Source organism: Methanoculleus taiwanensis (genome assembly GCF_004102725.1).
GTDB lineage: Archaea > Halobacteriota > Methanomicrobia > Methanomicrobiales > Methanoculleaceae > Methanoculleus_A > Methanoculleus_A taiwanensis.
Genome location: NZ_LHQS01000001.1, coordinates 353327 through 580419, shown reverse-complemented (window position 1 = coordinate 580419; position 227093 = coordinate 353327). Strand labels below are relative to the sequence as shown.

221 protein-coding genes and 7 tRNA genes (1 of these 228 cut by a window edge) are annotated in these 227093 nt (G+C 60.7%); 120 read left to right on the top strand and 108 right to left on the bottom strand.

The annotated features are described in order from the left end of the window. Nucleotides 1-463, top strand: the 3' portion of a protein-coding gene (locus ABH15_RS02960) for an ABC transporter ATP-binding protein (protein ID WP_128692865.1). The gene continues 425 nt to the left of window position 1, outside the view; only the last 463 of its 888 coding nucleotides appear in the window; its start codon lies off the left edge, out of view; the stop codon is at nt 461-463. Between the two features lie 287 nt (nt 464-750). Here ABH15_RS02960 and ABH15_RS02955 read toward each other — a convergent pair. Continuing rightward, nucleotides 751-823, bottom strand: a tRNA-Lys gene (locus ABH15_RS02955). Nucleotides 824-936: 113 nt separating this feature from the next. Between ABH15_RS02955 and ABH15_RS02950 the strand changes: the two genes are divergently transcribed. From ABH15_RS02950 to ABH15_RS02940, 3 genes are read left to right on the top strand one after another with little or no spacing between them, the layout of a single operon-like run. Next, complete coding sequence (locus ABH15_RS02950; RefSeq protein WP_128692864.1) at nt 937-2403, top strand: DHH family phosphoesterase; 1467 nt, start codon at nt 937-939, stop codon at nt 2401-2403. Next, nucleotides 2393-3013 (top strand): 6-hydroxymethylpterin diphosphokinase MptE-like protein, encoded by a 621-nt coding sequence (locus tag ABH15_RS02945; RefSeq protein WP_128692863.1) that lies wholly within the window; start codon nt 2393-2395, stop codon nt 3011-3013. Before ABH15_RS02950 ends, ABH15_RS02945 begins: the two co-directional genes overlap by 11 nt. Continuing rightward, nucleotides 3003-4646, top strand: a complete 1644-nt coding sequence (locus ABH15_RS02940; RefSeq protein WP_128692862.1) for a radical SAM protein — start codon at nt 3003-3005, stop codon at nt 4644-4646. Before ABH15_RS02945 ends, ABH15_RS02940 begins: the two co-directional genes overlap by 11 nt. On the opposite strand, the gene ABH15_RS02935 is transcribed toward ABH15_RS02940, so the two are convergent. Then, nucleotides 4643-5773 (bottom strand): CBS domain-containing protein, encoded by a 1131-nt coding sequence (locus tag ABH15_RS02935; RefSeq protein WP_128692861.1) that lies wholly within the window; start codon nt 5771-5773, stop codon nt 4643-4645. The genes ABH15_RS02940 and ABH15_RS02935 overlap by 4 nt on opposite strands. A gap of 51 nt (nt 5774-5824) precedes the next feature. On the opposite strand from ABH15_RS02935, the gene ABH15_RS02930 reads away from it, so the two are divergent. Together ABH15_RS02930 and ABH15_RS02925 are read left to right on the top strand one after the other, a co-directional pair. After that, the gene (locus tag ABH15_RS02930; RefSeq protein WP_128692860.1) at nt 5825-6088 is read left to right on the top strand and encodes a PRC-barrel domain-containing protein; all 264 of its coding nucleotides are present in this window, start codon (nt 5825-5827) and stop codon (nt 6086-6088) included. Between the two features lie 51 nt (nt 6089-6139). Next, a complete protein-coding gene (locus ABH15_RS02925; protein ID WP_164913637.1) occupies nt 6140-6871 on the top strand; it encodes a tRNA(His) guanylyltransferase Thg1 family protein in 732 nt (243 codons plus the stop codon). Here the strand turns inward: ABH15_RS02925 and ileS are convergent. Next, on the bottom strand, nt 6851-10030 hold the full coding sequence (gene ileS, locus ABH15_RS02920) for an isoleucine--tRNA ligase (protein WP_128692858.1): 3180 nt from the start codon (nt 10028-10030) through the stop codon (nt 6851-6853). The genes ABH15_RS02925 and ileS overlap by 21 nt on opposite strands. A 116-nt stretch (nt 10031-10146) precedes the next feature. Between ileS and ABH15_RS02915 the strand changes: the two genes are divergently transcribed. Then, nucleotides 10147-10629: a TIGR00725 family protein gene (locus ABH15_RS02915; protein WP_128692857.1), complete on the top strand. Its 483-nt coding sequence runs from the start codon at nt 10147-10149 to the stop codon at nt 10627-10629. On the opposite strand, the gene ABH15_RS02910 is transcribed toward ABH15_RS02915, so the two are convergent. Genes ABH15_RS02910 through ABH15_RS02900 form a run of 3 tightly spaced genes read right to left on the bottom strand, consistent with a single transcriptional unit; the run spans nt 10538 to nt 13787 of the window. Then, on the bottom strand, nt 10538-12415 hold the full coding sequence (locus tag ABH15_RS02910; protein ID WP_128692856.1) for a molybdopterin biosynthesis protein: 1878 nt from the start codon (nt 12413-12415) through the stop codon (nt 10538-10540). The genes ABH15_RS02915 and ABH15_RS02910 overlap by 92 nt on opposite strands. Beyond that, complete coding sequence (locus ABH15_RS02905) at nt 12409-13611, bottom strand: molybdopterin molybdotransferase MoeA (RefSeq protein WP_128692855.1); 1203 nt, start codon at nt 13609-13611, stop codon at nt 12409-12411. The genes ABH15_RS02910 and ABH15_RS02905 overlap by 7 nt, the downstream gene beginning before the upstream one ends. After that, on the bottom strand, nt 13608-13787 hold the full coding sequence (locus ABH15_RS02900) for a hypothetical protein (protein WP_128692854.1): 180 nt from the start codon (nt 13785-13787) through the stop codon (nt 13608-13610). Before ABH15_RS02900 ends, ABH15_RS02905 begins: the two co-directional genes overlap by 4 nt. A 95-nt stretch (nt 13788-13882) precedes the next feature. Here ABH15_RS02900 and ABH15_RS02895 point away from each other — a divergent pair, with 95 nt between their 5' ends. The 8 genes from ABH15_RS02895 (at nt 13883) to rpl12p (ending at nt 19636) form a co-directional block, all read left to right on the top strand. After that, nucleotides 13883-15196 (top strand): D-aminoacyl-tRNA deacylase, encoded by a 1314-nt coding sequence (locus tag ABH15_RS02895; protein WP_128692853.1) that lies wholly within the window; start codon nt 13883-13885, stop codon nt 15194-15196. Next, complete coding sequence (gene ftsZ, locus ABH15_RS02890; protein ID WP_128692852.1) at nt 15193-16290, top strand: cell division protein FtsZ; 1098 nt, start codon at nt 15193-15195, stop codon at nt 16288-16290. The genes ABH15_RS02895 and ftsZ overlap by 4 nt, the downstream gene beginning before the upstream one ends. Nucleotides 16291-16296: 6 nt before the next feature. Further along, nucleotides 16297-16509 (top strand): protein translocase SEC61 complex subunit gamma, encoded by a 213-nt coding sequence (locus ABH15_RS02885; protein ID WP_128692851.1) that lies wholly within the window; start codon nt 16297-16299, stop codon nt 16507-16509. A 6-nt stretch (nt 16510-16515) separates the two neighbouring features. After that, nucleotides 16516-16989, top strand: a complete 474-nt coding sequence (locus ABH15_RS02880) for a transcription elongation factor Spt5 (RefSeq protein WP_128692850.1) — start codon at nt 16516-16518, stop codon at nt 16987-16989. 104 nt (nt 16990-17093) lie between these two features. Further along, a complete protein-coding gene (locus ABH15_RS02875; protein WP_128692849.1) occupies nt 17094-17570 on the top strand; it encodes a 50S ribosomal protein L11 in 477 nt (158 codons plus the stop codon). A gap of 52 nt (nt 17571-17622) precedes the next feature. Further along, the gene (locus tag ABH15_RS02870; RefSeq protein ID WP_128692848.1) at nt 17623-18264 is read left to right on the top strand and encodes a 50S ribosomal protein L1; all 642 of its coding nucleotides are present in this window, start codon (nt 17623-17625) and stop codon (nt 18262-18264) included. Beyond that, complete coding sequence (locus ABH15_RS02865) at nt 18264-19286, top strand: 50S ribosomal protein L10 (protein WP_128692847.1); 1023 nt, start codon at nt 18264-18266, stop codon at nt 19284-19286. The genes ABH15_RS02870 and ABH15_RS02865 overlap by 1 nt, the downstream gene beginning before the upstream one ends. 41 nt (nt 19287-19327) lie before the next feature. Beyond that, on the top strand, nt 19328-19636 hold the full coding sequence (gene rpl12p / locus ABH15_RS02860; RefSeq protein ID WP_128692846.1) for a 50S ribosomal protein P1: 309 nt from the start codon (nt 19328-19330) through the stop codon (nt 19634-19636). A 107-nt stretch (nt 19637-19743) separates the two neighbouring features. Here rpl12p and ABH15_RS02855 read toward each other — a convergent pair whose 3' ends face one another. From ABH15_RS02855 to hypF, 9 genes are all read right to left on the bottom strand, one after another. Continuing rightward, nucleotides 19744-20418, bottom strand: a complete 675-nt coding sequence (locus ABH15_RS02855; RefSeq protein ID WP_128692845.1) for a flavodoxin family protein — start codon at nt 20416-20418, stop codon at nt 19744-19746. 125 nt (nt 20419-20543) lie between these two features. Then, on the bottom strand, nt 20544-21455 hold the full coding sequence (locus tag ABH15_RS02850; RefSeq protein ID WP_128692844.1) for a hypothetical protein: 912 nt from the start codon (nt 21453-21455) through the stop codon (nt 20544-20546). Further along, nucleotides 21439-23331, bottom strand: a complete 1893-nt coding sequence (locus ABH15_RS02845) for a hypothetical protein (RefSeq protein ID WP_128692843.1) — start codon at nt 23329-23331, stop codon at nt 21439-21441. Before ABH15_RS02845 ends, ABH15_RS02850 begins: the two co-directional genes overlap by 17 nt. A gap of 281 nt (nt 23332-23612) precedes the next feature. Beyond that, nucleotides 23613-24326, bottom strand: a complete 714-nt coding sequence (locus ABH15_RS02840) for a hypothetical protein (protein ID WP_128692842.1) — start codon at nt 24324-24326, stop codon at nt 23613-23615. Between the two features lie 132 nt (nt 24327-24458). Further along, a complete protein-coding gene (locus ABH15_RS14055; RefSeq protein WP_277749817.1) occupies nt 24459-28136 on the bottom strand; it encodes a PKD domain-containing protein in 3678 nt (1225 codons plus the stop codon). Between the two features lie 25 nt (nt 28137-28161). Further along, nucleotides 28162-29088: a dockerin type I repeat-containing protein gene (locus tag ABH15_RS02830; RefSeq protein WP_164913617.1), complete on the bottom strand. Its 927-nt coding sequence runs from the start codon at nt 29086-29088 to the stop codon at nt 28162-28164. Next, entirely contained in the window at nt 29072-31039 is a 1968-nt protein-coding gene (locus ABH15_RS02825) for a hypothetical protein (protein ID WP_128692839.1), read from the bottom strand. The genes ABH15_RS02830 and ABH15_RS02825 overlap by 17 nt, the downstream gene beginning before the upstream one ends. Nucleotides 31040-31471: 432 nt before the next feature. Further along, complete coding sequence (locus ABH15_RS02820; protein WP_164913616.1) at nt 31472-33661, bottom strand: lectin like domain-containing protein; 2190 nt, start codon at nt 33659-33661, stop codon at nt 31472-31474. A gap of 331 nt (nt 33662-33992) precedes the next feature. Continuing rightward, nucleotides 33993-36203 carry a carbamoyltransferase HypF gene (hypF, locus tag ABH15_RS02815; RefSeq protein ID WP_128692837.1) on the bottom strand — a complete coding sequence of 737 codons (2211 nt, stop codon included), beginning with the start codon at nt 36201-36203 and terminating at the stop codon, nt 33993-33995. Between the two features lie 57 nt (nt 36204-36260). Between hypF and ABH15_RS02810 the strand changes: the two genes are divergently transcribed. The 3 genes from ABH15_RS02810 to ABH15_RS02800 are packed head-to-tail and all read left to right on the top strand — an operon-like array spanning nt 36261 to nt 39575. Further along, nucleotides 36261-36776, top strand: a complete 516-nt coding sequence (locus ABH15_RS02810; RefSeq protein ID WP_128692836.1) for an ArsR family transcriptional regulator — start codon at nt 36261-36263, stop codon at nt 36774-36776. Next, nucleotides 36760-37569, top strand: a complete 810-nt coding sequence (locus ABH15_RS02805; protein ID WP_128692835.1) for a DUF7839 domain-containing protein — start codon at nt 36760-36762, stop codon at nt 37567-37569. Before ABH15_RS02810 ends, ABH15_RS02805 begins: the two co-directional genes overlap by 17 nt. Continuing rightward, nucleotides 37566-39575, top strand: coding sequence for a DEAD/DEAH box helicase (locus tag ABH15_RS02800; RefSeq protein WP_128692834.1), 2010 nt, complete (start codon nt 37566-37568; stop codon nt 39573-39575). The genes ABH15_RS02805 and ABH15_RS02800 overlap by 4 nt, the downstream gene beginning before the upstream one ends. Before the next feature lie 9 nt (nt 39576-39584). Here ABH15_RS02800 and ABH15_RS02795 read toward each other — a convergent pair whose 3' ends face one another. From ABH15_RS02795 to ABH15_RS02750, 10 genes are all read right to left on the bottom strand, one after another. Next, the gene (locus ABH15_RS02795) at nt 39585-41339 is read right to left on the bottom strand and encodes a CHASE4 domain-containing protein (RefSeq protein WP_128692833.1); all 1755 of its coding nucleotides are present in this window, start codon (nt 41337-41339) and stop codon (nt 39585-39587) included. Between the two features lie 227 nt (nt 41340-41566). Continuing rightward, nucleotides 41567-42397 carry a hypothetical protein gene (locus tag ABH15_RS02790; RefSeq protein WP_128692832.1) on the bottom strand — a complete coding sequence of 277 codons (831 nt, stop codon included), beginning with the start codon at nt 42395-42397 and terminating at the stop codon, nt 41567-41569. Next, nucleotides 42394-43239 carry a polymer-forming cytoskeletal protein gene (locus ABH15_RS02785; RefSeq protein ID WP_128692831.1) on the bottom strand — a complete coding sequence of 282 codons (846 nt, stop codon included), beginning with the start codon at nt 43237-43239 and terminating at the stop codon, nt 42394-42396. The genes ABH15_RS02790 and ABH15_RS02785 overlap by 4 nt, the downstream gene beginning before the upstream one ends. A gap of 22 nt (nt 43240-43261) precedes the next feature. After that, complete coding sequence (locus ABH15_RS02780; protein WP_128692830.1) at nt 43262-44497, bottom strand: 2,3-bisphosphoglycerate-independent phosphoglycerate mutase; 1236 nt, start codon at nt 44495-44497, stop codon at nt 43262-43264. Between the two features lie 64 nt (nt 44498-44561). Then, the gene (locus tag ABH15_RS02775; protein ID WP_128692829.1) at nt 44562-45011 is read right to left on the bottom strand and encodes a hypothetical protein; all 450 of its coding nucleotides are present in this window, start codon (nt 45009-45011) and stop codon (nt 44562-44564) included. A gap of 222 nt (nt 45012-45233) precedes the next feature. Continuing rightward, on the bottom strand, nt 45234-45827 hold the full coding sequence (locus ABH15_RS02770) for a 30S ribosomal protein S3ae (RefSeq protein WP_128692828.1): 594 nt from the start codon (nt 45825-45827) through the stop codon (nt 45234-45236). A 59-nt stretch (nt 45828-45886) separates the two neighbouring features. Then, the gene (locus ABH15_RS02765; RefSeq protein WP_128692827.1) at nt 45887-47401 is read right to left on the bottom strand and encodes a serine--tRNA ligase; all 1515 of its coding nucleotides are present in this window, start codon (nt 47399-47401) and stop codon (nt 45887-45889) included. Further along, nucleotides 47380-47604, bottom strand: a complete 225-nt coding sequence (locus ABH15_RS02760; RefSeq protein ID WP_128692826.1) for a KEOPS complex subunit Pcc1 — start codon at nt 47602-47604, stop codon at nt 47380-47382. The genes ABH15_RS02765 and ABH15_RS02760 overlap by 22 nt, the downstream gene beginning before the upstream one ends. Then, entirely contained in the window at nt 47601-48818 is a 1218-nt protein-coding gene (locus ABH15_RS02755; protein ID WP_128692825.1) for a DHHA1 domain-containing protein, read from the bottom strand. The genes ABH15_RS02760 and ABH15_RS02755 overlap by 4 nt, the downstream gene beginning before the upstream one ends. 3 nt (nt 48819-48821) lie before the next feature. Further along, a complete protein-coding gene (locus tag ABH15_RS02750; RefSeq protein ID WP_128692824.1) occupies nt 48822-49280 on the bottom strand; it encodes a 30S ribosomal protein S15 in 459 nt (152 codons plus the stop codon). A gap of 231 nt (nt 49281-49511) precedes the next feature. Here ABH15_RS02750 and ABH15_RS02745 point away from each other — a divergent pair, with 231 nt between their 5' ends. From ABH15_RS02745 to ABH15_RS02720, 6 genes are all read left to right on the top strand, one after another. Continuing rightward, the gene (locus tag ABH15_RS02745; RefSeq protein ID WP_128692823.1) at nt 49512-51800 is read left to right on the top strand and encodes a sensor histidine kinase; all 2289 of its coding nucleotides are present in this window, start codon (nt 49512-49514) and stop codon (nt 51798-51800) included. Nucleotides 51801-51846: 46 nt separating this feature from the next. Next, nucleotides 51847-51917: transfer RNA gene (locus ABH15_RS02740), tRNA-Gly, on the top strand. A gap of 220 nt (nt 51918-52137) precedes the next feature. Then, nucleotides 52138-52809 carry a DUF5612 domain-containing protein gene (locus ABH15_RS02735; RefSeq protein ID WP_128692822.1) on the top strand — a complete coding sequence of 224 codons (672 nt, stop codon included), beginning with the start codon at nt 52138-52140 and terminating at the stop codon, nt 52807-52809. After that, a complete protein-coding gene (locus tag ABH15_RS02730; RefSeq protein WP_128692821.1) occupies nt 52809-53384 on the top strand; it encodes an L-threonylcarbamoyladenylate synthase in 576 nt (191 codons plus the stop codon). The genes ABH15_RS02735 and ABH15_RS02730 overlap by 1 nt, the downstream gene beginning before the upstream one ends. Next, on the top strand, nt 53381-54304 hold the full coding sequence (locus ABH15_RS02725; protein ID WP_128692820.1) for a DNA polymerase subunit beta: 924 nt from the start codon (nt 53381-53383) through the stop codon (nt 54302-54304). Before ABH15_RS02730 ends, ABH15_RS02725 begins: the two co-directional genes overlap by 4 nt. A gap of 116 nt (nt 54305-54420) precedes the next feature. Continuing rightward, a complete protein-coding gene (locus ABH15_RS02720) occupies nt 54421-54621 on the top strand; it encodes a hypothetical protein (protein ID WP_128692819.1) in 201 nt (66 codons plus the stop codon). Between the two features lie 6 nt (nt 54622-54627). On the opposite strand, the gene ABH15_RS02715 is transcribed toward ABH15_RS02720, so the two are convergent. After that, entirely contained in the window at nt 54628-55296 is a 669-nt protein-coding gene (locus ABH15_RS02715) for a CRISPR-associated protein Cas4 (RefSeq protein WP_128692818.1), read from the bottom strand. A gap of 65 nt (nt 55297-55361) precedes the next feature. Here ABH15_RS02715 and ABH15_RS02710 point away from each other — a divergent pair, with 65 nt between their 5' ends. From ABH15_RS02710 to aqpZ, 5 genes are all read left to right on the top strand, one after another. Continuing rightward, nucleotides 55362-55610 carry a hypothetical protein gene (locus tag ABH15_RS02710; RefSeq protein ID WP_128692817.1) on the top strand — a complete coding sequence of 83 codons (249 nt, stop codon included), beginning with the start codon at nt 55362-55364 and terminating at the stop codon, nt 55608-55610. 27 nt (nt 55611-55637) lie between these two features. Next, nucleotides 55638-55934: a DUF3467 domain-containing protein gene (locus ABH15_RS02705; RefSeq protein WP_128692816.1), complete on the top strand. Its 297-nt coding sequence runs from the start codon at nt 55638-55640 to the stop codon at nt 55932-55934. Nucleotides 55935-55993: 59 nt separating this feature from the next. Further along, nucleotides 55994-56065: transfer RNA gene (locus ABH15_RS02700), tRNA-Thr, on the top strand. A gap of 168 nt (nt 56066-56233) precedes the next feature. Further along, entirely contained in the window at nt 56234-56713 is a 480-nt protein-coding gene (locus ABH15_RS02695) for a hypothetical protein (protein WP_128692815.1), read from the top strand. A 456-nt stretch (nt 56714-57169) separates the two neighbouring features. Further along, complete coding sequence (aqpZ, locus tag ABH15_RS02690; RefSeq protein ID WP_128692814.1) at nt 57170-57907, top strand: aquaporin Z; 738 nt, start codon at nt 57170-57172, stop codon at nt 57905-57907. 145 nt (nt 57908-58052) lie between these two features. Here aqpZ and ABH15_RS02685 read toward each other — a convergent pair whose 3' ends face one another. From ABH15_RS02685 to ABH15_RS02675, 3 genes are all read right to left on the bottom strand, one after another. Continuing rightward, entirely contained in the window at nt 58053-59705 is a 1653-nt protein-coding gene (locus ABH15_RS02685) for a cache domain-containing protein (RefSeq protein WP_128692813.1), read from the bottom strand. 425 nt (nt 59706-60130) lie between these two features. Then, entirely contained in the window at nt 60131-61903 is a 1773-nt protein-coding gene (locus ABH15_RS02680; RefSeq protein ID WP_128692812.1) for a PAS domain S-box protein, read from the bottom strand. Between the two features lie 65 nt (nt 61904-61968). After that, nucleotides 61969-62445, bottom strand: a complete 477-nt coding sequence (locus tag ABH15_RS02675; RefSeq protein WP_128692811.1) for an ATP-binding protein — start codon at nt 62443-62445, stop codon at nt 61969-61971. Nucleotides 62446-62553: 108 nt separating this feature from the next. Between ABH15_RS02675 and ABH15_RS02670 the strand changes: the two genes are divergently transcribed. Further along, entirely contained in the window at nt 62554-63627 is a 1074-nt protein-coding gene (locus tag ABH15_RS02670; protein WP_128692810.1) for an NAD(P)-dependent alcohol dehydrogenase, read from the top strand. Between the two features lie 431 nt (nt 63628-64058). Here the strand turns inward: ABH15_RS02670 and ABH15_RS02665 are convergent, their stop codons facing one another. Continuing rightward, the gene (locus tag ABH15_RS02665; RefSeq protein WP_206633409.1) at nt 64059-64856 is read right to left on the bottom strand and encodes a V4R domain-containing protein; all 798 of its coding nucleotides are present in this window, start codon (nt 64854-64856) and stop codon (nt 64059-64061) included. Between the two features lie 438 nt (nt 64857-65294). Here ABH15_RS02665 and ABH15_RS02660 point away from each other — a divergent pair, with 438 nt between their 5' ends. Then, nucleotides 65295-66716 carry an MATE family efflux transporter gene (locus ABH15_RS02660; protein ID WP_128692808.1) on the top strand — a complete coding sequence of 474 codons (1422 nt, stop codon included), beginning with the start codon at nt 65295-65297 and terminating at the stop codon, nt 66714-66716. Between the two features lie 256 nt (nt 66717-66972). Here the strand turns inward: ABH15_RS02660 and ABH15_RS02655 are convergent, their stop codons facing one another. Beyond that, entirely contained in the window at nt 66973-67263 is a 291-nt protein-coding gene (locus ABH15_RS02655) for a hypothetical protein (RefSeq protein ID WP_128692807.1), read from the bottom strand. A gap of 133 nt (nt 67264-67396) precedes the next feature. On the opposite strand from ABH15_RS02655, the gene ABH15_RS02650 reads away from it, so the two are divergent. Together ABH15_RS02650 and ABH15_RS02645 are read left to right on the top strand one after the other, a co-directional pair. Next, nucleotides 67397-68200, top strand: a complete 804-nt coding sequence (locus tag ABH15_RS02650; RefSeq protein WP_128692806.1) for a 4Fe-4S binding protein — start codon at nt 67397-67399, stop codon at nt 68198-68200. An 85-nt stretch (nt 68201-68285) separates the two neighbouring features. Continuing rightward, nucleotides 68286-68855, top strand: a complete 570-nt coding sequence (locus tag ABH15_RS02645) for a hypothetical protein (RefSeq protein WP_128692805.1) — start codon at nt 68286-68288, stop codon at nt 68853-68855. A gap of 16 nt (nt 68856-68871) precedes the next feature. On the opposite strand, the gene ABH15_RS02640 is transcribed toward ABH15_RS02645, so the two are convergent. After that, nucleotides 68872-69180 carry a hypothetical protein gene (locus ABH15_RS02640; RefSeq protein WP_128692804.1) on the bottom strand — a complete coding sequence of 103 codons (309 nt, stop codon included), beginning with the start codon at nt 69178-69180 and terminating at the stop codon, nt 68872-68874. Nucleotides 69181-69342: 162 nt separating this feature from the next. On the opposite strand from ABH15_RS02640, the gene ABH15_RS02635 reads away from it, so the two are divergent. The 3 genes from ABH15_RS02635 to ABH15_RS02625 all read left to right on the top strand — a co-directional run bounded on the left by ABH15_RS02635 (nt 69343) and on the right by ABH15_RS02625 (nt 70840). Next, entirely contained in the window at nt 69343-69804 is a 462-nt protein-coding gene (locus ABH15_RS02635) for a DUF2178 domain-containing protein (protein WP_128692803.1), read from the top strand. Continuing rightward, nucleotides 69788-69997, top strand: coding sequence for a helix-turn-helix transcriptional regulator (locus ABH15_RS02630; protein WP_128692802.1), 210 nt, complete (start codon nt 69788-69790; stop codon nt 69995-69997). The genes ABH15_RS02635 and ABH15_RS02630 overlap by 17 nt, the downstream gene beginning before the upstream one ends. Before the next feature lie 324 nt (nt 69998-70321). Then, the gene (locus ABH15_RS02625) at nt 70322-70840 is read left to right on the top strand and encodes a hypothetical protein (protein WP_128692801.1); all 519 of its coding nucleotides are present in this window, start codon (nt 70322-70324) and stop codon (nt 70838-70840) included. A gap of 78 nt (nt 70841-70918) precedes the next feature. Here the strand turns inward: ABH15_RS02625 and ABH15_RS02620 are convergent, their stop codons facing one another. After that, nucleotides 70919-71194 (bottom strand): hypothetical protein, encoded by a 276-nt coding sequence (locus tag ABH15_RS02620; RefSeq protein WP_128692800.1) that lies wholly within the window; start codon nt 71192-71194, stop codon nt 70919-70921. Between the two features lie 441 nt (nt 71195-71635). Here ABH15_RS02620 and ABH15_RS02615 point away from each other — a divergent pair, with 441 nt between their 5' ends. The 4 genes from ABH15_RS02615 to ABH15_RS02600 all read left to right on the top strand — a co-directional run bounded on the left by ABH15_RS02615 (nt 71636) and on the right by ABH15_RS02600 (nt 75785). Then, on the top strand, nt 71636-72919 hold the full coding sequence (locus tag ABH15_RS02615) for a COG1361 S-layer family protein (RefSeq protein WP_241647984.1): 1284 nt from the start codon (nt 71636-71638) through the stop codon (nt 72917-72919). A gap of 18 nt (nt 72920-72937) precedes the next feature. After that, the gene (locus tag ABH15_RS02610; protein ID WP_128692798.1) at nt 72938-73612 is read left to right on the top strand and encodes an ABC transporter ATP-binding protein; all 675 of its coding nucleotides are present in this window, start codon (nt 72938-72940) and stop codon (nt 73610-73612) included. Continuing rightward, entirely contained in the window at nt 73609-74832 is a 1224-nt protein-coding gene (locus ABH15_RS02605; RefSeq protein WP_128692797.1) for an ABC transporter permease, read from the top strand. The genes ABH15_RS02610 and ABH15_RS02605 overlap by 4 nt, the downstream gene beginning before the upstream one ends. A gap of 263 nt (nt 74833-75095) precedes the next feature. After that, nucleotides 75096-75785, top strand: coding sequence for a PEGA domain-containing protein (locus ABH15_RS02600; protein ID WP_128692796.1), 690 nt, complete (start codon nt 75096-75098; stop codon nt 75783-75785). A 47-nt stretch (nt 75786-75832) separates the two neighbouring features. Here the strand turns inward: ABH15_RS02600 and ABH15_RS02595 are convergent, their stop codons facing one another. The 8 genes from ABH15_RS02595 to ABH15_RS02565 form a co-directional block, all read right to left on the bottom strand. Continuing rightward, nucleotides 75833-76348 (bottom strand): GNAT family N-acetyltransferase, encoded by a 516-nt coding sequence (locus ABH15_RS02595; protein WP_164913615.1) that lies wholly within the window; start codon nt 76346-76348, stop codon nt 75833-75835. A gap of 167 nt (nt 76349-76515) precedes the next feature. Next, nucleotides 76516-78381 carry a clostripain-related cysteine peptidase gene (locus tag ABH15_RS02590; protein ID WP_164913614.1) on the bottom strand — a complete coding sequence of 622 codons (1866 nt, stop codon included), beginning with the start codon at nt 78379-78381 and terminating at the stop codon, nt 76516-76518. A gap of 81 nt (nt 78382-78462) precedes the next feature. Then, on the bottom strand, nt 78463-79278 hold the full coding sequence (locus tag ABH15_RS02585; protein ID WP_241647983.1) for a MerR family transcriptional regulator: 816 nt from the start codon (nt 79276-79278) through the stop codon (nt 78463-78465). Nucleotides 79279-79395: 117 nt separating this feature from the next. Further along, nucleotides 79396-80172, bottom strand: coding sequence for a tetratricopeptide repeat protein (locus ABH15_RS02580; protein WP_164913613.1), 777 nt, complete (start codon nt 80170-80172; stop codon nt 79396-79398). A 94-nt stretch (nt 80173-80266) separates the two neighbouring features. After that, on the bottom strand, nt 80267-81103 hold the full coding sequence (locus tag ABH15_RS02575; RefSeq protein ID WP_128692791.1) for a tetratricopeptide repeat protein: 837 nt from the start codon (nt 81101-81103) through the stop codon (nt 80267-80269). Nucleotides 81104-81191: 88 nt separating this feature from the next. After that, entirely contained in the window at nt 81192-81308 is a 117-nt protein-coding gene (locus ABH15_RS13855; protein WP_206633408.1) for a cyclophilin-like family protein, read from the bottom strand. Next, complete coding sequence (locus tag ABH15_RS02570; protein ID WP_206633407.1) at nt 81275-81454, bottom strand: hypothetical protein; 180 nt, start codon at nt 81452-81454, stop codon at nt 81275-81277. The genes ABH15_RS13855 and ABH15_RS02570 overlap by 34 nt, the downstream gene beginning before the upstream one ends. Nucleotides 81455-81467: 13 nt before the next feature. Further along, nucleotides 81468-82334, bottom strand: coding sequence for an NAD(P)-dependent oxidoreductase (locus tag ABH15_RS02565; protein WP_206633406.1), 867 nt, complete (start codon nt 82332-82334; stop codon nt 81468-81470). Between the two features lie 230 nt (nt 82335-82564). Here ABH15_RS02565 and ABH15_RS02560 point away from each other — a divergent pair, with 230 nt between their 5' ends. Next, nucleotides 82565-83575 (top strand): S1C family serine protease, encoded by a 1011-nt coding sequence (locus ABH15_RS02560; protein ID WP_241647982.1) that lies wholly within the window; start codon nt 82565-82567, stop codon nt 83573-83575. Between the two features lie 39 nt (nt 83576-83614). On the opposite strand, the gene ABH15_RS02555 is transcribed toward ABH15_RS02560, so the two are convergent. Both ABH15_RS02555 and ABH15_RS02550 read right to left on the bottom strand, forming a co-directional pair. Continuing rightward, nucleotides 83615-84037, bottom strand: coding sequence for a hypothetical protein (locus ABH15_RS02555; protein WP_128692789.1), 423 nt, complete (start codon nt 84035-84037; stop codon nt 83615-83617). Between the two features lie 16 nt (nt 84038-84053). Continuing rightward, a complete protein-coding gene (locus tag ABH15_RS02550; protein WP_128692788.1) occupies nt 84054-84488 on the bottom strand; it encodes a nuclear transport factor 2 family protein in 435 nt (144 codons plus the stop codon). Between the two features lie 137 nt (nt 84489-84625). On the opposite strand from ABH15_RS02550, the gene ABH15_RS02545 reads away from it, so the two are divergent. Continuing rightward, nucleotides 84626-85387 (top strand): TrmB family transcriptional regulator, encoded by a 762-nt coding sequence (locus ABH15_RS02545; protein ID WP_128692787.1) that lies wholly within the window; start codon nt 84626-84628, stop codon nt 85385-85387. Nucleotides 85388-85402: 15 nt separating this feature from the next. Here ABH15_RS02545 and ABH15_RS02540 read toward each other — a convergent pair whose 3' ends face one another. Next, complete coding sequence (locus ABH15_RS02540) at nt 85403-85837, bottom strand: HNH endonuclease (protein WP_128692786.1); 435 nt, start codon at nt 85835-85837, stop codon at nt 85403-85405. A 169-nt stretch (nt 85838-86006) separates the two neighbouring features. On the opposite strand from ABH15_RS02540, the gene ABH15_RS02535 reads away from it, so the two are divergent. Then, nucleotides 86007-87545 carry a sodium-dependent transporter gene (locus tag ABH15_RS02535; protein WP_128692785.1) on the top strand — a complete coding sequence of 513 codons (1539 nt, stop codon included), beginning with the start codon at nt 86007-86009 and terminating at the stop codon, nt 87543-87545. 153 nt (nt 87546-87698) lie between these two features. Continuing rightward, nucleotides 87699-88358: a M48 family metalloprotease gene (locus ABH15_RS02530; protein ID WP_128692784.1), complete on the top strand. Its 660-nt coding sequence runs from the start codon at nt 87699-87701 to the stop codon at nt 88356-88358. Between the two features lie 9 nt (nt 88359-88367). Here the strand turns inward: ABH15_RS02530 and dinB are convergent, their stop codons facing one another. Further along, nucleotides 88368-89462 (bottom strand): DNA polymerase IV, encoded by a 1095-nt coding sequence (gene dinB / locus ABH15_RS02525; protein WP_128692783.1) that lies wholly within the window; start codon nt 89460-89462, stop codon nt 88368-88370. A gap of 732 nt (nt 89463-90194) precedes the next feature. On the opposite strand from dinB, the gene ABH15_RS02520 reads away from it, so the two are divergent. The 6 genes from ABH15_RS02520 to ABH15_RS02495 all read left to right on the top strand — a co-directional run bounded on the left by ABH15_RS02520 (nt 90195) and on the right by ABH15_RS02495 (nt 97429). Further along, the gene (locus ABH15_RS02520) at nt 90195-90605 is read left to right on the top strand and encodes a molybdopterin dinucleotide binding domain-containing protein (RefSeq protein WP_164913612.1); all 411 of its coding nucleotides are present in this window, start codon (nt 90195-90197) and stop codon (nt 90603-90605) included. A 2-nt stretch (nt 90606-90607) separates the two neighbouring features. After that, entirely contained in the window at nt 90608-91984 is a 1377-nt protein-coding gene (locus ABH15_RS02515) for a formylmethanofuran dehydrogenase subunit B (protein WP_128692782.1), read from the top strand. A 3-nt stretch (nt 91985-91987) separates the two neighbouring features. Then, nucleotides 91988-93691, top strand: a complete 1704-nt coding sequence (locus ABH15_RS02510; RefSeq protein WP_128692781.1) for a formylmethanofuran dehydrogenase subunit A — start codon at nt 91988-91990, stop codon at nt 93689-93691. A gap of 10 nt (nt 93692-93701) precedes the next feature. After that, entirely contained in the window at nt 93702-94502 is an 801-nt protein-coding gene (locus ABH15_RS02505) for a formylmethanofuran dehydrogenase subunit C (RefSeq protein ID WP_128692780.1), read from the top strand. Nucleotides 94503-94616: 114 nt separating this feature from the next. Then, nucleotides 94617-95822, top strand: a complete 1206-nt coding sequence (locus ABH15_RS02500; RefSeq protein ID WP_128692779.1) for a molybdopterin molybdotransferase MoeA — start codon at nt 94617-94619, stop codon at nt 95820-95822. After that, entirely contained in the window at nt 95816-97429 is a 1614-nt protein-coding gene (locus ABH15_RS02495) for a molybdenum cofactor synthesis domain-containing protein (protein ID WP_128692778.1), read from the top strand. Before ABH15_RS02500 ends, ABH15_RS02495 begins: the two co-directional genes overlap by 7 nt. Here the strand turns inward: ABH15_RS02495 and ABH15_RS02490 are convergent, their stop codons facing one another. Next, a complete protein-coding gene (locus tag ABH15_RS02490) occupies nt 97430-98182 on the bottom strand; it encodes a hypothetical protein (protein ID WP_174719409.1) in 753 nt (250 codons plus the stop codon). 67 nt (nt 98183-98249) lie between these two features. Further along, on the bottom strand, nt 98250-99080 hold the full coding sequence (locus tag ABH15_RS02485; protein WP_128692777.1) for an SDH family Clp fold serine proteinase: 831 nt from the start codon (nt 99078-99080) through the stop codon (nt 98250-98252). A gap of 113 nt (nt 99081-99193) precedes the next feature. Here ABH15_RS02485 and ABH15_RS02480 point away from each other — a divergent pair, with 113 nt between their 5' ends. The 9 genes from ABH15_RS02480 (at nt 99194) to ABH15_RS02440 (ending at nt 106744) form a co-directional block, all read left to right on the top strand. After that, a complete protein-coding gene (locus ABH15_RS02480; RefSeq protein ID WP_128692776.1) occupies nt 99194-99976 on the top strand; it encodes a ribonuclease III family protein in 783 nt (260 codons plus the stop codon). A 28-nt stretch (nt 99977-100004) separates the two neighbouring features. Beyond that, the gene (locus ABH15_RS02475; protein WP_128692775.1) at nt 100005-101183 is read left to right on the top strand and encodes a DUF362 domain-containing protein; all 1179 of its coding nucleotides are present in this window, start codon (nt 100005-100007) and stop codon (nt 101181-101183) included. A gap of 50 nt (nt 101184-101233) precedes the next feature. Beyond that, nucleotides 101234-101587 (top strand): HIT family protein, encoded by a 354-nt coding sequence (locus ABH15_RS02470; RefSeq protein ID WP_128692774.1) that lies wholly within the window; start codon nt 101234-101236, stop codon nt 101585-101587. Between the two features lie 81 nt (nt 101588-101668). Next, nucleotides 101669-103570: an NADH-quinone oxidoreductase subunit 5 family protein gene (locus tag ABH15_RS02465; protein WP_128692773.1), complete on the top strand. Its 1902-nt coding sequence runs from the start codon at nt 101669-101671 to the stop codon at nt 103568-103570. Next, complete coding sequence (locus ABH15_RS02460) at nt 103567-104427, top strand: respiratory chain complex I subunit 1 family protein (protein ID WP_128692772.1); 861 nt, start codon at nt 103567-103569, stop codon at nt 104425-104427. Before ABH15_RS02465 ends, ABH15_RS02460 begins: the two co-directional genes overlap by 4 nt. A gap of 4 nt (nt 104428-104431) precedes the next feature. Further along, entirely contained in the window at nt 104432-104908 is a 477-nt protein-coding gene (locus ABH15_RS02455; RefSeq protein WP_128692771.1) for an NADH-quinone oxidoreductase subunit B family protein, read from the top strand. Between the two features lie 3 nt (nt 104909-104911). After that, nucleotides 104912-105289, top strand: a complete 378-nt coding sequence (locus ABH15_RS02450) for an NADH-quinone oxidoreductase subunit C (RefSeq protein WP_128692770.1) — start codon at nt 104912-104914, stop codon at nt 105287-105289. Then, nucleotides 105274-106353, top strand: coding sequence for a hydrogenase large subunit (locus ABH15_RS02445; protein ID WP_128692769.1), 1080 nt, complete (start codon nt 105274-105276; stop codon nt 106351-106353). Before ABH15_RS02450 ends, ABH15_RS02445 begins: the two co-directional genes overlap by 16 nt. A 7-nt stretch (nt 106354-106360) precedes the next feature. Next, entirely contained in the window at nt 106361-106744 is a 384-nt protein-coding gene (locus ABH15_RS02440) for a 4Fe-4S dicluster domain-containing protein (RefSeq protein ID WP_128692768.1), read from the top strand. A gap of 7 nt (nt 106745-106751) precedes the next feature. On the opposite strand, the gene ABH15_RS02435 is transcribed toward ABH15_RS02440, so the two are convergent. Both ABH15_RS02435 and ABH15_RS02430 read right to left on the bottom strand, forming a co-directional pair. After that, the gene (locus ABH15_RS02435) at nt 106752-108116 is read right to left on the bottom strand and encodes a dihydrolipoyl dehydrogenase family protein (protein ID WP_128692767.1); all 1365 of its coding nucleotides are present in this window, start codon (nt 108114-108116) and stop codon (nt 106752-106754) included. Between the two features lie 60 nt (nt 108117-108176). Further along, nucleotides 108177-108950 carry a hypothetical protein gene (locus tag ABH15_RS02430; protein WP_128692766.1) on the bottom strand — a complete coding sequence of 258 codons (774 nt, stop codon included), beginning with the start codon at nt 108948-108950 and terminating at the stop codon, nt 108177-108179. A 403-nt stretch (nt 108951-109353) separates the two neighbouring features. Between ABH15_RS02430 and ABH15_RS02425 the strand changes: the two genes are divergently transcribed. After that, on the top strand, nt 109354-110328 hold the full coding sequence (locus ABH15_RS02425) for a hypothetical protein (RefSeq protein ID WP_128692765.1): 975 nt from the start codon (nt 109354-109356) through the stop codon (nt 110326-110328). A gap of 46 nt (nt 110329-110374) precedes the next feature. Then, nucleotides 110375-110926: a hypothetical protein gene (locus tag ABH15_RS02420; RefSeq protein ID WP_128692764.1), complete on the top strand. Its 552-nt coding sequence runs from the start codon at nt 110375-110377 to the stop codon at nt 110924-110926. Here the strand turns inward: ABH15_RS02420 and ABH15_RS02415 are convergent. From ABH15_RS02415 to ABH15_RS02395, 5 genes are all read right to left on the bottom strand, one after another. Then, the gene (locus ABH15_RS02415) at nt 110923-112710 is read right to left on the bottom strand and encodes an SLC13 family permease (protein WP_128692763.1); all 1788 of its coding nucleotides are present in this window, start codon (nt 112708-112710) and stop codon (nt 110923-110925) included. The genes ABH15_RS02420 and ABH15_RS02415 overlap by 4 nt on opposite strands. Nucleotides 112711-112791: 81 nt before the next feature. Then, on the bottom strand, nt 112792-113370 hold the full coding sequence (locus tag ABH15_RS02410) for an HdeD family acid-resistance protein (RefSeq protein WP_128692762.1): 579 nt from the start codon (nt 113368-113370) through the stop codon (nt 112792-112794). Nucleotides 113371-113497: 127 nt separating this feature from the next. Next, nucleotides 113498-114106, bottom strand: a complete 609-nt coding sequence (locus ABH15_RS02405; protein WP_241647981.1) for a YkgJ family cysteine cluster protein — start codon at nt 114104-114106, stop codon at nt 113498-113500. A 199-nt stretch (nt 114107-114305) separates the two neighbouring features. Continuing rightward, nucleotides 114306-114962, bottom strand: coding sequence for a dihydrofolate reductase family protein (locus ABH15_RS02400; RefSeq protein WP_128692760.1), 657 nt, complete (start codon nt 114960-114962; stop codon nt 114306-114308). A gap of 52 nt (nt 114963-115014) precedes the next feature. Then, nucleotides 115015-115794 (bottom strand): SagB/ThcOx family dehydrogenase, encoded by a 780-nt coding sequence (locus ABH15_RS02395; protein WP_128692759.1) that lies wholly within the window; start codon nt 115792-115794, stop codon nt 115015-115017. Nucleotides 115795-115989: 195 nt separating this feature from the next. On the opposite strand from ABH15_RS02395, the gene ABH15_RS02390 reads away from it, so the two are divergent. Both ABH15_RS02390 and ABH15_RS02385 read left to right on the top strand, forming a co-directional pair. Further along, nucleotides 115990-116913, top strand: a complete 924-nt coding sequence (locus ABH15_RS02390; RefSeq protein WP_128692758.1) for a calcium/sodium antiporter — start codon at nt 115990-115992, stop codon at nt 116911-116913. Nucleotides 116914-117056: 143 nt separating this feature from the next. Continuing rightward, a complete protein-coding gene (locus ABH15_RS02385; RefSeq protein WP_128692757.1) occupies nt 117057-118991 on the top strand; it encodes a beta-propeller domain-containing protein in 1935 nt (644 codons plus the stop codon). Nucleotides 118992-118993: 2 nt separating this feature from the next. Here the strand turns inward: ABH15_RS02385 and ABH15_RS02380 are convergent, their stop codons facing one another. Continuing rightward, complete coding sequence (locus ABH15_RS02380) at nt 118994-121726, bottom strand: cation-translocating P-type ATPase (protein WP_128692756.1); 2733 nt, start codon at nt 121724-121726, stop codon at nt 118994-118996. A gap of 194 nt (nt 121727-121920) precedes the next feature. Continuing rightward, nucleotides 121921-122256: a cupin domain-containing protein gene (locus ABH15_RS02375; protein WP_128692755.1), complete on the bottom strand. Its 336-nt coding sequence runs from the start codon at nt 122254-122256 to the stop codon at nt 121921-121923. Between the two features lie 342 nt (nt 122257-122598). Here ABH15_RS02375 and ABH15_RS02370 point away from each other — a divergent pair, with 342 nt between their 5' ends. Further along, nucleotides 122599-123717, top strand: coding sequence for a TIGR04084 family radical SAM/SPASM domain-containing protein (locus ABH15_RS02370; RefSeq protein ID WP_128692754.1), 1119 nt, complete (start codon nt 122599-122601; stop codon nt 123715-123717). Nucleotides 123718-123730: 13 nt separating this feature from the next. Here ABH15_RS02370 and ABH15_RS02365 read toward each other — a convergent pair whose 3' ends face one another. Continuing rightward, nucleotides 123731-124564 (bottom strand): hypothetical protein, encoded by an 834-nt coding sequence (locus ABH15_RS02365; protein WP_241647980.1) that lies wholly within the window; start codon nt 124562-124564, stop codon nt 123731-123733. An 85-nt stretch (nt 124565-124649) separates the two neighbouring features. Here ABH15_RS02365 and ABH15_RS13575 point away from each other — a divergent pair, with 85 nt between their 5' ends. Further along, nucleotides 124650-124808: a hypothetical protein gene (locus tag ABH15_RS13575; RefSeq protein WP_164913611.1), complete on the top strand. Its 159-nt coding sequence runs from the start codon at nt 124650-124652 to the stop codon at nt 124806-124808. A gap of 64 nt (nt 124809-124872) precedes the next feature. Then, complete coding sequence (locus ABH15_RS02360) at nt 124873-125313, top strand: hypothetical protein (RefSeq protein ID WP_128692753.1); 441 nt, start codon at nt 124873-124875, stop codon at nt 125311-125313. A 2-nt stretch (nt 125314-125315) separates the two neighbouring features. On the opposite strand, the gene ABH15_RS02355 is transcribed toward ABH15_RS02360, so the two are convergent. Next, a complete protein-coding gene (locus ABH15_RS02355; RefSeq protein WP_128692752.1) occupies nt 125316-125885 on the bottom strand; it encodes a flavin reductase family protein in 570 nt (189 codons plus the stop codon). 233 nt (nt 125886-126118) lie between these two features. Between ABH15_RS02355 and ABH15_RS02350 the strand changes: the two genes are divergently transcribed. Beyond that, nucleotides 126119-128818, top strand: coding sequence for a cation-translocating P-type ATPase (locus tag ABH15_RS02350; RefSeq protein ID WP_128692751.1), 2700 nt, complete (start codon nt 126119-126121; stop codon nt 128816-128818). A gap of 24 nt (nt 128819-128842) precedes the next feature. On the opposite strand, the gene ABH15_RS02345 is transcribed toward ABH15_RS02350, so the two are convergent. Beyond that, complete coding sequence (locus tag ABH15_RS02345) at nt 128843-129769, bottom strand: DUF475 domain-containing protein (RefSeq protein ID WP_128692750.1); 927 nt, start codon at nt 129767-129769, stop codon at nt 128843-128845. A 308-nt stretch (nt 129770-130077) separates the two neighbouring features. Between ABH15_RS02345 and ABH15_RS02340 the strand changes: the two genes are divergently transcribed. Continuing rightward, nucleotides 130078-130881, top strand: a complete 804-nt coding sequence (locus tag ABH15_RS02340; RefSeq protein WP_128692749.1) for a DUF4382 domain-containing protein — start codon at nt 130078-130080, stop codon at nt 130879-130881. A gap of 209 nt (nt 130882-131090) precedes the next feature. Beyond that, entirely contained in the window at nt 131091-131522 is a 432-nt protein-coding gene (locus ABH15_RS02335; protein WP_128692748.1) for a CBS domain-containing protein, read from the top strand. 186 nt (nt 131523-131708) lie between these two features. Here the strand turns inward: ABH15_RS02335 and ABH15_RS02330 are convergent, their stop codons facing one another. From ABH15_RS02330 to ABH15_RS02310, 5 genes are all read right to left on the bottom strand, one after another. Continuing rightward, nucleotides 131709-132164 carry a YbhB/YbcL family Raf kinase inhibitor-like protein gene (locus ABH15_RS02330; protein ID WP_128692747.1) on the bottom strand — a complete coding sequence of 152 codons (456 nt, stop codon included), beginning with the start codon at nt 132162-132164 and terminating at the stop codon, nt 131709-131711. Between the two features lie 111 nt (nt 132165-132275). After that, nucleotides 132276-132743 carry a YbhB/YbcL family Raf kinase inhibitor-like protein gene (locus ABH15_RS02325; RefSeq protein ID WP_128692746.1) on the bottom strand — a complete coding sequence of 156 codons (468 nt, stop codon included), beginning with the start codon at nt 132741-132743 and terminating at the stop codon, nt 132276-132278. 67 nt (nt 132744-132810) lie between these two features. Next, nucleotides 132811-133287: a YbhB/YbcL family Raf kinase inhibitor-like protein gene (locus ABH15_RS02320; protein ID WP_128692745.1), complete on the bottom strand. Its 477-nt coding sequence runs from the start codon at nt 133285-133287 to the stop codon at nt 132811-132813. A gap of 114 nt (nt 133288-133401) precedes the next feature. After that, on the bottom strand, nt 133402-133875 hold the full coding sequence (locus ABH15_RS02315; RefSeq protein ID WP_128692744.1) for a YbhB/YbcL family Raf kinase inhibitor-like protein: 474 nt from the start codon (nt 133873-133875) through the stop codon (nt 133402-133404). Nucleotides 133876-133939: 64 nt separating this feature from the next. Continuing rightward, nucleotides 133940-134644, bottom strand: coding sequence for a phosphoribosyltransferase (locus ABH15_RS02310; RefSeq protein ID WP_128692743.1), 705 nt, complete (start codon nt 134642-134644; stop codon nt 133940-133942). 154 nt (nt 134645-134798) lie between these two features. On the opposite strand from ABH15_RS02310, the gene ABH15_RS02305 reads away from it, so the two are divergent. Then, nucleotides 134799-135236 (top strand): ribonuclease HI family protein, encoded by a 438-nt coding sequence (locus ABH15_RS02305; protein ID WP_128692742.1) that lies wholly within the window; start codon nt 134799-134801, stop codon nt 135234-135236. Nucleotides 135237-135238: 2 nt separating this feature from the next. Beyond that, nucleotides 135239-135694, top strand: coding sequence for a tRNA (N6-threonylcarbamoyladenosine(37)-N6)-methyltransferase TrmO (gene tsaA, locus ABH15_RS02300; RefSeq protein WP_241647979.1), 456 nt, complete (start codon nt 135239-135241; stop codon nt 135692-135694). Nucleotides 135695-135696: 2 nt separating this feature from the next. On the opposite strand, the gene ABH15_RS02295 is transcribed toward tsaA, so the two are convergent. Continuing rightward, nucleotides 135697-137511 carry an aldehyde ferredoxin oxidoreductase family protein gene (locus ABH15_RS02295; RefSeq protein WP_128692741.1) on the bottom strand — a complete coding sequence of 605 codons (1815 nt, stop codon included), beginning with the start codon at nt 137509-137511 and terminating at the stop codon, nt 135697-135699. Nucleotides 137512-137782: 271 nt separating this feature from the next. Here ABH15_RS02295 and ABH15_RS02290 point away from each other — a divergent pair, with 271 nt between their 5' ends. The 3 genes from ABH15_RS02290 to ABH15_RS02280 all read left to right on the top strand — a co-directional run bounded on the left by ABH15_RS02290 (nt 137783) and on the right by ABH15_RS02280 (nt 139395). Further along, nucleotides 137783-138061, top strand: coding sequence for a ubiquitin-like small modifier protein 1 (locus tag ABH15_RS02290; RefSeq protein WP_128692740.1), 279 nt, complete (start codon nt 137783-137785; stop codon nt 138059-138061). A 121-nt stretch (nt 138062-138182) separates the two neighbouring features. Next, the gene (locus tag ABH15_RS02285) at nt 138183-139076 is read left to right on the top strand and encodes an Mrp/NBP35 family ATP-binding protein (protein ID WP_128692739.1); all 894 of its coding nucleotides are present in this window, start codon (nt 138183-138185) and stop codon (nt 139074-139076) included. Between the two features lies 1 nt (nt 139077). Beyond that, nucleotides 139078-139395: a hypothetical protein gene (locus tag ABH15_RS02280; protein ID WP_128692738.1), complete on the top strand. Its 318-nt coding sequence runs from the start codon at nt 139078-139080 to the stop codon at nt 139393-139395. Between the two features lie 140 nt (nt 139396-139535). Here the strand turns inward: ABH15_RS02280 and ABH15_RS02275 are convergent, their stop codons facing one another. Together ABH15_RS02275 and glnA are read right to left on the bottom strand one after the other, a co-directional pair. Next, nucleotides 139536-141125 (bottom strand): FMN-binding glutamate synthase family protein, encoded by a 1590-nt coding sequence (locus ABH15_RS02275; RefSeq protein WP_128692737.1) that lies wholly within the window; start codon nt 141123-141125, stop codon nt 139536-139538. 206 nt (nt 141126-141331) lie between these two features. Next, the gene (gene glnA / locus ABH15_RS02270; RefSeq protein WP_128692736.1) at nt 141332-142660 is read right to left on the bottom strand and encodes a type I glutamate--ammonia ligase; all 1329 of its coding nucleotides are present in this window, start codon (nt 142658-142660) and stop codon (nt 141332-141334) included. A gap of 129 nt (nt 142661-142789) precedes the next feature. Between glnA and ABH15_RS02265 the strand changes: the two genes are divergently transcribed. The 6 genes from ABH15_RS02265 to ABH15_RS02240 all read left to right on the top strand — a co-directional run bounded on the left by ABH15_RS02265 (nt 142790) and on the right by ABH15_RS02240 (nt 148995). Further along, the gene (locus ABH15_RS02265; protein ID WP_128692735.1) at nt 142790-143842 is read left to right on the top strand and encodes a class II glutamine amidotransferase; all 1053 of its coding nucleotides are present in this window, start codon (nt 142790-142792) and stop codon (nt 143840-143842) included. Next, the gene (locus tag ABH15_RS02260) at nt 143839-145350 is read left to right on the top strand and encodes a glutamate synthase-related protein (RefSeq protein WP_128692734.1); all 1512 of its coding nucleotides are present in this window, start codon (nt 143839-143841) and stop codon (nt 145348-145350) included. The genes ABH15_RS02265 and ABH15_RS02260 overlap by 4 nt, the downstream gene beginning before the upstream one ends. A gap of 5 nt (nt 145351-145355) precedes the next feature. Further along, nucleotides 145356-146096 carry a GltB/FmdC/FwdC-like GXGXG domain-containing protein gene (locus tag ABH15_RS02255; RefSeq protein WP_128693220.1) on the top strand — a complete coding sequence of 247 codons (741 nt, stop codon included), beginning with the start codon at nt 145356-145358 and terminating at the stop codon, nt 146094-146096. 6 nt (nt 146097-146102) lie between these two features. Further along, a complete protein-coding gene (locus ABH15_RS02250) occupies nt 146103-147119 on the top strand; it encodes a Coenzyme F420 hydrogenase/dehydrogenase, beta subunit C-terminal domain (RefSeq protein WP_128692733.1) in 1017 nt (338 codons plus the stop codon). Nucleotides 147120-147241: 122 nt separating this feature from the next. After that, on the top strand, nt 147242-148660 hold the full coding sequence (locus ABH15_RS02245; RefSeq protein WP_128692732.1) for an ammonium transporter: 1419 nt from the start codon (nt 147242-147244) through the stop codon (nt 148658-148660). Next, nucleotides 148657-148995: a P-II family nitrogen regulator gene (locus ABH15_RS02240; RefSeq protein WP_128692731.1), complete on the top strand. Its 339-nt coding sequence runs from the start codon at nt 148657-148659 to the stop codon at nt 148993-148995. Before ABH15_RS02245 ends, ABH15_RS02240 begins: the two co-directional genes overlap by 4 nt. A 132-nt stretch (nt 148996-149127) precedes the next feature. Here ABH15_RS02240 and cca read toward each other — a convergent pair whose 3' ends face one another. Both cca and thpR read right to left on the bottom strand, forming a co-directional pair. After that, a complete protein-coding gene (gene cca, locus ABH15_RS02235) occupies nt 149128-150501 on the bottom strand; it encodes a CCA tRNA nucleotidyltransferase (RefSeq protein ID WP_128692730.1) in 1374 nt (457 codons plus the stop codon). Further along, a complete protein-coding gene (gene thpR, locus ABH15_RS02230) occupies nt 150498-151037 on the bottom strand; it encodes an RNA 2',3'-cyclic phosphodiesterase (RefSeq protein WP_128692729.1) in 540 nt (179 codons plus the stop codon). Before thpR ends, cca begins: the two co-directional genes overlap by 4 nt. 172 nt (nt 151038-151209) lie before the next feature. On the opposite strand from thpR, the gene ABH15_RS02225 reads away from it, so the two are divergent. From ABH15_RS02225 to ABH15_RS02215, 3 genes are all read left to right on the top strand, one after another. Continuing rightward, nucleotides 151210-151509, top strand: coding sequence for a glutaredoxin family protein (locus ABH15_RS02225; RefSeq protein ID WP_128692728.1), 300 nt, complete (start codon nt 151210-151212; stop codon nt 151507-151509). Nucleotides 151510-151511: 2 nt separating this feature from the next. Further along, complete coding sequence (gene nrdD / locus ABH15_RS02220) at nt 151512-153701, top strand: anaerobic ribonucleoside-triphosphate reductase (protein ID WP_241647978.1); 2190 nt, start codon at nt 151512-151514, stop codon at nt 153699-153701. 96 nt (nt 153702-153797) lie between these two features. Then, on the top strand, nt 153798-154841 hold the full coding sequence (locus tag ABH15_RS02215) for a DUF1786 domain-containing protein (protein WP_241647977.1): 1044 nt from the start codon (nt 153798-153800) through the stop codon (nt 154839-154841). A 26-nt stretch (nt 154842-154867) separates the two neighbouring features. Here the strand turns inward: ABH15_RS02215 and ABH15_RS02210 are convergent, their stop codons facing one another. Continuing rightward, nucleotides 154868-155938: a hypothetical protein gene (locus ABH15_RS02210; RefSeq protein ID WP_128692727.1), complete on the bottom strand. Its 1071-nt coding sequence runs from the start codon at nt 155936-155938 to the stop codon at nt 154868-154870. 13 nt (nt 155939-155951) lie between these two features. Between ABH15_RS02210 and ABH15_RS02205 the strand changes: the two genes are divergently transcribed. Together ABH15_RS02205 and ABH15_RS02200 are read left to right on the top strand one after the other, a co-directional pair. Further along, a complete protein-coding gene (locus tag ABH15_RS02205) occupies nt 155952-156356 on the top strand; it encodes a hypothetical protein (RefSeq protein WP_128692726.1) in 405 nt (134 codons plus the stop codon). Nucleotides 156357-156430: 74 nt separating this feature from the next. Next, the gene (locus tag ABH15_RS02200; RefSeq protein ID WP_128692725.1) at nt 156431-156766 is read left to right on the top strand and encodes a hypothetical protein; all 336 of its coding nucleotides are present in this window, start codon (nt 156431-156433) and stop codon (nt 156764-156766) included. 277 nt (nt 156767-157043) lie between these two features. Here ABH15_RS02200 and ABH15_RS02195 read toward each other — a convergent pair whose 3' ends face one another. The 8 genes from ABH15_RS02195 to ABH15_RS02160 all read right to left on the bottom strand — a co-directional run bounded on the left by ABH15_RS02195 (nt 157044) and on the right by ABH15_RS02160 (nt 165430). Next, nucleotides 157044-157496, bottom strand: coding sequence for a NusA-like transcription termination signal-binding factor (locus tag ABH15_RS02195; protein ID WP_128692724.1), 453 nt, complete (start codon nt 157494-157496; stop codon nt 157044-157046). 1 nt (nt 157497) lies between these two features. Further along, nucleotides 157498-157788: a 50S ribosomal protein L30e gene (locus ABH15_RS02190; RefSeq protein WP_128692723.1), complete on the bottom strand. Its 291-nt coding sequence runs from the start codon at nt 157786-157788 to the stop codon at nt 157498-157500. Nucleotides 157789-157805: 17 nt separating this feature from the next. Then, a complete protein-coding gene (gene rpoA2, locus ABH15_RS02185) occupies nt 157806-158972 on the bottom strand; it encodes a DNA-directed RNA polymerase subunit A'' (RefSeq protein ID WP_128692722.1) in 1167 nt (388 codons plus the stop codon). Further along, complete coding sequence (locus tag ABH15_RS02180) at nt 158972-161614, bottom strand: DNA-directed RNA polymerase subunit A' (protein ID WP_128692721.1); 2643 nt, start codon at nt 161612-161614, stop codon at nt 158972-158974. Before ABH15_RS02180 ends, rpoA2 begins: the two co-directional genes overlap by 1 nt. Nucleotides 161615-161631: 17 nt before the next feature. Next, a complete protein-coding gene (gene rpoB / locus ABH15_RS02175) occupies nt 161632-163446 on the bottom strand; it encodes a DNA-directed RNA polymerase subunit B (protein ID WP_128692720.1) in 1815 nt (604 codons plus the stop codon). Beyond that, nucleotides 163443-164984: a DNA-directed RNA polymerase subunit B'' gene (locus ABH15_RS02170; protein ID WP_128692719.1), complete on the bottom strand. Its 1542-nt coding sequence runs from the start codon at nt 164982-164984 to the stop codon at nt 163443-163445. The genes rpoB and ABH15_RS02170 overlap by 4 nt, the downstream gene beginning before the upstream one ends. 41 nt (nt 164985-165025) lie before the next feature. Next, a complete protein-coding gene (locus ABH15_RS02165; protein ID WP_128692718.1) occupies nt 165026-165277 on the bottom strand; it encodes a DNA-directed RNA polymerase subunit H in 252 nt (83 codons plus the stop codon). Nucleotides 165278-165356: 79 nt separating this feature from the next. After that, a tRNA-Lys gene (locus tag ABH15_RS02160) sits at nt 165357-165430 on the bottom strand. Nucleotides 165431-165621: 191 nt separating this feature from the next. Here ABH15_RS02160 and ABH15_RS02155 point away from each other — a divergent pair. Beyond that, nucleotides 165622-166071, top strand: a complete 450-nt coding sequence (locus ABH15_RS02155; protein WP_128692717.1) for a phosphate-starvation-inducible PsiE family protein — start codon at nt 165622-165624, stop codon at nt 166069-166071. A 15-nt stretch (nt 166072-166086) separates the two neighbouring features. Here the strand turns inward: ABH15_RS02155 and ABH15_RS02150 are convergent, their stop codons facing one another. Beyond that, nucleotides 166087-166719: a response regulator gene (locus ABH15_RS02150; RefSeq protein WP_128692716.1), complete on the bottom strand. Its 633-nt coding sequence runs from the start codon at nt 166717-166719 to the stop codon at nt 166087-166089. Continuing rightward, nucleotides 166719-167096, bottom strand: a complete 378-nt coding sequence (locus ABH15_RS02145; protein ID WP_128692715.1) for a roadblock/LC7 domain-containing protein — start codon at nt 167094-167096, stop codon at nt 166719-166721. Before ABH15_RS02145 ends, ABH15_RS02150 begins: the two co-directional genes overlap by 1 nt. Before the next feature lie 449 nt (nt 167097-167545). Here ABH15_RS02145 and minD point away from each other — a divergent pair, with 449 nt between their 5' ends. The 4 genes from minD to ABH15_RS02125 all read left to right on the top strand — a co-directional run bounded on the left by minD (nt 167546) and on the right by ABH15_RS02125 (nt 169563). Further along, nucleotides 167546-168325, top strand: a complete 780-nt coding sequence (minD, locus tag ABH15_RS02140; RefSeq protein WP_128692714.1) for a cell division ATPase MinD — start codon at nt 167546-167548, stop codon at nt 168323-168325. Nucleotides 168326-168327: 2 nt separating this feature from the next. Continuing rightward, entirely contained in the window at nt 168328-168525 is a 198-nt protein-coding gene (locus ABH15_RS02135) for a hypothetical protein (protein ID WP_164913610.1), read from the top strand. Nucleotides 168526-168590: 65 nt separating this feature from the next. Next, nucleotides 168591-168664: transfer RNA gene (locus ABH15_RS02130), tRNA-Pro, on the top strand. Between the two features lie 41 nt (nt 168665-168705). Then, nucleotides 168706-169563: a damage-control phosphatase ARMT1 family protein gene (locus ABH15_RS02125; protein WP_128692712.1), complete on the top strand. Its 858-nt coding sequence runs from the start codon at nt 168706-168708 to the stop codon at nt 169561-169563. 470 nt (nt 169564-170033) lie between these two features. Here the strand turns inward: ABH15_RS02125 and ABH15_RS02120 are convergent, their stop codons facing one another. From ABH15_RS02120 to ABH15_RS02055, 14 genes are all read right to left on the bottom strand, one after another. After that, complete coding sequence (locus ABH15_RS02120; protein WP_128692711.1) at nt 170034-170933, bottom strand: DNA adenine methylase; 900 nt, start codon at nt 170931-170933, stop codon at nt 170034-170036. A 58-nt stretch (nt 170934-170991) separates the two neighbouring features. Further along, nucleotides 170992-172206, bottom strand: coding sequence for a phosphoglycerate kinase (locus ABH15_RS02115; RefSeq protein WP_164913609.1), 1215 nt, complete (start codon nt 172204-172206; stop codon nt 170992-170994). A 17-nt stretch (nt 172207-172223) separates the two neighbouring features. Next, nucleotides 172224-172853 (bottom strand): V-type ATP synthase subunit D, encoded by a 630-nt coding sequence (locus tag ABH15_RS02110; protein WP_128692710.1) that lies wholly within the window; start codon nt 172851-172853, stop codon nt 172224-172226. 6 nt (nt 172854-172859) lie between these two features. Further along, entirely contained in the window at nt 172860-174245 is a 1386-nt protein-coding gene (locus ABH15_RS02105; protein ID WP_128692709.1) for an ATP synthase subunit B, read from the bottom strand. Nucleotide 174246: 1 nt separating this feature from the next. After that, nucleotides 174247-176010 (bottom strand): ATP synthase subunit A, encoded by a 1764-nt coding sequence (locus ABH15_RS02100; RefSeq protein WP_128692708.1) that lies wholly within the window; start codon nt 176008-176010, stop codon nt 174247-174249. Then, a complete protein-coding gene (locus ABH15_RS02095) occupies nt 176001-176303 on the bottom strand; it encodes a V-type ATP synthase subunit F (protein WP_128692707.1) in 303 nt (100 codons plus the stop codon). Before ABH15_RS02095 ends, ABH15_RS02100 begins: the two co-directional genes overlap by 10 nt. Then, nucleotides 176304-177359, bottom strand: coding sequence for a V-type ATP synthase subunit C (locus ABH15_RS02090; protein ID WP_128692706.1), 1056 nt, complete (start codon nt 177357-177359; stop codon nt 176304-176306). It lies immediately after the preceding gene. Nucleotides 177360-177371: 12 nt separating this feature from the next. Beyond that, nucleotides 177372-177950, bottom strand: coding sequence for a V-type ATP synthase subunit E family protein (locus ABH15_RS02085; protein WP_128692705.1), 579 nt, complete (start codon nt 177948-177950; stop codon nt 177372-177374). Between the two features lie 11 nt (nt 177951-177961). Next, on the bottom strand, nt 177962-178219 hold the full coding sequence (locus ABH15_RS02080; RefSeq protein WP_128692704.1) for an ATPase: 258 nt from the start codon (nt 178217-178219) through the stop codon (nt 177962-177964). Between the two features lie 2 nt (nt 178220-178221). Continuing rightward, nucleotides 178222-180186 (bottom strand): V-type ATP synthase subunit I, encoded by a 1965-nt coding sequence (locus tag ABH15_RS02075; protein WP_128692703.1) that lies wholly within the window; start codon nt 180184-180186, stop codon nt 178222-178224. Further along, complete coding sequence (locus tag ABH15_RS02070) at nt 180173-180502, bottom strand: V-type ATPase subunit subunit G family protein (RefSeq protein ID WP_128692702.1); 330 nt, start codon at nt 180500-180502, stop codon at nt 180173-180175. Before ABH15_RS02070 ends, ABH15_RS02075 begins: the two co-directional genes overlap by 14 nt. 45 nt (nt 180503-180547) lie before the next feature. After that, nucleotides 180548-181045 carry an alpha/beta hydrolase gene (locus tag ABH15_RS02065; protein WP_241647976.1) on the bottom strand — a complete coding sequence of 166 codons (498 nt, stop codon included), beginning with the start codon at nt 181043-181045 and terminating at the stop codon, nt 180548-180550. A gap of 247 nt (nt 181046-181292) precedes the next feature. Beyond that, entirely contained in the window at nt 181293-183233 is a 1941-nt protein-coding gene (locus ABH15_RS02060; RefSeq protein WP_128692700.1) for a type II secretion system F family protein, read from the bottom strand. Next, nucleotides 183234-185132 carry a type II/IV secretion system ATPase subunit gene (locus ABH15_RS02055; RefSeq protein ID WP_241647975.1) on the bottom strand — a complete coding sequence of 633 codons (1899 nt, stop codon included), beginning with the start codon at nt 185130-185132 and terminating at the stop codon, nt 183234-183236. Between the two features lie 257 nt (nt 185133-185389). On the opposite strand from ABH15_RS02055, the gene ABH15_RS02050 reads away from it, so the two are divergent. The 3 genes from ABH15_RS02050 (at nt 185390) to ABH15_RS02040 (ending at nt 187485) form a co-directional block, all read left to right on the top strand. Continuing rightward, on the top strand, nt 185390-186229 hold the full coding sequence (locus ABH15_RS02050; RefSeq protein WP_128692699.1) for an RAD55 family ATPase: 840 nt from the start codon (nt 185390-185392) through the stop codon (nt 186227-186229). Next, nucleotides 186226-186921, top strand: a complete 696-nt coding sequence (locus tag ABH15_RS02045; RefSeq protein WP_128692698.1) for a KaiC domain-containing protein — start codon at nt 186226-186228, stop codon at nt 186919-186921. Before ABH15_RS02050 ends, ABH15_RS02045 begins: the two co-directional genes overlap by 4 nt. A gap of 63 nt (nt 186922-186984) precedes the next feature. Continuing rightward, nucleotides 186985-187485, top strand: coding sequence for a YqhA family protein (locus ABH15_RS02040; RefSeq protein WP_128692697.1), 501 nt, complete (start codon nt 186985-186987; stop codon nt 187483-187485). A gap of 174 nt (nt 187486-187659) precedes the next feature. On the opposite strand, the gene ABH15_RS02035 is transcribed toward ABH15_RS02040, so the two are convergent. From ABH15_RS02035 to lonB, 4 genes are read right to left on the bottom strand one after another with little or no spacing between them, the layout of a single operon-like run. Next, a complete protein-coding gene (locus ABH15_RS02035) occupies nt 187660-187923 on the bottom strand; it encodes a pro-sigmaK processing inhibitor BofA family protein (protein WP_128692696.1) in 264 nt (87 codons plus the stop codon). A gap of 2 nt (nt 187924-187925) precedes the next feature. Then, nucleotides 187926-189218: a TldD/PmbA family protein gene (locus ABH15_RS02030; RefSeq protein WP_128692695.1), complete on the bottom strand. Its 1293-nt coding sequence runs from the start codon at nt 189216-189218 to the stop codon at nt 187926-187928. Further along, nucleotides 189215-190540 carry a TldD/PmbA family protein gene (locus ABH15_RS02025; protein WP_128692694.1) on the bottom strand — a complete coding sequence of 442 codons (1326 nt, stop codon included), beginning with the start codon at nt 190538-190540 and terminating at the stop codon, nt 189215-189217. Before ABH15_RS02025 ends, ABH15_RS02030 begins: the two co-directional genes overlap by 4 nt. 6 nt (nt 190541-190546) lie before the next feature. Beyond that, nucleotides 190547-192490, bottom strand: a complete 1944-nt coding sequence (lonB, locus tag ABH15_RS02020) for an ATP-dependent protease LonB (RefSeq protein WP_128692693.1) — start codon at nt 192488-192490, stop codon at nt 190547-190549. An 81-nt stretch (nt 192491-192571) separates the two neighbouring features. Here lonB and ABH15_RS02015 point away from each other — a divergent pair, with 81 nt between their 5' ends. The 10 genes from ABH15_RS02015 (at nt 192572) to ABH15_RS01975 (ending at nt 201000) form a co-directional block, all read left to right on the top strand. Continuing rightward, nucleotides 192572-193420 carry a ribose-phosphate diphosphokinase gene (locus ABH15_RS02015; protein ID WP_128692692.1) on the top strand — a complete coding sequence of 283 codons (849 nt, stop codon included), beginning with the start codon at nt 192572-192574 and terminating at the stop codon, nt 193418-193420. Continuing rightward, entirely contained in the window at nt 193414-194400 is a 987-nt protein-coding gene (rtcA, locus tag ABH15_RS02010; RefSeq protein ID WP_128692691.1) for an RNA 3'-terminal phosphate cyclase, read from the top strand. The genes ABH15_RS02015 and rtcA overlap by 7 nt, the downstream gene beginning before the upstream one ends. Further along, nucleotides 194397-194852, top strand: a complete 456-nt coding sequence (locus ABH15_RS02005) for an NOB1 family endonuclease (protein WP_128692690.1) — start codon at nt 194397-194399, stop codon at nt 194850-194852. Before rtcA ends, ABH15_RS02005 begins: the two co-directional genes overlap by 4 nt. A 21-nt stretch (nt 194853-194873) precedes the next feature. Continuing rightward, nucleotides 194874-195494, top strand: coding sequence for an orotate phosphoribosyltransferase-like protein (locus ABH15_RS02000; RefSeq protein WP_128692689.1), 621 nt, complete (start codon nt 194874-194876; stop codon nt 195492-195494). Between the two features lie 121 nt (nt 195495-195615). After that, a complete protein-coding gene (gene thsA / locus ABH15_RS01995; RefSeq protein ID WP_128692688.1) occupies nt 195616-197208 on the top strand; it encodes a thermosome subunit alpha in 1593 nt (530 codons plus the stop codon). Nucleotides 197209-197355: 147 nt separating this feature from the next. Then, nucleotides 197356-197440, top strand: a tRNA-Ser gene (locus tag ABH15_RS01990). 55 nt (nt 197441-197495) lie between these two features. Then, nucleotides 197496-197630: a hypothetical protein gene (locus tag ABH15_RS14050; protein ID WP_277749816.1), complete on the top strand. Its 135-nt coding sequence runs from the start codon at nt 197496-197498 to the stop codon at nt 197628-197630. A 602-nt stretch (nt 197631-198232) separates the two neighbouring features. Next, on the top strand, nt 198233-199063 hold the full coding sequence (gene modA / locus ABH15_RS01985; protein ID WP_128692687.1) for a molybdate ABC transporter substrate-binding protein: 831 nt from the start codon (nt 198233-198235) through the stop codon (nt 199061-199063). Between the two features lie 72 nt (nt 199064-199135). Beyond that, nucleotides 199136-199939, top strand: coding sequence for an ABC transporter permease (locus ABH15_RS01980; protein WP_164913607.1), 804 nt, complete (start codon nt 199136-199138; stop codon nt 199937-199939). A gap of 11 nt (nt 199940-199950) precedes the next feature. Next, nucleotides 199951-201000, top strand: coding sequence for an ATP-binding cassette domain-containing protein (locus tag ABH15_RS01975; protein ID WP_128692685.1), 1050 nt, complete (start codon nt 199951-199953; stop codon nt 200998-201000). A gap of 62 nt (nt 201001-201062) precedes the next feature. Here ABH15_RS01975 and ABH15_RS01970 read toward each other — a convergent pair whose 3' ends face one another. The 4 genes from ABH15_RS01970 to ABH15_RS01955 all read right to left on the bottom strand — a co-directional run bounded on the left by ABH15_RS01970 (nt 201063) and on the right by ABH15_RS01955 (nt 204767). Next, entirely contained in the window at nt 201063-201509 is a 447-nt protein-coding gene (locus ABH15_RS01970; RefSeq protein WP_128692684.1) for a hypothetical protein, read from the bottom strand. A 14-nt stretch (nt 201510-201523) separates the two neighbouring features. After that, complete coding sequence (locus tag ABH15_RS01965; protein WP_128692683.1) at nt 201524-201691, bottom strand: rubredoxin; 168 nt, start codon at nt 201689-201691, stop codon at nt 201524-201526. An 85-nt stretch (nt 201692-201776) separates the two neighbouring features. Next, entirely contained in the window at nt 201777-203372 is a 1596-nt protein-coding gene (locus ABH15_RS01960; RefSeq protein ID WP_128692682.1) for an ATP-binding protein, read from the bottom strand. Nucleotides 203373-203489: 117 nt separating this feature from the next. Beyond that, nucleotides 203490-204767, bottom strand: a complete 1278-nt coding sequence (locus ABH15_RS01955) for an MFS transporter (protein ID WP_241648012.1) — start codon at nt 204765-204767, stop codon at nt 203490-203492. Between ABH15_RS01955 and ABH15_RS13935 the strand changes: the two genes are divergently transcribed. Together ABH15_RS13935 and ABH15_RS01950 are read left to right on the top strand one after the other, a co-directional pair. Further along, complete coding sequence (locus tag ABH15_RS13935) at nt 204694-204876, top strand: hypothetical protein (RefSeq protein WP_241647974.1); 183 nt, start codon at nt 204694-204696, stop codon at nt 204874-204876. The two genes, ABH15_RS01955 and ABH15_RS13935, sit on opposite strands and share 74 nt — an antisense overlap. A 162-nt stretch (nt 204877-205038) precedes the next feature. Continuing rightward, nucleotides 205039-206247 carry an MFS transporter gene (locus ABH15_RS01950; RefSeq protein ID WP_128692680.1) on the top strand — a complete coding sequence of 403 codons (1209 nt, stop codon included), beginning with the start codon at nt 205039-205041 and terminating at the stop codon, nt 206245-206247. 152 nt (nt 206248-206399) lie between these two features. Here ABH15_RS01950 and ABH15_RS01945 read toward each other — a convergent pair whose 3' ends face one another. The 4 genes from ABH15_RS01945 to ABH15_RS13565 form a co-directional block, all read right to left on the bottom strand. Beyond that, the gene (locus ABH15_RS01945; protein ID WP_241647973.1) at nt 206400-206714 is read right to left on the bottom strand and encodes a DUF5518 domain-containing protein; all 315 of its coding nucleotides are present in this window, start codon (nt 206712-206714) and stop codon (nt 206400-206402) included. A gap of 138 nt (nt 206715-206852) precedes the next feature. Beyond that, nucleotides 206853-207794: a carbamate kinase gene (arcC, locus tag ABH15_RS01940; RefSeq protein WP_128692678.1), complete on the bottom strand. Its 942-nt coding sequence runs from the start codon at nt 207792-207794 to the stop codon at nt 206853-206855. A 3-nt stretch (nt 207795-207797) separates the two neighbouring features. Continuing rightward, on the bottom strand, nt 207798-209075 hold the full coding sequence (locus ABH15_RS01935; RefSeq protein WP_241647972.1) for an arginine deiminase family protein: 1278 nt from the start codon (nt 209073-209075) through the stop codon (nt 207798-207800). An 87-nt stretch (nt 209076-209162) separates the two neighbouring features. Beyond that, nucleotides 209163-209327, bottom strand: coding sequence for a hypothetical protein (locus ABH15_RS13565; RefSeq protein ID WP_164913606.1), 165 nt, complete (start codon nt 209325-209327; stop codon nt 209163-209165). 274 nt (nt 209328-209601) lie between these two features. Between ABH15_RS13565 and ABH15_RS01930 the strand changes: the two genes are divergently transcribed. The 12 genes from ABH15_RS01930 to ABH15_RS01875 all read left to right on the top strand — a co-directional run bounded on the left by ABH15_RS01930 (nt 209602) and on the right by ABH15_RS01875 (nt 223448). Continuing rightward, complete coding sequence (locus tag ABH15_RS01930; protein ID WP_128692676.1) at nt 209602-209805, top strand: hypothetical protein; 204 nt, start codon at nt 209602-209604, stop codon at nt 209803-209805. A 283-nt stretch (nt 209806-210088) separates the two neighbouring features. Beyond that, the gene (locus tag ABH15_RS01925; RefSeq protein WP_128692675.1) at nt 210089-211342 is read left to right on the top strand and encodes a hypothetical protein; all 1254 of its coding nucleotides are present in this window, start codon (nt 210089-210091) and stop codon (nt 211340-211342) included. A 135-nt stretch (nt 211343-211477) separates the two neighbouring features. Continuing rightward, nucleotides 211478-212482 (top strand): proline iminopeptidase-family hydrolase, encoded by a 1005-nt coding sequence (locus ABH15_RS01920; protein ID WP_241647971.1) that lies wholly within the window; start codon nt 211478-211480, stop codon nt 212480-212482. A gap of 84 nt (nt 212483-212566) precedes the next feature. After that, nucleotides 212567-213970, top strand: coding sequence for an MFS transporter (locus tag ABH15_RS01915; protein WP_128692674.1), 1404 nt, complete (start codon nt 212567-212569; stop codon nt 213968-213970). 121 nt (nt 213971-214091) lie between these two features. Next, complete coding sequence (locus ABH15_RS01910) at nt 214092-214511, top strand: MarR family winged helix-turn-helix transcriptional regulator (protein ID WP_128692673.1); 420 nt, start codon at nt 214092-214094, stop codon at nt 214509-214511. 55 nt (nt 214512-214566) lie between these two features. Continuing rightward, nucleotides 214567-216954 (top strand): endopeptidase La, encoded by a 2388-nt coding sequence (gene lon, locus ABH15_RS01905; protein WP_128692672.1) that lies wholly within the window; start codon nt 214567-214569, stop codon nt 216952-216954. A gap of 285 nt (nt 216955-217239) precedes the next feature. Next, nucleotides 217240-218580, top strand: coding sequence for an MFS transporter (locus ABH15_RS01900; RefSeq protein WP_128692671.1), 1341 nt, complete (start codon nt 217240-217242; stop codon nt 218578-218580). Nucleotides 218581-218638: 58 nt separating this feature from the next. Further along, a complete protein-coding gene (locus tag ABH15_RS01895) occupies nt 218639-219604 on the top strand; it encodes an ATP-binding cassette domain-containing protein (RefSeq protein ID WP_128692670.1) in 966 nt (321 codons plus the stop codon). After that, nucleotides 219601-220437 (top strand): ABC transporter permease, encoded by an 837-nt coding sequence (locus tag ABH15_RS01890; RefSeq protein WP_128692669.1) that lies wholly within the window; start codon nt 219601-219603, stop codon nt 220435-220437. Before ABH15_RS01895 ends, ABH15_RS01890 begins: the two co-directional genes overlap by 4 nt. Continuing rightward, entirely contained in the window at nt 220434-220808 is a 375-nt protein-coding gene (locus tag ABH15_RS01885) for a hypothetical protein (RefSeq protein ID WP_128692668.1), read from the top strand. The genes ABH15_RS01890 and ABH15_RS01885 overlap by 4 nt, the downstream gene beginning before the upstream one ends. Nucleotides 220809-220826: 18 nt before the next feature. Further along, a complete protein-coding gene (locus ABH15_RS01880; protein ID WP_128692667.1) occupies nt 220827-221933 on the top strand; it encodes a DUF362 domain-containing protein in 1107 nt (368 codons plus the stop codon). A 135-nt stretch (nt 221934-222068) separates the two neighbouring features. Next, nucleotides 222069-223448: a PAS domain S-box protein gene (locus ABH15_RS01875; protein ID WP_128692666.1), complete on the top strand. Its 1380-nt coding sequence runs from the start codon at nt 222069-222071 to the stop codon at nt 223446-223448. A 5-nt stretch (nt 223449-223453) separates the two neighbouring features. Here the strand turns inward: ABH15_RS01875 and ABH15_RS01870 are convergent, their stop codons facing one another. Further along, nucleotides 223454-224410, bottom strand: coding sequence for a nucleoside recognition protein (locus tag ABH15_RS01870; RefSeq protein ID WP_128692665.1), 957 nt, complete (start codon nt 224408-224410; stop codon nt 223454-223456). Between the two features lie 349 nt (nt 224411-224759). Between ABH15_RS01870 and ABH15_RS14045 the strand changes: the two genes are divergently transcribed. Then, on the top strand, nt 224760-224885 hold the full coding sequence (locus ABH15_RS14045) for a symporter small accessory protein (RefSeq protein ID WP_277749815.1): 126 nt from the start codon (nt 224760-224762) through the stop codon (nt 224883-224885). Continuing rightward, on the top strand, nt 224875-226452 hold the full coding sequence (locus tag ABH15_RS01865; RefSeq protein WP_128692664.1) for a sodium:solute symporter family protein: 1578 nt from the start codon (nt 224875-224877) through the stop codon (nt 226450-226452). Before ABH15_RS14045 ends, ABH15_RS01865 begins: the two co-directional genes overlap by 11 nt. 20 nt (nt 226453-226472) lie before the next feature. Here ABH15_RS01865 and trxA read toward each other — a convergent pair whose 3' ends face one another. Next, on the bottom strand, nt 226473-226892 hold the full coding sequence (gene trxA / locus ABH15_RS01860) for a thioredoxin (RefSeq protein WP_128692663.1): 420 nt from the start codon (nt 226890-226892) through the stop codon (nt 226473-226475). Nucleotides 226893-227014: 122 nt separating this feature from the next. Between trxA and ABH15_RS01855 the strand changes: the two genes are divergently transcribed. Further along, nucleotides 227015-227089 (top strand) — tRNA-Met (locus ABH15_RS01855). Nucleotides 227090-227093: the final 4 nt, after the last annotated feature.

Genomic DNA, 227093 nt, shown 5'->3' with positions numbered 1-227093 from the left:
CGCCAGATCGCTCATCCACGATCCCTCGCTTCTTATCTACGACGAGCCGACCTCCGGGCTCGACCCCATGACCTCGCGGTTCGTCATCGAGTATATCAAAAATCTTCGTGCAGAGGGCAAGACGATCATCTTCTCGGGGCACAACCTCTACCAGGTCGAGGAGATCTGCGACGCGGTGATGATTCTCCGGCGGGGAAAGACCGTCGCCCAGGGCAGCATGGACGAACTCCGGGAGATGTTCGGCTCGCTGACCTACCAGATCTTCTTCCGGATACCCGATGTGTCCGCCTTTGCGACGGCCGTTCCGTATACCGAGGCCGACGGGCACTACCTGGCAACAGCACGGACGATCGAGGAGCTCAACCGGACGACGACCACCCTCTCGGCAGACGGCGGCGTGATCGAGCGGATCGAATCGCGCTACCCGTCGCTCGAAGAGATGCTGGTGAAGATCGGGAAGTAGACCGGGAGCATGACCCGGCCACCGGCAGCCTCTCCGGTCCCTGCGGGAGACCGCTGCCGGAGGCATACCTTAAATACCAGTGGCATACACCTGACCCCGACGGCAATATAACAGGACGACCCGGAACGGCCGGCCGTGGCGGCATCACCGGACGCCCGTTGATTCCACAACCGCTCTCCCGGCAGGCGCGGCAAGGATACCTCGAAGAGATCCGGAACGATTGATGGTACGATAGTGACCACGGAGGAACAGCGTAACGAAGAACAGTGCCGGTGATAGAAAGGGAACGGGCCTGAAGGGACTTGAACCCCTGGCCTACGGATTAAGAGTCCGTCGCTCTGCCGACTAAGCTACAGGCCCTTTCATCTGACCTAACAAAATAGGACTGAAACGTATATAAAATTTCCGGATTGTCCCGTGAAGAACCCATCAGGGAATCCATTAATAAGATGAGAAGTTACACCATTGTACGCATGCCTGAGGCGGTTCAGAACGTATCGAAAGAGCGAATCAAGTATATAATACTCGGGTGCGGAAGCACGGGTTATAACGTCGCCGAAGAGCTGGTTCAGGAGAACGAAGATCTCATCATCGTCGACCGCGACGAGAAAAGGGTCGAAGACCTACGAGACCAGAAATACGAGGCGCTCGTCCGGGATATCCGTGATCCTCACCTCCTCGACGGACTTCCGGTGCCGGAAGTCGCTTTCATTCTGAGCAACGATAAAGACGCAAACCTTGCCGCCCTCCGGAACGTCAAGAACCGCTACCCCGCCACCTACGTGATCGCGCGTGCCGTCGACCCGGTCAGCGTCGATCTGCTCCAGGAGGAAGGTGCGGATATCGTCCTCTACCCTCAGGAAGTGGTGGCAAAGACCGCCATCCACCATATCAGGAAACTTCACTCGTCGCGTCTCGCGATGCGGCTCTACGATCTCCTCGCCGAATGGGAGGGGACGCTCGGGATCGTCACCCACATGAACCCCGACCCCGACGCCATCTCGAGCGCGATGGCGCTCTCGATGATCGCACGCCACGCGAGCCACGGCAAACTCACCTGCCGCATCCTCTACGAAGGCAATATCGGCCACCAGGAGAACCGCGCCTTCATCAACCTCCTCGAGATCAAACTCGAGCGGCTCACGCCCCAGGTCCTTGAGGAGTGCAACTACCTGGCACTCGTGGACTCGTCCGCTCCCGGCGCCAATAACGAGCTCCCGAAGAACACCCGGGTCAACATCATCGTCGACCACCACAAGAACGGCGAGACCCCGAGCGCCATCGCCGACTTCATCGATATCAGACCGGGCGTCGGGGCTACCGCGAGCATCATGACCCAGTACCTGATGGAGCTCGACATCCCCGTGAACAAGACCGTCGCGACCGCCCTCCTCTACGGGATCCGGGCGGACACGAGGGACTTCAAGCGGAACGTCACCCCGCAGGACCTCAACTACGCCGCGTTCCTCCTGCCCCTGACCGACTCGGAGCTCCTCGGCAAGATCACCTCCCCCTCCATCTCGCAGGAGACGCTCGACATCCTCGGTACCGCTGTCCGGAACCGGAGGATCAAGAGCGGCTACCTCTTCTCGAACGTCGGATACGTCCGGAACCGCGACGCCCTCCCGCAGGCGGCGGATCTCCTCATCCAGCTCGAGGGGGTGAACACGGCGCTCGTCTACGGGATCGGGGATCAGAACATCATCATCTCGGCCAGGAACAAGGACATCCGCCTCCACCTCGGCAACGTCATGGCCGAGGCCTTCGGGGCGATCGGCGAGGCGGGAGGACATGCCACGATGGCGGCATCCGCCATTCCCCTTAATTACTTCACGATGGTGCGGGACAAAGAGGAACTCCTCTCGCTGATCATCGACCCGATTCTGAAGCGGTTCACGACGCTGGTCGGCCTGGACGGCGAGGGCAACGATGAAGTTTGAAGACTGGGAACCCCACTATACCGCTATTCTTGACTATTTCTGCTTCGGACGGGAGGAGGACGAGGAGGCTGCACGGCTCCTTGCCGGTCTTACGGATAAAGACGACCTGCCCCTCCTCCGCTCGCTCGCCGCGGGGAAGCATGTGACGGTCTGCGGGAACGCCCCCTGCCTTGCCGACGAACTCGACCGGATCGAGGGGACGATCTTTGCCGCCGACGCCGCCGCCGAGGTGCTGACGGACCGGGGCATCCGGCCCGACGCCGTCTTCACCGACCTCGACGGCGCCACCGACCGCTTCATCGATATGAACCGGGACGGGACGGTGATGGTCGTCCACGCCCACGGCGACAACGTGCCGCTCCTCAGGCACTGGACGCCCCGGTTCCCGGGGCCGCTCGTCCGCACCACGCAGGGGACACCGCTTCCGGCCGTCCACAACTTCGGCGGATTCACCGACGGCGATCGGGCGGTCTACGCCGCCGAAGAACTCGGCGCGACGGCGATCACGATCATCGGGTTCGATCTCGATGACCGATCGGTCGATCCCGTCAAACGGGGCAAACTCTTCTGGGCACGCGAACTCCTGCACCTGATCGGCCATGACCTCTGACGCCGTCATTATCGACGGTTACGTCGACGAACCTGCATGTCTCGGCGTCTCGCCCTACATCTCCCCCTACATACGGGCGGTCGCCGGAGTGCTCCTCGAACACGGCTACCGACCGCGCTACGTCACGATCGACCAGCTCCGCGCCGACCCGGGCCTGACCGCCTCCCTCGGCGAGGCTTCGCTCGTCGTCATGATCGCAGGGCTCACGGTTCCGGGCGCATACGTCGGCGGCACGCCGGCGAACCTCACCGAGATCCAGCAGCTCGGCACTCTGCTCCGAAAACCCGCAACGGCGATCGGCGGCCCCATCACCTTCGGCTACGCACCGGAAGGGGGGAAGAAGGCTATCCGGCAGGCAATCTCGGGCTTCGCCGTCACCCTCTCCGGCAACCCCGCCGTTGCGCTTGACGCATGGCTCCGCGGCCGGGAACCCGCAGGCGAGGGGGACTACACCCTGACCGATCCCTGGACCGTCGCCGGGAGCGGGATCGTTGCCGGGCACCCCGCCTTCCCGTACGTCATCTGCGAGCTCGAGACGGCCGTCGGGTGTTCCCGCGCCGTCGCGGGCGGATGCTCCTTCTGTACCGAACCGTTCTACGGGCTCCCGCGGTACCGGTCGATCGAGGCGATCGCGGAAGAGGTCGCCGCACTCCACGCGGCAGGCGCCCGCCACTTCCGCCTCGGCCGCCAGCCCGATCTCCTCGCCTACGGCACGGGCGGCGCAGAGTTTCCTCGTCCCCGCCCGGAACTCCTGGAAGAGCTCTTTATCGCCATCCACGAGAGTGCCCCGCTCCTCCGGACGCTGCATATCGACAACATCAATCCCGGAACCATCGCCCGCCACGAGGATGCGGCACGAGCCGGACTCGAGGCGATCGTTCGCGGCCACACCCCGGGCGACGTCGCGGCGTTCGGAATGGAGACCGCCGATCCCGCAGTGGTCACGGCGAACAACTTGAAGGCCATGCCGGACGACGTCTTCCGGGCGATCGAGATCGTCAACGAGGTAGGCGGGACGCGGCGGGACGGCATCCCCGAACTCCTACCGGGCTTAAACTTCGTGATCGGCCTTGCCGGAGAGACCCCCCGGACGTTCGATGCAGACAGGACGTTCCTCGAGAGGGTGCTTGCGGCGGGTCTCCTCGTCCGGAGGGTGAATATCCGGCAGCTGATGCCGTTCGAGGGGACAAGCGCATACGAGGAGAACACCCTCGGAAAGCACGACCGCGAGTTCCGGGCGTTCAAGGAGTGGACACGGAAAACGTTCGACGAACCGATGCTGCGGCGCGTCTTCCCCGTCGGCACCGTTCTTCGCGAGGTGATCGTGGAAGCCTCCGGAAACCCCTCGTTCGGCCGCCAGATGGGGTCGTATCCGATCCTCGTCGGTATCCCCCTAAACCTCCCCGAAAAGACCGTGCTCGATACGGCCGTCGTCGACTACGGGATGCGTTCCGTGACCGCCCTTCCCGTTCCGGTAGCGGTAAACACCCTGCCGCTCCGTGCCCTTACGTGGATTCCGGGTATCGGGAAGAAACGGGCGGCACAGATAGCGGCAAAGCGGCCGTTCAAAAACAGAGAGGAGTTTTCGGCCGTCGCGGGACCGACGCCGCTCGACGACCTATTCGTATTTTAGGCCTCTTTCAATTCCATAACCCGGACGACATCCGTGCGGGTCACGATCCCCACGAGCTCGCGGTCCGCCATCACCGGTATCCGGCCGATGTCGTTCATCGACATGATCCGCAGAGCGTCCATGAGCGGGGCGTTCGGGGTGAGCGTGACGGGAGCCCGCGACATGATATCCTTCACCTGCATCGCCTCGCGGTCCTGCACCGCGATCTTGTGGACATCCGAGAGTGCAACGATCCCGACGAGCGTACCATTCTCGACGACCGGGAACCCGAGATGTTTGGTCTCATACATCAGCGCCACCACCTCGGTCACCGGCATCGTGGGCGGGACCGTCCTGACCGGGCTGCTCATGACGTCGGCGACGGAGACGTCCTGGAGAAGGACGTTGTAGCGTAGCGTCGTCGCTTCCTGGTTCGCCCCGATATAGATGAAGAAAGCGATGATGATCAGGATGGGGTTGAAGAGGAGGAACCCGACGATCCCGAAGATGACCGCAAACCCCTTCCCGACATCGGCTGCTATCCTTGTTGCGCGGTTGAGCGGCATCCTTTTCGCAAGCCAGGCGCGAAGCACCCTCCCGCCGTCCATCGGAAATGCAGGCAGCAGGTTGAACCCGAAGAGGAGAACATTCAGAAGCCCGAGGTACCCGAAACTGAATACAAAGACTCCTGCGATGGCCGGGTCGGGGATGAGAGCGGAGACGTAGACGAGGGCGATGCAGATGAGGCCGACACCGAGGCTCGTCAGCGGCCCTGCAAGCGCCATGGGGAGTTCGACCCGGGGATCGGGGACGTTCTCTTCCATCGAGGATACACCGCCGAGGATCAGGAGCGTGATGCTGTTGATCTTGAGCCCCTTTGACTTGGCGAGGAGCGAGTGCGCCATCTCGTGAATGAATACCCCGAAGAAGAGGCCGAGCGCCACGACCGTGCCGAGGATGTAGGGGTTCCACCCTGCGGTGATCAGAGTCATATCGATCTCGACGTTGAAGAGATCGGCGATGAGTTCTGTCGTCAGGACGATCTGGCTCCCGATGATCCAGGCAAAAAGGGGGATCACCAGAAGAAAACTCCAGTGCAACTTGACGGGAATCCCGGCAATCTTTCCTATCTGTAGCGAGGCTTCCATGAGAAGGAGTATCCTTTTACGTTTATAGTTGTATACTTTCACAAGATACCGATGAGGACCCAGATCACAGAGCTATTCGGACTGAATGTCTATACCGACAAAGCCGTATACGTCGGGAGTGTTGACGATGTCGTGATCGATGTCGACGGAAAGAAGATAGATTCGCTCGCCGTGGGCAGTCTCAACCCCGAGATCGGCGAACTCAAGGGCTATAAGGGGCTGCATATTCCCTTCCGCATCATCAAGAGCATCGGGGACGTCGTCCTGATCCGCCACATCGCGGGTGTCTTCAAATCCCCAAAGAAAGAGGAGTAAGCGGCTCCCCCGGACAACCGGCTCAAGGCGTGCCACACCGCTGCCATGACTATGCACGAGCGGGAGATCTTCTCCAACCTGACAATATTCCCCCCGATCTTCATCAGGCTTGACGGACGGGCATTTCACCGTCTCTCCCGTGAACTCCGCCTCGAAAAGCCCTTTGACCCGGCTTTCCACGCGAGCATGACGGCAGTCTGCAAGCGCCTCCTCTCGGAGAGCGGACTTGAGCCCGCATTCGCCTATACCTTCTCCGACGAGATCAGCCTCTTCTTTACTACACTGCCGTTTACGGGGAGAATCGAGAAACTCGACTCGGTTACGGCGGCATTCGCTGCGAGCAGCCTCGCGATAGAACTCGGGGTCAAAACCCCGCTCGCCTTCGATGCCCGGGTGATCCCCGCATCTCCCGATTTCGCGGTCGAGTATCTTACCTGGCGCCAGAGCGAGGCCTGGCGAAACCACATCAACGCCTACTGCCAGCACGCACTCATCAAGGAGGGGTTCTCTTCCCGTGCGGCGGCAGCGAAACTCTCCGGGATGCAGTCGGCGGCGATGCACGATATGATGTACGCCCGCGGAGTGAACCTCGCCGAGACTCCGGCGTGGCAACGGCGCGGGACGCTGATCTGCCGGAAGAAAGTTCAAAAAGAGGGGTATAATCCCCTGACCGGGAAAACGGTCGTAACCGACCGGAGCGTCGTCACCGTGCTTGACGACCCCCCGCTCTTCTCAACCCCGGAAGGGAATCTGCTCGTCCGGTCACTCTGCGGCGGCCCGTGAGATCTCCATCCGCATCGGGACGCCTTCGACGTCCCAGTCGCGGGAGAGACCCCACTGACGCTCCGGGCCGGTTCCGTCTCCCGGCGCGTGGATGACAAGCTCCTCAGCCCGGACTTCGGTGCTGATCCCGGTCGTCCATTCCGACCGGATCAGCCCGGCGATCCGCGGATCGTCGACGGTGACGTCAGCGACGATGCAGTCGTCCACGTTCAGGTCGAGCTGCCGGCGCATCTCCTGGAGGCGGCGGACAACCTCGCGGGCGTACCCTTCGGCCTCGAGGGCGGGCGTGAGCGTCACGTCCACGTAGACCGTCGCATCCTTCATGGGCGCTGCGAAGATACCCTCCGGCATCGCCTCGGTGAAGGTGACGTGGCGGGCGGTTATCAGATACCCGCCGAGTTCCGCCGATCCGTCCTTCTCGATCGCGGCTTTAAGAGCGCTCCCGTCGGCCTGCTCGATCAGCGCCTTAACGACCGGCCCTTCTTTTCCGAACTCGGGGCCTATCGCCCGCATCACCGGTTCGGCCTGCCAGTTGAGTTTGTCCCAGGCACCTTCGACGACCGTAACGCTCCTGCTGTTCGCCCGGGCTTTCGCAAGCGGGTTTAAGAGCCGGATGGCGTCCCGGACGAGGTCGCTCTCCGTCACGACGACGCACTCCTCCACCGGCCAGCGGAGCTTTCGCTTGCCTGCCTGCCGGGCGTTCGCCACCGCATCGTCGAAGGAGCGGATGACGTCCATCGCAGCCTCGAGGTGCGTATCGATGAGGAGGTCGTCCGGCGCCGCCCAGTCGGTCATGTGGATGCTCGCTACGTCGCCTTCGACGCGGAGGTTCTGGAAGATCTCCTCGGCGATATGCGGGGTGAACGGAGCGAGCAGCCCGATAAGCCGGCGCATGACGTAGTAGATCGTCTCGTAGGCGAACCGCTTTGCCGGCGAGTCCTCCTCGAGCCACATCCGGGACCGGACGAGCTGGACGTACCACCGAGAGAGATCTTCGAGGATGAACCCGGTCAGCGCCCGGGTCACGCGGTGAAGCTGGTACTCCTCGAGATCGGCATCGATCTGCCGGGCGAGGGAGTTAACCCGGGAGACGATCCAGCGGTCTTCCTCCGGCATCTCGCGGATATGATCCCGGACGAACGATCCGTCCCAGCCGTCGGAACCCGCCTCCGGGCTGAACGAGTCGAGGATCATGTAGGGCAGCGGGAAGCGGTAGACGTTCCAGAGGATGTTGACCGCTCGGTGCACCGTCTTCACGCCGTCCCAGTTGAACTTCAGGTCGTCCCAGGGGGCGCTCGCCGAGAGGATGTAGAGCCGGAGCACGTCGACACCGTACTGGTTCATCACCTCGTCAGGCGTCACCACGTTGCCGAGGCTCTTGCTCATCTTCCGCCCTTCGGCGTCGAGGGCGAACCCGTGCATCAGGACGCTCTTGTAGGGAGAGCGGTTAAAGGCGATGGTGCTCGCCCCGAGCTGGGAGTAGAACCAGCCGCGGGTCTGGTCCTGCCCTTCGGTGATGAAGTCGGCAGGCCAGTACTGCTCGAACGCCTCCTTCTGCCGGGGGAACCCGAGCGTCGCCCACGATGCCACCGCCGAGTCGAACCAGACATCGAAGATGTCCTCGACCCGGCGCATCTCGCCGCCGCAGGAGCAGGGGAGCGTGACCTCGTCGACGTATGGCCGGTGCGGGTCGGGAATCGTCGCTCCGGAACGCTCCTCGAGCTCGGCGATGGTGCCGATGACGGTATACTCCTTGCACGCCTCGCACTGCCAGATCGGGATCGGGATACCCCAGTACCGTTGCCGGGAGATACACCAGTCGCGCGACTCCTTGACGAAATCGTGGAACCGGGCGCTGCCGGCCCACTCGGGGTGCCACCGGACGCCCGCGATCTCCTCGAGCATCCGGTCGCGGATCTCGGTCGCCTTCAGGAACCACTGCTCCGTCGCCCGGAAGATGATCGGCGTCTTACACCGCCAGCAGTGTCCGTAGCGGTGGACGATCGTCTTCCTCGCGAGGAGATGGTCGCCGAGCGCGTCGATCACGACGTCGTTCGCGTCCCGGACGTACATATCGGCGAACACGCCGGCATCGGGCGTAAAGCAGCCGCCGCCGTCGACCGGACAGAAGGCGGGCAGCCCCTCTTTCACGCCGAGGAGGTAGTCGTCCCACCCGTGCCCCGGGGCGATATGGACGAGGCCGGTATTCTCCATCGTGACGAAGTCCGCCGCGACGACGCGGTGGCGGATCTCACGCTGGTGCGGCACCTGGGCGGCGAGCGGCGAGGTGTACTCGGTGCCGACAAGATCGCTCCCCGGCCTCTTCTCGAGCACCTCGTAGTCCTGGTATCTGCCGAGCCTGAGGACGGACTCCACCAGGTCGTCGGCGATCCAGAGGATCTCTTCACCGAGGTCTCTCTTCGCGAGCACCCGCGCGTAGATGAAATCGGTATCGACCGCGACGGCAACGTTTGCGGGAAGCGTCCACGGGGTGGTCGTCCAGATGACGAGGTACTCGTTCTCGCGGTCTCCAATCGGGAACTTAACGAAGATCGACGGGTCGGTCTCGTCCCAGTACTCCACCTCCGAGTCCGCGATCGCGGTCTCGCAGCGGGGGCACCAGTTCACGACCCGGTGCCCGCGTTCGAGGAGACCGCGCTCCTCCGCCCGCGCAAGGGTCCACCAGGCGGCCTCGATATAGTCCTCCTTGATCGTCTGGTAGGGGTTCTCGAAGTCGAGCCAGATACCGAGCCGTTTGAACTGCTCGCTCATGATATCCTTATGGATCTCGGCGAACGTCCGGCAGCGCTCGATGAAGGCCGCAATCCCGTATCCCTCGATATCCTTCTTGGACGTGAACCCGAGCTCGTGCTCCACCTTCACCTCGATCGGAAGGCCGTGCATATCGTAGCCCGCCCGCTCGATGATCTGCCTGCCGCACATCCGGTGGTACCGGAGGATGACGTCTTTGAGGATCTTGTTCCAGGCAGTGCCGAGATGGATGTGACCGGTTGTATACGGCGGTCCGTCGACAAAGAAGAACGGCCTCCCCGTGCGGCGGAGTTCCTGCACGTTCGCATAGGTATCGCGCTCCGTCCAGAACTCCTGAGTCCGCGCTTCGAGCTTCGGCGCATCGTAGCTGCTGGTGACCTCTTTCACCTTGTATCCCTCATAAACACACTCTATCGTATAATGTAGTCCTCGGGGGACAAAGTAGTTTGGAGTACTCCCGGGCTGCCAGCACCTCTTTACCATGAGACAAACGAAGGGCACTCATGCAGATCGCAGTCATCGGACGGGGAGACTGTTCACCGGAGGAGTACGAAGCGGCAGAGACGGTCGGCTATCTCATCGCCGGCAACCGTGAGACCGTGCTCTCGGGCGGCCTTTCCGGCGTCATGGAAGCCGCCTGCAAGGGCGCACGGGAAGCGGGAGGAAGGACGGCCGGTATCCTGCCCGGCACGGGCAGGGGCAACCCCTACCTCGACGTGGTCATCCGGACGGATATGGGGCACACCCGGAACGTCGTGCTTATCCAGTCAGCGGATGCGGTTATCGCCGTCGGCGGCGGATACGGCACGCTCTCGGAGATCGCACTTGCGCTCAAAACGGAAAAACCAGTCTTCGGCTACCTGACCTGGAAGATAGAAGGGGTGATGGCGTGCATCAGCCCTGAGGAGGCTGTCCTGCTCGCAGTTCGCGCATCACGCCTGTCTCGTCCGTCACGTAGCCCCCGAGATCCCGGAGGATCTGTTTAAACCGGTCGGAGGAGACCGTTTCGACGAGGGTCTGAGCCCGGGGATCTTCGAGCGTATCCCGGTGCATGGCGAGTTCGTAGCGTTCCGTCGCCACCGGAAAGAAAGCAAGGCCGAGCGCGCGCGCAGCACTGTAGACGCCCATCGCCGCGTCGGCCTCCCCGGTCTTCACCGAGAGGGCCGCCGCAAGGTGGGTCGTCACCTCGCGATCGTAGCCGTGGATGGATGCCGGATCGATACCCCGCTGCTGCAGGGTGTGATCGAGGAGCATCCGGGTGCCCGACCCCTTCTGCCGGTTCACGAAGGTATGCTCCGGGAGATCGTCGAATCCAAGCCCCTCCCGGGAGATGATCCCCTGCTGCCGCTCCGCGACGCAGAGAAGGAGGAGATCGCCGTCCGGGAGATACCGCTGCAGGTAGGGGACGTTATAACTTCCGTCCGGGGCTAGGAGATGCATCGGCGCTGCGTGGCACTCTCGTTTCCGGAGTGCCAGCACCCCGCCCATGCTCCCGGTGTGGGTGGAATGGAGGTCGACGCCCCCGCTCCTCGCGAGGTCGGCGAGGTAATCGAGCGCCGGGTCATGACTCCCCGTGATGAGCAGCACCTCCTCCGCAGTCCGCTTCGGCACCCGCAAGCGGGCGGTGACGGTTCCACCGGCCTCGACACCCTCCGAGGAGGCCGGGATCTGCAGGTAGGCATTCGCCCGGACGGCACTCATCTGGACACCCGCACCCCGGGACTGGGGTACCGCGACCCAGGCGTCGCCGATCCGGCCGGCCGTCAGCAGGACGAACTCATCGGTCCCGATATCCGAGTGGAGGCTCGTCGTGAGGCGGGCATCGACGGTCTCCGCCTCCGGCGGCAGGAGGCCGTATCGCGCAAGAAGCGGGAGCACGATCTCGCGCAGGACGGTGAGGGCGGCAAGCGGGTAGCCGGGGAGGCCGATAACAGGTTTTCCTGCAATCCGCCCGATGATGACCGGCTTTCCCGGCTTGATCCCGACCCCATGGGCGAGCACCTCCCCGAGCTCCCCGATGACGTCCGCCGTGAAGTCGCGGGTTCCGGCCGATGACCCGGCAGATATCAGCAGGATCTCATTTTCGGCAACACCGCGGACGACGGCGTCCCTGATGAGATCGTAGTCGTCGACGACGATCGGGTAGCGGCGCGCCGATGCCCCCGCCGCCTGCAGCACCGATGCGGCCATCAGAGTGTTGCTCTCGACGACCTTCCCCGGGACGGGGCGCACGCCGAGAGGCACGAGCTCGGAGCCCGTCGGGATCAGGCCGGCGCGGACTGCGAGGACGTCGAGATGGGTCACCCCGTACGCGGCGAGCGCTCCGGTCTCGTGCGGCCGGATCCGGTGGTGCGTCGGCACGATCATCTCTGATTCCCCGATATCCTCACCGACCGGCCGGACGTGCTGCCATGGGCTGACCGCCTTTCGGATGGTGTACTTCCCGTCCTCCTCCCAGACATCCTCGATCATGATCACCGCATCGTATTCGGAGGGCACGATGTTGCCCGTATTGACGCGGACGGCGTCGGTGAGGGTGACCGGGTGCTGCTCGCTCGCCCGGGCGGTCTCGGCACTCCGGACGGCGATCCCGTCCATCGCGGAGAGGTGGATCTCGGGAACCGAGAAGCGGGCGAAGACGGGAGCGGCGGTGATCCGGCCGGCCGCCGCTTCGAGCGGGACGGACTCGGTTCCGGGGGTGAAGGCAAACGACCGGGCGATGAGGTCGTTTGCCTCAGCAAGGGAGATCAGCGTTAGATACCGCTTCACCATACGATCACCTCGACCGCCTCGCCGACCTCGAGCCCTTCGCTGCCCGCCGGCACCCGGACGAGCCCGGTGCTGCGGGTGAGCGTATTCAAAAGGCCCGATTTTCCGAAGACCGGGGTCGCCCGGCCCTCCTTCACCATGACCCGGACGTAATCCTCCCTGCCCTTTGCAGAGGGAACGTTCTCTGCGAGGACAGCGGAGACGGTCCTGCGCGAGACCTCCGTCTGCATCATCGCCGCCAGCAGGTGATCGACGATGGCGACGAGGACGACGTAGGTGGATGCCGGATGACCGGGGAGGCCGATCACCGGTTTCCCAGCCGCCTGCCCGAGGATCGTCGGTTTCCCGGGGGCGATGGCGACGCCGTGCACCAGCACCTCGCCGAGGCTCGTGATGACGGCCGCCGTATTGTCCCGCTCGTCCTTCGAACTCCCGCCGGAGATGAGGACGAGATCGCACTGGTCGAGCGCGGCAGAGAGCGTCGCCGCGAGATTCTCGCGGTCGTCCCGGACGATGCCGTAGTACACGGGGTGGCACCCCCGCTCCATGAGGTAGGTTCCGCAGAGGTACGAATTGACGTCACGGACCTCGCCCGGACGGGGCGCGGCGACGATCGGAACGAGTTCGTTGCCGGTCGAGATGATCCCGACCCGCGGGATACGCATGACGCTCACCTCTCCGGCGCCGGCCGCCGCCGCCACCCCGATATCGCGGGGGGAGAGGGCGCGGCCGCTCTCGAGGACGACCTCGCCTGCGGCAAAATCCTCGTCCGCAAAAACGACGTTCTCCCCGGGAGCGACAGGCCGGTGTACCAGGACGTCGTCGCCGAGCTGCTCGCAGTATTCGATCATGGCGACGGCATCGGCTCCTTTCGGGAGGACGCCTCCTGTGGGGACGTACATACACGACCCGGGAGCAACACTCCCCGGATCGCGGCCGCCCATGGCGACCCGGCCGCGGTAGTGCAGCATCGCCGGTATCGCCTCGCCGGCTCCCACGGTATCGGCCGCAGCCACCGCATAGCCATCGACGGTGGAGCGGTCGAAACCCGGGATATCGACATCCGCCCGGACATCCGCCGCAAGAATGCGGTGGAGAGCATCCTCAAGCGGGACGCTCTCCTTCGGGACGGGGGGAGCGATGCTCCGGACGACCCTGACCGCCTCGCTGACCGGGACGACCTGCAGAAAGAGCCTCATCTGAAGCAGCCCAGCTGGCAACCCCGTATCTTGATCCGCGGTTCGCGCCGGTTGCAGTATCTGGCAATATCCGCCTTCGGGATATTGTACTTCTCCGATATCTCGAATGCCTGGGGGCAGGTTATCTCATTTTCGATACCATAGGCTGCAAACGCCTCGCGTATCTTCTCATCCATAGTACACATGATGTGTGTCGAGAGAGATAGGGTTTACTGTACGCGGCGATCAACCAGTAGCATTTAGCGTCCTCGCCCCATACCCTCTTTCAGCCATGGATATCGCGTTCATCAACTCACGGCAGGACCCGGCCGGGAGGAACATCAGGGAACACCTGCATATGCTGCTCAACGAGGAGAAGATCTGGCCTCTCGCCGAACGGCACACCCCCCGGTTCTTCGAGGTCGACGAACGGCTCATCTACCAGGAGCGTATCGATGCGGCGGTCGGAGCCGATCTGATCGTCTTCATTTCACGCCACTCGAGCAGACATCCGGTGCCCGCCCTCACGGTCCACGTCACCGGAAACTTCGGATCGGCAGACCTCGGCGGGGAAGCGCGCGCCCTCGCTCCCGCAGCGCCGGGATGGATGCATGCCCTCCTCCGAAACCTTCAGCAGAATGCACCGGACGGTTACCGCGTATCGTACGAAGTGACGCACCACGGCCCGACCGATCTCTCCACACCTTCGCTCTTCATCGAGATAGGCAGCACCCATACGGAGTGGACGGATCCGGCGGCGGGAGAAGCGGTAGCGGCGAGCATCCTTTCGGCGGAACCCGGAGAGACGATACCCCTGATCGGCTTCGGGGGCACGCACTATGCCGTCCGGCAGACCGAGATCGCGCTTCGGTCACGGGCAGCGTTCGGCCATATCGCCCCGAGCCGCGAGGTCCCGCTGCTCGATCTCGAGATGATCTGGGCAATGGCGGAGCAGAGCCGCGCAGTGGCGGCTTACGTCGATAAGAAAGCAGTTGCAAAGGCCGAAGAGGCTGCGCTCGACGATCTGCTCGCCCGGGCGGGAGTGCCGAGGCTGACGGAAGGCGAGATCCTGGAGATCGGAGCGCTGGGCTGGGACATGTACCGCCGGATCCGCCGCCTCGCAGAAGAGATCCTACCGGGGTCGAGAATCCACATCCACGCCCTCCGGGGAGAGGGAACAGCCGTTGCCGTCTCCGCCGCCAGGGATCTCATCGAAGAAGTATTAAAATCACATAAAACTGAATTTATAGATAGCATTTCTAAAATGCCGGTAGTGCACCTATCAAAAGGCTCAGAAGAGGTCGCACCGACCTTCATCACCTACGAATCAGAGGCGACCCGACTCGCAAATGATTTAACTACCTTGTGTGTAAAACTCTTACTTATCAGCGAAAGCACTGTTGTCGACGGAGATCGCCTACTCATCCAAAAAGCGCGGTTCGACCCGGACAAAGCGCGCAGGCTGGGCGTTCCGCCGGGGCCGCTCTTCGGGAAGCTGGCCGGTGGCAGAGAGATCGAGATCGAGGGGCAGCAGATCACACCTGCCATGGTGCAGACAATCAGTGAGAGAATTATCCACCTCCCGGGACTGGAGAGACATTTATGAAATCCATCGTAGAAGAGGCACTATCACGGGCAAGAAGCGAGCAGCGGTATATCGAGCCCACACAGACGGACAGGGAGCTTGAGGAGATCCTGATGGATCTCCGGACGGAGATCGCGGTCGTCGGGTGCGGCGGCGGCGGATCCAACACGATCAGCCGAATGGCTGAGGAGGGCGTCCACGGCGCCCGTCTCGTCGCCCTTAACACCGACGCACAACACCTCATCCGGACGCAGGCCGACACGAGGATCCTGATCGGCCGGCAGCGGACTCGCGGGCTCGGAGCAGGCTCCATTCCGCAGGTCGGCGAAGAGGCGGCACTCGAGAACGAGGACGAGGTCAGGCATATCGTCGAAGGGTGCGACATGGTCTTCATCACGGCAGGGCTCGGCGGCGGCACCGGTACCGGGTCGGCACCCGTGGTCGCAAAGGCAGCCCGGGACGAGGGAGCGCTTACGATCGCGGTCGTGACCCTGCCGTTCACGGCGGAGGGCGCCATCAGAGCGCAGAACGCCGAGGCAGGCCTCGAACGCCTCCGCGAAGTCGCCGACACCGTCATCGTCGTGCCGAACGATCGCCTGCTCGAGGTCGTTCCCCGTCTACCTCTCCATGCCGCATTCAAGGTCTCCGACGAGGTGCTGATGCGGGCGGTCAAGGGCATCACCGAGCTCATCACGATGCCGGGGCTTGTCAACCTCGACTTCGCCGATGTCAGGACGGTCATGGAACGCGGCGGCGTCGCCATGATAGGCATGGGCGAGAGCGACAGTGAGGACAAGGCCGCCGACTCGGTCAAGAAGGCACTCCGCTCACCGCTGCTCGACGTGGACATCTCCGGCGCGACGGCGGCGCTCGTCAACGTTGTCGGAGGCCCCGATATGACCATGGTCGAGGCAGAGGGCGTCATTCAGGAGGTCTACGATCGGATCGACCCGGACGCGCGGATCATCTGGGGAGCGCAGGTCGATCCCGACATGCAGCACAAGATGCGTACTCTTCTCGTCGTGACCGGTGTGCGGTCACCACAAATATATGGAAGAAATGAGAAGAGTATGCCACGCATGATGAAGCAGTTTGAGATCGACTTTCTGAAGTGAGCGAGCATGATGGATTACAAAGAGAAGTTCACGGATAATATCAAATCCATAAAACTGGAAGAAGAACTCTTCAGAAAATACTGGCGTGTACTGAAACTTGCACGGACGCCGACACGTGACGAGTTTTCCAAGATCGCAATCGTCGCAGCGGCAGGAATCCTGCTCGTGGGTCTGATCGGGTTCGTTATCTACGAAATACTCCTGCAGTTGCCTGCCTGATGCGTAATGACGGAATACGACAATAAGATCTACGCCATCAAGACTACGGCCAAACAGGAGCGGACGGTCGCCGACAACGTCATCAAGGCGATCGAAGGGCAGAAGGACATCCGTGTCGTCGCCGTCATCGTCCCTGAGGAGCTGAAAGGCTACGTCCTCGTAGAGAGTCCCGACTCCCTCGCAAGGATGGAGCAGCTCGTCGAGCTCATACCCCATGCGCGTGCCGTCGTCCGGGGTGCCACCGCCCTCTCCGAAGTCGAGCACTTCCTGGTACCGAAACCGGTCGTGAGCGGCATCACCGAAGGCACCATCGTCGAGATCATCGCAGGCCCCTTCAAGGGCGAGAAGGCCGTGGTCAAGCGGATCGACACGGGCAAAGAAGAGATCACCGTCGAGCTCTACGAGAGTATGGTGCCTATCCCGATCACCGTGCGTGGCGACTCTGTCCGCGTGGTCGAGCGGAGCGAAGAGGCCGCCTGAAACACCCCTTTTTTTCGAGTTCTTTGATACCTTTAAATCCCTGCAGGTCGACCTAGTCTAACCCAAGCTGAGTATCCCGAGTGGGAAAGGCTGGTGAAACATCTATGGCAGAAGTGGTCGAGGTACTGGTATCAGGCGGTAAAGCAACAGCAGGGCCGCCGCTTGGGCCTGCACTGGGACCTCTCGGTATCAACGTGAAGGCTGTCGTCGACGAGATCAACAAAAAGACAGCAGAGTTCAACGGCATGCAAGTGCCGGTGACCGTCACCGTCGATGACAAGAAGAACTTCACCGTCGATGTGGGTATTCCACCCACGACGGCGCTCGTTATGAAAGAGGTCGGTACCGCGAAGGGAGCTGCAGAGCCCAATACCCAGAATGTGGGTAACCTGCCCCTCGAGGCCGCTGTCAGAATCGCCCGGATGAAGTTTGACAACATGCTCTCATACGAGCTGAAGTCCGCCGTCAAGGAGGTCGTCGGTACATGTGTGAGCATCGGTGTCACGGTTGAGGGCCTGAAACCCAAAGAGATGATTCAGGCAATCAATTCGGGCGTTTACGACAACGTACTCGTAGAATAGACGAGAAAACACCCATAGAAGATCGTGAGGTCGCGTACTATGGAGGCAAGAGATGGTTGACAGATCCAGCATAAAAGAAGCCGTTATATCGGCGATCGAGCAGGCGCCACCTCGCAAATTCCGCGAGAGTGTGGACATCACCATCAATCTCAGAAACATCGATATGGCTCAGCCGAAGAACCGTATCGATGAGACGATCCTTCTTCCGAACGGTTTGAACGATATCAAGATCGCCGTTCTCGGAAAGGGAGATATCACCACGCAGGCAAAAGAAGCAGGCGTGGAACTGATTATCGGTCCCGATGAGATTGAGCGCCTCGGCGGCGAGCCACGGGAAGCACGCAAGATGGCGAATGAATACCGATTCTTCCTAGCAGAGACGGCAGTCATGCCGCTCGTCGGTCGCTATCTTGGTGTCAGGCTCGGTCCCCGAGGAAGAATGCCTATGCCGATTCCCCCGGGAGCGGATATAAGGCCGATTGTCCAGCGTCTTCGCAGTTCCGTGAAGATCCGAACGAAGGATAAAAAGACCTTCCACAGCAAGGTCGGCGAGACCGACATGCAGCCCGAGCAGATCGCAGAGAATGTCGATGCTATCCTGCGCAGGGTCGAGAGTGTCCTGGAAGGCGGTACCATGAATATTCGTTCGGTCTATGTGAAGACGACGATGGGACCGGCAGTGAGGTTGATCTGATGGCAGTGTATACGATGCACCTGCCACAGTGGAAACGGAACGAAGTAGCGGAGATCAAGCGCTGCTCCGAGGAACACGAGGTCGTCGGACTCGTTGACATGTACGGCATTCCCGCAAGCCAGGTTCAGCAGATCAGGCAGAACCTGCGCGGGGTCGCCACGGTCAAGATGACCCGTAACACCCTCATCGAGCACGCCATGACGGAGATGGGCGATAAGGTCGAAGACCTGAAAGGCCACCTCTCCGGTCAGAGCGCACTGATCTTCACGAACGAGAATCCGTTCAAACTGTACAAGCTGCTGGAACAGACCAAGACCAAGATGGCTGCAAAGCCGGGTGAGACTGCACCCGAGGATATCATCGTCCCGAAAGGCCCGACCAGTTTCAAGCCGGGCCCTATCGTCGGTGAACTCCAGCAGGTCGGTATCCCCGCCGCCATCGAAGGTGGTAAGGTCAAGATCCGCGAGACCAAGACCGTTGTGAAGAAGGGCGAGGTCATCAACAAGAAGATGGCTGAAGCGCTCGTCAAACTCAGTATCAAGCCGATGGATGTCGGTCTCATTCTGCAGGCCGCATACTACAAAGAGTCGATCTTCACGCCCGATCTCCTTGCAATCGACGAGGAGCAGTACTACAACAACGTCGTTCTCGCGGCACAGCAGGCGTTCAACCTCTCGGTGAATGCTGCTATCCCGACGCCGGTGACCATCAGCACCATCATCAGCAAGGCGGTGCGCGAGGCACGGAGTCTCGGTGTCGAGGCAAGCATTTACGAGAAGGACATCGCCGACCTCATCATCGGACGGGCATTCCGCGAGATGTTGACGGTCGCACTTGCGGCGTCCGAGTCCGGATACGAACTCGATGAGGCGACCCGCAAGGCCGCAGCAGCTGTTTCCGCAGCGCCCGCAGCCGTAGCAGAGGCACCTGCAGCGCAGGCGGAAGAGAAAGAAGAGGAAGAGGAAGAAGAAAAAGAGGACGAAGAGGGCGGCATGGCCGGTCTCGGAGCCCTCTTCGGGTAATCCCCGATATGATAAACTACACGAATTTGAGGTGAAATAACATGGAGTACATCTATGCTGCACTGCTCCTGAACAGCGCAGGTAAGGAAATCAGCGAAGAGAACGTAACCGCAGTTCTGTCCGCAGCCGGTATCGAAGTCAACGACTCCCGCGTCAAGGCACTCGTCGCAGCTCTTGACGGCGTGAACATCGAGGAGGCCATCAGCAAGGCCGCCGTCGCGCCCGTCGCTGCCGCACCTGTAGCAGCCGCTGCACCCGCAGCAGCCGCACCCGCGGAAGAGGAAGAGGCAGAAGAGGAGAAAGAGGACGAAGAGGGCGGCATGGCCGGTCTCGGAGCCCTCTTCGGCTAAACCCTTTCTTTTTATCGCATTCGTCTTCGGGCAGGAGAGCCCGGATTCACACTGTACCGAACATCTTTTCCCGGTAGTGCCGGAACCGTGCACGACGCACGATCGGTTTACTCCTCTTTGATCCAGCCCATCGTGACGTACCAGTCATACTCGTGGCGCCAGATCTCCCGGTTCGCCGTGACGAGCTGACGGAAGTACTCCCGCCGCTGCCGATGGATCTCCTCCTGCTCGGGGTACTCGAGTTCGCCCCGGATCGACCGGGCGAGCTGCTTCCCGAGCAGGACAGCCTCTTCTTCGGCTCTCCCGAGCGCGGTCGGGTCCCTCCCGACGGCGACGCCGACGCCGCCGACCGCAGTCGCTCCGAGGACGGTCAGGACATGGTTCATGTAGGCGACGACCTCGTCCTCGTTGCTCCCGCCCGCCGTGCAGACGGAACACCCGAACTTACCGGTGAGCATCTGGCAGTGGATGGCGTCCGCCATCCGATCGAAGACCGCCTTGAGGGGGGCGGTGACCGAATCGATATAGTTCGGCGAGCCGAGGACAATCCCGTCGGCGTCGAGGATGGCGTCGAAGAGCTCCGGGAAGTCGTCCATCAGGCTGCAGTCACCGGTTGCGTAGCAGGAACCGCACGCGGTACAGTACTCGATGCGGAGCGTGTAGAGATCGATAAGCTCGGTCTCCGCCCCCTCCTTCCGGGCACCCTCGAGGACGGCGTCGACGAGGCAGAGCGTCCTGCTCTCCTTTCCACGTGGGCTTGCAATCAGTCCAAGGATCTTCACGAAGATCTACTCCTATACAGGGGAGTCTGGCAGGAGGAGGATAAAAGTATCGTTCAGGCTGGCGATTCCAGGATGCAGACCATCCCGGACAGCCTGAAAACAAGAGGGGGCGATTTCCCCCGGGGTCAGTGGAGCTGCTCGAACCCGGGAACCCCGAGGAGGTGTTTGGCGAGGTACATCGCGTCGGCGAGCGAGAGGGTGTCGTCACCCGAGACCATCCCGATGCTCTCCGTCATCAGGTAGCCCTCGATCCCGAGGAAGTGCCGGGCGGTGTAGACGGCGTCGTAGAGCGTGACGCGGTTATCCTGGTTCGCATCGCCGTTCTTCACGACCGTGAGCGGGATCGCAACCGACGTGTTGCTGACCCCGTTTGCGTCGGTCGCATTGACGGCGAGGAGGACTGGTTGATAGGCGCCGCCCGTGAAGGGTGACGGGACCGTGCTCGAGACGTTCACCGACCAGGTGCCGTTCCCGGCGTCTGCCATCGGGGTTACGGACGACCCGCCGATCGCCGAGAGGTTCACCCTCACCGACTGCACGCCGGTATCGCCGGAGACGACGACCGCAAGGAGCGATACATCGCCTGTTCCGAGAACTCCATCGGTGTCGGTCGGGATAACGCCGGGCGTCGCACCCGCCGAGACCGTCAGGGATGAGGCAGAGACGGTCAGGTCGACGACCTGGATAGAACCCGGAACGAACGTGACCGATTCTCCCGCCGGGACACCGTTCACCAGAAAGGTTACCGTCAGATACTCATCCGTCTCGGCAGCCTGGACGAGCAGCCGGACGGCAAACGGGCTCTCACCACCGAAAGCCCCCTCCTCGGTGGTGGTCAGGCGGCCTCGCTCCTCGCCGCCGATCAGGCCGACGATCACCGTGCCCGCCGGGGCAGGGTCACCGTTGATAGTGACTGTGCCCGAGTACTCCGCCGGGAGCGGCGGGACGGCAGCAACCGTTCCGGCGAGAGCCATGCCGAGAGAGATGACGACCACCACGAGGGTGATCCTCCAGGCGGTGCTACGCAGTGATCGCACCGAGGACACCATCCGCCCCCATGAAGACCCACGCAGCCTCGGTCGGGTAGAGCAGCCTCGCATCGCTGTAGCTCCCGCTCCCGCCGTTGATGATCGAGGTTCCGTACTGCTGCTCCGTCGCGTTCCAGCTGATGAGGGTCGCCCACCCGCTCCTGACCGAGTAGAAGCAGTCACGGGCGCTGACCGCCTCGGCGCTGCCGACACCGACGGCGTTCCAGCCGTACCAGAGCTCCTTCGTCGGCGGCGTCTGCAGATCGGTGGCGAAGGTGAGCGGGATGGTGGTCGTCGTATTCGCGTAGATCCAGATGCCGTCGAGCGGCAGCACCGGATCGTCCTTGCCCATCCCATCCCACGCCTCGTTGAAGGCGTCGTAGCGGAAGATGGAGTGGCCGGCGGTATCTACCGTGGCGAAGACCTCTGATGCGGTGCTGTTACCTTCGGCGAGGCGTTTCGGGGTCGAGACAAAGTTCCAGCCTGGAGAGAGTACTATGGTAACCGGGGCCGGTTCGGGCATTGCCCCGTCGCCCAGCTGTACCACCCAGAGATCGTAGCCGCCGTGGTTGCCGCTGACGTCGCCGTTGTTAGAGTAGACATATCCGCCGAAGACTAAACCACCGTCAGCCGTCTGCCGGAGATTCACGCCGTAATCAGTACTACTCCCGCCAAAGCAGCGTTGCCACTCCATGTTCCCGGCGGGCGTCAGTTCCACCAGCCAGGCATCCCCATCCCCATGGTTGCCCGTGACCTGCCCGCTGTCCGATTCCGTCGCTCCTGCCAGGAGGTAGCCGCCGTCGCTCTTCACCCATATGCCGGAGCCCATGTCATCCTCGCTTCCGCCGAGACACCGCTGCCAGGCAAGGGTTCCGGATTCGGTCAGTTTTACGACCCAGAGATCCATGGAACCGTGGTTGCCGCTGACATCGCCGTCATTGGAACTCGTCCTTCCGATGAGAATGTATCCGCCGTCTCCGGTCTGTCGGATGTCAGTGCCATAATCTAAGCCGGTTCCCCCGAGACACCGCTGCCAGGCAAGAGTCCCGGATTCGGTCAGTTTCACGACCCAGAGATCGTTGGAGCCGTGGTTGGCGCTGACGTTGCCGTCGTTGGAGGTCGTACTCCCTATAAAGATATATCCGCCGTCCGAGGTCTGCCGGATATTGTTCGCAGAATCAATACCAATGCCGCCAAAGCAGCTCTGCCAGTCGATACCGCCCTCGCGGGTGAGCCGTACTATCCAAGCATCGACGCTGCCGTGGTTGCCGGAGACGTCGCCGTCGGTCGATTGGGTCTGGCCGGCGAGTAGATACCCCCCATCTGCAGTCTGCAGGAGATTCACGCCATAATCAGCACTACTCCCGCCAAGGCAGCGCTGCCACTCGATAGTCCCGGTGGCTGTCAGTTTCACCACCCAGGCATCGAATGAACCATGATTGATGCCGACATCGCCGGTTGCATTCGAGTTGGTTCTGCCAGCGAGGATCAAACCTCCGTCCGTTGTTTCCAGGACGGACGTGCCTAAATCATCGTCGCTCCCACCGAAACACCGCTGCCAGGCAAGGGTTCCGGACCGGGTCAGCTTCGCGACCCAGGCATCGAACGAACCATGATTGACACCGACATCTCCCGTCATGTTTGAGTAGGTATGCCCGATGAGAACGTATCCTCCGTCGGATACCTGCTGGACTTCATTCAGGCGATCGGTAGAACTCCCGCCGTAGCAGTGCGCCCAGGCGATCTCCGGAAAGACTCCCTGGGCTTCGACGTCCTCTGCGCCCATGAGCGGGGGTGTTTCAGGTACGGTTCCCGTCTCTGCCGCAGCACCGGCGGCAAAGAGACAGACAAGGAGTGCTGCAAGCAGCACGGTACGTATCGTCACGGTATATCATGCTCCCATACTATTCAGGACAGACGCTACCGACGCCGGTTCAACCCGGAGGCTGACGGGCGGCGACGGATCAGGTGCCCCGCTGTCCTCGAGGACAGAAAAAACCGGTGTGCAGACTGAAGGCGAGGTGTCCGATATGCCTCAGCTGCGATGAGAAATTATTAAAGGTTATTCTTTCTCCCGATGCTTTATCGCCGCTTATCAGCCGAGGAACAGGTGCAACGGGTTTCCTCACGGGTAAGGGGGTCTGATACCCGCGTTTGACCGGCACCTCACCGTCTCTTCGCCATGACCAGCATGACGGCGAGTGCGGCAAACGGGGCGTACTGCAGGGGCGCCTGCTGCGTCGTCGCCTCCGGCGTCGGGGCTGCCGTGTCGAACCGGGGAAGTGTTACCGGAGTCTGGCCGGTTACCGGCGCCGACGTGCGATCGGGCGTAACAGCCCCGGACAGAGTTGCCGAGGGGGTCGGGGAGGCGGACGGCGACGGAATCATCGGAGCGGTGGTGGGCGTCGTGCTGCCCGCAGAGGAGGACGATGAGGAGCCTCCCGAATCGGAGACCGGTGCGGTGGTTGGTATTGTGGTTGGTATCGTCGTCGGTATCGTCGTTGTATTGGTCTCCGGCGGTGTGCTCTGGAGGGCGAGATCCATCCGCACGATCGCGCCCGGGGTATACTCCGCCGTCTCTAGAAGCGCAATACCGTTTACGAGGAAGGTGACAGTCGACGTATCGTCACCCTCAACGGCCTGCACAAGCAACCGGGTATCGAACGTCCCCGTACCCCCGTACGTACCTTCCACCGAGGTGACGAGCCGTCCCCGCTCCGCTCCCCCGATCGTCGCGGTAATGATTGTCCCGACCGGTGCAGGGCTTCCGCCGATGCTGATCTCGCCGTAGTACTCGCACGGAAGAGCGGGTGCCGCCGTCACTGCAGCGATGCAGCCTGCGACGAGCAGGAGGCCGAGGAGGAAGTTTCTATGCCGCATTGTTGATCGTATACCGGTATCGCTCAGCGGTATATCAAATCTACCAAAACACCCCGGGCGGTTGGCCGCGCCGGATCGAAAATTGGTGGGCGGAGAGGTGCCTGCCATCCCTCTCACCCGAAAAAATCCACGTTACGCGCCGACTGCCCCGAGCACCCGCTCTTCGGTCATAAAGAGCCAGTAACCCTCCGCGGGGTTCACCGGGCGGGTATCGCTCGATTCACCAAGGCCACCACTCATGATAGCGCAGTCGTACTGCTGCAGAGCGGCATCCCACCCGATGAGAGTCGTCCACCCACCCTCGACCGAGAGGAGAGCGTCGCGGGCGGTGAGCGGCGTGGTGCCGGTGATCCCGACGGCATTCCAGCCGACCACGAGAGCCTTCGCAGGCGGGGTCGCCGCCTCACCTGAAGCATAAACGAGCGGGAGATTCATCGCGGTGCTGCTGTATACCCAGATCCCCTCAAGCGGCCGCACCGGATCCGTCGCATTCATCGCCACCCAGATCCCGGCAGCCGTATCATAGATCAGGATGGAGTGCTCCGCGACATCGACGGCACCGAAGACCGAGGCGGCCGTGTTATACCCGTCGGCAAGCACGTGCGGGGTCGAGACGAAGTTCCACCCGGCCGAAAGGGAAAGGGAGCCCGTTTCAGGCTCCGGGTCTCCGGCGTCGACGGCGACGAGTTTCATCACCAGGAGATCGTCCCCGCCGTGGTTCTCGGAAAAGACCCCGTCTCTTGATCCTGTAGTTCCGATAAGCACACCGCCATCGCCGGATACCACCAGGCCGTGCCCGGTCTCGTTCGCCGACGTACCGATGCACTGCTGCCGGAGGAGCGACCCGGAGGAACTGAGTGTCGCCGCCCAGATATCGGATCCTCCCCGATAACCACTCACATCGTATCCCGTCCCGGCAATACTGCCGACCATCAGGTATCCACCATCAGCCGCAGGCCGGATTGCACTGCCGGAATCATCGCCGGCGCTCCCGAGGCAGCGCTGCCAGAGAAGAGTGCCGACCGGATTGAAGCGAAGAACCCAGCAGTCGCTCTTCGACCGGTGACCGATGATGTCGCCGTCGTTTGATTCCGTGCTTCCGACGATGATAAAGCCACCATCGGCAGTCGGGTACACATCGGAGGCGCTATCGTCACAGCTTCCCCCGTAGATCCGCTGCCAGTCGGTTGTCCCGGTTCCCGTGAGCTTGACGACCAGAAGATCCCTGCCGCCTTTTGTTGTCCCGATGTCGCCGATGCTATTCGAGTTCGTGTAACCGGCGGCAATAGAGCCTCCTTCCGCGGTTGGCCGGATAGATAACAGTGCCTCTGACCCGCTCCCACCGATACAGCGCTGCCACTCAATGCTCCCGGTCGTGTTGACCCTGACGACCCATGCATCCGACAGGCCGTGCTGGCCACTGACATCCCCGCCGTCCGACGAGGTGGTGTAGCCTGCAAGGATGTAGCCACCGTCCCCGATCAGACCGATCCCGTATGCCGCCTCGTCTCCCGTACCGCCAAGGCACTTCTGCCACGAAAGCCCGCCGTCCGCATCGAGCTTGAGCAGCCAGGCGTCGTACCCCCCATGGACATCGGTAACGTCACCGTCGGCCGATGCGGCGGTCCCGGCAGCGATAAACCCGCCGTCGGGCGTGGCGGCGATCGCATACCCATACTCGTCCAGACTTCCGCCGAAGCACCGCTGCCAGACCAGCGCCCCGGTCGGCGAGACCCTGACCACCCATACGTCGCTCGCTCCGTGATTCCCGTTTACCTGACCATCGGACGAGGCGGCCGACCCGATGAGCACGTAGCCTCCGTCGGCCGTTTCAACCCCTGTCTGCCCGGAGTCCACCAGTGTCCCGCCGAGGCACCGCATCCAGACGACTTCGGAGGAGTCCGTCCACGCGTTGATATATGCGGCCTTCGAGGATGAGGCGATCTGCCCGTAGGCGTCGGAGACCGTCAGGTTGACAGCGTAAATGCCCTGTTTCGCGTAGGTGTGTACCGGATTCTGTTCGACCGATGAAGAACCGTCACCGAACTGCCAGAGCCAGTCTGCCACTGCACCGGAACTCGAATCGGTGAACTGCACGGCCAGCGGCGCATATCCACCCGTCAGGTTGGCCGTGAAGTTTGCTGCAAGAGCCGGAACGGTTGCTGTAATAAAGCCGGGTTTCGAGAGTGTATCGCTCATACCGGAACCGGCCACGGTGAGGGCAACCGTGTAGCTCCCGGGAGCGGTATAGACATGCGTGGGATGCCGGGCGGTGGACGTGTTTCCGTCGCCGAACCCCCAGAGCCACGACGTCCCCGCTCCGAGAGACGTATCCGTGAACCCAACCTGCAGAGGCAGATCCCCTCCGGTGACGTTTGCCGTGAATCCCGCCCTGATCGCATCGGCACCGAGGCTGACAGCGACGGCATCCCACATGCCGTGATTGCCGACAATATCGCCATCAGTAGACTCGCTGGCTCCGGCAATGACATAATTCCCTTCACTCGTCATCAGGAGGCCGTATCCGTAATCACCCGCCGCACCGCCGATGCACTTCTGCCAGAGGAGAGACCCGGCGTCGCCAACCTTGATCGCCCAGATATCCCGGTTCCCATGAAGGCCTGCAACGTCGCCGTTGCTTGAGAATGTGTATCCGGCGATGAGATAGCCCCCGACGGTCGGCGCAATCGTGTAGCCGTAATCCGCACCCGAACCACCGTAACAGTGCTGCCAGGCGGTGCTGCCGGAGGCGTCGAGTTTCACCACCCAGAGATCGGCACTGCCATGGTTGCCGGTGACATCACCGTCGAACGAATTGGTTATCCCGAGCACCAGAAACCCGCCGTCGCCGGTCGGCACGACGTCGTAGCCGTACTCCGCACCCATCCCGCCGAGACACCGGCTCCAGTCGACTGCTCCGTCGCTGCCGAGCTTTGCGACATACATGTCACTGCTCCCGTGGTTCGTCCCGACAGTGCCGGAGGTGTTCGAGTACGTATACCCGGCAAGAATGTAGCCACCATCCGGTGTTTCCCGGATGCGCTGGAGGTAGTCGGATCCGCTCCCGCCGAGACACCGCTGCCACTCGATCCCGCCTGCGGAGGTGAGCTTCACCACCCAGCCGTCAGCACCGCCGTGGTTCCCGGAGACATCCCCATTGGTAGATTCAGTATATCCGACGAGAATATACCCCCCGTCTACAGTCTGCAGAATGCAGTGCCCCTGATCGGCAAGACCCCCCCCGAGGCATTTCTGCCATTCGAACATCCCGGTCGCGGAGAGTTTTACCACCCAGAGATCGCTAGACCCATGGTTTCCGGTGACGTCACCGTTGCTCGATTCGGTAAAACCGGCGACGATGTAGCCGCCGTCAGAGGTCTCCACGACGCTTCTCCCCACATCCCGGGCAGAACCGCCAAGGCACCGCTGCCACTCAGGTGACCCGTTCGATGCAAGTCCCACGACCCAGAGGTCGCTGGAACCGTGATTGCCGCTCACATCCCCGTTGTTTGAGGCCGTGCTGCCGACGACGACGAAGCCACCGCCGCTGATCTCCCGGATAGAGAGGGAGTCGTCACTCGAACTTCCCCCAAGAGACCGCGCCCATATAACCTGCGGAGCCGTTGCCGTCACCGCATCCCCGAGCCCTTCGCCCCCGAAGAGATCGACCTCCGAGGGGTATCCGCCAGCGGTCTCCGCGAAAGGCTCGCTATATACCGGACAGGTGCCTGCGGCATCCTCCCACGCCACAGCGCCGCCGACAGCAAGGAAGAGCAGGATCGACACCATCAAGGCTACACGAATACTCATCACCATAATGTCCTCGCAGATCCGGTCAGCGGAGCACCTCAAATCCGGGTATCCCCAGTATGTGTTTAGCGAGGTACATCGCATCGGCGAGGTCTGCCGCGCCGTTATCGGTCACGTCCCCGACGTTCTCGTGCATCGAGGCAAAACCCGCACTACCCAGGTAATGCCGTGCGATGTAGACGGCATCGTAGAGCGTGACCCGGTTGTTCTCGTTGGCATCCCCGTTCTTCACCACAATGAGCGGGAGCGAGACCGATCGCGCCGGATACCCGTTCGTATCGGTGACATGCACCGTGAACGAGAAAGGCCGGTAGGTGCCGTTCTCAAAAGCCGACGGAACAGCGCTCGTTGCGTTCACCGACCAGGCATTCCCCCCACCCTGCAGAAGGGCGGTCGTCGAAGATCTGCTGATAGACGAGAGGTCTACCATCGCCGACTGAACGCTTCCCGAACCCGTGACCGTCACCGCGAGGAGTGCCGCCTCGCCGTGGCCAGCGACGCCGTCGGTATCGGTCGGGATCACCGGCGTCGCACCCGACGGAACTGTCACCGTCAGCGACGAGATGAACGCCGTCAGGTTGCATCTCCGGCTTACCCCGGCGGAGAACGGGGCGGTCTCTGCCGCTCCGACTCCGTTGACGGTGAAGCCGACCGTCTGATCGATATCCCCTTCGAGTGCCTGAACAAGCAGTCGCCGGTCGAACGCTGTCTGCCCGCCATACACTCCCTCGGCGACGGTGACAATCCTGCCCCGTTCCTCACCGCCGAGCAGGGCGACGACCACCGTGCCCGCTGGAGCGGATTCACCGTTTATCAGGACGGTGCCGGAGAACTCCGCCGGCAGCGACGGCACCGCCGCTACCGGAATGGTACACGCCATGCCGATGCAGAGACCTATGGCGAGCAGAACGATCTTTCGGACGACACGGGTGCCGCTACCCACTGATGGCACCGAGTACACCGCCTTTCCTCATAAAGATCCAGTAGCCTTCCGTTGGATAGAGCAGCGCGCTATCGGCGGCATCACCGCTCCCGCCGTTGACGATCACGGTTCCGTATTCCTGTTCCACCCCGTCCCACCGCAAAAGCGTCGCCCATTCGTCGCTGACCGAGAGGAGGCAGTCCCTCGCACTGACCGGGACTATTCCAGCAAACCCGATACTGTTCCAGCCGGCGGCGAGCACCTTCGAGGGCGGCGTCTGCGCCTCGCCGGAGGCAAATGCGAGGGGGACAGAGGTCGAACGGTTGCTGTAGATCCATATCCCCTCAAGCGGCCGAACCACCGTTGCCGCACCGAGCGTCGTCCAGTTCCCGGCGGCGGCGTCGTAGGCGAAGATCGAGTGACCTGAAGTGTTCACCTCCCCGAAGACCTGTGATGCGGTGCTCTGGTCGTCGGCGAGGCGTTTCGGGGTCGAGACGAAGTTCCAGCCGGCAGAGAGCGCGATGCTCTCCGCCGTCGGAATCGGAGCGGCGTCGCTTCCGAGTTTGACCACCAGGAGATCATATCCCCCGTGGCTCTCCGGGATGTCGCCGTCGGTGGAGCCCGTGTATCCGGCTATCGCAAGCCCCCCGTCGCTTGTACAGATGACGGATGAACCAACCTCAATTGCCGAACCGCCGATGCATTTCTGCCAGATCAGGGTGCCATCATCGTCGATCCTGACGACCCAGAGATCGCCTACGTCGTAGCTGACGCCGTGGCCTCCGGAGACGTCGCCGTCGGTCGATTCGGTTTGCCCGGTGACGACGTACCCGCCGTAGGTCGCTACGATCGAGGTGCCGAGATCCCTGCCGCTGCCCCCAAGGCACTGCTGCCAGAGGACCCGCCCGATACCGTCGATCTCTGCCACCCAGAGATCCATGCTCCCGTGGTTTCCGGAGACATCGCCGTCGTTGCCCTCCACGTACCCGGTAAGGACGTACCCTCCGTCCGGAGACTCCAGGATCGCGTACCCCCCGTCGTAGCTGCTGCTCCCGAGGCACTTCTGCCAGTCGACGAGCCCCGTCGCCGTCAGCTTCACCACCCAGATATCGGTGTATCCGTGATTGGCACCGACGGTGCCGTTGTTGTTGGAATATGTCTTTCCGATGGCAATGTAGCCGCCGTCGGATGTCTGCCGGACCGCGTTGAAGTCGTCCGCTTTGTTGCCACCCAGGCACCGGAGCCATTCAATCCCGCCCGTGGCGTTCAGCTTCACGATAACACCATCATAGCCGCCGTGATTTCCACTGATATCGCCGTCGATCGATGTCGTCACCCCCCCGATGATGTAGCCGCCGTCGGAGGTCTGCCGGATGCTGTATCCATATTCTCCCCATGTTCCGCCGATGCACTTCTGCCACGCGAGCGACCCGGTCGCATCGAGCTTTGCGACCCAGATGTCGGTGGAGCCGTGGTGCCCGGAGACATCGCCGCCGTCTGCCCAAACGCATCCGGTGATGGCAAATCCGCCGTCGGCAGTCTGGACCCCGTCAAACCCGTAGTCGGTATCGGGCTGGCCGAGGCACCGCTCCCAGACGAGCGCGCCGGTCGGCGAGAGGCGCACGACCCAGACATCTTCGCTTGTGTACGTGCCGCTATGGTACCCGGTGACCTGGCCGTCGTTCGAAGCGGTTCTCCCGGTCAGGAAGTAGCCCCCGTCGGAGGTCTGAACGATACTGGAGCCATACTCCCTTTCAGTTCCGCCGAGGGAGCGTACCCACTCGATCGCCGGAGCCGCCTGCACCGCCGCACCGGTGACGACCGGGCTTTCGGACACCTCGTCCACCGATACCTCGTCCGGGCAGGGCGCCGCATACGGGTCCCGGGGAACCGGATCGATAAGTTCACCCTCTTCAGCCGCGACACCGCCGATGAGCAGGCAGCAGAGGACAATTCCCGCAATTACTACACGAATCTGCATTACAAACACTCCACAGAGCCGGAACTGCCCCTGCCGTCGACGCGACATCGTTCCGGACGGATCCGCCCGTCCCGGGTATCCGTGTGCCGGGTGGGGAGAACAGAAAAAGCCGGCACACCGGACTGGCGCCGGGAGAGGCCGGCAGGGGAGGTTCCTCTGATGAGGAGGTGCGCCAGGTTAATATTAAAGAGTTATTCTTTGATCCGGGAGCAATAAATCCCAATTTTAGGTTATTACGAAAGAAATTCCCTCAGAATTTAAATTAGAGAGATATTATCCCCAGGATGAAAAATCAGAGAGCGTAAGGCGCGTCGTCTGACACCGGCAGAACGGTTGGGATTCGCGAGAGAATACCCGGCGTCATTCCAATCGCGGGTTTACCGTCGACCTGAAAAAAGAGGGGATACCTGCCGGACTGTTTCGGCAAGATCGTCAGTGCAACGCCTCAAAACCCGGGAGCCCAAGGAGATGCTTTGCGAGGTACATCGCATCAACGAGCGAGAGATCGTCACCGCCAGAGACCATGCCGACGCTCTCCGTCATCGGGTAACCCTCGATTTCAAGGAGATGTCGTGCCGTGTAGACGGCGTCGTAGAGCGTGACCCGGCAATCCTGGTTCGCATCGCCGTTTTTCACCACGGTGAGCGGGATAGCGACCGATGTGTTGCAAAGGCCGTCGGCGCCGGTGGCGTTCACGGTGAGGAGCACCGGGAGGTAGGTGCCGCCCGTGAACGGCGACGGCACGGTGCCGGTCGTACTCACCGTCCAGATGCCGTTCCCGGCATCGGCCATCGGTGTTACAGACGACCCGCCTATGCTTGAGAGGTTCACCGTCACCGAGGCGATCTCTGCGCCGCTCACCGCCACGGAAAGCACGGCAGTCTCACCCGTTCCCGCGGAGCCATCCGTATCGGTCGGGATAACGGAAGGCATTGCCGCGGGGGCGGTGACGAGCGGTGCGGCGGCACTGACGGTGACGAAGTCCGCCTTCACCATCGAGTCGTTCCCGTCGGCATTGGTGACCGTCAGGTTCACCGTGTAGACGCCCGCCACCGTGTAGGTGTGGGCGGGGTGCTGCTCCGTGGAGGCGGCACCGTCACCGAACGTCCAGTTCCAGGACGTCGGGCTACCTGTGGAGAGGTCGGTGAATCGGACGGCAAGCGGGGCAGTGCCCGCGGTGACATTGGCAGTGAAGTTTGCGACCGGGGCGACACGGAGGGTCGTGAAAGCCTTGAGGCAGACGTTGGCCTCGGCAAGGTTGGTGCAGGTGGTAAGATCGAGCCAGGTTTCGCCGTTACTGCTGACGTAACTCTCGCCGGGATTCGCCGAGGCTTTGCTCGAGTAGCCTGCAATCGGGTATTCAACCGCAACCGGCGTCGTCAACCCGGGAGCAGTGAGCTTCACCACGACCGAGAAACCCTCTCCCTGCTGCAGCGGAACCGCAGCCAGGAGGGGGATCGTCCGGTACCCGGGCTCATCAAGGGTGCCGTTCTGCACTGCTACCGGGCCCGTGGCGTTCTCCGGCCCGCCGTCAGGAGCTGTGTACACAAAGAGCTCGTATGTCGAGGAGTACTGGGGAACATAGAAGCTCACCGCACGGAGGTCTTCATCGGCAGTAGCCGTGAAGACGTTGGCAAACCAGGCTGTGGCAGAAGAGTATCCGAACTTCCCACACATCCCGAGGGGATCGTACTGGTAGATCCCGTCGTACGTATCTGCCGGTTCTGCGGTATATACGCCCTGCCACATGCTGCCGAGCCGGGTATCGTTATAGGATATGTAAAAGTATCCGGCATCTCCCCAGTCGGCTCCCCAGCTGTTCTTTATGATCCAGGCGCCGTCGCCGGCGGGAGCCTGACTGAAGGCATGGCGGCTGAAGGAATCGTTCCACCCGACGATGGCGACGGCATGATTGGACTCGGCCGGGCCGGCATAATAATAGGTGCTATTCGCTTCGTTCCAGCCGTCGTTCGTCCAGTGCATATCGGTAAAGGCCGCACCGTACTCCATCACAGCCTGTTTTACCACCGCTTCCGCCCCGGCGATGGTCATCTTCGGCAGGAACAGGACGTCCTGAACGTGGGCGACCGCCGCCAGATCGGTCGGCGATACCAAAGATGTCGGGGAGTAGGGATCGCCCTCTTCCGAGACCGGGCCCGTCCACCGGGCAAGATACGCGAGAGACTGAACCCCGTCTCCGCCGTCGTTCGGACCCCGATCAAACCCATCCGGGTAGCCCGATGAGAGGAGGTTCTTCATGTTGTTCTCGGAAAAATCGTATTCGTTCTCTGACATCAGGACGGATTCGAGGGACGAATAGGTGGCGAACGCCCAGCAGACTCCCGCGCTCCCCTGATTGTGAACCGGGGTCACCCGTCCTTCCTCCCGAAGGTCGAAGGTGGCCGGGAGTGTTTCCATGACAGAGACCCCCTGCCGTGAGAGAGACGGATCGAGATCATCGAAAGAGACCGGCGACGGGACGTACCCGCAGACAGGAGTATCGGAGAGTGCCGTCTGCTGTCCGGGGGTGCCGTCGAACGCCGGATCTCCGGCAGAATCGACCGGGGCAGCGGAGAGTATCCCCGTTACGCTGACGAGGACTGCGAACAGAAGTATGCACAATGGAGAGAGGCCACCATTACGTATCATCAATAACCACCTTCAGGAAAAGAGCCGGCCCGATCCCCACGGTAAAAAAGCCGGACTGCCTGGCCTGATGTGGCATCTCCGGCCGCAGATATGCGGAATGTGCTCCATTCCAGATTATTGTCCATGCGACATTAAACGGTTTCCCTTTCCCTTCCGACGTAAATGCAGCCTATTTACAAAATGCCGGAAAATTTGGGACGGAAGAGGCAAAATACCGTGTATGCCAGGGAAACGCAGTCATAGCAGAAGAGGATACATGAGCGGCCTGCAGACCCCGTGTAGGCGTCTCCAGGCTCTGGAAGCGTTACCTTTCCGCACTCCCCCCGCAGACGACCTGCCCATACGAGATGCAGCCGTCCCCGAGGGGGTACTCCTTATTGATGACGTACTCGAGCCCGGCGGCCAGTACCTCGGCCCGGATAGCCTCCCGGATGGCGTGGTTGTAGGCGACGCCGCCCGAGAGCGCGACCCGCGGGATACCCCGCTCCTCTGCGGCACGGACTCCCATCGCCGCGACGCCCCGGGCGAGGTTGTACTGCACCGAAGCGGCGATATCGACGATACGCTCGCCCGCCTGCATCCGCCTGTACGCTTCACTGAGGAGCGAGCGGGTGGAGAAGACCTCCCGGCCGTCTTTGGAGCCGAACGCAAGATTCCACGCCGCCGCCCGCCCCCGGTAGGCGGCAGACTCGAGTTTCACCGCCGGTTCACCGTCGTACGTCCGCTCCCGGCAGAGCCCGAGGAGCGCCGATGCGGCATCGAGAACACGGCCGGTGCTGCTCGTCTCCGCGACGTTGAACCGTTTCGCCACCTGCTTTTCGAGCACCGCAAGCTCGACCTCGCTCCAGCCCCGGGAAGCGAGCAGGTCACGCGTCTCCTCCGTCGGCATGATGCCGTAGAGCATCCGCTCCGGGAACCGGGTCGCAAGATCGCCGCCCGGCATCAGAGCGACCTCGAGGTGGGCGACCCGGTCGTAGTCGGGCACGCACCCGGCGAAGATCTCCCCGCCCCAGATCGTCCCGTCGTCCCCGTATCCCACACCGTCGATCGCAATCCCGACGCACTCCTCGCGGGTCGTCGCGGCGATATGCGCCCGGTGGTGCTGGACGGCAAGGAGTTCGGCACCCGTCACCTCCGCGAGCTCGCGGGCGTAACGGGTGGAGAGGAACTGCGGGTGGAGGTCGTGGACGATCCGGTCGTAGTCCGCACCGATGATCCCCCCGATCTTCTCCACCGTCTCCTGCAGGTAGGCGAGCGTCGCAGGGTTCCGGACGTTTCCCACATGCGGGGAGGTGACGGCAAAGCCGCTCCGGTAGATGGTGATATTCGCGTTCAGCTCCGGCCCGACACCGAGGATGCACCGCTCGCCGAGGTCGATCGGCGTCCGTTTTGGGGCATAGCCGCGTGAGAGCCTGATGAGAAAACCGTCGCGGACGACCGAGTCGTCGCACCGGTTGACGATCCGGCGATCGTGAGTGAGGATATAGTCGACCTGGCCGCTGAGCCGCTCGACAGCCTGGCCAAGATCGGTTATCATCGGATATCCGGGCAGGTTTGCACTCGTCATGATCAGGAGCGGGTGGGAGAGGCTCGCAAAGAGGAGATGGTGGAGCCCGGTGTAGGGGAGCATGATGCCGATGGTATGCAGATTGCTGATCGAGGCGTGAGCGTCCGGGTCACGCTTCGCGAGGACGACGATAGGCCGCTCCCGGGACTCAAGCTGCTTCCACTCGTCCCCTGATATATCGGCTATCCGCCCGGCCTCTTCCGGAGTGGCCATCACGGCGAGCGGCTGCTCGGTCCTCCCGAGCCGCCGTTTCAGCGTCCACGCGGACGCCTCGATGCAGGCGATGTGAAAGCCCCCGATGCCCCGGACGGCGACGATAGCTCCGGCATCGAGGAGGGCGGCCGCCTCCCGGATGGGCTCTGCGGCTCGAACCGGCGTCCCGTCGGCGTGCAGGAGGGCGAGCTGCGGGCCGCAGCCGGCGCAGGCGATCGTCTGGGCGTGATGCCGCCGGCAGGCAGGATCGGTGTACTCCCGCTCACACGGTGAGCAGACAGGGAATACATCCATGCTCGTCCGTTCGCGGTCGTAGGGGATGGCGGTGATGATACTATAGCGGGGACCGCAGTTCACGCAGGAGGTCGCCCAGTACCCTTCGTAGCGGCCGCCGGGGGCGGTGATATCGGCGATGCACTCATCGCAGACGGCGACGTCGGTCGGAATGAAACCGGAACGGCTCCCGGCCTTACTCTCAAGAATCGTAAATCCTGCCGGCGGCTCTCCGGCGAGGGGGGTCACCTCAACCGAATCGATACGCGAGAGCGGTGTTCCTTTCGCAACCGCCCGGAGGAACTCCTCGAAACGCTCACCGCATGCCGCGATCTGAACCTCGCTCCCGAGGTTCTTGACCGTTCCGCGCATGCCGTACCCGTGCGCCTTCGCGTAGACAAAGGGGCGGAATCCGACGCCCTGAACGATGCCCCTGATAGTAATATTGCCGGATGTTCGCATCAAAAATTCTGCAAAAATTTATGGAGTTATAACACCATATAACACTAGGGTATTGCTTTGACGGGACATATTAAAATCCTTAACGATCCGGTTGAACTGGTTCCTCTCCTCATGACCTTCAATAACTGCCAATACAAAAAGATCTACGAACTCCTGAATAAGAACTGGATGACGGAGGAGGAACTGGCAGCCCAGGCGGGCGGTGGGGAATGTGTCACCGAGTGCCTCGGGATTCTTAAGAAAGGGAATCTGATCGAGGAGCAGTGGCGGATGCCCGCACCCGGCCGAAAACCGATGAAAGAGTACCGAACAACCTATAGCAAATTCCGGGCGAACTTCCAGTGCACTATGAACGATATCGGGGATCTCCTCAATATCGCAATATCCAACGATGAAATGCTCCGTTCCCTGACCGACGCCATTCAGCAGGATATCACCGACGGCACCTCTTCCATCGGTGACCTGGCTCGAAAACACGGTGTAAGCCCGATATTCGTCAAGGGGCTCGGCAAACGGATCCCGCACCTCGATGTAAAAGGGCAGGGAATGGTGCTTCTTGACAGAAGTTCGTGAAGACCCCCTGTACATCATCCTCCGGAGCAAGCGCGAGGCGACACGCTTCCAGATTCTGGTCGAGATAGCGGAGCATCAGCCGGCCGTCCGGCAGCAGGAGATCGCAGAGAAACTCGGGGTGACACCTCAGGCAGTCTCGGAGTATATCCGGGAGCTGGTGGACGAAGGGTTCGTCGCCGCTCACGGCAGAGGCCGCTACGAGGTGACGAAGAGCGGTGTCGAGTGGGTGCTCCGGAACGCCGAGGCGCTCGAGGCATACGCCCGCCATGTCACGAAGGATATCATCCAGCAGGTCGCGGTCTGGACGGCACTTGCGCGGGATGAGATCCGGAAAGGGGATCGCATAGGCGTATATATGCAGGACGGATGGCTCTATGCGACGCTCCAGGAGAAGACCGCCATGGGAGAGGCCACCATGGACGCAAGACCCGGCGAAGACGTCGGCGTTTCGCACCTTGAAGGGATCATCGAGCACCGCGAGGGGCTCATCCACGTCTGCAAGATTCCCCGGGTCGAACGGGGCGGGTCGCGCAAAGTCAGCAGCACCCTGCTCCGCAGCGCCATCGACCGCGCCGAGATGGTTGCGGCCGTGGGCCTCGAGTCCTACGTCGCGCTGAAGAAGGCGGGGTGCGAACCCGATATGTTCTTCGGATCCCGTGAAGGCGTCGTCGAAGCGGCATTCCACGGCAGGGAGTGTGCCATCCTCATCGTCGACGAGGAGTTCACCGACTTCTTAAAGCGTCTCGAGACGGCAGGCCTCGCCTATACCATCCACGACCTCATAGTCTCATGAAGATCATTATTCAGCCGCAGAAAGGCACGTATAAACTATTGTTCATCGACGGAGGCCGGGTTACCGCCTCCGGATTCGTCGATCTCGCCGGTACGCCGAAAGGGCAGCGGCCGAAGAACTTCAAGATCCGCAAAAAACAGAAACAGCTCAAACCGGTTCCCACCCGCGACTTCATCGCCGTGCTCCGGCGGGCGAAGGTGCAGCTTGCAGGAGGCAGCAGGGAGTTTGAGTCGTTTCTAAACGATCTGCAGATCCCCTACTCCCGGATCACCATCTGCCGGCTCTGCCAGCTCGAAGACCGGTTCGCACCGATCGATAAATCGAGCGCTGTCCGCTACGGGAACGAGTGGATCTGCATGGAGTGCGCTAAAAGGGAACTCCGGCGGGAACTCGGGTACATGGGCAAGTTCGGCGGCTCCATGCTCTCCCACCTCGAGCAGCTGCTCGAACAGATCCGCGACCTCAACAAGGTTCTCGCATCGGTCGGGCCGGATAACCTTGACCGGTCACGGACGCTCTACGATCGCCTCGAAGCCCACGCACGGGAAGAGACCGTGCACATCACCGAGCTCCCGCTCCCCCCGGCTTTTGCAAAGGCCTCGGGGATCGAGTACCTCATGCCGGTGCAGCAGCTCGCCGTAGAAGGCGGGCTCCTCGACCGGCAGCACCTGCTGGTGGTCTCGGCGACCGCCAGCGGGAAGACGTTCATCGGGGAGATGGCGGGGATGAAGAACTTCCTCGAGGGCAAAGGTAGAACCCTCTTTCTCGTTCCCCTGGTGGCGCTCGCGAACCAGAAGTACCAGCGGTTCCGCGACCGCTACGGCCGCCTCGTCCGAGTCTCCCTGCAGACGGGCGTCAGCAGGTTGAACCTCCCGGAGACCCGGCCGGTCGGGGAGCGGGATATCGGTGCACCGATCGTCGTCGGCACCTACGAGGGGATCGACCATGCGCTCCGGACGGGACGGGTGCTCAAGGATATCGGCACGGTGGTGATCGACGAGGTGCAGATGCTCGAGGATCCCGAACGCGGCCACCGCCTCGACGGCCTGATCGCCCGCCTCAAGCACGTCGCCCCGAAAGCGCAGTTCCTCTACCTCTCCGCAACCATCGGAATGCCGGGGCTGCTCGCGAAGAAACTGAACGCTCAGCTCATCAGGTACGCCGAACGCCCCGTCCCGCTCGAACGGCACCTGCTCTTCGTGGAGCGGACGAAGAAGATCGACTTCATCAAGCAGCTCGTGGCCGAAGAGTTCAAACAGCGGTCATCGAAAGGGTTCCGCGGCCAGACGATCGTCTTCACGAACTCCCGTGCCCGGTGCCACGTCGTCGCCGAAGCGCTCGGCAGGAAAGCAGCTCCGTACCACGCCGGGCTCTCGTCACAGGAACGGCGCGACGTCGAGAACCGCTTTGCGAACGGAGATATCGCCGCCGTGGTCACGACGGCGGCTCTCGCGGCGGGTGTCGACTTTCCGGCATCCCAGGTGGTCTTCGACGCTCTCGCCATGGGTATCCAGTGGCTCGGCGTCGGGGAGTTCCACCAGATGATGGGACGTGCGGGGCGGCCCGACTACCACGATCTCGGCAGGATCGTGATCCTTGCCGAACCCGGCGGATCGTACTCCCGCACCTCCGGCAAGACCGAGGACGAGGTAGCCGTCGGTCTCCTGCGGGGCGAGATGGAAGAGGTCGCGCCGGAGTACGATCTCGAAGAGAGCTCCGAAGAGTTCGTTGCGAACGCCGTCGTCTGCGGCGGCGACGAGCAGCAGATCATCCGGCTGAACAACCTGATGGTCGGGACGCTCGAACCGGTGCTCTCGGCGCTCCTCGACGAGAAACTCGTGCGCAGGAGAGCGGGGCGGATTGAACTTACCGATATGGCACGGGTGATGGCCGAGCACTTCATCGGGATGGAACGCCTCCTCGAGATCCGGCGGCTCGTGGCGAAGATGGACGACGCGGTCGGGATCGTCGCCGAGCTCGACTGCGCGGAGCAGCGCCAGGAGTAGGCCACCCCCTCACGAATATCTCTTTAAAAACGCCCGGATCTCTTCGGACTCGACCCAACCCTGGTCGAGCTGCTTGATGATCGCATCGATCCGCTCGACCTGCACCGCTATCTTCGCTCCTTTCGCCTCGTCATCGAGGAGGTCGGCCATTCCCTGAATGACCTGCAGGGGGTGGCGGATATGGTCGGCGAGGATCGCGAACTGTTCGATATTCCGCTCGATCTGATCGTACGCCTCTTTCCTGTGCTGCTCTGTCTTCCGGCGTTCGACGATCTCACGCTGAAGACGTTCGTTGAGCCGGACAAGCGCATCCGTCCGCTCTTCGACCATCTCCTCAAGATGCTGCCGGTGTCGTGTAAGTTCCTCCTCCGCCAGCTGCCGCTCGGTGATGTCCCGGGCGATCGCAAGCACCGCTTGCTCCGTGCCGAGGGTGACGGGATGAGTATTCACCTCGACCGGGATCGTCTCCCCCCGTTTCTTCACGAAGTGGATCAGGTGGAGGCGCCGGGTTCCTGAGGAGACGGCCTCGCCGTCGGGGATGAGCCTCGTTATCGGGAGAGCGAGCAGTTCAGACCGGGTATAGCCGAGCCGCCGGCAGACGAGATCGTTGACGTCGAGGATCCTGCAGGGAGCCCCGTCGTCGGTGACGGCACAGACGATTATAAAATCATTCCCGCTGTTGAAGAGGAGGTGATACCGGTCGCTGCTCTCCTGAAGTTCCCGGCGGGCCGCCTCGAGCTCCTCGAGCATGCCGTTGATCGCTCCGGCAAGCCGGGAGAGTTCGTTCTCCCCGTTCACCGGGAGCCGGGATGCAAAGTCGCGCCTCGCCCCGATCCCGGCGACGTCGTCGCTGAGCCGCCCCATCTGCAGGAGCGTCGTCCGCTCGAGGAGGGAGATAGTCACAAAACCGAAGAGGAGTCCTGCTACAATGACGGAGCCGAGAAGATAGTTGAACGTCGAGCGTCCCTGGTTGTAGATAGTCCGGGGAAGGTCGGTGCGCAGCATGACGGCCGGCTCGCCGTAGATATCCTCGATCAACACGTAGCCGGTGGTGGTATCCGGATTAATCGTTTGTACCAGCATCGACCCTGATGCCGGGAGCGGCTCCCAGGAGTCGTTCAGCGGTGCCCAGTCGTCCCGCGGGAGAAGGGAGAACGGCAGGAGGGTGGTCGACTGCAACGCTTCCAGCGCGGCGTCGTCGAGGTACCGCCCGATAATGAGAGTTCCGTGTGAAGGCCCGTCCCCGCTGCTTAAGACGATCGACTGTGAGGAGACGATCATCGGCCCTTCGGGAAGGACGATCAGTCCGGCAACGCCGTTCTTCGCATCGTCATGGCCGACGAGTCGGTTGTCGGAGGTGATCCGGTCGAGAAGGGGCGCCGGGAGCGGCGTCGGCGTCCCGGCAGCGAGATCGTACCCCTTCGCGAAGACGACCGCTCCCGACTGGTTCAGGTACAGCATCATATTCAGGCGAAGCTGGCTGAACGTGGAGTCGACGAGGTTTGATCTGATGTAGGCATCGTTCCCCTCACCGACGAACCGGCAGGTGTCGTCCCACCACGCCCAGTCCCTGCAGAGCCCGTCGACCCTCCCGATCTCATAATCGACGGCAATCAGAGCCCGCTCAAGATGCTGGCGGGTCTCCCGGAGCTCGAGGTCGGAGTAACTCTGCATCACGACGGCGTCGGATATCAGGACGTGGGCTACGAGAAGTACTGCAAGTGTCGCGATGACGATGAGAATGACTTTGCTGCGGAGATCCATGCCGTCACGTCCATGTGCCGGGAGGCGGGGAGAACCGCCCAATACCTGCACAGCGGGATGCGGGTAGCGGGGAACGACCCGGAATAACGGAGATGGCCCCCATAGAGTATTAACCTTCCGAAACCGATTCCGCGAATCGCTGCCGTCAAAACAGAATACCAGCTCATCGGCTGACGTATAGCCGCCGGCGCACCGGAGCCGGAGACCAAAAAGAGGAAGGGATCGATCTACCGGATGAGGCAGCACCAGCGGTCGTAGAGCGGATCGCGATCGTTCTCGAATATTTCGATGCTCTTGTCCCGTTCAAGGCACCATGTCCGCACCATGCCGGATTCCTGCTCGGTGCCGAGGGTGATGAGCGCCTCATCGGTGAGGGAAAGGAGCTGATCGACGATCCCTTCCCACATACCCGCATTGTATCCGATGATCTCGCCTGCCATGAATGCGACACCGAGCGGAGCCGGGCTGATGTACGCCCCTGCCGCTCTCCCGTCGATGCAGATCGTCTCCGAAGGAGAGAGCCTGCCCCGGGCAAGACCGAGGGAGAGGAGAGCGGGGTCGTTGTCGTAGGCAATCGACCGGATACCGGAGGCGCGGAGAGCGGCGGTACCGACCCCGGAGCCGCAGCAGCAGTCGAGGCAGAGCGACCCGCTCCGGTCGCCCCAGATCTCCCGGATGAGATCTTCCATCTTCGCCATCCGATCCCCGGGCAGATCCTCGACGGCCGGAAGCACCGTACGGCATAACTCGAGGCTGTAGTACTCCCTGACCGCCGCGAGCCAGGTTTCACGGTTCTCCTGATAGATCTCCCCATCGAACGCCTCGAAGCACTCGATCGCAGCGAGCGTCGGGTCACGGAAGAGAAACGACGCCGCATGCCACCCCTGGTCGTCGTGAAGTGCGAGGGCAAGCGGTTCCTCGTCTTCGTCGACAAGCAGCCGGGCATCGTCGGCGAGTGCCCGGAGCAGCAGGGCAGTATAGTGATCTTCCGTCAGCTCGGCAAACGACGGCTCGATAAGCCGGCACGCATCCACATCAAGTAATTCTGCAATTGTCATGTAACTCTCTCTATCTTCAGCCCGCCCGGCGCCCGGATCGTGCCGTCCACCCGTGCCTCCTCGTGGAGCGTCAGCCTCCTGCAGATGACGTCCCCGAGGATCCGCACACTCTGTTCCAGCGTAACATCACCGTCACTCCGGAGATCGCCATGCACGACCGATCCCTCCGCGACCGTGACGGCATCACGGGCATGCAGGCTCCCGAACAGCGTCGTGCTGGCGAGCATCGTGACCGAGCCCGCCTTGATGTTGCCGTGCAGGCGGCACCCCCTGCCGATGGCCATGCGGTCGGGGACGGTGATGGTCTGCATGTTCATCACCGCGCCTCCCGGGATCATCAGCGGGGGAGTCTTTTCGACCTCCTCCTCGCCGAAGATCTTCTGCATGACCGATTCGAGTTCTTCTTCCTTCTCGATGCCGAGGAGCGCCACCAGGTAGAGCATGAGGTAGACGATGACCGGCATGGGGTTCCTGATCGAGATCCAGCCCTTTGCCTCGAAACCCTGCTCTATCTGGACGTTATCACCGATATCGAGGTCGCCATGGACGACGAGCTTGCCCCGGATCTTGACACCCTCGCCAAGGTAGGCATCCTCGTCCACGAAGACGTTCCCGGCCACCTCGCACCAATTATCGATCCTGACGTCGCCTGACGCGAGGATGTTCCCGTTTATGGTACAGAACTCACAGACAACTATATCCTTGCCTGCAAGGCCGTAATCTATCTGGCAGCGGTCGCCGATTATAATATCCTGGTCGGTCTTGAGCAGCCGCTCCTGCAGCTCGGTGCTGTCGGGGAGCGAGCATTCCCTGAGCCAGTCGTGCTTCGCTGTATCCTCCATGAGTCTGCCGCCGCTAAGATCTTCATGCGCCGTATTTATGAGCCTTGTTTATTAGATCGAGAACAATCGGCATCAGATCGAGGCCGCGTATCCGGTTAATCCCCCCTTCTGCACAGGATATCTCGTCAAACGCCCAATTGCGGTCGGTTCTGACGCCTTCTCCCCGGATCACCAGCGGAACCGGGTCTGCACTGTGATCCTTCACCGAACAGGGCGTGCTGTGATCGCCGCAGATCACGAGGATCGTATCGTCGAGCGCCGCAAAGGGCTCGAGCGCCGCATCGATCACTTCGATGAAATCCCGCTTCTGCTCGGGTTTTCCATCGTGCCCGGCCTCGTCCGCGCCTTTTATGTTCAGGAGCACGAAATCCTTCCGCTCGAGCTCGCGCAGGGTCGCCGCCACCTTGGCGGGGAGGTCGGAGTCCACCGACCCGGTCGTCCCCGGCACCGGGATATGCTCGAGCCCGACGACCATCCCGATCCCCGAGATCAGGGTGGCGGCCGAGATAACGCTGCCGGAGAGATCGTACCGCTCCTCGAACGGTTCGAAATGCCCCATTCTCCCGGCACCCCGGATCAGGAGGAGGTTCGCGGGCGGCAACCCCTGTTCCAGCCGTTCGATGTTGAGGGGATGATCGAAGAGTATCTCACGGGACTGGCGGATGAACTCGTTGCAGACAGCTGCCGTCTTCTCGTCGGCAGGCGCATCACCGATGGGTTTGACGGGAAGCGGCTCGGCACCCTCTTTCTTCGGGTCGTTCGAGGTGACGCGGTCGCCGAGGAGATCACCGACGAACGCGAGGGCGGCGCGGTGCCCGGCACCGGACTCGAACCGGAATCCAACCTCGTACGCGGAGAGATCGACCCCCTCCCGGATCGCCGCCGAGAGAGCCGCGGTGTCGTGGATCCGGCCGGCCCGCCGATCGGTGATCAGGCTGTTTTCGTCGACCGTGGCAAAATTGCACCGAAACCCGATCATCCCGGGTTCCATGTGGATACCCGACCCCTCCGCCTCAAGCGGCCCCCGGCCGGTGTAGTAGCGTTCGGGCGGATAGCCGAGCAGGCTCAGGTGTGCCGTATCGGACCCGGGCCTGATGCCGGGCGCAATCGTATCCATGATGCCGGTGATTCCTTCCGTCGCGAACCGGTCGAGGTTCGGGGTATTTGCGGCCTGCAGGGGCGTCAGCCCGCCAAGCGACGCGCAGGGGCGGTCGGATATCCCGTCGAGCACCAGGAGCAGGATCTTCTGTGCAGTCATCGAAGAGAGATGTGACGCAAAGAAACATTACTTTATCCGGTACCTGCGGGAGACGGAGGGGGTCTCACCGGACGACGACCCTGACCCGCCGCCGCGCCCGGCACATAAGAATACACCTGTCCGCAGAAGAGCGTGCGCGCCTCGCCAGCTCGTCGCCCCGGATCAGAAACTCCCGGCCACAACCGATCATATGGCAGATGTTGGTCGCCATGATCATATCCGCGGAGAGTCCCCGGACGTGAAACTCCATATCCTCGGCGAGAATCCCCTGAATTGCCCGCACGAGGTCATACATCTCGTGCGAGTAGCGGTCGAGGAGTTCATTCGCCGCGGCAGGCCAGTCCTCACCCTCCGCCTCCTCCCGGAGCAGGTTCCAGTCTTTATCAAAATCCGTGAGCACCCGCTGAATCATCGTCAGCACGGCGGACTGCTGCTCGGAACACGGATCTCCGGCGGGCGCACTCAGCGCCTCCCACCGTGGCCGGGCAGATCGCTTCTCCAGGGACCGGTACATCAGCCTTACACCTCCTGATCGCGAGTAATGCTCCCCTACGTACGCGGGGGCATGTACCTGTTCGAGGGTATAATGATTGTGGTCGGGAAAGTATTCAGCCAATTGGATATCGCCGGAACACCGCGAGGAAACGGCATTCGGGATGAGAAAACCGCGATTTGCATCTTCCCGAGGCTGCGGATCGGGATCCGGATTTGCAGAAAAAAGAGTCGACGGATCGGCCTATACGGCAGCGATCCGCTCGAGCTTGGACTTCGTAATCTCGACGCGCCTGACGGGGTAGATCGTCTTGACGGCCTTGAAGAGATCCCGGGAAAGATCGCCGGACATGACGTCCTTGACGAGCGTATCGAGGTCGGCCTCGGTAGCGCGGGCAGCGATCTGCTGCATGATCGTCTGACGGATCGAGTGGATCTGGCTCTGCTCTGCCCTGGTAAGGGTGAGGCAGACGATGGTCAGGCGAACCTTCTTGCCGTCTTTGGTGATGACCGGCATGATCGTGTCGATCCGGGACGTCCGGCGCTTGACCATCGACCGGAGGTAGTCACGGGTCACTTCGTGCCCCACGAACTCGGTGTAGGCGGACTCGCCTGCCACGTTGTTGATCCTGAACTTCATCTTGATGTGCGACTTGGAGTAGTCCTGGACAACCTCGCCGAGGGTCGCAGTCATCACACGGCCGACCATGTTCTCGGGGTCGGCGGAGATCGTGTCACCGATCTCGATCTTGCCGAAGGCGTCCGGAACATGCACCCGGTACCACTTCTTTGCCTTCCAGCCTTCTACTCTTCTTCCAACCTGCTTCTTTCTTGCCATAGTATCACTTCGCTTTCATTCTTCTGTTTTGCACTCTCTGCATTCTATCAGGAGTTCTCTTAGAGGAACCTGAAGATCTCCTTCGGTTCGTCGACCAGTCGCGCCACTGCCTCAGGCCACTTCGCGGTGTCAAACCCTTTCTGGGCAAGGAACGCCGCGGTCCACCGTTCAAGGCCGATCCCGGAACAACCCGACCAGCAGTCGGCACCGCTCTGGATCTTGACGTTGAACCCCTTCGGGTACTTGTCGCCGTTCACACTGACGTTCTGGAACTCGAGCCACGAGTTGCTGTAGGGGAGGAGCGCCTCATAGTCCCGCGTGCCGATATCGGCGCTGCCGGACTCGCCGAGCATGCCTTCCTGCGCCATGAACCAGGGAGTCACCCTCGCGCTCCGCCACTCGAGCTCCATGAGGTCTTCAAAGACCCGGGTATACGTCTCGTGGAGCCGGTTTGCGGTCTCGATCGTCTGTTCGGCCGTGCCGAGCCAGAGGATCTCAATCCGGTGGAACTCGTCCACCCGCTCGATGCCGTGAATGCCCCCGCTCTCGTAGCGGTGCGATGTACCGCTCCGGTCGAAGACCCGGATCGGGAGGCAGTCGTTCGCCAGTGTCTCGCCCTGCACGAACGGCCAGAAGGGCGGGCACTGCGCGTAGCACATGCCGCCGATAGGCCCATCGAGCCGATCGCGGATCATCTCAACGGGCACCTCGCCGGTCACCTTGAAGTAATCGGCGATATCCTCCCAGTACGAGGGATCACGGGTCTTCGGCGTGCAGACATAGTAGATCTCGGGATACACACCTTTGGCGTGTCCCGAGCGCATCCAGACTTCCCAGGGGACGAGCTTAGGGAAGATCATCTCGGAGAACCCGAGCGGCCGGATGATCTCCTCGACGACAATCCGCTCGAACGCCCGGAAGAGCGCTACTGCCTGCGGCGCGAAGATCCACTGCCCGCGGGACGCGCCGTGCTTGATCCAGCCACGTGCGAGCATCTCCTCGGTGGGGTTGCCCTCGAAGATCCGCTCCCGCTTGCCGCTTTCAAAGACGAGCTCCCAGTGTTCGGTCTTCCCGCCGTAGAGAGCCGCTTCCTTCTTCTCCTCGATGAGCTTGACGATCCGGTCGGGCACCCGGTTTTCGAGGTCGGTTGCCGAGCACGCGAGGTCGATCCGGACGGACTCGGCATGAGAGGAGACACTCCTGATGAACGGCAGCTTCGGGATCGCTTCGTCCGGTATGTGGCCCGGAATCTCGACGCTGAACGATCGAACGGTGATCTCGCGCAGCCCCAGCCGGTGTCTGCCCATCGCCTGCGCAATCAGCTTGCGGAACCGGAAGAGGGCATCGTGTGCCCGCGTATACGGACCGCTCTCGATCGCGAGGCTGATTACGGAGTCGTGAGCGCTCCACTCGGTGATCTTTCCGATCTGCTCGTCTTCCGCCTCCGCGGGGACACCCCGCCGGAAGAGAACCTCGTTTGCCTCCTGTACCGTGTCACCTGCCGCCAGCACCGCCTCGGGAGTGAGGTCTCTGCTGAACTGCAGATCCGCTGTTAACGCGAAACGTATGAACATACATCCTCCGCTATTGCCAGATTCATGAGATAATCGTCCACCGATGCGATGACGGATCGAAGCCGCGTCCCCGCAATATCGGTTCGCACCGCTCCCCCGTCCGCACTCGTCCGCATGAGGGAGAGGTTATCGGGCCGGAGTGCCGCCGCCACACACGCAGCTTCCTCATGCGCCGTGACAATCGTTCCTTCGATCCGGATCATGCGGCGATCGCCTCCAGCAGCCCTGCACGGAACCGGTCGAGGTGACCCGGGCTGATCTCCGCTCCGGCGCGACGTGGATGGCCGCCACCGCGGCCGCCGCACTCCTCCGCGAGCCTTCGCATCAGCGCCTCGAGATCGAGGTCGACGCCGGGCGGGCATCGTGCCGATATCGAGCACCAGTCACCCTTCCGGCCGACGACGAAGACCGGCGCGGTATACGTCCGGGAGCAGGCCAGTGCATCGGCGACGTCGCTGATCACAACGCCGTTCTCCACCTCGTAGAGTGGAAGGCGTTCTTCGAGCGGCCGGATCGTCCGGATAGCCTCGACGATAGCGCGCCGGTGACGCCCGGCGACATCCCACGCTTCAGGAAGCGAGGCGGTCGACCGCAGACAGAGCGATGCCGCGAGGTCACCCGCACCCGCTTTACCGCAGGCATCGATGAGCGCGGTCAGGGTGTGCGCCTCGTCGAGCACCTCGCGGCCGAGGCCGTAGGTGTTGCCGTAGAGACCGCACATCGAGTCGAGCGGCGTCGTCCGGCTTATCTTCAGGAGGATAAGCGAGAGGAGCATCTCAAGGTCGACATCCTCTTCGCCGGTGCATCCTGCAACGAGCGCCCGTACCGCCGTCTCGTCGCCGCTGATCCCATCGAGGTAGGGGTTGACAGCGAGCACCAGCTGTTCGGTCAGGTTCCGCCCGGCAAGCCGCAGACCGCGGCGGGGTGCCACGTATCCGTTGGCGATGCCGTCGTCCGCCAGGTCGCGGTTCGTGCCTGAGAACTCCTGGCCGTCACCGATGATCCCGAGCATAACGAGACCGATCAGATCACGGTTGTCCCCGATATGCTGTGCCACGTGGTATGCCGCTCCCGCTGCCGAGAGTTCACGGTCGCCGTCGAGTCCGGAGAGGCGGGGATTGACATGGTGCTCGCCCTCGAAGTAGGGCATATGGTGATCCACCACCATCACGCTGTCCGGGAGATCCGCAAGCGACGAGCCGAAGTCGCAGAGCAGAACGCTCTCGTCCTTCGGCAGATCCCCGGCGGTGATCCGCGGCCGGATCCGGAGACGGAACTGCCTGCCTTCGCGGAAGAGTGCGTGACAGAGGATGGCGGCGGCTGCTATGCCGTCTGCATCGTGATGCGCGAAGACTTCCACGAATTCCTGCTCGAGCAGGTGATCTGCGAGATCCGCAGCGGCGGCATCGAGGGACATGGATTATCTGGACAGCAGAATCTCAGCGGTTTCCGGCTTGTAGACCCAGCCCTTCGGCAGTTTGCCGGAACCGACGTAGTACCGGACGAGCCGGCGCACCTTCGACTCGGTGAGCTGGAGCTGCCGCTTGTTGTGCAGATCCTTCTTGTTCTCGGAGAGGTGTTTCCTCATCCCGAGGGCTTTTACCATCAGGTTCCGGAGGTCTTCCGGAATATCGGACTCGAGGCCCTGTTCTCTGATAATTGCCGATACGCGCTTTCCGGTTGCGAGCTTGACATCGGGGACGCCGTACTTGTCCCGCAGTGTCAGGCCAATCTCTGCGCTCGACATTCCATTCTTCCGGAGATCGACGACGATCTTCTCAATCTCCTGTACATCCGTGTTGGACCATTCGGGTGCGTCGGTCCTGAAGGGACTGACTGACCCCGAGGTTCCCCGGCGTCGAGCATACATTCTTGCCATTCGTTCACCTCCGATTAAAACTATGTAAGTCCAGAAAAAAGTCTGTAAACTGACTATTCTCTGTAATCCCGAGCCACTGTGGGCAGTGCTTCTGCGGGCACGTCGGACTTACTCTAGCCAGCACATGTATTCTACAGTGCTGCATTATATTCTCGGAGAGAGGTATTAAGAATATCGCCGCCCGGGAGGCAGCCCTGCAGGTATATATGAGCAGATGCCGACATAGAATGAGTGATCGGAGCCGCCTTCCCCGGCAGAACCGGGGCAGATCCGCGATCCCGCCAGCATATCCGGATCGCCGTCATCGCCGTCTCGGCGCTCGGTGCCTGTGCCATTACGGCGTTCTGTCTTCTACGGAATATATCCGTGGTATTCCCGCATCTCTTCTATATCCCGATCGTCACGGCCGCCTACTGGTATCCCCGGCGGGGGCTCGCGGCCGGCGCGCTCCTCGCTCTGGCGTATCTTGCAGAGGTTCTCCTCCTGCTCGCCCCTGTTCCGGGTGAGATCCTCAGTGCCGTTGTCCGGTCGGTCATCTTCATCGGCATCGCCGCCGTGGTCGCCTACCTCTCGGGGAGCCTGCAGAAGCAGGAGAGCCGGTATCACGGCATATTTGACAATTCAGAGGCAGGGATATTCCTCTTCGATCCGGGCACGTGTCGTATCGAGGAGATGAATCAGCGGTGCGGCGAGATCCTCGGCGTGAGCCCGGAAGATGTGCAGGGCCGCCTGATAACCGAGATCTGGTCCGAGTTCAAGGGCGCGCCGCTCGAACGGATCACGGGGGGGGAGCGCGTGGCAACGCTTGAGGTCGGCGTCACCCGGGGGGAGGGTGAAGACCGAACGGTGCTCGTCTCGGCAAATCTCCTCCCCGATCAGCGCGTCGTCTGCACGGTCATCACGGATGTGACCGCACGGAGACAGATGACGGATCGGCTGGAGAGGTCGGAAGAGAAGACCAGAGCGATCCTCGAGTCGGTCGACACCGGGATCGTCGTCACCGATCTTGCCGACCGCATCGTCGACGCAAATGAAGCGGCTCTCCGGATCTACGGGTGCACCGGGAGAGAGGCGCTCGTCGGGAAGAGCCCGATGGTGTTCGTCGCTGAGCGGGAGCATACAAGAGCTCTCCTGAGCAGGGAGCGTATCCTCCGGGAGGGGCATATCCCCCCCCTCGAGTGTACGCTTGCCAGAGGGGACGGGAGCGAGTTCCTCGCCGAGGTGACGGCGACCGTGCTCCGGGACGGCGCAGGGCAGCCGGCGGGTCTTGTCCAGGTCATCCGGGATATCACCGACCAGCACCGAAAAGAGGAGGAGATCCGGGAGCGAAACCGGCAGCTCTCGATCATCAACGAGATCATCGGAACCGCGAGCGCGTCCCGGGATCTCGACGGGATGCTCCATGCAGCGCTCGACCGGACGCTCGACCTCCTGAACTTCGATACCGGTGCCATATACATCGTAAACACTCCGGACGGTACGGCAAGCCTCCGCTCCCGCCAGGGAATCGGCGACCCGGCCATGGAACCGCCGGCGGTCGTGGAGATCGGCGCACCGCTCTTCGCCGACGTCCTCGTCGCCGGCGTGCCCCACTACGTCGACTCCTTCCATGAGCGCTACCCCGGGTACCGGCATTCCCCAATACGCTCGTTTGCCGCCGTCCCCATCCTCGACGACGGCCGGCTCGTGGGCTGCTTTGCGATCGCCGATATGGGAAGAACGATAATCACGCCGGAAGAGCGAGCTGTTCTCGAGGCGATCGGGAAGGAGATCGGAAGCGGCGTCACCCGGGGGCTGCTGCAGGAGGAACTCGAGGCAGCGCTCGCGCGTGCGAACCGCTATCTCGAGGAGGCGAATGCCGCGAACGACGAGGCAAACCTCTATATCGATATCCTCTCCCACGACGTCAACAACGCCAACGCGGCGGCGATCGGATACACCCAGGTGCTCATCGAGCTTGCAGACAACTCGGCGAAGAAGTTTGCACAGAAAGCGCTCACCGCCATCCAGCAGAGCAGCGAGATCATCAGGAATGTCACTACGCTGCGCAAACTCCGGCACGAGGAGACGCTCCTCATCCCAATAAAACTCGATTCGGCGATCAGGGACGTCCTGAACTACTTCTCCGACGCCACCATCGCTTACGGCGGTTCGGACGCAACTGTGCTCGCAGACGATCTTATCGATGAGATCTTCACGAATCTCATCGGAAACTCACTCAAGTTCGGGGGGCCTGAGGTCGGGATCACGATCCGCGTCGAGGAACGGGAAGACGAGGTCAGCGTCACCGTCGAGGATACCGGCCCCGGTATTCCGGACGACCTCAAATCAAGGATCTTCCAGCGCTACCAGCGCGGCACCACCAGGAAGAGTGGGAAGGGACTCGGCCTGTACATCACCCGGATGCTCGTCGAACGCTACGGCGGCCGGATCTCCGCGCACGATCGGGTGGAAGGCCGCCCCGGAGAGGGAGCCGCCGTCACCTTTACGCTCCGGAGGTATGTTCAGAACCGGACATGAGCCAAAATTTATCTTCTTTCGTGCCAACATTACCTGTTGCAGATATGCGATAGTAGTCTAGCGGTAGGACAGGGGCTTCCCAAGCCCTTAGCCCGGGTTCGATTCCCGGCTATCGCATCGAGGTTTGCATCTCTTTTGCTCCATGATATTCTGCCCCGAAGAGCGGTTTGGCACCCGGTTCTGTAGAGGTCGTTCGCCCCCGAGGTCAGGAGCGGCGTCTCTGCCCCCATTCCACCGCCCAAAACCTATATTGAATCGGGGGATCAAACATAGAACCAGTTCCGAAAATGACGATAATTGCCCTGCCAGAGAGCATTATGCAGCGCTCCGATGCCGTATGACCCCCGACCTCTACGCACTCAGTCTCATCACCGAGAATAGGGCAGGCGTCCTGCGTGACGTCGCCACGGTGATGGCGAAACACGAGGCGAACATCCAGATGATCCAGCAGTCGATCATCTGCACCGGCCCGCATAAGGGAGACGCATACGTCTACTTTGAGTTCGAGGAATGCGGCGACCACGGCGTTATGATCGCCGAGATGCTCGAGATCCCTTCTGTTCTCGACGTCACTATCTACCCGCCGTTCTCGCGGATCTTCGGCTCCCGGGTGATCATCATCGGCGGCGGCGCCCAGGTCGCCCAGGTGGCGATGGGTGCAGTGAACGAGGCGGACCGGCATAACATCCGGGGCGAACGGATCTCGGTTGATACCATCCCGCTCGTCGGGGAGAAGGACCTCGCGCTCGCCGTCGACGCGGTGGCACGCCTCCCCCGGGCGTCGATCCTGGTGCTGGCCGGATCCCTGATGGGCGGAGAGGTCTCGAGAGCCGTCGACCGGGTGCGGGCAACCGGCATCCCGGTGATAGCCCTGAAGATGGCCGGCAGCGTTCCGGAGCACGCCGATCTCGTGGTGACCGATCCCATCCAGGCCGGTGTCTTTGCGGTCATGCACATCTCCGGCAAGGGTGTCTTTGATATCAATCGCGTACGCGGTCGTGAATTCTGATGAGTACCATAGAGCACGCAGTCAAAGTGCTGCAGAGGGACGGCATCATCGTCTACCCCACGGAAACGGTCTACGGCCTCGGAGCGGACGCCCTCTCGGAGGACGCCGTGATGAAGATCTACGAGGCGAAGGGTCGGCCGCTCGGCAAACCGATCTCGATAGCGGTCTCGGATACGGATATGCTCCGGGCGGTCGCGGTCGTCGACGACGCTGCCGAAGCGTTCATACACCGGTTCCTCCCCGGCCCGGTGACGGTCGTCCTTCCCGCAAAGTCCTGCCTCCCGGAGATGCTGACCGGAGGGACGGGGCTTATCGGGATCCGGATGCCCGCCCACGAGACGGCGGTCAGGATCATCGAACTCCTCGACGCCCCGATCACGGCGACGAGCGCGAACCTCGCCGGAGATGCGCCGGTGACCCGGCCCGACGAGGTCGACGTCCCCTTCGATCTCCTGGTGGACGGAGGAGAGCTTCCCGGAACCCCGAGCACCGTGGTCGATCTGACGACCCGCTCGATCCTCCGGAAGGGAAAAGGGTGGGAAGCAGTCGAGGCCTTCCTGCGGAGCATGGCATGATGCCGATACGGCTCCGTGATTTCATCGAAGACACGGACGGTTGCCTCTACGCGGTCTCGAACTACGACAACGGCGACCGGGTCGGATGCGTTCTCCGCTATGTCCCGGACCCTGCAGGAGAGCGGTGCGACCCCGCCGGTCGCCGCTATACGAAATATGACTTTGAAGAGGCTTTCGCCTGGATCGCCGAGCACAAACCCGCCTACCTCGATACGGTACACCAGGTGCCGCACACCGATATTGTCCGGGTCTACAAACCCGAGGAGGAGATGGCAGCCGTCGCCCTGCGCGATAAGAGGGTGCAGAAACTCATCGGTTTCTTCGACCTTCCCGGCGGCGCCTACGGCGTTACAGGCTCGCTGCTCTGCGGGCTCGAGAACGCCGGGTCCGATATCGATATGGTCGTCTACGGCGATGCCTGGTTCTCGGCGCAGCAGCAGCTCGCACGGCTCGTCGGGAGCGGCAGACTCACCGGGATGAGCGAAGAGATGTGGCGCCGGGTCTACGAAAAACGGGTGCCCGAGATCTCGTTCGAGACCTTTGTCCTCCACGAGGAGCGGAAGTGGAACCGCGGCGAGATCGATGGGACCTACTTCGATCTCCTCTACACCCGGTCGTACGACAACCTGCGTGCCGTGGCGGCAGGGCGCGGCGAGGTGCTCGGGCGGATGCGGATCGAAGCGCTCGTGACCGATGCATCGCTCGCCTTCGACAGCCCGGCGGTCTACGGCATCGAGCACGAGGAGATCTCCCGGGTGCTCTCGTTCACCCACACCTACTCGGGACAGGCGCTCGCGGGGGAGACGATCGAGGTGCAGGGCGTCCGTGAGCGGCACGGGGACGAGGACTGGCTCATCGTCGGGACGACCCGCGAGGCGAAGGGGGAGTATATCATATCAAAGACGCTAATGGAAGCGTGAGGCGGGCGGGCGCCTCAATAGTTCATAGAGTCGTACTATCCCCCAATATACTCCGGCGATCACTTTTTTGTCACTGCCCGCTCCACACTCCGTCAGGGTCAACGGAGCGCTGGAACATGCACGGAGACGAACTCTCGGGAGAGATTACCATCGCGTGGGGACGCTCCCCGCACCGCGAGGGAGAGTACTTCCTCGCAATCAGATCAGCACGGCAGAGCTGCCGGTATGTCGGGCGCGCTGATGCCATTCTGGCACTGGCGGCACCCGCCCTGAACCGGATCCCCTGGGGAGCGGGGGAGATCCGCCTCCCGGAATAGGATCGGTCAGAAGAGGTCGGAGAGGCGGCGGGCGCTGCCGGCCTGGCACCGTTCGGCATAGAGACACCCCTCGCACGGCGCCCGGAACGGCCGGGGAGGGAGATCGCCCGCCGCCACCTGCTGCGCCGCCCGGAGCGCACGGAGCATCTCGCGACGGTCGCGGGGCTGCGGCTCGACGAGGCGGGAGACGCCGCTCGGGATATACTCAACGTAACCGCCGGAGACCTCCCGCCCGAGCGTCCCGGCGAGGCAGGCGGCATAGCAGGCTATCCGGATACGATCCGAGGCATAGGCCCCGGCACGCGGCGCAGGACTCGAACGGACGACGGCGAAAGACGCTCCGCCGTCGAAGATCCTGTCAACCCTCCCGTGGATACCGAGTTTCTCAGAAGCTACGGTCACGTCGCTCTCGACCGCAATCTTCCACCGCGAGCGGCGGCAGGCGGCGACGCAGTCGTCGAAGAACGCACGCACCTCCGCATCGGCGCCGGGGAAGACATACAGCACCTCCTGCCAGATGCGATCGGGATCGAGCGGGGTGCCGAGGTGCGAGGCGATCTGCTTGGCGACGGTGTAGCGGGGCGACTCGTCGCGTTTCATCGACCGCTCGAAGTAGTACCGCCGCGGGCAGGCGTGACAGGCGACGACGGCTGATACGGGTATGCTCTCGACCATGCAGCACCGGAATCTCGTTTCAAAAGACTTACATCGTATCCCTATAAAAAATGAGTTGAGAGGAGATGAAGGCCATCCGTACCCAGTACCTGATTGCCGTGCTCGTCCTGCTCGCACTCGCCGTTTTCTCCGGCGGATGTCTCTCCGGCTCGAGCGTTCCCGGCCCGGCGACGGCCATCGTCCCGGCCCCGGTTCTTGGCGACCTGCCTTCGTGCCAGGAGGCAACGCCGGTCAACAGCAGTTCTCCCGCTTTCTCACCGGTCAAAGCGCATGCCGCCGCGGAGCCCCGACGTAGCCCGGACGCAACAGCTTAATGCCGGAGCGGTGCCAGAGTACGAGGTATGGCACAGCGTGAGATATCGGTGAATATCCCGGGCGACCTCGATCCCGTCTACTCGAACCGGATTCAGATCGCCTACAAAGAAGACGAGTTCACCTTCATGTTCCTGCACGAGATCCCGGGCACGAACCAGGCGCGGGCAAAGGCGATCGTCTCCATCAGTCCCCGGCACGCCAAGAACCTGTTGCAGGTACTCGCCAAGAGCATGCAGGACTTCGAACAGAAACACGGGCAGATCTCACAGGGAGAGAGCGCTCCGGCGACCGAAGGGAACGTGACGATACGGGGCTACTCCTGACGAGTGCGATCCCGAACTGATACCTTTTTAATCAGGGAGATTCAACTAATTAAGGCAGCGCCGCTGTGGCTTAGAGGTATAGCGGCTGATTCGTAATCAGCAGGTCGAGGGTTCAAATCCCTCCAGCGGCTCTCTTCTTGTACCATTCCGCATCGTTCCGTCTCATTGCCATCTTTGCCGGACGAACGGGCGTCCCCGCGGAGACACCGTCCGGCAGTATACCGTCTTGCCGATAGTGCGGCGGTCCACGGAAATTCTCTTATAATACGCACGGTATAATGACCCCCCGGTGATAGAAGATGGGACCGAAAGAGAATTTTACGGATGAAGAATGGAAGAACCTCGTCAGCCTGCCGTATGCGGTCTCGATGGCGGTCATAGAAGCAGCACCGTCGTTCTTCGGGGCATGGGGCGAGACGAAAGCCATGATGCAGGAGCCCGTACACCTGGCGGCCGACAGCGGGAGCGTTCTCGTCGACCAGATATCCACCGAGATGAAGGCGGAGGAGAAGGCGCTCATCAAAGAGCAGCAGAATCTGATGCGGCATGACCAGACCGGCTACCGGACGACGACCATCGAGGCGGCAAAGTCTGCTTCGGAAGCCCTCTCAAAAGTCTCTCCCGACGAGGCTATGGCCTACAAAGAGTGGGTATTGGCGATAGGCCGGAAGGTGGCCGAAGCGGCAAAAGAGCACGGTGTCGCTGTCAGCGATCCGGAGAGGGCGGTCCTCAACGAGATCGCCGGGGCCTTCGGCATCGGTGCAGAGGTTCCCGCATAGGAGAGGTTCTTCGTAAACGGCGAGAAGGTGTCCGGGATCGTAAATCTCAGGTCGTTCGACGTGACACGATACGTGGCGGAGGAGATGGGCGCGTCGTCCCTCTGCGCCACAACCGACACTGCTCCGCATACTCAGGATCATGCGCAGTGACAGCCATTGCTGCGGCCGAAAGATCGGGGAACCCTGAAAACCAAACAGAATTCGGGGTAACGCTCTATCTTGTCAGGCACCTCCCTCCATCCTCCACCCTTGACCCGGACACTGCCATTTTTTATACGGGAAGATGCATTCCTCACACTCAAGAGGGGCTATGATTCCTCCCGCACCAGCTGCAACTTCAGATATCAGTTCAGACCACCGTTCTCATACCGCACGATCACATCCCCCTGTCCAGGAGAGGACTTTCCTCCAGGAGGGATCCGACTATTCTCCGAACCCCTCGGGAGTGATGAAACAATGGTTGCAAACGCAATGAAAAAATATGGCGCTGAGCTCTTCGGAACCTTCGCACTGGTCCTTATCGGGGTCGGGAGCGCGGTGCTCGCAGGCGATGAGGTAGGCTATCTGGGAATAGCATTTGCCTTCGGACTAGTCCTTCTTTCGATGGTATATGCCATCGGGGATATCTCCGGATGCCATGTGAACCCCGCAGTGACGATAGGCGTGCTTGCTCTTGGCAGAATGCCGGTAAGGGAGGCGATCGTCTACATCATCGTCCAGTGTATCGGAGCAATCATCGCCGCCGGGGTGGTGCTTGCCATAGCGACGGGAACCCCCGCGTACTCCCTTGCCGCTGACGGTCTTGGCCAGAACGGATATGGGGAAGCGTCACCGGGCGGCTACTCACTCGAGGCAGCTTTCATTTCGGAAGTGGTGATGACCGCCCTGTTCGTCTTTGTGATCCTGGCCGCAACAAGTATCGAGAAACTAAAAGGGTTCGCGGGTCTTGCAATAGGAATGGCGCTCGCAATGGTCCATATAGCGACAATCCCGGTGGATAGCACCTCCGTCAACCCGGCACGGAGCCTTGGGCCGGCTCTCTTCGCGGGTGGTGAAGCCCTTGCGCAGCTCTGGGTCTTCTGGGTCGCACCGATCCTCGGCGCTATCCTCGCCGCGATCATCTGGCGATCGCTCATGGAATACCGGACGACACGGCCGGTTGCCGTGGCGGAAGCTGCCCGAAATGAGGTGTAAGGCTCTGCACGTTGAAGAAGAACGGTGAAAAGCCTCCACCGACCTTCAATGTCGCTTACCGTAGCCGGCTTTTCAGCCACTGCCTACCGGACGCGGCAGGGCACGCCCCGTACGGCCGGCAGCGGCCATGACCTCGTCGTGGGGATCACGTCTCCGCAGCGTAGACGCCGGAGCCGACAAACCATTCCTCATCCACCACAGCGACATAGCAGAGCTTCAACCCGTCACCGCCGGTATCTGGGTTATAGTACGTGACATACACAAACCCGCTCCCGGCTTTTGCAGCGGCGATCTCCCAGTCGATTATATTCACCCCGTACCGGTCCTCAAAGCCGGTGCGGTTGCTGCCGATCAGATCAGGTTGGTACGGCAGCGCCAGCGTCTCCCCGTCCATTCCGTATGCAAAGATATACGCCCCGCCGGCGGCAAAAGGCCCGGCGAGATCGTTGAAAGCGGCGGATGCCGCCTCTTTCCCATGCTCCTGTGCATAATCCCGTGCAGCCTTCACCCGCTGCACGAGCGCATCTTTTTCGCTCGTGGTAAACCCGGTACCGACGTCCGGGATGTAGACGCCCGAGCCGACGAACCACGTGTCATCCACCGGCACAGCATACCCGAGTTTGAGTTCTTCGGCATACCCGTTCGCCGGGTTCGGGTAGACATAGTAGAGGCTGCCGCCCCCTTCCGCCGCAACCCGGATCATCCCGTCGATATACGCCACGCCGTTGCTGTCGTGCACACCCCGCCGATCCGTGCCGATGAGACCCTGCTGGAAGGGGAGGGCGAGGACGGTGCCATTCATATCGTAGGCAAAGATGTAGAGATCCCCTCTGACAAACTCCCCGTCCAGGTTGTTGAACGCGGAAAGGGCCTCCGTGCGGCCGTGCTCCCGTGCATAAGCAGCCGCCTCGGCAACGAAACTCTTCATCTCATCAGTTGCATTTGCCGCAGGCGGCCGGCCGCTGCCTGCAACCTGCTGCGGCTCTCCTGCATCCAGGCTCCGCGTGATGACGATGCGCCACTCTGCTCCGTCGACGCCGGCGGTATCCCATCGAGCCTCCTTGGTCACGTTCCGCTCCCAGTTCAGATCATAGAACGAATACTCGAGCGACCCGGAGGGCTCGGAGACGATACGGGTAAACGCCTCCTGGAGTCCCGGCAACTGGTAGACCGGGTCTGAAAAGAGATTCTTCCCGATCTCTTCCGGGGTCGTGTCGTAGATCACCCGCCCATCAGTCTGCGCCGCCCAGGCATCGTACGGCGTTCCGTTGATCAGGGGCGTCAGTACCCGCCCGATGAGGACGTCCGACCGGTACGTGATGTCCGTGTACCCCAGATACTCGGTCCCGAAGACCGGATAGCTCTGGGAGATCCCGTAGAATCCTTCCTCCAGGTAGAAGACCTCGCTGACGATCGGCACCTGCTCTCTGTTCGCCCTCTGCACCTGGGGCTGATAGGAGAGGTTCTGGTTCATGATGCCCCCATAGTTCTCGGGCACGGCCATAACCACGACTCCGTCTCTCGATATCACAAGGGACGACTCTGCCCAGGGGTACTTCAGCAGCGTCTGCTTCAGTGCCTCTCTCCCCGCAGCACCGGTAAGCCCGGTCTCTCCGAGCACCCGGGCATTCTCTCCGACTGAGGCCCTGATCGACTCAAGTTCATCGTTTATCCCGGAGACGGCATCGCTTAATACCAACTCCTGCGTAATCTCCGGAGATGACCGGCCATCTCCCGTGCAGCCCGCCCCGAGCACCGTGAGGGCGATGAGAAGGGCAGATATTGCATATATTCGCATAAGTAAAGATATTGAAGCACCTAGTAAAAGATGCCGGAATTTTGACAGCCGTTTCCAGAAAGAAAACGTCAGATTGGCAGGATTACATGCTCTGCCGGGGACTCGGCACACCCCATAACGCGGCCGGTTACTGCTCCGGTCAACTAACCCATAAACACCCAGAACCCAGGCAGATTCCACCGGAAGAACCACTTTCACAGAAAGCCCCAGGACCGCCGATCTCGAGGCGAGACATGAACAGCAGCCCCAAAAGAGTGCTGACCCTCATACGGCCAGTATAACCTCAAAAAGTTCCCGGTATTTCGAAATCCAGCCGATATCCGCGAGGTTACGCCTCCGCAGAAACCCGCGCTCCGGAATCGGCGTTAAAACCGGATAATAACGAATTTTACCCATAGCTCTGGTCGGAAAGAAGTGGCTCCCCCTCACGCCAGATCGGTGCGCCTGAGGAACTCCCGTATCGCCCGGGACTCGACCCATCCCTCGTCGAGCTGCTTGACAAGTGCGTTGATCCGCCGGACCTGCTCCCGGATACTCGCGGCGGTCTTCTCGTCATCCATGAGATCCGCCCGGGCCATGATCACCTGTAGCGGGTGGCGGACGTGGTCGCCGAGGATGGCAAACTGCTCCATGTTCTGCTCGATCTGCTCGAATGCACGTTTCCGAACCGATTCTGCCGCAATACGACCGGTCACATCCCGGCCGACAAGGATGTAGCCGGTGACCCCGCCGCCCGTCTCCGTCAGGGCGGATGCGTTGGTATCGATATAGACCGGCTGGCCGTCCTCATGGTAGTGCATCAGTTCACCGCTGTAGGATCCCTCTTTCTCCAGCGTCTGGAGCATCGTGGCGGGTTCGGCTCCCGGGAGATCCGAGTGGATCAGTTCCAGGAGAGAGCGGCCGATAACCTGGTCTGCTTTCCAGCCGTACAGGTCTTCTGCCGCCCGGTTCCATGCCGTAATCATAAACCGCTCGTCGGTGGCGATGACTGCGTCGCTCACGTGGTCGAGGAGATAGGCGTGGTAGGCGAGCTTCTCGCGTATCCGCTTTCGGTCGGTGATATCCCGCCCGATAGCCTGAAACCCGCTGCAGCCCTTCGATACGGGGATCGGCGAGATGTTGAGCTCAAGCGTGACGGCGTCGCCGTTTTTGTGCCGCATCTCGATCTGGTAACCCTCGACAGCCCCTTCCCTCGCCATCCTTCTGAGGACCTGCACCTGCGGCTGCTCCGGGTGCAGCACATAGTCCATCCACCGGGTGCCGACGGCCTCTTCCGGCGTATACCCGAGAACCCGCTTCACGGCCGGGGAGACATAGGTGATCCGCCCTTCGCAGTCGGCTGTGACGATGATGTCAAAGCTCCGCTGGGTGATGGTTCGGTACATCTCCTCGCTCTGCCGGAGCGCTTCTTCCGCCTGCTTGCGCTCGGTAATATCGGTCAGGACACCGATCAGACCTACCAGGCGGTCATTCTCCATGAGGAAGCGGCTGGATGTGATCACGTAGTGCACAGTACCATCCCTGGTGAGCACCCGGAACTCGTACGGCTCCTGCAGACCGGCCAGCGTCCTCTCAAAACTCTTCTGCAATCCGGGAAGATCGTCCGGGTGGACATACCGGGAAAAAGGCTCTCCAACGACTTCCGATACCCTGTAATCGGTAAGCCGTTCCAGTGCCGGGCTTATATAGGTAATGCGGCCGTGAGGATCGACGGTAAAGATCACCTCGTTTATCCCCTCGACCAGGGTGCGGTACTTCTCTTCCGAGAGTCGGAGTGCCTCTTCAGCACGTTTCTTCTTGGTGATATCCATGAACGAGACGACGCTCCGATCCGACCCGGCGACGAGAGCGACCGTGACCACAACGTTCCGTTCTGCCCCGGCCGCATCCCGAAGAGACGCCTCATACGTTCGTGGTGCGGCCGACGGTTTCACCCGGCGCAGGTGGTGGTAGCGGATCATCCTTTCCCGGTCGACTTCTGCGGGGAGCCGATCCCAGAAGAACGTGCCTACGAGATCCGACCTGGCATAGCCGAAGCTCTTCTCGAACTCGGCGTTGGCATAGGCTATTCTCCCGTCGCCCTCGACGATCATGATGGCAGTGCCGGTATTCTCGACGATCGCCTGGTAGAGGGGATCCGAAGGGGGCGGTGCTTCGTGTGGCTGCTGCTGAGCCACGTTCTGCCTACTCCTTTTCATCGTGCATCGGCTGAGGGTGTATCTTCAGTAATCGCTGTTCATCAATCTATCGGGGCATGGTTGACTCAACCGGCCTGCCGGAGTGTGAACCGGAATGACGCCCCTTCTTCCAGGTGGCCGGGCACCCGATCCTCGATCCAGACCCTGCCGCCGTAGCATTCGACAAGCGTCCGGACGATGAGAAGTCCGAGCCCCTCCCCACGGCCGGAGGCCTTGCCCCGCTCGAACCGTGTGAAAAGCCTGCCCTTCACTTCGTCTTGTACGCCGGGGTCGATATACCGGATCGACGTCCCGGGGTAGTTTCCGATCTCCTCCCTGGTGACCGCATCGAGGTTCACCGCCGCCAGACTGCCGGATTCCTCCAAAGCCCGCCGGATAGTGGCGGCGTTCCTGAGAATCTCGCGACTTCGCCCGATGTTGTCCCGCAGCTTCTCAACATAGGCTTTCAGCCCTCCTTCAGCGAGTTCGACCGGGAGATCGGCGTACATACTCGCGACGTTGTTCGCGTTCCGGATGTCGTGAATCGTGATGTCGAGATACATGTTCGCCTCGTCGCGTGCCGTCCCGGGAATACGGAGCTGTCGGGATCGTTCCGACCCGGTGCTTTTTATACTATTCGGTCCTCACAACCGGGCGAAGGGGGGTAGGAAATGAAAGGCCTGGCAATGTTAAGAATCGGGGAGGTAGGATGGATAGAGAAAGACCGGCCATCGTGCGGTTCCAGAGACGCTATTGTTAAACCGCTGGCGTTGGCGCCGTGCACGTCCGATATCCATACCGCCTGGGAAGGAGCAATCGGGGAGCGGCATAATCTCATCCTGGGACACGAAGCCCTCGGGATAGTAGACGAAGTCGGAAGCGGCGTTAAGGATTTCAAACCCGGCGACCGGGTCATCGTACCGGCTATCACTCCCGACTGGGACTCGGAAGCCGTACAGCGCGGGTTCCCTTCACAGACCGGCGGCCCTCTCGGCGGTTGGAAGTTTTCGAACTTTAAAGATGGCGTCTTCGCAGAATTCTTCCACGTGAACCTGGCGGACAGCAACCTTGCCCATCTGCCGGACGGCATGACCCTGGAAGCAGGGGTTATGCTCCCGGATATGCTCAGTACCGGTTTTTTGGGCGCTGAAAACGCTCGTATTGAGATCGGGGCTACGGTAGCGGTCTTAGGAATCGGACCGGTCGGACTATCCAGCATCGCCGGCGCAAAACTTCGGGGGGCCGGAAGAATATTTGCCGTCGGCACGAGGCCTGCCGCCGTTAAGGTAGCGAAAAAGTATGGTGCTACGGATATCATCGACTACAGGAACGGAAATACCGCAGAACAGATTATTGAAGCAACCGGCGGAGCAGGTGTCGACGCTGTCATTATTGCCGGTGGTGGCGCTGAGATTCTCATGGACGCAGTAACTATGGGTAAACCCGGATCAGTGATCTCGAACGTCAACTACTTCGGCAAGGGAATCGGCGACAGAGATAGCATACCTATTCCTCGTGCAGGGTGGGGGGTCGGCATGGCAGACAAAGATATCGTGACCGGACTCTGTCCCGGTGGAAGGGTGAGAATGGAGAGACTGGCCGAGATAGTGACATATGGGCGCATGGACCCGTCACTCATGGCAACGCATATCTTCAAGGGTTTCGACACATTAAAAGAGGCTCTGCTCCTGATGAAAGAGAAGCCCGGAGACTTAATTAAACCGGTTGTCCTTCTGGATCAGTAACACAATCAACTCTTTTTCCTTCAGGGACTCGCCGACCGAATTCATCCCACTGCGGGACGGAGATTTGTTTCTGTCAACTACCCACGGACTGCAATCCGCGGCCATGCCCCCACAAGCGGCATCATACCCTTCGGCTCTGGATGTAACACTCCCCCGGGGCAAACCGAATGCGACTGATCGCAGGGCAGGAGCGTGAGAAGGCTGGAAATCTTCGAGCGGGCCCTCTGAAGGCTGGCAGCACACGAAGGCCGGCGAGGAGCGCATACCACTTCGCTATCGGCCGGTTCGTACGCCGAACTCCGGAGACATGCCCCATGTAAAAAACTCCTGCAGATCGGGAGAACAGGTATCAGTACCACACCAGGGGGGAGGTATCACCGCTCCCTGTGCCCTTCCCGGCCGGGTGCCGGAGAATCGAAGAACCGGAGAGACTACTCCGCCCGCGGCAGCACCACGAACCGGCAGCAGGCATCGTTCATAGCGTAGCACTTCGTCTCGGTGACGACCCACTCGTCCCGGGAGTGGGCCTCGAAAAGAGCGGCGAGAATGCCGGCATCGAACGCACAGACAGGCTTTCCGAGCTGTGGGAGACCCTGGCATTCGTAGCAGTCATAGATATCGAGCGTGAGGGGGTCGCGACTCACGACCTCGAGGCGGCCGAGCCCGCGCTCCCCCCAGAAGGCGCAAAGATTCATGAGCAGTGTTTCGATATCGGGCGCATTCACCAGCCCCGAGAGCGCCCGCCCGACGCTGCTGCCCGCCGAGTAGAGGATCGGATCGACCATCACCCCTTCCCGCATCAGGGAGAGGCGGATCGCCTGGAAAAAGGCTTTGAACACGGAAGACGGATCCGCCTCCCGCTCCAGGGCGGCGAGGACAAAGCCGCCGAGATCTTCGTCGATGCGATCGTCCGCCGAGAGACTGCCGAGGTACCCAGGGCGAAGCGAGAAGATCTTCTTTCGACTGTCCAGGGGATCGGGTCTCGCGTCGAGGATACCTTCCCCGGCGAGCTCTTTGAGATGGACGGAGATAGTCGACTTCGCCCGTGCGGAGCGGGCGACAATCTCATCAAATCCCATCTCCCGCTCCCGGAGCATTGAGAGAATCCTGACCCGCACCGGACTTTTTACGACGTGAACTTCTCCTCCCGACGAGAAGAGCTCGATGCGGTCAGACCGCGTATCGTCCGGGTGCCGGATAAATGTCATGACAGGTCGCTCACTTTTCACGTCTCTCGATCAAACGACATAAAGATTGTCAGTTCACCGTCCGGCATACGATGTCTGCCGGAGGAAAAACCGGCAGCGGGCGGCCAAAAGCCGTGCCGCACCATAAACCGTATGATGCTTTCGGCCTTGTGGGAAGCATGATCCGCCATCGATGTCACGAACGCCATCTCTCCGGCAGCATGGAGGTGCAGGAACCGGTCGGGAATGGAAATCTCTAATAACTGATCCGCGCCCACTCACCTCAGGGATAACGATATCCTGCCCCGAAGATCAGGCATTTTTCAGATGGTTCCGGACGTCCGCGTGCGGTTTCACCCATTTTCCCGGGCAGGATCGGCAATCACTATTCAGAGACAGGCAGAGTGCCCGGGCTCTCAGATATCCGCTATCCGAACGAACCGGAGACCCGCAGAAAGGGCACGCCAGCAGGCGATATGTATGCCGACCAGTGACTCAGAAGACAGCACACCGTTCAGTAACCAGCCACGAGAAACAGAAGGAACCAGAACACTCCTCGCCGACCCGAAAGCCGCGATCATCAGGCTCTCAGTACCGATGATGGTCGCCATGACCCTGCTGACGCTCTACAACGTCGTCGACGCATTCTGGGTCGCGGGCCTCGGCGCTACCGCCCTTGCCGCAGTCGGATTCTCATTCCCGCTCTTCGTCATAACCATCGGGCTTGCGACCGGCCTTGGAACCGGAGGAGAAGCCGCACTTGCGCGGATGATCGGCGCCCGGAACAAGGCCGGAGCGGACAGCGTGGCCATGCACACCATCCTCCTGATGACGATCCTCGCCGCCCTTGTCACCGTGCCGCTGACCTTTGTCGCGGACGACCTCTTCATCCTCATGGGAGCGGGCGAAGCCGCCGGCATGGCAGCCGAGTACACGAAGATCCTCTTCCTCGGAACGATCTTCCTCCTCTTCGGCGAGGTCGCCTACGCAGTCCTGCACGGGGAAGGGGATGCAAAGCGCACCATGTACGCCATGGCTCTCGGCGCGGTGGCGAATCTCGTTCTCGATCCAATCCTGATCTATACCTTCGATATGGGTATCGCCGGCGCTGCATGGGCGACGATCCTCGCCGAGATCCTGGCCGCCGTCCCGATGGCGTACTGGCTCTTTGTGAAGAAGGACACCTACGTTTCGCTCAGCCTGCACCGATTTGCCCCGGACGCGGGCATCGCCAGGGATATTCTGCGGGTCGGCTGCCCCGCCGCTGCAGAACAACTCGTCCTGGCATTGACGGCGCTCGTCTTAAACGGAATCATCGTCCTCATCGCAAGCACCGACGGGATTGCGATCTACTCGGTCGGGTGGCGGGTGGTGAGCATCGGCCTCACCCCGATCCTCGCCATCTCGACGGCGGTGGTTGCCGTCACCGGAGCCACCTACGGAGCAGAGGCATACGCCAAGATGGAATCCGCACTCCTCTACGCCGTCCGTCTCGGGCTTCTCATCGGCGGAGCCGTTGCCGCGACCACGTTCATTCTCGCCCCCTGGATCGCCGCGGTCTTCGCCGCCGCAGACGATACGTCGGGCATCACTGCGGAACTGACGATATTCCTCCGGATCATGAGCCTCGTCTACCCGATCGTCGGGTTCGGTCTCTGCTCCTCCTCGCTCTTCCAGGGAACCGGCCGGGGTGCATACTCCCTCACGATCACCATCCTGCAGACGGTCGTCCTCTCGGCGTTCTTCGTCTGGCTCTTCGCGCTGGTCTTCGGGATGGGACTTGACGGCGTCTGGTGGGGGATCGCCGCAGGCAACGCAGTCGGTGCCCTGCTCGGGTTCGTCTGGGCGCACCATTTCACGGCAGGGCTCAAAGGAGCGCAGGTGACACCGGCGGCAGCGTAGGCCTGCGCCCCTGAGGCCCTCCGCAGGCCGTTCGGGACGGGATTCGTGGATGCCGATAGCTACCTTATCCTCGATTGTTCTGTCAATGAGCGTCATCTGGAGCACTGCGAACAGTGTCCCGATCCGGTCTGCGGGCGGTTTACCCGCTACCGGGATCCGTCCGGGAATGGCGTCGATGCTTGAAAAATGAAAGGACGGCTCCTCATACGATGATGGCGGGGCAAAAGAGCGTCAGCCCGCCCAGGGGACGTCCGGCCTAGAACCTTCTCAAGGCAAGTCGGGCAGAGAGCGACCACTCGTTTATCGCTCTTTCAAGGTTTTCGGCCGCAATCCGTGCTGCCTGCTCGATATGGTCATGCCCCTCCGGTGTTCCGGGGAGGTGCTGACCGGAGCTGACCATGCCTTCGACCGCCATCTGAACCGCATGGGATGCTTCGTTCGTACGTCTCTCACCTGTCGGGACGGCCGGTGCGGATTCCGGCACCGATACCGGGGCGTTGTCCTCGACCCACCGGCCCTTTTCGAAATGACCTTTCTTTTCGCTCATCGATGAAGAGATGTATCGGCACAGGATAAACCTATCTGGTTCTGTCGGTCAGGCATATGACCGCCCGGGTGGAGAAGGGAGGGGCGTGAACCCTTTTGTAGCTGGCCCGCAAAGAACTTCGGTTGATCAAGGCATGACCAATGAACTGAAAGATGCCGTCAGGGAACGGTGCCGAAAGATGGAGATCCCGCTCGTCGGGGTGGCAAACGTGGAGCGGTGGGAACATCCCCCGTTCCGGCCGTGGATGCCCGAAGAGTTCTTTCCGCAGTCGATATTCTCCGGGGCACGATCGGTGATCGTCATCGGCCTGCCTATCCACCTTCCGGTGCTCGAGACCTCGCCCTCCATCTACTACCACGAACTCTACAGAACGGTCAACACGCTCCTCGACCAGTATACCTACCGCCTGGCCTCATTTTTAAATGAACAGGGATACCCGTCGGTCTTCGTGCCGCGGGACGGTTACGGGAGCATCGAGGTGCTCCGGAAGAATCCCATCGCCTTCTTCTCGCACCGGCACGCAGCGCTCCTTGCAGGGCTCGGAACCTTCGGCGTGAACAACACCATCCTCACCCCGGAGTACGGCCCCAGGATCCGCTTCGGCTCCGTCCTCACCGCCGCACCGCTCCCGCCGGATCCGATGATCGACCACGAGCTCTGCACCCGGTGCATGCGCTGCGTCCGGCTCTGTCCGGCCGGTGCGCTCGACCGTGAAGGCTACCCGGAAGGCCTGACCAACAGACATGCCTGCGCCGCACACAGCGCTGCACTGAATAAACGCCACATCTCTCCCTGCGGCATCTGCATCAAAGTCTGCCCTGTCGGTGAAGACCGGGAGCATTACGGAAGAGAGGACGCCTCGCCCTACGAACCGGGAGAGCAGCACGGGAAGCTCTGCCGGTCGTGGGATCACGTCAGGAGATACGGGGGAGCGTGAGGGGGCAAAGCACCCATTCACCGGGAAGAGTGCTCGCAGAGCATAGCTTCAAGCCCCCGGCCGTGAATAGTGGGTGCGACAGGAGATGGCAGAGAGATCGTTCACCGGTGAATGCTCGCAGGAGTCCTCGATGAGGAACTGCCTCTCCCGGATTGCCAGAGCCGTGGCAGCAATCGTCATCTTTATTCTCGCCGTTCCGTTCGTACTCGGCGTTACGTCCAGGCTCGATCCCCCCGCCGTGATCACGCTGATCGTATCGACGCTCCTCCTGCAGGCAGGAGCGGCGGCGGTCGGGCTCGGGTTCCACCTGCACCCCTTCGTGGTGCTCGCGCTGGTCACTTCAGTCGCGGCCGGAGTCATGTTCGCCATCTTCGAACTGAGCGATCTCCTCGCCGCCAGGTGGGCACGGTTCAACGGCCTGCTCCGGAAAGTCGATGAAAAGACGCGGGAAGTAGATTACTTCCGGAAGTACGGAGTTTTAACGCTGATCCCGATCATCTGGATTCCCGGGATCGCGCTCTACGGCACCCCCGTCGTCGCACGGCTCTTCCAGTATCCCCGCATGCTCTCAGTGATCTGCATGCTCATCGGGTGGATGATCGCATCGGGAATAGTTATGGCAATGGCGCTCGGCGTCGTCAGCCTGGCCTTCTGACGCGAAAGGCGGGAGATTAACGGCGTTCCAGTCTCCGCCGGGCGCTCTCCGCCACCTCGTTGATCGCCTTCTCGAGATCGGAACCGGCTTTCCGTGCCGACCGCTCGATATGCTCCCGCCCCTCCGGCGTTCCGAAGAGGTGCCGGGCGGCCAGGACGACGTCGTCGACAGCTTTCGTAACCGACCGGGAGGCATCGGCGAGGAGATCCTCAGTGCGAGGCTCGCTTCCGGGTGCCGGGCCGGTCTCAATCGGGATCTGATCGGTTTCGGGTTCGGGCTCTTCGACCCACCGCCCGTTCACGAAGCGACCGTCTGTTTCGCTCATATGAATGGAGGTTTGCCGGGTGCGGATGATATACCTTCTCGTTTCGCCTCAGCCCGAAGTGAGGAGAGGGGCTCAGACGATCAGGATGCTCCATGCAGGTCGACCCAGCAGTACGTCACGTATTAATAACAAAGTGTCTATAAAATTATACAACGGTCGCATATGAAACGAAATTCATTCTACCTGCTCGTAGGGCTCGTCGCACTTCTGGAGGTCGTCGCCTTCTGGGTGTCGGTGGAGCTCGAGATACCGCAGCTGATCCAGGTGGCGTTTATCCTCGGAATCCTGCTGATCTACGGAGCACGGCGGATGGTCGAGGGAAGGATCGAGGACGAGCGGATCAGTATGATCACCCAGAAAGCAGCGCTCCGGACGCTGGAGATCTTCTGGGTGGTTTTCTTTGCAGTCAACCTGGGAAGTGCAGTCATTGCATTCAGCAGGCCGCTCGGACTGCGCCCGCGGCCTCCGCACCCCGGAGAAACGGAACTCCTCCTTCCCGGGATCGGCTGGTTTGCCACCGTTCAGATGGCACTCCTCTGTCTCATGATATTCCTCTATGTCGGATTCAGGATGTATTACGCACGCAAATACGGGGAATGGGACGCCGATGAAGAACAGGATTAAAGTCCACCGGGCGATGCACGACCTGACGCAGGAAGCGCTCGCAAACGAGCTCGGGGTCACCCGGCAGACGATCCTGGCCATCGAGAAGGGGAAGTACGACCCGTCGCTCGATCTGGCTTTTAAGATTGCCCGGTTCTTCGGCGTCGCCATCGAGGAAATTTTCATCTACGACGACACCGCCGGGCCGCGATAACCTGAGAAAAATGGTCTCGCCGTCGTCGGGGCATCCGGTAGACCTCAATTCTTTTTGAATTCTGCAGACGGAGCAGAGCTCTCTCGCAGATCCGGCTCAGGTGTGCGTGCCGTGCCCACCCAGCTACCCTGTTATGTTCTCCCTGTCCATTCCGAGCGGTCGTGATCGCCGATACCGTCAGAACTCCCGGGTACAATGTTCGCAGTTGGCAACCAATAGTAATCTATTAATAACAATATGTATAACATACTTTACATGGCGCAACGACCCCGATGTATCATGACGGGGCAAACGCCTGAACCCAACGACAGATGGAGGAAACCTATGAAGAGAAGCACAATCGCAATAGGGGTCGCATCGGTGTTCTGCATCCTTGCACTCCTGGCAGCCCCCGCAGCCGCTGCATTCCAGAACGGAACGGCCGGCGAGGGCATCGGGCCGCGAGGCGGCGCCTTACCGAACGGAGAACTGGGTCTGGGACCGGACGCGTTCCTCGACAAACTCGAGGCACAGGGATACGACGTCTCGGAGATTAGAGCCGTCGTCGAGAGCGGCGACCATGAAACTGCCCGGACCCTCATGCAGCAGTTCATGGAAGAACACCGGGACGAACTTCCCGCACGGCCCGAAAACGGCAACCGGGGTTTCGGACCGCTCGCCCGCCTCAACGACCTGGAGCAGCAGGGGTATGACGTCTCCGGGATCCGTGACGCCATCGATAACGGCGACCATGAAACCGCCCGGGCGCTTATGCAGCAGTTCATGGAGGAACACCGGGACGAACTTCCCGCACGACCCCAGAACGGCACCTGCGGACACCGGTGCATCACCCCAACCGAGTAACCTGCCCATCACCAAAAGAAACGGAGAGGGGATCGGTTGGTGGAAGAAGAGACCTGTCGCGTAGCCATCACCCGGTGCTTACACAACGCGACAGCGGCGATAAGCCGGTTCAGACATCTCCCCCCGGCCATGACTGAACGGATCTTCCATCCACCCGATCCCTTCCATCTCTCTCACGAAGAAAAATACAGTACCTTTGCCGACGAAGCTCGATGACGCAAAGCCGCCCTCGCCCGACGGGAAGCGATATCCGCTTCGTTCGGCCTCACATTTTTCGTGCCCTGTGAAGCAGTGGGCACTTTCGTCTTCGCGCACCACATCGGTGCCGCCCCGGAAGGTATCGGCAGGTTTCATATGACCGCCTTTGTCCAGAGCACGTTGATTCACGCCGAACCCCGGGGATCATCGGTGCCCGCGAGTACGTCAAGGGAGGCAGCCATACTGTTGGCGATCACGGACAATGAGTAAGTATTAAATAACAATATGTAAAATTTATTTTACATTGGAGTGCAGCTCTTCCCGGGATTGCGGGAGGCACCCCACCAGGGTCATGAACAAAATATGCGTGAAAAAACCATCACAACCGCATCGATGCCGCATCTCTGTGCATGCAGACCAGCAGCGCCGGCAACGTTCTTGAAACGGGAAAAGAGGCTTCATCACGCAGCACTGTACGAAAATCGAGTGCCAGGACAAACGGATAGTGCGGGGAGAATGGGTCGCAGAAAGATGAAAGGAGCCGGACGGGTCCCGTGAACATCTCTCTGCCCGCATTTTCGAATGAGGAGAACAGCTATGAAACAGAACATATGGATTTTGATCCTTCTTGTCTCGTCCATCGTCGGGATAACCGCAGCAGCCGAGACGAACACGGCAGCAACCAGCACAGCCACGGATACCTCGCCGGAGGCACTGATCGCGGTCACCGGTGTTACCGTCAGCCCTGGGATCTTCATGCGTGGAGATACAGGCACGGTGGCGGTCGAGATCACGAACACCGGGACGGAAGGCGTCGCCATCAGCAGGGCTACGCTGTACCCGAACGGGGTCACCGTCATCAACGACCGGACCTACGACTCCGTAGGTACCATAGGCCCGGGGAACAGCATGACGTTCACCTTCACCGTGAAGGCCGATACTTCCGACGGCATCTACTATCCACAGTTTTACCTGGATCTCCGGGACGGCGGGAGCATCCGCTACTACGTTCCGGTGAAGGTGGAGAGCACCGGCATTCAGGTTTCCATCCTGGATGCTCCGGAGACCTACCCGGCAAACAGCAAGGATACAGTGACACTCTCCGTCGGCAATCCCCGTGAAAACGCCGTGAGCGGCGTCACCGTCGTGCCGCAGGGAGAGGGGATCACCACCACGCAGTCGGCCGTCTTCCTCGGCGCCCTGCAGCCGGACGCGGAGAAGAACGTGAGTATCGAGGTCGCAGCAGCGGAGTCGACCGAGCTCACCTTCGACGTATCCTACCGGAACGGGATCAACGAGCACCACGCAACGCTCACCATCCCGGTGGAGGTCGGGGACCGCTCGGTGCAGCCCGAACCGGTGGTCAATAACGTCGAAGTGGCGCAGAGCGGCACCGGGTACACGCTGACCGGAGATGTGACCAATGCCGGTCTGAAAGACGCGTACTCGGTCAGAGTTACCGTTGACGAACCTGCAAAAGCCACAGGCTCGTACCCGGTCTATGTCATCGGCGCGCTCGAACCCGACGACTTCTCGAGTTTCGAGGTGACGTGCAGTGCACCGGGTGCATCCAGCATCCCGCTGGTCGTCCAGTACAAGGATGAAGACGGCAACACCTTCGAAGAGACCGTGACCATCTCGCTTACGGGCACCGGACAGACGGCGGCAGCAGGCAATACCGACGCCAAGCAGGCTCCGGCAGGCATGACCGGCCGCCCCGGAGGGATGAGCATGTTCGGAGGGGCCGGCAGCGGATTCGGGCAGATCCCTGTTCTGGAGATCGTCCTCGTTGTCATCGGCGGTGTCGTTCTCGTAGTCGCGTGGCGGAAAGGGTATATCGGAAAGATCCGTGACAGGGTCAGGAACCGATCCCGTAAATAGAGTGGGGAGGTAAAAACCGTGAGCAGCAGCCCGGTAATCGAGCTTGACGATGTCAGGAAGGTCTACCCTCTCCCCGCAGGCGATGTCGTGGCGCTCGACGGGATCTCCCTCTCCATCAGGGAGGGGGATTTCGTCGCTATCATGGGGCCTTCGGGGTCGGGAAAATCCACCCTCCTCAACCAGATCGGCTGCCTCGACCGCCCGACGTCGGGCGACCTCTTCCTGGCAGGGAAGAACACGAGGGAGATGGACGACCGGGAACTGACCAATCTACGGCTCTCCGAGATCGGCTACATCTTCCAGAAGTTCAACCTCATCCCCCTCCTGACCGCATACGAGAACGTCGAGTATCCCTACATCATGAAACACCGGAAGAACGACGACACCGGGCACGTGAGCAATCTCCTCGCTCTCATCGGGATCGATGAGGCGCTTGCCACCCATAGACCGAACGAACTCTCCGGCGGCCAGCAGCAGCGGGTGGCCATCGCCCGGGCGCTCGTGAACGATCCTGCGATCCTGCTCTGCGACGAACCGACCGGAAACCTGGATTCCCGGACGGGTGAACAGATCATGGACGTGCTCTCAGGTCTCCACCGGAAGGGCCGTACGATCATCATGGTGACGCACGAATCGGAGATTGCGGCATATGCTGAACGGACAATCACCATCCGGGACGGGAGGGTGGCATGATCGGGAAAGACATCATTCTCCAGCTCTCGGTGAGAAGTGTCCGGCTCCACTTCCTCAGGTCCGTCCTTGCCGCCCTCGGCATCGTGATCGGGGTCGTCGCCATCGCCGCAATGGGCATGATGGGCGCGAATATGACACTGTCGGTCACGGACGACCTCTCCGAAATGGCGAACGTCCTCACCGTCACGGCCTACACCGGAAACGGAGGAGGGGGCGGCTTCGGGCCGCCTGGAGGAGGAGGAAGTTCGTCCGGCAGTGACGATGAACTGCTGACCGAAAGCCAGTTTCGGGACATCGAAAAGATAGCTGCAAAATACGGGACGGTATACGCTGTATACCAGGAATCCGATACTATCGAGATAGGGGACGATACCAGAAAGGCGACCATCTACGGGCTCGATCCCGACGTAATCCCGGAGGTCCTCACTCTCGCGGAAGGGGCATACCCGAAGAGCACCGCCTCGGTTGTGGTCGGGCCGACTATTGCCGAACGCAACGACCTGAAGATCGGGAGCAAGATCGATATCGGCGACTCCGACGAGGGAAGTACCACAACCGTCCGCGTCGTCGGCATCCTCGAGGAGCGCGGCATGTCGATGGACCTGAGTACGGACTCGGCGATTATAGGGAGTGAGAAGCTCTTTGTCGGCATCTACGGCGGCGAAGGTGAGTATAAACAGGTCAACATCGCCGTGGACAACTTAGACGACGTCGACACCGTCAAGACAGAGATAGAGGAGCAGCTGAACAAGAAAAACGATGAGGTTACGGTCTCGGACAGCAGCAGGATGCTGGAGAGCATCACCTCGACGCTCTCGACGATGACGACGTTCGTGATGGCGATAGCAGGGATCTCGCTTCTCGTCGCCGCGGTCTCGATCTTCAACGTCATGATGATGTCGGTGAACGAACGGATCAGGGAGATCGGCATCCTGCGGAGCATCGGTACGCAACGGGACGAGATCCTGAAGATGTTCGTCTACGAGGCGGGGATCCTCGGGCTCGTGGGTGCGGGCATCGGTGCCGTCTTAAGTCTCGCCATCGGCTACGTGGTGGTGCTCGGGATGGTCGGGACCGCCGAGTACTTCTTTGCGCCCGACAGCATCGTGTACGTCCTTATGGCCACGCTCGTCGGCATCGTCATCTGCGTCGTTACCGGCGTGTACCCGGCATGGAGGGCGTCGAACCTCGACCCGATCGAGGCACTCCGGGCGGAGTAGAGTGAGAGCATCCCGCATTCCCCCACTCACCCCGGAATAGGAGATCTCCGCGGAGGTGAAGCGAACGGTTGCAGCTTCGTGTGAGCGAACCCGGCATATAAACCGGCAAACCGGGAAAGCATGGAAGCAGCATGCCCCTCAAAACAAACCGGAACCCTGAAAAGCAGGCGAGAAGCATTCAGAAGTAAGAAGTCTGCAGGTGAGCGGGAGTGCCCAACGGGCGGTCGTGATGCGGATTTCGTGATACTTCGGATGTGAAGAGAATGCAGATAAAAACCCTCGCAAAAACCTTCTCAGCGACAATCGTCCTGCTGCTCCTCGTCGGCATCACCGGAACGGCTGCAGCCGAGACCATCGGCGGCGACCAGGGATGGTACGTCGTCCACGCCAACGTCGACGGCGCCGACGTCTACTTCGACGGCGACTACAAAGGACAGATCGCAAACGGTGAACTGAACGTCCCGATCTACACCACCGGAACACCCTACCAGACCTACACAGTCTCAAAGGAGGGCTATACGACTTTCACCGATCAGGTTAGCCAGTTCCCGGCAAAGGGCGAGACCGTCGACCTTTACGCGACCTTAAATCCGGCAACCCCCACTCCGGGACAGATCGGCGGTGACCAGGGCTGGTACGTCGTTCACGCCAATGTCAATGGTGCCGAGGTTTACTTCGACAACGAACACAAGGGCACCATCAGCGACGGGACCCTGAGCGTACCGGTCTACACCACCGGAACCCCTTACCAGACCTTCGCCGTCTCGAAGGCAGGATACTCGACCTACACCGGCGAGATCAGCCAGTATCCCGCAAAGGGCGAGACCGTTGACCTCTACGCAACCTTAAACCCGGCAACCCCCGCCCCGACGCAGCAGACGCCCGTCAGCCCGATCACCGTTCTGATCGGTCTCCTTGGAGCGGGCATGCTCCTCGTGTTCCGGCGTGCATAATCTGAAAAACCAGACACTCTTTTTTCCGAAAGATCGGATGACCGGCGTCACGCCCGGTTCAGCACGTACCGCCGGGACAGGCGGCCGTCCAACTCGACGGTACCGACCGCCCGCATGCCGAGTCGTTCGGCAACCCGCCCCGATGCAGGATTTTCAGGAGATGAATCGACGACAATAGTGTCCCAGCGTCGGAGTGAGAAGACGTACTCGATCATCCTCCTGCTCGCTTCGGTCGCGTACCCCTTCCCCCAGTGCCCGGGGAAGAAGGCGTAATACAGCTGGACGGTATTCCCGTCGTCCATCGGTGCGAACCCGCACGATCCGATAATCTCCCCGGTATCCCTTCTGGTCACGGCAAAGGCGAATATCGGTTCGTCCGTGGCATACGACGCGATGAGCATATCCAGAAAGGCAGCGGTCTCCTCGCGGGTCTGCCCCTCCGGCAGATCGGTATACCGGGTGACCCGGGGATCGTTGAAGAAACAGACGAGGGAGTCAAGGTCGTCAGGCAGGTAAGGGCGGATACGAAGACGATCTGTGAGGAGTGTTTCGGGAATCGGCATGCAGATCGTACCACTATGGCTCCTCATCGCCAGTATCTTTTCCGGTCACATAAGCAGCGGGCACGATGTTGCTGCCCGTCCTTCGCCGCCAGAGGATGTGTTCAGAAAAGATGTCTCGGGATAGGGAGGGCACTAAAAAAGGTGCGGAAATTCTCTGCACGGATCTCTTACACAACCTCGACGGCAACCGGATCCGACCACGCGACGTTGCCGTTGAAGTCCTCGGCGATGAGGCCATAAGAGTAGCTGCCGACAGGCAGCAGCCCGTAGGAGAGGCGGGTGGTTTCGGTCACGGTGATGCTCCCGAGCGCCACGCGTTCAGGGCATTCCGTCGATTCGTCATCGACTACCGAGTAGGCGGTGAGATGATCTCCCGGGAGGAGGGAGTCGTCGTCCCACCCCTCTGCCCAGGGTGCCGGTTTTCCCGCATCATCGAGATCGTAGAACTCGAGGACGAGCTCGCTCTCGTGCGTCGCGGGATCGATGTAGGCATTCAGCTCAGCGCGGGAGAGCTCATCGCCCCGGATCACCTCGACCGGGGCGGAGTAGACAGCGCAGCCGTCACCGATCTCGCCCTCATAGACCAGGTGCAGGAGCAGCCCTGTTCCGTCACCGGCGTCGAGCGAGTACCACTCACCGTCCCACCCGGGAACGGCAAACCGTCCGGCGGTATCGGGCGCGACCGGCACTGCTCCTATCGGCAGGGAGGCATCCTCCGTCTCGACGCAGTAAGCGACCGTCACTTCGGCAACGGCGAGGTTGTCGGAGACGGTGAACGTCCGGCCGTCGCCGGTCGGGGCCAGCACCGGCGCTTCGGCATCCCGGGACTTCGTCTCGACGTACGCATCGAAGAACGCGTCCCACGCCGGCGAGACGGTTGCGTTGCCACGATATTCCACGAGCGTATCGCTCGTGATGTATCGCGGCGAGGCTATCGCGACACCGCCCGTCCGTGTAAAGAGCCCATCATCCCGCGCATAGAGCACGAACCGATCGAGCGCCGCGATAAGCCGACCGCTCTCTGCCGCGGCGGCGGGAACGGCTTGCTGGAGGCGGAGGGCGAGATCGGTGAGGTCAAGGGAGGTCTGCACACCCTCGGACGGGATCGAGTCGAAGGCCTGGGCGTGCCAGAGCGATCTCCCGACCGGCTCGAAGGCGCCGTTTTCAACCTCGCCGCGAAGCGTGGTTCCAAGGCCGTCGAGCGCCGCCAGCGCCTCGCCAGTCCTCCCGAGATCGATCAGCGCGAGCGTCTTTTTATCGTCAGGATTCTCCATAAAGGAGTCGACCACGAATCTGCCGAACGCCTCGGGGGGCATGCAGGGGTTCTCCGAGAGCTCGCGTCCTATCGGTTCATACTCCCAGCCGCTCCCGGGCTCGGTCTCCTCCGATGCGAGGAGCAGTCCGGCATGCGGCTCGAGCACGCCGGCCACCTCGATCATGCTCATCAGGCAGGCGTCGAACCCGATGATGTCATACCGGCTCTCTCCCGCTGCAAAGGCGGCGCCGAGTTCGTCGAGGGGCAGGTCATCGCCCGAGACTTCATCGCAGCCAAATCCTCGATAGCCATCGCCGTGATCCCAGAGGATTACGTAACGCTGCCCATAGCCCTCGAACCCGTCGACGTAGGCGAGAAAGCCCGCGAGGGTGTCGGGATCGCCCATATTGGCGCCGGGGTACTCCTCAAGGAAATACGCGTCGTTCCCGATCTCCCCGTCGGCAGCGTCCTCCCGGAGCTCCGTGATGGAGGCGATCCTCATCCCGCGCCACCCTTCCTTCTCCGCTCCGCCGTACGCGACCACGACACGGCACTCCTCTGGAGGGGCGGAAAAACCGGAGACCAGAGCCAGAAGATCGGCGGTTCCTGCTCCCTCTTCACTCTCGAGATCCGACCCGACCATATATATGGCGAGAAGCGTCCCTCCGCCGCTTTCACCCGAAGCGAGGCATCCCGGGCAGCACATGCACAGGACGAAGAGGAGAAACACACACCCGGCGGAAAGGAGAGGAGACGATCCAGAACGGTCACGCTGCATGGAATAGCGTGCAGAACGAGCAGATATCAACATTGCCGTTTTGGTGTCCCAAAACCGAGATCACGTTCGCGGAAAAAGAGGTTATGCTTCCCGAACCGGGAACTGCACCTCGGTCAGGAGCTCGGTCTCGGGAACCTCTGCGGGGTCGTTGAAGTAGAGTTCGCGGGTCGGGCCTGCGAGAGCGAGGGCGTGTCCACCGATATACGCGAAGATCTTCTCGTACGCAGCCCCGACACCGGAATACGGGCCGGTGTGGAGCACGGAGACGACCCGTGCCGCGGGAAGGGTGCGGACTTCGATTGCAGCGGTATCGACGGCGACCCTGCCGGTGATCGGGATGGCGATCTCGATATCGGCGTCCGTCTCCCGGTACTCCTCGTCGTGGCAGATGAAGATGATGGGGCCGGCCATCTTCGCAGCAGACTGTTGTCCGTTCCCGGCCTCGAAGAACGCACAGAGTTCGCCGATCAGTCGCGGGATCGCCTCCTGGTAGACGCCCCGCTCCCTCCTGCTGAGTACCCGGAGGGCAGGGATTTCCTTGATTTCAGGTTCGGTAATCGACATACGGAATCCTCCGAAGAGCGGATCCTGCTGCTGCAGGACCTCCTGCACCGCATGCAGCCTGCGGATCTCGTGCTCTGTCGCGACAAGCCTCTCCGCAAAGAGAGTGCGCACCCTCCCGGCGTCGCCCTGCTCCTTTGCAGAGAGAAGAGTCGCGGCCTCATCCAGGGAAAAACCGAGCCAGAGGAGGTTTTTGATCCGGACAGCCCGCTCGATCTGGGCGTAGGTGTAGTAGCGGTATCCGGTGCAGATATCACGCTCGGCAGGGACGAGGAGCCCCTTCTCGTCGTAGAGCCGGAGAGCCTTCGGCGAGAGGTGCGTGATCAGCGAGAACATTCCAATAGAGATCCGATCGGTTGCCATGTGATACGATCATGCTGTTGGCTCGCCGGGGTAATCAACAGTCGGAGTCTCCCCCGGGGCAGGGTTTCCGGAAAAACGCTGCCGCCCCCGTCACCACCCCTCCAGAATTCGTCGGAGCATATCCCGGGCCTGGCTGGTCAGCATGCACGACGGATCGAGCGCGAGCGATTTCTCGGCGCAGAGAAGTGCCGGCCGATAGAGACCCAGGTGACAGAGGACACAGCAGGTCATACTCCATGCGACCGCGTGCCGCGGATTGATGGAGAGCGCACGGTTAAAGCACGAGAGCGCCTGCCGGTACTCCCCGAGGGCGTAGAGCGCTCCGCCCTTCAGACTCCAGGCGCGGGCGCTCTCCGGAACGTCGGCAAGCGCCCTGTCATAGCAGGCGACGGCCTCGCCGTAGCGGTGCCGGGAGAGGTGAACGTAGCCGAGATCGATCCATGCTCCGACAAAGTGCGGGTTGTCGTCGAGGAGACTTTCAAAACAGGCGACAGCCTCTCCCGCTCTTCCTAGGGCGGCGAGAACCCCTCCCCGGTGGTAACGGGCGGCGGGATGGGATCTGTCCAGTTCGAGCACCCGGTCGTAGCAGGCCAGGGCATCATTGAGTCTTCCCCGCCGGCGATGCATCATTGCCCGTGCAAGCCATGCCGGGACAAGAGAGGCATCGAGATCAAGAGCCCGCCCGAAACAGTCCATCGCTCCCCGACCGTCCCCCCGGAGATCGAGAACCGCTCCCCTGAGACTCCAGGACAGAGCGCTCTTTGGATCTATTCTCCACAGGTGCCAGAGATCGGACACCTCTGCCGCACCGCACCGCCACCCGGTCTCCGGGCTCACCGTAACGCTTCGAACCTCTGCCGGTTGCACTCTCGACACTCCCCCCGGCATGCTATCACTCCGGGGTACACGATAAAACTGTCCCCGCTCCCGGACGGTCGTGCGGAAGCGGAGCCTGAGCAGATCAGTCGCCGATGAGTTCCAGCAGCCGTTCACGAACCTGCAGGGTCACGGAACAGTCCGGCTCGAGTGCGAGCGCCCGATCGGCGCAGGTGAGGGCATCCCGGTACCGCTCCATGCGGAAAAGCACGCTGCACTTCATGCTCCACCCGGAGGCCGAGGCGGTATCGAACTCAAGCACACGGTCGAAGCAGGAGAGGGCCTGACGGTACTCTCCCGAAGCGTAGAACGCCCCGCCCTTCAGGCTCCAGGCGCGCGTATTCTCGGGGTCGGAAGCGAGTGCCCGGTCGTAGCAGGAGAGGGCATCCTCATAGTGCTGCCGGGTGAAATGGGCATACCCGAGATCGATCCATCCCGGGACGAAATCCGGGTCGAGAGCGAGCGCTTTCTCATAGCAGGTGACCGCTTCCTGCACCCGGCCGAGCGCCATGAAGACACCGCTCCGGTTGTACCAGGCGATAACGGAACCCGGGTCGAGAGCAAGCGCACGGTCGTAACAGTCCAGCGCCTCGGCGAGTCTGCCCCGCCGCCGGTGCATCATCCCACGCGAGATCCATGCCGGAACGAATCCGGGATCGATCGAAAGTGCCTCCGTAAAACAGGCCAGTGCATCCTGATCCCGGTTCTGGAGTTCAAGAAACACACCTTTGTTGTTCAATAGTTTCGGATTCTTCGGATCGGTCAGGAGCGCCCGATCAAAACAGCCGACCGCATCGTCAAACCTTCCTTCCCGGGCACAGGCGATCGCGGCGCTGTTCCATGCCCTCTCGTGGTCGCGGTCGTGCCGGGGCACACCTGACTCTTCCTCTCTCCCCCCGAAGAGGTGCCCGAGTATTCCCATCCCTGACGCTTCCCCCTGTAACGATGCTTACACTCACCGAGGTCTGATATAACAGTATCCCCCGGGCACGGGCATCGGCAGGAGGGGATCAGACCTTCTCCACCCTGACCACCCCTGCTCCCCGGGCATCCCGCAGCCTCGCGGCATCGCCCCGGATCCGCCCGATGATATTCACGGGACTTGCCGGGACGGGGCGATCGTCCATACTCGCCGGAGTTCACCTCGCTTGTCGCAGTCTCGTCGGGCGGCATCGAGGGGAAGCACGCGACCTATCTCGCCTGCACAGGCGGTATCGAAGAGTTCGGCGTCGAAAGTCGTCCCCTTCATCAGGATCCGGATCGGTATCGGCATAAGAAAATATCCGTCAATAGTCCCTCAGCACCGTATAGAGGGCGGAGAAGTCAAGGTCGTCGATACCCCGCATCCGCACGAGGCCATAGAGTTCCTTGGTGATGCTGCCGGTGAAGAGCGGCCGCCGCAGATCGCGTGCCAGGTCCTGCAGGTAGTGGAGATCCTTGTAGATCAGCGCCGATGAGAAGTGAGTGGAGAAATCCTCGCTGACGAGTTTCTCCCGCTTGCCGGCGAGCACCGCCGAGTTTCCCGCACCGGCAAGGAGGATATCGACGGCGGTTTCGCGATCGATCCCCGCCGCCTCGCCGAGGGCAACCGCCTCCGCAGATGTCGCCATCAGAGTGCCGAGCACCAGATTGTTGATGAGCTTCATGCGGGTTGCACGTCCGGGCTCGCCGAGGTAGAAGAGCGTCTTCGCGAGCACCTCGAGGATCGGGCGGGCACGTTCGCAGGCATCCGCGTCGCCGGAGACGAGCACCGTCAGGGCACCCTGCGACGCGGGTACAACGCTCCCGAGCACGGGGGCTTCGAGGTAGGATGCGCCGTGCTCCCGGACGATCCCGTGGAACGCCGCCACCCGCTCGAAGTGATTGGTGGACGTATCGACGACGATCTTTCCTGCACAGTCACCGGCGAGAAGCCCGTCCGGAGAGGTGAGAACAGACTCGACCGCGTCGCTGTCAAAGAGGCTGAGGATGACGATATCGGCTCCGCCGATCAGTGCCGCAGGGTTCTCCGCCACCGGAAGGCCGAGAGCTTCCGCCTTCGCTCGTGTCCTATTCCAGACAACCGGTTCGACTCCTTCGGCTTTGAGCCGCCCAACCATGACGCTCCCGAGGTGGCCGAGGCCGATGAACCCCACCTTCATACGATTCGACATGGATGATAGGGAGAGGCCATGCCCTATAAACACCACGCTCGATGCGGCATGCCGGCAAAGGAGGCACAATGGGGCTCACCTATTCAAAGACTTTAATGCCCGGTAATCCGAAAACAAGGCACCAGAAAGGGATTCCAACACTAACCAAAAGTAAATTTAGATTCATATACAAATATAATGGTGTAATGAATAAAAACAAAATAAAGCCATTTCATCTGCCGGAAGGCCATGTGCCTCCTCCAACCCCGGCGGGGCATGCGGATACCCCCGGAACCGAAGAATCGGATGCGGAGCTCCTCGACGCATATTCCCGCGCCGTGATCCGCGTGGTAGAGGCCGTAGGCCCTGCTGTAGTGAGCGTTGCCGTGGGAAAGCAGGTGCCGGGGCACGGCGGCCAGCAGATAGGGGGCGGTTCCGGCGTGATCGTCGCTCCTGACGGATATATCCTGACGAACGATCACGTCGTTCACCGGGCAGGCACCATCGAGGTGCGGCTTGCAGACGGAACACCCCTGCCCGCCCGGGTAGTCGGCACCGACCCGGCCACCGACCTTGCTCTCATCCAGGCAAAAGGAAACGATCTCGCCTGTGCACCGCTCGGCGACTCGCGATCACTTGCGGTCGGCCAGCTCGCGATCGCTATCGGCAACCCGCTCGGGTTCCAGTCCACCGTCTCGACTGGCGTGCTGAGCGCGCTCGGACGGGCACTTAGGGGGCGCGACGGCCGTCTTATCGAGGACGTCATCCAGCATACAGCACCCTTAAACCCCGGAAACTCCGGCGGACCGCTGGTCGACTCACGCGGTCGGATTATCGGGATCAATACCGCGATCATCGCTCTTGCGCAGGGTATCGGCTTCTCAATACCCGCCGATACGGCAAAACGGGTCGTCCCGGAGCTGCTCGCCTACGGCAAAGTAAAACGTGCCCATCTCGGTATCGGATGCCAGATCCGCCCGCTCAATCCAGGGGTGGCAGCCGGATACAACCTGAATGCGGGGTACGCCGTCGAGGTTGTCACCACAAACCCCGGGAGCCCTGCAGCCCGGGCGGGGATCCGGGTCGGAGACCTGATCGTCGCCGTCAACAGCCTCCCGGTAGGAAGCATCGACGACCTGCATCGCATCCTTGCCGGATGCCTTATCGAAGAGCCGGTGACCGTCACCGTCATCCGCGGCGGGCGGCGTATCGACCTTACGGTAAACCCCATCGGCACCGACAGATCTATTGCCGTCAGGTAGCACCGGCCTGCAACAACCCTTCCACTCCGCTCCCCCGGATCACGGGAGAGAAGGAGACGGGGAGACAGAAACGGGCGTCGGGGTCGCGGGACTGACGGTGGTTCTGCTCGTGTGCAGGATGACGCCGCCGGTGTTCCGAACCTCGATCGCAAGCTCGGTAGCGTCGCCCGGCAACCGGGGAACGACGAAGACGATCGGGTTGTCCCCGGTGATATTCTCGTACACCATCGCCTGGCGCGACTCGACGGTCGTGCCATTCCGGAGGATGGTGTAGTTGACAACGTAGGTTCCGGGAGTATCGGTCCGGGGAATGACATTGAAGACGACCCGGTCGTCGTAGCCCTCGGTCATCTGATGGAATTCAGAGGCCGGCGGTGCTGCCGGCCTTTCTGTCGTGAGGCAGCCCGCAATGCAGCATACCGCAAGCAGGATGCCGATACAGATTGTGTGATACTCTCGCATTGGTCGTTTCTCCTCTTCACAGATAGCCGGGCGGCGCGTGCTCACCTGACGCCCGGCATGGTTCGATGACGGCCGGAAGACGCCAGAGACCGTCCCGTGCAGTGAGCGCCATTCTCCCGCCGCCGAAGAAGTAGACATCCCGCTGCAGCGCACCGCCCGGGAACCGCCATCTCACGGAGAATTCCATCTCGGCGGTCTCGTCCGGAGAGACGGTAAACCGGGTGATCTCAAACCCCTCCATCGTCACACCTGCGGTGACGTACGGCCGGATCTGCTCCTCGGCCGCTGCATCCTCAGAGAGGAGAGCAGCAATGCCGGGGATATCACCCGTATTGAAGGACTCCTGATACAACCTGAAGGTCTTATCCGGCGGAGCGGCTCCCGATAGGCCGAAACCTCCGCGGGAGGAGAGAAACAGGAGGGAAATATGTCGCAGGATGCTTGCTGTCATAGATAAACCGTACACCAGGTAAGCCGGAATCAATGGCGCTTGCAGGAAATGTATGATGGAAAACTACTAAAGGGTGTGTCGTAAGAACTACGACAATAACCGAAGAGTTAACCGGGAGAGACGCCCGGATTGTACTCATGGATCTTCGAGCTCTCCAGGAGATCGGCATGAGTGAAGCGGAGATCAGTGTCTATACGACACTCATAGCACACAACCCGCTCTCTGCCAGGGAGATAGCAGAGAAGTCAGGACTGTATCGCCCGTATGTCTACGATACGCTGGCCAAACTGACGGAGAAGGGACTTGTCACCCGGGCAATACTGCCGAAGGCGAACGTCTACCAGGCCGCCCATCCGGACAGGATCGTGAGGATAATCGAGGAGCGGCGGGTGCGGGTGCTCGAAGCGGTCGCAACGCTCCGCGAGACCTATCATGAGTCGAAGGCGGATACCGCCGTCAGGATATACGAAGGGAACGAAGGGCTCAAATCCTTCTACGAGGAACTCTACGCCGCCATCAAGGATGAAGAAACAGAACATCTCTACGTCATCGGAGGCACCGGGGAGGCGGCGAACCACCTCGAGTACTACTTCCCGAAACTCCTGCAGCGCGGCGCCGCTGAGCAACTTCACCGGCGGGTCGCTATCAGAATGATCTACAACGCTTCGGCACGCGGATCGGAGCTTGCGCGATCATACGGCGACCTCATCGATCTGAAGTTCACGCCGCCGAACCGCGACGCCGGAGCGACGACGATCATCACCGATACGATGATGGCGATCATGGTGCTCAGGGAGAGGCCGTTTGTCCTCTGCACCGCTAACCGGCATATCGTCGGAGCCTACAGAATCCTCTTCGACCGGCTCTGGGAGATGGAGGAGGAAAACTCATCGGCGTGAGGCAGAGCGTTGCAGTCACGCGTCCCGCTTCTCTGCCCGCACCAGATCGAGCACCCGCGCCACCCGCTCGTGCCCGCCCTCCCGCCGAAGCTCGGTATGCACCCGGGCGTGGCAGAACTCGCAGAGGGTGGCGAGGTTTTCAGCACTGTCGTGCGTATTGTCTCCGTCGATGTGGTGGATATGCAGATTCTCCTCCCCGGAACAGATGACACAGCGGTTGCCGTCTCGCTCAAGGACGAGGGTTCTGACCTTCTTCCAGCCCTTCAGGGCATATTTGCCCCGTGCCCGTATCGGGAGATCGTACTCCCGGCACCGGAGCGGGCGTGCTGTCCGGTCGGCGAAGGGGCAGCGGTAGCAGAGGGGGAGAAACCCGTTCAGGCCGGGGTTGCCGTCGCAGAGGGCGCCGCCCGCCGGATCGAACGCCCCGAGATCCAGTTGTATCTCACTCACGCTGGATTCATGTCGTCCGCGGGAGTGAAATAAGTATTCGATGCCGGGGAAACAGGCGCCCTTGACAGCGGAAGAGCCCGAAAGCCCCCTTTGAGGGCACAGTATCGCGATCAAGATCAGGAGCGGGAACAAAACCTCTTTCCGGCTTCGGGCGCAAGATTTCAGAACGATGAGTAGCGAACAGCAGTGGAGTTCCCGGCTTACCTTTATCCTCGCCGGGATCGGGGCGGCAATTGGCCTTGGGAACCTCTGGCGCTTTCCCTACGTCTGCTACGACAACGGCGGCGGAGCGTTCCTGATCCCGTATGTCGTCGCCCTGCTCTTTGCAGGCATTCCGCTCTGGCTGATGGAGAGCGCCCTCGGGTACCGGACACGGGCGGGAGTCCCCGGATCGTTCCGGCTGCTCATCGGCCGGAATACCGCCTGGATCGGCTGGCTGGTCGTGATCCTGACCGTGATCCTGATGGCGTACTACTCGGTGATCATGGCCTGGGGCGTGAACTACATCGGGTTTGCCGCGACGCTCGCCTGGGGGTCGGATCCCGAAGGATTCTTTTACGCCACCTTCCTTTGCCTCTCACCCGATATCTTTACGCCAGGCGGCATGAACTGGCCGGTCGTCCTCGGTGCCGTCATCTCCTGGATAGCGGTATATATCTCGATCTTCCGCGGGATCAGAAGCGTCGAGAAGGTCGTCTGGCTGACCGTACTCCTCCCCTGGGTCTTCCTGATCGTCATGGTCGTCCGGGGCGTGACGCTCCCGGGGGCGATCGACGGGCTTGCCTACTACCTTACGCCGGATTTCGCAGCGCTCACAAGACCCGGCGTCTGGGTGGCCGCTTTCGGGCAGATCTTCTACTCGCTCTCGATCGGTATGGGAATCATGATCGCCTACGCAAAATTTCTCCCTGACCAGCACGACCTCGTCAGGAGCGGGTTTCTGATCTGCATCGCGAACGGTATCACATCGTTCGTCGCCGGGATCGCCGTCTTCTCGACCCTGGGCTACCTCGCCCACACCACCGGCGTCCCGGTTCCGGACGTCGTGCAGGGTGGGATCGAACTCGCATTCGTGGTCTACCCGGCGGCTATCAGCCTCCTGCCTCTGGCTCCGGGGGTCTTCGGCATCCTCTTCTTCCTGATGTTCGTCACCCTCGCCGTCGATTCCATCTTCGCGGCGGTCGAGGGGATCAGCATATCGCTCCAGGACTACATCAGCACGCCGCCCATGCTCCTCTCCGCCATGGTCTCTCTGGGAATCTTCCTCGCCGGCCTGATCTTCATGACGGAAGGAGGGCTGTACTGGCTCGATCTCATCGACTCCTACTACAACTCGTTTGCAATCCTTATCGTCGGCATCCTGGAGGCGGTCGTGATCGGTCACCTGTACGGTGCCGGGCGGCTTCGCGGGTTCATGAACGCGTCGGCGTCCCACCCGGTCGGCAGGTGGTGGGATATCAGCATCAGGTACCTCGTTCCCGCCGTCCTGATCGTCGCGGTCGCCACAAACCTGATCGCGAGGATCGGCACGCCCTACGGGGGATATCCGCCCCTCGCACAGGCGGTCGGGTGGGCTTTCGTCCTCGGCACCCCGATCGCCGCCGTCGGGGTATCCCGGCTATTCGAAGGCGGCCACGGGACGGACGGGCATGCCGAAGGCCTGCCGCAGCCCGAACCGGCGGACGCCGGACAGGTGATCCGGGACTGATGTCCCCGCACGACGGATCGTGACGAATGAAGAGGGCATGATCTCCAGAGCCTCTCGTCGAAAAATGCTCCAATTCTGACGGGGAACCTTTACGGCGATTATTATATTCCGATAAAGTATATATCACATTACAATAAAACGTCTGAGCACGGCATGGAGAGCGACGCCAGCGATACACGGTTCTTCCGGATCTTCAGCGAACTGCAGGCGAAGGGTCTGATCGCCGAGAAGCGGCGGCTCCGGGAGTGCCCGGTAACCCTGAACGTGCAGGGGTTCATGCGGAGCATCCGGTACCGCCGGGCGTTCTACGATGCGAAACTCAGCCGCCTGAGCGACGATGCCCTTCGGTTCATTCTCCTGCATGAAGAGGGACATATCAGGAAGGGGTCGCTCGCCCCTTACGGGATCGTCGCACTCCCCCTGCTCCTTCTGATCGCACTCACCCGCTCTCCCCTCCCCGACGCAGGGCTCGCGACGCTGGAAGGGTTCCTCGGCCCGGTGCCGACGAAAGTTCTGCTCATCGCGGCCACACTCGCCGTCATGCTTCTCATCTACCGACTCTTCTACCGCCGGATGTACGACGAGGAGTTCACCGCCGACCGGTATGCCGCCGGAGTGATGAAAGCGCACTACCATATACACGAGCCTTCACGGCTCCTCCTCGGGATCCTCACCGATATCAGCGCCGGCACGAGTCAGGGCCGGATCGCCGCAAGCCTCCACCCCCCTTCCTGCAGGCAGTTCTCCGGGTACTTCCCCCCCTTCGAGGAACGGGTGCGGCGGATCCGTATGGACGTGGACGGGAAGCGGTGACGACGGGATTCATCCCCGTTCCGGCGCGAGGAACTCGTCGAGCGAAGACTGCCTCCCCTCGTGCCGGTCGAACCCCGAGAGCCGGAGCCCGATCAGCCTGACGAATCGCCCGTCGAGGAACGCGGCCAGCAGCTCACGGGCACCCTCGCGGATCACCGCCGGGTCGCTCGTGGCGTGATCGAACGTTCGCGAGCGGGTATGGGTGGCAAAACCGCGATAACGCACTTTTACCGTCAGCGTCCGGAACGCCGGCGCCTCCTTCGCGAGCGTTCCGGCTAGGTCGGCGGCAAGGAAATCCATGGCCGCCCCGAGAAAGCGGGGATCGTCCATATCCTCCGCAAACGTCGTCTCCCTGCTGATCGACTTCGCCCCTTCACGCACCTCCACGCGGCGCTCGTCCCTGCCGAGCGCGAGGTCGCGGATCCGGACGCCCCCACTCCCGAACCGGGCGATCAACTCCTGAACGTCATACGCCGCCAGATCGCCGACCGTCCGGACACCCATCCCGGCAAGCTCCGCCCCGGTCTTCTTCCCGACGCCCGGGATCTTCCCGACCGGGAGCGGGGCGAGGAACGCTGCAACCCGATCAGGCGGGACGACCGTCAGGCCGTCAGGCTTCCGATAGTCCGAAGCGATCTTGGCGACGACCTTGCTCGGCCCGATCCCGACCGAGCAGGTGAGCTCCTCCGCCTCCATGACCGCCTCCTTCAGGCTCCGGGCGAGTTCTTCTGCCTCAGTATAGCTCCCGATGCCGGTGAGGTCGAGGTAAGCCTCATCGATACTCACCTGCTCCATTCTCCCGGCATACTGCCCGAGGATCTGCATCACGTTCCCGGAGACCCGGACGTAGAGGCGGCGGTTCACCGGTAGAAAGACGGCATGCGGGCAGAGATCGAACGCACGGGAGATCGGCTGACCCGAGTGGATGCCGTACCGCCGTGCCTCGTAGGAGCAGGTACTGACGACGCCCCGTCCCGCCCCGCCCCGTGGGTCGGCCCCCACGACGACCGGAGAGCCCCGAAGAGCAGGCCGCTCCCGAACTTCGATAGAAGCGTAGAAACTGTCCATATCCACATGGAGGATGATCCGGTCATCGCCAGCCATGAACGGTACAGTTCTGAGCCGTCCCGAAGATAAAGGCATGCCGCCCCGCCCGAAAGTGAGACGGCACCACCCGGGATCGCGATCCCGATACCATCGGCTCTTCCCGCCTCCCGGTCTGCAGAACAGGCTCCCCGGACGGCCTGGTACAGTGCCGGAAGGCGCATCGCATTCTGCGCTTTTTCCCGGATCCGAACACACCATGCTCTTTTCCAAAAGGATTTACCCTGCAGTCCGCCGAGGAGGGGGCAGACCCGGCAGGAGAGGAGTTAAGTACATCTGAAACAGGTCGCACATCTGCTCCACCGGGGAAACGTTGTGAGAGAGGGGCAGATAATACGACCCATACTCGTTGACAGGGAGATCCGGGTTAACCCGATTAAATTTACAAAATACGGGCACTATTTTCGATTTAACGGCAGGAAAACCATAGGAATGGTTAAATACAACTCATTACAACGCTTTGTCGGGATACGTCTCCGACCGGCAAATGCACCCCGAGAAGTTGCTCCACACACCTCTCCGGCGTGAACGGGCGGCCGCCCGAAATCGGGGGCGGCGCTATGCCCGGTCGGGCATAATCGTCTCGCAAAAGGCCGGGATGACCCCATATCGCAGTCACGGCAGGACAGCGATACTGTCACTCTCCGCTCCGTAAGCCCGTTATGGACTTTAGGGGCAGGAGGCATTCCGTTTGCCATCGAATGAGCACGTGATGCATGAAGAGGTAAAGGTATGGTAGACAAACTGACGCTAAATATGATCACCCAGCGCTCCATCGAAGAAGGTGTTGCGATGGAGAAAGGAAAAACGACGCAGGAATACTTCGAAGCCTGCTCAATCATCGAGATGAATGAAGAGGATATCAGAAAACTCGGCCTCTTGCCGAACCAGCTCGTGAAAGTAACGAGTGAATGCGGGAGTGTCATCGTAAAGGCCATCAAGGGCCGCCAGACGGTCTATCCTGGCCTCGGACATATCCCCCAGGGCGTCTGGGCAAACCAGATCGTCCCGCCGCGGACGCAGGCGACCGGAGAACCCCAGTACAGCGGATTTCCCGCGACGGTCGAGTCCGCACGGGGAGAGAGAAGGAAGAGCGCACTCGAGTGCGTTCAGGGAGCCGTAGGGCTGTGGAGGAGTGATTAACGATGCCAAAGAAGATTGAAAACGTCGGATGTCCCTACTGTGGCGTCTGCTGCGACGACCTCGTCGTGACCGTCTCCGACGACGGAAGACATGTCCTCGAGGTCGAGAACGCCTGTGCTATCGGGAATGAGATCTTTCACCACGCCTCCGGTGACAACCGGATCAAGCTGCCCCGTCTCCGCCAGCCGGACGGCACCTACAAGGACATCAGCTACGATGAAGCAGTCGACTACGCGGCAAAAGTTCTGGTCAAGGCGAAAAAACCCCTCATCTACGGCTTCGGCTCGACAAACTGCGAGGGAATGGCCGCCGCAGCCAAGGTCGCCGAGAAAGCGGGAGCGGTGCTCGATAACTGTGCCTCGATCTGCCACGGCAGCTCATTCCTGGCTATCTTTGACAACGGCTACCCGAGCTGCACCCTTGGAGAGACCAAGAACCGGGCGGACGTCATCGTCTACTGGGGCTCTAACCCGGCACACGCTCACCCGCGGCACATGTCCCGTTACTCGATCTTCCCCCGTGGCTTCTTCACCGGAAAGGGTCACAAGGGCCGGAAGATCATCGTCATCGATCCGCGGTATACCGATACCGCCCGCGTCGCCGACATCTACGTCCAGGTGAAGCAGGGTCAGGACTACGATCTCTTCAACGCCTTCAGAACGGTCATCCATGGCGAGGACATCCCGGACGAGGTCGCCGGTGTGAAGAAGGAGCAGATCCTGGAAGTCGCCGATATCCTGAAGAAAGCCCGTTTCGGCACCATCTTCTACGGCATGGGTCTCTGCCACTCCGACGGCCGTAACCACAACGTCGATATCGCTATCAGCATGACCCGTGACCTGAACGACTTCACCAAGTGGACGATCATGGCAATGCGCGGTCACTACAATATCGCCGGTCCCGGTGTGGTCTGGGCGTGGACGACCGGATACCCCTATTGTATCGACATGAGCAAGAAAGACCACGCCTACATGAACCCCGGCGAGACGAGCTCGATCGACCTTGCCATGCGGGACGAGGTGGACGCCTTCTTCAACATCGGGACCGATGCAGGAGCCCACTTCCCGATCGAGGCCGTCAAGCACTTGAAGAAACATCCCTGGATCACCATCGACCCGAACATCTGTATGGCCAGCGAGATCGCCGACCTCCACATCCCGGTCGGCATCGTCGGCGTCGAAGTTCCGGGCATCGTCTATCGTATGGACAACGTCCCGATCCAGTACCGCCAGGTGCTGAACCCGCCTGAGGGCGTCATCAGCGACGAAGAGCTCTTCGAGCGGATTCACCAGCGGATCTGCGAGATCGAGGCTGAAGAAGGAATTACCCAGACGGGTGCAGCGGCAGCGGATACGCAGAAGTCCATCGTGGGGGAGTAAAGAATGAGTGAGATTATCATCAAGAACGGTTTCGTCTTCGACCCCCTGCAGGGCATCAAAGGCGACAAAAAGGACATCGCCATCAAGGACGGCAAGATCGTCGAGACGAGCGCCCTGAAAAACCCAAAGACGATCGACGCTGCCGGCATGACCGTCATGGCCGGCGGTGTGGACATCCACTCCCATGTCGTGGGACCGAAAGTCAACACCGGCCGTCTCTTCCGCCCGGAAGAAAAGCTCTTCAAAAATATCAAGAAGACCGCCAGCAGGATGGAGATGGGCACCTCAGTCCCATCCGTCTACAAGACAGGGTATGACTATGCCCGGATGGGATACTCCTACGTCAATGAAGCGGCAATGCCCCCGCTCCACTCGCCCCATGTTCACGAGGAGATCCGCGACACGCCCATCATCGACATATCCGCGATGCCTGTCTTCGGGAACAACTGGTTCTCTCTTGAGTACCTGAAGAACAACGAAATCGAGAATAACGCAGCATACACCGCCTGGCTGCTCCGCGCCACCCGCGGGTTCGGCATCAAGATCGTCAACCCCGGTGGCTCCGAAGCCTGGGGATGGGGTCTGAACTGTGCGAATATCCACGAACCGGTGCCGTACTTCGACGTCACCCCGGCGCAGATCATCAAAGGATCCATCGAGACGAACGAGTACCTCGGTCTCCCCCACTCGATCCATATCCACCCGAACAACCTCGGGAATCCCGGCAATTACGTCGATACGCTGGAGACGCTCAGGCTCGCCGAAGGCTACACCGCGAAGAACACCTTCGGCAGGACGCAGGTCATGCACCTCACGCACCTGCAGTTCCACTCCTACGGCGGCGAAGGATTCAACTTCGAGTCCAAGGTTCCGGAGATCATGGACTACGTGAACAGTCACGACAACATCACCGTCGATATTGGTCAGGTCACCCTCGACGAGACCACCACGATGACCGCCGATGGGCCGTTCGAGCACCACCTGCGGGCAGTGAACAACCTGAAGTGGGCAAACGTCGACGTCGAACTCGAGACCGCCGCCGGTGTCGTGCCGTTCATCTACAGTGCGAACAACAAGGCGAACGCCATTCAGTGGGCCATCGGCCTCGAAATCGGTCTCCTTGCAAAGGATCCGATGCGGACGTTCATCACCACCGATCACCCGAACGCCGGGCCGTTCACCCGGTATCCGCGGGTTATCAAGTGGCTGATGAGCGAGAGTGCACGTAACGAGCAGATCGATGCCTTCAAGCACCGTGACAAGGTCATCGACGCCACCAACATCGCCGGTATCGACCGCGAACTCACGCTCTACGAGATCGCCCAGATGACCCGTGCCGGTACCGCAAAGGCGCTCGGTATCGCCGACATGTACGGCGGCCTCGCACCCGGCATGGACGCCGATGTGGCCATCTACAACCTGAACGCAGATGCTATGCCCTCGGATGCGAACGAGATCGAGAAGGCATTCTCGCGGTGCGCATACATGATCAAGGACGGTGTGATCGCCGTTCAGGACGGAGAGATCGTCGCAGAACCCGCAAAGCGGACGATCTGGGTAGACGTCAAGGTTCCGGAGAACGCACAGGTCAACCGCGACATCTACGAGCATTTCCTCAAGCATTACAGTCTCAAACTCGAGAACTATGCGCTGTTTGATGAGCACCTGCACAACCCGAGGGTTATCGAGGTGCCTGCGGCGGAATGAGGTGGACGACATGAAGACGGTAACTCTGACATTAACCAAGCAGCCGGAACTCTATCTGGAGTGCGACAGTATCACCCCCGACGCCTTCGCCGGAAAGAAACCAGCAGAGATTGCAACTCTCGAGGTGTGGGAAGGAAAGGAGAAGATCCCCCTCGGAGACTTCTTCACGATAGAAGGCTCCGCAGGGGCGACACCCGCTGAGACGAAGATCATCATCAAGGGCGACTGCACCCGCGTGAAGAGGATCGGCCAGCAGATGACCGACGGTGAGATCGTCATCGAGAGCGACGTCGATATGTACATCGGCGGCTGGATGAAGGGCGGCAAAATCCACGTGAAAGGGAACGCCGACTCTTTCTGCGGCATCGGTATGGAAGGCGGCGAGCTCATCATCGACGGCAATGCCGGCCACCACGTCGGCGCGGCACCCCGCGGCGAGTGGAGGGGTATGAAGGGCGGCGTCATCCGAATCGGCGGAAACGTCGGCAACGATACCGCCACGTTCATCAACGGCGGAACCATCGTCATCGGCGGCGATGCCGATATCCACGTCTCAACCCACGGCGAGGGCGGCACCGTCATCGTCAAAGGGAACGCCAAGGGACGCGTCGGCGGCCAGATGGTAAAAGGCGAGATCTACGTCTTCGGCACGATCGAAAATCCCCTGCCGGGATTCAAGAAGATCGAGACCGTCGAGCGTGACGTCGAGGGCGTGCAGGCGCAGTTCGACCATTTCATCGGCGACCTCGGCGAGCGCCACCCGAAGGCGAAGGGGCAGCCCGTATACGCTCACCTCTACGTCAAGGCGTAACTACCCCCTCTCCTTTTTCTGGCTCCCGGACAGTATAGCGAATATAGTAAACATTATATTTTTGTAAATGAAACTAATTTATCAGCCCTCAAAACCTCACCGGAGTCATCGATTATGAGCCAGTTTTTCCGTTTAATTTCTGTCCTGGATGCACTCAATCTGATATCCCGTATTGCTCCGGAGATGGAGACCGAATTTGTCCTGTTGACCGAGGCCCGCGGTAGGGTCCTCTCAGAGGACATTCAGGCAGACATCAACATTCCCGGCTTTGACCGTTCGGTTAAAGATGGCTATGCGGTGATCGCACAGGACACCAATCAGGCAACCGAATCAGCTCCTGTTGTCCTCACGTCCATTCAGCGGGTCTCCATGGGGCAGAAGGGGCGCGGAACGATTCGGAGGGGGGAGTGCGCCTACGTCCCGACGGGCGGCATGCTGCCCCGCGGCGCCGATGCCGTTGTGATGGGCGAATACTGCCAGAATCTCGGAGATAAAATCCTGGTGACACGGCCTGTCGCACCGGGTGAAGATGTCCTCTGCCAGGATGAAGACTTCAGGAAGGGTGAAGGCGTGCTCACCGCTGGAAGGCTCCTGAAAGTGCAGGACATCGGGATGCTTGCCGCAGTAGGGGCACTCCTCGTGCCGGTCAGACTGCGACCGACGATCGGGATAATCTCAACCGGCATCGAACTGGTTTCCCCGGACAGGACACCTGCCTTCGGAGAGGTCAGAGACGTCAACACCTATCTCTGCGGCGCTTTCGTCGAAGACAGGGGCGGCATTCCAAAGTACTACGGCATCGTCAAGGACGACCCCGGGGAACTCCGGGCGGCACTTGAGAAGGCAGTTGCCGAATGCGATGCAGTGCTGGTTTCCGGCGGCAGTTCGAAGGATGACCGGGATATCACCGCCAAGGTCATTGCCGGGCTTGGAGAGGTTTTTGCCCACGGTATTGCACTCGCACCCGGCAAACCGACGATCATCGGTCGCATCGGGAAGACCCCCGTTATCGGCGTTCCCGGTCATCCGGCAGCCACATTCGTCGTGCTCACGCTGCTCGGCGGTCACCTGATGAATGCACTGACCCGGTGCCTGACGAGCAGAGAGTCGACCAGAAAAGTCAGGCTGTCCCGGAATATACCGTCCGAAAGGGGCAGGGAAGAGTACGTCCGTGTCAAGATTCTCGGGAAAGAGGCCGTCCCGCTCTTCGGAAAGTCAGGCCTCCTCAATACGCTCGTCCAGAGCGACGGCATCGTCAGGATCGGCCCGGCCTCAGAAGGGCTCGATACCACCGACGAGGTCGAGGTTCATTTATGGTGAGGAGGTACCCCCTCCTCCCTCTGCAAGAAGCAGTATCGCTGGTCACCGATTCATTCCCGAAACCCGACAGGAACGAGAATATCCCGGTTCTCAAATCGGTCGGGAGAGTGACCTATCAGCCGGTCTTCTCCCCCCTTACCCTGCCCGGTGTGAACGTCGCAGTTAGGGACGGCATAGCGGTTAAGAGCAGCGACACGTCCGGAGCGGGCGCTCACTGTCCGGTAACGATAAGCGATGCTCTCCGGGTCAGTACCGGCAGCGGCGTGCCGCCCGAATACGACGCAGTCATCAAAATCGAGGATATCGGGCAGGACGGGAATCCGGGAGAATGGAGTGTCCGGCAGACCGCCCGTCCATGGCAGTATATCAGAAGATGCGGAGAAGATGTCCGTGCAGGGGCGAGACTTCTCCCTGCCGGTCACCGGATCACGTCCTGTGAGATCGGTGCGCTCACGACCTGCGGCATCACGGAGATCACCGTCGATGCCGTCAGGGTCGGCCTCATTCCCACCGGCAACGAGCTCGTTCCCCCGGGCACGCTCCCGGAGCCGGGGCAGGTGATCGAGAGCAATATTACCGCAGCATCCGTATGGCTCGCCGAAACCGGGGCAACTCCCACCCGCTATCCCATCGTCCGGGACGACCCCGACCTGCTCCAAAGAGCTATCGAAACCGGCGCCAGAGAAAGCGATCTCGTCCTGATCTCGGCAGGATCGTCGACAGGGATACGGGATTTCACGGCGAGCGCGATAGCCGGACTCGGAGAGGTGCTGGCCCATGGCATTGCAGTGAAACCGGGGAGGCCGGCAATAATCGGGAGGGTGAACGATACACCCGTGATCGGGCTACCGGGAAGTCCGACGGCGGCACTGACGATCCAGCGGGAGATCGTCATGCCGCTGCTGGCCTCCTGGGGGTTCAGAGCCCGGCCCGCCGGAAGAGTCCATGCCCGGCTCGCCCATCCGCTCACATCAAAACCCGGGTGCGATGAGTTCATTCAGCTGATGGTCACACGGGTCGACGGTCAGTACATTGCCCACCCCCCTGTCCGGGGCACGGGAATGCAGATGGCCGCTCTTCAGGCGAACGGCTATCTGCGCATCCCCGCTGCCGTCGACAAGCTCGCCGCGGGGACGGAGGTAGACGCCCGCCTGACGGAACCGGAGGAGGCCGTCAACCGCTCCCTGCTCATTGCGGGTTCCCGCGACCAGGCACTCGACCATCTCGCCGATCTGATGCAGCGACAGGACACCCGGCTTCGCGTAAACGAGATCGATGAACGGAGAGCAGTCCTCTTACTCCGGAATGCAGCCTGCCATGCCGTTGCAGTCCGAACTCCCTTCCGGAGCCCGGATGGCGACGCACTCCTCCGGGAACACTTCTCTCCCGGAGATCTGACCCTGATCTGCATCGCAGGCGCACAGAATCTGCATCGTATCCCCCTGACAGAAGAACGGTACGAACTGGCGGTCAGAACTGCCGATCTGGAGGACGAACGACTGGACAGGCTCATCCGCACGATATCCTCACCGGCGTTCAGAAAAATCCTCACCGAAGCGGGCGGATACGATACAACCGAGACCGGACGCCTCCGGCATCCGGTATAATCACCTGCCGCTCTCCGGCTCGCGGGATGCCTCGCATACCCGGGTGAGCGCATCTATTCTCTTCGTAAAAGCCTCCCGGCGGTCAAAAAACTCCCGGGAGAGGAGGAATATCCGTGCGGCATCGCCCATCCCGCGGTGAGGCGCGAGGCACCCCTGGAACGCCGCCGGGATCGGGTACTCGAAATGCGCCGAGGCGATAACGCCGTCGCCCGTCCGGAAGTCGACGAGGCGGGACACACGGTCGAGCGAGAAAACGTCGCGCAGGGACATCTGCCGTTTGATCTCCCGCTGGAGGTCGACAAGCGTATAGCTCTCAACCGGGATACCGGCTTCGCGAAACGCCATCTTCTCCATATCGGCCGCAAAGACGACCAGCCTCGAGACCTGCCCGCTGTCGAGGAGCCCGACCATAAAGGCACGGAGATCATCAAACGCCGCCCGGGAGATCGTTTGAGCGGAGACCGTCCTCTCCGGTGAGAGGCGGAAGTAGTGGTCGTAGGGTTTCCCGTAGACACCTTCGCCGGTATTCGCGACCGACGTCGAGACGCCGACGGTGCGCCCGCAGTCATCGGCGACCTTCTTCCAGATCTCGACGTCAATCCCGTACCGGAACACGTCTCCGGCGTACCTGACGGAATCATCCTCCCGGCGGTGGACGACCACACCGATCTCGATCGGCATGATCACGGCTCGTGCCGTCCCGTAGACATAACCGAACTCGAGATCCAGGTATGCAGTGTCACCGGATATCATTACACCTCCCGGCGACGGGATACATACTGTCAGACCTCGTACAGGTAAAAGATTCCGGACAGATCCCTTAGCGCCGATCACCCTTCTTCCGGTACGGCACCGGGAGGTACTCGACCGCGGAACGCCCCGGCATCGCCTGCGGGTAGAGGTCCATCAGCCGGAATATCTCCTCCGGCATCGTGCAGGAGACCGGAAGCCCTATCCCAACGGCCTCACGGCAGGTGATCGGGTAGTCGTGCGTCCAGATCCCACCGGTCAGAGCCTCGGCTATCCGCGCTCTGCTCTCCGGATCTACCGTTCCCGCAAGCATGGTGCGAACGAACTCCTGCATCTGCCCGCTGGCTTTTCCGGCGATATCCGCGAGGATGAGTGTCTCGTCGTCGACCTCATTGACATCTTTGATGCGGGCCGCATACAGGATCGACGCCGCAGGATACCGCCCGATGATCGGATCGACCGGTCCGAGGACAGCGTTTTCGTCCATCACCACCCGGGAGGCTGCAAGGCAAAGCAGTGTCCCTCCGGACATCGCGTAGTGGGGGACGAAGACCGTTACCTGGGCGGGATGCCGTTTGAGCGCCATGGCGATCTGTTCTGCCGGGAGCACGAGACCGCCCGGCGTGTGGACGACGAGATCGATCGGCATGGTCGCCGGAGTGAGCCTGATAGCCCGCAGAATATCCTCGGCATCGGGAATAGTGATATAGCGGACGAGGGGAATGCCGAGAAGCGCCACACGCTCCTGCCGGTGGATCAGGGTGATCACCCGGGTCGTCCGCATCTCTTCGATCGTCCGGATCATCCTGATACGCCGGATCCGGGTGATGAGACGCCCGGCGATGGGCAGAACCAGGATGATGACGGCAACCACCACGAGCACCGTCCAGACATCGACCATACTCCCCGCTCTCCGGAGCGTCCGGTAGACCCCCGGCGTGAAGAGTCTTTCCCCCGAAAGAAGGGACGGGTATAAGTGAGCATAGCGCGGACATTCTTCATCACAATCCGCCTATGAAGTTCCCAACGCTCCCGATCAGACTGAAGGTTCCCTCCTTTCTGCGACGGCACCGCGAAGAGATACCCCTCCCGCCGGCTCAGGGCCGCGAGGAGGAACTCCGCCGCCTCCTCGCCGCCCCGCCGTTCAACCTCGAGATAGCAGATGCCGGGGAGCTCATGCTCTACGACCGGGCGCTGACGCACCGGTCTTACGTCGAAGGGGCACGGTATCGACGTTCCGCCACCGGAGACAACGAGCGGCTCGAGTTTCTCGGCAATTACGTCCTCGACTTCGTCATCGCCGATCATCTTTACTCCCGCTACAATCTCCCCCCGGGAGAACTGAACAGACGGCTTCAGGTGACCGGGAACGCCAATCTCGCGGAGATCGCTCTCTCCCGTAATCTCGGCATCGATGGAGCGCTCCGGCGCCGGGGTCAGGTTCTCACCGACGCCATCATCGCCGACGCATTCGAGGCACTCCTCGGCGCGATCTATCTCGACCGCGGCATGGAGACGGTGCGGACGGTCATCCTCGCGATCTTTGCGGAAGAGATCGAGCGGTTCGACCTCACCAGGAACTATAAAGGAAGACTCCAGGAGCTTGCGGCCTCGCGAAAACTCGGCGCCGTCGATTACGAGTATCGGCAGACCGGGCCTGAAAACGCCGCCACCTGGACTGCACAGGTGCTGCTCGGCGGGGAGGTCTGCGGCACGGGAACCGACAGCACCAAGCAGGGCGCCGCCACGGTTGCGGCGGAGGATGCCCTCGCCCGGCTCGGCGAGGGGAGAAGATAAGAGCAGCGGCGTCCTACAGGAAGCGAGTATGGCAGCAGCAGAGATGCCGGTATCGATCGTCCGCTGTGACGGATACCGCCGTGACGAGGTCAGGAAGGCGGTGCGGGAAGCGATCGGGCTTATCGGCGGGGTGGGCATCTTCGCCTCGCCGGGCGAGACCGTCCTCGTGAAGCCGAATATGCTGCAGGGGTCCGACCCCGGACGATGCGTCACCACCCACCCTGAGGTCGTCTTCGCCGTTGCGGAGCTCCTCGCCGAGCACGGGTGCCGGGTGATGATCGCCGACAGCCCTGGAGCCGGGATCGTCTACTCCGAAGGAAACCTTCGCCGGGCCTATGCCGCATCGGGATTCACTGCCGTCGCTGAAGAGCTCGGGATAGACCTCAACCTCGACCCCGGCCACGAGGAGGTTCCTTTCCCGGGCGGCGAGGTGATGAAGCGCTTCTCGATCATCACCCCGGCACTAAAGGCCGATGCGATCGTGGTCGTCTCGAAGGCCAAGACGCATATGTGGACGCGGATGAGCGGGGCGGCGAAGAACCTCTTCGGCCTGATACCGGGCTTTGAAAAACCCGCCTTCCACTTCCGGTTCAGGGACGAAGCGCAGTTTGGAAGGATGCTCGTCGATCTCAACGAGCTCGTAAAGCCCCGTCTCCAGATCATGGACGCGGTCGTGGGGATGGAGGGCGACGGCCCCCAATCGGGGACGCCACGGAAGATCGGCGCCGTTCTCGCGAGCGGCAGTTATACGGCCATGGACGTGGTGCTCGCCCGCCTCATCGGATACGACCCCCTCGAGATCGGGTCGATCCGGGACGCCGCGAACCGTGGGCTTATCGATCCGGACTTCGCCGGCATCGTGACACGGGGTGTCCCGCCGGACGAGATAGCCGTACCCGACTTTAAAAAACCGTCCACCTATGCGGGGAGCGGAACCGGGATCTGGCGGCGGGCGCTCCTCGCAGTCGTCCAGCGGTTCGGAGCGGCCTACGCCCTCTCACCAAAGGTCGATGAAACCCGGTGCACCGGGTGCCGGAAGTGCGAACGGATCTGCCCGATGAGCGCCATAACGGTGCGGGATGGCAGGGCGGTCATCGACCTTGCGAAATGCATCCGCTGCTACTGCTGCCATGAGATGTGCACCGAGGAAGCGATCGCACTCGAGCGGAGCAGGATCGGAAGGCTCATCGCCGGACTGCTCGGGTGACAGGAAAGTCGGGAAAAGAGTGATATCGGATCGGTGCAGGAGTGGAGAGCATGGCATGCCCCTTCTGTAACCCCGACCCGGCGGTTATCGTGGCGAAGAACGATCTCGCCTATGCCCGCTACGACATCCACCCGGTGAACCCCGGACACCTCCTCCTCATCCCGTTCCGGCACGTGGCAAGCGCTTTTGAGACGACCGACGCGGAGCGGTTGGCCATCGGGCAGCTCGCCGAGGACTGTAAGGCTATCGTCGAGCGTGACCAGAGCCCCGACGGCTACAATATCGGTGTCAATATCGGCGAGGTTGCCGGGCAGGCAATTATGCACACCCACGTTCACTTCATCCCGCGTTACCGGGGCGATACATCCCACCCGGACGGCGGAGTCAGGCACGTAAAAGGGTAAGGCCGTACAGGCCAAAGACCGGAGTGTGATTTAGAATGATTAATAATGTAGGTCTGATATAGTCCCTATCGAGGAACACTTGTGGAGACGCTGCTTTTTCTGATACTCTTTCCCGCCGTCATCGCCGTCGGGATGTTGCTCGCGAACCAGAAAAAAGTCAGGTTCGCGATGGTCACTGCCGCCGCTGTGGTCATCGCCGCCGCATCGGTCCTTCTGCTCGCCGTCTACGGAATGCAGGATCTGATACTCTTTGCCATCCCGTCAGAGCCGGTGAGCCGGATACTGGTGATCATCGAACTCGGCCTCGCCGCTTATATCGCCTACCTCGGTCTCCGGTTCAGGAACTACCTGGCGATCGCCCTCATTGCGGTGCAGACCGCCCTGATCGTCGCCTTCGAGTTCCTGTACGCAGGGGACCTCCACCCGGTCAACAACCTCTTCATCGACCAGTTCTCCGTCATCATGGCTCTGATCATCGGGATCATCGGCAGCCTCATCGCGGTCTACGCCCTCCGTTACATGGAGACCTACCACACCGAACACCCCGAAGTGCGCAACCGGCAGCGGTTCTTCTTCTTCGTCATCTTCCTCTTCATCGCCGCGATGTTCGGCCTGGTATTCTCAAACAACCTCCAGTGGATCTTCTTCTTCTGGGAGGTGACCACCATCAGTTCCTTCCTGCTGATCGGGTACTCGGAGACGGACGAAGCGACCCGGAACGCCTTCCGGGCACTTACCATGAACCTGCTCGGCGGGATCGCGTTCGCCGCCGCCCTGATCTACCTCGCCGCGGTCGACCCGGCCGGCCGGATCCTCGAGCTCGACCAGCTCCTCGCCTCCGGGGAGGCGATAGCCCTCATTCCCGCCGTCCTGATAGGGTTTGCCGGGATCACCAAAGCGGCGCTGATGCCCTTCTCCACCTGGCTCCTCGGGGCGATGGTCGCCCCGACACCGGTCTCGGCCCTCCTCCACTCGAGCACGATGGTGAAGGCAGGGGTCTACATCCTGGTGCGGTTCGCCCCGGTCTATGCCGGGACGCTGGCCGGCGTCTCGATAGCGATGGTCGGCGCCGTGACGTTCCTCGTCGCCTCCGCGATAGCCATCTCGCAGAGCGACGCAAAGTCCGTCCTCGCCTACTCGACCGTCGCCAATCTCGGTCTGATCGCCGCCTGCGCCGGAGTGGGGACGCCGATGCTCGTCTGGGCGGCGATCCTGCTGATCATCTTCCACGCCATCTCAAAGTCGCTCCTCTTCCTCTCGGTCGGCACCGTCGAACAACGGATCCACAGCAGGGATATCGAGGATATGGAAGGGCTGATCGTCAGGATGCCGAAGATGGCGGTGATGATGTTCATCGGTATCGCCGGGATGTTCCTCGCACCCTTCGGGATGCTGATCTCGAAATGGGCGGCTATCGAAGGGTTCGTGCAGGCCCCCTACGGCCTCGCCTTCGTCGCCATCCTCGCGTACGGCGGTGCGGTCACGGTCTTCTTCTGGGCGAAGTGGATGGGTAAACTCGTGACGGTCGCCCGGTACCGCACAGTGGTCGAGGATGGTTTCAGACAGGAGCGGTGGGTTCCGCTGTATACGCTCACGACGCTCGTGGCAGCGACCGTTCTCCTCTTCCCGCTCATCTCGTCGACGCTGATAGAGCCGTACGTCTTCTCGATCTACGGCACGACGGCACGCCTCTCACAGGCCAATATCGCCATCATGGCGCTGATGCTCTTCCTGCTCCTCATCCTGCCGATCTCATTCCTGCTCTTCCGAAAGAGCGCCAAACACCTCCCGCCCTACATGAGCGGGAGAACGACTACCCCGGACATGCAATTTCTGGGCTCGATGGGGGTCGCACGGGAGATGACGACGAGGAACTATTACCTGACCGCCTACTTCGGTGAAAAACGGTTGCTGCCGGTCGGAACGGCGCTCTGTACCGGTCTGGTACTGGCATCCTGGCTGCTCGCGGGGGTGGCGGCATGAACGGACTCCTGGGCGCCCTGCTCTTCATCCTCCTCGCTCCCCTGCTCGGCGGGCTCGTCGCCGGAGTAGATCGCATCCTCACCGCGCGGATGCAGGGGCGAGTCGGACCACCGCTGCTGCAGCCCTTCTACGACGTCGGGAAGCTCTTCGAGAAGGAGAACGTCGTGGTCACCACGGCGCAGAACTTCTACGTGCTCGCCTACCTCGCCTTCATCGTCGTATCGGGAGCGCTCTTCTTCGCCGGAGGAGATCTGCTGCTCGTCATCTTCGCCTTCACCCTCGCCCACGTCTTCCTGGTGCTCGGCGCCTACTCGGTCCACTCACCCTACAGCCACATCGGGGCGGAGCGGGAACTGATCCAGATCATGGCCTACGAGCCGATGATCATCCTCGCGGCGGTCGGGCTCTACATGGTCACCGGGAGTTTCTTCACCGGCGAGATCGCCGCATCGACGGTTCCGGTTATACTCTACCTTCCGGGCGTTTTCCTCGGGTTCCTCACTGTCCTGACGATTAAACTGCGAAAATCGCCCTTCGACATCTCGACTTCGCACCATGCGCACCAGGAGATCGTCAAAGGGATCACCACCGAATTCTCCGGCGCAACCCTCGGCCAGATCGAGATAGCCCACTGGTATGAAAACATCTTTCTCCTCGGATTCATCTACCTCTTCTTCGGGTTCAACCCGGTGCTCGGGATAGCGGCGATCGCAATCACCTACTTTGCGGAGATATTCCTCGATAACACCACCGCCCGGCTGCGGTGGCAGGCGGCGCTCCAGAGCGGGTGGGCGGCAGCGGCGATCCTCGGCATTCTGAACCTCGCGATCATCGGATATATTATGGGAGGAGCGTAAAATCATGGCATTCCTGAAGCGATCACCCTGGCTCCTGCACTACGACGCCTCGAGCTGCAACGGCTGTGACATCGAGGTGCTGGCCTGCTTAACACCGCTCTACGACGTGGAGCGGTTCGGGATCATCAATACCGGCAACCCGAAACACGCCGATATTCTGGTGATAACCGGCGGCATCAACGAACTGAACCGGGACATCGTCAGGAACATATACGAGCAGATGCCCGAACCGAAGGTGGTGGTGGCGGTCGGGATATGTGCGACCTCCGGCGGGATATTCCGGGAATGCTACAACATCGTCGGAGGCGTCGATAAGGTTATACCGGTGGATGTCTATGTCCCGGGCTGTGCAGCGCGGCCGGAGTCGATCATCGACGGGATCGTGACGGCACTCGGTATCCTTGAAGAGAAACGACGAACGATGGCCGATAGAACACATGCAAAAGAAGAGATACGAAAGGGAGCAGAAGCAGGGAGCTAAACCATGACTGCGGAAAAACAGACGATACGGGAGATCCCACTCGGGGATCTCGAAAGAAGCGTCCGGGAACTGCACGGGGACGGTTACCGGCTCGTCCAGATCGGGTGCACTGCCATCGAAGAGGCTTACGAGATCAACTACTCGTTCGATAAGGATTTTACGTTCCTGAACCTGCGGGTGACCGTCACCCCGGAGACGGAGGTTCCGAGCATCTCCGGTATCTACTGGGGGGCGTTCATCTATGAGAACGAGATGCACGACCTTTTCGGAATACCGGTGACCGGAATGAACATCGACTTTCACGGAGCGATGATCAGGACGGCACAGAAGCAGCCGTTCAGCGTCACCCGCAAGGGGGAGGGGCCATGCCGGAACGCATAGTCGTGCCCTTCGGCCCGCAGCACCCGGTTCTCCCGGAACCTATCCACCTCGACCTGGTTCTTGAGGACGAGACGGTCGTCGACGTCATCCCCTCCATCGGCTACGTCCACCGCGGTCTCGAACAGCTCGTGACGAAGCGGGAGTATACCGACTTCGTCCATGTTGCGGAGCGTATCTGCGGGATCTGCAGTTTCATGCACGGGCTTGCATACGTACAGGGGATCGAGACGATCATGGACGTCGAGGTGCCTGACCGGGCGCGGTACCTCCGGACGATCTGGTCGGAGTGTTCGCGGCTTCACTCGCACCTCCTCTGGCTCGGGCTCTTTGCCGACGCCATGGGCTTCGAGAGTCTCTTCATGCAGTCCTGGCGGCTCCGGGAGAGCGTGCTCGATGTGCTTGAAGATACCTCCGGCGGGCGCGTCATCCAGGGAACCTGTAAAGTCGGGGGAGTCCGCCGCGACATCGGCAGGGAGAAACTCGATGATATACTCCGCACGCTCGTCCCGTTCGAGCAGCAGTGCCGGAATCTCGGTGACGTCTTCCTCAATGACGAATCGGTCAAAAACCGGCTCCAGGGGCTCGGGATTGTCACAAAAGGCGAGGCATACGACCTCGGCGCAGCAGGCCCGACGCTCCGGGGGAGCGGTGTCCCCATCGATGCCCGGAATCTCGGCTATGCCGCCTACGGAGACCTTGATTTCAAACCGGTGACCGAAAGTGCGGGCGACTGCTACGCCCGATGTGCGGTCAGGGTCGGCGAGCTCTTCACCTCAATCGACCTGATCCGGCAGGCCGCAGAAACTATTCCGGAGGGACCGATTGAAGTGAAAGTGACCGGCACACCCGACGGCGAGTACTTCTCGCGGGTCGAGCAGCCGCGCGGAGAGGTCGTCCACTACATCAGAGGCAACGGTACGAAGCACCTGACCCGCGCCCGGATCCGGACGCCTACGCTGGCGAACCTCCCGCCGCTGGTGAAGATGCTCCCCGGGTGCCAGCTCGCCGACGTCCCGGTGATCGTTCTCTCGATAGACCCGTGCATCAGCTGCACGGAGAGGTGATCGGCGGATGGGATTCTTTACGATGGCAAAGACCGTCCTGCAAAACCTCTTCGGACGGCCGCCCACCCGGCGCTACCCCGCAGTTCCGGCACGGGTCGGACCGATAACCCGTGGACACGTGACGATCGACCCTGCACGGTGCATCTCCTGCGGCCTCTGCATGCGCCGGTGCCCGTCCCAGGCGATACGGGTGGAGCGGGCGGAGAAGGTCTGGGAGATCGATCGCTTCCGCTGCATCGCCTGCGATGCCTGTGTCGAGGCATGCCCGGCAAAGTGCCTCATTATGGAGAGCGGCTATATCGCTCCGGTAACGGAAAAGGAGGTCGAACGGCATCCGATCACCTACGTCAAACCGGAACGGCCGCAAAAGAAGGAAGCGGCGGAGGGTTGAAACCTGCCTACCCGCCTTTTCCTTTGACCATGTAGGTGATCTCGTAGGTGCTCGTCGGGTAGGCATAGATCATCGCATCGTAGGTCAGATCGGCCGCTGTCATACTGTGCCGGATTGCGAGAGCGAAGAGGTTGATGATCTCGCCGGCATTATCCCCGAGAACGTGGGCGCCGAGGATGCGCCCGGTCTTTTTTTCGAGCAGGAGTTTGTAGGCGGCGTGGCGAAGGCCGATCCGTCGGGAGGCATACCACGAGGACATATCGCCGGAGTGAAGATCATATTCAATCCCATTTTTCTTCGCCGTCGCTTCCGAGAGGCCGACCGCGGCGAGAGACGGGATGCTGAAGATAGCGCTCGGGATCGTTGAATAGTCCGCTCTCTTCCGGTTCCCGTTCAGAATGTTATCGACGACGACATGGGCGTCGAGCGTGGCGACGGGTGTCAGCTGGATGCTCTCGTAGTTAGCGTCCCCGGCGACGTAGACGGCCGGATTCGATACACTCTGGAGATACTCATTGACGACGATCCCTTTTTTATCCGTCTCGACGTTGCCTTTCGCAAGGTCGAGATTGTCGATTGCGGAGACTCTGCCGACGCCGTGCACCACCATATCGGCCTCGAAGATCTGCCTGCCTTCCGGCCCTGCCCGGACGATGAGGCCGCCGGGTGCCTTCTCAATCGAATAGAGCGGCATGTTCATCCGGATATCGATCCCCGCCTCGCCCGATGCCGTCACCAGCCGGTCGACGAGATCGGAGTCGAACCTCTTGAGCACCTCGCCGCTCCGCTGGAGGATCGTCACTTCAGCTCCTGCACGGGCGGCGACGTGGGCGAGCTCGAATGAGATGTATCCGCCTCCGATGAAGACGATCCGTTTCGGGAGGCGTTCGAGGTAGAGGAACTCGTCACTGGTGGTCATGAGGTCGGCACCCGGAGTCTGCAATGGTCGGGGTTTGGAACCGGTGGCGATGACGAACTGCTTTGCCCGAAGGGTTTCGCCGCCGACCTCGATTGTCTGCTCGCCGGTGAACCGGGCACATCCGTGGTAAGCATCGATCCCGCGTTGCTCGAACATCTCCTCCTTCCTCGCAGGGACGGGATCGGTGAAGGAGCGCTCGAATCCCACGAGTGCGGGCCAGTCGATCGCTATCCCGCCGATGATACCCTTCCCGTGCAGATCGCCAGCACGGGCGACGACCTCGGCGGCAGCGCCGAGAACTTTCTTCGGGATGCACCCCCAGAGGGCGCACGTGCCCCCGAACTCCCGGTAATCGGCGATGGCAACGCTTTTACCGGCTTTCCGGCAATGGACGGCAATATCCGTCCCCGCAGTGCCCGTCCCAATAACAACCAGATCGTACTCCCACTCCATAATGGCGCCACCATCGGTGCAGCGCCGTATAAACCTTTACCCTGTCCCGGCGCTGCTGCATCAGGTGGCTGCACCGGGAGCTGCAGTCATATCCCGCCCCGCCCGCAGGAGATTGTACTGCTCGAGGAGCGCATGTGCCCGTGACTCAAACACCCCCCCCGCCTCGGCAAGTTCACGGGAGAGGAGAAAGATCCGGGCGGCATCACCGAGAGCCCGGTGGGGTTTGATGAAGTGGCGAAGTCTTCGGGGAACCTTGTATGAGAAGTGCGTCGATGCAATCTCCGTATACGCAGCAGAAAAGTCGATGATCTTTGCGACTTTGTCGAGCGAGAGCTGGTCTTTCATCCGCAGTTGTCGCATGACCGCCTTCTGCAGGTCGACCCGCCCGAATGCATCGAGCGGGAACCCGGCGCGGGAGAAAGCCTTCACCTCCATTCCTTCCGCAAAAAAAGCCAGGGTTTCGATATCGTGCCCGGTGCAGAGATCTTCCATAGCAGATCGAAGATCGGCGAAAGCCTCATTGCAGACCACCTCGGCGTCCCGGATGCGGCGGGCGGATAGCCGGTGGCTCCGGAGGAACGGTTTCTGGTACTCGTTCCGGGCAAGGTTCGCGACAGTTGCCGTGACACCGAGCGTCGCTCCCCGCTCATCGGTGACGTTCCGCCAGAGTTCGACGTCGATATCGTAGGAAAATTTTCTGCCGGCAAAACGGGGGGTATTGGAGGCGGGATCGTAGAGCACCATGCCAAGCTCCACCGGCATAAGCAGGTCGCGGCAGGTACCGTAGACATGGCCAAACTCCATATCGATGAATGCGGTCAGTCCGGAAGTCATGCAGGTCTCCTCGGTGCGGCGGTGATACGAAGCTGCTGTTCATATAGCTCTTCGAGCTGCTACACCAAAAAGATGGCTGCATTATATATACCTTTCGGTCGGGATGAAAGAGAGCTTCTCCGGATAACCCCGAAAAAGAGCTTTCCGGCCGGGAACATCCGGCGTTCAAACGCGGGAGCGGGAAGAGACGTTGGTATCAGTATAACGGATGCCCGCAAGAGTCGGAGAGAATGGGTATGGGAGAAGGCAGGGCTGCAGGGGTTTTCCCGGGACACCATTGCCCCGGCGCAGGCTCACGGGTGAAAATATCGGTGCTGGCGAGCACCTCACCGGTAGGTTCTGCAGATCTCAAAACGGCATGGAAAGGACTTAACAGAGGGGAGAAATATACCCGAATGGCAGTATGACCGGCATATCGCATCTACTCTGCACCGTTTTCGCCGTGCTCCTCACCGCCGGGTGTATCGCATCCCCCTTCGGAACGGTCGGAGACGGAACGGTTTCTGCAACCGGAACCGTCACGTACATCGATCTCGAAAGAGGCTTCTACGGCCTCATCACCGAAAACGGTGAGCGATACCTCCCGCTCAATCTCCCGGACGAACTCGCGGCAGACGGGCTCCCGGTCAGATTTACCGGAGAGATAGAGATCGATATCGTGACGTTCCAGCAGTGGGGACGGCCGATCGAACTCTCGCGGATCAGCGTCGTGGCCGGGACGAACGAGACCATCATCCTCCGGCAGAACGGTATCGGGAGGTATCTCGGTGGAAACGAGTCATCTCCCGGATGGAACGGCACGGACAAGCTCTACCGGATCCTCCGGCAGATCAACGGAACGATCGACTGCCGGGTGACGGATGACCGTATCACCGGACTTCGTGAGCGCGGGACGGTCGTCGAGCTCCGGACAGAGCGGCCCTGGAACGAAACCGAAGCGCCCCCGAACCTGACGGAGGCGCTCTTCGTGCTCCACGAACCGATGGGCGGCGACCTCTCCGGCACCATCCTGCTCCGTGACACGAATACGTCTGGGTACGTCTGCCGGGGTATCAGGGAGGGAAACGGGCTGAACACCTCCTGGGTCAGGACACTTGCAGGTATGACCGGGATCAGCCCCGCGCCGGACGCGGAGAGCCGGAATATAGCGGCGTCATACGTGACCAATCTTACGGAGTACCGCGACTACGCCGGGGAGAATCTCACCCTCATCTGGGCGGCGCAGGGCCCGTGCCCCGACTGTGCCGCCTACACCTACCGGTTCACGATGCAGTCGATGAAAGATCCGGCCGTAACGGACCGGGCGACTGTACAGGTCATCATAGAGAACGGTTCGGTCGTGGACAGCATGCTCGCAGCAGGAAAGAACCCCGTCTGATCGCCGGCGGCAACCTCTATAAAGGCAGAACGGTACCACGACCGTCATGCCACTCGGAAAGAGAGCCCTCCAGGCAGGACTGTTCGGGTGTATCGGACTGCTCCTGATCGCCGGTGCCGGCGCGGCCCAGGCACAGACCGCCGGGATCGAACGGACGACGATCGAGAACACACCCATCCTCGCACGCGGCGATCAGATGACGATATCGGGCATCGCCGCCGGGCAGCCCGATGCCGTCTACGTCTGGGTCTTTGGAACAAACTATCGGTCACTCTCAAACCGCGTCGGCGTGGAAGCGGACGGCACGTACCGCTACGTCCTCGAACGGGCGGTGACGGAAGGTTTCGCTCCCGGCCGCTACTTCGCCGTCGTCCAGCATCCGATGATCGACGGCGTGCAGGACGTCTCCGTCGTCTCGGGCACCACTATCCGTGTACCGGGGAGCACTCCGGTCGACCTTGCCCGCCTCCAGGCGCCGGAGGCCGCAGCTGCGTTGATCGCAGCGCTGAACTCACCGAACAGCGACGACACCTATACCATGATCAGCTTCATGGTCGAAGACCCCTGGATCAGAGTCGACAATGTCACGACCGTTTAGAAGGAGAACAGGTAGACGAGGCCGACGGCAATGATGATGAAGAGCACCGTCAGCGCCCCGCCCGCCCGCAGGTAATCCCGGTTCCGGTAGCCGCCAGGACCCATGAGGAGTGCGTTGACCTGGTGGGTAGGGAGAAGGAAGGAGTTCGAGGTGCAGAGCCCGACCAGGAGGGCAAGACCCCGTGGATCGAGCCCCGGCACGACGGCAACGGCCAGAACGAGCGGCACGAGCAGGACGGTGGCGGCAATGTTCGACATGATCAGCGATAGGAAGGTCGCGAGTACCGCCACGGCGAGGAGAATGACGAGCGGGTGCTGCCCGGCAGTGACCGCGAGGAGCTGATCAGCCACGAACGCTGCCGTGCCGGTCTGGTCCATTGCGATACCGAGCGGGATGAGGCCTGCTATCAGGACGAGCGTCCGCCAGTCGATCGCACGGTACGCCTCCTCGATGGAGACGACGCGGAGCAGCACCATGAAAAGAGCCCCGGAGAGCAGGCTCGTTGCGATCGGGATGCCGGTAAACGTGAGAGCAACGGCTCCTGCAAAGCATGCGACTGCGAGGACTGCTTTTGGCTCGCGAAGGGACGCACCCTCAACAGGCGTGACCAGGACGAAGTTTTTGTTCGTCCCGAGCGCTAAAATCCGCTCCCACCGTCCCAGCACCACCAGGGAATCCCCTGCCTGCAGAGGTTGATCGGCAAGATCCCTCCGCTGCTCACGGGCACCGGAGAGGAGGATCAGGACTTCAAGCCCGTACTTCATCCGGAACTCGAGATCACGCAGCGTCTTTCCGGAGAGGGAGGAGTACGGGCGGACGATCACCTCGGCGAAACCGACGTTCGGGTCGCCCATGACATTTGCCGCGCTCCTTCCCGCTCTGACCCGGCGGAGATCGTAATCACTTAAGAATCGCTCGACATCATCGGTGTTCCCGAGGAGTCCGAGTTCCTGTCCGGCGACGAACCGCGTGTAGCGCCACGGGGTGTAGAGGATGTCTCCGCCTTCTGCGAGGGAGATGAGGTGCAGGTTGTAATCCGATATCAGGTGCACCTCCTCCCGCGTCCTCCCGACGAGGGGGCTTGATACCGGAACGCGGAGATACGAGATGCAGCAGGGAGGGTTCCAGGTACGGATCAGCTCTTCCTGCGGGGTTACCGTTACCTGCCTTCCGTTCTCCGGGAGGAGACGCGAGCCGAAGAGGGCGAAATAAGCAACACCGGCAAGGAGGAGCGGTATACCGATAGGGGTGACGGCGAAGAGACCGAACGGAGCCAGGTCTGCCTGCATGAGGAGATCGTTCACGACGATCAGGGTCCCCGCTCCCACCATGGTGATAGTTCCGCCGAGGATCGCGGCGAATCCGACCGGCATGAGGAGGCGGAATGACGGGATGCCGGTCAGGCGTGAGAGCCGCAGCATCGAGGGGAGAAAGAGGGCCGTGGCGCCGACATTTTGCATGAACGCAGAGAGCCCCCCGGTGACCAGTGAGGCGGTGGCGATGAGGCGTTTTTCTCCGGTGCCGGCGGTACCGAGGATCGATCTGCCGATACGGGTGGTCACCCCCGTCCGGTCGAGCCCGTGACCGAGCACCATTACCGAGAGCATGGCGATGACGGCGGTGCTTGAAAAACCCGAGAGCGCCTGCTCGGGGGTGATCAGCCCGAGCCAGGTGAGACTGAGCGCAGCCAGGACGGCGATCACGTCCACCCTGATGCGTTCGGTGACGAAGAGGAGGATGACCGCACCGATCACCAGCAGGAGAAGAAGGATCTCGAGCTCCATAGTCAGGTCATCCGGAACAGGATGGCCGGGTAAAAAAGGGTGTGGGTATTACCGATCAGGAAGGAAACGAGCCGTACAGACTCACGCCGCGGGCCGACCGGCAGCGGCATCCGCCTGCCCGCGCAGCGAGAGGCCGTGAATGATCCCGATGACGCCGAAGGCGATTGCGTAGATGCCGAGCACCTGCACGAGCACGAGCTCTGCGAGCAGCGGGACGAAGATGATGATCAGGGCGAAGATAATACCGAGAATACCCGAGATCACGAGGAGGATCCTGCTCGCCCAGTCACCGGCGACAGATACCGCCAGGATGAAATCTCCAAGGGCCGCGACGAGCGCCCACGCGGCGATCAGGTACAGGAACGCCACCACCACCACCATCGGCGAGAGCAGCGCGAGAATGCCTAAGCCGAGCCCGAGAATACCGACCAGCAGCAGAAGCCACCGCGGAGTCGGCGGGTGCTCCGACGATGCGCCCATAACGAGCGTGACGACGGCGTTGATGATCACGAAGAACCCGAAGAAGTACACGAGTACCTCGAGCACAAAGCCCGACCAGATAAAGGCGACAAGCCCGAAGAGAACGGCAATAATGCCCCGGATCAGAAACGACAACCATGCCGGGGCCATCGAAGGGGAATCCAGATCATTCTGAGACATTATTTACCATTTTGCCAGATGAGACTTAAGTATATCCGTTTCAGGTTCTTCTCAGAGGTTTAAAGTAAAATTAACCAGTTTTAAAAGAGTTTTTTGGATAAATAGCCCTGTATATTCCACACCCGGGTTAGAACCTGCAGTCGGCGGCGGTTATCCGTACCGTCTCGAAGGAACCACCGGAGAAGACAGAGACCTCCGCCTCCCCGCCCTTCCGGAGGCGCTGCATCTGCATATCGTAAGTTCTTCTGACGTGCCGGAGACCCCTCTCCGCAAAGAGTTTCCGTACCGCTTCGAGGAAGCGGATCTCCTGGGTGAGGAACGCAATCTCGTACTCCTTCGTCTCCCGGAGTATCCGGGCGCACTCAGCGTCGTCGATCGCCGTATGGTAGCATCCATGTTCGTCAAGTCCGCTGATCTGCCGCCAGTCGACGATACCATCTTCGCCTTCCTCGCGATGGAGCATATACGGGTAGACGCTGCAGATGGCGGGGCGGTCACCGTATATCCTGCAGCGGCCGCCGGAGAGGAAGACGCACGAACCATCGGCATCTGTCCGGAGAGCGAACCCGGAGACATAGAATCGGCCGTTCTGGTCGCAGAACTCAAAGTAGGGAGCAGGCACGAGGGCGCCGGGATCGATCGCCCTGATCCTTTCTGCGTCGGCATCGAGGAGGAACACGTGATCGTTATACTCCCGCGTGCAGCACCTCCCGCAGCAGTCGCAGGCAAACCCCACGTCCCGTATAACACCGGTAAACTCGTCGTCCGGGTAGCCGATGACACCCCGGAGCTCTTCTTCGAGCTCGTCTATCCTTGCATCGATCGATCCGTGTCCGATAGCGCTTCACCTCCGGTGCGACCCACTCCCAGAAGGAGAGTGTCCTCTCTAACCGTCGCTCCGGAGACCTGATAGTTTCTTCTCCCGGACGGCGGGATCACCCTACGGTGTAGCGCAGCCAGACGATATCGCCACGCAACTGCCCGACATGCGCCAATCTGCAGGGGATAACCGCATCAGGCGAGACCGGATCGGGTGCGCGGAAGAAGGAGCGTGGTGATATGCCCCCAACGAGTGCCGGATGCACGAGCAGGCTGACCTCGTCGACGAGCCCCTCACGGAGAAGAACGCCGCTCAGAGTACCCCCACTATCGACGCGGAGAGTGGTCACACCGTACCTCCTCTCAAGCTCCCCGAGCGCCGCCCGGAGGTCGACGCGATCGGCTCCGGCAACGATGCAGTCGATCCCCGCCCGCTCGAGGCACTCCAGGTATGCACGCGGCGTGGCATCAGAACAAAGGACGACGATATCCCGCCAGTAGGGAGCCCGCCGCCACCGGTCCCATGCAGCGATCCTCCCCTTGCTGTCCGGAACGACGAGCAGGGGCAGATCGGCTGGCGGAACATCACCCCCCTCTTCCACCGGCGACTCGGGGAAGAGAACTTCTGCCGCGAGCATCGTCTCGCTCCCGGCGAGGACGGCATCGACCTGCCAGTGCGCTGCGCATTCGTAGTACAGTCCGATATCAGCCGAAAACCAGTCGAGCCGCCCGTCGATACTCACGGCGCTGTGCAGGATGGTGTATATTCCCATGAGAAAGCCTCAGATCAGGATTCCGGCGGCGGAGGATTAAACCCTCCCGGAATCACTCCGGCGCTCCCGCCGTATGCTTTCCCACGGTGGCACAGTAGATGGCGAACTGCTCTTCACCGTCGATACCGAGAATCTCATTGAGCATCTCGTCGCGGAACGCCGCGATAGCACAGGTGCCACAGCCGACGGCCTCCCCGGCAAGGTAGAGGTTCTGGCAGACATGCCCGGCATCGAGATGCAGGTAGCGGTAGCCCCGCTCACCGTAACGCCAGATCATCCGGTACGGGACTGCCGTCCAGATGAACGTGACGGCGCTCGCCGTGATCTGCGGCTGATTGAAACAGGCCTCCGCGACCCGCTCGGCGACCCCGGCTTCGGCCGTCTCCTCGACGAGCCGGTGTTCGAGGGCAAGATACCGGTAAAGACCGCTCCTGACGCCCTCCACGCGGTTGATCAACAGGTAGGTCTCAAAGGCATGCCGTGCACCAGCGGAGGGAACCATCCGGAGGGTATAGTAGCCCCGGACGACCCGGCGAACCCCCTGCGTTGCCCAGAGGAGAAAGGCAAGTTCTTCAAGGGTCATCGGCTGCTCCGCGTACGACCTGACGCTCTCCCGCCGGGCTACGGCATCGCGGAGGGTGATAGCCGGAGCGGGGAGAGATTCGACCGGCGGGAGAGCGATCGTTTCCCGTTCCCGGCCGTAGGGTTTTTCGAGCGGCGGCGGCGGATGCCCCCGGGTCTGATCTGAGGGAGAGAGATACTCGTACCTCGTCTGGTCCATAAATGACCGCCCCGCTCCCGGGATAACCTGAAGGTTCCTGCGATACACCATGATGACCGGGATGAGGCAGCCGCCTCATAAAAAGGTATCTCCCGATCGGGCACCCGGTGACCCGGCCTTTTGGAGAGCGGGCACGGCGCTGCCCAAAGAACCGACCCAAACCCGGGCACCGGCGTGCATGCGGAGAATTTCACAACATATTAGTCGCACCCGCCCCCACGCTCCTCCGACATTCCGGATAATGCTATGATAGTAACCGTCATCATCTTCTGTATCGGCCTTGCACTCCTGGTCAAGGGAGCCGACGCCTTCGTCGCCGGGGGCGGCGGCCTTGCCATTCGCCACCGTGTATCGCCGGCGTTGATCGGGTTTACCATCATCGCCTTCGGCACCTCACTGCCTGAGCTCGTGGTGAGTTTCAACGCCGCAGCCACCGGGAACGGCGCAATCGCCCTCGGCAACGTTCTCGGGAGCAACGTCGCGAATATCGCGCTGGTGCTCGCGCTCTGCACGCTCATCAAACCCGAGATGATGCTGGCGACCCCGCAGTCGCGTGCAGGCCTCATCAGGCATACCGGGCTTATGCTCATCGCGACCGTTGTCTTCGCCGTTCTCGCGCTCCGGGGTGTTCTGGATGCACTCAGCGCCCTCGTGCTCCTCGCCGTCTTTGCAGGCACTCTCGTCATCCTCTGGAGGGAGCGAAAAGAGGAAGAAGGCGAAGCGATCGAGACACACGGGAAGAGAGATATCCTCTTCATCGCTCTCGGGCTCGCCGCCGTCGTCATCGGGTCGCAGCTCGTGCTGATGGGGGCGCTCGATATCGCCGCTGCGTTCGGCATCCCCGCGTTCGTGGTCGGCATGAGTATGGTTGCTTTCGGCACGTCGCTCCCCGAACTCGCCACCTCGCTCATCGCCGCCGTGCGGAACCAGGGAGCGATCTCGGTCGGGAATATCCTCGGGAGCAATATCTTCAACCTTCTCCTCGTCCTCGGCCTGAGCGCGCTCGTAACCCCGATAGCCGTCGGGTCGTTCACGGACGTCCTCATCGTCATCCTCTTTTCGGCAGGTATCCTCCCGCTGATCCTCGGGTCGCGACGCACGATCCGTGCCTGGTCGCTGGTGCTCCTCGCCGGGTACGTCACCTACATCGCCTGGCTTTTTGCCGCCTGAACGGATAACGGGTTCACCGGGAAGGAGAGAAAAACTCCTTTTCTGCGGCGGCAGGCAGCGAATACTACGAAAAAAATCGGAGCTTACGCAAATGAGATAATCCCGTATGCCAATCTCCCTCTCACCGGATTGAGGTGGAGCACATGGCGGGACAACGGGAAAGGCTGGTTATTGCCATCGGGATTCTGGTGGTCGCGGCGATCATCGGAAGCGCACTGGTTACGGAGGCATCGGGTCAGGAAACGCTCGGCGAGCTGAAGAAATTTTCATCGCCCGAGGAACTCCGTGACTACCTCAAAGAACATGCGACGGGTAGTCGCCCCGGCGGAGGCCAGTACACCGGGGTGCCGGACGGGGCTGCCCGCGATGAAACGACGACCGGGGCGCCGGTACCGGCCTCGACAGGAGCGCCCGCGGCCGCACCGGGCACCGGGGCAGGCGACTACTCCACGACCAATATCCAGGTGGCAGGGGTGGACGAGCCGGACTTCATCAAGAACGACGGGAAGTACATATACGTAATTACCGGTGATACGCTCGTGATCGTGGACGCCTATCCTGCGAAGGATGCAGGGGTAGTATCCGAGACCCGCATCGACGGCCGGCCACAGGAGCTCTTCCTCGACGGCGACCGCCTGGTGATCATCGCGTCGCAGCGGGACGAGATCATGGTCACGCCGGAACGGAGCGTCGCCCCCGTCCCGGTCACGCGGGAGGTGACCCATGCGCACGTCTACTCCGTCCGGGACAGGACAGAGCCCGAAGAGCTCCGCGAGGTCGCATTCACCGGCTCGTACTCCGGTGCGCGAATGATCGGCAGCACCGTCTACCTGATCACGAGCGAGTACGTGCCCTGGTACGGCGGCGAACCGCTCCTCCCGGAGGTCACGACGGAGAACGGCAGCACCTTCCTCCCTGACGTCTACTACCCGGATATCCCATGGAATACCTACACCTACCACACCATCAGTTCCTTCGCGATGGACAGCGGCGATACGCCGGATGCCGAGACATTCCTCCTCGGGTACGGCAGCACGCTCTACGCCTCGCAGAAGAACATCTACCTGAGCTACCCAAAGCCGACAGAACCAGCCTATAGAAGCGTCCCCGTAGACGACATTCTGCCGCCGGACGACGAGCCCGAAGGAACGGTCGTCTACCGGTTCGCCGTCGGAGACGGGGCGATCGAGTACGAGGGCATGGGCGAGGTGCCCGGCCATCTCTTAAACCAGTTCTCGATGGACGAGTACGACGGATACCTCCGGGTGGCGACCACGGTCGAGGGGTGGACCGACCGGGGCTCCTACCAGTACAGCACCGTCTCCGTTCTCGACGAAGGCATGGAGACCGTCGGCGAACTCGGGAATATCGCTCCCGGGGAACGGATCTATGCGACGCGCTTCGTCGATGACCGGCTCTACATGGTGACATTCAAGCGGGTCGACCCCCTCTTCGTCATCGACCTTGAAGAGCCGGAGAATCCGGGCATTCTCGGCGAACTGAAGATCCCTGGCTACTCGGATTACCTCCACCCGTACGACGAAGACCATATCATCGGCATCGGCAAAGAGACCGGTGAGAACGACTGGGGCGGCATCTCGGTCGGCGGCGTGAAGCTCGCTCTCTTCAACGTTTCGGACGTCAACAACCCGGAACTTGTCGACTCGGTTGAGATAGGCGAGGCAGGCACCGACTCCGAGGCGCTCCACGACCACAAGGCCTTCCTCTTCGCGAAGTCAAAGAACCTCCTCGTCATCCCGATCAGCGAGGTGCGCCGGGTGAACAACACCGGCGGGAGATACGACTCTTACAGCCTGAAGACCTGGCAGGGGGTCTACGTCTACGGCGTGAACCCGTCCACGGGGTTCACCCTCCGGGGCACCGTCACGCAGAACGGAAGCGATATACCGTACGCCTGGAACACCCCCGACGCCGTGCAACGGTCGCTTTACATGGATAGTGTCCTCTACACGGTCTCGCAGAAGCGGATCGTCATGAGCAGCCTTCCCGATCTCACCGAGCCGCTCGGTGAGGTAGGCCTCCCATACCGGGAGGCCTACCCGCGGTACTGGTACTGATCCTACGCTGCCGCAGCTTCCGCGGAGGGCGGGGACGTGCGGTGCCTTCTCGTGAATTTGAAGATCTCCATCACGACCACGACAATCGAGGCAAGTAGGAGGAGCGTCCCCCATTCAACAAGGCTGACCGGCGCAAATCCGAGCACCTCCTGGAGGAAGGGGACGTACAGCGAAATGATATGCACTCCCTGGGCGGCGATCACCCCGATGATCAGGAAGTAGTTGTTGCTGAGAGGGGTCCTGAAGGTCGAGCGGGTCTCCGACCGACAGTTGAAGACATGGAAGTTCTCGAGGAGCACCATGAGCAGGACGACAAGATTTCGTGCCGCATCCACCTCCCACCCGTTCTCGAGCAGCCAGAACCAGGTGCCGAGGGCGACGACGCCGATGACCATCCCGGAGAGGATCGTCTCTTTGATCATCAGCTCGTTGAAGATCCCCTCTTCAGGCCGGCGCGGCGGGCGTGACATCGCACCCGGTTCCCCGGCCTCGAACGCCAGTGCAACCCCCTGAATACCGTTCGTTACGAGGTTCAGCCAGAGGAGCTGAACCGCAAGGAGGGGGAGCGGCAGCCCAACGAGGAGGGCGAGGAGGAAGAGCACCACTTCGGCAAACCCGGCCGAGACGAGGAGATAGGTGACTTTCCTGACGTTGTCGTACGCGTAGCGCCCCTCTTCTATCCCGGACACGATCGAGGAAAAGTCGTCGTCGGTGACGATCAGCGATGCCGTATCCTTGGCGACATCGGTCCCGGAGCCCATGGCGACGCCGAGATTAGCAGTCCTGAGCGCCGGAGCGTCGTTCACCCCGTCGCCCGTTACGGCGACGTACGCTCCGGAAGACCGGAATGCTTCGACGATACGGAGTTTCTCGAGCGGCGTCACCCGGGCGAATACCCTGGCATGGGTGACGCGGTCGATGTACTGTGGCAGGGTCGGAGGCTGCACCTCCTCAAGATCCGCACCCGTAACCACATCGGTACGGCTCTCCGCAATTCCGAGCTCATGGGCAATGGCGTACGCGGTCGCCGGGTGGTCGCCCGTGACCATAACCACATCCACCCCTGCGGCATGACAGCGTGCGATCGCCTCCGGCACGTCGGGACGGATAGGATCGATGAATCCGACGAGCCCGAGAAGTTCCAGGGACGAGATGTTCTCCTCGCCGAAAGGCTCCCTTGCACGGCCGGAGGCAACGGCGAGGGTACGGTATCCCTGTTCGGTCATCTCCTCGAGTTCTTTCCCGACCAGATCGGGATCGATCGGAACGGAGCCTTCATATCCGGCCATCGTCGTGCAGAGGGGGAGAACGGCCTCCACCGCACCCTTGACCGATACCCTGACCGCATCGCCTTCGCGATGCCAGGCCGCCGCAAACCGCCGCTCCGACTCGAACGGCACCTCGGCGACGATATCGGCACTCCGCCGGAGGGCGGCCGGATCAAGCCCGAGCTTGTAGCCGAGGGCGAGGAACGCCACGTCGATGGCGTCCCCCTTATGCGCCCACACTCCGTCCTCATGCACGAGGCTGCCTTCGTTGGAGATGGCCGAGGTGCGGGCGAGGGCGAGGAGGCGCTTCCAGTCGGAGCCTTCGGGAGTGGCGCCTTCACCGTCGGAAACCTCGCCTTCGCCCGCATACCCAGCCCCTGAGACGGTGAACCCTTCACCGGTGGGGAGCGTAACCACCCTCGCCGTCTGCTGATTGACGGTGAGCGTACCCGTCTTGTCGCTCGCGATCAGGGTGCAGCTACCAAGACTCTCAACGGCGGCTAAAAACCGGACGATAACATTTCGCTTCGCCATCTTGGATGTCGCGATCGAGAGAGCGACCGTCATCGCGACCGGCAGCCCCTCTGGAATAGCTGCGACCGCAAGCGCCACGGCGAGGAAAAACACCTCGACCGGCGGCATCCCCTGGCCGAGGATGATGACGGCAAGGAGCCCCGCCGCCGCGAGAACGGCGATGCTGATCCTCTTCGAGAATTCTTCCATCCGAATGACGAGCGGCGGTTTGCCCATCTCCGAAGTAGAGACCGTCTCTGCGATATGCCCAATCTCCGTGGCCGTCCCCGTCGCAACGACGATACCCGTGCCGCGGCCGCTCATCACGGTGCTCCCGGCATACAGCATATTCGTCCGGTCGCTCACCGGGAGCTCGGTCGGAACGGTCTCTGCCGACTTCACGATCGCCTGCGACTCTCCCGTCAGAAGAGACTCGTCGACAGCCAGGTTCTGTGCCCGGAGCAGCCTGATATCGGCGGGGATGCGATTCCCCGACTCGAGGATGACGATATCGCCCGGAACGAGGTCTTCGGACGGGATCGTCTCTTCTCTCCCGGCTCTCCGTGTCCGGGCATAGACCTTCAGCATCTCCTGCAGCGCTGCCGCACTCTGCTCCGCCTTCCACTCCTGAAACGTCCCGATGAAGGCATTGACCAGGACGACGATGAAGATGAACGACGCATCGGCAAGATCCCCAAAGAGGATGGAGATGATGCCTGCAACCAGCAGGATGGCTATCAACGGGTTTATGAACTGCCCCAGAAATATCCGGAGTGCCGTGGGGGGTTTGCGTGCCGGGAGACTGTTTTTCCCGTATTTTCTGATCCGCCCGGCTGCTTCGTCACCGGAAAGCCCCTCGAGCGAGGAGTCGAGTTTCCGTACGGCGTCATCCCCTGCCGTCGCGTGCCATGCGACCGCATTCTGGACTGTCCGGATATCGGGATCAGGCGTCATGGCCGCTCTAAATCAATCATAAGGAACCCCGATTATATGAGCCTGCTGGAGAGAAAGAGGCTGCCGCCATCCACGGGGTCAGACGAGCAGCTCCGCATAGATGTAGTAGCCGGCGAAGAACGTGAAGAAGAGCACCACAATGGCCACAAATCCGGCTGTCACAGGAGAGGGCAAAGTTCGCGGGGAGAACTTCCTCACTCGTGAATCATCGTCAGCATCATCTTGAACCGGTCTGTGGCCTTGACGGCGTGCGGGATGTTTGCAGGCATGATGATCAGCTCGCCCGCCTTCAGCAGATGCTCGGCGCCGGCTATCGTGACCGTCGCTTCGCCGTCAAGGACGGTGAGGATTGCATCGTACGGTGCGGTATGCTCGCTAAGCCCCTCCCCGGCATCGAAGGCAAAGAGCGTGATCGTTCCTGATTTCTTGTAGACGAGCATCCTGCTCACGATAGAGCCGCCCTGGTAGGCCACGAGGTCGGCGGGGTTGAGGATCTTCCCGGTGAGGGTTTCTTTCTCTGGACCGGTCATACTCTCTCCTCAACCCTTCGGGTACTTTGCTTTTGCGGACGCGGTTCTCCGGGTCGCATACGGTTCTTCACGGTTACGAGTGCCAGTGCTCCAAGTCCCGCTATAGCCGTGACAACCGAGATCACAGGACCGATCATCACCGGGAAGAGGACGAAAAGTGCCGCAAGCACCGCGATGGCTGACTCCGTTCTGTGCTCCATACCGGTCTCCCGTGCGTGTACTCGTTCCCCGGACAGATAATACTGCCAGAGGTCTGCAGTCTCCTGGATTCTGCAGACGGTTTGAGGTTCCGGAACTCTACCTTTTTCTTATCGGTTCACAAACCTGTATGCACGATCTTCCGTGTACTATCATCTCATCCTCACCGACGAGTGCAACCTCTGCTGTACCTACTGCCGGGGAAAATTATTCTCCATCGAGATGCCGGAGACCACAGGGACTCCGGTAGACGACGATCTCCCGGTAGACCTTGCGATCGATCTCGAACAGCTGTACGACTTCCTCCGGAAAGACCAGGATGCTGCTGTGACCTTCTACGGCGGCGAACCCCTGCTCCGGCTCGATCTCATCAGGGAGATTGTACGGCATGCACCTGTGGCATCGTTCCTGCTCCACACAAACGGTCTGCTCCTTGACCGGGTCGAACCGGAGTTGGCCGGCCGGTTTGAAACCATCCTCGCCTCCATCGACGGACCGCCTGCAATTACAGACGCAAACCGGGGAGAGGGAGTCTTTGCACGGGTTACGGGGAACCTTCGCCGCCTCGTCGAGAACGGTTTTTCAGGGGAGGCGGTAGCCCGGATGACCGTGACGGAGGAGACCGATATCGATACGGCCGTCCGGTACCTGGCAGATAACGAATACTTCTCCTTTTCCTCTATCCACTGGCAGATAGATGCGAACTTCTGGAATGATTACCACCTCCGGGACTTCTCCACCTGGGCGGAGACGAACTACAACCCCGGCGTGCAGTCACTCGTCAAAAGATGGGTGGGGGTCATGCGGGACGAAGGGAGGGTGATGCGGTGGTATCCTTTCCTTGATACGATGCAGGATCTGCTTCTCGATCGACCGAGCCCCCTCCGGTGCGGATGCGGCCACGGGAACTACAGCATCATGACCGACGGCAGCATCGCCCCCTGCCCGATCATGGTCGGGATGCGGGAGCATTACCTCGGACATATCGCGACCGCCGACCCCGCCACGCTCGGAAAAGTCCCGGTCACCGGCGCATGCACGGACTGCTCAATCCGGGACTTCTGCGGCGGCCGCTGCCTGTACTCGAATATCACCCGGCCATGGCCGAAAGAAGGGAGAGACGCTGTCTGCGGAACCGTGCAGAACCTGCACGATGCCCTCACCGGGGCGCTCCCGGAGGTGCGGCGCCTGATCCGTGCAGGGCACATCACCCTCTCCGACTTCGACCACAAAAAGTTCAACAGCTGCGAGATTATCCCGTAACACGAAAGGCAGATTAGTCGGCCTCGAGAGCATCCAGGCTCTCCCGGGCGCTCTCCACCATCGACCGGGCCGCCTTCACCTTCGCAACCGCGATGGCATACTTACGCTCTTCAAGGGCGCTTTGTGCCTCCAGGTAGAGTTTTTCGGCCCTGTCCGTACGGGCTTTCGGTTTTGCAGCGGCGAGCCCTTCGGATGCGGCGAGGTCAACCTCCTCCTGAACAGCGAGCAGGTCACCGTAGAGGTCGTCAAGGAGCTCGCGCATCTCTTCTTCCTTCGCCTCTTCGTCCTCGCGCTTCTGGCGGCCGCGCTCGCGGAGCGCCTCTCTGGCCTCCTCCTGCCCCTCGAGGATCGCCTGCAGTTCGTCCTCGACCTCCCGCACGCAGCCGGCGAGGAGCTGGGCGAAGGCCGTACGGTCATCCTGCGACTCCTCATAGCCACGATAGGCTTCGTAGGCACCGCCGGCCGCCGCACCGCCGACGACGTCGCCCACGATATCTCCGGCATCACGCTCGCCGCGGAGCACCCCCCCGAGGATGCTGCCGATCCCTCCTCCGGCGATGGCGCCCATCAGTCCACGCCCGATCTCTTTCTTCTCGCGGTCGACGGTATACGTCACTTTGACATTCTTTCCTTCGGCCTCTATTGCAAGCTCTCCCTTCTCACCGGTATGGCGCACACGCATCCGGGCGGTCGACGCACCGATCGACTGCTCTGTAAGCTCGGTGCCCTCAAGCGCCAGATGTGAGATCAACCGCTCAACAAAATCCCCGTAGAGGGAGGAGACCCCCTGCCCGTAGTAAATAAACGCCACCGCAAACACCACTCCGGAATGCTGACAGGATACCATCGGATCTCCGGTTTTATATAATTTGCGTGGAGTTTCGACGGCGGGAGGAATTTTGCCGGGGACAGTCGTATAAGAGACAGATACTATGGCCGGAATATCACTCCTCTGCAGGATAGGCATCCATACATGGGGCAGGAAGCGCGGGTACAACGAGTACGCGTCGAACGTCGTCGAGTGGGAGCAGATCTGCGAGCGTTGCGGCAGGCGGAAACACTGGATCGAGACGAAGAAAGGACGGCGGTAAAGCGCCCGGGCTTTTTATCCGGCGCCGCAACATTTAGGTAGCCGGGGAACAAGAGAGAAGAGCAATGCGACCGCCACGGCTCTTCTGGTGCCTTGCCTGCACCGCCGTCCTTCTCCTGATCACCGGAGGATGGATTCCGGCATCGGCGCTCGATCAGGACGGTGCATCCGCCGGGAGCCTGAACGAGACGGTCAACCTCCTTCTCTCGGTATTCTCCGACCTGCTGCCGGTGCTGACCGACAAACTCCCCGCCTTCATCGATCATACGATCGCTATCGCCGAGCACCCGGACGATATCGACACGATCACAGAGGAGTACCAGGGGATGTCGGACTCCATCCGGGGGATGTACCGGATATACGCCGCCGTCCACGGGATCATCCGACAGATCGGGCCTGCCGGGATGTCACCGGATACCTGGGAAGATCTTCTCCGGGCCGAGGAGCGGTATGCCGATCAGGGTCTCGTGCTTGACCGGATGCTGGCCGGTTCTCCCGGAGACTGAAGTTACAGGAACTCCCTGCCTGCGGAAAAGGCCTTCGCCAGCACCTCTCCGAAACCGTAGTACTCCATGCGTGCAGAGTCGTACGCAAAGGGACGGATCTTTGCAATATCCGGCTTACCGTCCTCGTCAAGAACACTCTCATCGATTTTTACGTCGAGGATCTCCCCGATGAACTGGGTATGGACGCCGATCTCCACGGTCGTGAGGAGGCGGCATTCGAGCACCACCGGGAACTCCCCGACATACGGAGCGTCCACAAGGTCGCTCTTCACGGGGGTGAGATTCGTCGCTGCAAATTTATCCGCATCCTTTCCGGATGCGATCCCGAAGTAATCAGCTTCTCTGACGTAGTCTGCAGAAGGGATGCTGACGGTGAATGCCTGCCTCTCCATGATGGCATCGTAGGAGTGGCGGGCTTTCTGCAGTGAAACCGCGACAGAGGGCGGCTTCGAGGAGCAGATACCCCCCCATGCCGCTGCCATTACGTTCGGCTGCCCGTCCCGGCCGTACGTCCCGACGATCAGGTCGGGATGCGGGTAGAGCAGTGTTCGGGGACCAAAGGATCTCTTCATGAAGGTAGCTGGTGTGCAGGAGGTGTTAAAGTCTTTTTCGGGGCGAAACGTGAGAACTGCCGGAGGATTCAGGGGAAGAGCCCCTCACCCACAGGCCATGGCGGCACGCCATGGACGCGGCCATACCGTTCCCGGAACGGTACCGGCATCCCCCGCAGACGGCCATCTTCATATAGGATCAGACACCTGGAGGTGCACACTCAGGACCGGAGCCACATCCGGGGTACTCAGCCATGCTCATCTATTCCCGGCCGAAGGAAGAGGTCCTCTCTCATCTCAATACCCGGGAGGAGGGTCTTCGCGGGAGCGAAGTCGATACGAGGTTGAAGACCACCGGGTATAACGAGGTCGAGAAAGCAAAGCGCAAGAACTACGTTCTCGAGTATGCCAAGCAATACACCAGTTTCTTTGCCGTTCTCCTCGAAGTCGCGGCACTGCTCTCATTTATTGCCAACGTCTATTCTCCCGGCGAGGGCTACGATATCCTCGGCGTAGCCGTCCTCGGTGCCGTCATCGTCAATGCCACCTTCACGTTCTGGCAGGAGTACAAAGCGGAACGGACGGTTGAAGCCCTCTTAAAACTTATTCCGCCACAGGTCAGTGTCCGCCGGAACGGAGCCGTCGAGAGGGTCGACGCCAGGATGATTGTTCCCGGAGACATTCTGATACTGGAAGAAGGCGATAGGATCGCTGCCGATGCCGTCGTGCTCGAGGCAAACTCCCTGTATGCCGATATGGCAACCCTCACCGGGGAGTCGCGTCCCGTAAAGCGGACATCTGAGCCGGGCGAAGCAAAGCGGCTTCTTGAAAGCCGGAACGTCGTCTTCGCCGGCACCACGGTGGTCTCGGGAAACGGAGTTGCGGCCGTCTTTGCCACCGGGACGGCGACGGAGTTTGGGAAGATCGCAAAACTCTCAAAGGAGGTGACGAAAAGGCCGACCCCGATGCAGCGTGAGATCGTCAGAATCACCCGCATCCTCACCCTCGCCGCACTGCTGGCCGGAGCAATATTCTTTATCCTCGGTTTTCTTTCGGGCAGAGGACTCTTCGTCGCCGCGATATTCGCGCTCTCGCTGATTGTGGCGAACGTGCCCGAAGGGATGCTTCCGACCATCACCCTCTCACTCTCGCTCGGCAGCCAGCGGATGGCCGGGAGAAATGCCCTTGTCAAGAACCTCGACGCCGTCCAGACCCTCGGGAGCGCGACAGTCATCTGCACCGACAAGACCGGCACCCTGACCCGCAACGAGATGACGGCACGGCATATCTACCTGACGAGCGGCGAGGAGATCACTATTACCGGCGAGGGCTACTCCCAGAAAGGAGATTTCTCGTTCCGGCAGGCAGTGCAGGGTTCGGAAGAACGGCTGCGGTTCTTCCTTGCATCAGGACTGCTGGACTGCCGGGCGACGATCGGAGAGAACGCGATCTTCGGGGATCCGACCGAGCTTGCCATCGTTGCTGCGGCACGCAAAGCCGATATCAAAGTATCGGACTACGAAAAGGTCGGTGAAATCCCGTTCTCGAGCGACCGGAAGATGATGTCGACGATCTACCGGAGGGGAAGCCGGCAGTTTATCTTCACGAAAGGCGCTCCGGAGGTGATCCTCGAAAAGTCGGGCTACTACCTCGATGAAGACAACGAGGTGCGGATCCTCACTGCGGAGATGCGGGACCGCCTCCTCTCCCGTGCCGAGGAGTTTGAAAAGGAAGCATACCGGGTGCTGACCGTCGCGTATAAGGAGGGCGATGACGAGAGCGGGCTCATCTGTCTCGGCCTCGTGGCATTCATGGATCTTCCGCGTGCGGAGGTGCCTGGTGCTGTAGATGCGTGCCGGAGAGCCGGTGTCCGGGTGATGATCCTCACCGGCGACTCACCGTTCACCGCGATGGCGATCGCCGAAACGATCGGTCTTTCAGTGGATAGGGCGATCGTCGGGGACGAGATCCTGGACTACTCGGACGACGAACTCGGAGATCTTCTTAAGGCACAGGATATCCTCTTTGCCCGGATGCCTTCCGACCAGAAGCTGCGGATCACCGGGATCCTGCAGCGGAACGGCGAAGTGGTGGCCATGACCGGTGACGGGGTGAACGACGCTCCGGCGCTTCGGAAAGCGGATATCGGCGTTGCGATGGGAGAGCGGGGAACGGAAGTTGCCAAGGAGGCTGCCGACATTATCCTGCTCGACGATAACTTCGCGTCGATAGTGGCGGCGATCGAAGAGGGGCGAACGGTCTACTACAACATCAAAAAGTTCGTCACCTACATCCTCTCGTCCAACATGCCCGAGATAATCCCCTATATCCTGCAGTTCTTCCTCGCAATCCCCCTCCCGCTCTCCGTCATCCAGATCCTCTCCATCGATCTCGGAACCGACCTCCTGCCCGGCCTTTCGCTTGGAAAAGAGCAACCGGAAGAGGATATCATGGACCGGCCACCGGTCGGAAAGAATGAGCAAATCCTCGACCGGGAGGTCTTCAAACGCGGATATGCATTTCTCGGGATGATCGAAGCGACGGCGGCGATGACCGGATTTCTAGGATTCCTCTTCCTTTCAGGATGGCAGTACGGCGATCTCTCGATCAGCGGAACCACGCTCCACTACCAGGCGATGACCATGACGCTCCTCGGCGCCGTCTTCTGTCAGATCGCAAACGTCTGGACACTGCGGTCGTGGCAGTTCCCGCTCTTCAGCAGGAGCTTCTTTTCAAATCGCCTTCTGCTCGCAGCAGTAGGGTTTGAGGTCCTCTGGGTCGCCCTGCTCCTCCTCTTCCCACCGGTGCAGTTCATATTCAACACCGCGTTCGTGCCACCGGAGTACCTGCTGCTCCTCGTGCCCTTCCCTATCCTGCTCCTCGTCGCGCATGAGTACTACAAGGCTCGGATCAGACGGAGGGAAGCACGAAATAGAGGGATGACCGGAGCCTGAAGGGGAAGGCGATGAGACACACTTTCATACCCCCACACCCATCCCTACCCGACACCGTGCCGACCTGTAAAAGAAATAGCCGACGATGATGAATGTGGCTGCCGGAGCGAGCCACACCGGGATGTGGATGCCGAAACTGTCCAGGATCATGATCGTCCCGAGGACGAGGATCGAGTACATCGCCCCGTTCTTGAGGTACAGATAGCACTTGATCCGCTCGATGTTCCGAATGGTGAGCTCCCGCACGACGAATGCCCCAAGGCCATTACCGATCAGGATCAGCGGGACGGCAAAGGTGAATGCAAACGCCCCGATGACGCCGTCGATGGAGAACGTCGCATCGATGACCTCGAGATAGAATATCTTGGATACATCGGAAAGGTTCCGATCGGTGAGCCTTGCCTCCTGCGCCTCGGCATTCTGCCGGAACCCGTGAACGATAAAGAACGCCGTCGAGCCGGCAACTGCCCCGAATCCCATCAGGGGACTCTGCTGCAGGGCGAACCAGACGATACCGGCCAGCAGGATCGAGGCGATAGCAAAGAACCAGACTCCCTGCCGCGAGAAAAACCGCTCTCCCGGGAGGCCGAAGTTTTTCTCCTCCACAAAGAGCCAGTGGAAGAAGAGGAAGACGAGAAACGTCCCGCCCCCGATCAGGAGGATAGGCGAAGACGCCTCGATAGCCTCTATCACCGCCGGATCGCTTGAAAAGGTCGCAAAGAGCGCTCCGACAGGCCCGAGCGAAGGCGTCGCAACCCAGACGATCAGCCAGGGGAGGATCCCACGGACGACAAAGACCGCAATGAGGAGTCCCCATACCAGGAACCACCGCCGCGCCCGCTCCTGCATCGTCGAGAGCACCTCGGCATTGATGATGGCATTGTCGATGCTCGATATCGTTTCAAAGAGACAGAGCCCTGCCACGATCAGGATGATAGCGATCCAGTCCATTTCAGGATATGAGCATCTTTCGTGCAGGGATATAAAAATGAGTCGGCGAGTAGCGTGAATGAGGAACTCGCCCGGGGTGAGGCACCTGCAAGCGTACGAAGAGAGCCGTCAGGAAGCCAGCCCGCCCCCCGGCAGGCGTCCCGGGAAGATGGCGCGGCAACGATTGCCTGGAAGTCTAAAAACCCTGCAGGTACATGTGGAGAACGAAGAGGCGCCAATAGCGTATAGCCAGGATACAGGATCCCGGCAGCAGCGGATTCATCAGTCGTATTTTTATACTACCATTCAGATTCACCCCCGGTGATGCCATGAACCGGATGAGAGGAGGATTCCTGGCGATCCTCGTGCTGGCAGCCCTGGTTATCGCGGGATGTACAACGCCGCTTGAGCCGAACGATACTGGAGAGACGACGCCGGTGACGACCGGCCCGGCTGAGGCAGGGCAGACGCAGAATGTATCGGATGCAGGTGAAAAAGAGGAGATACTCGGCCGTTTCGCCGTTACGGTAACCGATGAAGCGGCGGATCTCGGGCAGGTGAGCAGTATCTCCATGCAGGTTGAGAGCATCAGGCTGCATAACGCCACCGCCGGATGGCAGGAGCTCTCGTTCACGCCAAAGACGATCGATCTGGCGCAGCTCCGGCAGGACGCTGCGGAACTACCGCTGGTCGACACCTACGTCGCCGAAGGGGCCTACGACCGGATCGAGCTGGTATTCTCGAATCCGACGGTCGTCGATGCCGCCGGTGCCCAGAGTGCCACCATGCCGTCGACCGAGTTTACGGTCACCACCAACCTCACGGTGACCATGGATGCGGCCGCAGTCGTGCGATTCGACTTCCTTGCCGATCAGTCGCTCTTCGTAACTCAGAACGGGGAATACGTCATCGCTCCCGTTGCCAACGTAACGGCTTTTAGCGGGGTCGGGGTCATCTCCATCGGCGAAAACCAGGTGGATATCGGAGGAGGGACCGTCACGGGGCAGGAGACCGTGGGCATGAATGCCGACGGGACCGTGCAGCCGGGAGGCGGCATCCCGCCCGAGGCTACGCTGGTCGTCGAAGACGGTCAGGTGCGGGCGGTCTCGGGCAGTGGGAACCAGACCGGATGACGGGTGCTTGAAGAAAATACCTCTCCGAGGAGATGAAGTGCTGAGCCCCATCAGGCTCGTGCTCTTTTTTCGGATCTTCGCCTCCATGTAATCTCCATTGCACCAGCGGTGCCGTGCGGGGCGCCCCACGGCGGCGATGCATGAACGGTGGCGTGACGGGTTACTTTAATATAGCATTTCGCGATCAGGGACGGTGGAGGTTATGCATCATGGGACTTATGCACTGTTGCCGGGAAGAGGTTGTGGCGGTCTCGCCGGATACACCCGCCGTTGAGATTGCCAGGATCATGGACGATAAAAATGTCGGGAGCGTCATGGTCGTCACCAGTGAGGACAGACCCGCCGGAATCGTAACCGATCGCGACCTCGTGGTCAGGATCCTTGCAAAGGGCGCCAGATCGGAGGATGTCACGGCGGAAGAGATCATGACGAAAGATCTGGTTACGTTCAGGGACGATATGGGCATCTACGAGGCGATCGAGAAAGTTGCCCGGGAAGGAGTACGGAGAATGCCAATCGTTGACGACAGCGGCAGATTGATCGGCATCATCACCCAGGATGATATGATACGCATGCTGAGCGACGAGATGGGAAAACTCGCGCATACTATCGAGAAACAGAGCCCTCCGCTGCCACGGTAGGCAGGAGGCTCCCATCCACTCACTTTCGAGAGCAATTGTCCGGGCTCTCGGACTGCCGACACATTCCCGGGAGCCTCCGGAAGAGGAAAACCGTCCTTCCGGGACATTTTTCGCACCCCTGCCGCCGGGCGGCCGGATCGTAGTGATTGTAGGCGCCGCTCTGTTCCTGAACCGCATCGCTCCCGATCAGCCCGTCCGGAGTACGACCGCCTCGCCGATCTGATTCACCGACCCCTCCATAGCCCTGACCAGCTCCTCCCAGTTCGCGCCGGGCGGCAGGTGGAGAGTGAGATCAAGAGCATATACCCGGAAGAGGTACGCCTCCGTCTCTCCAGGCTCCGGGCACGGTCCCCGGTACCCGATGATACCGAAGTCGTTTCTCCCCTGAACGCACCGAACCGGAGAAGATACCACCTCCTCGTTCGGTATCCCCGCCGGGATCGGCCCAGCCGGTTCGATGTTCCAGACCACCCACGAAGTCTTCGAAGGCCCCACTTCAGGGCTGCTCGTCGCCACCACGGCAAGGGAGACGATGTTTGGCAGTACGCCCTCCACTATGATCCGCGGAGAGACATCCTCCCCGCTGCAGGTATGCGTATCCGGGAAATCCTCGAATTCCAGCGTCACCGTCAACGGATGCATCTTATCACGCTCCGCTCCCGGATTGCGGAACATATTATAAAAGGATTGGTATCAATCCGGCAGCGCCGGGACTCCTCTTCCTCCGGAACGGCCGGGGGAGGAAAAACAGCGTCACCTCCCGTAGATAGCCACGGTATCGCCGAACTGGAGCACATGCCCCTTCATCGCCTCGATCAGCTCATGTTTGGTGGCGCCTGCGGGAAGATTCAGCGAAGCATCGAGCCCGTAGACCTTGAAATGGTAGCGATGCGTCTCTCCCCTCGGCGGGCACGGGCCGCGATACCCGAGCGTGCCGTAATCGTTCGTTCCCTGCACGGCGTTCACCGGAGCGGTTACGACGCCCTGCGGCGGGATACCCTCCGGGATGAGAGACAACGGGTCGATATTCCATGCAAGCCAGGATGTAAAGGAACAGCCTTCTTCTGCGGGGTTCAGCGCAAAGACCGCTATTGACCGAACCTCCGGCTTAAGATGACCGATGCGAAGTTCGGGCGAGAGATCGGCGCCGTCACAGGTATTCCAGATACGAAACTCCGCTGAAGGCAGGGAGACAGTCAGCTTTTCGACAGCAGCAGCCATAGCAGGAGGTGCATCGCAGAAGTTAAAAAGGGAACGGCGGATACCGAACCCAGACGGGTAAGCTACGCTACCGGCCCGGGATTGCCGGCACCCACTCACGCTCGCAGAGAGCCATCGTCTCACCATACTGCGTTGCGGTTCCCCGAAGAAGGGTCTCAAGCTCGATCCGGGTCGAGCCCGGAGACAGATCGAGCAACACCGGCATCCCGTAGACTCTGACGAAATAGCGGTGCGACTCGCCCCGTGCAGGACAGGGGCCGCCGTAACCCACTCGCGAGAAATCGTTCATCCCCTGAACTGCCGGAATCGGATACTCAACCTTCCCAAGCGGGGGAATCCCCTCGGGAATCTGATCGGTCGCCGGAATATTCCAGATGAGCCAGTGCGTGAACGTCCCCCCGGAAGAGTCGGGGTCGTCGAGAATGACGGCGAGATACGGAGTCAGCAGACCTTCGATCGTAATGCCCGGCGAGGTGTCGTCACCGTCACAGGTGTATGCCCTGGGAAAGCGGTCAAATCCAAGCCGCACGTCAAGACCATCCATATTGTATACCTCCTCGAGGTATCCCGGAGGGGAAACCTGGTATAAAATCATTGTGCACGGGGACGGTTCGTTCACTCCCGCATGGCACCCACGACCGGGAAGGGCGAGGAGAGGCTATACGCCAGGTGAGGCCTCAATCTTCCTCCCGTACGCCGCCATCGCCTCCCCGTACTGTTCAATGAGATCCTCCAGCGCCTCTTCAAGGGCAACCCTGTCCGCTCCGGGGTCGAGATCGATCTCTTCCCGGACACCGTAGACCCGGAAGAAGTACCGGTGCGTCGATTCCCGCGGTGGACATGGTCCGTAGTAGCCGAGAGTACCGTGATCGTTCCTGCCCTGCACCGCGGTGACGGGATCCGTAATCTTTCCCCTCGCGGGCAGTCCCTCGGGAAGACTGCCGCTGCCGGCGACATTCCAGATCAGCCAGTGGGTAAATGTTCCACCGGGACAATCCGGATCCTCCAGAATGACGGCACAGTATGGCGTTGTGATCCCGCGGATCTCGATACGCGGCGATACATTCGTTCCATCGCAGGTGTACTTCTGCGGAAAGACGCTAAACCCGAGATTGATGTAGAGGCCATCCATGGAGAACTCCTCCGCCTCCCATGAGGCACGTGGTATAAAGAGGTTATGCCGGGAGAGACCGCTCCTAAAAGAGTCCCATATCACGAGCCTGGATGAGCAAGCTCTCCACCTCGCTATCGGAGAGATCGTGCCACCTCCTGTATGCCGCGGCGACCGCAAACGAGTAGCCGGATCTTATATTGAGGCAGACGACCAGATCGGCCTTTTCCGCCATGAACTCAACCGAACGGAGCGAACCCGTCGGAACAGCGACGATTACGCGCCGGGGCGACTCTGCCGACGCGGCCTCGACGGCAGCAAGCATCGTATACCCGGTGGCAAGCCCGTCGTCTATCAGGACGGCAGTCGCATCCTCAAGGGACGGAACCGGCCGACCGCTCGAGAACCGCCCGAGCCGCTCGCGGACGTTCTGCCGTGCTTTGTCGACGGCCGCATCGATCTCCTCGTCAGTCAGCGTGAGCCCGGCGAGCATAGCCCGGTTCAGGAAAACGCGTCCGTCCCAGGTGACGGAACCGAACCCGGCCTCGGGGTTCCAGGGGATCTGCACCTTCCGGACAACGGCCATCCGGAGCGGTGCCGAAAGCGCCCGCGCCACTTCAATCCCGAGAGGAACGCCGCCCGCAGGAATGGGGCAGACGACCGGATTCTCTATGTCCTCAAGCGTGGAGAGAGATGCCGCAAGCTTTCTCCCTGCATCGGTGCGGTCTTCAAAGACATGGCTTCGATCGCGGAGCGATGCATCCTCGATGACCCTGCCCATATCAAGCATGGGGGTGCCTCTGCACCACCCGACTATTAAGGTAGTACGGTAGAAGGGTACCTGCAAAGGGATATACATAACATCGAGCAGATCGGACAATCACCCTTCAGATGCAGGCGGCCGAAATGAACCGCCTCCGCCGCCGGTAAGGCAGGATACACTCATGACGAACGGAGATATACTTACCATCTATACGGACGGAGCTTCCCGCGGCAACCCGGGAGCCGCAGCATGGGCATTCGTAGTCGTACAGGACGGCAGCATCGTCGAATCGCAGACGGGCTACCTCGGCCGGGCGACGAACAACGTCGCCGAGTACCACGCGGTCATCAATGCACTGACCGAAGCCCGGAAGCATACCGGGGGAACGGTCGTCGTCCACTCGGACAGCGAGCTCGTCGTCCGGCAGCTCACCGGGCAGTACCGCATCAGGAAAGAGCATCTTGCAGAACTCCATCAAAAGGTGCTGCAACGTGCGGCGGCCTTCAAGGCGGTCTCTTTCGTCAGCGTTCCTCGGGAACATCCCTGTATCAGAATCGCCGACCGCCTCTGCAACGAGACGCTTGATACGTATGGAGGAGCACAGAGGAGACATGACTGACTATGGAACGTGAAGCGTGCATGGAGTGCATTCCAATAGGGGTCGTCCGTTCGCCGTACCGGGAGCGCGGCGACGCACCCCGGCAGGGGCGGCTCGTCGATACGACCGCCGAGATTCATATCTTCGAGGAGTTCGCCCCCGGCCTGCAGAACGTGGAAGGGAGCAGCCACCTGATCGTCCTGTACTGGCTCGACCGGGCAGAGCGGGGACTGCTCTTCGCCACGCCTCCGGGAGAAAGCGCACAGAAAGGGGTCTTTTCCACCCGATCCCCGGCCCGGCCGAACCCCATCGGGCTCGGCATTGTAGATCTGATCTCCCGTAGCGGTGCCGTCCTTGCTGTCCGGGGTCTTGACGCCCTCGACGGGACACCGGTGCTGGACATCAAACCATATTCACCCGAGATCGACTGCATTCCCGCAGCAACCGGCGGGTGGCGGATAAAGAGAGAGGAGCGGTAAGGTCACCTGCCGGGGATGCCGGCAGCCTCCGGAGCAAGAGACTCGATCCCAAGCTCCCGGAGTTTCTCCGCGGTCGGGCGACCTTCGGTGTCCCACCCCCGCGCCCGGTAGTACTCATCGAGAAGAGGCTGGCGCTCCCATACCCGGCCTTCTGGAGCGCCCTCCGTGAGCGGCTCGTTCAGGAGGCGCGGCGGGAGGGTATCGTCCTCTTTCCCGAACCCGGCTTTGAGGTTGAAGATCTTCTGCATGTTCCAGATCCGGTCGCCGATAGCGAGCACTCCGTCGCCGTCGATGGCAAAACCGGTGACGGCCGCGATCATCGCCGCATAATCCCCCGCCCCGAGCGGGAACGAGGTGAAAAGGCAGCTTCCCGACGAGTCGATAACGGCAGTGAGATCCTGCAGGATCTTCGTCCAGACCGCTTTACCCTCACTCGTATACGGATCCAGTTTCTCCGGAGAGCCGAGCACTTCGGGGGCTATCATGTATCCGTAGACGTGGTCGCCCCCCCGGACGGAGGTGGCATACTCAAGGCCGTGCCCCTGCAGCCCCCTCGGGTCGTAGGCGGGAAGCTCCTGCCGCTTGGCACTCATCGAGAGTTCGGGGTGGCCGTACTTCTCCGCGAACCGGTACGAACCCTCGGCGAGCTCGTCCCCGATCCCTTCCCGGTACGCGATCATCCGGACGAGGTCGTACATCTTCGCAGCATCCCCGAACCGGATCTCCTCGCCGAGATACCCCTTCTCAGAGAGTTCCATGGCACAGGCGATGGTCGCCCCGGTCGAGATGGTGTCGAGGCCAAGGTCGTTGCAGCGCTGGTTTGCCTTTGTGATCATCGCAAGATCGTCGATGCCGCAGTCAGGCCCAAACGCCCAGATCGTCTCGTACTCAGGCCCTTCCATCTGTTTGCCCTCGATCTCGACCTCACGGCCGCACTGGATAACGCAGGCCTGGCATCCCATCTTTCCGGTGAGGATCGTCTCGGTCATATGTTCGCCGGAGACGGCCTCCGCATTCGGGAAGTGGCTCTCCTGGAAGTTCCGGACTGGGAGGATGTAGTTCTCGTTGATGATATTGACGAGGACGGCGGTTCCGAAACGGGAAAGTCCTCCGCCCGATATCGCATTCTCCCGGATCTTCGAGCCGATCTCACCTTTGAGCCGGAGGAACGCCTCCCGGTCGGCAACCCCGATCGACTCCTTCCCCCGCGCCGCGATCGCCTTGAGGTTCTTTGACCCCATAACGGCACCGACGCCGCCGCGCCCGGCGGCACGGGAGTTTTCGTTCATGACCGCGGCGATCCTGGAGAGGCGCTCGCCGGCGGGACCGATACACGCCACCTTGATCCCGGGATCGTCGTGCTCCTGCTGCACCGCCGTTGCGGTCTCACTGGTCGTCTTCCCCCAGAGATCGGAAGCGTCACGGAGCTCTGCACCGCCGTTATCGAGGAAGAGGTAGACGGGCTTTTCTGATCTCCCGGTGAAGATGACGGCATCGTACCCGGCGCGTTTCATAGCCGTGCCGAACTTCCCGCCCGAGTTCGCCGACGTGCACGTACCGGTCAGGGGCGATTTGGTGATGACGTCGTAGCGCGATCCGATCGGAAACCCGCTGCCGGCGATAGGGCCGGTGGCGAAGATGAGAACGTTCTCCGCACCGAGCGGATCGATAATCGGATCTACCATCTCGGTGAGAAGCCGGATCCCAAGGCCGCGGCCGCCGATGTACCGTCGTTTCCAGTCTTCAGGATACGGGCGGGTCTCAGTCGAGCTGCGGGTCAGATCTACGTAGAGAATTCTGTCTGCATACCCGTTCATGAACAGCACCAGAGCCCCAATGGGATCCCGGGGTATAATAAATCTCTCCGATCTCCTGACGGGCAGATCTCGGTTATATCCGCAGATTTCCTAAAAAACATTAACTCAGGGGGATTGATAAGTACCTGACTCGTCCCCGGCGGGCACGTCGCGAGGTTCATATGGGATGCCCACCGAACCGGGATCTGTCTGCACATGGGATCACGCACAAAAAGACGGATCTGCCGGAGACCTGCAAGAGCCGCAGCGTCCTTCGGAGGGGAATGACACAATGCATGTGACCGTGAAAGCGTTCGCCGGTTTCCGGGAGGTTATGCCCCGGGAGATCGCCGTCGGCGTGCCGGAGAGAGCGACCGTCGGGGACCTTCTCGATATCCTGACCGACCGCTACCCGGGGCTCGGAGCGGCACTCTTTATCGACGGCGGGGAACTCCGGCCGTATGTCAATATCCTCAAAAGCGGGAGAAACATTCATTTTACCGGCGGTTTTGCAACACCGCTCGCCGACGGCGATATCGTCACCCTCTTTCCGCCTGCCGCCGGGGGATGAGGCACCGGGATCGAAACGCACTCCGGCGGATCTTTTGCCCTCACCACTATGTTTTTGTTGCGTTTACCGGTAATATATAATAGCTCGATATTTTCACTACATACCACGGAGCATAAGTACTATGGCAGAATCCAACCAACCTACCGGAGAGGACTGCAGCGGCAACTGCGCCAGCTGCCCATCCGCGACAAAGTGCGATGACCCGCGCAAAACGGAAGCGCACGGCCTTCCCCCGAAGGCAAACGTCAACGTCAAACACGTCGTCCTCGTGCTCAGCGGCAAAGGCGGAGTCGGAAAGAGCACGGTTGCAGCGAACCTCGCATACGCTCTCTCCAACCACGGGTATAAAACCGGCCTCATCGATCTCGATATCCACGGCCCGAACATCCCGAAGATGCTCGGCGTCGAGGAGGCGAAGCTGCAGTCCTACGATGGGAAGATCATCGAGCCCGTCCGGGTCACGGGCACGCTCGGCGTCGTCTCGATGGCGTTCCTGCTGCCCGCGAGGAGCACGCCCATCATCTGGCGCGGCCCGATGAAGATGGGAGTCATCCGGCAGTTCCTCGAGGATGTCCACTGGGGAGACCTCGATTTCATGGTCGTCGACCTGCCGCCGGGCACCGGCGACGAGGCACTCACGATCGCCCAGCTCGCGCCGAATATCGCCGGCGCCGTCATCGTCACCACGCCGCAGGATGTTGCGGTGATGGACTCGAGCAAAGCCGCGGAGTTCATCAAGAAGCTTGAACTCCCTGTCCTCGGTATCGTGGAGAACATGAGCGGGTTCGTCTGCCCCCACTGCAAAGAGGAGATCGACATCTTCGGCAAGGGCGGCGGCGAGAAGGAAGCAAAAGAGCTCGGTGTACCCTTCCTCGGCGCAATTCCACTCGACCCGGAGATGCGGCGAGCTGCGGACGAGGGCCGTCCCTTCATCATCAGGACCGCCGAAGACAACCCGACCTGGGCGAGTATCAACAACGTCATGGAAGCCCTCATCAACGAGATCGAGGGGTAAGATGGACACCCGTACGATCCTCACCGGTCGGGGTGAAGAGCTCCCTGTCTTCACCCCCATCGTCGCGGCACTTGCCGACCTCGATGAGTTCCCCTTCCTGATCGAGGAGATCTACCGTGAGGCGATGGGTCTGAAGGAAGACGAACTCGATAAGCTGCGCTTCGGCCTTCTCCGCCTCCAGATCTACGCGGATATCCACCGCTACGAGGATACGGAGACCACCCAGAAGATGAAGTACGTCGCAGAGGTGCTTGAGAAAGTACTCTTCGGCGGGCTTCTCCTCGAGGGGGAAGAGGCCGGCGGCAAGCAGTGCTGCTGATAGTCAGAAGAGAAAGATACTACTCTTTTTTGAGCCTTACAACGTGCCCATGCATTCCGTTTGATAGAACGGGAAAGAACGGAGGGGGAATGCAGGGTTTCTCCCCGCACCCTCCCGCACTCCCGGAGATGCTTTTCCGATCAGGAGTCCAGAATTGCTTCTGCTGCGTCCCGGTAGGCACTCATGACGTACGGAATGCCGGATACCTTCTCGGCCTCCTCGGTCAGCGCCATCAGGTCGTTCCTGGAGACGGTCTTTAAGTTGAAGTTCCTGCTGCCCGCCATGATCTGCTGCATGCCGATCTTGAACTTCTGGGCATAGGAGTAGATACCGAGCGCACCGAGAGGGATCTCGTCGATCTGGTCGTGGTACTTCTCCTTGAGCTCTTCGTAGCAGACGAAGATCTCGGGAACACTGCTGCCGTACTTCATGACGGTCTTCGGCAGCTCTCCCTTCTCGAGCCACTTCGCGATGTTCTTGCCGGTCATACCGGGGATCATGAGGGCTCTGCCCATGCAGATCGCTTTGACATAGGGGCTGCCCATCGCAAGTGCTTTGAAGGCGTTCGCTTCGTCCGCAAACCCACCGGCGATAGCGAGGTCGGGGACACGGATTCCACGTTCGCGGAGCCTTTCTGCGAACTGGTAGGTGAGCGACTCGATGTAGAAGGTCGGGATACCCCACTCGTTCATCATCGGCCAGGGGCTCATACCCGTGCCGCCCGGCGCACCGTCGATGGTGAGCAGATCGATCTTCGCTTCGGCACTGTAGCGGAGCGCCATGGCGAGTTCGACTGCCGAGTACGCGCCGGTCTTTAACGTAATCCGCTTGAACCCGATATCACGGAGACGGTCGACCTCCTCGAGGAAACCCTCACGGGTCACGAACCCAAGGCGGGAATGACGCTCGAACTCCTTGAGCGCACCGTCCTCGAAGGCCTTCTGCACTTCGGGGATGGTCGGGTCGGGAAGAACGACGTAGCCCCGGTTCTTCAGTTCCGTAGCCCGGGAGAGCGTCTTGACCTTGATCTCGCCGCCGATACACTTGGCACCCTGTCCCCACTTGAGCTCGATCGTCTCGAGGTTGTGCTTCGAGGAGACGTACTCCGCGGTTCCAAGCCGCGTGTCCTCCACATTCAGCTGCACCAGGATCTCACCGTAGCCGTCGTGGAACTTCTTGTAGGTCCCGATACGGCGGTCCATCTCGGGCGATTCCTTGACCTTACCCTTGTTGTCCAATACAAGTTCGGGGTCAACGCCACAGACGTTCTCGCCGCAGACCAGCGTAATTCCGGAGATTGCAGCACCGATTGCAAAGTGCTCCCAGTTCGCACGGGCGATCTCGGTCGACCCGAGTGCACCGGTGAAGATCGGGACGCGCATCGGGACTTTAATGTCCCAGCCGTACTCGGTCTCCGTGTCGACCGCGGAGAAGACGGCGGAGTCGGAGTTCGCCTCGACGCCCTCGGGCAGTCCCTTGGCGCCCACGGCATAGCCCTGGATGTTCAGGTGAGAATAGTCAATCGGGTAGTTCTTGTCTGCGCCTGCTGTGATCTCGCCAAAAGGCCCCGGGTAGAGAACTTCTCTGCCACGGAACGAGGAGAGCCAGACTTCGCAGCTCCCCTTGCACCCGTCGACACAACGGGTGCACAGGCCGGACATCGGAACGACGTTCCGCGACCGGTTGGCGGTTCCAATTGCTTCATTAGCATTCGGTTGTCTAAGATTCATCGCTATACCTCACGATAGCGGACACAAGAAGGTTCCATCCACTGGATATTATACATTTGTTTTTACATCAGCAGAGGAAAAAGAGAGAAACGACGATTTTTCAGGAAGTAATCAGGGATCCACCGGATTAAAGGCGCCTAAAGGCAGCCTTCGGTAGCAGATGCACCCGGGAAGGCGACCGGTGTCCACCCGGATGGAAAAAGGTATTAGTAGGTTGCCAGGTAGCGCTCGACTTCCCAGGGGTGCACTGCGGTGCGGAACGAATCCCACTCGGCCTCTGCGATGCAGGTGAGCGCATCCACAATATGTTTTCCAAGCGCCTTGCAGACGACGTCGTCGGCGAGGAGCGCCAAATTTGCCTCGTAGAGATTCCCGGGCAGCGTCTCGATGCCGGTTTCCTGCCGCTCGGCAAGGGTCATGTGGAAGATGTTCTTGTTGGTGCTCTCCGGGGGCGCGATCTTGTTCCGGACACCATCCATACCGGCAGCGAGCATCGCCGCGAAGGCAAGGTACGGGTTGCAGGTCGGGTCGGGGCTCCGGAACTCGACACGGGTGCTGTTGCCGCGCGGGGCGGGAACACGGATCTGGGCCGACCGGTTGCTCGCGCTCCAGCTGATGTAGCACGGCGCCTCGTAGCCGGGCACCAGGCGCTTGTAGGAGTTGACCGTCGGGTTCGCCACGCGGGTGATCGCCTTTGCGTGCTTCACGAGGCCGCCGATGAAGTAGTATGCGGTCTCGGAGAGCTGCAATTTGCCGCCCTGATCGTAGAAGGCGTTCTTCCCGTCTTTTGCGAGCGAGCAGTTCACGTGCATGCCGCTCCCGTTGATCCCGTAGACCGGCTTTGCCATGAAGGTCGCGTGCAGGCCGGCCATGAGCGCCAACGTTTTGGTGGCGAACTTGAAGGTCACGACCCGGTCGGCGGTCGTCAGGGCGTCGCTGTATTTGAAGTCAATCTCGTGCTGGCTCTCGGCGACCTCGTGGTGGGAAGCCTCTATCTCAAAGCCCATTGCTTCGAGCGCAATGACGATGTCCCTGCGAACGTTCTCGGCAAGATCGGTCGGGGCAAGGTCGAAGTAGCCGCCGACGTCCTGGAAGAGCGTGGTCGGCTTTCCGTCGATCATCTTGAAGAGGAAGAACTCGAGCTCGGGGCCCGTGTTGAAGGTGTACCCATCCTTCTTCGCATCCTCCATGGCCTTCCGGAGGACGTAGCGCGGGTCTCCCTCGAACGGTTCGCCGTTGGCCTTGTGCACGTCGCAGATGAACCGGGCGACGGCATTCTCGCGTGGCCTCCAGGGGAGGACCGTGTAGGTTTCAAGATCCGGCTTTAAGAGCATGTCGGATTCCTCGATCCGGACAAAACCCTCAATAGAAGACCCGTCAAAACCGATACCGTCCGTCAGTGCTTTCTTCGCCTGGCTTACGGGGATCGCCACGTTCTTGGGCATCCCGAGAAGGTCAGTAAACTGAAGACGGAGGAATTTAACGTTGTCTTTCTCGATTCTCTCGAGCATTTCCGTAACTGCATCTCCGGGCATATGGAAGAAAACTTCTATCCAATCTAATAAATACCTATTGATACAAACATGATGTACGCAGAAGCCTGATTAGGATACCGTATCGAAGTCTCGAAGAATTCCTACCAGACTCGATCATTCGTGATTACAATGTGTGGCATAATTGGAGTAATGGATCGACGGCGCCAGCGAATGGACGGTTCCGCCATTAAGCGTGCTCTCTCCATGATGAATGAGCGCGGGAGTGGAGAGGGGGCGGGATACGTAGCCTACGGCGTCTATCCGGAATATAAAGACTGCTATGCGTTACATGTGTTTTTTGATAATACTCATGAAACGAAGCGCATAGTCGACACAACGCTCGAACAGTGGGGAACGATCGTCCACGACGAGAGGATCCCGACCTACGACCAGCCGGGCCTGCGGGCAATACATATCCCGTGGCGGTACTTCTTCAAGCCAGACCCAAACAGGATGTCCCACAGCAGGTCGCCCGAAGACGATATCGTGGCGCAGATCGTGATGAGGATCAACACCGCCCGGAAGGGTGCGCTCATCTACTCATCGGGAAAGAACGTGGGAGTCTTCAAGGCTGCAGGCTGGCCGGAAGAGGTTGCCGACTTCTACCGCATAGAGGACTACAAAGGCTACATCTGGCTTGCGCACAACCGCTACCCGACCAACACGCCCGGATGGTGGGGAGGAGCGCACCCGTTCAATCTCCTGAACTGGAGCGTCGTTCACAACGGTGAGATCACCTCATACGGGACGAACCGCCGGCACATCGAGAGTTACGGCTACCAGTGCACGATGTTCACCGACACCGAAGTGGTTGCCTATCTCTTCGACCACCTGGTGCGAAAGCACGGGCTCGATATCGACCTCGCCGTCCGCGCCCTCGCGCCACCGTTCTGGGACGATATCGACACGATGCCCGAGGCACGAGAGAAGCTGAACCGTGCCATCAGGCTTGCATACGGCCCTGCGATGATGAACGGACCGTTCGCCATCGTCGTCGCCAACCACGATGCGATGGTCGGGTTCACCGACCGGATTAAACTGCGCCCCCTCGTCGTCGGCGAATGCGGCGACCGCCTCTACATCTCGAGCGAAGAGGCCGCTATCCGCGCCATGGAGCCGAACGTCGAGCGGATCAACATGCCACCGGCGGGCGAGCCCGTCATAGGGAGGTTTGTCGTATGAGTCTTGGAAGCACGCCGCTCCGCTACCGGATCAGTATCGACCGCGAACGCTGCATGGAATGCGAACGCTGTATCGAAAACTGTTCGTACGGCGTATTCCGGCGGGAAGGAGAGAAGATCATGATCGATTCCCGGAAGTGTACGGCATGCCACCGCTGTCTCGCCATGTGCCCCCGGGACGCGATCATGCTCGAAGAGTACCCCTGCGACTACCGCAGCCACCCGGTCTGGACGCGGCAGGCGCGGGAAGCGATCTACAATCAGGCGAAGACCGGCAAGATCATCCTCTCCGGGATGGGCAACGCACTCGACTATCCCATCATCTTCGACCGCCTGGTGCTCGACGCCTGCCAGGTCACGAATCCGAGCATCGATCCGCTCCGTGAGCCGATGGAGGTGCGCACCTACCTCGGCAAGAAACCGTCGCGGATCGAGGTGAAGAAGAAGGAGAACGGCGACGTCGAACTCGTCACCGAGCTCGTCCCGAATCTCCAGGCCGAGACGCCGATCATGATCGGGCATATGAGCTACGGTGCAATAAGCCTGAACGCCCAGCTCTCGATGGCCCGGGCGGTCGCAGAGACCGGTACCTTCATGGGTACGGGTGAGGGAGGACTGCACGAACGGCTCTATCCCTACCAGAATCATATGATCGTCCAGATAGCGTCCGGCCGGTTCGGTGTCGATATCGACTACCTCGAGCGCGGGTCCGCCATCGAGATCAAGATCGGTCAGGGCGCGAAGCCAGGTATCGGCGGACACCTCCCGGGGGAGAAGGTCTGCCTCGACGTCTCCTGCACCCGGATGATACCGCTCGGGAGCGACGCTATCAGCCCTGCTCCCCACCACGACATCTACAGTATCGAAGACCTCGCCCAGCTCGTCAGGAGCTTAAAAGAGGCGACCGAGTGGAAAAAACCGGTCTTCGTCAAGATTGCCGCTGTCCATAACGCGGCCGCGATCGCCGCGGGCATCGCACGGTCGGGTGCCGACGCCATCGTTCTTGACGGCTTCAAGGGAGGAACGGGGGCGGCGCCACGCGTCTTCAGAGACCACGTCGGCATCCCCATCGAGGCGGCGGTCGCGAGCGTGGATGCGAAGCTGCGCGGCCAGGGGATCAGGAACGAGGTATCGATCATAGCGAGCGGCGGCATCAGGGAGAGCGCCGACGTCGCGAAAGCAATCGCCCTCGGGGCGGACGCCGTCTATATCGGCACCGCCGCCCTCGTTGCGATGGGGTGCCGCGTCTGCGGCAGCTGCTACCGCAACCTCTGCCCATGGGGGATCGCCACCCAGCAGCAGAACCTCGTGGATCGTCTCGACCCCGACGTCGCATCGAAGCAGGTGGCCAACCTGATAAATGCATGGACGCTCGAACTCGCCGAGCTGATGGGCGCTGCCGGCATCAACAGCATCGAAAGCCTGCGTGGAAACCGCGACCGCCTTCGGGGCTACATGCTCGACGAGAGCCTGATGAGCGTACTCGACGTCAAACAGGTGGGAGCGTGAACCAGATGGGAAAAACGGTCACCATCGATGCTAAAGGGATGCACTACACCCCTCTCAACAAGAAGATCCGGCAGGCGGTCGCCGACGGTGCCGGGGAGATTATCATTGATAACGTCCTCGGGCAGCGGTTCATCGGAAACGGCCTCCGGGGGGATGCCACGATCGTCGTTAACGGCGTCCCCGGAGGCGACCTCTGCATGTTCATGAGCGGCCCGACCTGCATCGTCCACGGGAATGCCGACCATGCGCCCGGCAACACCATGAATGCGGGGAAGGTGATCATCCACGGCAGCGCCGGCGATGCAGTCGCCCACAGCATGCGCGGCGGTACGGTCTTCGTGCGGGGCAATATCGGCTACCGCGGCGGCATTCACATGAAGCAGTACGACGATAAGCGCCCCATTCTTGTCGTCGGCGGGAACGCACAGTCGTTCCTCGGCGAATACATGGCAGGAGGGCTCCTCATCGTGCTCGGCATGGATGGGAGCGAATATTTCGGGCGCGGCGTCGGGAGCGGAATCCACGGCGGGGAGATCGTCATTCGCGGCGACGTCGATGGGAGTCGCCTTGGTGTCGGAGCAAAGAAACTGCCCCTCACCGAAGATGACCGGCAGCGGATCGCCCCGGTGATCCGTGAGTTTGCCGGGGCGTTCGACCTCGATCCGGCAGAACTCCTCAACGCAGAGTTCACCCGGATCGTCCCGGCGAGCGCACGGCCGTTTGCAGGCAAGTACACGTGGGAGTAGATCAGCATGGAGAAGAAGACATTCAAAGACCTGGAGACGGAGGTCTGGTTGAAGGAGACCTGTTCCGGGTGCGGCGCCTGCGTCGCAGTCTGCCCGGCGGACGCGCTCCACTTTCCGGCAGGAGACACCCGTGCTCCGATCAATTCCGGATACTGCAAGGCGGTGATCGATGGCGTTCCCTGCGGGGCCTGCTACGAAGTCTGTCCCCGCACCACCCTGTTCCGGCCGGAGACGCCGCTCGGTTCGTATACCGGGATCGTCTCGGCACAGTCGACATTTGACGTGGAGAGGAAGCAGAGCGGCGGCGCGGTGACCGCTATCCTGACAAACGCCCTCGAACAGGGGCTTATCGACGCCGTGGTCACGGTTACGGAAGACCGCTGGACGCTCAGGCCCTCCTCGGCCGTCATCACCTCATCGGACGCCCTCATTCATCACGCCGGCAGCCGCTACTCCTGGTGGGTGCCGCTCCTGGCCTCGCTGAAAGAGGCGGCGATCAACCGGAAATACCGGAGGATCGCTATCGTGGGCGTCCCCTGCGTGGTGCGGGCGACGAAGGCGCTACGCGAGAGCGAGCACGATCTCTTAAGGCCGTTCGGCAGATCGATACGCCTCGTCATCGGCCTTTTCTGCACGGAGACCTTCGATTACGAGAAGCTCATGGAAGGAAAACTCCGGCATGAGCACCGGATCGAGCCCTGGCAGATCCGGCGCCTCGACGTGAAGGGAAAACTCGATATTCTCCTCGAAGACGGTTCGACCACCTCGATCCCTCTCGACGAACTGGAAGCGTGCGTGCGGCCGGGATGCCGGGTCTGCACCGATCTCACCGCCGTCGATGCTGATATCTCAGCGGGAGCTATCGGTTCGCCGGACGGGTTCACCACCCTGATTGTCAGGAGCGATACCGGTCGCGGATTCGTCGATAGCGCGGTCAGGGCTGGCAGGCTTATCACCGGAGACGAGATCAACCAGAAGATCATCGAGCGGCTTGCCGGGCAGAAGGCCGCACGAGCTCCCTGATTCTCCCCTCATCCTTTTTTCCAACCACCCTACCCCCAAGCCAGCTGTGCACGTACGAATAAATGAATATGTTTTTAAACGTTGGAAGGAAACGTACTTCTACCTGCACGCAGGTGATTACCATGACAGGTTTATCCAGATTCCAACTGACACTCGTCATCTGTCTGCTCGCCCTGCTGGCGGTTCCGGCAGTTGCGGCAGACCCTTCCGGTGCCGCGACACTGGAAGAAGACTCGTTCGCGCCGGTCAACTTCGTGTGGACCCTGATCTGCGGATTCCTCGTGATGTTCATGCAGGCAGGGTTTGCCATGGTAGAGACGGGCCTCACAAGAGCAAAAAACGCCGTCAACATCATGATGAAGAACCTCGCGGACTTCTCGCTCGGTGCGCTCAGTTACTGGGCTGTCGGGTTCGCCCTGATGTTCGGCACCGCCTCCGGGATAACTGGGCTGCTCGTCGGTCTTGACGGGTTCTTCCTGCTCGGGAACGGCTACGATGTCTCCACGATGGAGCTCTGGTTCTTCCAGATGGTCTTCGCCGCAACGGCTGCGACCATTGTCTCGGGAGCGGTTGCCGAGCGGACGAAGTTCTCCACCTACCTGATCGCAAGCATTGCCATCACCGCGCTGATCTACCCGATCTACGGGCACTGGCTCTGGGGCGGGGGGTGGCTGAACGCGAGCGAGTTCATGGTCGGTCTCGGCGGCGGCTACGGGGCGCTCGACTTCGCCGGTTCCGGTGTCGTCCATGCTATCGGCGGTTTCGTCGGCCTTGCAGGCGCCCTGATGCTCGGACCCCGGATAGGGAAGTACCGAAGAGACGGGACACCCGTCGCGATACCGGGGCATGCCCTCACGCTCGCGGCTCTCGGCGTCTTCATCCTCTGGTTCGGCTGGTTCGGGTTCAACGCAGGCAGCACCCTCGCCGCAACGGAACTCCGCATCTCCATCATCGCTGCAAACACCGTCCTTGCCTCTGCCGCGGGAGCAATAACCACAATGCTCATTACCTGGTGGCGGTACGGTAAGCCTGATGTAAGTATGACCGGGAACGGCGTGCTCGGCGGCCTCGTAGCCATTACCGCAGGATGTGCCTGGGTAAACCCGACCGCGGCCGTCTTCATCGGAATCGTCGCCGGTATCATCATCTATCTCGGCGTCTGGCTCCTGGACTGGGTGCTTCACATCGACGATCCGGTGGGTGCGGTCTCGGTGCACGGGTTCAACGGCGCCTGGGGCCTGCTCGCGCTCGGGATCTTCGCCGACGGCACCTACGGCGTGTACGTAACCGACGGGCCGCTCGTGACCGGGCTGCTTTACGGCAACGCCGGGTTCTTCGCCGCACAGGCGATCAGCATGGCCGTGAACTTTGTCTGGGCATTCGGCCTCGGTCTCGCCCTGTTCGCCGCCCTCAAGTACACGGTCGGGATCCGGGTATCCGCCGCCGAAGAACTGCAGGGGCTCGACATCGGCGAGCACGGTGTCAGCGCCTACCCGAACTTCATAGCAACCGAACCCACCGTGGACGGTGAGAAAGTATGAAAAAGATCGAAGCAATCATCAGGACAATGAAGTTTGAGGACGTCAAGCACGCCCTCGAGACTGCAGGATTCGACTCCATGACCGTCACCGAGGTGAAGGGCCGCGGACGGCAGAAAGGCATCACCCAGCAGTGGCGGGGTGCCGAGTACGTTGTCGATATGATCCCGAAGACGAAGATTGAGATCGTCGCTGCCGACGTTGATGCCGAGAAGATCATCGATATCATCGCAACCAGTGCGGCCACAGGCCAGATCGGGGACGGCAAGATATTCGTAACGACGATCGACGATGTCATCCGGGTACGGACAAAAGAGCGGGGCGATACGGCAATATAAGGGACAGGAAGCATCCACAGTACAATCCCTGGTACCAACCTCCCCTCTCTTCCTCCAACCAGGATACATCATGGCGGGCTGCCGCGGACGGCATCCCGCATATTTTTTAGCATCCAGCACAGCAGCGCATCCCTATTCCTGCCGATGCCGCAGGACCCGGACGAGCGGTGATTCGTGCCGGAAGAATTCACCGAGGAAAGAGGCGAATGACTCGTCCCAGCATGCCCGGCCTTCCCGCACCTCCCAGCCCTCTTTCATGGACTTCCTGACGTGCCTGCCGAGGGCAACATCGAGGAGCGAGCGGGAGCGAAGCAGGAGGGCAGCCTCCCGATACTGCCGGGGAATTTCGACATAATATCGCCCGTCCTCGATAAACGGCCCGGAGAAGAGATCCGCATCGACGTACTTTCCGACAAACTTGCGGGCGTTTCCTTCTGACCAGACCGGCGGGCCGAGGTGGCGGCGCACCGCAGGTAGCGTATCCGTCATGAGTTCGAAGAGGAGCATACTCCGCTCCTCCTGCATGCAGACATCGAACCGGTTTACCGGAAACTCGCTCCGTTCCAGGAGTTCCCGGACGGACTCGGCGGACTTCCGGAGCTGCGGAACGACCGTATCGGCCGTATAGGGCGGGGTCGCAAATGTCAGGGAGATGAGTTTTGCCCCCCGCCCATCGATAGTGCGGCGGAACGCATCTTCGGTGAACGGACAAGAAGGCGGCGGGATGAAGAACGCCTCGGAGGGAGTGGCGAGATACCCACGTGCAAGCTCCACAAACTCGCTCATACGGGTAAGGGAGAGAGCGGCGGCGACGTTCCGCTCGGGATCGACCGGATCGACGACGACGAGAGGCTCTTCGAATGCCCTGCTGCCGTGGCCTTCGATATCGATGACGACGCCGGGCCTCCATCCGGCGGCCGCCTCCAGAACTCCCCTAAACCCGCCGTAGTAGATCACTAAGAGTTCGCAGAGATATCCGGAGAACCCTTCGGTCATGTGGTCGGAACCGTAGACCCCACCAGTCTTGGTAAACTGCTTGAGGAGGAGGACTTCGTCGCCGAGATCGCCGATATGCTGCAGGATATACCGGGTGTGAAACGGTGTCCGGTCGACGGCGCTTTTGATCTCCGTGGCACGCAGAACGGCGTAGCAGGGCACCAGGTCGACGTCGAGCGCGTCGATCGTGGCGTTGATATACGGATGTTCGGCATACTTCTCCCGACACGACGCCCCGAACGCTTCGGCCACCGTGCGTGCGAGAGCAAGCCCCTTCTCCTCGAGTTCTTCCCGTGAGATCGACGGGTCGAAGAGCATGAAGACATCGAGATCGCGGTCACCCCGGATGAACGTGTCACGGGCGACCGACCCGACCATCATCGCCCTGGCAAGGCCGGTCTTCTCCACCGCCTCGATCAGGTGGCTACCGATGGTTCTGACATAGGTACGCTCCTCCGGAGTCGGCCTGATCCGATGGAGCGCATCCTCCTCGCAGGAGCACCGGCTCACAGCAGAACCTCCCCGAGGTCTTCATAGAGAGACCCGCGAGGGGTGAGGGTGCTCTTCTTGAGTTTGATAGACCTGACCTCGCACGATCCGATCGGGATCTCCGGAAGCGACTCGACCTGCCGGAGAAGAGACGGATCGAACCGCTTCACTCGCGCAAGGGTCGCATGAGGGGTGAACGCCCGCCGTTCCCGCTCGAATCCAAGCGGCTCAAGGAGGGCTTCAATCTGGCGGTTCAGGGCTGCACACCCACCTGTGTCCTCTATACCGCACCAGATCACCCGCGGCCGTGACGGCGGGTTGCAGACGGCACGGCCGATCGTCACCTCGAACGCCTCGCCGCGGACGGATTCGAGCGCCTCGAGGATCGGCCCTATCGCGGAGGGCTCTATCTCTCCGAGGAATTTGAGGGTGATATGGATATTGGCAGGAGCGACGATGCTGAGCCGGGCATCGCATCTCTCGAGCAGGTCCTGCGACTCCCGTATCTTCCGACGGACCTCTTCAGAGAGATCGATCGCGACAAATGACCTGACCATAGTATCGTACTATCTTTCGCATCCACCTACAAATGCTGATCGCTCATCTCCGGCGTCCCGGGGATTTTAGAGGAACCGGCACCAGATCTGCGGGGGGACAAACACAACGCCGCCTTCCGACCGGAGACCCATTCTACTCTAAAATGGGAACCATTTTTACGGCAAGCGACGAATGATCATCCATCTATTCGGGGGTGTCATTATACCAGATACATCGCAGTTTATTGTTTATACACTTGATTTCTGTCCAAATTGCGAGATTTTAAAGGAATTTCTGGCGGAACGAGGAGCACGCTACATCGAGCAGGATCTGGCGTCCGCCGAAGCACTGACCGAACTTCGGATAAACGGCGTATTCGTTCAGGAAGCACCAGTCCTCCAGAAGGACACCTCATTTTACACGTCGCAGGATCTCTTTCCGGGAGGAGTGTTTCAGGAAGACATGGTGGCTGACCTGATTGCGGAGGCGTGAGGGTGACCCGCAGGACCACCCAGACGACACTCGCCGGCGACTTCATCCCCGTCTTCCCGAAGGTCCGCACGTCCCGCGGCTACCTCCTCGAGTGGGACAGGAAACGGATCATCCGGCAGGTACTCGAGGAAACGAAGCTCGTCGAGGTCTTTTACGACGGCGGAGGGGCGACGGACGAGATCGCCGAAGACGTGGCGCGGAGGGTCGAGAAGAAGATCCAGATGCTCGGCCTTGAGTCTCTCTCCGGCCCCCTCATCCGCGAGATCGTCAACATGACCCTGCTCGAGCGAGGGATGACGCAGTACCGGAACGTCTGCACCCGCGTCGGCACTCCGGTCTTCGACGCCCACCTCATCGACGTCGGGCGGGGCTTTGAGGCGAAAGACAACGCCAACCTCCAGGAGAACGCAGAGACCTCGCACAAAAAGAAGGCGGACAAGATCAGCAAGGAGCAGTACCTCCTGCAGCTCCCCCCCCACCTTGCCGATCACCATCTCTGCGGCAACCTCCACATCCACGACCTGGAATATTTCGGGACAAGGCCATTCTGCCAGGATTGGGACCTCCGTTACTTCTTCTATTACGGCCTGATGCCCGACGGCAACGGAACGAAGGCGTCGGTCGCCGGGCCCGCGAAACGCGCCGAAGTAGCGGTGCTCCACGCAGTCAAGGCGCTCGGTTCGGCACAGACAAACTTTGCCGGCGGCCAGGGCTACTATAACTTCCTCACCTTCATGGCCCCCTTCTTCGAGGGGATGTCCTACGGGGAGATCAAGCAGCTCATGCAGATGTTCGTCTACGAGATGACACAGATGATGGTGGCGCGGGGCGGCCAGGTTGTCTTCTCCTCGGTGCAGCTCTCGCCCGGCGTGCCCACCCTCTGGAAGGACAAGCCCGTCGTCTACCGGGGGCTCGTCTGGAACGGTACGCAGGCACCCCTGCGCACCTACGGGGAACTCGAGCGAGAGGTAAGGCTTCTCTTCAAGGCGCTGATGGAAGTGATGCTCGAAGGGGACTACTGGGGCAAACCCTTCAGTTTCCCGAAACCCGAGATCAGCATCGAGCCAGACTTCATGACCGAAGACGAGGAGTTCAACCGCGACCACCCCGATATCCCCACCTATCGCGACCTCTACCTGATGACCTTCGAGCTCGCCTCCAAGTTCGGAACGCCCTACTACGATAACCAGATCCCCGCCTACCGGGGCGCCGGGGAAGGAATATCGTGCTACCAATGTTGCGCTTACCAGTTCTCCTCCGTCGCCGAGAAGGACGACCAGTTTGAGGACAAACTCTATTTCAGAGACGGCAAGCACTTCTCCATGGGCTCCTGGCAGGTCATGTCCATCAACTGCCCGCGAGCGGCGTACAAGGCGGAAGGCGATCAGGATCGGCTCTTTGCCGAGCTCAAAGCGCTCATGGACACCGCCGTCGAGCTCTACCGTATAAAGCGGCGGTGGATGTCGCTGATCCGGACGAATGGCCGGATGCCCTTCGCCATGCAGCGCCCGAAAGACCCGAACACCGGAGAGCGCGGTGCGGTTGCCGTCGATCTCGAGGGGCTCGTCTACACCATCGGAGTTGTCGGCGTCAACGAGATGGTGCAGCACTTCACCGGCTCTCAGCTCCACGAGTCGAGGGACGCCTTCAGGCTTGCCATCCGGGCAATGACCGAGCTCGAAATGTACGCACGCGAACTCTCGGAGCGTCACGGCATGACCATCGCCCTCGCGCGGACACCCGCCGAGACGACCGGACAGCGGTTCGCCGTTGCAGATCTTCTGGACGAGCGGTTCCGCGACCACGCGCTCAAGGTCATCAAGGGCGACGCCGAGCAGGCGCTCGAGATGCTCGGCACGACACTTGACCTCCCCATCTACTACACGAACGGCACTCACGTCACCCCCGCAGCTCCCGTCCCGCTCACCAAACGGATGGAGATCGAACACGTCTTCTTCCCGATCGTCGACGGCGGCAATATCTTCCACATCTGGCTTGGAGAAGCACGCCCCGACCCAAGAGGCCTGATGGAGATGGCGATGAACCTCTGCCGCACGACCCAGATAGGCTACTTCGCCTTCACCAGGGATCTGACCGTCTCTCTCAAGGAGTTCCAGGAGTATCGGCGGGAGAGCGCGGCAACCGAAGCACATACCGATTTTTCGGCGGCAGATAACAGATCGAACGCATAACACCACCACCGCACTTTTTTCGATAGGTTCTTCTGGCAGGCCGGACGAGGATGAGTATCACCCCGGCAGGAGCGGGCAGCAGTGCCGGGGATGCGGATGAAGACCATGAACGAGATCGATACTCCCCTCCTTGCCATCGACATCGGCAGGGGCACACAGGACATTCTGGTATACGAGCCCGGTCAACCCCTAGAAAACAGCATCAAACTCGTGCTCCCGTCCCCGACCGTCGTGGTCGCGGAGGCGATCCGGCAGGCACGTCGTCGCGGAGAAGCGGTTTTCCTCGAGGGACACCTGATGGGCGGCGGAGCGAACGTGGCGGCGGTGTGCGAGCACCTCGCGGCAGGGCTTGCCGTCTACGCAACCCCCGAGGCGGCGGCGACCATCTACGACGATCCTGCCCGTGTCAGATCGCTCGGCGTCCGGATTGTTCACAGCCGTCCCTCCGACGCCGTTCCGATATCTTTGACCGACTACATGGCAGAAGAACTCCGGGCGACGTTCGGGATGTTTGCAGTGACGTACCCGGAAAGGCTCGCGGTGGCCGTCCAGGACCACGGCTACTCGCCGCACCGGAGCAACCGGCTTCGACGGTTCGAGCTGCTCCGTGAACGGCTCGACGCAGGCGGCTGGCGGCTCTCCTCCCTCGTTGAGGAAACACCGTCGCCCGATATGACCAGAATGGCGGCGATCCGGAGACAGGTGCCGGGAGCCCTTGTGACCGATACCGGCCCTGTCGCCCTGATCGGAGCACTCGAGGACCCGTGGGTGCGTGCCCGGGCAGACGACGAGGGCATCATCCTGGTGAACGTCGGCAACGGCCACACCCTCTGCTGCACCCTGAAGGGCGATGAGATCTACGGCTTCTTCGAGCACCACACCGCATCACTCGACCCGCATAAACTGCAGCACTACCTATGGAGGCTGGCGAACGGCCTCCTGACGAATGAAGAGATATTCGAGGACGGCGGGCACGGAGCAGCAGTCAGAGAACCGCTCCTCACCGATATAATCGCCGCTACCGGCCCGAACCGCCAGCGCCTCCTCCCGGATGCCTACCAGGCCGCACCCTACGGAGACATGATGCTGACCGGATGTTTCGGGCTCCTGAAAGTCTGGGAACTCTTCAGAACCGGGTGAAGCCGGGTATACCGGCATCCCCGCATTCAGCCAAAGAGAGCGTGGAAGGTGCTCTGGAGCCACGCCACCGTGCCTGCAAGAGCGGCAACGATGGTGTCGAAGGGCGATATACCGACCTCCCGGATCGCCGGTGCGGGCGACTCAGCGAGATAGATGGACTCCAGATCTTCTCTTCCGAGGCTTTGTATCACGGCAAGGCGCGTACCTGATACGTTCAGTATCTCGTCTTCACCAACCCCCCGCAGCCAGGCCGCGTTCAGCGTCTCGGATGCCTGTAGTACCGGGGTCGTCCCGACCTCCATCTGGCTGTAGTAGTCAGGAAGGAGAACGGTCGCGGCACCTGCCGCCGCCGGCCTGACTGAGATGACCGGATCAGATACGGCGGTCGCGACACCGTCGTATGCATCGGTAAAAGCAACTACCCGGAAAGTGAAGAGATCGGGGTATCCGGTCAGGTTGGTGATCCCCGCCGTCTCGGTAGACGTCAGGTTCTCAAGCGTCAGCCTCGCGGAGAGCGGTGTGACAGAGAAACGCCAGGCGTTCCGTTCGCCCGCCGCGAGAATCCCGGGTGCTGCTGTCCGGGTTATCCGATAGATCCCGGTCTCTTCCGCCGGGGGGATAAGGACAACGTATACCGGGGTACTCTCCGAGAACGATACGTTCCTCGCCTCGAGCGTCACCGATACGGTGAACGTCCTCTCTTCAAACGCCACCCGCGGCTGATGCCCCGGAGCCCTCATAGCGTCGTCGATTAGACGGGCAAGATATCCCACCTTCGTGCCGTTGGCGGTTATTGCCACCGTATCCGGCGTATTCGACTCGTAGATCCCGATGCCCGTGATGCGGAGGAGATCCTGATCTGCTCCCGGCCGGGTGACCAGAGTCGGGGCAGGCGTCGCAAGATCAGGCACATCCCTGACCGCGGGGTGCTGACCGGAGGGCGTGCCCGGTGTTGCGGTGAGAGAAGGCTGCGAACTCCGGACAATGGAACCGCCCCCGCCGGACGACGACTGAACCGGCTCCGGGACATCACCAACGACGGCCTCCGGATCGGGTGTCCCTTCCGGGAGAGGCGTAGGAATATCTGTCGGTGTCATCTCTTCTCCCGGAGTGCTCGTAGGAGCCGGGGTGAACGTCTCCGTCGGTTTTGTCGTCGGAACAGTCGTTGCAGGCGTGGTGGCTGCTTCCGTCGGTGTGTCCACCGGAGGAGCGGGAGTCTTTGTCGGGGTCGCTGTAGGGGTCGCTGTAGGGGTCGCTGTAGGGGTCGCTGTAGGGGTCGCTGTAGGGGTCGCTGTAGGGGTTTCTGTCGGCGTAATCATCGGAACCGTCGTCGCTGCTTCAGTAGGTTCCATCGTCGGCCTCTCCGTCGGAGTCTGCGTCGGGAGCGTTGTCGTGGGAGGCTGCGTCAGCGGCGTATCCGGGGTTGCCGTAGTCGTCGGAGGGAGGGAAGGCTCTGTGACGGGTACAGAAGCCGTGGGCTCCGGGGTCGGCGTCGCGGAAGGAGACGGATCCTGAGAAGGAGTGGATTCCGGCGTCGGCCACTCGGTCGGTGGAGGTGTGTCCTGCTCCGGCTTCTGCGGCTTTCGTGCATGGATCTCATCGGAACGCCCGGGCGACCGGGGAACGTCACGCCCGATACCGGTATCTTCATCATCCCAATCCCCTGTGTCGTCCTCGTTGTCTTCGTCATCTTCGTCTTCTCCGTCATCACCGCCATCTTCAGCATCCTTCTCAGCCAGATCGTCATCATCAGTCGCCGTGAGGGCATCGGTCAAAAGGGAAGTTGCCTGCAGAACCATGCAGGAAGGAAGGTGCAGGCAAAGAACGCCGACGGCACCGGAGAGCGGGCATATCCCCGCTTCTTCTGCCGGCAAGGTCTCACCCAGGGCGACCGTCATCCCGGATATCACAAGAAATGCCGATAGTACCGCAAACAGTTTGAGCATATGCAATCCCATATCCGATCGGCAGGGTGCTTCAGTGAAACGGTGGAACTACTCCCGGAGAACAGATGAAATACCAGATGCACTCCCTGCCTGCATCGAATGCAGATGAAGCATATCAAGATATAAATAATTTACCCAGTATACGATCCGGAATATACTACCAGGGGAAGATAACCCCGCCCCGGAACCTATCGGTCTGTCAGAAAACAGGCGCCTCCATTGGGTGGAAGCCAACAGAGAAAAAAAGATGATAAGATCAGGAATCGCCGTTCTGGGCGAGCTGCACATCACCGATGTCATGCTGCCGCTGGGCAAGAATCTTCGCCTTGAAGATATTCTTCCCGGCCTTGCCGATGGCAAGACCACGGTCTTCATCCCTTACATCGACGATGGCGATGCACTCGCCGTCCTCATCGCCCTCGTCGAAATCAATGCCGGTAACCTGCGCAGGGAGGAAGCAGTTCTTCAGGAACTGTCCGGGATCGCTTGCGTACTCGACAACCTCGATCCGCTTCCCCATCGCTTCGGAGGCTTTCTTGATGCTCGCACCGCTCTTTCCGATAGCAAGACCCATATCACCGGGGTTGATCACAAAGATGATGCGTTCGTTGCGGTCGTCCACAATACAGTCACGGCTCCCCGCTCCGGTGAGGCTCTCGAACTGTGAGATGAGACGCATGCACTCTTCAGTCAGTACAACCTGTGCCATGTCACACTCTCTTGATATTCAGGATGTCGGATTCTCCCGGCTCGATGACTGCGAGCGCGCTGACGACAAAGGGCATACCACATGCTTTACCGAGTTGAACGCTTGACCCGCTATAGACATAGACGGGGGTTTCATCCTGTTCGTTGATGAAGGTTTTAAAGTTTCCAGGGCAGTTTTCGGCCACGACAACAAGCTTGGCCTTGCCTTCCTGGATGCAGTCTTTGGTCTTGTTCTGACCAAGGAGCACATTTCCTGTTTTGACAGCTTTGCGCAATGAAGTATTAAAGTCCATTTACGATTCTCCTCGTTTTACAGATTTACAGGCCTTGCAATGAGTTTTACATCACCGGTTCCGAGCTGGATGGGCTGACCAACGATGACGTTCTCGGTCACGCCGTTCAGCTCGTCCACCTCGTTTGCGATCGCCGCATCCAGCAGGTGATTGACCGTCACCTCGAATGCCGCTCGTGAAAGAACGCTCTCCTTCTCGCCGGCAATTCCGTGGCGACCGATCTGCTTCACTTCCCCTTCCATGCACATCATGTCGGCCACAAGCATGATGTGACGGACATCGACGCCGATACCCTGTTCGTTCAGGGTGCTCAGCGCTTCCTGGATGATTGCGTTCCTGCCGGCCTCGATACCGAGCACGTCGGCGATCTCGCTGATGTTGTTGCTTCGGGTTCGGGCGGTGTCGACTCCCTCAACCTGAAAGACATCTTTTAGGGTGGAGCCTTCAGTATAAAGGATATACTCTCCTTCTTCCTTTCGGACGACCACACGCTCGATGTCGTCGATACCCTGAACGATGACGATCCGGACGTGCTCGGCGAGCTGGAAAAGGTTCTGGTAGCTCTCCCGGTTCTTCGGGAGGAACGTGATCAACGCCTTCTTGGCATCGCCTTCGCTCTCGAAGTCGCGGAAGTGGCGGCGTTCCCGGATCTTCCGCGGTGCCGTCTCGATGATCTCCTCGACGCTGATCTTCCGCCGGTCACAGACCTGCTTGTTCAGCTGCACGAGCACCTGCATGTTCTCCATGTCGATGGTGATGTCGCCGAACTCGTGGAGCGGGGCAGCCTCGATCTGCCAGCTGACCTCCCTCGCACGGTCACGGTTGAACGCCCAGTCTTCCAGAAGGTATACTGCCATCGTCGGGGTGCTCGGCTCACGCCGGGCATCCATGATCTCGATGAGACGGGGAAGCCCGAGCGTAACGTTGATCTCAGCCACACCCGCATAGTGGAACGTACGCATCGTCATCTGCGTTCCGGGCTCGCCGATCGACTGGGCGGCAATGACTCCCACTGCCTCGCAGGGCTCGATCCTGGTCTTCCGGTACTCTGCGAAGACCATCTCGAGGATCCAGGTGAACTGCTCTTCGGAGACATCTTTGCCTATAAGGCTCTTTTTTAAATCTTCTTTCGTCTTGACGGGCAGATCGGCCTCGTCAATACGTCTCTCCATATCCCCGTTCATCAGACTTCCTCCTTGAGCACGCTCTCCACAATACCTTTCACGTCGACCGGGTCGCCGCTGCTGCTGCGCGACGGGTCGGTACCGTCTTCGCCGTACTTGAACTGGATGATTCTGCCGCCGGTTGTCCTGACGGTACCGTCGTAGGCCACCTTCAGATCCTGCAGGGCATTGACCATACGGCGCTGCAGGTAACCACTCTGCGACGTTCGGACGGCCGTATCCACAAGACCTTCACGACCACCGATAGCGTGGAAGAAGAACTCGGTCGGGGATAGGCCGCTCTTGTAACTGTTGGCGATGAACCCGTGAGCGCCCGCACCACGGTCGCCCCGCTTGAAGTGCGGCAGCGTCCGCTCCTCGTAGCCACGCACAATCCGTTCGCCACGCACCGACTGCTGCCCGAGACAGCCTGCCATCTGGGTCAGGTTCAGCATGGAGCCACGAGCACCGGAGACGGCCATCACGACGGCGCTGTTCCCAAGGCCGAGGTGCCTTCCGGCAATCTCACCCGTACGGTCACGGGCTTTGCCGAGCACCTGCATGATCTGCATCTCGAGCGTCTCGTCGAGCGTCCGCCCCGGCATGGGCTCAAGCTGGCCTTCGTTGTAGATCTTGATCCGCCGCTCGACATCGAGGAGCGCGTTCTTCAGCACCTCGTCGATCTGACCGTATTCCGTCTTGGTCAGGTCTTCGTCGTCGATACCGAAACTGAACCCTTCGATCATGATACCGCGGATCGAAAGCTTCGTCACGTCGTCGATGAACTGCGCTCCCCGCTTAAGGCCGTACTGGCGGATGATACGGTGCAGAATCTGACCGTCGAAGGCACCGATCGCCTTCTTGTCGATGGTTCCGGAGACGAGCTGACCGTCGATGATCCTGACGTACGCGTCACGGTCGCAGACCTCGCGCCGGCAGGTCTCGCAGTGCTGGCAGCTCGTCGCCTTAAAGACCATGTTCAGGCCGTCCGGAAGGATAGCCGAGAATACCTGCTTGTTCGTCCAGTACGGCTTTCCGTCTATCTCCTTGTCGGAAGGAGGGAGATGCTCGATCGGGACGTGCTTTAATAAGTAGAGCATCTCTTCTTTCGCAAACCAGCGCGTCTCGTGGGTTAAGAGGAAGATACCGGAGATGTGATCGTGGATACCCCCGATGATCGGCCCTCCGGTTCTCGGCGAGAGGATGTTCGCCTGCACCGAGACCAGGATCTCCGCCTCCGCGCGTGCCTCCTCGGTCTGCGGGATGTGGAGATTCATCTCATCACCGTCAAAGTCGGCGTTGTAGGGAGGACAGACGGCCGGGTTCAGCCGGAACGTCTTCCCATCCATGACGACGATCCGGTGCGCCATGATACTCATCCGGTGCAGCGAGGGCTGCCGGTTGAAGAGGACGATATCGCCGCTCCTGAGCTGGCGTTCCACCGTCCAACCGGGCTCGATCATCTCGGCCACGGTCTCCCGGTTCGACTCTGAGAGGCGCATTCTCCGGTTGTCCGGCCGGATCACATAGTTCGCGCCGCAGGGAGCCTTGATCGTCTTCCGCTCCTCACCGTTTAAGACGTACTGCCTGACCTCCTCGATGTTGTAGGAGGTCACCCGCACCGGAACGGTCATCTCGTTCACGATCGCAAGCGGGATACCAACCTCACCGATAGAGAGGTTTGGGTCGGGAGAGATGACCGTACGAGCGGAGAAGTTCACACGCTTACCGGAGAGCGAACCACGGAAACGGCCTTCTTTCCCCTTGAGACGTTGTGAGAGGGTCTTTAGAGGCCTTCCGCTCCTGTGGCGCGCAGGCGGACAGCCCGCCACCTCGTTATCAAGGTAGGTGGTGACGTGGTACTGCAGGAGTTCCCAGAGATCCTCGATGATCAGCTGGGGAGCGCCTGCATCCTGGTTCTCCTTGAACCGCTGGTTGATACGGATGATATCCACGAGCTTGTGCGTCAGATCGTCCTCGGACCGCTGGCCGTTCTCAAGGATGATCGACGGCCGCATCGTGACCGGCGGAACGGGAAGAACGGTCAGGATCGTCCACTCGGGGCGGGCAACCGTGGGGTTGACACCGAGCGCCCGCAGATCGTCATCCGGAATCCGCTCGAGGCGTGACCGGATATCGGCAGGCGTCAGTTTATGCTCGAACTTTTTCCCGTCCTCCACCCAGAGTTCGGAGAAGGTGGTGGGTTTTTCAAAGTTGATCTTGAGCTGCTGCTCGCCGCAGTGCGGGCAGGTGCGCTCCTTCTTGATATCCTTCTCGGAGACGAACTCGGAACCGATCTCGCCCTCTTCGGAACCGGTGACCTTTCCCACCTCTTCAGGGGTGAGCAGAAGGCGCGCACAGCTCCGGCAGGTCACCCTGAGAAGCTTCCGGATCAATCGGGTGTAGCCGACATGAATGACAGGTTTTGCGAGCTCGATATGCCCGAAGTGTCCGGGACACTCGGCCGCCTTCTGGTCGCAGGTCTTGCACCGGAGACCCGGGTCGATAACACCGAGATTCAGGTCCATGAGCCCCTGCGGATAAGGGAACCCGTCGTCGTCGTAGGTATCGGCCCAGATGATCTTCCGGACACTCATTTTGCGGATCTCTTTCGGGGAGAGGAGCCCGAATTCGATCTTTCCAACACGTTTAGGACTGGTCATACTGTAGTTCGCCCCCGTTATACCATATCTTCGAGCCGCAGGCGGGGAGCAATGCCCATACTCTTCATCTCGTCAAGCAGCAGCTTGAACGCATAGCTCATCTCGACCGGATAGATGTCGGTCTCGCCACCGCAGGCAAGGCAGCGGGTTATCTTGCGCTTCCGATCAAGCATCGCCACCATACCGCACTTGGCGCAGACCCACTCCGAGACCTTATCGGACTCGTCAAGGAGACGCTCTTTAAGCGCCATCGCAGCACCGTGACCAATCATGACGTCACGCTCCATCTCACCGAACCGAAGACCTCCTTCACGGGCACGACCCTCGGTCGGCTGGCGGGTGAGCACCTGCACCGGACCGCGCGAACGGGCGTGCATCTTACTCGAGACCATGTGGTAGAGTTTCTGGTAGTAGATAACGCCGATGTAGATATCGGCGGCAAACCGCCGGCCGGTGATACCGTCGTACATCACTTCGCGCCCGGTGTGGGAAAAGCCGAGTTCCTTGAGGGAGCTCCGCATCGCCGCTTCCCGCTCGCCGCGGAACGCCGTCGCGTTGATCCGGTGCCCTTCAAGGCTGCCGACCTTGCCGCCGAGCATCTCGAGCATGTGCCCGATCGTCATACGGCTCGGGACGGCGTGGGGGTTGATGACGAGGTCGGGCGTCATCCCGGACTCGGTGAAGGGCATATCCTCCTGAGGCTGGATGAGCCCGATGACACCCTTCTGCCCGTGCCTCGATGCGAACTTGTCGCCCACCTCGGGAACACGGAGATCCCGCGTGCGCACCTTCACGAGACGCGAACTGTTCTCACCCTCGGTGATGATGACGGTGTCGACGATACCGTGCTCGTTGCTCCGCATCGTGACTGAAGTATCCCGCCGCTTTTCAACGGCGATCAGTTCACTCGTCGGCTCTTCGAGGAACCTCGGCGGCGAGGTCTTTCCGATGATGACGTCCTTCTCCCGGACCACCGTCTCGGGGCTGATGACGCCGTCGTCGTCGAGGTTTGCATAGTACTCGGTACCATGCGCACCCGAGACCTCTTCGTCGGGGATCTCGATCCGGTCGACTTGTCCGCCAGGGTACCTGCGCTCTTCGCCGTCGTAGGTGCGGAAGAAGTGAGACCTCCCGACGCCCCGATCGATCGAGGCCTTGTTGATGATGAGCGCATCCTCAATGTTGAACCCCTCGTAGCTGATGATCGCCACGACGAAGTTCTGACCGGCAGGCCGGTCATCGGAACCGATGACATCGGAGGTCTGCGTGTAGGTGAGGGGCTTTTGGACGTAGTGGAGCATGTGGCCACGGGTGTCGGGCCGGAGCTTCATGTTCGCGGCGGCAAACCCAAGCGCCTGCTTGACCATTCCGGCACCCATGGTGACACGCGGACTGGCGTTGTGCTCGGGGAACGGGACGTGAGCCGCACCGATACCGAGGATCAGCGCAGGATCGATCTCAAGGTGCGTATGCTCGGGAGTGAGGACATCCTCGGTGATGGCGATGAAGAGGTCTTCCTCCTCCTCGGCATCGATGAACTCGATGACGCCTCTCCTCACAAAGTCGTTGAAGTCTATCTCGCCGGCCCGAAGCCGCTCGATATCTTCGGGGGCGACCTGCGTCTTGCCGTTCTCGACGACGATCAGCGGGCGGCGAGCCCGTCCGCGGTCGGTGTGAACGATGACGTCGTTATTGAACTCTTTATACGAGACGTTGATCTCCGTCGAGACCTCACCGCGCCTGCGCATGCGCCTGATGTTCGCAACGAGGGCAACCGGGTCTTCCACGAGGCCGATGAGTGCGCCGTCGACGAAGACACGTGACATCTTCATATGGTCTCCCTCCGGAGGGCGATGACACCCGAATCAAACAGAATATTCTTCACTTCCTCTTCATCCAGAACGCCCTTGCTGATCTCGACCATCTGGGCGAAGTTCTTTACGAGACCACAGTTCGGACCCTCCGGTGTCTCGCTCGGACAGATACGCCCCCACTGGGTGGGGTGCAGATCACGCGCCTCGAAGTGAGGCTGCGAACGGGAGAGGGGAGAGATTACACGGCGCAGGTGCGAGAGCACGGCCATGTGATCGACACGGTCGAGGAGCTGCGAGACACCCGTCCTGCCGCCCACCCAGTTACCGGTGGCGAGCGGGTGGAGCAGGCGCTCGGTAAGGACGTCGGCGCGGACCGCGGTGCTTATGGAGAGGTCGCGGTGCCGCATGCTGGCGCGCTCGAGCTGGTACTTGACATCCCTCGTGAGGCGGTTTAGCGAGATACGGAAAAGGTCTTCCATAAGGTCGCCGGCGAGTTTTAAGCGCTTGTTCGAGTAGTGATCCTTATCGTCGATGCGCCGCCGGTCGAGGACGAGATCGAAGCAGGCCTCTGCCATACGGCCGAGGAAGTGCGCCTTTGCGAGCCTGACCTCTTCAACCGTCTGTCGGTAGCCGGGATCCTCCTCTTTGAGGCCGATCGGCATCAGATAGTTGAGGTGCGGCAGCAGGTAGTTGTCAAGGACAAACTCCGCACGTTTCCGCTGGTAATCGCGCGTCTGGTTCGGAGCAAGTTTCTTGCCGACGTACATGACGCCCTCCTCGACGGTATCGCAGTCGCTCTCTTCCAGGTTCTGCATCATGAACGTAAGGATCTCCTCGTCCGTAGAGACGGCCTCGACGATGTCGTGGTCGCCGGGAAGGCCGAGCGCCCGCATCAGATCGATGAACCGCAGGTGACCGGCTACCGAGGGGAAGGAGACCTCAAGCAGGTTTTTGCGGTTCCGCTCCACGATAACGAGCGCGCGGTAACCCCGGTACTGCGAGAATACCTTGGCAACGTAGATCCGCTCGTTGTAGCGCTCGGTGAACTCGGTCATGATCTTGTTGGATGCGAGGTCCTCGAGCGTCATCAGGACCCGTTCTGTACCGTTGACGATGAAGTAGCCACCCGGGTCGAGCGGGTCTTCACCCTGCTCGGTCCGCTCGTCGTCGGTCATTCCATGGAGGTTGCAGGCGGCAGAACCGATCATCACCGGCAGCTGGCCGATGGTGGTTACGATCCCTTCCTGACGCTCGTCACCCTGGACAAGCGTCATATCGAGCTGGATAGGTGCGGCATACGTGAGGTTTCGGAGGCGCGCTTCACTCGGGAAGAGCTCGGACTGCGAACCGTCCGCCTCCCGGACGAGCGGCTTTTTCACCTCGATCGTCCCGAGTTCGACCCATACAGCTTCTCTCCCCTTTCCACGCGTCTCGATGTCGGTCTCAATGACGCGCTGCTCGTCCACAACTTTCTGAAGATTGTGCAGGAGAAAATTATTATAAGAATCCAGTTGATGTCTTGCTACGTGTTCCCGCGAAAAATAAGCTCTAGACAATACACTTCTGTCTATCAGATGAATCAGCTCCCGGCCAGGATTTATTTCTTCGGTCTCTTCACAACGAGACGGTACGACTCCGCTCTGCCCGCAGTCCGGCTCTCACGGACTATCCGAACAACATCCCCGATATTGCCCCCGATAGCTTTGGCTGCCGGGTCGTCATGGTAGATTTTCGGCAGTTGCTCCAAAGAGATCTCATACGTGGAGAGTAACGTCTTTACCTCTTCTTCGCTCATAATTTGATGGTCAGGAACCATCGAGTGTTTGATTACGTCAAATGAGGTGCTCATCCATTATACCCCGCTGACGAAAGAGTCACATATCAGATGCATCACCTATACAAAAACCACAGATCAACGCCCATGGCAACGGGCCCAAGGGGATTTGAACCCCCGACCACCTGGTTAAAAGCCAGGCGCTCTACCTAACTGAGCTATAGGCCCCGCGCGTATGCCATCATAGCATTATTACAACGCAAGAAAAGTATAAAAACTTTACTCAGGTGCGTATCTTATCATTCACCGTATTATCATATAAATCTTTATGTCCGAATCCGGTTTCCCGACGTACCGGAATATTTAATGCCATTCCGGGAGTTCTACTCTTCAGAGAACGCTCATTCAGGAGTGATCCTGTGGCGATAAAAAACCACCATATCAATACGATTATTTCGGCCCTGTCGAACGTGACGCTGGGGATCTACCTCGCAATTGCCATCGCGCTGTCCATCCTCGCAATACTATCGCTCTATGATGTAGCGCTGCTCATCCTTGAAGTCTTCACAACGAAGAACACCACGCTCGGCGTCCTTGCCGTGCTGCACGCGCTCCTCGTCACCATCATCATCATCGAGCTCCTGGACACAGTCACGCTCTACTTCAAAACCAACCGGCTCCAGGTCACCCCCATCCTGATCGCCGCCATGACCGCCATGGTGCGGCGCATCCTGACATTCGGCGTCGAACCCGTAGAGGCAGCCGATGTGGCGCTTACCATCGTCGCCATCCTCGTCCTGACGATCGCCATCGTCTACATAGGGAAGCAGGAGCGGCGTTTCGGCTCCGACAGGGCGGAAGGGGAATAAAAAGGAAAAACGGAGTTACTGCTCTGCAAAGACGGTGAACTCGCCCCGTATCTGGTGCAGGCGTTCTTCCTGCAGCTTGATACTGGTCGCCATGCTCTTGATGGCACGCGTGATATTCTCACCCATCCCCACCTTTGCATCCTTGATGCTGTAGGTGGTCTCGAGGATCTTCAGGAGACGTTTGTTGATATCCACGCTCTTGCTGAGACGCTCATACTCGTCGATGATCCGCTGATCCACACCGGCCTGCCGTGCACGCTCGATATCCGCAGTGATGGAGTGACGGCGTTGGAGAACATGCTCTATCGCGTCGTAGAGCTGGTGATGCGTCGTCGGTTTGAGTATGTAATCTTCAATATATACCCCGTATTCCTTCGCCTCTTCCGGCGTCAGGGGTTTTGCCGTCAGCATCAGAACGGGGATATGCTTCGTCGAAAGATTGCCTTTGAGGTTCTCGAGCGTCTCCCACCCGTCCATCGGCTCCATCATGATATCGAGCAGAATCAGATCGGGCGTGGCCTCCCGTAAGACCGATAACGCCTCTTCCCCGCTGTACGCCGTTATCGGATGATATCCTCCCCGCTCAAGCATCGTCACGAATACGTCGACGATCATCGGACTATCATCAACGACCAGTATCGTATACATTATAGTTCCTCCCCAATCCTGGCTGCAACCGTCGCAAGCTGCTCACTGACCGCTGCAGGATCCGCGGTCTTCTCAACAACCGCCGTGATGAGTGCTTCATTTCCTACACATACGACCAGAATCGTGGCGTCCGCCGTAGTGACCACGATCGACGAGGGGGAACTGATGTGAACAGCACTCGCAGCAGCTTCTGCCGACGCAAAAATCGTTGCACTCATTGCTGCGAACAGCGAGGGAGTCTGCCCGTTATCCCGGAAATACTTGCCCATAACAAAGCCATCCTGCGATACAAGAGCACAGGCAACCACACCGCTGATGGATCGGATCTCCTCGATGTACGTTTGAGCCTTCTCTTTCGAGGGTGGATGGTCAGTCATACGGATAAACCCCAAGCGTTATACAAGGACATATACACCTCGCACCATATATCAATATCGAATCGAATACACCCGTATCACGCCCCCTCCTTCGTTTTAGGCCCGGCTCCCGGCAGAGGGGCACGCCCGCGGATCCTTCGGCACCATGGCACATCCCAATGGCCGGTGCGGCGGCGTTACGGTAGCGATGCTGGGTGATATAATTTTCCCGTACTGATGGCTCCCGGCGGATCATCTCTCCTGCTCCGGGAGAGCGCACGCCCCGGCCGGGCACCGTATCGGCGCCGCGTGTACAACGGTTGCCTGCACCCCCGGATCACTTCAGCAGAAAAAACCCGAAACGGAGAGAAAAAAGCCGCCAATAAAAGATATGGAGTTGTTAAATCCCCTTTCTCATTTAGAAACTACTATATGGTATCACTTCGATCTCTCCATGAGACGGGAATGAGATGATCAGAGCCTTCACAATCGCCTCCGGTAAAGGCGGGACAGGAAAAACAACAGTCACTGCAAATCTCGGAACAGCGCTTGCTTACTACGGAAAGGAGACGTACATCGTCGATGTCGACGTGGGGATGGCAAACCTCGGGCTCGTGCTCGGCCTTGAGAATGCATCGATCACCCTGCACGAAGTGCTCGCGGGAAAAGCAAAGATTCAGGATGCGATCTATGACGGACCGCACGGGCTGAAAGTGGTGCCGAGCGGGATCTCGCTCAAGGGATTCCAGGAGGCAGACCCCCAGCGACTGAAGGATGTGATGCGCGATCTCGTCAGCCGCTGCGATTACCTGCTCCTCGACGCCCCCGCCGGACTCGGCAGCGATGCGGTCATCCCGCTTGCCGTCGCCGACGAGGTCATCCTGGTGGTCAATCCCGAGATCTCCTCGCTCGTCGACGCCCTGAAAGTCAAGATTCTGACCGAGATGGTCGGCGGAACCGTCAGAGGTGCCATTCTCAACCGGGCAAGCCTTGAAAACACCGATCTCTCCAAACAGAAGATCCAGAAGGTTCTTGGTGTGCCGATCATCGATGTGATCCCCGAAGACCCGAACGTACGCCGCTCCTCGACCTACAAGACCCCGATCGTGATCAAGTATCCGGATTCACCTTCAGCCGTGGCATTTCGGCGTATAGCTGCAACGCTTGCCGGGATCGAATATAACGAACCCGTCGAAGAAAGGAGAGAAAGATTTGTCGAGCGGCTTGCTCGAACGCTATTCAGGAGATAACCATGACAATCGACAGCATTATGATCGTGATCCTTTCACTTATCATCATCAGCCTGCTGTTCATCATGTACGTGATGTACGTGCGGATCAAGCAGCTCCTCAAGGAAGTGGAAGAGATCAGCAGCAGAATGGAAGTTACCGGAACCGAACTTGAACAGCTGACCCGTAGCGTGGAAGAGTACAAGATGATGAAGATCTAATCACCACGCTTTCACCGTTTCAGAAGCGAAACTACATAAGCTATTCAGATCCAAACTATAAGGGAGGGGCCATAGGGTAGCCTGGCCATCCTAGGAGACTGGGGGTCTTCTGACCTGCGTTCAAATCGCAGTGGCCCCATTAACACCTTTTTTGTTGCTCAGGGTTCGATCAGTACTATCATGAGATTCAAACCCGGATGCACCGAGTGCCTCCTTTCCCGCGTGGCATACGAATCACGGTTGGTGACAGCGGATGAGGATCGAATCAGGCAGACCGTCGATGCCTGCCGTACGTTGCTTACCACCCTGCAAGACCTGCCCGTTCCGGCACCGGTGATCGCAAGCCAGGTTCACCGGCTCGCCTACCGTATGGTCGGAGATGCCGATCCCTACCGTTTGCTGAAACAAACCAACAACAGTGACGCCATCGCCGTGTGCAGGCAGGTCAGGGGAGAGCTCACGACGTTCCGCGACCGCGCGCTCGCCGCTGTTATCGGCAATACTCTGGATTACGGATCGATGGCACATACGGTCACCGACAACTTCGTCGAGTTCTTCAGGTGGGAATTTTCGGCCGGGTTTACGATCGACGATACCGATGCAATAGAAGCGCTCACTTCCCGTGTCGTCTATCTCGCCGATAACTGCGGCGAGATCGTATTTGATGCCCTTCTCGTCGACTACCTCAAAGCGCACGGTGCCGAGGTCATCCTCGCCGTCCGGGGAGCACCTATCCTGAACGATGCAACGCTCGCAGACGCGCGCGACCTCGGCATCGACCGCCGGGCAGATCTTCTGACAACGACGAGCAACGGCACCGCGGAGCTCGGCCTGAATCTCGACATCATGCCTTCTGATCTTGCGGATGCACTCGACCGCTGTACGATCATCATCGCCAAGGGCATGGCGAACTACGAATCGCTCTCCGACTATACCGATCTCCCGCCGGTCGCTCATATGATGTCGGTGAAATGCGAACCGATTGCCCGGGATGTGGGCGTCCCCGTCGGGTCACGGATAGCACTGCTCCGCGAGTAGGCAGCACAACCGGGCGCGTCCGGAACGCTCTCCCGGAGGCCGGGACTGCCCGGGAGACTATAAATGCCTTAGCCCGGGAGGCAGTTCGTTGAAAAGTGCCCTTACTTCAAAAGGGCACTTTTCAAGCCCCATTTTTTTATTTTAAGTTAAATATAAAGGAATATAATAACGGATCACCATTATATAACTCAAGATATAGATAATGATCCGGGGTACGACCAGACCCGCATATTTCAGTCTCCACACCCTAAACCAGTGATACGGTCATCAACAGAGTTCAATACCACTACCAATCCAGCAATCCGATGTACGATCGGTACATCAGTGTTCAGGGACCCCCACCACACACCAACTCAGAGAGAACAGGATCTTCAGTTCAACGTCGGGCCACACAGGTACCTCCCGGGGCTGGTCTCTACCCCACACCCTTTCTTTCAGCATACCTCTCAAGAGACGTGCCGCTCCGCGAGTCAGAAGTTGGTCACGACGATCTCGGTGAGGCTGCCCCGCCCATCCGGGTTTCTGTTGATGGCGCGCCGGGCAGAGACCCGGCTGATAGAAAAGCCGCTATAAAGGTCGTCAAAGAACGAATCATCGGGATCGGTATTGCGGGGATCGGAGTTGCTGAGCATGAACCGGGCACCGGCAGCATCGGCCTTCCTGCAGAACTCCGCGAGCCGGATCTGATCGGCATCGGTGAACGCATCGCAGGCATACGACGTGAATTTCGCGGTTGTCGAGAGCGGCCGGTACGGCGGGTCGATGTAGATGAAAGTCTGCTCATCGACAACAGGAAGCGATTCCGTGAAGTCACCCTGCCGGATCGTCACCCGTGCAAGGAGTCCGGAGACCGCCCGGAGATTCTCCTCATCGAGGATCCGGGGGTTCTGGTAGCGTCCCGGGGGGACATTGAACCGGCCGCGCGAGTTAACCCGGAAGAGGCCGTTGAAACAGGTTCGGTTCAGGAAAAGGAACTCTGCAGCCCGGGAAACGGGCGTAGACTCCGTAGAACCTTCAGCCCGGTTGAACCGGTCCCGCAGACCATAATAAAATCCCCGTCGTTCGTCGTCGGAGAGCGGCAGGTAAGCGGTTTCAAGGGCACGAAGCTCCTCAATTAGCCTTTCGACATCCTGCTGCACAGCACGATAGGTGAGCACGAGCTCTCTGTTCACGTCGAAGAGGAAACTCTCTTCAGGGGAATAAGCCTCTGCGACTGCAAAAAAAACCGCTCCTCCCCCGAGAAAGGGCTCGACGTACCGTCGGACCGACCCGGAACCGAGATCGGCCGGAAGCCGGGGCATCAGCGTAGCCAGAAGCTGCCCCTTCCCCCCCGCCCATTTCAGAAAAGGCCGTGCAGATAGAGAACGCATCTGTCGCCGACTCCTCATCGTCCACCGCGACCGGAGAGAGAGAATGGGGTGAGCACTATCACCCGAAAATCTCCCGCGACATCTCCATCGCCCTGATGGCGGGGAGTTTCTTCCCGGTCAGGAACTCGATGCATGCCCCGCCACCGGTTGAGATGTGGGTAAACGCATTCTCGAGATCGAGTTTTTCGATGGCGACCGCAGTATGACCGCCGCCGACCACCGAGAACTCTACAGTGGACGCTGCCCTGACGATCTCGAATGTCCCGGCCGCAAACGCCTCCTCTTCAAAGAGTCCGGCAGGCCCGTTCAACACAACCGTTCCCGATTCCCGGATTCGTGCCGCAAGCGTTGCAGCCGAATCGGCACCGAGGTCGAGCACCGGTGCGTCGGCAGGAATTGCATCGACCGGGTACTCTTCCCGCGCGTCATTTTCCCGGACAGCAACCATCTCCGGAACCAGGATGCTCTCCGGATACGCCGCCAGCAGCTGCCGGGCTCTCGCCACCTCGCCGCAGTACTTGAGCTGCTCGATGAGCTGGGTCGACGGCCTGCCGATATCGTAACCCTGTGCCATCAGGAAGATGTTCGCGACGACACCGGTCACGACCACCCGGTCGGCTATCCCGTTCGAGAGCACGTTCTCCGCAACCGCGACGGAGTCATCCACCTTCGTCCCGCCGAGAACAAACGTCACCGGGCGCGGAGCACCCGTAAAGACGCGGGAGAGAGAAGCGACCTCACGCTCCATCAGGAGGCCGGCAACGGTCTTTACGGCGAGCGGCAGCCCCACGATAGAGGGCTGCGAGCGGTGCGCCGTTCCGAAGGCGTCGTTCACGTACCAGTCCGCCATCCCAGCCAGCTTCCGGACAAGAATAGTCTTTTTTGCCTCCTCCGGTTTGAGCGTCAGATTCTCTTCGGCATTGAACCGGAGGTTCTCGAGCATCACGATATCTCCCCGCTTCATGTTGCGGATCGTCTCTCGTGCAGCAGGCCCAAAGATATCGTCGACGTAGGTAACAGCCCGGCCGGCGAGCCGCTCCAGTTTCTCCGCATGCGCCTCGAGGGTGGTAAAATCCTTCTTTCCCGGGCGGCTCTGGTGCGTGAGGACGACGAGTTTTGTATCTTCGAGCGCCTGAACCGTCGGTAGATGCTCCCGGAATCGTTTATCGTCAAGAATGAATTGAGAAGAGGGATCGATAGGGGAGTTGAAGTCGACACGGAGCATGACCGTTCCGCTCCGACTCCCCGCATCACCTATTGTGCCGATCTCCAACGGACATCACCTGTACTCTATGAGGAACTTCGAGCCTTAATCTTTTTCAGGCGGAAGAGCTCTTCGCGCTCCATCTCATCGAGCCGCATCTTGATGAAGTCTCTGGCCTCGGAGAGTTCGGGGATGACTTTGAACTCCAGCGCGTTCACACGCCGCTTGGTGCTCTCGATCTCGTCGAGCAGCCGTTTCATCGTCGTCTCGATCTCCGCCGCCTCGATGATGCTCTCGAGCAGCTCCTCAAACGCCTCCGCCGTCTCGTCAATGACCGACGACGTGCCGAGCACGCCGTATCCGCGCTCGGTCAGGTTCTTCCGGACGGATGAGGATTCGATCTCCGGCACGACCACACCCATGATATTCTTGCTCTTGAGCGTGATCTGCGGAGCATCCGCCGCCGAGAATGCGGCGGATTTCACACCGATCGCACCCTCGACGGTATTGGCGAGGGCGATCATCTCGACCGCCCTCTCGTAGCGTTCCTGCATTGCGCCGCGGCTGTCTTTCGCCTGCTGCAGCACTTTGAAGAATTCAAGGATCAGTCCATCGCGCTTCATCTTGAGGATGTTGTAGCCACGCTCCGAGAGTTTGATCCGCCGCTTGATGGCGATCAGTTCGGAACGGGTTGGCTTGAGGTCTCGCAGCGCCATGGATACTTACCCCTGCACTTTCTTCCGGTACTTCGGGTGATACTTCTGGATCAGTTCGCGGTCGATACGCACGAGCTGCTCTTCGGGCAGCGTCGCCAGCAGATCCCAGCCGACATCGAGCGTCTCCTCGATCGTCCGGTCGGTGTAGAGACCCTGACGGACAAACCGGTCTTCGAAGAGATCGGCGAATTCGAGGAACATCCGGTCGCGCTCCGAGAGCGCGTCCTTACCGACGATAGCGACAAGGCCTCGCAGATCATTACCCTCTGCGTAGGCTGCATAGAGCTGGTCGGAGACCTTCTTGTGATCCTCACGGGTATGGCCCTTGCCGATGCCGAGGTTCATCAGACGGGAGAGGGACGGCAGCACGTTGATGGGCGGATAGATACCCTTCCGATGCAGCTCACGGTTGACCACGATCTGACCCTCGGTAATGTACCCGGTCAGGTCGGGGATCGGGTGCGTGATATCGTCACCGGGCATCGTCAGGATCGGGATCTGGGTGACAGAGCCCTTGACGCCCTTGATGATACCGGCACGCTCGTAGATGCTGGCAAGGTCGGTGTACATGTATCCCGGATACCCACGACGACCGGGCACTTCTTCACGGGCGGCACCGATCTGACGGAGCGCCTCGCAGTAATTGGTCATGTCGGTCAGGATAACCAGCACGTGGTAACCAAGTTCGAACGCCAGGTACTCTGCGGTCGTGAGCGCAAGCCGCGGGGTGATGATACGTTCGACCGCCGGGTCGTCTGCAAGGTTTAAGAAGACGACGGCACGCTCGAGTGCCCCGGTCTTCTCGAAGTCGGCCATGAAGACGTTCGCCTCTTCACGGGTGATACCCATAGCAGCGAAGACCACGGCAAACTCTTCCGTCGAGCCGGGCACCTTCGCCTGACGGGCGATCTGCAGTGCCACATCGTTGTGCGGGAGACCGGATCCCGAGAAGATCGGGAGTTTCTGACCACGGACGAGGGTGTTGGTGCCGTCGATCGTGGAGATACCGGTCTGGATGAAATCCTCCGGAGAACTCCGGGCATAGGGGTTGATGGCAGCGCCGGTGATATCGAGGCGCTTCTCAGGGACGATATCAGGACCGCCGTCGATCGGCTTACCGCCTCCGGAGAGGATTCGGCCGAGCATCTCTTTACCCACCGGCATCTTGATCGTTTCGCCGGTAAAGCGGATACCGCTGTCCCTGCCGATACCTGCAGTGGTCTCGAAGACCTGCACCACGACAAGGTCGTCGCTGGTATCGAGAACCTGCCCGCGCTTCATCGTTCCGTCGGCGAGGGAGATATTGACAAGCTCACCGTAGCCGATCGGTTCGGTCTTCTCGACAAAGACAAGAGGGCCCGCAATCTGTGTTACCGTTCTGTACTCCTTCATGTTAAGCCGCCCTCAGTGTGTTGAATTCAGCTTCCATGTCCTTCATTATCTTCGCAAGAACGGGCTCGTAGTCCTTGATGAACTTGATCTGCGGAAGCTCGTTCTTTGTCTTCACGCTGATGACCTGCTGCGGGGTCGCGCCTGCCGCCTGTGCGGCACGGGAGAGATCGGCATAGGTCTTGATCGCCTTCATCATGTCGTACTGCTTGGACATCGGACAGAAGGTATCGACCGCATCGTAGGCGTTCTGCTGGAGGAAGATCTCACGGATCATCCTTGCGACCTCGATGGTGATCTGCTCCTCGTCGGGCAGCGCATCGGATCCGACCAGCTGGACGATCTCCTGGAGTTCGGCCTCCTTCTGGAGGACTTCCATCGCCCAGGAACGCAGGGGGTTCCACTCAGGGGAGACCTCACGGTCGTACCAGTCGTGGAGCGTGTCCAGGTAGAGCGAGTAGGAGTTTAACCAGTTAATGGCCGGGAAGTGACGGCGCTGCGAGAGCTTGGCGTCAAGTGCCCAGAAGACCTTCACGATACGGAGGGTGTTCTGCGTAACCGGCTCAGAGAAGTCACCGCCGGGCGGCGAAACCGCACCGATAACCGAGACCGAACCCTTCTTGTTGCTTAGCGTCTCGACAAGACCGGCGCGCTCGTAGAACTCCGAGAGGCGGGCTGCAAGATATGCAGGGTACCCTTCCTCACCGGGCATCTCCTCAAGACGGGACGAGATCTCACGCATCGCTTCCGCCCAGCGCGAGGTCGAGTCCGCCATCAGCGAGACGTCGTAACCCATGTCGCGGAAGTACTCCGCGATGGTAATGCCGGTGTAAACGGATGCCTCACGGGCCGCGACGGGCATGTTCGAGGTGTTTGCGATCAGCACCGTCCGCTCCATGAGCGGCTTACCAGTCTTCGGGTCCTCGAGTTCCGGAAACTCCGTCAGAACCTCGGTCATCTCGTTGCCGCGCTCACCGCAGCCGATGTAGACCACGATCTCGGCATCGGACCACTTCGCAAGCTGCTGCTGGGTGACCGTCTTGCCGCTGCCGAACGGGCCGGGGATTGCGGCCGTTCCGCCTTTCGCGATCGGGAAGAGACCGTCGAGAATGCGCTGACCGGTGATCAGCGGAATATCCGGGTTCATCTTCTCGGTGACCGGCCGCGGGACACGGACAGGCCAGCGCTGGAGCATGGTGATCTCGGTTCCGTCCTCGAGTAGACAGACCGTCTCATCGACGGTATAGCTGCCGGACGTGATACTCTTGATCTTCCCGCCCTTCATGTTCGGCGGCACCATGACCTTGTGAACGATGTTCGTCTCCTGAACCTCGCCGATGATCTCGCCGGGGGCGACCATGTCGCCCGGCTTCACAAGCGGCTTAAACTCCCACTTCTTCTCGTGAGAGAGACCCGGTGCGGAGACACCACGCTCGATGAAGTTGCCCATCTTGTCGACAAGCACTTCAAGGGGACGCTGGATACCGTCGTAGATACTGGTCAGCAGACCGGGGCCGAGCTCGACCGCCAGCGACAGGCCGGTGTTCTCGACCGGCTCGCCGGGCTTGATGCCGGAGGTGTCCTCATAGACCTGGATGATGATGTTCTCACCCTGGATCTTGATGACCTCCCCCATCAGCTCCTCGTCGCCGACCTTCACCACGTCGTACATGTGTGCGTCAAGGCCGGTCGCGGTGACCACAGGGCCTGAAATCCGCTTCAGGACACCTTTTCCTCTTTTTTCACTTGCTTTCTCTTTTACTTCCACAGATCAACACCCACCGATCTCTTTATTCTCTCTCGCATGGATAGGCCTCCCTCGCCTCCACCGATCGTGATCACGGTCGGTTTGACGGAGTTTTCAAGAGTGGTGCGGAGCCTCTGGGGGATCCGCTCCATATTTTTGCCTTCCAGGACGAGAATACCTACTTCCTTATCTCCAAGCACCCGGTTGATGTAGTCGATCAGCCGCTCGTCGGTCTCGGCGGCGTACGTCTTCTGCACGCCGGCAAGCCTGAACCCGAGGATGAACTCGCTGTTTCCGATTACTGCGATCTCCATTTACATCACCAGATAGTCCTGTATCCGCTCGCTCGGGAGGTTCGCCTCCTTACCCCGCGCAAGTGCACGCAGGTTTGCAACCTCGTACTTCTTGTGCTCGAGGTAAGCCAGGATCGGAGTGATCGAGATCGGATATCTCTTGGACATCCGATCCATCTGCTCCAGCTGAACCCGGGTGAGCCCGGTCTCCGCCTCGCGGATCGGCCGGACGCCCCGAAGCTCCTCGAGTGTGTTGAGGAGCGAAGGGAGCGACACCTGTTTCTTCACCGCATCAATGAACTCATCGCGGCCCTCAATGAGAGCGAGCCGCTGCAGCTCATCGACCGTAAACGAACCGCCGGGGATCATCATATCCCGCACATCTTCCGTGACACGCTGCGAGCGAAGACGGAAGAGGTTCTGAATATTCCGGATATCGATCTCGAGCTGCACGTAATTCCTGAAGACCCGGCCGCCCTTGACCTCGCCTTTCGTCTCGGCGAGGAGGCGTTCGTAGTAGCCCTTGTAGAGCTCGTTCTCAAGGCGGGCGTACGAACCTGTCTCGACAGCACGCGGAAACTCCCGCTCCAGCACCGGGTAGAGCCGCGTGCTCTTGAGCGCCTCGACGATCCGGTCGGGGGAGTCTTCCACGAGCAGACGATCGAGGAACACCCGATCGAGGGCACCGGCAGGGATCAGAACCTCACGGATCTTCCCTGCGGAAGTACCTTGGGCTTTCCCGCGGAGAATAGTGAGGACGTTCTGGATATCCCAGCGCCGGAGGTAGCTCGCAGTGAACCGCATTAAGTTTCCGGGCGTGATGTTCAGGATATTCTGGTATTCCTTGGCAAGGTTCCAGCTTAAGGCCACCTCGACGAGATCGATACCGGAGAATGCGGTAGCAAGCTCATCGATCTCGGCCTTGTATCCGGTATCTTCGATAAACCGGGTGATCTCAGGCAGGCTCATATTCAGCATGCGGAGATAATCCTCACGCGGTATCAACTGCGAACGCCGCACCCGCATACGGGTGCAGACGTAGATGTACTGCGCCGATCCGCTACTTATCTCTGCCATATCCGAGCCTCCTCACCCAAACAGGATATCAGATGCATCCTTCAGCTCTGATTCCCATACATCATTCAGAAACGTCCGGTAACTGTAGTCGATCTGCAGCTCGCCATCCGTACTCTCGACGATGATACCGCCGGGGATATCGACCGCCGTACCTACGCTGTAGCCCGTCAGGGTCTTTGATGAGGAGATGATATCCTGCAGTGCCGGGATATCCCGCTCATTGCAGTGCACCACACCCTCGTCGATCTCCTTCGCTGCCTGCTCGAGCAGTCCGGCAAGAGCCTTCGCATGAAAGTCTGCCGGGAGATCCCTGACAGCGGCTAGTGAGGCCTGATAGACCTGATCAAGGAGTTTCTTCTGGGCGTTCAAGACCTGACGCTTGACGATGAGGTTGGCCGCGGAGACCTCCTGGTTCACGATGTGAGCCACCTGGCGCTCAGCGTCCTCCTCAGCGGCGATTTTGATGGATTCTGCACGCCTCTGGGCGTTTTGCAGAATCTCGTCGACGTCTTTGCGGGTCTCCGCACGGATCGCCTCTACCTCTCTTCGCCCTTTTTCCCTGATCTCATCGACGACAGCTTCAAGTCCCATGGTTCACTCCATCAGAACAGAAGCAGCAGTGCGACCACAAGACCGAAGATGACGATAGTCTCAGGAATAACCGTGAAGAGCAGTGCCAGACCGAACATATCCTTGTTCTCTGCCGTAGCACCGACTGCGGCAGCACCGATACCCATCTCACCGAGACCAGTACCGACGCCGGCAAGGCCTACTGCGAGACCTGCACCAACTGCCTTGAGACCAACCTGCGATGCCTGAATCATTTCAAGAGTAAGTTCCGCTGTTCCAAAATCTACCATTTTTATTCCTCCGTAAACTTCTGTTCCATTCCAAAGGGATTGTACTTCTTTCCTCCACCTTTGTAGAACTTGGTGAAGAATTCGACATAGTGAAGACGAATCGAGTTCAGTCCGCCGCCAAGGATACCAAGCGCCGTGTTCAGCGTGTGGCCGAGGAGGAAGACGATAATACCGACGATGATGATGAGAACACCGACGACGGTGATTTCTTCGAGCTGCGGCTCGATCATCATGCCAATGGCAATGTAGTTGACCACCATTGCGATGGCGACCGACGAGAGTCCCACCGCGGCCAGACGTGCATAGGAGAGCACGTGGCTGATGATAGTCGGGATTTCAATGACTTCGAGTACATTCTCCTGGGCGATGGCAATAATGCCTCCGAGCAAGAGCACGGCACCAAGAATGGTCGCCGCATTCAGACCCATGACGAGCGCAGGAAGCCCCGAGAGATCGGGCATCAGCGGAATCGCGTACATGGACCAGATAGCAAGGATAATACCCCACATGACGCCGAGCCATCCGGCGTTCGCGAGCATTGCCTGCTTCGCGTGTTTGCCGTGGTACACACTCCTGGCGTTGCGAATTCCAAGAACGCGTCCGAGCGTGATGTGCAGGATACCAATCCAGATAGTGACTATCAAGAGCTCCGCAACCTGCGCTCCGTGCTCCGAAGCGTGAGCGCCGATATTGAGGTGGCGGCTGTAGATGAACGGTGCCCAGGGAAGCGCGAACCCAAGGAACTCGCTGTATAGCACGCCGAAGATAATACTGGCAATACTGGCGTTCCGCAGCGAGACCAGGAGCTGACGCCCCTCTGCCGACGTGAAGATTCTCCGCAGGCCGAGCGAAAGCAGGAGCAGGATCAATCCGTATCCGACATCACCGAGGATAAATCCGAAGAAGATCGGAAAGACTATCGACACCATCAGGGTCGGGTCAACCTCGGTGTACCTGGGGCGGGAGTAAAGATCCATGAACAGCTGCGACGGCTTCGCAAACGACGGGTTCTGATACTCGACCGGCACATCGTTCGGGTGCTCAATCTCCAGCTCCGTGACGTAGACTTTCCCGCCGGTGGCGCTGACGAGTGCCTCTTTGACCTTCTCTGCACCGGCCGCAGGCACCCATCCTTCCGTGACGAACGTCTCTTCCGTGGTAGCAAACCGTAGCGGGGCTTCCGCCCGCTCTACATCAGCCGTGAGTAGTTCATCGCATGCTACCAGAGTTGCACTGTGCTGGATTTTGATATCTTGAATACGCCGGTTAATGCTTGAAATTTCGCCTTCAAGCCGCTTGATCTCTCCGCCGTAGTGATCGATGCGGCTCTTTGGAGACCCGGTCTCATCCGGTATCGGGACTGCCTGGAAACCTGCATCAAGCAGCGTGCGTTCAACCGCCTCGCGATCGCTGTTCTGGACTATCACAACGATGATGTTGCCGGAGACCTTGTCTGAAAAATATTTCTCATGGGGAACGGCAATCTGAACATCCTTTGCGATGTGCCCTGCAAAAACGGAAAAACGCTCGTATCCGCGGTACATCTCCATCTCGAGAGGAATCGCGGCAAACGGCTCGAGCTCGCGGACCCGCTGCTCGTGCTCTTTCTGCTTCGTCTCCAGTCTCGACCGCTCGGCGAGGAGTTCCTCCACTTCATGCTGAAGGGGGGGGAGATCACGCTCGATGATGGATCGTATCTTTGAAGCGGGAATCTTCTGCTTGGTCACCACTTCATCGGGGTTGATCCCGCATGCATTCTCGATGGCTCTGAGTTTAATCAGCGCTGAAGCTGCTTCGCTTGCTCCCGGACGGGGCATACCGATCTTGACCGGGACGGCCGCCTCACTCTCCGGCACAAAGTCTTCGATATGATAGGCATTGTGTCGGTAGAGCGTTGCGATCACGGCATCGATCTGCCCTTTCGGAGCTGCAATAAGCAGCCTGCGCATCCGTTCAGGCCGTAACATTCAGCTGCTCCTTAAAACGTGAAACGATATAATCGACAGCAGTATCGAGTTTCTTGCTGCCTTCCGCTTTCAGTGTTTCGGCGCTCTGCTCTCCTTTTTTGACGATCTCAGTATACTTCTGCTGCGCCTGTCCCCGTGCGGCGGCAAGACGCTGCTTCTTGTATTCCTCGGCATCGGTTGTTGCCTTCAGAATCAGGTTTTCAGCTTCCATCTCCGCATCGTAGAGGTTCTTCTTCCTCTCCGCCTGCGCAGCACTGATCATCGCCTGATACTCTTCCTCGGTTTTTTTGATGCTCTTCAGGACCTCGGTCTTCATCAAACCCTCCTTCTCACGGCCTATGAATATTTGATGAAATTGAACTTATATATATTGTTGTTTGTCCCCTGAATATCTGCCCGGTTCCCAGTATTCGACAGTCGTACACGGCGGCATCCGCTCGATCTCGACACCGCCTTCCGCTCCGGAGATACGCATTCCAGCAAGTTCGCCGGACGAACAGAGCAGATGCTGCTCGGGATGCGTCCCGCGCTGGATGTCACAGGCGAGCAGGATCTCCGGAGCCACCGAAACGACCATCTTGAGCCGCTTCGAACCCGGGTGACCCTTCGGCAGGATGACGAGCGGAATGTGATTCCCCCGCACGAGTTCAAGCAGCATACCGGCCGCCTCTACGGAGCCGCCTTCCGGCCCCGAGACGACGATCAGATCGTCCGGCTCCACCGTCTCGGAGTATTCCTTCTCGAAGGTCTCGAAGCGAAGGGCGTACCGCCGACCCGCTTTTCCAATCAGCAAAAAAGAGTGTTCTCCCCGGATCAGGAGGAGACCCTCACCGAGGGGTACGTGCATTCGATCCGGCATATGCGGGGCAGATACTTCGGTGGAGCTTCAGACAGCTTCCACGTCCTCGGACTGGCAGCTCGGGCACATCGGCCGCTTACTCGGGCTTTCAAACGACTGATCGCAGTCCCTGCACCGATACTTCCTGCTCCCCTTCAGCCGGTCGTTCCATTCGACGTCAGGTCCACCACCGGTACTACACATCAGATATCACCAGTACCATGGTTGACCAGAAGGATATAAAACCCTGTCGAGGACAGGGTTTCGCTCAGAGGAAGATCGTAAAGACGGCGATCGTAATGACGATCATGACCGCTGCATGCTTGATACCCGCCCGAATAGACGCCTCGCCCATCTCTCCTGCGATCAGTCCCGAGAAGAGTGCCTGGAGCAGGCAGGTGTGGTAGAGGAGACGTTCGAAGGTCATGATAGGTGCATTCCCCATCTGAATAGCGCCGCCGACACCCTTGAGTCCCTGGGTATCGATATCCGCCAGCACCGAGAGAAACTGGCTGTCGATGACGACCACAACGAAGAGGAAGACGAAGAAGACGAGATAGACGATCACAGTGTAGATGAACATCTCTGCGAAGCGTTCTCTCTTCAATACTTCCGACATCTCTGCATCCCGGGCGGCGATGTTCAGGACCTCACCGATATCACCGGTCATCTGGCTGGCCTTCGTGATCAGCGTCACGGTGCGGGCGATGGCCGGGGTGCGGATCCGCTCTTCGAACCGGATCAGTGCCTCGTTGATGTTGGCGCCCCACTCGATATCCCGTTTGATCCGCTTGACCTCGTAGGTGAGCACGCCGAGGTTCGCCTTTACAAGGATCGAGATCGCCTGCGCGAGCGTCAGTCCTACCTGGTTGATCCCGGAGAGGCGATCGAGAAAGTCGGGGATTCCCGCTTCGATACCCATGACCTTGTTCCGCCAGAGCTGGTAGAAGATGCCGAAGGGGAGGAGGATTATCAGGACGGCAAAGGCGAGGTGGTCGTCGATGATATCAATGACGATCTCGATGTCGGCATACTGCGGTGTCGAGAGGATGGTATAAACTATGTAGACGAGGGCGATCGGCACGGTGACGTAGAACGTCCGGTTCGGTTCGATGAGGAACGTCTGGAAGGGGTGACGCAGAAATCCCCGCACCTTCCGGAACCGGTCGTAGCGCTCGAGCTGCGCAAAGAGGGCATCCTCCCCCTCCCGCTCCTCGGTTCTGATATCGGAGAACTCGTGCAGCCACTTTGTTCCGATGTACCGCTCGACATTCTCTCCCTTGATCGAGATCATATCGATGAAGAGGATGAAGACGAGCGAACCGAGCGGAATGAGCAGATAGGTAACGACCGAGAGCTCCATGATCGGCGCGGTGCCCATGAACCCCATGACGACCATGATGATGATGATGAAGAGCGGGCCTGCCACAAAGAGAGTCACGTACGACTCGGCAGCGAGCTGCAACGTATTGAGGAAGGTCTTCTGCTCGAACCTCGCCTCCTCCTGGTACATCCTGACCCGGGTTCCGAGGAACTCGAGGACGTCGCCGCCGCTGTCGATCACCGAGATGAGATCCTGGAGAAAATCCCGCATCTTTTCGGAAGGCGTCGTCTCCTGGAGATGTTTGATGGCGGTGATCATATCATAGCCGAAATAGTCGGTGTCCCGGACGATCCTCCGGAACTCATGAGAGACTTCGCCGTAGATCGACGAGTTCTCCGCGACCGAGCGGAATATGACCATCATGTGAGCGCCACCCCGCCGCATGGCGTACATGTACGAGACGGCGTTGTGGAGGAGGAGGTTGATCTTGGTCGCCCGGCTGCTCTTCTGGAACGAGGGATACCGGATAAGAAAGGCATACGTCAGGTACAGACCGACGAGGAAGATGACAGCCGTCGCGATTACCCGGAGGAACCCGAACGAGATGTCGGCAGGGACGAGCGACGGGAGTGCGATATTGAAGACGTTATACACCCGGATCGAGAGAAGCGGAGTGAGAAAGAGGTTTGCCGCAAGAAAGCCGATGACCGCCCAGACTGCACCCACCAGCATGCCTATCGCGACCGCACGGAGGAGGTAGTGATCGACGGTCATGCCGATGTTGGCCGCGATCATATCCGCACGAAGACTCCGATACCGGATCGGGTCGCGGGTTACCCACCAGTGGATCCCCTGCCGGAGCCTGGATACTGGCTGAAACCTCATTCATCCCATCCTGCCGACGCTGGAGAGGTCGTCGATATGCTCGAGCACCGTCTTCCTGTCGATGGAGTATGCCTGGATGATCCGGGAGACGGATATGTAGTCGGTGATCCCCTGAATTCGCATCGCCTCAAGGATCTGCCGGCGCACGGCGATCTCGCCTTCGAGTTGCTCCCTCGTCCATCCCCGAAACTCCATGATCTCGTTGTAGATCCGTGACCTGCCCGTGAAGGAGAAAGTATCGGAGACGGGGTCGTACTCAAAGACGTTGTTTACCTGCAGGTTACCGGTGATCGGATCGATCCCGGCGAGTTCGACGATCTCCTGGCAGCGCCTGACCCGCTCCCTGCCCTGGTAGATGAGTGCCTGGACGCTGACGATGTCGAGCGCCTGGATCATGTTCCGGGGAACGTTCAACGGAGCGCTCTCAAGCCGGTGGATTGCCGCGTCCACAACGCCCGCGTGCATGGTGGAGAAGGTCGTGTGGCCGGTGTTCATCGCCTGGAAGAGCGTCTGCGCCTCCTGGCCGCGAACCTCACCGACGAGGATGTACTCCGGCCGCTGGCGCATAGCCGCCTTTAAGAGGTCGAACATGCTGATCGTCGCACCAAGCCCTTCGCTCACCGACTCGCGGGTGACGCTCGCGATCCAGTTCTCATGGTAGAGGGTGATCTCACGGGTATCCTCGATCGAGACCACCTTCGCAAGCGGCGGGATAAAGAGCGAGACCGCGTTGAGCGAGGTCGTCTTGCCGGATGCAGTTCCCCCGATAAAGAGCAGGCTCCGGTTGTTCTCGATAGCCATCCAGAAGTAGACCAGTGCATCGACATCGAAGGTATTCGACTCGATCAGCTCGACGGGGGTGAACGGCACCTCGCGGAACTTCCGGATGGTGAACGAGGTGCCGCGGGTGGTGACCTCCGTCCCGAGCGTCAGCTGCAGCCTGGAGCCATCGGGGAGCGTCGCATCAAGCATCGGGTTACCTATGGAGATATGCTTGCCCGACCGCTGGGCGAGGGTGATGGCAAGCGAGTTTAAGGCCGACTCTTCGAAGGTGATATTCGTCTTGATGTTGCGGTACCGCCGGTGGTACAGGAAGATCGGAATGCCGATGCCGTCGCAGGAGATATCCTCGATCTGGGGGTCTTTCATCAGCGCATCGATCCGCGACCACCCAAGGAAGTTCCGCAGGATGTAGTACTGCAGTTTGAAGAGCGACGACTCTTCAAGGGTGAGGCCGTACTCTTTCAGGAGCGTCTGCACCTTCTCAAAGAGCACCCGCCGCCGGTCGGTGGCCATCTCCTCCTCGGTGAGGATCAGGACATCCCGCAGATCTTCATAGAGCCGTTCGAGGAGATCGTACTCAAAGTGGGAGAGCACCGGCTCGAAGAGAAGGTATTCATCCTGATTTGTCTGTTTGTTGCGCGCGATGCAGACCTCCGAGCATCCCTCCGCGACCCAGTAGCGCTCTTTCTCCTCGTAGTCTGCGGGCACCTCTGCGTGAACCAGGTAGCCGTGCTTCGCCGGACTGTACTCCTCAATAAGACCCACAGGTCTCCGAAGAGCCGATACGGGCGGTATGGCCGGCCGGCCGGCCGGCAGGAACTTCCGGACGGCTTCGCTCAGGAACGCCGCCGGGTTTCTCCGTGAGAGAGCCGCATCCGAGGGCTCGAGGTACCGGAGGATCTCTGCCGGTGCTATATTCCCGGTATCGGGCAGTGTGAGGTCGCCAAGTTCCCGGCGATGATTGGGCGGTGCCTCCGGCGTACCGGACGGCACCGGAGCCGTTTCCCCTCCGATAGTCCCGGATAACTCCGTCAGGCCGTCGGCCTGAAGCGGAGAGATCTGTTCCAGAGTTTCCTCCGGAATCCGTCTGGTTTCGTCGTCTCGCAACATTGACATCTCTTCTCCGCCTGGTTGTCAGTGACCGGGTGAACAGAACCCTCCCAGAAGAGGTAGCGGGCATCTCTCCCGTGCTGAACGGATGACCCGTGATCCTGCACGGCACCGGGCCGTTTCCGTATGGTATCTGTTTGTGGGATCGCCTCTATAATAATATCCATTCTTTTATACCAGACAGATGAATTTTTCCATACTTTCCGGAGTTACGGAAAGAATCAGAATATTTTATAGCACCATTCTCATATACTAGATGAGTTATGCAGGACCACCTCCGCGTACGGATGCCTACCGGACTATCGTCGCTCGATCCGGTTCTCGACGGCGGGATCCCTCCGGGCTCGGTGGTGCTCCTTCTCGGTGAGATCGGTGCAGGAAACAGTGAGTTTGCACACAGCTCGATCGTATCACTCTCTCTCCTGAAGGCAAACGGCGGAGGGCAGAATCAGCATGCGCTGCTCCCTGCCGAGATTGCGTACATCACGTTCACCAAGATGCGGGAGGATGTGCTCAACGATATCACCCTCTCCTTCAACCCCGGGAGCTATGACCTGCTGCAGCAGGAGGTTGTCTTCGACGATCTCTCCGAGCTCTACTTTGACGCCAGTATCGTTCCTCCGGGGTGGTACGGGGACGGAGACATCTTCTCCCGCCTTCAGAAGAAGCAGCGGAAAGAGAACGGAGATATCCTGGCCGACCTCTCCCATGTCCTCTCCTCAAAACAGCAGAACAGCCTTATCATCCTCGATTCGCTGACCGATATCGCCACCACATATATGAACGATGCGGACTGGCATACCCTGATCGCCTTCCTTCGGGGGCTTCAGAGGGTTGCAAAACGCTGGAACTCGACGATATATCTCCTGCTCACCGCCGGGATCCTGGAGGAATCAAAGGAGATCGAGATAGCGGACTGTACCGATGCGCTGATCCTGTTCCGGTGGGAGGATGTCGGTGCACAGCGGCGGCAGCGGATCATGTACTTCGAGAAATTTCAGGGCGTCATGCCGTACCTCGAGGAGCGTGATCTCGTGAAATTCGCCGTGAAGATCTCGGCAGCGAATGGATTTGAGGTCAGGAACATACGGGTGGTCGTGTGAAACAGCAGCGGGTAAAACTCGGGATCGAAGGCCTCGATGCCATGCTATCGGGTGGCCTCCTCGAGCACAGCATCTGTGCCGTCGTCGGCACCTACGGAACCGGGAAGACAACGGTCGCCCTCCAGTTCGTATACGAAGGGCTTGCGAAAGGCGAGAAGGTCATTTACATCAGCCTCGAGGAGCGTGAAGACTTCCTCCGCGCCACGATGGCGCAGAAAGGATGGGATATGGATCAGTATCAGGATTCGTTCTTCCTCATCCGACTCGATCCAACCGATTTCAATATTGCTATCAGCAGCATCAAGAGCGAACTGCCCTCGCTCATCAAGAGCGTCGGGGCGGGGCGTGTCGTCATCGATCCGATATCACTCTTCGAGGGGCTCTTTGAGGACGAGTCGGTCAGGCGAAAGGAGATGTTCAAGTTCATCGAGACGATGCGGGACGAGACATGCACCTTCCTCCTCACGAGCGAGACCGATAAGAACAACCAGTTCACGAGCAAATACGGTCTTATCGAGTACCTCTCCGATACGGTGATCCTCCTTCGGTACGTCCGTCCGACAAATATCGCGGAGGTACATCTGGCTCTCGAGGTGGTGAAGATGCGCCGGTCAGCACACTCCCGCGAGATCAAACCGTTCGAGATCCTGGCCGACCAGGTAATGGTCTATTCCGAGGCAAATGTCTTTTAATCGCCTCTCTTCCCTTAAAATTGCATCATAACGGCTATATCCATAAAAGAATAGATCTCTTCCATGCAAACCGAACCGATCTACCACTTCCGATACATTAGCATCATCGCCGTCGTGGCCTCGTTCTTTGCCGCGGTGCTCATGTTCGTCATCGGGGCGGAGCGAACCCTCACCGGATTCTCCTACTACCTGCAGGGTCACGAGGTGACCGTCAAGGAAGGAGTGACCATAACACATGACGCAGCCGCGATGTTCATGATCGTCGACGCCGTGGACGCATTTCTCTTCGGATTGGTGCTTCTGATCTTCTGCTTCGGCGTCTTCAACCTCTGTGTCAGGCATATCGACGGGGACGAGATGGAGAAGGTACCCCGGTGGCTTCGGGTGGACAGCATCGGGCACCTCAAAACGTCGCTTGCCCAGCTGATCATCGTCATCCTCTTCGTGAACGTCCTTGAGTTCGTCATCTTCGAAGGCACTCATGCCATGACCTGGACGACACTCGTGATCCCGCTATCAGTCGTCCTGCTTGCCGCAGCACTCCGGCTGATGCACGCCAAATAGGGGTGATGCGGCAGCACTCCGCTTTTTTGATTCTTCCCTTAAAGAACCGACAGGCCCCTTCTCCGTTCCGCCTTGTGCCGACCCACTATGACGAGACGAAACCCCCCCGTGATCGCCTCTCTGTCGTTCAGAGGGATCTTTCTCGCGAGAGCAGGGAGGCAGGAGAAGAGGGGATTATATGGTAATTCCAACCAGGTGGAGCAGAACGAGGAGTAACGCTCCGGCCAGCCCGCCGAATGCGCAGACCAGCACGCTCACGAGATTGATCTCAATATCGGGCGCACCAAACCAGCTCATTACGTGAAAGACATTCAGCAGATAGAGCGTGATAAGCCCGGCAACCGCGTTTATCACGAGACTCATGGCCTTTTTCAGCAGAAAGTAGATCGCCGCCGCAATGGCTACGGCGAGAACAATAGCGATGATCGCTTCTATCATCACTATTTACCAATGATCTGCTGGTTATTTAACCGTATGGATGGGATAATGAGCCGTCCGACAATTCGGGAATCATTTCCGAGTCCTGCAATTCCGGTGAGCATCTCAAAGACGTTGCCCGCGAACATCGCCGTCCGGATAGGATCGCCGGGCTCTCCGTCCTCCACCCAGTATGCGTTCGATATCTCGAGAGAGAAGTCGCCGGAGAACGGATTTGCCGTGTGAGCCCCGACGACCGAGTTAATGAATATCGCCCGCGCATCGTCGACCGTCGTCCGAGGGCCGTCCACCACCAGATTGTGGACGCCTATCGAGGGCGATCCTTCCCCACCGGAGCGAACGGCGCTTGCCGTGGACTCCTCGCCGTAGCGGTACGCCGTCTTTAAGTCGTAGGCGAAGCACTGGAGAACGCCGTCACTGATGTAGTCGAGCCGCCGGGCAGGGACGCCTTCGGCATCCCAACAGGTGCTCCCCATGCCCCGCGTGAACGGGTCGTCGTAGATGGAGAGCATCTCGTCCGCACACTGCTCACCGATCTTTCCTGCGAGGTGCGATCGGCCCGCCTGTACATTCCGCCCCGATAGTGCGGGGACGAGGACCGTCCCGATGAGCTGAGCGGCGGCAACCGGCGAGAGGATGAGATCGTAGTGTCCGGTAGCGATATCCTTCCCGCCGACCGAGTGCGAGGCGAGGAACGCCGCCTGCTCACCGACCCACCGGGGATCGATATCGGCAGCGAACGGAGAGGCCATAAATTCGTATCCGGTGGACTGCTCCCGTATCGCCTCAAGCGAGACCCCGGCATACGTCCGCTCCATGCCGTAACGGACACCGTTGCTGTTTGCGATCGCGATGTACGAGCGGGAGAGATCGGCGCCTCCGCCAGCTACGTCGACCGGATACTCCGCCGCTCCTTCGAGGAGCCCGGCGATGAACGCAGATGCCCGCTCAGGCTCGACGATAAGATCGGGATCGGACGACGGAGCGGTGCTCGTCATATTCGTGGGTTTCGGGAGACCGTGCCAGTCCTGCGGCGTGGCAATACGCCCGCTTGCAAGGGCGGCGGCAAGGCACTCCTTCCATCGTCCGGGATCGCCCGTACTCGATACGCCGATCCGCCCGTCCTTGATGGTGCGGATGGCGATCCGCCAGCCCCTCGATTCTTCGGCGGTCCCGATAATGGACTGCTTGATCTCGGCGGAGATGCTCCTCCCTTCGGTGAAGAAGACCTCCACCTCATCTGCAGAGCGCTCCCCCTCCCGGATGATATCGTCTATCAAGAACTCGGCCTTCATGATCCGCGCCCTCCGACCATGGCGTTTCTGAGCAGGAGATGCGGCGCCCCGTCGCTGACCGGGACGGTCTGCCCGCCTTTCCCGCAGTATCCGGGGTGCATCTTCCGGTCGTTCCCGATAAGGGCGATGTCGTGAAGTGTTTTCAGGATCTCGCCGGAGAGCGAGACATCCCTGACCATCCGGGTCGTTTCGCCGTTCTCGATGAGGTAGCCGAACTCGGCATTGAACTGGAAGACACCGCGGCCCGGATCGACCTGACCGCCGCGGGAGCCGATCAGCAGAATACCGTCTCTGCATTCGGCGAGGATCTCGTCCCGGGTCGCATCCCCGTTCTCGATGAAGGTGTTGCTCATCCTGACCTGGGGAGGCGCCCCGTGTTCCGCCCGGGCATGCCCGGCGATACCGTCACCAACGGAGGCGAGTGTCTCCCGGCTGTGGAGGTAGGCGGTAAGAACACCGTCCCTGATGATCTCGGTTCTGCCGGGTGCCACACCCTCGGCGTCGACCGGATCGAACCCGAACTCGGGGAGGGAGGGATCGTCGACGATGACGAGCCCGGGAGCTCCGATCGTCTCCCCGATCCTTCCCTTCAGGACGGAGTTTCCTTCCCGGATCAGGTCGCCCTCGCTCGCATGGCCGACCGCCTCGTGCGTGAAAACGCCGGCGAGCTCGGGGTCGAGAACGGCGTTTACCGCCCCACCCTTCGCAAGTCCCGCGTCGAGGAGTGCGACGGCCGTCTCGGCGGCCTTCCGCCCGAGTTCCTGCTTGTTCCGGAGGTTGAACCCGGTGCTAATATGGTCGCGTTCGCTGCCCATCTGCATCATGCCGTTTCGGGAGGCCACCGCGAGAACGGAGAAACCGCTCCTGACGATCTCGTAAGACGCTTCATTGCCGCTCGAGTCCAGGAACCTGACCTGATCGATTCCCTCCGTGTACCGGGCACGAGTATTCACCACTTCGGGGAGGCGTGCGGCCGATTCGATCTCTGCAAGGAGACGGGTCTTCTCCTCAAGATCCACGTTCCGGGGATCTTCGCGGAGCGGCGGGGATGCGAGAACGCCGTGCGGCGCAGGAGCAAGATCAACCCGATCCTCCGTAATTCCGGCAAGACGCATCGCCGCTGCGATGATATCGTTCCGGGCACGGCGGGAGCCGAGGTCGACATGGTCGAGCGTGAGAATGCCCCACCCGGCGGGGCCGAGCGCCCGCACAACGGCTTTGTCAAAAAAGGATGTGCCTGCGGACTCGATCACGCCGTTGTCGATCTCGACCGAGGTGATCTCCCCACGCACGCACCTGATATCATAGTAGCGTGGTTCCATACGGCATCATACCGGTGTGTGACCGACGTTCTGGTCAAAGAGTCCCGGCGTCTGGTGAACCGCCGCCATCTTCCGCAGTTTCGAGAGGAAACCGTCGCGGTTCTCCGGGACGAGAGCGTTCTGGAGGACTTCTTCGATATGACCTACCGGAACGATCTCCACCATCTGGCGGTACCGCTCTTCGATAAGAACATCGTCGAGGTTCGACCGCGGGATGATCACCTTCTTGATCCCGGCCTTTGCCGCAGCCTCGATCTTGTAGGTGACGCCGCCGATGGGGAGGACGTCGCCCCGCACCGAGAGCGAACCGGTCATGGCGACGTCCTGGCGGACGGGGATATTCTCTATGGCGCTTATGACGGCGGTGGCGACACTGACCGAGGCGGAGTCGCCCTCGACACCCTGGTAGGTGCCGATGAACTGGATATGGATATCCATGTTCCGGATGTCTTTGCCAGTGAACTTCTTGATGAGCGCACTGACGTTCTTGATCGACTCCTGGGCGATCTCCTTTAGGAGACCCGTGGCGATGACGCTGCCGTTGGCACCCTGGCTCGGGGTGACCTCCGCCATGATCGGGAGCACCGACCCGCTGTCGGAACCCATCACCGCAAGACCGTTTACCCGGCCAACCTGATTGCCCTCGACGACCGTAATATCGTAGTCGCGGCTTCTCCGGATGTACTCGTCGGAGATCTGATCCTCGATGGAGCGTGCGGTCGTCTTTGCGGCGATCACATGCTTTGCACTGGTGAAATCAGCGCCTTCCTGGCGGGCGAGATCGCCTGCGACCCGGATAAGGCCTCCCATATCACGGAGCTTGAGGGTCAGGTGGCCTTTCCGGTTCGACCGGCGGCGCGCTTCGCGGATCACTTCCACGATCGCGCTCCGGTCGAAGTGCGGGATCTTCCCGTCGTTCTTGACCTCCTGCGCGATGAACCGGATGAACTTGCGGCGGTTCTCAGGGGTGTCTTCCATCGACTCTTTCATGTAGATCTCGTATCCGTACCCCCGGATACGCGACCTGAGTGCGGGGTGCATCCCCTGAACGGCATCGAGGTTGCCTGCCGCCACCATTACAAACCGGCACGGCACCGGCTCGGTCCGCACCATCGCTCCGCTCGAGCGTTCGCTCTGACCGGTGATCGGGAACATGCCCTCCTGCAGCGCGGTCAGCAGGTTCTGCTGGGAGTGGGGTGTCAGCGTGTTTATCTCATCGATGAACAGGACACCACCGTGTGACCGGTGGATGGCTCCGGCCTCGACACGGTCGTGCGACGGCGTCTCAAGCCCGCCGCTCTGGAACGGGTCGTGCCGGACGTCGCCGAGGAGCGCTCCTGCGTGACTCCCGGTTCCATCAATGAACGGCGCGATACTGCTCGCATCGTGGTTGATCAGCAGTTTCGGCACCATCGCCTCCTCGCGTGGTGTCGAGTAGCGCAGCGCCATGAAGACGAATGCCGCTGCGATAATGCCCATCAGCCACTGGTAGGTGATGAGCGCGTAGCCGACGATACCGATGAGGAGGAGCATGATGAGGGTATTTCTCATCTGGAGTTTCTTTCGCGCCTCCATCTTGTGGGCGTTGACGATCTGTTTTCCTCTTCCGGCAGGTACGGTCCGGACTATCGGATTATTCGAGTCTTCGGGATTCGGGTAGACAAGGATGTCCTGCATCTCCTCTTTCGGGAGAAGTTCGGCCATCGCTTTGGCGAGCATGGACTTTCCGGTTCCCGGACTACCGATCATCATCACATGCCGCCGCTGGGTTGCAGCCTTCTTCATGACCTCGGTGGCATGCTCCTGACCGATGACCTGATCGATGAGCTTTGGGGGCACTTCGATATCGGACGATGCGCTCATCTCGAGGCCGGCAAAGACGTCAATATCAGCCAGCTCATCGTTCGTGAGCTCAATGTCGGGAATATCTTGCGTTGTGGTTGAATCCATCGTCGAGTTTACCTCTTTGCTGCCATGGTACTTATATAATTTATTCATGATAGTTTAAGTACTTTCAGCAAAGGGTGAGGAATGAAGATTATCAGTACAGAACGGTCTCAGGTGCTTGCAGCAAGAGTTTCAGAGATTACGGGGTATCAGCTTCTCGATACGAAATTTAACCGCTTTCCGGACGGCGAGTTATACCTCCGGACGGGAGAGACAGACGAGGAGACGATCATCGTTTCAAGCGTCGTCGACAACGATGCCCTCGTGCAGACGCTGCTCGCCATCGACGCATGCGACAGCTCCCGGATTACCCTCGTGCTGCCCTACCTCGGCTACGCCCGGCAGGACAAGAGGTTCACCGCCGGAGAGCCGATCAGTGCCCGGGCAGTCGCACGGGCACTCTCCCGGGGCGTCGATCAGATCTGCGTCGTGAATATCCATGATCCGGCGGTGCTCCAGTATTTCGATGCCCCGGCGACGAACATATCCATCGCCCCGGCGATCGGCGGGTATATCCGCGAGCTCGGGGTCAGAAACCCCCTGATCCTCGCACCTGATGACGGTGCGGCGGCATTTGCGGCGGAGGTAGCTGCTGTCGGCGGGTGGGACACCGATCACCTCGAGAAGACGCGTCTCTCCGGCGATACGGTCAGGATGGAGCCGAAGAGTCTCCCCGCCGCTTCCCGGGAGGTTGTTATTGTCGATGACATCATATCCACCGGCGGTACGCTCGCCACCGCTGCAGGGATGCTTTACGGTCAGGGAGCGACTGCCATTCACGCTGTCTGTGTCCACGGCGTCCTTTCGAGCGGTGCCTACGCCCGGCTCCGGGCAGCAGGAGTCGCTTCGGTCGCATCAAGCGATACCTACGAAAACGCCACGAGCTGTATCTCTGCAGCGAGCGCAATCGCAGAAAGGCTCCGGCAATGCTGACTATCGACGGATCACACCTGGAAGGGGGCGGCCAGATCCTCCGTACCGCCGTCGCACTCTCGGCACTCTCGGCAACACCGGTTACGATAGAGCGGATACGTGCGGGGAGAAAGAACCCCGGGCTTGCCCCACAGCACATCGCTGCGGTGGCCGCGGTGGCGGCGGTGACCGACGCCCAGACGGAAGGGCTCGTACCAGGGAGCGAAAGAATCGTATTCTCTCCTGGAAAGCCCACCCGGAAGGAGGTTACCATCCAGATCGATACGGCGGGAAGCATCCCGCTCGTCCTGCAGGCCTGGCTCCCGGTGGCACTCTCTGTCGGCGGGAGCCTGACCGTTACGGGCGGGACCGAGGTGGCGTGGAGCCCGACGATCGAGTACGTCGACCACGTGCTTGCAGAGGTCCTCAGGCGTCACGGTGCCAACGTCACTATCGAGATAGAAGACCGGGGCTACTTTCCCCGTGGCGGCGGGCGGGTCACGGCCAGGGTCGAGCCGTCACGCCTCTCCCCGGTAACGCCGGGCGGCGACTGCCCGTCCTGCGGGGTCGCCTCCTGCTCGGCGGGCCTCCCCGACCACGTCGCACGACGGCAGGCCGATGCCGCTCTGCAGACACTCGCTGAAGCCGGGATCTCAGCAGTTCCGGCAACCTTCGACGCACGAAGGGACGGTGCGAGCACGGGGAGTTCCGTTACCGCATGGGCGGGAGCAAAAGGGGGCATTGCACTCGGACGCCCCGGACTTCCCGCAGAGAATGTCGGGATGACGGCCGCTAAAAGGCTGCTTCGCGAACTCGAGCAGCCCGGAACCGTAGACATCTACCTCGCCGACCAGCTCCTCGTTTACCTCGCGGCGTACGGCGGAGCGTACAGCACCCACACGCTTTCGCTCCATGCAGAGACGGTCTGCTGGCTCCTCGAAGAGTTCGGCTGCCCCGTCCGCTGTCGCAGGAGCACCGCGCTCACGGAGTTTGAAGCATGAGATCCGTCCTCGACGCCTCGGTCTTCTTCTCAGACCTCTCCATCACCGGAGAAGCGTATACCACACCTTCAGTCGTCGCCGAACTCGTCGATCTCCGATCGAAATGCCGCTATGAGGCACTCCTTGCCACCGGACTCGTCGTCAGGGAGCCGGAGGAACACTACCGCAGCGCTGTGGAGACGGCGGCGGCGGAGTGCGGGGATGCGGAGAGACTCTCCGGAACCGATCGGGAGATCCTCGCTCTCGCGCTTGAACTCGCCGCCGTCCTGGTGACCGACGACTTCGCCGTCCAGAACGTCGCCCACCGCCTGAAGATCTCCACCCGGAGCATCCACCAGCGTTCGGCACGGCCGATCCGGTGGCGGTTCCGGTGCAGCGGATGCGGCCGCTTCTACCGCGAGGCGGGCGAGTGCCCGGTCTGCGGGGCAGCAATTAAAAGAAAACTTAAATAGATCGCCGGAAATCTCTTTTCCATGTCCTCGCTCGATGAGATGATAAAAAAGGCCAAAACACTCCAGGCAGAGGCGCATAGCCCAAACCAGATCGCCGATGAGCTGAGCCTCTCCATGGAGACGGTCACCTGGCTGCTTACCCAGCCGAAGGACGCCGATGTTCCGAAAGACGTCCATATCGACTGGACGGCGGTGAGCGGGCAGGCAGCGCTCCTGAACGATATGGCGATGGTAATGCTCAAACGCTTCATGTATCTCGCCGATACCGGGCGGGGGCAGTCCCACACCGTCCCCGACCTCCCCGACGTGGTCGTCGGTGTCGAGATCTCCGGAGTGCCGCTCGCTACACTCATCGCCGCGGAGGAGGGGCTGAATATTGCCATCTATCATCCTGCCAAGCACAGCCGCGGCGAAAACCCGGCCGGCTCTCTTTCCGGAACCTTTGCAGGGGTGAGCGGCCAGCGGTGTATCATCATCGACGACGTGATAACGACCGGCAGGACACTCGCCGAGGCTGTCCAGTATCTCCGCCGGCACGGCGCGACCCCGCTTGCCATCTGGGTGCTCTTCGACAAACGCGGCATCCGTGAGATCGAAGGTGTCCCGGTGCATTCTCTCTTCAGGATCGCAAGGCTTGACTAAAAAACCCCGATATATTTTCAGAAGGAGTGCACCCGCCTCCCGGACTCTGCACGCCGGTACCCCATCGATCGGTTTATATAGAACCTCAATTCAAACCTTACGGTAAAAGGAGGACTTATTGATGCTTGCTGGACAACCCATTATTATTTTACGGGACAATGTGGAGCGCACTCGTGGCCACGAGGCTCAGCGCTCGAACATTATGGCTGCTAAGGCTCTCGCAGCCGCCGTACGCACAACGCTCGGCCCCCGGGGCATGGATAAGATGCTCGTAAGCCCCTCCGGCGACGTGGTGATCACGAACGACGGTGCGACCATTCTTCATGAGATATCGGTGCAGCACCCGGCCGCGAAGCTGGTCGTCGAGGTCGCAGAGACGCAGGACAACGAAGTCGGAGACGGCACCACAACCGCCACCGTCCTCGTCGGTTCCCTGATGGAAGCGGCGGAAGGGCTTCTCACCCAGGAGATTCACCCCACCGTCATATCCCACGGCTATCTTCTCGGCATGAACAAGGCCATGGAGATCCTCGACGATTTGGCGATCACGATCGGATTTGACGACCGCGAGGACCTCATCAGGATCGCCGATACCGCTATGACCGGCAAATCCATCGAAGCGGTGAAGGAAAAACTCAGCGAGATCATCGTGGACGCCGTAACACAGGTTGCAGAGAAGACCGATTCGGGCAGGATTGTCGTCGATGAAGACGATGTGATGATCAAGACGCAGGTCGGCGAGCGGATGGACGACGCGGAGCTTATTCGCGGAACCGTTATCGCCAAGAAGCGTATCAGCGAACAGATGCCCCGCACGGTCACGGATGCACGGGTCGCTCTGATTGCAACGCCGCTTGAGATCACCAAGACCCAGATGAAGGCCAAGATCAAGATCACCTCCGCAGACCAGGTGAAAGCGTTCTCCGAGCAGGAGCAGGAAGCCTTGAAGAGACTCGCCGACACAATCGTCGGCACCGGCGCGAACGTCGTGCTCTGCCAGAAGGGCATCGCCGACGCCGTGCAGTTCTACCTCGGCAAGAAGGGCGTCATGGCATTCGAGAACGTTCCTGAGAAGGACATGAAGTACGCCGCCCGTGCAACCTGCGCCACGATCGTCAACAAACCCGACGAACTCGCCCCCGAGACGCTCGGCCGCGCCGAGAAGGTGGAAGAGCTCGGCGATGCCGACCTCACCGTCCTGTCGGGCTGCCAGAACGCAAAGGCCGTCACAATCCTGCTTCGGGGAAGCACGCAGCTGCTCCTCGACGAACTTGAGCGTGCGGTCTACGACGCCTCCCGTGTCGTCGAAGATGCCCTCGAAGATGGAAAGTTCGTCGTCGGCGGCGGCTCCGTGGAGACCGAACTCCTGCTCCGGATCCGCGACTACGCCGCAGGCATCGGCGGGCGTGCCCAGCTCGCTATCGAGGCATTCGCATCTGCATTCGAGGTTATTCCCCGCACCCTCGCGGAGAATTCCGGATTCGACCCCATCGACAAGCTGGTGGCGCTCAAGACGGCACACTCCGAAGGGAACAGGTATGCCGGCCTTGACGTCTACACCGGCGAGGTCGTCGATATGAAGGCTGCAGGTGTCATCGAACCCCTCCGGGTGAAGACCCAGGCGATCAAGAGCGGCGCGGAGACCGCAAGCCTGCTCATCCGTGTCGACGACATGATGATCACCCAGTCCGGCGGCGCTCCCCGGATGGAGTAATTCTACCCGCGCATATCCGAACAGGAAGATATCAACTTCGTCTTCCTCAATTTTTTATCCTGCAGGGTGCCCCTGACCGGCCTGCAGGCAACCGGCTTCGATACCATTATACGCATCGAAGAGAAAAATAATAAGCCCGTGACGTGAGCCGAGGTAGTCTAGTCCGGGAAGGCGGCGGCCTCGAAAGCCGCTGGTGCTTGGCACCACGGGAGTTCAAATCTCCCCCTCGGCGTTTATTATTCGGATCTCCGTCGCTGCAAAAGCATGCTCTCTTCTGTTCTCTTTCCATGCAGATTCTGGTGGCGTTGTCTGTGAGAGGCCTGAAAATGTATACCAGAAAATCCGCGGAGGGCGACAAAGACAGTATCGAAGAGTTCATCGGCGAGATCAGGGTGCAGAGAGACATCGCTCCAGAAATATAACATCGCCTGTGTTCTCGTCAACTGCCGTCGTCTCAAACGGATAGGCGTCGACCCTGACTCCCGCACTACCTGCGATTGCGATGCCGGAAAGGCAGCCTACCACTCGCGCAAGGCGCAGGCGCTGACAGCGGTACCGGGATAGCTGAGGCGGACGATGCTCCGGGATCCGGGGTGAGGGGATACACCCCACCTCATCCTAAAGGGCTGCCGGATTCTCGTTATTTTCCGACTTTAACACTGATTTCAGGTACCGGATTTCAGCAAAAGTGTTCTCCGGACTATATCACTCTGATTCCGGAAAAACAGCAAAATCACAGGGCTATAACGCGATGTGGGCAGCAGTAATTTCTCAAGGAGGCATTCCTGCCGCACCGTGAAATCGACCGTTTGTAGGCTTCTGTGAAGATTGAAATTTCAACGAATTCAGCCCGGATTACGGGCATACAAAAGCAGCTTAACCTGAAAGACAAGGCAAACGGATCGAGATCGGAATTAAAATAAAATGGTTTACAATACCGAATTGTAAAACATAAATATAAAATTTTAATAGGCGTCCTTCACCAAATAACATTGCAAGACTGATTTCATTCGATGTGATACATATGCGACGACACAGCACCCTTATCATTCTCACGGCCATCTTCGTCGGCTGTATCCTGTTCGCAGGCTGCACCGGCACCCAGTCGACGGTCACCGCGGATAACACGACCACCGGGTCACCCGGCGAGACGCTCTTCGTCTACTCCGGCGCAGGGCTGAAGGCGCCGATGCAGGAGATCGGAACCGTATTCGGTGAAAAACACGGCGCTACCGTCGAGTGCACCTATGCCGGCTCCGGAGCGCTCATCACCCAGATGGAACTCTCGCAGAAAGGCGACGTCTTCATGCCCGGAGGCACGCCGGACTATGCCATCGCGGTGAACAAAGGTCTCGTGAGCGACGACCCGCAGTACGTCGCCTACCACGTCCCGGTGATCGCCGTGGCGAAGGGCAACCCGAAGAACATCACCTGCATCGAGGACTTCACCAGGTCCGGCGTCAAGGTCGTACTCGGGGGAATCAATGAGACCGCCATCGGCAAAGCGGGCGACAAGCTCTTCAAAAAGTATGATATAAAGGACGCAGTCGAGGAGAATGTTGTCCTCCGGGCACCCACCATCAACGAACTTGTCGTAGCGATGAACATGGGCACCGCCGACACCACGCTCATCACCATCGATAAAATGAACCTCGAGACGATGGACGCCATCCAGCTTCCGCTGGAGGACAACATGGCGCTGATCGTCCCCATCGGCACGACCACCTTCACGAAGAAGGCAGACCTTGCCGGGCAGTTTGTCGATTTCGTCTCCTCCGACGAGGGCAAGGCGATATTCGCCAAACACGGTTTCCCCACCTACCCCGACCCGGCGTATGCAGGGATCAAGCCATGAGCGGCAGTGACCACTCTCGCTGCACGGTCGCAGAACAGAGCGGGATGCCGCAGGGCTAGGCAGATGGCCAGAATGCATCGGAGATTCTCCACCCCAACCATCTTTTCGGCGACGTTTCTTGCGATTTCGACAGCCCTGCTCGTCTTTATGGTCGCTGTCATTGCCGGGCTCGTTCTCTATCCGTCGCTGCCGCAGCTCATTGCGAGCCTCACCTCTGCAGAGATTCTCTTTGCCATCCAGCTCTCACTGATCACATCAGCGATCTCCACCGCACTCTGCATCATCATCGCTGTCCCGGTCGCCTATGCAATGACCCGGTTCTCATTTCCCGGCAAATCGCTTGCCAACGTCGTCGTGAATCTGCCCCTGTCGCTCCCGCCGCTCGTGGCGGGTGTCGCTCTGCTGATCTTCTTCGGCCCCTCCCTCGTCGGCACGGTGCTGCGGGCGTCGGGAATTGATATAGTATACACCGTAACCGCAATCGTCGTGGCGCAGTTCTTCGTGAACGTACCCTACATGATCCGGATCACCCGCTCCGCCTTCGAGACGATCAACCCCCGCTACGAGCACGTCGCACGGACGCTCGGGTGCTCCGACTGGGGCGCATTCCGGCAGGTCACCCTCCCCCTTGCGACACAGGGGCTGGTTGCGGGTCTGGTCATCACCTGGTCAAAGTCCATCGGGGAGTTCGGGGCGGTACTTCTCCTGGCAGGCGCTACAACGATGAAGACGGAGACCCTGCCGATCGCCGTCTACCTGAACATATCCACCGGGGAACTGAACGAGGCCATCGCCGCCTCGGTCATTCTCATCGGCATCGCTCTCGTCTCGCTCCTGGTCTTCGAGCGCTACGGGGACGGGACAAGGATACTCTAGGAGGCAACCACGTGCTGCAGATTACCGAACTATCAAAAACCCTCGGGAGTTTCGCCCTCAAGGGCGTGAGCCTCTCCATCGCAGACGGCGAGTATTTCATCATCCTCGGCCCTACCGGTGCCGGAAAGACCATCCTCCTCGAAACGATCGCGGGCATCCACGCTCCCGATGCGGGAAGCATTACCATGGACGGGCATGAGATCTCCCGGATGGAGCCGAAGGAACGGGGGGTGGGGATGGTGTACCAGGACTACATGCTCTTTCCCCACCTGACAGTCGAGGAGAATATCGGATTCGGCCTCAAGCAACGGAGTATCGACCCGGCGGCAATCCGGAAACAGGTCGGGGAAGCGGCGGAGATGCTTGGTATCGGGCACCTGCTTGAGCGGTATCCGGGCACTCTTTCCGGCGGAGAGCAGCAGCGGGCGGCAATCGCCCGCGCCCTCGTCATCAAACCCCGGATCCTCCTCCTCGATGAGCCGCTCAGCGCACTGGATGTCACCACCCGCGAACGGCTGCGCCGGGAGCTTGTTTTGATTCACCGGAGGACGAAGATCACGATCATCCATATCACTCATCACTTTGAAGATCTCTTCGCGCTGGCAGAGCGGGCCGCCGTGATGCAGAACGGCACGGTCGTCCAGGTGGGAACACCCGAGGAGATCTTCAAGCGGCCGCACACGGAGTTCATCGCAAACTTCACAGGCATGGAGAATTTGATCAGGGGGATCTCAACCGTTCACGACACCGAAGCATCCATCGACCTCGGGCGAATCACCGTTACCGCACTGACCGATATCGAAGGAGAGGTCGTCGTCGGGATACGACCGGAAGAAGTGATCATCTCGGCCGGGCCGATTGCATCCGGTGCACGGAACTCATACCGGGGAGTAATAACCGATATACGGCCAAACGGTATGTTTTCATGGGTCACCATCGATATCGGGGAGCCCCTGACCGGCGTCCTCACACCGCAGAGCCTTGCCACTATGAACCTCGCAGTGGGAGAGAACGTCTACGCTACGTTCAAGGCCTCGGCCGTTCACGTCTTTGCCGCATGAAACGATACCAACGGATACTCTGCGGTCACATCCCTGCCATGAACCGGCGGGAACAGAAGAGATCAGGAGCGCGTCCGTGTCGGGGTCACGGCACCCCCCGTAACGGCGCTCTCACCGTCCGTGCTGCTCCGCACCGTGATCCCGCTCGCATAGACCTCCCATCCGTCCGCGTTGACGATCGTGATCTCAATAACAACGGAATCACCGGGTTCGCGCTGGACGGTGAACGCAATCGGGTTGCTCCGATCGACGGCATTGTAGACGGTCTGGGTCTCCGACCGCACCGTGGTGCCGTTCCGGATTATCTCGTAGGTCACAAAGTACGTTGCAGGAGTCCCGGTGTCCGGGATGAACCGAAAGACAATCCGGTCGTCGTACCCCACCGACTCCGCCCGAAAATCGGGCATCGGCGCCGAAGGCTGCGGAATGGACTGCCCGATGCACCCGGGACTGCAGATAAGGAGCAGGAGCAGGCAGAAGGCGGCGGTTCCGATCAGCGCTCTCCGCACTCCGGTCTACCCCCTCACTTCTGCTCGATCTTCACAAACTTGTTCTTCCCAGCGCCGCACCGGGGACACTTCCAGGTCTCAGGAATGTCCTCAAAAGCCGTTCCCGCTGCTATCCCACCGTCACGGTCGCCGTACCGCGGGTCGTAGACGTAGCCGCACTTCGTGCACTTCCATCTGTCCATGTGCCTCATCTCTCCGTAACCCGGCGTATACCGGGTCGGCAAATCTGTTGTTCTTACGTGTCTCCAGATAAAGACTCCGGTTCCGTCAACGCTCCCGGCGAGCAGGGAGGCCGAGCTCCTTACCGGAGATACCGTCAAGGAAGAGCGTGCGCTCGCTGTCCGCCGAAGCGAACCGGATCTCGTAGACCGGATAGTATACCGTTCTCCACCCCGTAATCTCGAGCGTCGGCTCAAGCGCTTTGAGAATCGACCGAAGATCGGCCTCACGGATCTCAACCGGCCTCCCCGGTTCCCGGAGCGGTTCTGTCTTCACCTCAAGCACCTGGCGCAGGGACGAGAAGCGCGGGAGCTCGTGGAGCAGAAGCGGCATGTAGAGGGTCGCGCCGCCCTGTGCCTTCACCACGGTGACGAGCTTCCGCTTCTCGAGTTCCTTCACCGCCTTCTTCACCACATCGGGAGGCTGGCGTAGATCAGCCTCCAGCTCGGGAAGGGTCGAACCTCCTGACGGCAGATGGGCGATCGCTCTCACCGCCGTCTCGTCAAGCCCCACGAGCTCGGCGACGCCGGGCAGGATCTTCATCCCGCGGCTCACCGCGGCGAAATGCCCGGAGACGAGCTCGATGAGGAACGAGGCGGTTTTCGTCGTTTTTCGCAGCAGGCCGCCGATGTAGCGCACCTCGACGAGGGCGAGAGGCCAGTAGATCGTCTCCGCAGTGACAATTCGCTCTTCAGGCTCGAGGAACGGGAGCCTGCGCCTTCGTTTTCCCTTCGCGATATCGATCGCCTCTTCACGGATCAGGACGGGAACGATCGCCTCGTCCCCGGGCGGTGCGGGCGGTGTCGGGCGGGGAGCGGCTGTCTGAACCGGTGGTGATACCGGCGGGCGGGGTTTCTTCTGCCGACCGGGTTTCGCGGGCGTGAGTGTCGGTGTCAGCCCCCGGTGCTCGGTCTCCCGCCTCGAAAACTTCATCTTCACCTTCTCGCGCATAAGCCCACCCATCACGAAGAAATCCCCCGGCTCAAGCGTCGAGAGTTCCTCAACCTCCTTTTTGGAGCCGAAGAAGACGCTCACCGCCTTGAGATCATTCTCGATAGAGAGTTTCCCGATGATCTGGTTGTTGCACTGCGAGAGGACGTTCTTGACGACGAGCGACGGGCGCTGAGTCGCAACGAGGAGGCCGAGTCCCCGCTTTCTGCCCCGACGGGAGATCTCCTCGATCTTCTTGACCGATTCACCTGATTGCGGGATGAATTTGTCCGCTTCTTCGACGATGAGCAGGTAGGGTTTTCGGAGTCCCGATTCGAGATCGTAAAGAACGGTGGCAAGCCCGGCGACCTTCTCCTGCATATCCGTCTCGGAGACGTCGTAGATCACCGCGGTGCCGGAACGGATGGCGTTCTCCATCAGCTCCGATAAGTCGACCCGTTCGATATCCAGATCGCAGTCGTCGCCCGAACCCACCCAGAGCAGGTCGAACCGATCTTTCAGGGAACAGTACTCCCCTTCCGTATCGATGAGGCAGAACCCGATCCCGGCCTTGCAGAGCTGCTCGCAGAGGACGGCAATGCTCCAGCTCTTTCCTGCCCCGGACTGCGCAATGATACAGGTACGCCCCGTCACAAGTTCCTGGGCATCGACCGCGATCTCACGGTCTCCCATCTTCCCGATCACGAGCTCCATTCGATATCTGATACAGGACACGCAGAGGTTTAACCGTTCCCATCCTGGATCGGCGTGACTATCCGGGAACTCTCGATTTTACACAGCTTCCACCCTTCGAAAGCAACAAAGCCTCATTTATGCTTCGGTTGCGGCAGTCCGATTCCGCTTGAGGGAGAAAAAGATGCCGAGGACGGTGAGGAGGAAGAAAACGGTGAAGCTCACCTGCACACTCACCAGAAACTCCGGGAAGATAGCAGGGCTTACGGTCGTTGCACCCATGATCACGGCGAAGATCACCATGACCGTTCCCATGCTCACCATCATCCCAAGCGACCGCATGGCAGCCACCATCGCGGATGCACTGCCGTAGGAGCGGGGCTCGACGCTGCTCATGATGGCATTGGTATTCGGGGAGGAGAAGAGGCCGAGGCCGATACCGACGATCAGGAGCAGGGCGGCGATCGCCTCGAGCGGCGTCTCCGCGGTGAGCAGCGAAAAGCCGAAGAGACCGACGGCGGAGACGGCAAGACCGGCAGACGCGACGTAGCCCGGCAGTATCCTGTCCGAGAGGCGGCCGGAGATGGGGGCGACAAAGACCTGTACGATCGGCTGGATCAGGAGGAGCGTGCCTGCTGCCGCCGGCTCAAATCCCCTGATGTACTGGAGGTAGAGCGAAAGGAGGAACGCCACCGCAAAGGTGGCGCTGTAGTTGATCAGCGCGGCTGCGTTGGAGAAGGCGAAGACCCGATTTTCTTCGATGATTGTTACCGGGAGCAGCGGAGACGGCTGCCGTTTTTCAACCAGATAGAAGGCGATACCGAGGACAAGCGAAACGGCGAGGAGGAGCAGTCCCGCGGTCGTGGTCGCCAGAGTGAGCCCGACGAAGAAGCAGAAGAGGAAGACCGATGAGAGGAGCAGCCCGGGAACGTCGAAGCGATCGTGATGCCGCTCGTTTAAGAAGGCAGGAAACTTTCCGGCGTAGAGCAGCACCGGTATCGCCAGCACGGCGGTGACGAGAAAGATGCTCCGCCATCCGAAGAACTGGGTGAGGAGACCGCCGAGGAACGGGCCGAGGGAGAGACCTGCATAGACCGCCGTTACGTTGATCCCGATGGCATATCCCCGTTCACCGGGGGGGTAGAGGTGAGTGATGAGCGCCACGCTGTTTGCGAAGATCATCGCGCCCCCGATCCCCTGCAGGAACCGGAAGACAAGGAGCATCTCTATCGATGCGGTGAGCAGTGTCAGCAGGGAGCCTGCCGTGTAGATGACCGTGCCGAGGAGGAAAACCCATACCCGCCCCCGGGAATCGCCGAGGCGGCCGGCAGGCAGGAGAAAGATGACGGAGGCGAGGAGGTACGAGCTTGATACCCATGCAAGGGTGGCCGCATCGACGGTAAACTCCGATCCGATGGCGGGGAGGGCAAGGTTGATCGCAGACCCGGTAAACGGGTTTAGGAACGTGGCGGCGGTGACGAGGATCAGAATAAGCCTGCGTGAATATGATGGTGCCGTAGACTGATCCGTGCGTCTCCTCCTCCCTGATCGCAGATCCCTGTCCGGGGATTTTTGCCTGGTGTTTCAAGGTATGCCTTCCCTCGGTATAAAAGGAAGGGGCGCAGGAACGCGTGCCGGAGATGCCGCCATACACACTCAAGTAGAAGAGGGTTCGTAATGGGGGGCGATGACTGGCAGCAGGAGTCCCTCTTCCGGGGCACTCAAAGCGATCTCATTCCGGCTCATCCTCCTCCTCGGCGCTGTGAGCCTCTGCGGGAGCCTCGTCTCCAACGGAGCCCGGAGTGTCACCGGCCCCTACCTCGACCTCCTCGGTGCCAGTGCCGCCGTCGTCGGGCTCGTTGCAGGGCTCGGGGAATTTGTCGGCTATGCACTCAGGTTTGCAACAGGCGTGTACGTCGACCAGAGCCGCCACTACTGGACGATGGCGCTTATCGGCTACGGCCTGCTCATTGCAATCCCCCTTCTGGCTCTCGTCGGAAGTTGGGAGGCTGCAGCCCTGCTGATCATTCTCGAACGGGTCGGCAAGGCCATACGGACGCCGGCACGGGACACCATGCTCTCGCACGCCACGACGGCGGTGGGGCGCGGGTGGGGGTTTGGCGTGCACAAAGCCCTCGACCAGATCGGAGCGATCATCGGACCCATAACCCTGGCGGCCGCCGTCTACCTGACCGGAGGTTACGGGCAGGGATTTCTTATTCTCGGCGTTCCGCTGGTCTTCCTGTTCATCACCCTCTTTGCCGCACGGACGGCGGTTCCAAAACCCCGGCGCCTCGAAGCGAGCAGCGCCCCTCCTGCACCCGGGAGCACGGCAGGTGAGATCCCCGACCTTCTCCCGTACGCAACGTTCATCTTCCTCGGCATGGCCGGGTTTGCGAACTTCCCCCTCATATCATACCACCTGAAGGCAGAGGCCATCCTCCCCGACGCCGGGATACCCCTCCTGTATGCACTTGCGATGGTCGTCTCGGTGATCGTCGCACTCGCTACCGGAAAAATATATGACCGCTTCGGGGTCAGGACGCTGATCATCATCCCCGTGATCAGCACGCTCATCTCGATCCTGGCCTTTGCGTCCGGCGCCGGTTCTGTTTTTGCAGGAGCGCTGATCTGGGGATCGGGGATCGGGATCTACGAGACGGTTATCCGGGCGACGATTGCAGACGTCACCGCAATAGACCGGCGAGGTCAGGCATACGGTATCCTGAACGCAGTCTTCGGGACGGCATGGTTCACGGGCAGCGTCGTGATGGGAGTGCTCTACGAGATCTCTGTCATCCACATCGTCGCCTATGTCCTGTTCGTCGAGATCCTGGCCGTTATCGCGTATATCTGGATGTGTAGGATGCAGCAAGGGTTCAATCGTGCCGCCTGAAGAGAGCGGTGCACCCCCAAGGCTATGACCTGCTGCGGGGACAATGAGGCTCTGTGCGAAGATGGCGCCAGACCCCGAACCGTATAGCGGACGGTGCAGATGATCGATCCGCACCATCCCTCCATCTTCACACACCCAGGAGCAGACCGGTATCAGGCTGCCCGTATCGCTCCCGCAATGGCGCCGCCGACGAGGCCGAGGATGCCGAAATACAGGAACGTCGAGATGACAATCACGATAGATGTCCCGAAACCTGCAAGGAATCCGACTCCCCCGAGCAGGGCGGTGCCGAAGATAACCAGGATGACGGCAATGATAATGGCACCGAAGATGCCTGCAACCGCCCCGGCCTTCGCGCCACCCCAGACGCCGCCCCTGGCGATCCAGCCGGCTACAAATCCGCCGATGATCGGGCCGAGCACCGGGAGCAGAGCCCCGAGAATGACCATTACAATCCAGCCTATCACAACTCCAGTCCAAAAGTTACCGTATACCTCTGCCATGGTTTCTCACCGGAGGGGCGGTATAGGGGGTCGGGAAGATAAAAGTTCGCTCTCCCGACAGCAGAGAAATATCACCCCTACATCGGCGAAAATAAGAATGCATCACAGGGAGAGGATTGTTCCCGCAAGACCCGCAAGCGCGTCCCGCGCACGGGGAAGGGACGTGATGATCGTCCGCTTGCCCCCCGACTCGACGAAGCGGATCGCCGCCTCGATCTTCGGCCTCATCGTTCCCGGCGGGAACTCCCCTCCGCGGAGGTACTCCTCTGCCTCGGCGATCGTCAGGGTGTCGAGGTCGACCTGATCAGGCCTGCCAAAGTTACGGGCCACCTTCTCGACGTCGGTCAGGATCAGCAGGTCGTCCGCCCCGATAAGCGCAGCGAAGAGTGCGGCCGTATGGTCCTTGTCGACGACCGCCTCCACCCCCCGAAGACCCGCATCGCCGGCGACCACCGGAACACCTCCCCCGCCGCAGGCTATGACAATTGTTCCGAGACGAACGAGCGTCTTTATGGCATCGGCCTCGACGAGGGCGACCGGTTCGGGCGAGGGCACCACCCGGCGATACCCGCGCCCCGTTTCGTTCGCCATCCGCCACCCCTTCTCTTCGGAGAGCCGCGATGCCTGCATCGCCGTATAGTAAGGCCCTATCGGCTTTGCGGGGTTTCCAAACGCAGGATCGTCCCGCCGGACGAGCGTCTGCGAGAGCACGGTGACGACCGGTATCGAGAGGCCCGCTTCTGAAAGTTCCCGGTCCAGCGACTGCTGGAGCATATAGCCGATCATCCCCTGGCTCTCGGCACCGCAGATATCAAGCGGCATCGGCGGGAGCGTATCCCGTGCAAGTTCGTTCTTCAGCAGGATATCGCCGACCTGGGGACCGTTGCCGTGGGTGATGGCGACGGTATAGCCGTCCTCGATAATCTCCCTGATCTGCCGGCACGTCCGCCGGACGGTGGCGAACTGCTCTTCTGCCGTGCCGGTGTCCTGGTGCCGCAGGATGGCGTTGCCGCCGAGTGCGATGAGGACGCGCCTTTCCGCCATGCATCACCGCCTCTTGAGGGCGGCTGTCATACAATGAGGCCCCCCGTAGCCGCCGGTCAGGTTCTCGATCTTTAAGGGGTAGATCTCGATGTCGTGCTGGTAGAACTCCTTTTTATGGGGGAAGAACTGCCCCTCGCTCCGGATACGCCGGTAATCGGTCATGGCCTGCGAGAGAAGCGACTCGTAGCGGTGGGGATCTGCAGATGCTTTTTCCGCGAGATTTTCAAGGACGGTCTTCATAATACGTTCTCCTTCGACAGTGAGGATGGTTCTGTCACGGATGCAGAGGACGTTCGGTGCATAGGAGAGCTGCTCGAGCGTCGAGAGGTCGATGACGGTAAACCCCTTCTCCCGGATGTAAGCGGCAAGGTTGGTCGCCGGAGACGTGCACTCGTACGTCCCGGAGCCCGTGCGGCGGCAAACCTCGACGTTTGCCTTCTCGAGGAGCGCCTCCGAGCCGATGACCACGCTGCTCGAGACGACGTTGAAGTAGGTGTCAAGGTGCATCGTGATCATGGGATCGGGGCGATCGCTCGGGAGAAGCGGATGAGCAGGCTGATGGACGATGGCAACCTCGTCGAATCCGGGATCGGCGGCGAGAAACTGCGATACCCCGGTGCGGTCAGTTCGGTTGCCGAGCCCGATGAGTGCAAACTCCTTCATCGGTATGAAATCCCCGCCTTCGAAGGTGCCGGGGGATTGTATCTCGGTAAGGATGGGAAGGTCGAGGACTTCCCAGAGGAGTTTCGTGATCCCGGGCTCACGCCGGCGCTGCGGCTTTGCCATCCTTGACGCGATCAGCCCGCGGGGCGTCACCACCTGCTGATCCCGCATGAAGTAGAGATTCGCAAGCGGCTGGCGCCCCGCCTCGTCCAGACGGACACCGCCCGATCCAAGCTCGATGAGTGGATGCATGAGGAGGAGGGTGAAGAAGTGCTGCGAGTCAAGGGCATCGGCATTTCGGTAGAACGTCTCTTTCGCAGCCGCGACATCCTCCCGGCTCCCTGAGAAGGTGACGGTCTCATACGCCCGGTCGACGAGCTTTTTGCGGAACTCCGGACTTCGATCGGCGGCGTCAAGGAGGGCCTCCTTCAGCCGCAGGACGGTGACACCGAGTTCCCGCTGAAGCACGTACTCCATCTGTTCGTGCTCCCGCCGCGCCTCGTACCGGCTGAACGCCCGTTCGTAGAGTGCATCATGCGGCTCCAAGAGTCCGAAGAACATCTCGATACCCGGCCGGTGCACCACGACTGTCCGGAGCCTGTCCCACTCCGCCTTCACGCTGCCGAGCACCTCTTCGCCCCTCCCTTCTCCGACGATTATCCGCCGCTCCGAAATAACTTTCTCCGCCGTACGGGCTCCGGGAGATCAGGTCTCCGGATGCCGGACGATGAAATAAGATCCCAGCATGATGCCGATAGCGGTTGCGGCGGCGAGCACCCAGTTCACCCGCCCGGAGAACCAGAAGCTGATGCCCGAATAGACGGCAAGGGCTACGGCTCCATAGATGAGTGAACGTAACAAGCGGTTCATATGCGGTGCTCCCTGAATACCATGCTATTAGGGCGTCTTTTGCTAGAGATAAAGGTATCGCAGGCGCAACGGCCTCATCCCGGGGGCCTTCCGGCGGAGGTGCCGGATGAACGGACGTATCACCTGCACCGTGCCTGCGGCCTGCACTTCAGCAGATCCGGAAGTGCCCCGCCGGGCCGGGGAATACCAATCCTTAAATACCGGCACCGAGAAAAAACCCCGTATACCATCAGGTGTACTTCCTGATGCAAGAACTGTGCGAGGTGAAATGAGTATGGTGAAGATCAAACGATACAGACCAGCCATCTCGCCGACCGCAACACCGGTGCGGGCGGTACGACGCCTGCACCTCAACCCGACATATACCCCGATCGCCATCGGTCCCCTGCTCAACGGTGTGACGCTCGCGGCCCTCTCCGCCACCATGGCGATGTCGGGTCTGACCGTCGGGACATGCCTGCGCCTGGTCGGCCTGTAGGTGAAACGCCCGAATTCAGACGGAAATGCGAGTCCGGGCACCGCCCGGTCTATGCCGCATTTTTACCGTTTTTTAAAATCATCTCGACACTCCGCTCTCGTACCGTAATAGCCCGGCACCATGCTTTCCGCCCGTTCAGTCTTCTCACCCGATCCCGGAGGGAATAGTTTATGGATACTGACAGGTATGGGGGGGGCAGGCTCCCGGGGTCAGGAGCATCTGCCATGACCACCGCCGCAGTTCCGATCCGGTGAACGGGATGCCCAGAGGAGGGAAGACGAGTATGGCTCAATTCAAACCCTTTGAGATGGACGGAATATCGATGGATGAGCAGTTCATGAGCTGGAACGAGATGGTGAAAGACCCGTACAACAAACGCTCGGTCGACGCCTACACCAGAACGCGGGTCATCCTAATGAACGGGATCGAGAACAACGCCGTGCTCACCTCGCACGCCATGGAGCGGATGATCGGGGAGCCCGAGATCAAACGGAAACTCGCCATGATCCGGCGAGCAGACTCGCAGCAGCAGCAGACGGTGAACTGGCTCAACCCGGCGGACCAGTCCGTGCTCGAGACGACGATCGGCTACGAGCAGACGGCGGTCGACCTCACCGCCAACCTCGCGAAGAACGAACCCGACCCGTACGTCAAATCGGTGCTCGACTTTGCCCTGATCGAGGACTTCGATCACCTCTACCGCTACGGCTGCCTGCTCGAGATCCTCGAGGGGAACGACCCCGATTTCATCACCCAGGGCAAGACCGAGGCGAAACCGGGCAGGCCGACGAGCATCGAGCACCGCCACCCCGACGACTCCATGCGCAAGCACTACGACAAGGACTCTGCCGATATCAAGACGAAGATGAACTACATCACCATCGTCTCGGGCGAGCAGCAGACCGAGCTCTTCTACAAGTCACACGGGTTCATGTACCCCGAAGACCTCGCCCGCAAACTCTATGCGGAGATCGCGGAGATCGAGGAGCAGCACGTAACCCAATACGGCCTGCTCGGCGATCCGCGCGAAACGATGCTCGAGAAGATGGCGCTGATCCAGCTCTCTGAAGCCTACAACTACTTCTCATGCGCTCAAACAGAGACGGACTCAAGGATCAAACGTATCTGGGAGCAGTTCGCGAAGATGGAGATCACGCACTTTTCCATCTGCAATGACCTTTTGCAGAAGTACGAGAAGCGCGATATGCGGGAGGTCATGCAGACCGACGTCATTGAACCGCTGATCGTCTTTGAGTCGAACAAAGACTACGTCAACCGGATCGTCGAGAAGCAGATCGATCTCATGCCGCACAACATGATCTTCGAGCGGCTCAGCGACCTTCCCGACGACTGGGCAACCTTCGGCTACCAGCGGGCGGTCAACACGGGAGACGTGCCGAGCGAGATCGTGGTACACACGGTGCAACAGGTGGGCGGCGAGATGGCAAAGCTCGACCAGGCCGGGAGTATCCGGCGGGTGAAACAGGAGATGGCGCGGCGGGCACAGATTGAACTCGCAGCCGCCCCTTCCCGGTAACGGATCACCTCCTTTTTCCGGAGCCTGCCGTCGCTACGGAACGAATTCTTTTTCTCCGGTGCCTGACCACCCCATTTCAGGAACCGGCCAGCATCCGCCGCATGGGCGGCAGGTGGCGGCTGGAGAGGCAGTGATATGGCAAACCATGCATCGAAAGCGATAGTTCTGGCAGGTATGTGCGGCATCTCTCTGCTGCTCGCCGCTGCCATACTCCTGATATCCGGTTCCGGAGGGGACGACGTGCAGAAGGGGACGAATACAACGGAAATTCGCGAGGGGTACCTCCCGGTTCCCGGCGGGAATGTCTGGTATCGAATTGTCGGCGGCGGTGCGGAGGGGGTTCCGTTGCTGGTGCTCCACGGCGGGCCGGGGGCGTCCTCCGACTACCTCGAACCGCTCGAAGCGCTCGCGGACGAGCGGCCGATCATCTTCTACGACCAGCTCGGGGGCGGCAACTCTGACCGCCCGAACGACCCGTCACTCTGGACGGTGAACCGCTCCGTCGCAGAGATTGTGGCGGTCCGCGAGGCGCTCGACCTCGATGAGGTGCATATCCTCGGGCAGTCCTGGGGGACGGCGCTCGCCGTGGAGTACTACACCCTCGCAAGCGGCCAGAACGGGGTCAAGAGCCTGGTGCTGTCGGCTCCCTGCTTGAATGCAGCCCGCTGGGCGGCGGATCAGCAGGAGCATGTTGCCGATCTGCCGGGGAGCGCCCGGGCGGCCATCAGCGAGAGCGAGACGTCGGGGACGTTTTCGTCTCCCGAGTACCAGGAAGCGATGATGCTCTTTTATAACCGGCATGTCTGCCGGATGGAACCCTGGCCCGACTGCCTGAACCGGACGTTCGAGAAACTCGGCTACCCCGTCTACGAGCAGATGTGGGGACCGAGCGAGTTTACGGTGACCGGGACGCTCCGGGAGTACAACTGCACACCGCAGCTCGGCGGGATCGGCGTCCCGGTGCTCTTCACCTGCGGGGAGTTCGACGAGGCGTCGCCTGAGACGACCGCCTTCTATGCGAGCCTGGTACCGGGTGCCGAGGTCCGGGTCTTTGAGGACGCCTCACATGAACACCACCTCGAGAAGAGCGAGGAGTATCTCAAGACGGTGCGGGAGTTCCTCCGCCGGGCGGAGAGGTAAAAGCCGATACTCCGGTGCGACCTCGTAGCGGGGGTGCACCCCTGCCGGAAAGATATATCTCTCCTCCCGGCATCAGCGCCATCGATGCCGCTACTGCCCGAGCCCCCCGGAACGCCCGAGGCATTCACGGGACGGGCGCTCGTCCCGCTCTACGCCGTCACGTTCATCGGGACGCTGGGATTCGGGATCGTTCTGACGTTCCTGATCTTCCTCGTGGAGGAGTGGGGCGGAAATGCCCTCGTCTACGGGCTGCTCGCCTCGACTTACCCGGCGTTCCAGCTTCTGGGGGCTCCGATCCTCGGCCGATGGTCGGATATGTACGGGAGGCGGAAGATCCTCTTCCTCTCCCAGGTGGGCACCCTCGTCGCCTGGGGAATCTTTCTTGTTGCATTCTTCCTGCCGCTCATTCCGGTTGCAACGATAGATTCGGCTCTGCTCGGCATCTTCGTCCTCACCCTGCCGCTCCTCGTCCTCTTCGTCGCGAGAGCGCTCGACGGAATCACCGGCGGGAACGTCTCGGTCGCGAACGCCTACCTCGCCGATGTCACCGGCGACGCGGAGCGGAACCAGAACTTCGGGCGGATGTCGGTCGCGTCCAACATGGGCTATATCGTCGGGCCTGCGCTCGCCGGGATACTCGGTGCCACAATCTACGGTGAGATCCTCCCGGTGATCGCGGCGTTCCTGATCTCAGTTGTCGGCACGCTGATCATCGCGTTCTGGCTGCCGGAGTCGAACCGGTGCGCTATCGCCGAGAAACCCGATACGGGGAGCGTCCGGAAGGTCTTCGGGCAGGAGCACCGGGACTGCTCCTTCGCCGGAGGCAAGGGGAAACTCTCCTTCCGGGGTGCTTTCCGGATCAGCCATATCCCCTTCCTCCTGGCACTCTACTTCCTCATCTTCCTCGGGTTCAACATCTACTACACCGCATTCCCCGCCTTCGCCGCAGGCAGCCTCGCCTGGACGGCGGCGGAGCTCGGGATCTACTACTCCGCCATCAGCGTGATGATGGTGGTGGTGCAGGGGCCGGTGCTCTCCCGGATCTCGAAACACTACGTGGAGGCCGTTCTCATCATCGCCGGGAGCGTCATCCTCGGCATCGGGTTCACCGTCCTCGTGACCGGAAACATGCTGTTCATCTACGCAAGTGCCGTGCTCTTTGCCGCCGGGAACGGCATCATGTGGCCGTCGTTCCTCTCACTCCTCTCGAAGATCGCCGGGAAGACCTATCAGGGCTCGGTGCAGGGATTCGCGGGGAGCGCCGGGAGCCTCGCGAGCATCGTCGGGCTGATCCTCGGCGGTGTGCTCTACGAAGCGATCGGCCCTGCGGCATTCCTCATCTCGGGCGGGATCATACTCGTAGTCTTTCTCCTCGCGCTGCGGACACTCCGGTTCCAGCCGACCACCCCCCGGCAGCCGCCGGAGGTGACCGCTCCCGGGATGCCGTCAGGCCCCGCCGAGACGGAGGACGGGATGTACCCGGGGTGAACCGGAGGGCAGAAAAACGGGATAAAACAGTCAGGGAGGGGATCTTCCCGGTTTTTGTCGCCCCCGGCACCTGACCACAACGCTTATGATTAGGTAAACCCTACCTAACAGAGTATCGGTTATGACGGCAAGGAAAGAGCACCTGTGCGAAGTTTTTGACCGCCTGATCACCATCAAAAACGAGTGCTCTTGCGAGATCTTCTCCGAATGCGGATTATCTGATCTGACGATGAAGCAGATCGCCTATCTGAAGGTCATCGACGAGCACGGGGATGTAACATTCAGCAGACTTGCCGAGATTACCAGAAATTCAAAACCCACCGTGACAGAGATGATCAATCGATTCGTCCGGATGGAGTGTGCGTACCGGGAAAAATCCCCTGCCGACCGGAGAATCGTGTATATCCGCCTGACCGAGAAGGGGCGGATGATTGCGCAGGCCGAGCAGAACGCTCTGAACAGGATGGTCGAGAGGATGCTCTTATCACTTGACGAAGATGAGACGGAACTGTTGATCGGGATTCTGAAGAAGGTCGGATAATTTTTTTGCCCGTCCACAAAGTTAGGTAAATTCGAACTAAACGATTGAGGAAATTATGCATTCACCACAGACAAGAGCCGGGAGAGAGACGATCGTCGTACCGCTCCTCGAGACCGTGGTCTATCCGGAGAGCCGGGCAAAGTTCCAGGTAGACAGCGTCACCGGAGAGCGGCTCTTCGCCGAAGTGAGAAACACCGGATCCGCAGAGGCGGTCGGGCTGACCGTGCAGAGCGGCACCGATCCTGCGGAAGTATCGCCCGGGACGCTGTACCGAACCGGAAACCTGCTCAGGATCGCACGCGTGCAGCCTGCGGATGACGGTTACCTGGTATTTGCAGAGGCAGTAGGGCGGGTAACGGCTGTAACGCTCTCGGAAGAAGACGGGATCTTCTCTGCCGTCTACGAACCCGTTCCGGATCTCCCCGATCTCGACGAGGCCACCCGTGCGACCATTCTGGCTGGGGTCAGAGAGGTTATTCACGAGATAAGCGGCCACTTCCAGGGTTCCGAGCAGTTCACCCGGCCCGTCGACACGATGGATTCCATCGACCGGATCATGGGATTCGTCATGCCGTTCATGCCGGTAGACCTCGCAGAGAAGCAGGGACTCCTTGAGATCGCGTCCGTCCGGGAGCGGTACCACGCATTCCTCGATCTCCTGACGACGCTGAAGGAGAGCATCGCCGTCCGGGTCGACGTGGCAAAGAAGGTTTCGGATAAAGTCACCAAAGCGAACCGGGAAGCGATGCTCCGGGAGCAGCTGAAGGTGATCCAGGAAGAGCTCAACGGAGGCGACGAAGCATCCGGCGAGGAGGGGTACCGGGAGCGGATCGAGCGCTCGACGATGCCCGATGAGGTGCGCAAAAAGGCTCTCGCAGAACTGAAGAAACTCGAGACCGGCGGCAGCCAGCACCACGAGAGCCAGGGGATCCGGAACTACCTCGACCTCCTGCTCGACCTTCCCTGGACAGTTGAGGAGAAGAAGAACATCGATATCGAAGAGGCACGCCACGTCCTCGAGAGCAATCATAACGGCCTCGAGAAGGTCAAGGAGCGGATCATCCAGCACCTGGCGGTTATGAAGCTGAAGCAGGAGAAGCAGGGCTCGATCCTCCTCTTCGCAGGCCCTCCCGGCACCGGCAAGACGAGCCTCGGCAAAAGCATCGCCGACGCCCTCGGCCGGGAGTATGTCAGGATCAGCCTCGGCGGCATCAAGGACGAGGCGGAGATCAGAGGTCACCGACGAACCTACGTCGGAGCGCTGCCCGGCCGAATCATCCAGGGCATGAAGCGGGCAGGGACGAAGAACCCGGTCTTCATCCTCGACGAGATCGACAAACTCGCCGTCTCCTACTCGGGAGACCCGGCGAGCGCCCTCCTCGAGGTCCTCGACCCCGAACAGAACGGCACCTTCTCGGATCACTACCTCGAGGTTCCCTACGACCTCTCCGACGTGCTCTTCATCGCGACGGCAAACTCCCTCGCGACGATCCCGGCGCCGCTCCTCGACCGTATGGAGCTGATCGAGATCTCGGGCTACACGAAGAACGAGAAGTTCGCGATCGCAAAGGATCACCTGCTGCCAAAGACCCTCGATGATCACGGCCTCGATGCAGGGATGCTCGCGGTCGATGACGAGGCCCTGATGACGATCATCGAGCGGTACACCCGCGAGGCGGGCGTCCGGGCGCTCACGAAGCAGCTCGCGACGGCCGCACGCTACGTCTCCGCAAAGATCGTCTCGGGGAAGGTCGATCTCCCGTTCGTCGTGGCGACGGAGATGCTGCCCGAGATCCTCGGCCGGGAGACGAACCGGCAGGACGTGGCCCGGCGGGAGAACGCGCCCGGCGTCGTAACGGGGCTTGCCTGGACGCCGGTCGGAGGCGACATCCTCTTCATCGAGGGGACGTTCATGCCCGGGCGCGGGAAGCTCACGCTGACCGGCCAGCTCGGGGACGTGATGAAGGAGTCGGCGCAGATATCGCTGAGCCTGATTCGGTCGCGCCTCGCAAACACCGCCGTGACCGGGTTTGACTTCACCACGAGCGACATCCACATCCACGTGCCGGCGGGAGCGACACCGAAGGACGGGCCGTCTGCGGGCGTGGCCCTCTTCACGGCGCTCGCGTCCCTCATCACGGCGAGAGCGGTCGACCCGAAGCTCGCCATGACCGGCGAGGTGACGCTCTCCGGCGCGGTGCTGCCGGTCGGAGGGATCAAGGAGAAGGTCCTCGCGGCACACCGGGCCGGGATCACGAAGGTGATCCTGCCGCGGGAGAACGAACGCGATCTAATGGACGTGCCCGAGGACGTCCGGTGTGACCTCACCTTCGTGCCGGTCGAAACGATCGAGGAGGTCTTGAAAGAGGCGCTCGGGCTCGATCTGCCCGGAACCGTCGTGACCTACACGAAGCACCGGTGCGTGCCTGCGCACGACCTGTAAGGGGATAACAGTGTATGGCGGGGGAGAGAACTCTCCCGCTGCCGGGGTAGGTATTGATCATCTCCAGATGCTTCACTACGAACTTTCCAATGGTGGCGGCGGCGCCATCCCCGGTGTAATCACCAGAACCACCCCGAGATCGGCGATCCCGACCAGCGAATACCGGCCGCACATACCTCTTCACGGAGAGGGGTTCTGCGCCGTTCCTCTTTTCACCTTCCTCATCTTCCCCGGTGTCCGGGAAAGAGTATATGAACCCGCACCGGGTATCCCGGTGCGACCGCCATGCCACCGCAACCCGACGAACCCGGAAACGTGCCCGCAAAGACGCTCTACCCGCTCTTTGCGGTGAGCTTCATCGGCAGCCTCGGGTTTTCGATCGTCCTCCCGTTCCTCGTCTTCCTCGTCACGGACTTCGGCGGCAACGCCCTCGTCTACGGCCTGCTCGGCTCGACCTACCCGGCCTTCCAGCTCATCGGCGCCCCGCTCCTCGGCCGGGCGTCGGACGTCTACGGCCGCAAGAAAATCCTCCTCCTCTCCCAGGCAGGGACGCTCGCCTCGTGGTGCATCTTCCTCGCCGCACTCTTCCTCCCGATCGTCCCCCTCGCCGCCGTCGACTCCGGGCTCCTCGGCGCGTTCACCCTCACGCTGCCCCTACTCGTTCTCTTCGTCGCCCGGGCGCTCGACGGGATCACCGGCGGGAACGTCTCCGTCGCGAACGCCTACCTCGCCGATGTCACCGTTGACGCGGAGCGGAACCGGAACTACGGCCGGATGTCGGTCGCGTCCAACGTCGGATTCATTCTCGGCCCGGCACTCGCGGCACTGCTCGGTGCTACCCGTTACGGCCAGGTGCCGCCCGTCCTTGTAGCGCTCGTCATCGCCCTCATCGGCGTCGTCATCATTATCGTCTGGCTCCCGGAGCGGCGCCCCTGCCCGATCACCGAAAAGCCGGAGAAAACCGCCATCAGAACCGCCTTCGGGCAGGAGCAGAAGGAATGCTACCGGCTGGAGGGGGAGCGCGACCTCTCCATCCGCGGCGTCTTCCGGCTCAGCCATGTCCCCTACATCCTGCTCCTCTACTTCCTCATCTTCCTCGGGTTCAACATCTACTACACCGCCTTCCCGGCCTACGCCGCAGGCCCGCTCGCGTGGACATCCACCACGCTCGGGCTTTACCTCGCGGCGGTCAGCGCCATGATGGCCTTCGTCCAGGGGCCGGTGCTCTCGCATCTCTCCGACCGGATCTCAGAGGGGTACCTGATCGTAGCAGGGAGCGCGATCCTCGGAGTGAACTTCATCCTCCTCGCCACAGGCAATCTCGCCCTCATCTACCTCGCCGCCGTCTTCATCGCCGTCGGCAACGGCCTGATGTGGCCGTCGACCCTCTCGGCGCTTTCGAAACTCGCCGGAAAGCGCTACCAGGGTGCGGTGCAGGGGGTTGCAGGGAGCGCCGGGAGCCTTGCGAGCATCGTCGGGCTCATCGCCGGCGGGATCCTCTACGAACAGTTCGGCGCCGGAGCGTTCCTGATCACCGCCGGCGTCATCTACCTCGTCTTCTTCCTCGCCCTCCGGGTGCTCACCTTCCGGCGGGTGCAGGAGGAGGGGACTGCGGCGGGCACCTGACGGAAAATGAGATATGCCGCGAGCAAGAGTAGTGGACAGGAGGGAGAATCCGGGTCACATGGCCGGAAACATTATCGAAGTGGAGAACCTCGAACACTCGTTCGACGGCTTCCGGGCGGTGAAGGGGATCAGCTTCTCAGTCAGGGAAGGTGAGGTCTTCTCGTTCCTCGGCCCGAACGGTGCAGGGAAGAGCACCACCATCAACGTGCTGATCACCCTCCTCCCCCTGCAGCACGGGACGGTCAGGATCGCCGGCCATGACGTGGCAAAGGAGCCTGCACGAGTCAGGGAATCGATCGGCGTCGTCTTCCAGAACGAGGTGCTCGACCGCGATCTCACCGTCTGGGAGACGATGGAGTTCCACGGGCGGCTCTACGGCATCCCGCGGGACGAGCGGCGGGCGAAGATCGAGGAGATGCTCGGGATCGTGGAACTTTCCGCAAAAAGGAACGAGCGGACAAAGAACCTCTCCGGCGGCATGAAACGGAGGCTCGAGATCGCCCGCGGCCTGATGACGCAGCCCGAGGTGCTCTTCCTCGACGAACCGACGATCGGCCTTGACCCTCAGACGCGCCTTCGGATGTGGGACTACATCGAGCAGGTCAACAGAGGAGGGACAACGATATTTCTCACCACCCACTACATGGATGAGGCGGACACCCTCTCCGACCGGATCAGTATCATAGACCACGGGGAGATCGTCACCACCGGCACCCCGGACGACCTCAAGAACGCCCTCGGAGAGGACGTCATCTACCTCGAGACGGGCGACAACCGGGCGGCGGAAAAGGCACTCGGCGATCTTCCGAGCATCCGGAATATCATGGCATCGCCCCGCGGCCTCGTCGTCACCATCACCGAGGACGCCAGCCGTTGCCTGCCGGAGGTCATGGACAGGGTGCAACGGGAGGGGATCGCCATCCGGAGCGTCAACCTCAAAAAACCGTCCATGGACGACGTCTTCGTCCACTATACGGGCAGGGAGCTCCGGGATACCGGTGAAGCGGGGAGGGGCGGCGGATGAGGATGGCGTTTCTGACCGTCTACTGGCGGGACATGATCCGGTTCACCCGGTTCCGGGCGCTCCTCTTCTCCTCGCTCCTTCAGCCGGCGCTCTGGCTGGCCTTCTTCGGCGTCGCGATGTCGAGCAACTTCGACCAGCTGACCAGCACCGTCCCGGTTCCGGAGGGGGTCTTCTCGGTCGAATATCTCACCTTCATGGCGGCCGGGGTGATCGCGATGACCACCCTCTTTACGAGCCTCTTCGGCGGGATCAGCATCCTCTTCGACAAAAACTGGGGGCTTATGCGGGAGATGATGGCAAGCCCCATCCCGCGGACGGCTATCATGGTCGGGATCAGCCTCTCGGGGATGACCAAGTCCTTCATCCAGGTGACGATCATCATGGTCTTCGGGCTCTTCATCGGCGTCACCTTCTTTGAAGGCTACTCGGCGCTGCAGGTCGCCTTCGCCATCCTCGGCATCCTCCTCTTCGTCGGCATCTTCTCTCTCGGGTTCCTCTTCCTCTCCTCCACTATCTCCATGCGGATGGAGAGCCCCGAAGGGCTGCAAGGCGTCATCACGCTCCTGACGCTGCCGCTCTTCTTCGTCTCTAACGCCCTCTACCCGATATCGGCCTTCCCACCGTTTCTGCAGGCGCTCTCGGTCTTGAACCCGCTCACCTACCTCGTCACCGGCATCCGCTACTTCGCCATCGGCAGCGACTTCTTCGCGATCGGCACCCGCTACTCCTACACGACGGCAGATATCCTGATCTCGTTCGCCGCTCTCGCACTCTTCACCACGGCGATGTACGTCATCGCCTGGCAGACCTTCCGAAAGGCAGTGGTGACGTGACGATGCGGGAGGTGATGCTCCTCATGCTGCTGGTCGCCCTTACCTCTGCCGGGACCGCGAACGGCGATCTCGTCGCCTCCGGGGTGAACCTAACGGCCGTACGGGCATCCAACGGGCGGATAGAGGTTCCCGACACGACCGGCGATCTGACGGCGGTCACCACGAACGGGAGGCTCGATGCGCAGAACATAAGTGGCTACGTCACGCTCGCACGAGCAACGGAGAGATCGTTGTCACGGGTGTGCTCGGCAGCGGCGGCCCCGCGATCACCGTCCTCACCTCGAACGAGGACATTCTCCTCTCGGTTCTCCGCTGACCGGGAACCGTCGCCCATTTTTAGTTACCTTTATAGAGCGCTCTGCACCCAGTGATGCAGGAGTATTCCATCCATGACAGCCGACGTCTACTTTGCCAGTCTCCGCGCACGGAGCGGCAGCGAGAGCAGAATCACGAAGATACGGCGCCTCTTCGATGCCGCCGGGTTCACGGGTGTCGTGCGGCCGGGCGACCTGACCGCCGTCAAACTCCACGTCGGCGAGCGGGGCAGCGACACCTTCATCAAACCCGTCTTCGTCAGGCAGATCGTCGACCGGGTGAAAGAGCAGGGAGCAAAGCCCTTCCTCACCGACACCGGTACGCTATATGCGGGCAGCAGGGCAAACGCCGTCGAGCATATCATCACCGCCGTCGAGCACGGGTTCGACTACGCCGTCGTCGGCGCGCCGATGATCATCGCCGACGGCCTGCGGGGCGGTCACTTCGGCGAGGTTCCGATCGGGAAGAAGCACTTCACCTCCGTCAAGATCGCCGGCACTATCGCCGATGCCGACAGCATGATCGTCCTCTCGCACGTCAAGGGGCACGATCTCGCGGGGTTCGGCGGTGCTATCAAGAACCTCGCCATGGGCTGCGCTCCTGCCGTCGGCAAGGCCGAGCAGCACGCGGGACGCCCGCTCCTCGATGAAGCAGGCTGCACGGGCTGCGGGAAGTGCACTGAAGTCTGCCCTGCGGCGGCGATGACGATGACCGACGGTAGAGCACAGTTCAACCCCGAACACTGTCTCGGCTGCGGCGACTGCATGCGCTCGTGCCCTGCGGGAGCGATCGAGTTCGACTGGACGACGGAGATACGGCCTTTCCTCGAGCGAATGGTCGAATATGCCCTCGGTGCCGTGGCAGGGAAAGAGCAGCGGGTCGGCTACGTTAACTTCCTCGTGGACATAACCCCCGACTGTGACTGCGTCCCCTGGAGCGACGCGGCAATCGTACCCGATATCGGCATCCTCGCATCCACCGATCCGGTGGCGATCGATCACGCGAGCTATGACCTCGTCAACGGCGAGACCGGATGTGTGAACTCATTTCTGAAACATCACCATGCCCCGGGCGAGGATAAATTCCGCGGGACGTGGGGTTACACGGACGGCGAATACCAGATCGCCTACGGATCGGGGATCGGCCTTGGGGAGAGCGATTATCGCCTTATCAAAATCTAGCGGGCGGAGGCGTTGCCGGCCGAACGGGCGGGGTGGAAGGGTCTTTCTCCCTAACCGGGGTCTGATGGGCGCCGAGAGCCGCATCAGAGCCACAATACCGGTGGACTTATTGATTGCCACCGCACAGGTAGAATTATGTGGCGCCCCCCCACCCCTGCCGCCGGGTACCTCCCGGATCGATGGCTCACCGCGATTCTGATCACATCGGCCGTATCACTTACCATAACCGCATACGGCCTGTCGCACGGCATCAACGGCATCTTCCCGAACCTCTTCTATATCCCGATCCTCCTTGCCATATTCCGGTACCGGCAGCGGGGGCTGCACCTTGCCGTAGGACTCGCCGCGGCCTACATCGGCCTTGTCTATCTCATCACCTACCCTGATACGGTTGCACTGGCGGAGGGAACGGTTCAGTTCGTCGCCATGGTGGGCATCTCGGGCATCGTCGCATACCTCCTGGGGCGCATGCAGGAGCAGGAGAAGAAGTACCACGGGATCTTCGGCAACTCACAGGCGGGTATCTTCCTCGTCGACCGGGAGAGTCTCCGGATCACTGAGGTGAACCGGCGATGCGCCGAGATGCTCGGCTACGGCGTCGAAGACCTGATGGGAGCGAACCTCCGCAAGATCTGGCAGAAGAACGGGGAGCTCCGGGAGTTCATGTACCAGATCGAGAAAGAGAACGCGATTGTGAACTACGAAGGGACGTTCGTCACCAGCGGCGGAGCATGCAGGTACGTCGTGATCTCTGCCGGCGTCCTCTCCCCGGCCGCCGCCATCTGCACCGTCGTCGATATGACCGAACGGAGGGAGGCCGAACTGCTGCTCCGGGGCGCAAGCGAGCTCTCCGGGATCCTCGTCCGGGAACGGGACGAGCGGAGCCTCCTTCACAAGGCCTGCTACCGGCTCGGGCACATACGGGAGGGGCTGATCGTCTCTGTCTGGCTCGGGAAAGAAGAGAGAATATCGCTTTTTTCAATCTCGGACGACCAGTACGCCGGAATCGCGCACCACCGTCCACTGCGCCGCCTCATCGAATCCGCCTACCGGACGGGCACCCTCGCATCGCGGAACCCGGCAGAGGATGAACCCCTCTGCGAACGGTTTGCCACCATCGGGGAGGTTCTGGCACTCCCCATGAACGCCGGGAACGAACCGGTCGGCGTCATCGCCATCGCCCGCACTAACAACGGTTGCTTCAGCGCAGAGGAGGTAAGTCTTCTTGCAACGCTCGCAAACGACCTCGGTTCCGCCCTGAAGCTCTCAGAACTCGAGGAGGAGAGGCGGGAGGCATATGTCCAGATCGATAAGAACATCGAACAGTTCGCCATCCTCGGCGACCATATCCGTAACCCCCTCCAGGTGATCGTGGGGCTCGCGTGCATGGACGAGAACCCCGCTTCGACGAAGATCATCGAGCAGGCATACACCATACAGGCCATCATCAGCAGGCTGGACTCAGGGTGGATCGAGTCGGCCTCGATCCGCGAGTTCATGCGCCGGCATTACTGACCCGCCTACAGCCAGACCCAGGCGAGGAGGAAGATCACGACGAGCGTGATCCCGTCCCGGAGGACTGTCGAGTAGATCATGATCTCGGTGCCTAGCCGGGGGCCGAAGATGGCAATGTAGAACGACCCGAACCAGCGCAGAGCGAGAACGAAACTCGAGAGGAGGTTTCCGACGAGCAGGGTGATGATCACCTCCCGGCCGGTGATCTCGCCTGCCACAAGCAGAGCCGATGCGACGCTTGCAGCGGCGACGAAGGAACCGAACTTCGCAGCGATGATCGAAAGCCCCCCGACCGGCACGGGAAAGTAGGTGCTGATATCGCTCAGGTACGACGATATCGCATCGAACACGCCGAGCTCGATGAGAAACGCAACAATGATGAGCGTCGGGATCATGATGGGGAGGATACGTCGGAGTGTCCTTTTCGCCGACTGCCATGCAGCGTCGAGCACCTCCCATCCTGAACCTCTCCCGCCGACCGCCAAAGGCAGAGCCGTATCCTGTCCTTCCGGAGCCGGGAGGAGGAAATGCCCCGCAACCATGACGATACCGGTCTTCGCAAGGCCTATCGCCATCAGGATGATGAAGTAAGCGAGCCCGACGGTGCCGAGCAGGGGCACGTAGACCGGGAGCAGGTAACGCCAGTGCATGACGACACCCGGGAACGAGTTCATGAGTGCGGCGATAAGGAGCTCGCGCCGACCGATCCGACCGTTGTGGAGATGGTCCATGAGCATCGCGTCCGCGGCATGCGACGAAAGAAATGCCATCATGAAGCTCGTGCCGCAGACGCCCGGAAGATGCGCAAACGACGTGACCGGGCGGGCAGCCCGGGCGATCGTATCGGTAATCCGGAGAGCGATCAGCACCTCAGCGGCAAAGACCCCGAGCACGACAACCGGGACGGTTCGGACGAGGAGGTCGAATGCAAGAGAGGCGGTCGCGCCGAAGAGATCGCTCACGCCCTCACCGTGCCCAGCCCAAGGGAGACGGCACCATACTGCCACATCGTCCCGGATCTCACATAACCTTCCCCCGCCAGGTTCTGCACGGAGAGGTGTCGGCCCGGGTATGTAAAAAGTACACGGAACGTAACACGCTGAAGAGGAGAGCGGCCATGGATCACGATATTTTAAATATCCGGATACCCTATGGTAAGCGGGATATTCACCGATGGCTCATTCCGGCGTGAACCCCTATTGCACCGACGTGCAGAACGCATTCGCCTTTTTCTTTAGCTTTAGATAGGGAACCAGCACGACGCTGTGTTCCCGTGGATTGATCCGGTAATCCGTTACCGGGAGGACTATTATGCTCGGAATTACTGATCCCGCTATCTGGTCTGCATATGTGCTTGCTATCGGCCTTACGCTTGCGTGTATCGTGTACGGCATTCTGAACTGGAATACAGGGCTTGATGATAGTAATGGCAGTTGATACGCTTACGTTCGCTCTGGTGACCGGCGCCTATCTCCTGCTGGTCATCGGCCTCGGGTACCTCGGATATAGAAGGACCAAAGGCCACGACGACTACATGGTCGCCGGAAGGAAGATCCATCCGGTCGTCCTCGCACTCTCCTACGGCGCCACCTTCATTTCCACCTCGGCGATCATCGGCTTCGGGGGCGTCGCGGCACAGCTCGGCATGGGACTGATGTGGCTGACCGTCCTCTGTATCGGCGTCGGAGTCCTCATCGCTTTCGTGGTCTTCGGGAAGAGAACGCGGCGGATCGGGCAGCGCCTGAATGCGGTCACCTTCCCGGATCTGATGGGGAAGTGCTACGGCTCGCCCTTCATGCAGACCTTCACCGGCCTTCTGATCGTCGTCGGCATGCCGCTCTACACGGCCGCCATCCTGATCGGGGGAGCGCAGTTCATCACCAGCACCCTGCTGATCCCCTACGACACCGCCCTCATCGCCTTCGCCGCAGTCGTCGCCCTCTACGTCGTGGTCGGCGGCCTGATCGCGGTCATGTACACCGACGCCCTCCAGGGCGCGATCATGCTCATCGGGATGACGGCGCTGCTCGTACTCACCTACCTGCTCCTCGGCGGCGTTACGAACGCTCACGCGGCTCTCGACGCACTCTCGGGAGAGGTTCCCGCCTCCCTTGCAGCCGCCGGGATGACCGGGTGGACATCCATGCCGGAGTTCGGGTCATCCCTCTGGTACACCCTGGTGACGACGCTCATCCTCGGCGTCGGGATTGGTGTCCTCGCCCAGCCGCAGCTCGCCGTGCGATTCATGACCGTCAGAGACAGCAGATCCATCAACCGGGCGGTGCTCGTCGGCGGGCCGTTCATCCTGATGATGACCGGTGTCGCCTTCACCGTCGGGCCGCTGACGAACGTCTACTTCTCAGAGACACAGGGCGAGATCGCCATGCAGGCGGCGACCGCCGGAAATATCGATACGATCATCCCGCTCTACATCAACGCGGCGATGCCCGACCTCTTCATCGTCGTCTTCATGCTGGCACTCCTCGCCGCCGCCATGTCCACGCTCAGTTCGCTCTTCCATACCATGGGAACGAGCCTCGGATACGACATCTGGCAGCATACCCGGAGCGAAAAGCCGTCGATGCGAACAATCCAGCTCGCTACCCTTGCGATGATCGTCGTCTCGGTCTTGCTCGCCTACGTCATGCCCGGCAGCATCATCGCCCGCGCGACGGCGATGTTCATGGGTCTCGGCGCCGCCGCGTTCCTCCCGGCGTACGCCCTTGCCCTTTTCTCCGACCGGCCGTCGCTGCGGGGCGCAAAGTACAGCGTGGTGACGGGTGCGGTCGTCTGGTTCTTCTGGACCGCCTTTGTCCACATCAAAGAGTCGGCGGTGCTCGGCCTTGCGGAGTTCCTCTTCGGCGTGGAGAGCCTCCTTCCGATGCCATGGCCGGTCATCGACCCGCTGGTCGTTGCACTGCCGCTCTCAACCGCGGCGCTGACGGCAGGCTGGCTGATCGACCGGAGCCTCGCAGGAGCCCCGGGCCATGCCGAAACCTCATAACACCTTTTTTTGTGCCCGGATCAGAGCGACGAGAACGAACGGTCCATCCGCGACTGGATGACGGCTTTTGACTGCACCCCGACGATCCGGTCGACGACCTGACCGTTTGCAAAGAAGAGAAGCGTCGGTATCGCCGATATCCCGAAACTGCTTCCCGCCCACCGGTTCTCATCGACGTTGCACTTGCCGAAGGTCACTCTGCCGGCATACTCCCTCGCAAGGTCTTCGATCGTCGGCGATACCATCCGGCACGGGCCGCACCACTCTGCCCAGAAGTCAACGACGACGTAAGCGTGCTGCCGGATCGTCTCTGCAAAGTTCACATCAGTGAGGTCGATAACGGCTCCTTCCCGCTTCCGAAGCGCAGTCTCCTGCATCTGGCGGAGCCGCTGCTCCCGCAGACGCGCAAGATCATCGTCCCCGGTCTTCTTCTCCTCCATACGTGGGGGTAAGGAGGAGGATCTATTTATGAGTGTTGAGAAATGCGAGGCATACGAAACAGGAATGCAGTAACCTATATAACATGACACGGCCAATAAGGTATAGCTCTGATGCCATAAGGAGCGAGGTGGGGTAGTCAGGAAATCCCGACGGGCTCATAACCCGTAGACCGATGGTTCAAATCCATCCCTCGCTATCGG

What these genes read in the sequence shown, in the direction of transcription:
- ABH15_RS02950 (WP_128692864.1), top strand. Translation starts at nt 937, where the DNA reads ATGCCTGAGGCGGTTCAGAACGTATCGAAAGAGCGAATCAAGTATATA.
- ABH15_RS02945 (WP_128692863.1), top strand. Translation starts at nt 2,393, where the DNA reads ATGAAGTTTGAAGACTGGGAACCCCACTATACCGCTATTCTTGACTAT.
- ABH15_RS02940 (WP_128692862.1), top strand. Translation starts at nt 3,003, where the DNA reads ATGACCTCTGACGCCGTCATTATCGACGGTTACGTCGACGAACCTGCA.
- ABH15_RS02935 (WP_128692861.1), bottom strand. Translation starts at nt 5,773, where the DNA reads ATGGAAGCCTCGCTACAGATAGGAAAGATTGCCGGGATTCCCGTCAAG.
- ABH15_RS02930 (WP_128692860.1), top strand. Translation starts at nt 5,825, where the DNA reads ATGAGGACCCAGATCACAGAGCTATTCGGACTGAATGTCTATACCGAC.
- ABH15_RS02925 (WP_164913637.1), top strand. Translation starts at nt 6,140, where the DNA reads ATGCACGAGCGGGAGATCTTCTCCAACCTGACAATATTCCCCCCGATC.
- ABH15_RS02915 (WP_128692857.1), top strand. Translation starts at nt 10,147, where the DNA reads ATGCAGATCGCAGTCATCGGACGGGGAGACTGTTCACCGGAGGAGTAC.
- ABH15_RS02910 (WP_128692856.1), bottom strand. Translation starts at nt 12,415, where the DNA reads ATGGTGAAGCGGTATCTAACGCTGATCTCCCTTGCTGAGGCAAACGAC.
- ABH15_RS02905 (WP_128692855.1), bottom strand. Translation starts at nt 13,611, where the DNA reads ATGAGGCTCTTTCTGCAGGTCGTCCCGGTCAGCGAGGCGGTCAGGGTC.
- ABH15_RS02900 (WP_128692854.1), bottom strand. Translation starts at nt 13,787, where the DNA reads ATGGATGAGAAGATACGCGAGGCGTTTGCAGCCTATGGTATCGAAAAT.
- ABH15_RS02895 (WP_128692853.1), top strand. Translation starts at nt 13,883, where the DNA reads ATGGATATCGCGTTCATCAACTCACGGCAGGACCCGGCCGGGAGGAAC.
- ftsZ (WP_128692852.1), top strand. Translation starts at nt 15,193, where the DNA reads ATGAAATCCATCGTAGAAGAGGCACTATCACGGGCAAGAAGCGAGCAG.
- ABH15_RS02885 (WP_128692851.1), top strand. Translation starts at nt 16,297, where the DNA reads ATGATGGATTACAAAGAGAAGTTCACGGATAATATCAAATCCATAAAA.
- ABH15_RS02880 (WP_128692850.1), top strand. Translation starts at nt 16,516, where the DNA reads ATGACGGAATACGACAATAAGATCTACGCCATCAAGACTACGGCCAAA.
- ABH15_RS02875 (WP_128692849.1), top strand. Translation starts at nt 17,094, where the DNA reads ATGGCAGAAGTGGTCGAGGTACTGGTATCAGGCGGTAAAGCAACAGCA.
- ABH15_RS02870 (WP_128692848.1), top strand. Translation starts at nt 17,623, where the DNA reads ATGGTTGACAGATCCAGCATAAAAGAAGCCGTTATATCGGCGATCGAG.
- ABH15_RS02865 (WP_128692847.1), top strand. Translation starts at nt 18,264, where the DNA reads ATGGCAGTGTATACGATGCACCTGCCACAGTGGAAACGGAACGAAGTA.
- rpl12p (WP_128692846.1), top strand. Translation starts at nt 19,328, where the DNA reads ATGGAGTACATCTATGCTGCACTGCTCCTGAACAGCGCAGGTAAGGAA.
- ABH15_RS02840 (WP_128692842.1), bottom strand. Translation starts at nt 24,326, where the DNA reads ATGCGGCATAGAAACTTCCTCCTCGGCCTCCTGCTCGTCGCAGGCTGC.
- ABH15_RS14055 (WP_277749817.1), bottom strand. Translation starts at nt 28,136, where the DNA reads ATGAGTATTCGTGTAGCCTTGATGGTGTCGATCCTGCTCTTCCTTGCT.
- ABH15_RS02825 (WP_128692839.1), bottom strand. Translation starts at nt 31,039, where the DNA reads ATGCAGATTCGTGTAGTAATTGCGGGAATTGTCCTCTGCTGCCTGCTC.
- hypF (WP_128692837.1), bottom strand. Translation starts at nt 36,203, where the DNA reads ATGCGAACATCCGGCAATATTACTATCAGGGGCATCGTTCAGGGCGTC.
- ABH15_RS02800 (WP_128692834.1), top strand. Translation starts at nt 37,566, where the DNA reads ATGAAGATCATTATTCAGCCGCAGAAAGGCACGTATAAACTATTGTTC.
- ABH15_RS02795 (WP_128692833.1), bottom strand. Translation starts at nt 41,339, where the DNA reads ATGGATCTCCGCAGCAAAGTCATTCTCATCGTCATCGCGACACTTGCA.
- ABH15_RS02790 (WP_128692832.1), bottom strand. Translation starts at nt 42,397, where the DNA reads ATGACAATTGCAGAATTACTTGATGTGGATGCGTGCCGGCTTATCGAG.
- ABH15_RS02785 (WP_128692831.1), bottom strand. Translation starts at nt 43,239, where the DNA reads ATGGAGGATACAGCGAAGCACGACTGGCTCAGGGAATGCTCGCTCCCC.
- ABH15_RS02780 (WP_128692830.1), bottom strand. Translation starts at nt 44,497, where the DNA reads ATGACTGCACAGAAGATCCTGCTCCTGGTGCTCGACGGGATATCCGAC.
- ABH15_RS02775 (WP_128692829.1), bottom strand. Translation starts at nt 45,011, where the DNA reads ATGTACCGGTCCCTGGAGAAGCGATCTGCCCGGCCACGGTGGGAGGCG.
- ABH15_RS02770 (WP_128692828.1), bottom strand. Translation starts at nt 45,827, where the DNA reads ATGGCAAGAAAGAAGCAGGTTGGAAGAAGAGTAGAAGGCTGGAAGGCA.
- ABH15_RS02765 (WP_128692827.1), bottom strand. Translation starts at nt 47,401, where the DNA reads ATGTTCATACGTTTCGCGTTAACAGCGGATCTGCAGTTCAGCAGAGAC.
- ABH15_RS02760 (WP_128692826.1), bottom strand. Translation starts at nt 47,604, where the DNA reads ATGATCCGGATCGAAGGAACGATTGTCACGGCGCATGAGGAAGCTGCG.
- ABH15_RS02755 (WP_128692825.1), bottom strand. Translation starts at nt 48,818, where the DNA reads ATGTCCCTCGATGCCGCCGCTGCGGATCTCGCAGATCACCTGCTCGAG.
- ABH15_RS02750 (WP_128692824.1), bottom strand. Translation starts at nt 49,280, where the DNA reads ATGGCAAGAATGTATGCTCGACGCCGGGGAACCTCGGGGTCAGTCAGT.
- ABH15_RS02735 (WP_128692822.1), top strand. Translation starts at nt 52,138, where the DNA reads ATGACCCCCGACCTCTACGCACTCAGTCTCATCACCGAGAATAGGGCA.
- ABH15_RS02730 (WP_128692821.1), top strand. Translation starts at nt 52,809, where the DNA reads ATGAGTACCATAGAGCACGCAGTCAAAGTGCTGCAGAGGGACGGCATC.
- ABH15_RS02725 (WP_128692820.1), top strand. Translation starts at nt 53,381, where the DNA reads ATGATGCCGATACGGCTCCGTGATTTCATCGAAGACACGGACGGTTGC.
- ABH15_RS02720 (WP_128692819.1), top strand. Translation starts at nt 54,421, where the DNA reads ATGCACGGAGACGAACTCTCGGGAGAGATTACCATCGCGTGGGGACGC.
- ABH15_RS02715 (WP_128692818.1), bottom strand. Translation starts at nt 55,296, where the DNA reads ATGGTCGAGAGCATACCCGTATCAGCCGTCGTCGCCTGTCACGCCTGC.
- ABH15_RS02710 (WP_128692817.1), top strand. Translation starts at nt 55,362, where the DNA reads ATGAAGGCCATCCGTACCCAGTACCTGATTGCCGTGCTCGTCCTGCTC.
- ABH15_RS02705 (WP_128692816.1), top strand. Translation starts at nt 55,638, where the DNA reads ATGGCACAGCGTGAGATATCGGTGAATATCCCGGGCGACCTCGATCCC.
- ABH15_RS02695 (WP_128692815.1), top strand. Translation starts at nt 56,234, where the DNA reads ATGGGACCGAAAGAGAATTTTACGGATGAAGAATGGAAGAACCTCGTC.
- aqpZ (WP_128692814.1), top strand. Translation starts at nt 57,170, where the DNA reads ATGGTTGCAAACGCAATGAAAAAATATGGCGCTGAGCTCTTCGGAACC.
- ABH15_RS02685 (WP_128692813.1), bottom strand. Translation starts at nt 59,705, where the DNA reads ATGCGAATATATGCAATATCTGCCCTTCTCATCGCCCTCACGGTGCTC.
- ABH15_RS02680 (WP_128692812.1), bottom strand. Translation starts at nt 61,903, where the DNA reads ATGAAAAGGAGTAGGCAGAACGTGGCTCAGCAGCAGCCACACGAAGCA.
- ABH15_RS02675 (WP_128692811.1), bottom strand. Translation starts at nt 62,445, where the DNA reads ATGTATCTCGACATCACGATTCACGACATCCGGAACGCGAACAACGTC.
- ABH15_RS02670 (WP_128692810.1), top strand. Translation starts at nt 62,554, where the DNA reads ATGAAAGGCCTGGCAATGTTAAGAATCGGGGAGGTAGGATGGATAGAG.
- ABH15_RS02660 (WP_128692808.1), top strand. Translation starts at nt 65,295, where the DNA reads ATGCCGACCAGTGACTCAGAAGACAGCACACCGTTCAGTAACCAGCCA.
- ABH15_RS02655 (WP_128692807.1), bottom strand. Translation starts at nt 67,263, where the DNA reads ATGAGCGAAAAGAAAGGTCATTTCGAAAAGGGCCGGTGGGTCGAGGAC.
- ABH15_RS02650 (WP_128692806.1), top strand. Translation starts at nt 67,397, where the DNA reads ATGACCAATGAACTGAAAGATGCCGTCAGGGAACGGTGCCGAAAGATG.
- ABH15_RS02645 (WP_128692805.1), top strand. Translation starts at nt 68,286, where the DNA reads ATGGCAGAGAGATCGTTCACCGGTGAATGCTCGCAGGAGTCCTCGATG.
- ABH15_RS02640 (WP_128692804.1), bottom strand. Translation starts at nt 69,180, where the DNA reads ATGAGCGAAACAGACGGTCGCTTCGTGAACGGGCGGTGGGTCGAAGAG.
- ABH15_RS02635 (WP_128692803.1), top strand. Translation starts at nt 69,343, where the DNA reads ATGAAACGAAATTCATTCTACCTGCTCGTAGGGCTCGTCGCACTTCTG.
- ABH15_RS02630 (WP_128692802.1), top strand. Translation starts at nt 69,788, where the DNA reads ATGAAGAACAGGATTAAAGTCCACCGGGCGATGCACGACCTGACGCAG.
- ABH15_RS02625 (WP_128692801.1), top strand. Translation starts at nt 70,322, where the DNA reads ATGAAGAGAAGCACAATCGCAATAGGGGTCGCATCGGTGTTCTGCATC.
- ABH15_RS02620 (WP_128692800.1), bottom strand. Translation starts at nt 71,194, where the DNA reads ATGAAACCTGCCGATACCTTCCGGGGCGGCACCGATGTGGTGCGCGAA.
- ABH15_RS02615 (WP_241647984.1), top strand. Translation starts at nt 71,636, where the DNA reads ATGAAACAGAACATATGGATTTTGATCCTTCTTGTCTCGTCCATCGTC.
- ABH15_RS02605 (WP_128692797.1), top strand. Translation starts at nt 73,609, where the DNA reads ATGATCGGGAAAGACATCATTCTCCAGCTCTCGGTGAGAAGTGTCCGG.
- ABH15_RS02600 (WP_128692796.1), top strand. Translation starts at nt 75,096, where the DNA reads ATGCAGATAAAAACCCTCGCAAAAACCTTCTCAGCGACAATCGTCCTG.
- ABH15_RS02595 (WP_164913615.1), bottom strand. Translation starts at nt 76,348, where the DNA reads ATGCCGATTCCCGAAACACTCCTCACAGATCGTCTTCGTATCCGCCCT.
- ABH15_RS02590 (WP_164913614.1), bottom strand. Translation starts at nt 78,381, where the DNA reads ATGCAGCGTGACCGTTCTGGATCGTCTCCTCTCCTTTCCGCCGGGTGT.
- ABH15_RS02585 (WP_241647983.1), bottom strand. Translation starts at nt 79,278, where the DNA reads ATGTTCTCGCTGATCACGCACCTCTCGCCGAAGGCTCTCCGGCTCTAC.
- ABH15_RS02575 (WP_128692791.1), bottom strand. Translation starts at nt 81,103, where the DNA reads ATGGGAATACTCGGGCACCTCTTCGGGGGGAGAGAGGAAGAGTCAGGT.
- ABH15_RS13855 (WP_206633408.1), bottom strand. Translation starts at nt 81,308, where the DNA reads ATGGACGATCGCCCCGTCCCGGCAAGTCCCGTGAATATCATCGGGCGG.
- ABH15_RS02570 (WP_206633407.1), bottom strand. Translation starts at nt 81,454, where the DNA reads ATGCCGATACCGATCCGGATCCTGATGAAGGGGACGACTTTCGACGCC.
- ABH15_RS02565 (WP_206633406.1), bottom strand. Translation starts at nt 82,334, where the DNA reads ATGTCGAATCGTATGAAGGTGGGGTTCATCGGCCTCGGCCACCTCGGG.
- ABH15_RS02555 (WP_128692789.1), bottom strand. Translation starts at nt 84,037, where the DNA reads ATGCGAGAGTATCACACAATCTGTATCGGCATCCTGCTTGCGGTATGC.
- ABH15_RS02550 (WP_128692788.1), bottom strand. Translation starts at nt 84,488, where the DNA reads ATGACAGCAAGCATCCTGCGACATATTTCCCTCCTGTTTCTCTCCTCC.
- ABH15_RS02545 (WP_128692787.1), top strand. Translation starts at nt 84,626, where the DNA reads ATGGATCTTCGAGCTCTCCAGGAGATCGGCATGAGTGAAGCGGAGATC.
- ABH15_RS02535 (WP_128692785.1), top strand. Translation starts at nt 86,007, where the DNA reads ATGAGTAGCGAACAGCAGTGGAGTTCCCGGCTTACCTTTATCCTCGCC.
- ABH15_RS02530 (WP_128692784.1), top strand. Translation starts at nt 87,699, where the DNA reads ATGGAGAGCGACGCCAGCGATACACGGTTCTTCCGGATCTTCAGCGAA.
- dinB (WP_128692783.1), bottom strand. Translation starts at nt 89,462, where the DNA reads ATGGCTGGCGATGACCGGATCATCCTCCATGTGGATATGGACAGTTTC.
- ABH15_RS02520 (WP_164913612.1), top strand. Translation starts at nt 90,195, where the DNA reads ATGGTAGACAAACTGACGCTAAATATGATCACCCAGCGCTCCATCGAA.
- ABH15_RS02515 (WP_128692782.1), top strand. Translation starts at nt 90,608, where the DNA reads ATGCCAAAGAAGATTGAAAACGTCGGATGTCCCTACTGTGGCGTCTGC.
- ABH15_RS02510 (WP_128692781.1), top strand. Translation starts at nt 91,988, where the DNA reads ATGAGTGAGATTATCATCAAGAACGGTTTCGTCTTCGACCCCCTGCAG.
- ABH15_RS02505 (WP_128692780.1), top strand. Translation starts at nt 93,702, where the DNA reads ATGAAGACGGTAACTCTGACATTAACCAAGCAGCCGGAACTCTATCTG.
- ABH15_RS02500 (WP_128692779.1), top strand. Translation starts at nt 94,617, where the DNA reads ATGAGCCAGTTTTTCCGTTTAATTTCTGTCCTGGATGCACTCAATCTG.
- ABH15_RS02495 (WP_128692778.1), top strand. Translation starts at nt 95,816, where the DNA reads ATGGTGAGGAGGTACCCCCTCCTCCCTCTGCAAGAAGCAGTATCGCTG.
- ABH15_RS02490 (WP_174719409.1), bottom strand. Translation starts at nt 98,182, where the DNA reads ATGATATCCGGTGACACTGCATACCTGGATCTCGAGTTCGGTTATGTC.
- ABH15_RS02485 (WP_128692777.1), bottom strand. Translation starts at nt 99,080, where the DNA reads ATGGTCGATGTCTGGACGGTGCTCGTGGTGGTTGCCGTCATCATCCTG.
- ABH15_RS02480 (WP_128692776.1), top strand. Translation starts at nt 99,194, where the DNA reads ATGAAGTTCCCAACGCTCCCGATCAGACTGAAGGTTCCCTCCTTTCTG.
- ABH15_RS02475 (WP_128692775.1), top strand. Translation starts at nt 100,005, where the DNA reads ATGGCAGCAGCAGAGATGCCGGTATCGATCGTCCGCTGTGACGGATAC.
- ABH15_RS02470 (WP_128692774.1), top strand. Translation starts at nt 101,234, where the DNA reads ATGGCATGCCCCTTCTGTAACCCCGACCCGGCGGTTATCGTGGCGAAG.
- ABH15_RS02460 (WP_128692772.1), top strand. Translation starts at nt 103,567, where the DNA reads ATGAACGGACTCCTGGGCGCCCTGCTCTTCATCCTCCTCGCTCCCCTG.
- ABH15_RS02455 (WP_128692771.1), top strand. Translation starts at nt 104,432, where the DNA reads ATGGCATTCCTGAAGCGATCACCCTGGCTCCTGCACTACGACGCCTCG.
- ABH15_RS02450 (WP_128692770.1), top strand. Translation starts at nt 104,912, where the DNA reads ATGACTGCGGAAAAACAGACGATACGGGAGATCCCACTCGGGGATCTC.
- ABH15_RS02445 (WP_128692769.1), top strand. Translation starts at nt 105,274, where the DNA reads ATGCCGGAACGCATAGTCGTGCCCTTCGGCCCGCAGCACCCGGTTCTC.
- ABH15_RS02440 (WP_128692768.1), top strand. Translation starts at nt 106,361, where the DNA reads ATGGGATTCTTTACGATGGCAAAGACCGTCCTGCAAAACCTCTTCGGA.
- ABH15_RS02435 (WP_128692767.1), bottom strand. Translation starts at nt 108,116, where the DNA reads ATGGAGTGGGAGTACGATCTGGTTGTTATTGGGACGGGCACTGCGGGG.
- ABH15_RS02430 (WP_128692766.1), bottom strand. Translation starts at nt 108,950, where the DNA reads ATGACTTCCGGACTGACCGCATTCATCGATATGGAGTTTGGCCATGTC.
- ABH15_RS02425 (WP_128692765.1), top strand. Translation starts at nt 109,354, where the DNA reads ATGACCGGCATATCGCATCTACTCTGCACCGTTTTCGCCGTGCTCCTC.
- ABH15_RS02420 (WP_128692764.1), top strand. Translation starts at nt 110,375, where the DNA reads ATGCCACTCGGAAAGAGAGCCCTCCAGGCAGGACTGTTCGGGTGTATC.
- ABH15_RS02415 (WP_128692763.1), bottom strand. Translation starts at nt 112,710, where the DNA reads ATGGAGCTCGAGATCCTTCTTCTCCTGCTGGTGATCGGTGCGGTCATC.
- ABH15_RS02410 (WP_128692762.1), bottom strand. Translation starts at nt 113,370, where the DNA reads ATGTCTCAGAATGATCTGGATTCCCCTTCGATGGCCCCGGCATGGTTG.
- ABH15_RS02400 (WP_128692760.1), bottom strand. Translation starts at nt 114,962, where the DNA reads ATGGGAATATACACCATCCTGCACAGCGCCGTGAGTATCGACGGGCGG.
- ABH15_RS02395 (WP_128692759.1), bottom strand. Translation starts at nt 115,794, where the DNA reads ATGGTGTATCGCAGGAACCTTCAGGTTATCCCGGGAGCGGGGCGGTCA.
- ABH15_RS02390 (WP_128692758.1), top strand. Translation starts at nt 115,990, where the DNA reads ATGATAGTAACCGTCATCATCTTCTGTATCGGCCTTGCACTCCTGGTC.
- ABH15_RS02385 (WP_128692757.1), top strand. Translation starts at nt 117,057, where the DNA reads ATGGCGGGACAACGGGAAAGGCTGGTTATTGCCATCGGGATTCTGGTG.
- ABH15_RS02380 (WP_128692756.1), bottom strand. Translation starts at nt 121,726, where the DNA reads ATGACGCCTGATCCCGATATCCGGACAGTCCAGAATGCGGTCGCATGG.
- ABH15_RS02375 (WP_128692755.1), bottom strand. Translation starts at nt 122,256, where the DNA reads ATGACCGGTCCAGAGAAAGAAACCCTCACCGGGAAGATCCTCAACCCC.
- ABH15_RS02365 (WP_241647980.1), bottom strand. Translation starts at nt 124,564, where the DNA reads ATGGTATCCTGTCAGCATTCCGGAGTGGTGTTTGCGGTGGCGTTTATT.
- ABH15_RS13575 (WP_164913611.1), top strand. Translation starts at nt 124,650, where the DNA reads ATGGCCGGAATATCACTCCTCTGCAGGATAGGCATCCATACATGGGGC.
- ABH15_RS02360 (WP_128692753.1), top strand. Translation starts at nt 124,873, where the DNA reads ATGCGACCGCCACGGCTCTTCTGGTGCCTTGCCTGCACCGCCGTCCTT.
- ABH15_RS02355 (WP_128692752.1), bottom strand. Translation starts at nt 125,885, where the DNA reads ATGAAGAGATCCTTTGGTCCCCGAACACTGCTCTACCCGCATCCCGAC.
- ABH15_RS02350 (WP_128692751.1), top strand. Translation starts at nt 126,119, where the DNA reads ATGCTCATCTATTCCCGGCCGAAGGAAGAGGTCCTCTCTCATCTCAAT.
- ABH15_RS02345 (WP_128692750.1), bottom strand. Translation starts at nt 129,769, where the DNA reads ATGGACTGGATCGCTATCATCCTGATCGTGGCAGGGCTCTGTCTCTTT.
- ABH15_RS02340 (WP_128692749.1), top strand. Translation starts at nt 130,078, where the DNA reads ATGAACCGGATGAGAGGAGGATTCCTGGCGATCCTCGTGCTGGCAGCC.
- ABH15_RS02335 (WP_128692748.1), top strand. Translation starts at nt 131,091, where the DNA reads ATGGGACTTATGCACTGTTGCCGGGAAGAGGTTGTGGCGGTCTCGCCG.
- ABH15_RS02330 (WP_128692747.1), bottom strand. Translation starts at nt 132,164, where the DNA reads ATGCATCCGTTGACGGTGACGCTGGAATTCGAGGATTTCCCGGATACG.
- ABH15_RS02325 (WP_128692746.1), bottom strand. Translation starts at nt 132,743, where the DNA reads ATGGCTGCTGCTGTCGAAAAGCTGACTGTCTCCCTGCCTTCAGCGGAG.
- ABH15_RS02320 (WP_128692745.1), bottom strand. Translation starts at nt 133,287, where the DNA reads ATGGATGGTCTTGACGTGCGGCTTGGATTTGACCGCTTTCCCAGGGCA.
- ABH15_RS02315 (WP_128692744.1), bottom strand. Translation starts at nt 133,875, where the DNA reads ATGGATGGCCTCTACATCAATCTCGGGTTTAGCGTCTTTCCGCAGAAG.
- ABH15_RS02310 (WP_128692743.1), bottom strand. Translation starts at nt 134,644, where the DNA reads ATGCTTGATATGGGCAGGGTCATCGAGGATGCATCGCTCCGCGATCGA.
- ABH15_RS02305 (WP_128692742.1), top strand. Translation starts at nt 134,799, where the DNA reads ATGACGAACGGAGATATACTTACCATCTATACGGACGGAGCTTCCCGC.
- tsaA (WP_241647979.1), top strand. Translation starts at nt 135,239, where the DNA reads ATGGAACGTGAAGCGTGCATGGAGTGCATTCCAATAGGGGTCGTCCGT.
- ABH15_RS02295 (WP_128692741.1), bottom strand. Translation starts at nt 137,511, where the DNA reads ATGAACGGGTATGCAGACAGAATTCTCTACGTAGATCTGACCCGCAGC.
- ABH15_RS02290 (WP_128692740.1), top strand. Translation starts at nt 137,783, where the DNA reads ATGCATGTGACCGTGAAAGCGTTCGCCGGTTTCCGGGAGGTTATGCCC.
- ABH15_RS02285 (WP_128692739.1), top strand. Translation starts at nt 138,183, where the DNA reads ATGGCAGAATCCAACCAACCTACCGGAGAGGACTGCAGCGGCAACTGC.
- ABH15_RS02280 (WP_128692738.1), top strand. Translation starts at nt 139,078, where the DNA reads ATGGACACCCGTACGATCCTCACCGGTCGGGGTGAAGAGCTCCCTGTC.
- ABH15_RS02275 (WP_128692737.1), bottom strand. Translation starts at nt 141,125, where the DNA reads ATGAATCTTAGACAACCGAATGCTAATGAAGCAATTGGAACCGCCAAC.
- glnA (WP_128692736.1), bottom strand. Translation starts at nt 142,660, where the DNA reads ATGCCCGGAGATGCAGTTACGGAAATGCTCGAGAGAATCGAGAAAGAC.
- ABH15_RS02265 (WP_128692735.1), top strand. Translation starts at nt 142,790, where the DNA reads ATGTGTGGCATAATTGGAGTAATGGATCGACGGCGCCAGCGAATGGAC.
- ABH15_RS02260 (WP_128692734.1), top strand. Translation starts at nt 143,839, where the DNA reads ATGAGTCTTGGAAGCACGCCGCTCCGCTACCGGATCAGTATCGACCGC.
- ABH15_RS02255 (WP_128693220.1), top strand. Translation starts at nt 145,356, where the DNA reads ATGGGAAAAACGGTCACCATCGATGCTAAAGGGATGCACTACACCCCT.
- ABH15_RS02250 (WP_128692733.1), top strand. Translation starts at nt 146,103, where the DNA reads ATGGAGAAGAAGACATTCAAAGACCTGGAGACGGAGGTCTGGTTGAAG.
- ABH15_RS02245 (WP_128692732.1), top strand. Translation starts at nt 147,242, where the DNA reads ATGACAGGTTTATCCAGATTCCAACTGACACTCGTCATCTGTCTGCTC.
- ABH15_RS02240 (WP_128692731.1), top strand. Translation starts at nt 148,657, where the DNA reads ATGAAAAAGATCGAAGCAATCATCAGGACAATGAAGTTTGAGGACGTC.
- thpR (WP_128692729.1), bottom strand. Translation starts at nt 151,037, where the DNA reads ATGGTCAGGTCATTTGTCGCGATCGATCTCTCTGAAGAGGTCCGTCGG.
- ABH15_RS02225 (WP_128692728.1), top strand. Translation starts at nt 151,210, where the DNA reads ATGATCATCCATCTATTCGGGGGTGTCATTATACCAGATACATCGCAG.
- ABH15_RS02215 (WP_241647977.1), top strand. Translation starts at nt 153,798, where the DNA reads ATGAAGACCATGAACGAGATCGATACTCCCCTCCTTGCCATCGACATC.
- ABH15_RS02210 (WP_128692727.1), bottom strand. Translation starts at nt 155,938, where the DNA reads ATGACACCGACAGATATTCCTACGCCTCTCCCGGAAGGGACACCCGAT.
- ABH15_RS02200 (WP_128692725.1), top strand. Translation starts at nt 156,431, where the DNA reads ATGGATCTCATCGGAACGCCCGGGCGACCGGGGAACGTCACGCCCGAT.
- ABH15_RS02195 (WP_128692724.1), bottom strand. Translation starts at nt 157,496, where the DNA reads ATGGCACAGGTTGTACTGACTGAAGAGTGCATGCGTCTCATCTCACAG.
- ABH15_RS02190 (WP_128692723.1), bottom strand. Translation starts at nt 157,788, where the DNA reads ATGGACTTTAATACTTCATTGCGCAAAGCTGTCAAAACAGGAAATGTG.
- rpoA2 (WP_128692722.1), bottom strand. Translation starts at nt 158,972, where the DNA reads ATGAACGGGGATATGGAGAGACGTATTGACGAGGCCGATCTGCCCGTC.
- ABH15_RS02180 (WP_128692721.1), bottom strand. Translation starts at nt 161,614, where the DNA reads ATGACCAGTCCTAAACGTGTTGGAAAGATCGAATTCGGGCTCCTCTCC.
- rpoB (WP_128692720.1), bottom strand. Translation starts at nt 163,446, where the DNA reads ATGAAGATGTCACGTGTCTTCGTCGACGGCGCACTCATCGGCCTCGTG.
- ABH15_RS02165 (WP_128692718.1), bottom strand. Translation starts at nt 165,277, where the DNA reads ATGAGCACCTCATTTGACGTAATCAAACACTCGATGGTTCCTGACCAT.
- ABH15_RS02150 (WP_128692716.1), bottom strand. Translation starts at nt 166,719, where the DNA reads ATGTATACGATACTGGTCGTTGATGATAGTCCGATGATCGTCGACGTA.
- ABH15_RS02145 (WP_128692715.1), bottom strand. Translation starts at nt 167,096, where the DNA reads ATGACTGACCATCCACCCTCGAAAGAGAAGGCTCAAACGTACATCGAG.
- minD (WP_128692714.1), top strand. Translation starts at nt 167,546, where the DNA reads ATGATCAGAGCCTTCACAATCGCCTCCGGTAAAGGCGGGACAGGAAAA.
- ABH15_RS02135 (WP_164913610.1), top strand. Translation starts at nt 168,328, where the DNA reads ATGACAATCGACAGCATTATGATCGTGATCCTTTCACTTATCATCATC.
- ABH15_RS02125 (WP_128692712.1), top strand. Translation starts at nt 168,706, where the DNA reads ATGAGATTCAAACCCGGATGCACCGAGTGCCTCCTTTCCCGCGTGGCA.
- ABH15_RS02120 (WP_128692711.1), bottom strand. Translation starts at nt 170,933, where the DNA reads ATGCGTTCTCTATCTGCACGGCCTTTTCTGAAATGGGCGGGGGGGAAG.
- ABH15_RS02110 (WP_128692710.1), bottom strand. Translation starts at nt 172,853, where the DNA reads ATGGCGCTGCGAGACCTCAAGCCAACCCGTTCCGAACTGATCGCCATC.
- ABH15_RS02105 (WP_128692709.1), bottom strand. Translation starts at nt 174,245, where the DNA reads ATGAAGGAGTACAGAACGGTAACACAGATTGCGGGCCCTCTTGTCTTT.
- ABH15_RS02095 (WP_128692707.1), bottom strand. Translation starts at nt 176,303, where the DNA reads ATGGAGATCGCAGTAATCGGAAACAGCGAGTTCATCCTCGGGTTCAGG.
- ABH15_RS02090 (WP_128692706.1), bottom strand. Translation starts at nt 177,359, where the DNA reads ATGGCAGAGATAAGTAGCGGATCGGCGCAGTACATCTACGTCTGCACC.
- ABH15_RS02085 (WP_128692705.1), bottom strand. Translation starts at nt 177,950, where the DNA reads ATGGGACTTGAAGCTGTCGTCGATGAGATCAGGGAAAAAGGGCGAAGA.
- ABH15_RS02080 (WP_128692704.1), bottom strand. Translation starts at nt 178,219, where the DNA reads ATGGTAGATTTTGGAACAGCGGAACTTACTCTTGAAATGATTCAGGCA.
- ABH15_RS02075 (WP_128692703.1), bottom strand. Translation starts at nt 180,186, where the DNA reads ATGTTACGGCCTGAACGGATGCGCAGGCTGCTTATTGCAGCTCCGAAA.
- ABH15_RS02070 (WP_128692702.1), bottom strand. Translation starts at nt 180,502, where the DNA reads ATGAAGACCGAGGTCCTGAAGAGCATCAAAAAAACCGAGGAAGAGTAT.
- ABH15_RS02065 (WP_241647976.1), bottom strand. Translation starts at nt 181,045, where the DNA reads ATGCCGGATCGAATGCACGTACCCCTCGGTGAGGGTCTCCTCCTGATC.
- ABH15_RS02060 (WP_128692700.1), bottom strand. Translation starts at nt 183,233, where the DNA reads ATGAGGTTTCAGCCAGTATCCAGGCTCCGGCAGGGGATCCACTGGTGG.
- ABH15_RS02055 (WP_241647975.1), bottom strand. Translation starts at nt 185,132, where the DNA reads ATGTCAATGTTGCGAGACGACGAAACCAGACGGATTCCGGAGGAAACT.
- ABH15_RS02050 (WP_128692699.1), top strand. Translation starts at nt 185,390, where the DNA reads ATGCAGGACCACCTCCGCGTACGGATGCCTACCGGACTATCGTCGCTC.
- ABH15_RS02040 (WP_128692697.1), top strand. Translation starts at nt 186,985, where the DNA reads ATGCAAACCGAACCGATCTACCACTTCCGATACATTAGCATCATCGCC.
- ABH15_RS02035 (WP_128692696.1), bottom strand. Translation starts at nt 187,923, where the DNA reads ATGATAGAAGCGATCATCGCTATTGTTCTCGCCGTAGCCATTGCGGCG.
- ABH15_RS02030 (WP_128692695.1), bottom strand. Translation starts at nt 189,218, where the DNA reads ATGAAGGCCGAGTTCTTGATAGACGATATCATCCGGGAGGGGGAGCGC.
- ABH15_RS02025 (WP_128692694.1), bottom strand. Translation starts at nt 190,540, where the DNA reads ATGGAACCACGCTACTATGATATCAGGTGCGTGCGTGGGGAGATCACC.
- lonB (WP_128692693.1), bottom strand. Translation starts at nt 192,490, where the DNA reads ATGGATTCAACCACAACGCAAGATATTCCCGACATTGAGCTCACGAAC.
- ABH15_RS02015 (WP_128692692.1), top strand. Translation starts at nt 192,572, where the DNA reads ATGAAGATTATCAGTACAGAACGGTCTCAGGTGCTTGCAGCAAGAGTT.
- rtcA (WP_128692691.1), top strand. Translation starts at nt 193,414, where the DNA reads ATGCTGACTATCGACGGATCACACCTGGAAGGGGGCGGCCAGATCCTC.
- ABH15_RS02005 (WP_128692690.1), top strand. Translation starts at nt 194,397, where the DNA reads ATGAGATCCGTCCTCGACGCCTCGGTCTTCTTCTCAGACCTCTCCATC.
- ABH15_RS02000 (WP_128692689.1), top strand. Translation starts at nt 194,874, where the DNA reads ATGTCCTCGCTCGATGAGATGATAAAAAAGGCCAAAACACTCCAGGCA.
- thsA (WP_128692688.1), top strand. Translation starts at nt 195,616, where the DNA reads ATGCTTGCTGGACAACCCATTATTATTTTACGGGACAATGTGGAGCGC.
- ABH15_RS14050 (WP_277749816.1), top strand. Translation starts at nt 197,496, where the DNA reads ATGCAGATTCTGGTGGCGTTGTCTGTGAGAGGCCTGAAAATGTATACC.
- modA (WP_128692687.1), top strand. Translation starts at nt 198,233, where the DNA reads ATGCGACGACACAGCACCCTTATCATTCTCACGGCCATCTTCGTCGGC.
- ABH15_RS01980 (WP_164913607.1), top strand. Translation starts at nt 199,136, where the DNA reads ATGCATCGGAGATTCTCCACCCCAACCATCTTTTCGGCGACGTTTCTT.
- ABH15_RS01965 (WP_128692683.1), bottom strand. Translation starts at nt 201,691, where the DNA reads ATGGACAGATGGAAGTGCACGAAGTGCGGCTACGTCTACGACCCGCGG.
- ABH15_RS01960 (WP_128692682.1), bottom strand. Translation starts at nt 203,372, where the DNA reads ATGGAGCTCGTGATCGGGAAGATGGGAGACCGTGAGATCGCGGTCGAT.
- ABH15_RS13935 (WP_241647974.1), top strand. Translation starts at nt 204,694, where the DNA reads ATGACGGAGGCGAGGAGGTACGAGCTTGATACCCATGCAAGGGTGGCC.
- ABH15_RS01950 (WP_128692680.1), top strand. Translation starts at nt 205,039, where the DNA reads ATGACTGGCAGCAGGAGTCCCTCTTCCGGGGCACTCAAAGCGATCTCA.
- arcC (WP_128692678.1), bottom strand. Translation starts at nt 207,794, where the DNA reads ATGGCGGAAAGGCGCGTCCTCATCGCACTCGGCGGCAACGCCATCCTG.
- ABH15_RS13565 (WP_164913606.1), bottom strand. Translation starts at nt 209,327, where the DNA reads ATGAACCGCTTGTTACGTTCACTCATCTATGGAGCCGTAGCCCTTGCC.
- ABH15_RS01930 (WP_128692676.1), top strand. Translation starts at nt 209,602, where the DNA reads ATGGTGAAGATCAAACGATACAGACCAGCCATCTCGCCGACCGCAACA.
- ABH15_RS01925 (WP_128692675.1), top strand. Translation starts at nt 210,089, where the DNA reads ATGGCTCAATTCAAACCCTTTGAGATGGACGGAATATCGATGGATGAG.
- ABH15_RS01920 (WP_241647971.1), top strand. Translation starts at nt 211,478, where the DNA reads ATGGCAAACCATGCATCGAAAGCGATAGTTCTGGCAGGTATGTGCGGC.
- ABH15_RS01915 (WP_128692674.1), top strand. Translation starts at nt 212,567, where the DNA reads ATGCCGCTACTGCCCGAGCCCCCCGGAACGCCCGAGGCATTCACGGGA.
- ABH15_RS01910 (WP_128692673.1), top strand. Translation starts at nt 214,092, where the DNA reads ATGACGGCAAGGAAAGAGCACCTGTGCGAAGTTTTTGACCGCCTGATC.
- lon (WP_128692672.1), top strand. Translation starts at nt 214,567, where the DNA reads ATGCATTCACCACAGACAAGAGCCGGGAGAGAGACGATCGTCGTACCG.
- ABH15_RS01900 (WP_128692671.1), top strand. Translation starts at nt 217,240, where the DNA reads ATGCCACCGCAACCCGACGAACCCGGAAACGTGCCCGCAAAGACGCTC.
- ABH15_RS01895 (WP_128692670.1), top strand. Translation starts at nt 218,639, where the DNA reads ATGGCCGGAAACATTATCGAAGTGGAGAACCTCGAACACTCGTTCGAC.
- ABH15_RS01890 (WP_128692669.1), top strand. Translation starts at nt 219,601, where the DNA reads ATGAGGATGGCGTTTCTGACCGTCTACTGGCGGGACATGATCCGGTTC.
- ABH15_RS01880 (WP_128692667.1), top strand. Translation starts at nt 220,827, where the DNA reads ATGACAGCCGACGTCTACTTTGCCAGTCTCCGCGCACGGAGCGGCAGC.
- ABH15_RS01875 (WP_128692666.1), top strand. Translation starts at nt 222,069, where the DNA reads ATGTGGCGCCCCCCCACCCCTGCCGCCGGGTACCTCCCGGATCGATGG.
- ABH15_RS14045 (WP_277749815.1), top strand. Translation starts at nt 224,760, where the DNA reads ATGCTCGGAATTACTGATCCCGCTATCTGGTCTGCATATGTGCTTGCT.
- ABH15_RS01865 (WP_128692664.1), top strand. Translation starts at nt 224,875, where the DNA reads ATGGCAGTTGATACGCTTACGTTCGCTCTGGTGACCGGCGCCTATCTC.
- trxA (WP_128692663.1), bottom strand. Translation starts at nt 226,892, where the DNA reads ATGGAGGAGAAGAAGACCGGGGACGATGATCTTGCGCGTCTGCGGGAG.